Raw genomic sequence first — 191,912 nt, 5'->3', positions numbered from 1 at the left:
TGGGGTCCGGGTGGCGAAAACGTAAGAAATACTCGTCGAATTGATTGTTTTTTGATCATTTGGCGAGTTTAAAAGTTGCGCTAGGTGGTATGCCGGGGAAATACATGGCTACTTCAGACCATCCCTAAACGACTGGTTAAGCGCTATGCCCATGACGCTTTATTCATAGTTCCAGCCTTTATGCGAGAGAAAAACTACCGCGCGCAGAAAGCAAGGCCGGCAAAACAGGATAGCTGAGGCAACTTATCAAAAAATTGGCTGAAATTGCCATGAACCGCGGTGAACCCAGCCAGATCGGGACGGTCTATCCCTTCTGTGTGAGCGTGTCAGGATGGCAATTCAACATCTAACTAAACACCGGCGCCGTCTCGCCTCGTTCGTACTGCTGCAGCGCGCGCATAAACAAGTAAAGGATTAAACCTGCCAAGCAACAGCTGCAGTGTTACAACCTGGAGGGAAAGAAAAAGCTTTCCGCGTGGCTGAATATAAAAGCTGCTGGAGATGAACATTCAGGAAGGAGAAATACTTTGGCTACCGATCGAACTTGGTCGCTGAGGAGTGTGGAGTGATGACTCCGGTCCTCTTGGAAAGGCGAAAAAACAACTCGAATGCCTCAGGCAAAAAAGTGAATCAAGCCGTCTCACTCTTTGAACAACAACCACTCCGTCAAGGATGAACAACCTATGAAACCATTTATCGCTCTTGCTTTTACTTCCGCCCTCGCGCTGCAGGGTTGCGCTTTCGCCCCTGGCCAGTATCTCGATCCCGATGAGTTCAAGGATGGCGCCGAAGCCGAACATGGCACGGTCCAGCTGATCCGCATCACCCCTGAGATGCTCAAGGGCGAACTGGCCTCCGACAAAGGCACATCGAGCAAGCAGGAACTGCTGAACTACAAGCCCAGCGCCTACCGCATCGGCGCCAACGATCTGCTCTACATCACTGTCTGGGACCATCCGGAACTGACCGCACCGTCCGGCCCGCAGCAGCAGCTGGATGCCAACGGACGTCTGGTACGCCCTGATGGCACCCTCTTCTACCCGTACATCGGCAACGTCGATGCCGCCGGCAAGACCATCGAAGAGCTGCGCGCCACCATCGCCCGCCGCCTGACCAACTACATCGACAGCCCACAGGTGGACGTGTCCATCCTGCGCTTCGGTAGCCAGCGCGTAGTCGTTTCCGGTGCATTCAACACGGCCGGCGAAGTGCCGGTTACCACTGCACCGATGACCATTACCCAGGCCATCGGCCAGGCGGGCGTCGACACCGAGACCGCCGATCTTACCGGCCTGACCCTTAAGCGTGACGGCCGCGAGTACATGCTCGACATGGATTCGCTGAACCGCCCGGACTCGTGGCTGCATCAGGTTTACCTGAAAGATGGTGACCAGCTGCACCTGCCGTATAACGACCAGCGCAAGATCTACGTGCTGGGCGAGGTCAACCTGCCACAAGCGCTGTCATTCAAAGCCACCAGCATGAACCTGATGGACGCAGTCGGCACTGCCGGCGGCATTCGCCAGGAGACTGCCGATGGTGAAGCGCTGTACGTGATCCGCGGCGCGGAAAACATGGCCACCGAGCCGGCCAAGGTGTTCCAGTTGAACGCCAAGTCGCCGACCGCCTTTGCACTGGCCAAGCACTTCCCGCTACAGCCGCAGGACGTGGTGTTCGTTGGTCCGGCCAACATCACCCGCTGGAACCGCTTCATCAGCCAGCTGCTGCCGTCGGCTAACGTCATCGGCATCGGTGCTGCAGCGGACTACAACCTGGGCCGCTAAGCGCCACCTAGCCCAACCAATCGTTGGGTGAAGAAAAGCCGCAGAGCCATCGCAAGATGCTCTGCGGCTTTTTCGTATATCGGCATATGCCATTGCGATATGGGTGCAGTGCGTACGTCGGAGCCGGATGCGCACCTGCCATCTGCGCCACTCCTCGGGCCAAGCAGGAACGGCTTGCCAAGCACCCCGACCACGCAGCCAGCGAAAAACGGGCCTGCTACAGCTTGGTAGCAGGCCCGCTTCCCGTTGACGGTTGTTCCGTAAGCGTTAGCGCACCGCTTCGAACAACCCGGCGGCACCCATTCCGCCACCCACGCACATGGTCACCACGCCGTAACGCAGTTCGCGCCGCTGCAGCTCACGGATGAGGTGCCCGGCGGTGCGCGAACCGGTCATGCCGAACGGATGCCCGATCGAGATCGAGCCGCCATTGACGTTGTAATTTTCGTTGTCGATTCCAAGCGTGTCGCGGCAGTACAGACACTGGGAGGCGAACGCTTCATTGAGCTCCCAGAGATCGATATCGGCAACCTGCAACCCTTTCGCCTTGAGCAAGCGCGGCACCGCATATACCGGCCCGATGCCCATCTCCTCCGGCTCGCAGCCCGCCACGGTAAAACCACGGAAGAACGCACGCGGCTTGAGGCCTAGCTCGATAGCCTTGTCCAGGCTCATCACCAGCGTCATGGATGCGCCATCGGATAGCTGCGAGGCATTGCCGGCAGTGACAGACCCATCTTCGGCGAAAACCGGCTTGAGCCCCGCCAAGCTTTCCAGCGTGGTATCCGGGCGGTTGCAATCGTCAGCGTCGACCACGCCCTCATGCACGGTACGCTCGCCAGTGTTCTTGTCTTCGGTGAAGTACTGGACGTTCATCGGTACGATCTCGTCCCTGAACAACCCTTCGGCCTGCGCCCGTGCAGTGCGCTGCTGGCTCTGCAGCGAGTAGAGGTCCTGCTGCTCGCGAGTCACGTTGTAGCGACGCGCCACCAGTTCGGCCGTCTGCCCCATGGTGTGGTAGATGCCTGGCACACGTTCCTGAATGATCGGGTTGAACAGGTGGTCGGTGTTGCGGCTTTTCAGGGTCAGGGTGATCGATTCCACCCCGCCGGCGACGATGATGTCGCTGCAGCCAGAGGCTATCTGGTTGGCCGCCACTGCGATGGCCTGCAGACCCGACGAGCAATAGCGATTGAGCGTCATGCCGGCGCAACCGATGCCCAGCCGCGACAGCACGGCGACGTTGCGGCCGATGTTGTAACCCTGCGCGCCTTCATTGGAGCCGGCACCGACGATGCAATCCTCGACCAGCGCGGGGTCGAGATCGTTACGCGACAACAGCGCATCGACGCAATGCGCAGCCATGTCGTCAGGACGGGTCATGTTGAACTTGCCGCGGAAAGACTTGGCCAGGCCGGTCCGCACGCTATCGACGATCACTACTTCACGCATGACATACCTCGGAGACTAGGGGCGGTCGCGGGGATGTTGTGACGGCGCAGCGCGCACGGATTGTTCCACGACCGCCGGGTGGACGGTAACCGGAGCATAGTGGCCGCCTCGCCAGACTGGCGACGACCATTCAGCTTGGATATGCACGGCCATCGCTTCGCCGGCCGGACAGCGCGTTTGGCAACCTTTTCAGCCTCATAGGAGTGCAAGCGCCGGCAAGCTCGCTACAGATCAATTCGCGGATAAGATCATTCCCCAATCTCGTGGCGCGCTGGGGTGTGGGAGCGGCCAGTACTACAAAGCTTCTGCTTCCTGCTAGCTGAAACTGGCACCTACCGTCGAGGCCGCACTTACGGCATGAACAGGCAGAAACATCACAAGAGTGAGAGCGGTTTTGATCGCGCTGCGTCCCCGGCAGCGACGCGGTCACCAGCAACCACGCACGCAACTGCCTGGAAACCTGCCCATCAACGCGCCTTCTCGATCGCCGTCTCCAGCGCCTCGTTCAATGTGCGCAGCACCTTGACCCTGGCAAAGCGCTTGTCGTTGGCCTCTACCAATGTCCAGGGCGCGATCTCGGTACTGGTGCGATCGACCATATCGGCCACGGCATGCCCGTAATCATCCCAGCGCTCACGATTGCGCCAGTCCTCATCGGTGATCTTGAAGCGCTTGAAGACAGTTTCCTCGCGCTCCTTGAACCGCTTGAGCTGGGTATTCTTGTCGATGGTCAGCCAGAACTTGACCAGCACGATATCGGCGTCGACCAGCTGCTCCTCGAAGTCGTTGATCTCCGAGTACGCGCGCAACCACTCATCCGGAGTGCAGAACCCTTCCACTCGCTCGACCAGCACGCGGCCGTACCAGGAGCGATCAAAGATGGTGAATTTTCCACGCTCCGGTACATTGCGCCAAAAGCGCCATAGCCAAGGCTGCGCACGCTCTTCTTCGGATGGCGCAGCAATCTGTATGGTCCGGTACATCCGCGGGTCCAGCGCGCCAGTGACGCGTCGAATCGCACTGCCCTTGCCCGCAGCGTCGTGCCCTTCGAACAATGCCAGCACCCCTCGTTTGCGCAGACGACGATCCCGCAATAACTGTGACAAGCGCGCCTGTTCCTCGGCGAGCTGCTGCTGATAGTCATCCTTGCTGAGCTTCTGGCTCAGATCGAGGCTATCAAGCAGGCTCAGATGGTCCAGATCGATCTGCAGCGGTGCCGAATGCGGTTGGGATGACGCCCGCTCAGGCTGCTCCGCGGCGGCGAGCGCGGCTTGCAGCCCCTCCAGCAGGATACGGCCGACGGTCAGGCTGCGATAACGCTCATCGGCGCCTTCGATTACATACCAGGGCGCGAAATCCCGACTACTGAGCCGCAGGATTTTCTCGCCGTGATGCACGAACTTGTCGTAAGTCTTGGACTGCTGCCAATCCAGCGGGCTGATGCGCCAACTATGCAATGGATCGTTTTTCAGCGAATCGAGCCTGGCATTCATCCGCTCCTTGGAAAGATGGAACCAGAACTTGAAGATCAGTGCGCCCTCGTCGCAGAACATCCGCTCCAGACGTTGAGCTCGGGCGGTGGCCAGCTTCAGCTCGGCGCCGTTGATGCGACCATGCACGCGATCTTCGAGCATCTTGCTGTACCAGTTACCAAAGAAGATGCCGGTATGCCCCTTCGGCGGCAGCCGTCGCCAGAAGCGCCAGGCCGGTGGATGCGCGAGCTCTTCATCACTGGGCACGTCGAAACTGTCGACGCGGATCAGCCGCGGGTCCATCCACTCGTTGAGCAGCTTGATGGTTTCCCCTTTGCCGGCGCCCTCGATCCCGTTGATCAGTATCAAGACCGGGAACCGCGCCTGTGCCTTGAGCCGGTACTGCGCCTGCAGCAGCGCTTCCCGCAACTCGGGTACGGCCGCATCGTAGGTTGCCTTGTCAATGGAGTGACCAATTTCCGCTGATTCGAACATCGTTTTCTCCGCCCAGATGGATGCCTCAACCCTAGCAGGCACACCAAGCGCATAGCGAGGGAAACGCCGATGTAGATCGCGCGAGGTTGATTTGCGTCGGTGCAGCGCGCCGCGGAACGAACAAACCGATCGAGAGGAATAGAGCCTGCAAGTCCAGCTCCGACCACGCGGCGGTGCAAATATCGGTGCCACGCCGGTTGTTCAGTAAGCGGCGAAGTTGCAAGAGTGAGTCCGATCCAACGACATGACAAACGCATCCTGCCAATGCTTGAGGCAGAATAGCGGGCATGAACGACCAACCTCCCTACCCGCGCTTCTGTTCGACTCCGCTCGACCACTGGCCGCTACCTGAAGCGCTCACCGGCGTTCGTCTGCTGAGCACGTCCTTCGATCCAGCACAGCTCGATCCTGAAGATTTTGATCGCTGGGGAATTCCCGCGCAGAAAGGCGTCAGCAAACGGCAAGCCGAGTTTCTTGCCGGCCGCCTCTGCGCCCTGGAAGCATTGCGCGGGCTAACCGGTAAGCCGTTCGTGCCGCCGGTAGGTGAAGACCGGGCGCCACAGTGGCCACAGGGGATAGTTGGCTCGATCACGCACAGCGCAGGTTGGGCCGGCGTGGTCGCGGGTCATCGGGAACATTGGGCTGGTCTGGGGCTGGATATCGAACGCGTGATGACGCCCGAACGCGCCGATCGCCTCGCCAACGAGATACTCACCCCCAGCGAGCTGGAGAGCTACGCGCTCCTGAGCCTCAGCGAACGAGCCGAACTCGTCACCCGCACCTTCTCCCTGAAGGAAAGCCTGTTCAAGGCGCTTTACCCATTGGTCAGACAGCGATTTTATTTCCAGGATGCCGCCGTCGCCGAGGTCACGCAGCACGGCACCGCTCGCCTCCGCTTGCTGATCGACCTTCCAGGGGGCTGGCGCAAAGGCACAGAGCTCGATGGTCAGTTCGCCACCTTCGACGGTTACTTGCTCAGCCTGGTAAGTATTCCGGCCCAACATTCGTTGGTCGCCTCGATCTAGCGCTCCACGCCTGCAACGGCACGGTTTAGCTCCTCAGCGGGTACAGGTCCAGCAATACAAGCCAGCCGCCAACGGAAGCGCGCAAGGCAAACTCGTGTAACGCGATACGCACAGCAGTAGAGCAGTCACGCTTGGAACAGTTGCCCGCCAGACCACCCGATCCAGTCAGCGCCTTTAAAACCGAACCCTCGGCGCCGCAGCGAGTCAACCAGACACCCAATCCACCGGCGCGCACGCCTATAATCGCGCCTTTCAAAAAACCGACACAGGTGAACCATGGCCAATCCATACCACGATCACAACCTGGCCCTGCTGGCCCATCTGCGCGGCATCCTGCTTGCCATGGGCGAGGCCGAACAAGTCTCAGAAGAAAGCCACGCACTGTTCCTCGAACGCTTCGACGAGCTGATCATGAACCTGCAGAACGTCCCGGAAGAACGCCACATGGGCCAGGACCTGATCTGCCAGGTCTTCCACCGCTACCCCCAGATCGCCCACCTGGTTCCGCGCGACCTACTGTGGTTCTTCGGCGGCGACTGCCTGCACTTCATGCCCGATGACGAAATCGCCGTCTTCCAGCAACTTGAAGAACGCCGCTACGAAGCCGAGCAGAACGACGAGCCGTTCGACTGGAACCGTGAAAAGCAGCTGCTGAGCATGCCGGATGAGGGTGCGAGGCACTGATATCCGGCACCAGCCGGCTGAATAGTAGGAGTAGTTGACCAACTGATAGGAAATCAAAGGTCGCGAATGGGGGCTGAAGCCCCCTCAGGAAGAACACTCAGCTCAGTGCTGGGGACTAAACCATTAGCGGTCGCATCTTCAGCAGCTAGGCAGGCCAGAGGCCTGCTAGAAACCGGCGGCTCGCGACGTCAACCAACGTATTACTCAGGCTCCACCCGCCGCTGCAGGTAGATCCAGTCGACGATTTCCCCCTCCGGCACATACCCGCTTACCACTTCACGAAGCAGCTTCCGCACCTGCGGGTAATCATCGCTTTCCACCGCCTTGTGCAACTTTGTCAGCCTGTCCTTGAGTACATCCCAGTCGAGATGCTCCTCATGGGCGCGCATGATCATCGGATGTTCGGTGGCGCTCACGTTGTCGCCGATCAATAGCTCTTCGTACAGCTTCTCGCCGGGGCGCAGACCGGTGTACTGGATTTTGATATCGCCATGCGGGCACTTCTCTGAGCGCACGCTCAAGCCGGAAAGATGAATCAGCTTCTCCGCCAGCTCCGCAATGCGCACTGGCTGCCCCATGTCCAGCACGAACACATCGCCACCCTGCCCCATCGACCCCGCCTGGATGACCAGTTGTGCTGCTTCGGGAATTGTCATGAAGTAGCGGGTGATCTTTGGATGCGTGACCGTTACAGGACCACCCGCACGTATCTGCGAATAGAACCGCGGTATGACCGAGCCGGACGAGCCAAGCACATTGCCGAAACGCACCATGGTAAAGCGGGTCTTGTTGACGTGACGTACGGTGTCCGCAATACCGAACAGGCTTGGCGCCTGTTCACGGCCGAGGGCCTGAAGGATCAACTCAGCGACACGCTTGGTACTACCCATCACATTGGTTGGTCTAACGGCCTTGTCGGTGGAAATCAATACGAAATTGCTGACACCCGCCTGCACCGCCGCCTGGGCAACGTTCAATGTACCCACCACATTGTTGCGCACACCCTCGGCTACGTTATGCTCGACCATGGGTACATGCTTGTACGCAGCAGCGTGATAAACGGTCTGCACGCCCCAGGTGCGCATTACATCCAGTACACGATCGGCGTCACGTATCGAACCTAGAATAGGCACCAGGCGCGTCGAAAACGCCTCCCGCTCAATACGCCGTTCCAGCTCAAGATGAATACTGTAAAGGTTGAACTCACAGTGCTCGAACAGCAGCAATACTGCAGGCTGACTCGCAATTATCTGCCTACACAGCTCGGAGCCGATCGAGCCACCAGCCCCGGTAACCATTACTATTTGGCCGCGGATGCATTTTTCTAACAGTTCTTGGACGGGGGGGACGGCGTCCCGCCCAAGAAGGTCGGCGATGTCCACTTCCTGAATGTCATCGACCTGGACCTTGCCGCTCGCCAAGTCCATAAATCCAGGAACAGATCTGACGTGAAGCGGGTAATGCTCGAGCATTTCCAGTATCTGTCGCCGCCTGGCTCGGGTAGCCGACGGAATGGCGAGAAGTATCTCAACGGCGCCCGTGTCTTCGACCATCTGCCCAATATGCTTCGCTGAATACACCTGAAGGCCAGCGATGGAACGGTTGTACAGATTCGGATCGTCGTCGATAAAAGCTACAGGCCGCATCACACGCCCCAACCGAAGGGCAGCCACCAACTGATTCCCTGCCGCGCCGGAACCGTAGATCGCAACTTTCGTCAGCCCGGCGTCCCGGCTTTTGAATTTAGTCAACGAAGCTGGGGTAAACCAGTTCCCCATGAAATAGTGCCGCATGATTAGCCTCAGGCCGCCAACAAGCACCAGACTCAACCACCAGTAGTTGAACACCATCGAGCGAGGGATAAGTTTGGGCGCATCGGTATGCCAATAAACGGCGAGTGATAGTGAAAGAGCCGAAAGCGATACGGCCTTAACGATAGCCATCAGTGCGTCATTGCCGAAATAACGCATTACGGCACGGTACATGCCCAAGCGGACGAAAAAAGGAATAGACAGTAGTGGCACTATACCGAACAACCAGGCATGGCCGCCAAGCGGCTCCGCGAAGCTGGCATTACCTACGCGGACATAGAAAGCCAACCATAGCGCCAACCAGACCAGCAAAACGTCCACAGCAACCTGAATCAGGCGCTTCTGCCGCCGCGGCAAACGAACCAGGTGGGTTCTCAGTTTCTCAGCCAACCTAAGCATAAAAGTCTTGTTCTTCGGCGAATGGGACGGCACTGGAATCGGACATGACCCAGGCCAATAGATTAGTTGACAATGCGATCTCCCGAGCCCCCTCCCATTAGAGTCTGGGCGATGTACTTCACGTAAGCCGTCAGCGAAAGGCTCGAGATCATCTTCTGGTCCATCTCTGCGAGCAACGCCGGGGTCGACATGTCCACCCCTTGCACTTGCGCGAGCCCGGTGATTCCAGGCCGAACTGCAAACACACCACGCTTGGCGCGTTCTATGGTGAGTTCTGCCTGGCTGAACAGTCCGGGCCGAGGCCCTACCAAACTCATTTCGCCCTTGAGCACATTCCACAGCTGCGGCAATTCGTCCAGCTTGGTCCTGCGCAGGAAACTACCAAATCGAGTGACCGACGAACTGCTGGCAAGATGAGTTGGAACGGAGGCGGTGCCCTGCGTCATGGTGCGAAATTTGACCAAGGTAAAAGGCTGCTGGTGCCGCCCGACTCGCACCTGGCGAAATATTGGTGAGCCCGTATCAAACATACCGATCATTGCCAGCACTAGAAGCACCGGCGCACCAACAACCAGCCCCAGAAGGGAAAGCACTATATCGAACAACCGAATCACACGCGGCCTCTCTGGGTTGAGGTAACGAAACAGCGAAGGAGGCCTTCCTCAACGGAGTGGCGGGGCTGCCATTCGAGCAGCTCGCGCGTCTTGGTGATATCCACTTGGAGCGAGCCCAACAGTCGATGAGCCAATGCACGTTTGCCCAGCAGCGTAGCACCGAACTCGAGAACTCCGACCGGAAGGGGAATCAGCCGCGCGTGCTTACCCATCGCCATGGCCAGCCCACGCACCAGCTCGGGGGTTGAAAGATCCTGCCCGTCACCAGCAAGGAATACCTGATTGGCGGCAGCAGGATGATCAATACAGCGAACGATTAGATCGACTAGATTGTCGATGCCCACCAGCGAGCGCTTATTGTGAATGGCACCGAAGGGAAGCGGAATCTCTTTCTCGACCAACTTGATCATGCCCCCGAAATTGCCCTTAACTCCGCGCCCATACACAAGCGGAGGGCGAATAATGACGACCTCCATGCCGGTTTTGGCGGACAGCTCCTTCAACCCTCGTTCAGCCTCCAGTTTGGAAAGCCCGTATGCATCCTCCGGCGCAGGCAAATCATCCGCCCGGAAAGGCTCGCCCAATACCGTCGAATCACCGTTGACCTTGATGGTGCTGATAAAGACGAATCGCTTCACACCTACAGATGCAGCCTTTTCCGCCAACTTGAGCGTGCCACCAACATTCACCGCCCGGAAGGCGGCGAGCGAGTCCGAATCCGAATCGTGCATCATGTGGACACGTGCGGCGCAGTGAACGACCGCACTGACGTCATAGAACGCACTAGAATGAAAATGGGCGCCAACTAAATCGCCTACTTCAATCCACTGAACCGTCGCACCTGAAACCGTCTCGGAAAAAGATCCCGGCATCCGAAACTGCAGCTTTCTCACCATTGCCGTCGTGACATATGGCGATCGCAAAGCTAAATGCCGCACCACCGCCGAACCAACGAAACCTGCCCCCCCTGTAACGAGTACTTTCATCAGTTTCGCTCCGACAACATTTAATTTTAGCCAGAGTTTGAAAAGCTCACTATTAAATATACATTGGAGAACTATGTCTAACCAACGACCAGGAGCACGCTTGCCAAGCGAGAGCCAGCATAAAATTATACTTCAAGCCAAGCACCGGAATGACAGTGCTCATAAAAAGCAGCGCCTATAAATATCGAGGTAACCATCAATCATCTTAGCCGATTGAAAAAACTCTAAAAACCTAGCTCGAGCACCAGCACCCATTTTTCTGGCAAAATCGTCATCACAAAGAGACACCATCGCCCTGCGAAGTGCAATAAAATCACCAGGTGGAACAACAATCCCTGTATACGAGTTACGATTGACAAAAGTGGTACCGGTATCTATATCACAGCAGACCAATGGCTTCCCATACATTGCCCCCTCAAGCAAAGAAATTCCAAAAGCTTCGGAACGAAGATGTGATGGAAAGACAACAGCCCTGCACAATTGCATCAAGCAAACCTTATCCTCTTCACTCACCGATCCAACCATAGAAACATTCGAAAGCATTTTATTACGGATTTCGCTTCGCAACGTTCTCTCTAATGGCCCGGACCCAGCGATAACAATAGAAAGACCTGAATCTTCCGCAGCCTTCAAAAGGTAATTGAGGCCTTTGTAATATCGAAGCGCACCCACAAATAGAAAAAAACCCTCCCCCACCGCAGATCGCCAATAGCTTAGCCGATCAAATGAGGCTAACGGGTATGTATTATAATCCAGACCAATAGGAACTATTTCGACTTTATGAGCCCACTCTTTGAGCACCAAACTCGACTTCGCATACTGCGGCGACGTGGATACAATAAACTGCACCGTGTCAAGAAAACGACCCATTAGAGGACGATACAACTTATATAGCGCAACTTGTTTTATAATGTCAGAATGATACGTAACTACACAGCGAGGCCGACCTACATAAAGATGAAGTAGATCCATAAAAGGCCATGGAAAATGGTAATGTATCAAGTCATAGTTATCAACGATATCTTTCAACCGCCGAAAAGCAGATATCGAGAATCCAGTTGAGGACAGATTAAGGTCACGGCGACAAGCGTAAACTCTAAGGCCTTTAAAAAAAAACTCTGAATCGCCCTCAGAGCTCAAGCAAAATACATCAGAAACCACACCTTTATCTTGCATTCCGTGAGCAAGTTGTAAAATAAACTGTTCGACTCCTCCTTTTGTCTCAGGCAAAAACGTCTTAAAAACGTGCAGAATTTTCATGGCAAAACCAAACGTAAACCAGCCGACGAGAGCTCGTAGCATTTGCTTATATTACTCAAAACCTTGGGGCGTTTCTTTGAAATAAAAACAAAAGCCTCGAAGTTAGAAATAACAGTATCATATATAGCTTTCACAGACGTATCAGAAAGACCAGCATCCAAAGAAAGACCACCATCCATTACTGCTACGCCTCCTTTATGAAACATATATAAACTAGCAGCAAATCTCGACCTCAGAGTCGAAGGTACAGCACCAAGCTTTAAATGCCTATAATCAGACAGCCCAGTAAAATGGAAAAAATCATCCAAAGTTTTTTTGGAAGCCTCTATAGAACTTAAATATAGCGAACGAAGCCTTGCATTTTCTTCTAACGTCAATTCAATCGAGAGCCCAAACGAATGAAAACCTAACAGGCTAACTTCCTTATTTCTGACACAGGATCCTTCAGCAAGCGGCAAAAAACCAGCCATTGCTTTAGCTAGCACACTTTTCCCGACACCGCTGCATCCTAAAATAAAAACAACCTCACCCCTGCTAACCTCAAGATTTATATTTGATAAAACTATGCCATTGCCCACGGCAATACTTACATCTTCCAACTTAAACAGGGAGACATCACTACTCATAACAAGCCAAGCGATTAAAGGTATTTTTATAAAAAAACAAATTAAGCGGAATTAGACATAGCATTGAACCAAAGAAAAAAACAACCCCCTTCCAAAAAAACATGCCATGCAATATAGGCTCCCTTACCAGACCTAGCATATAGTAAAATGGGTTGAGGTCAGCCACTAACTGCATATCCCCAAGATCTCCTCGATCCCATATAACAGGAGAAGCAATAAATGCAATTGCCATTACGGAACTAAAAACATGCCTAAGGTATGGCTTTCTTGCACAAGCAAAAGATAAAGAAAGAGCCATCTGATATAGGAGAACAACTAGCATTGCACCTCCCACAGCACCTCCGGCAACCCCAGAGAACGACAGTTTCCCAAGAAACGCCAAAGCAATAAAGGTCACAACCCCCAAGGGAGCAAACAAGTAAGCCTCTCTAAATACACCCTTATAAACAGCGCCAAAAAGGAAGCCAGATGACATGTATATCATTTTCATGTTGTTTGCAATCGCTGTGCAACCATACATAAGCGAGCCAGATATCATTCCCCACAAACCAATCCCTACCATTAAAAAAGGAAGATACTCTCCAACATCCTTATTCAACACTCCAGTATAGATTACCGTGAGAACCGACACCTTCAAAACAAAACCAATTAGATTCCAGAGGCTACCAATGCTCGTTCTTTTGTATTTTGCCCTCAACTCTATTCGAGAAATTTTAGTGAATCGAAGGACCTGCACAATTGGCTCCATCATTCTTTTAAGCATTTAAGGTACCTAGAAAGAATTTTCGCCGTATCTTCAGCGGATTGTACAGCAGCCTGTAGTTCAGCCTCTTCTGCGACAAAGCCAGGCTTTGAACTCAACAAGCTTGCCAACTTACCTTGAAAATTAACAAAACTAAAATCCCTCAGAGGAATGTACCCGCCGACCATAGAAGGAAACGCTGCTTTTATCAATCTGTCAATTTTCCCAGCATTAGATCCAACTGATATAACCGGAGTACCAGCTAGCAGCGAAAAGATAAAACCATGGAACCGTGATGTAACGCAGAAATCCAAATCGGAGTAGGCATCGATGTAGCTTTGAGCATTGCCAAAGTGGAAAGAAACCACTTTCGACCCATGTTTCGAAATATATGGCGCGTAAAGCTCCCTGTCGTCCTCGCTCTGCATAATAAAGTGGACATCATAATTTTCACACAAATAATCTATGACTTCTTCACAACCGGACCTATAAGAAGCCATACGGTTTGCAGCCAACAGATTTTTAGACTCTAGCAGCGACACACCAACTTTCAATCGCCGCCTTTTTTTAGCATACTCCTTCTGTTCGGCGGCCTTCCCGAAGGAAAAAACCACATCATTGGTTGTATAAACCGGACATCTAACGCCACAGTTTAAAACCAGCACTTCCTCATCTCTCTTATTTCTTACCACCACCACATTACAGGTACTTAGTGCCTCTCTAAAGAGTTCTGCACCTTTCATAGATTTAACGCCTTGCGTACCCAAGCCTAAGGCGAAAGTCATTTTTCCTTGTGATTTAGCGTACAGAAGATAGTTAGAGTAATTCATCGCATTATAGAAGCACGAATCGTAAACGAGGCCGCCGCCGCCTAGGCAAACCACATCAGCCATATCCACATCCAGCCTACTGAACGGAGGACTTGCAAGGATAATCCGAACTCCAGGCATTGCTTTCTCAACAATTTTTATCGCCGCCTCGGTTATCGCGTCGTCGCCCGCATTGCCGAACTTATGAGCTGACACTACTAAAACAGTCAAACCTGTATAATCGCCAAAAATCTTCTTCTTGACCCAGAATAATAAATTGTTGCTTCGTAAAGAACTCTTTACAAACTTTAATGCTTTGTCTTTCAATGCTGAGGCATCATAAACATGCTTTAAATCTCCAACATCATCATTCGGCTCACGGAGAAAAACATTAAATACATCATTGCCATATGCATAATGGAAGTCACTCAGCACGGAAGCAACAAAAACATCACTATACTGCTCTATCTGCGCCTTACACAAAATTACGCAACTGTAATAGCGCACCTCTTTGAAATATGAAAATTGAGGAGTATCGATATTGGGATAGAGTTCCGCGAATTCGTACGGACCCAAAATATGGTCAGAAGTTATTTTCTTCAAATACTCTGCCGTATCTTTCCAGTTCTTATCAAGACGAGGAAAAATATTATCACTTCGAACAAATCCGCTAGCAAGTTCCAAAATGCAACCTCTATTTCACTATAGTCCGCAAAGCGTGGAGAAGCAGCTCTGCACTTTTGTTCCATGTCATTGAGTCAGCTTTACGCTTTGCTGCCTGACCAACATCAACAGCGAGATCTTCGTCTTCGGCTAGCTGCACTAAGCGATCAGTCCACTCATCTATATCCTCCGCATCAGCAAATAATGCTGCCCCTTCCAAGAACTCTGTCATGGCGGGCCTGCGACTGCATATTGATGGCCTCCCGAGCTTTGCCGCTTCTAAGGGAGGCAAACCAAAGCCTTCATACAACGAGGGAAACACAAGCCCTATGGAGTTTTGAATAAGCCGCCCCATGTCTGCGTCTTCAAGACGACCATAGCAATGTATACGACTATCTATATTTAAAGACTTCGCCACAGCCAGAGCCTTATGATTATCTCCGATCAGGGCCAAATGGACATCTGTAAGTCGCGGTGACGTTAGCGCGTTTAAGACGACCTGTAAATTCTTATGAACATCGTAAGAGCCAACATATACAAAATATTTATCCGAGGGCGGAGCGATATTGCTAGCTGTTGGCAATACACTTACTCCATTCGGAACAACGATCACCTTATCCGTTGGTACGTTTAGCAATCTCACTATGTCTGCGGCGCTGCTTTCGCTTATAGTTACAACAATGGAGGCTTGGCTCGCAACTTTGCTGTAGTGATAATTCCAATCCCTCAGAATTTCTACGGGGTATAGTTCGGGGTAAAGGAGCGGAATAACATCGTGTATATAAACAATTGACTTCAGGGGAAGTGTTGTAGGACACCAATGAATAGAAGAATAAAAAAACACAGTTTCCTGGAATTCCTGCGGAGCGGTCTGCATAGCACTTAGGCTATCAAACAAGGCTTTACTAACACGCCCAATACCTCTTCTATCTGAAAGAGGGCCTAACGCGAACTGCATGCATATTCCGTCAAAACTAAGCTGTGCATATTGGTCAGTTGAGGCCGCCACCCCCACTGAATCAGTGGCAAATAAAAGATACCTTTTAGCGGCAGCCCATAGAACCGGATATTTCTTTAATAAACCTTTAACTGGTCGCCCAATTGGCTCATACCTATTAATCAATAGAGCTCCTTTACCAATAGAAGCTCTTAGCGCCCAAAACGGATTAAAACGCCTTAATGGTCTAGTAATAAACCATGACATACTACTTTCGTAGGACTCAATCAATGATTCTAATCGAGCACCGTTCTGCTTTTCCAATTTAAGCTGATTGCGACAACCTTCAAGCTCATCACAGCAATCCCGATACAACCCTTTAAAGTACGACAGCTCGTCGAGAAGCTGAGCTTCACGTGAGCGAATAAATCCATCAAACACATTTGGCGGAGTTGCAATTAGATTCAAACGATCACTATGTTCTTCGGCGACATAAAATCTATTTAAGCCATCATAGTAAGCAAAAATATAGCCCGCGCTTAGAATGAGATATTCCCACTCGCCATACGTTTCCAGTTGAGTTGCTGGTGCAGTAGCCTCTACCAAAATTATCCAAGGACGGATTTTGTTAAGATCCAAACCCAGCAACACATCTTTTTCATGCCCCTCTACATCTATTTTTAAAAAATGAATCTCATCAATACTTGCATCAAGGACAATTTCAGTTAACGTTCGCGCCATAGCGGTACGCTCAACGCAGACTATGCCTAGCTCCGCGGTATGTCGCTCAGCAATTTCTGCTACGCTGGTGGACAACCCTGTGTCTTCAATTTCATATAGAGTAATCTGCCCTGACACTGAGGATGCCGCGACATTAACATTTATATCGTTTTCACGCTTTGAAACAAGCATGTCAAAGTAATTTTTTACGGGCTCTATATTTACGCCGCGCCACCCGTTCAGATAAAAAGCTTTAGTAACCGAATCCACATCAGGGTCGTTCGCACCCACATCCACATATGTACCATTGGGCACGTCTTTTAAGGCACGCCACAATATTACATCTTCAAAATTTTGAGCATAGCTTATAAACATCTTACTTTAACCTGCTTTTATTATGTGCGACCGTAGCGATCTTCAAGTCGTACAATGTCGTCCTCGCCTAAGTAATCTCCGCTCTGAACCTCAATCAGGATAAGATCAATAACACCGGGATTCTCCAAACGATGATTATGGCCCGCTCGGATAAACGTAGACTCATTAGTATCAAGCAACAGCTCAACGCTATCATTAATCACTCGGGCCATTCCGCTAACCACGATCCAGTGCTCACTGCGGTGGTGGTGCATTTGCAACGAAAGTGACGCTTTCGGTTTTACGACAATGCGCTTGATTTTAAAGCGCTCACCCTCTTCAAGAGTTGTATAAGTGCCCCAAGGGCGGTAGACGGTTTGGTGAGACTGGTGGACGTTATGGCCATTCTTCTTGAGTTGACTGACAATATGTTTAACGTCTTGAGTGCAGTTTTTATGGGATACAAGGATGGCATCCGGTGTATCGACAATTATAAGATCGTGAACTCCAACTAGGGCAGTTAGCCGCTCGGTACTTTGTACATAATTATTGCTAGAGCGGTAAGCCAGAACTTCGCCCATACAGCGGTTACCGTCGGGATTAGCGTCGACCAACTGGCTTACCGCACTCCACGAGCCGATATCGCTCCAGCCTAATTCACACGGAACGGTCGCCACGACGTCAGAACGCTCCATCAAAGCGCAATCAATGGAAATGTCTGGTACATCAGCAAACGTTTCTGTGTCCAACCGGAGGCAACGGTGCTTTTCACCTTGAGTACTATGCGCGTGAGCGAAAGCATTCCGCACGTGCTGCAGAACATCTGGTGAATGCTGCTGTAGTTGATTCAGCACGGTGCCGACCTGAAAACAAAACATGCCGGAGTTCCAGAAGTAATTACCTGCCGTCACGTAGCCTTTGGCAGCAGCAGCATCAGGTTTTTCTACATATCGAAGGACTTTCAGCCCTCCAAGCAAAGGCGATGCGTGGTCGGCTTCGATGTAGCCGAAACCTGTCTCCGGATATTCAGGATGGATACCAAACGTTACAAGGTAGCCGTCCGCTGCAAGTATCTGTGCTTGTTGGACTGCCTGGAGAAACTCAGACTGCCTAGCTATCAAATGGTCTGCCGGAAGTACTAACATCTGAGCTTCGGGACCATATATCTCCTCCAATTGCACCGCTGCTATGGCTACCGCAGCAGCAGTATTACGGCCAAAGGGTTCCAAAATGTAGCTCAACGGGCTAGCTACTCCGCCAACCAAACGGTACTCGTCTTCGGTCTTGAAAAAAAGGTCACGATTGGTGACCGTCATGATCTCCACCACATTATCGAGAGCAGCGGCGCGAATGAATGTCTTTTGGATGAGGTTTTGCCCGTCCGGCAGCGCCATGAATGGCTTCGGATGGGTCTCTCGGGATACTGGCCAAAGGCGACTTCCCACCCCACCCGACATAATTACGGGAATTAGCTTCATTCCTTTAGATCCTTTCCGTTTTAAACGACTGACATAGTGCTGTGTCGTCAATATTGGTAATGCACCTATGGTGTTTCACCATTACCCCTCAAAAATTTTTTTATATGCTAGCTCCTAATTCCGAGGCAACGAGCACCGGCCCGGCCAGCGCTTGGCAGATTCGCTCAGACCTTCCCACCGGAACTTTCGCGTCGGCGACATGAGCAACAGGTATCTGGTAATAGTATGCGGCAAGAGTGCTGGCAAAAGTCGTGGCGGTATCGCCATGGACCAGCACGTCGGGCTTGAAGTCGGAAAACACCAGCTTCATGCCTTTAAGAATTGCGCTAGTGACATCCGACAGGTCCTGGCTAGGCTTCATGATGTTCAGATCGAAATCAGGGACCAGATCGAACAGGTCGAGTACCTGATCGAGCATCTGTCTATGCTGCCCGGTAACACAGGCCTTTGCGTCAAAACGCGGATCGGCATTCAGAGCGAGGGCCAATGGGGCCATCTTGATCGCTTCCGGCCGTGTCCCGAAGACGCATAGGGTTTTGACTGTCATACCATATCCATAGCTTGAGCCGGCGCGAGGGCCTTATTGCGGGATTTCCAGCTGCAACGGTTGTTGCTTGTCCTGGTAAATAGCGGCGAGCCTTGCGGCCAATGCTTGCTTTGCTTTTGATTTGCCGTGAACGATGCGTATATGAGATGGCCATCGGCGCATGCTGGTTACAAATTTCACCAAGCCTTCCTGATCAGCATGAGCAGAGTAGCCGCCAATGGTCGTCACACCAGCCCTGATTGCCAACCGCTCACCATCTTGATCGACGTAACCGCCCTTGGGGCCAAAGCGTTGAATAGCCTGACCAGGCGTGCCTGCCGCTTGGTAGCCAACGAACAATATGTTGTGCCTCTGGTCGCACAGCATGGCTTTCAGGTAATTGACGATGCGTCCGCTGGAGCACATACCGTTGCCGGCGATGACGATCGCCGGACGGGCGCTGCGTGCCAGATATCCAACCATCCGCAGGTGTTCGGCATGGCTGTCGACTGTTAGTAGCTGTTCGAACCCCAGCGGGCGGCGGCCGGATTGTACACGCTTGATGGCCTCCTGATTCCAGAAGGGCTTCAGTTGCCGATAGGCTGCAGTGAAGCGATTGGCCAGCGGGGAGTCCAGGATGATCGGAAGCCGGGGCCAGTCGACACCAGTCTCGCCTGAGCTTTGCGCGTTGCTGCTTGCTTCAGTGCTTAACGCGCCAAGACGCTTGTCGTGAATGATGGACTCCAGCTCGTAGAGTAGCTCTTGAGTACGACCGATGCTGAACGCCGGGATCAACATGCTGCCGTTATCCTCTAACGCCTGCTCGATCACACGCTCTAAGCGCTGGCGTCGCGTACGTCGGTCGTCGTGATTGCGGTCACCGTAGGTACTTTCAATGACCAGGATATCCGCGCTATCAGGTGGGCTCGGTGCATATAACAGGGGCGCGTGCGGGGCGCCAAGATCGCCAGCAAAGACTACGCGTTTCTGTGCGCACTTTCGGATAGGAGATATCGAACTCGACGTAGGCTGAGCCGAGAATATGGCTGGCCCGCTGCAGGCGGACACGGCAGACCATGTCCTTCGATTCGTGCAACGCAAACCAAATGTTGTAGGGCAGCGCGATAAGCCGCTTTTCTACAAGCTTGATATAGCGCTCCACCTTTTTTTGGTCTCTGCTGACGCCTAGCTTGAACGCGTCTTCCAGCACAATTGGCAGAAGTCTGGCTGAAGGTTCGCTACAGAGAATCAGGCCTTTGAAACCCGCTGCCAAAAGGTAAGGAATGCGACCAACATGATCGATATGGACATGCGTTGCTATAAGCGCCCGAACTGTGCCCAATGAGAAATCGATCGCCAGACTGTTCTGATCTGCTGATCCTTTATTGTTGGTTTCTGATCCCTGGAATAAACCACAGTCGATCAGATAGCTATTCGCTGCGTCAGCGTGAAGCTGATGGCATGAACCGGTAACACCAGTAACAGCGCCGTGGTGTTGAATATAGGGGGATGTCATCGGCTAGATCCCTTAACCGTAACTTGAGACAGCGATCACAAAAGCATGGCATTTTGCCATGCAGAAGGGCGGCAGACCAGCACCGGGATCAAGAACAACGGCTGTACGGAATCAACACAAGCAAAGGGGATGAATCGCGGTAGACGAATCTCCTTCTTACACGAGAACAACTCTTATTCGTCTTCATTTACTCGGTCACGTAACTCCTTCCCTGGCTTGAAATGCGGAACGAATTTGCCGTCGAGGCTGACGGACTGGCCGGTCTTGGGGTTGCGGCCGACGCGGGGGGCGCGGTAGTGCAGGGAAAAGCTGCCGAAGCCGCGGATCTCGATCCGGTCGCCAGTGGCCAATGCCTGTGCCATTTGCTCGAGCATGGTCTTGATGGCGAGCTCGACATCCTTGGACGAAAGCAGCCCTTGCTGGGTGACGATTCGCTCGATCAACTCCGACTTGGTCATGGTTTTCCCTTCGTTTTCAAGCGGCTAGATCATTCGGGTTGCGGTCGTTTGTAGCATGTTGTTCAGAGTTTGAACAGCCCGAGAGGGATTGACGAGGAAGGAGTGCTTCGTTTATTGGAGCGCGACACGAACTACCAAGAAGCGGAGGAGCGAACCGGCTACAGGCCGCATGGATGGAAGTCGAGAGCCAAGCTGTCTTTCTCTGGGCAATAAAAAAGGCGGGCTATAAGCCCGCCTTTCATTCAACTACCTACCGCTCAATCCTCGCGATAGCGACGCAGCTTGAGCTGCTTGCCGCCGACGCGGGTGTCCTTGAGCTTGCCGAGCAGGCGGTCGAGTCCGTCTTCCGGCAGCTCGACCAGGCTGAAGCTGTCGCGCACCTGGATGCGGCCGATGGCTTCGCGGGCAAGACCGCCTTCGTTGAGGATCGCACCGAGCAGGTTGCGAGCCGCGATGCCGTCACGCGCACCCAGCGGGGTACGGCAGCGGGCGCGGCCTTCGGCCAGCGGAATCGGAGCGCGACGCTCACGATCACCACTACGCTCTGGACGATCCGAACGCTCGCTGCGCTCACGCGGGCTGCTGGTCGGAACCAGCGGCTGCTCTTTTTCGACTTCGGCCAGGGTCAGAGCCTGACCATTGGTGGCCTTGCGCAACAGCGCAGCGGCCAGAGCACGCGGGCTGCAACCGATGTCGGCGACCAGCTTGTCGAGCAACTCGCCATGGGTGGCTTCTGCATCGGCAACCAGCGGCGCGAGGCTGTTGGTGAGTTTCTTGATGCGCGCGTCCAGCACCTGCTGCGCATTCGGCAGACGGGCTTCAGCGACCTTCTGGTTGGTCACGCGCTCGATAACCTGCAGCATGCGACGCTCACGCGGGGTGACCAGCAGCAGCGCGCGGCCTTCACGACCGGCGCGACCGGTACGGCCGATGCGGTGCACGTAGGATTCTGGATCGTAGGGCATGTCCACGTTGAATACGTGGGTGATGCGCGCCACGTCGAGACCGCGGGCGGCCACGTCGGTAGCGACGACGATGTCCAGGCGGCCATCCTTGAGCGATTCGATAACGCGCTCACGCTGGTTTTGGGCGATGTCGCCGTTCAGCGCGGCAGCCTTGTAGCCCTTGGCTTCCAGCGCGGCAGCCAGATCCAGGGTGGCCTGCTTGGTCCGCACGAAGGCGATCAGGGCGTCGAAATCCTCGACTTCCAGCAGACGCAGTACGGCCTGGATCTTCTGGTCGGCATGGACCATCAGGTGCGCCTGCTCGATGCGGGCGACAGTCTGGGTCTTGGCAGCGATCTTGATGTGCTGCGGCTCGCGCAGGTGCTTCTCGGCAATCGCACGGATGGAGTGCGGCAGCGTGGCGGAGAACAGCACGCTCTGGCGGCTTTCCGGCATGGCTTCGAAGATCACTTCCAGATCGTCCATGAAGCCCAGCTTGAGCATTTCATCGGCTTCGTCGAGTACCAGGAAGCGAATGGTCGACAGCAGGCCGCTGTTGCGGCTCAGGTGATCGACCAGGCGACCCGGGGTCGCGACGATGACCTGCGCACCCTGGCGGATGGCCTTGAGCTGCGGGCCCATCGGCGCGCCACCGTAGACCGCGACAACGGTCAGGCCGGGCATCTGCTTGGAGTAGGTTTCGAATGCCGTGGCGACCTGCAGGGCCAGCTCACGGGTCGGCGCAAGAATCAGTGCCTGGACTTCCTTGCGAGCCGGATCGATCTTGGACAGGATCGGCAGCGCGAAGGCTGCGGTCTTGCCGGTACCGGTCTGGGCCTGGCCGATCATGTCGTGGCCGCCAAGGATCACCGGGATCGCCTGGGACTGAATGGGGGATGGTTCTTCGTAGCCGACTGCGCTGATGGCAGCCAGAACAGCGGAGTGAATACCGAGTGCGGCAAAGCCGCCGATTTCCTGGGTCATGGGTCTTGTCTCTGATGCTCCGCAAGACCCATTGTTCCGAAGCTGCGCATGCCGTGCAAAACCCGAAGGTCACCCTGGCAGCCTGGTCGGCGGGGTTGCGAAAACGTATGAATGATGAATCGTCAAGGATAGCCCGCTCGAAGCGGACAGCAGCCGAAGCAGCGCTTCGTGTGTTGCAGTACCTGAACGCAGGCTGGGTTTCAGCCGGCGCGTACTATACCGGATTAACGTGACGCTGTGCGGGTATTTTGCGCGGCAGGCGGAGATCCCATCATGCTTTTTGTGGCGAGCCGCGAGCCATAGGCACCGCAAAGGCGCCTCCCCAACCCGCTACGCAAGGATGCATGGCCTTGCGCGGACGCGCGGCTATCGCGGCAAGATCGCTTCAAGCTGCGTCGCTGTTAACGGCACTGACGCGAAAGCGACCAACCAATTGATGTAGCTTGCCGGCCGTATGGCGCACACGTTCGGCACTTCCCTGCAGCACGCCCAAGGTCTGCCCCATTTCGCTGGAGGCCTGCTCGACACCGCGGATGGTCTGACCGTAATGCAGGCTGCGCTCGTTCAAGCCCTTGATGATCTCGAACATGCGCTCGACTGTCTGGTGCAGATGCACGTTTTCCGACGACGCCTCCTCGGTCAGGCGTAGGCTGCGGTCGACGTTCTGCACGCCACCTTCCATGAACGACACCGCCTGGCGCGTCTCGCCCTGCAGACTCTCGACCTTGGTACGGATGTCCTCCGCGGCCTTGGCCGTGCGCTGCGCCAGCGAGCGCACCTCGCCCGCCACCACCGCGAAACCGCGGCCATGATCCCCCGCACGAGCAGCTTCGATTGCCGCATTCAGCGCCAGCAGATTGGTCTGAGTAGTGATGTCGCTGATCAGCCCGACGATCTCATCGATCTCGCCCATGCGGCTGTCGAGCAGCTGCACGCTCTGCGCAGAGCGCTGCACCACATCACGGATCGATTCAGTACCGTTGCGCACGGTGTCGAAACGCTCGCGGGCGCGCTGCATCACCTCGTCCATCGCCGCCTTCATTTCTTCGGCGGTCATCGAGGCCTGCTGGATTTCTCCCAGCTGCTCCTCTACCAGCAACAGCAGTTGATGGATGGACTCGGCGACTTCACCGGTGGTCTGCCCTGCCTCGCTGCTGCGGACGAGCATCAGCTCGTTATCATGCCGCACATGCCTGGAGACCTGGATCACCTGCCCCACTACACCATCCAGGCTGTCGATAAAGCTGTTGATCCAGCGCCCCATGTCGCCACTCTCGTCGCGTCGCATGGTACTGCTGTCGACTCGCTGACGCAGGTTGCCCTCGCCTTCGGCAAGCGTGCGGATCACTTCGGTCATTTCCTGCATACGCGCCGCCAGGCGTTTGGGCCCGAAAGACGCGAAGGACCAGGCGCCCAGTATGAGTAGCAGGCCGTTGAGCAGATTAAGCGCTGTATGCGACAGCCCACTGTACTCCTGCAACAGACCACCGATGATGAACAGCGTGGTCACGGTGCACAGGTACGTTTTCATCAACCCGGCGCTCAATGAGCGGCGTCGATAGACCTCCTCCAGGTCGGCCTCGCACATCATGCCCCAGCGATCCGGCGAACCCGGCAACTGAAAGGTCACGCCCTTGCCGATCACCGGAATATGGCGGTAATCCGAGTAGCCGGGGTAGGTGACGAACAGATTCGAGCCGTTGGCGATGGTTTCCCGTACTCCCGGATGCAGTTGCCCGGTGGCGGGATCGGTGAAACGCAGTTCAAGTTCGGTGTGCTGCTGCACACGCACTGTGCCCCAACGGGTGTGCACGCCGCTCTTGAGGTTCTCGCCATGACTGAAAGTGGCATCTTCGAAACGCGAGCGCGACAGCGCCGTGCCGGCCTGAACGGTGCGGTCGAAACGGGAATCGACCATGAACAGATAGTTGTCGCCGGACTCCGGATAAACATGACCGGCTTCGCGTTGGATCATGTCGCCGATGACATCGTTGGGAACTCGCGCGCAGATGCAGCCCAAACGCTTTCCGCCGACCTGCACCGGCTGATAGAACATCAGGGTCACTGCATCATGAAAGCGCGATGTGCTGGCACCCAGGCGCAGGGTCAGCGGGTCGCGATAGGGACCATGCAGGAATGGCTCACTCAGACCACGGGCCACCGCCCTGCCATCGAGATCTTGCTGCCCGACGTGAGCCGCACAGGTGGAGGCCAGCACGCGGCCTTGCAGATCGATAACGAACAGCTCGGACAGATCGGGCAACTGGGCGTGCTTCTTTTCCAGCAGGTCGGCATCCGCATGGGCCAGCCCTTCGCCCAGGTTCGAGGCGAGGTCCGCCAGATGCTCCCAGTGTGCACTAACCCAGCTCTGCAGGATGCGCACACGGGACTGCGCGACGCCCTCGAAAACCTGCTCCACAGCGGAATAGACACCGCGGTTGAGCCAACAGGACCAGCGCATTCGTAGCTTGCCGGTAGCCCCCAGCCAAGGCAGCCAATGACGTTCGCTTACGGAAAGATGCATCTGATGGTTTTGGAGTTTCAGCACTGAGCGTTCCTTACTGCGGTGAGAGCATGCTGGCCAATAGCAATTAGCAGACCAGCCTGCAGCTCTACGCACCAGAAAGACTCACGAGCCGACCAGAGTCAGCGTTATCGCTGATCACCAGCGCCAACGCCGGAACGCTCTGGCGTGCCGCTTCAACCAAGACCTGGCGGCTGCGGTTGCAGCAGACGCACCGATAGAGCTCATCCGGAATACCGCAGGCGCACCCGCGCACCGCAACGGGGCACCGCTTAGCTGGCCGGGCGCAACGCCCCGATCAGCGAGTCCAAGGTGTACCCGAGACGCGGCGCCAGGGCTTCGGCTCGCAGACGCAATCCATTCACGTCCAGCTGCTGGTCGAGGTCGGCCGGCACCAGCAGGACCACGTTGCCCTCCTTCACCGGGCATTCCCAGTAGTGCCGGTGATACAGGCCACGCAGCAGCGCAGCCCCCAGCGGGCGGTCGTCGTCGGTGCCCCACTGATTGATGATCAGCCAGCCACCTGGATTGAGTTTTTCCTGGCAGCGCTTGAGGAACGACCAGGCCAGATGCGCGGCATCCGGTCCGGCATCGTTGTACAGATCGACGAAGATCAGATCGGAGCTCTCGGCACTATCCAGCAGTTCGGTGGCGTCACCGATGCGTATATACAGGCGCGAGTCGTTCTGCAGGCCCAGGTACTGCATTGCGAGCTCCGGCACTGCCGGGCGCAGCTCGATGACCTCGACATCCTCCAGCGGCAGGAACTGCATGCAAGCCTGGGTCAGGTTGCCGGCACCCAGCCCGAGAAACAGTGCCGTTTCTGGCTCAGGATGACAAAGCCCACCCAGCAGCATGGCGCGGGTGTAGTCGTACTCCAGCCAGGCCGGATCAGCAGTGAAGACGCAGCTCTGCTCGACGGCCGCGCCGAACTCCAGAAAGCGGTACTCGCCCACCTCCAGCACGCGAATCAACCCGAACGCGTCATGCACTTCGGCGAGCAAGCGCTCCTCTTTGTCCATCGATATGCTCCGCAGCTATCCGATCGCCATCATGTCGGCGAAGCGCATCTTACGCAGCCCGATAGGCCATCGCTATCTCCGGGGCCTCGGCCGATCAGGTAAAATCGCACCACTTTTACCAATTGGAACGACCATGACCGACGCCTGGAGCCCCGAAAGCTGGAGAAGCAAGCCAATCCAGCAGCAGCCCGAATACCCGGATGCCGATCACCTCAAGCGCGTAGAGCAGACCCTGGCTGGCTTGCCACCCCTGGTGTTCGCCGGCGAAGCCCGCGAACTCAAGCGGCAATTCGCAGAAGTGACCCAGGGCCGCGCGTTCCTCCTCCAGGGTGGTGATTGCGCCGAGAGCTTCGCTGAATTCTCCGCCACCAAGATTCGCGACACCTTCAAGGTGCTGCTGCAGATGGCCATCGTCATGACCTTCGCGGCCGGCTGCCCGGTGGTCAAGGTCGGGCGCATGGCCGGCCAGTTCGCCAAGCCGCGTTCGGCCGGTGACGAAACCATCGATGGCGTCACCCTGCCTGCATACCGTGGCGATATCGTCAACGGCATCGATTTCAGTGAGAAAAGCCGCGTGCCGGACCCGGAGCGCCTGCTGCAGGCCTACCATCAGTCCACCTCCAGCCTGAACCTGCTGCGTGCGTTCGCCCAAGGCGGGTTCGCCGACCTGCACCAGGTGCATCAATGGAACCTGGACTTCATCGCCAACTCGCTGCTGGCCGAGAAGTACCACCAGCTCGGCGCACGTATCGACGAAACGCTGAAATTCATGCGCGCCTGCGGCCTGGATGGCGCACCCCAGCTGCGCGAGACCAGCTTCTTCACCGCTCACGAGGCGCTGCTGCTCAACTACGAGCAGGCCTTCGTCCGCCAGGACAGCCTCAGCGGCGGTTGGTACGACTGCTCTGCGCACATGCTGTGGATCGGTGACCGCACCCGCCAGCTCGATGGCGCGCATGTCGAGTTCCTGCGCGGCGTCGGCAACCCTATCGGCGTGAAAGTCGGCCCGAGCATGGACAGCGAAGAGCTGATCCGCCTCATCGACATCCTCAACCCGCAGAACGATCCGGGCCGCCTGAATCTGATCGTACGCATGGGTGCCGACAAGGTCGAAGCTGGCCTGCCGCGACTGGTACGTGCAGTGCAGAACGAAGGTCGCCATGTGCTGTGGAGTTCCGACCCGATGCACGGCAACACGATGAAAGCCTCCAGCGGCTACAAGACTCGGGACTTCGAGAAGGTGCTTGCAGAAGTCCGCCAGTTCTTCGATGTGCACCGCGCCGAGGGCAGCTATCCCGGCGGCATACATATCGAAATGACTGGGCAGAACGTCACTGAGTGCATCGGCGGCTCCCGACCGATCACCGAAGCCAGCCTCTGCGACCGCTATCACACTCATTGCGATCCGCGCCTCAACGCCGACCAGTCGCTGGAAATGGCCTTCATGATTGCCGAGACGCTGAAGCAATTGCGGCCAAACTGATCCGCCCATCTACAGCGCACAGCTCCGCCACATCGGGCATGGCGATGCCTGCCCGATGTGGCGGAGCTGCATAGCTGACTAATAGTCTGAAAAACGATTAATTCGCGAGCTAACTAATCGCTGTTAGAATCTGCGACGTTTTGACTCGGGTTCCCTACGCCCTCTCGCAGCCGAGTCGCTTACTTAGAGGAAACGCTGCATGTCCGATTCGCCCCAGAACAAGGGGGCCGCCATCGCCGCCTCCATCGGCCTGTTTCTCGGCCCACTGCTTCTGCTGCTGTGCATTCTCACCGAGCCACCGGCAGACCTTTCGCGCACTGCCTGGCTGACCGTTGGCATGGCCGCACTGATGGCGGTCTGGTGGTCGACCGAGGCGATACCGATCCCGGCCACGTCGCTGCTGCCGATCCTCCTCATCCCCGTACTCGGCATCGACACACTGGCCAAAGCCACCGCGCCCTACGCCAACCCGACCATCTTTCTGTTTCTCGGGGGCTTCTTGCTCGGGCTGGCGATGCAGCGCTGGAATCTGCACAAGCGCATCGCCCTGGCGACGCTGCTGGCGGTGGGCAGTGCGCCCAGCCGGCAGATCGCGGGCTTCATGATCGCCACCGCGTTCATCAGCATGTGGGTCAGTAATACGGCGACCAGCATCATGATGCTGCCGATCGGCTTATCGGTGATCAGCCTGCTAGTGGCCGGTAGCGACAAGCGCGACGGCGAGCGCTTCGCTATCGCGCTATTGCTCGGCATCGCCTATGCCGCAAGCGTCGGCGGCATCGCCACACTGATCGGCACCCCACCGAACGCACTGCTGGCGGCTTTCCTGCGCGAGAACTACGACGTGCACATCGGCTTCGGCCAGTGGATGCTGCTGGGCCTGCCGGTAAGCCTCGGCATGTTGTTGTTCATCTGGTGGTGGCTGACCCGCGGCGGTTTCACGCTATCGGGCGGCGACAGCCGTGCCATGCTGGAAAAGGAAATGGCTGCGCTTGGCCCGATGAGTAAGGCCGAGAAGATGGTTGCGGTGGTGTTCAGCCTGGCCGCCCTGGCGTGGATTTTTCAACCGCTGCTGGCCGAGCACGTCAATGGCGTGAACGACACCAGCATTGCCATGGCCGCCGCCCTGTCGCTGTTCCTCATTCCGGTAGATCTGCGCCAACGCGTATTCCTGATGGACTGGGAGCAGGCCAACAAGGCACCCTGGGGTGTGTTGCTGCTGTTCGGCGGCGGCCTGTCGCTGGCCGGCGTGATCGGCGCATCCGGCCTGGCGCAGTGGATCGCGCAGAGCCTCGGCGGTTTTGGCGCGCTGCCGCTGATTCTGATGATCGGCCTGGTGGCGCTGGTAATCACCTTCCTCACCGAGATCACCTCCAATACCGCTACGGCCGCCGCCTTCCTGCCGCTGCTGGGCGCGCTGGCCGTGGCCCAGGGCCTGTCGCCGGAGATGCTCGCGATCCCCGCCGCCATCGCCGCCAGCTGCGCCTTCATGATGCCGGTGGCAACACCGCCCAACGCCATTGTCTTCGGCACCGGCCAGATGCACATCCAATCGATGATCAAGGCAGGCTTTGCGATCAACCTGTTCGGTGTCGCACTGGTGACCCTGCTTTGCTATGGCCTGGTCGGACTGATCTGGGCGAGTTGACTGATACCGCGAGGAATCGGAGGCCCGGCGCCAGCGGCGCGGGGCCAGAACGCAAAAAGCCCGGCACTAGGCCGGGCTTTTCTACGAGAAGTCTGCGAGACCTATCAGGCCTTGACGCGGGACTTGTACTCGCCGGTACGGGTGTCGATTTCGATCGAGTCGCCGATTTCGCAGAAGGCGGAAACCTGCAGCTCGGCACCGTTCTTCAGACGGGCAGTCTTCATCACCTTGCCCGAAGTATCGCCACGTACGGACGGCTCGGTGTAGACGATCTCACGAACGATGGTTGTCGGCAGTTCAACCGAGATCACCTTGTCGTTGTAGAAAACGGCTTCGCAGACATCGGTCATGCCGTCTTCGATGAAGGTCATCACGCCTTCGAGGTCTTCCTTCTCGATTTCGTACTGGTTGAACTCGTCGTCCATGAACACGTACAGCGGGTCGGCGAAGTAGGAATAGGTCACTTCCTTACGCTCGAGGATGACCGGCTCCAGCTTGTCGTCGGCCTTGTAGACGGTCTCGGTAGCCGAACCGTTGAGCAGGTTCTTCAGCTTCATCTTGACCACGGCACTGTTACGGCCGGACTTGTTGAACTCGGCTTTCTGGATGACCCAGGGTGCGCCGTTGATGATGGCCACCTGGCCGGCACGGAACTCTTGTGCGGTTTTCATACGAAATATCCGAAGGGAATTAGAGACAAAAAACAGGCCGCGTATCATAGGGGCTGTTCCCGTTTTGTCGCAAGCCGCGTTGCTGCGCGAGGTGACGCAGGGTCAGCGGCGTTTCGCAAAGGCGGCGCGATGATCGCCCGAGCGACGAACTAACCGTGAACGGAGCCGAACCAATCCGCGTAGAAGAACACCAGCTTGCCCGCCAGATCACCATTGGCCACCTGCTCATGGGTCCAGCCTTCGGCGCGCTCGAGCAACGCGGGGTACTGGCGTAGCAGTGCAGTCCAGGCTTCGCCGGCGCCCTCTCCAGCGTTCCAGGCACGCCAGAAGCCACGCAGCGCTTCCTCAACCGCAGGCGGCGAACCATGGGCGTACAGGTCGAGGAACGCATTGAGCTTGTCCCAGTGCGCATCGTCTTCCTGCGGATAGATGTGCCACACCAAAGGACGTCCGGCCCATTGGGCGCGAATGAAGGACTCTTCGCCACGCACTGCGTTGAAATCGCAGCTCCAGAGCAACAGGTCGTATTCATCCTGGGTCATGAACGGCACGATGGATATCTGCAGACTGCCACGCTGATGATGGTCCCCCGCCTGTACGTTCGGCACGCCGAGCCAGGCCGCGACATCGCCCAGCACACGCCCTTCCGGCACCAGCAATTGGTTCAGGCGCGTATCGCCGGCAAGCGCATCCAGCCAGCCCGCTACGGCAGGATTTTCATAGGCGAACAAGGACAGCAGCCGCGCTTCCGGCTGTCTCTCGACACCAAGGCTGGCGAGAAACTCGGCCTGCTGCAGGGGATCAGCCTGGAATCTGGCGCGGCGCTGCATGAGATCGGATTCGCGGATAAGGCCACCGGTATCGGCCTCGAAACCGGGAAAGAAGAAATACTTCTGCAGCCCGTTGGCCTGCAGCGACGGTAACGCGTGGCAGCCGATGATCCAGTCCTCTGCACTCAGGTACTCGAGGTTCAACCAGAGCACGCGCCGGCTACTGGCTGCCATCGCATTGATATAGGCCTGTGGCAGGTTGCAGGCGAACGCCTCGATCACTACGTCGGCGGGCTCCGCGCCTGGCCACTTACTCGGCCAATACCTGACCTCTACCCCATCAAGAGTCTGCTGCTCATCATGGGCACTGGCAGCCGGGCAGAGTCGCGCAAAGGTCTCCAGGTCATCCACCCATAACCGCACCGGCTGACCATGCTCGGCGACCAGCTGACGAGCCAGCCGCCAGGTAACGCCGATGTCTCCGAAGTTATCCACGACGGCGCAGAAGATGTCCCACTTCGCTTTGACAGACAAACCAATGTTCCTCGAAAAAATACCGGCACTTGACGCAATGGATAGGCCGCGCAGGATACAAGGTTGCGGCAGATGACGGGCTTGCCCACTGCACAGCAAGGCTTAAGGAGCACTGCGGCCTGCTCGCCATAAGCCAGACGCGCGAATACGCCCGAGCCTGCGAAGGTCAGCGAAGTCAGACAAACAGAGAAAGAGGAAAACAAGACTGTCGTTATGGAGGTGAACCCTACCAGCCACACCCCGGCACACAATGTCACCGCTGCGGCTGCTCCCTTCCGGGCCTGACCGGGTTCACGGCTGATCGTTGCGAGGGGACCGGCAGGGCCCACCATAACAAAACCCGCCTGGCGGCGAGCGGCGCCATTGTACCGGCTTATCAGCAACTTACAACCACCGACTACAAGCTGCGCGTTGCAGCGGCCAATTGCTGCATGGCTGGCCAATCCCTACCGCCGGTCAGCAACTGGCAAAACCGTCAAATGACGTGGCGCATTGCGTCGAAAGCCTCTAGCCAAAGGCTGGCGTCTGTTCGAGGATGAGCAGGCTCAAGCGCTATCGAACGCTTGTCATGAAACCATGCTGCACGACAATCGCTTTGCAGCCGATGGCAACAGCACACGAGGTAAACATGAGCAAGGCTCCAATCGCCATCATCGGGACCGGCATCGCGGGGCTCTCCGCCGCGCGTACGCTTCACGATGCCGGGCAGGCAGTACATTTGTTCGACAAGAGCCGGGGCAGCGGCGGTCGCATGGCGAGCAAGCGCAGCGACGCGGGCTCGCTCGACCTGGGCGCCCAGTATTTCACCGCCAGGGATCGCCGCTTCGGCGAAGCCGTGCGCCAGTGGCAGACCGAAGGCTGGGTCGACCAGTGGTCGCCAGGCATGTACCAGTTTCGCAATGGACAACTGACACCATCCGCCGACGAGCAGCTGCGCTGGGTCGGCACCCCGACCATGAGCTCGATCACCCGCGGCCTGCTTGGCGCATTACCGGTGACGTTCAGTTGCCGTATCACCGAGGTGTTTCGTGGCGAACGGTTCTGGACGCTGGTGGATGCCACCGGTGCCAGCCATGGTCCGTTCAGCCAGGTCATCATCGCCACCCCGGCGCCGCAGGCAGCCGCGCTGCTGGCAACTGCGCCAAAGCTGGCAGCAGTGGCGGCGAGCGTTGCCATGGAGCCAACCTGGGCCGTCGCGCTCGGCTTTGCGACGCCCCTGAATACCACCCTGGAAGGATGCTTCGTCCAGGACGATGCGCTGGACTGGATCGCCCGCAACCGTAGCAAACCAGGCCGCAATGGCGAGTTTGATACCTGGGTGCTGCACGGCACCAGCAGCTGGAGCCGCCAGCACCTGGACCTGTCCAAGGAGGCGGTCATCGAGCGGCTGCACGGAGCGTTCGCCGAACTGATCGATTGCGTGGTACCCGCTCCGGAATTCACCTTGGCACATCGCTGGCTGTATGCCAGACCAGCGCAGTCCCATGAATGGAACGCTTTGGCCGATGCCACGCTGGGCATTTATGCCTGCGGCGACTGGTGTTTGTCTGGCCGCGTCGAAGGCGCCTGGCTAAGCGGGCAGGAAGCGGCGCGCCGACTGCTGGAGAATCTCTAACCGACACACGCTTAAGCGGCTGGCCCTGCCCTGACCCAGGTCAGCCGCGCGCTTCCGGTCAGCTGTTATCATCGCGCGCTTTCCGTACGACCCTCCTTGCAGCGGAGCCTCGATGAATCCCTCGACCCTGATTGGCATCCTTGCGAGCATCGGCCTGCTGGCAGTCGTCATGCTTTTCGCAGCCAAGGAGCCAGCGCTGTTCATCGACCTGCCGAGCCTCGGCATCGTGCTGGTCGGCACCCTGGCGGCGACCTTCATCAGCTATCCGCTGCGTGAAGTCACGCGGGTATTCGGCCTGCTCTGGACCGTGCTGCGTAACGAACGCCTGTATACCCGCCAGGATCTCGACGAACTGGTGCATATCTCACGACTGTGGATCAGCGGCGATCTGGTGGCAGTCGAGAAGGCCGTGGAAAAAGTCAGCAACCCGTTTCTGCGCACCGGCGTGCAGCTGGTAATCGACAACACGCCGGAAGAGGACATTCTGGAGGTCCTGCAATGGCGCATCGCGCGTCTGCGCGCCAGGGAAAATGCCGAAGCACAGCTGTTCCGCGCCATGGCCAGCTATGCCCCGGCCTTCGGCATGATCGGCACGCTGGTTGGGCTGATCAACCTGATGTTCATGCTTGGCAGCGGCGACATGGACCTGATCGGTCGCAGCCTGGCCATCGCGCTGATGACGACCTTCTACGGCGTGCTGCTGGCCAACCTGATCCTCAAGCCGGTCGCCGTGAAGCTCGAGCGGCGCACCGAACAGCGCGTGGCATTGATGAACCTGGTAATGCAGGGCATCTCGATGATGTGTAACCGCCGCAGCCCGGCCTACATGCGCGAAACGCTCAAATCCTTTATTGCCCATCACGACGACGAGATTCGCGATGGCATCCCCGCCGCGCCGCCTGGCAAGCCGCAGGAGGAATGACCGTGAATGGCCAGACGTCCCAGGGCAGCCGCTTCTCCAAATGGCATATCGAACCGCAGCGCGAAGAGGAGCAGGAAGCCTGGCTGATCACCTACCTCGACATGCTCACGCTGTTGCTGGTGATGCTGGTCATCATGCTGACGATGGCCGGCAAAGGCGATGGCAGGCAGAGCGAACAGGCGATCCTTGATTCGACAGCGCTGCAGGCGGCAAGCGGACCGAACCTCGCGCTGGATATGTCGGCGTCACCGATTCCCTCGATCGCACCGGTGCCGGCGCCACCAGTCGAGACGGCGCCAGACGAGACTGACGACAGCGATGTCGTGTCGGACATGGCGCTGGGCGACGATATCGAGGTCATCGTCAACGAAGGCAGTATCAGTTTTCGGATCAGCAGCGAACTCCTGTTCGGCTCCGGTCGCGCAGAGCTGGAGGATGCAGGGCTGGACGTGATCGACCAGCTGGTCCCGACGCTCGCCGCCAATCGTTATCGCATCGTCGTCGAAGGCCACACCGACAACTTGCCGATCCAGACCGAACGCTTTCCGTCCAACTGGGAGCTTTCGGCCAGCCGCGCCAGCAGCGTGGTGCGCTATCTGCAGCTGGCCGGTATCGAGGCGACGCGCTTGAGTGCAACCGGCTACGCCGATACACGTCCTATCGCTGATAACGGCGACGATCGCGGGCGCGCCAGCAACCGGCGCGTCGAATTGATCATGCAGACCGCGCCGGACCAACCCTGACTGCAGCCATCCGATCAGCCCAGCGCCGTATCGAGGAACATCATCACGGCAAAACCCACCATCAGGCCCAACGTGGCTGGCGTCTGGTGACCGTTGCGATGCGTTTCCGGGATAACCTCGTGGGAGACAACGAAGATCATGGCACCAGCCGCCAGGCCGAGGCTGATCGGATAGGCAATCGCGAAGCCGCTGGACATACCGATACCCACCAGCGCGCCAATCGGCTCCATCAGCCCGGACGCCGCGGCGACCAGCACCGAGCCGAGCGCCGACAGGCCGGTGGTGCGCAAGGCCAGCGCCACGGCCAAGCCCTCCGGAATGTCCTGAATCGAGATTGCAGTGGTCAATGGCAGACCGACGCTCAGATCACCATTGGCGAAGCTCACGCCGATGGCCATGCCTTCGGGAATGTTGTGCAGAGCAATGGCGAGCACGAACAGCCACACGCGGTTGAGCCGCTCGCACTCGGGCCCGCACGGCCCGGTGCTTTCATGCTCGTGCGGAGTGAAGTAATCCAGACCGAGCATCAACAACACGCCCAGGCCAAGCCCTACCACTACCGTAAGCGCCGCGGCCGGACCGCTGCCGAACAGCTCACGCCCCGCCTCCAGCCCCGGCAAAATCAGCGAGAACGCGCTGGCCGCAAGCATCATTCCTGCCGCGAAACCGAGCATGCTGTCCTGGGTACGCGTGGAGATATCCCGCAGGCCGATAGCCAGAAAAGCGCCGACGGCGGTCGCCGCGAACCCTGCCGTACCACCCAGCAGTGCATAGCGAACATTGGCCGATTCGCTGCTCTGCAACGCGTTAGCGGTACCCGCCACTAGCAGTAACAGCACCGCTACTGCCGTAGCAGCAAGACCGAAGGTGATCCAAGGGTTGGCTTGCGCCTGCGCGATCCAGGCAGCACGCAGAGTGGCCGCCGGGCTTTGGACGGTGGTCGCCATGATTTCAGAATCCTTGATGCGGGAGCCCAGTGTACTCCGCAGAGCCGCCTCCCAGAGCCTATGGTCGTGATAGGCCCAGGCCATCATGGCGGGCGTTGTACCCCCGCGGGTATGACCGTAAGCTTGACGCGTTCGATGGCCCTCAAGGGCCGCATCCAGGAGTGGTCCGTCGTGCCCGCCGCAAAATCCATCCGCCGCACACTTCCGCTGCTTCTCGCGCTTGTTCTTCTTGCTGCCTGGTTCATCTGGCGTCAATTGCAAGGGCCGGAACTGCCCGGTTACCGCCTGGAGACACGCCCGCTGGTACAGCGCGTAGTCGCCAGCGGCGAGGTGGACAGCCAGTCGCTGGCCCAGGTCGGCAGCGAGATCACCGGCGTCATCTCGGCGCGCCACGTGCGTGAGGGCGACGCAGTAGCGGCTGGCGACCTGCTGCTCGAGCTGCGCGACGATGAGCAGCGCGCCCGTTTGCGCGAGGCCGAAGCGGCCCTGCAGCAGCTGATCGACTCCACCCGGCCACAGGCGCAGGCGACCCTGCGCGAAGCACAGCACAACCTCGAACAGGCAAGCCGCGAACTGAAGCGTCGCGAGACGCTTTTCGAACGCAAACTGCTGGCGTCCGAGCCACTGGAGCAGGCGCGCCGAGCGGAGCTCACCGCCCGCGCGATCCGTGACCGCGCACGCTTTGCCGCCGCAGCCCTGGCCGAGGGCGGCAGCGAGGAGCAGGTATTGCGGCAGCGACTGGAAGCCGCTCGCGCCACGCTGGCGAAAACCCGTATCCATGCGCAGGTAGACGGCATCGTGCAGACGCGCGATGTCGAGCCCGGCGACCTGGTACAACCGGGCCGAACCCTGCTGGCAATCGCCCGCACGGGTAGCAACGAAGTCCTCTTGCCCCTGGACGAGAAGAACCTGGCGCCGATCGCGCTGGGACAGGCTGCGAAGATCATTGCCGATGCCTACCCGGAGCGCGTGATGCCGGCACGGGTCAGCTTCATCGCGCCAAGCGTCGATACCTCCCGCGGCACCATCGATGTTCATCTTGACCTTGAGCAGCCCGCCGACTTCCTGCGTCAGGGCATGACCGTGTCGGTGAACATCGAGACCGGCCGCCGCGAGCAAGCCCTGGTGCTGCCCAACGATGCGCTGCGGGCGCGCGACGGTATGCGCGCGCAGGTATTACGGGTCCGCGCGGGAGTCGTCGAACGGGTAAACGTGCGCCTGGGCTTGCTCGGCACGGCGCTGAGCGAAGTTGTCGAGGGGCTGGCTACGGGCGATCTGGTGTTGATCGGCGATGCCGAGGAAGGTCAGCGCGTGCGCGTGCAGGAACAACCGATTCCTCACGGCATTCAGGACTGACGGAATGCGCCTGGCCAACTCGCTGTGGACCGAATGGAAGATTGCCCTGCGCTTTCTGCTGGACAATCGCATGCAGACGCTGCTGATCACCTTCGGCATCGCAGTTGGCTCAGCCGTGATCGTGTTCATTACCGCCCTGATCACCGGGCTGCAGGCCAACGTGGTCGAGCGTACCCTCGGTACCCAGGCGCATATCCGCATCCTGCCGCCGGAGGAAGTCAACCGCATTCTGCCGAGCGATGACGACAGCTGGTCGCTCGTGCTGGAGAGCCCGCGGGCACAGCGCCTGCGCTCGATCATCAACTGGCAGGACATTCGCGACGTGCTCGATCAGGACGCACAGATCCTGGCCGTTTCGCCAGTGATCAGCGGCCCGGCAATCGCCCGTCGCGGCGTGGCGCGGGCGTCGGTTGCGCTGCTCGGCATCGATCCGCCGCGCTACCAGCGCATCATCCCGCTGGCCAATGATCTGATTGCCGGACGCTTCGTGGTCGGTGCCGGCAACGCGGTTATCGGCAAGGAGCTGGCACGCGATCTCGGCCTGGGCATCGGCGACAAGCTGCGACTGGACGCTGGAGAAGGCCGGGAAGCGGTGGTGGACATCGCCGGCATCTTCGAGCTGGGCGTGCGTGAGCTGGATGCGCGCTATGTCTATCTGGATCTGAAGCAGGCGCAAACGTTGCTCGACCTGCCGGGCGGCATCACGGTGATCGATACCACGGTCGCCGAGATTTTCGAAGCAGACCGCATTGCCCGGCGCCTGGCTCGGCTCAGCGGGTTACGCGCGGAAAGCTGGATGGAAACCAATGGCCAGCTACTCAACGCGCTCAGCTCGCAAAGCATGACCACCGAGATGATTCGCGTGTTCGTCGGCATCTCGGTCGCCTTCGGCATCGCCAGCGTGCTCGCCGTAAGCGTCGTCCAGCGCACCCGCGAAATCGGCATTCTGCGGGCGATGGGCAGTCCGCGCGGGCAGATCCTGCGCGTCTTCCTGCTGCAAGGCGGGCTGCTCGGCCTGCTCGGCTCGGCCTGCGGTGGTGGGGTCGGCTGGGGCCTGGTGCAGGTATTCAATCTGTTCGGGCCGCGCCTGTTCGAAATCCCCGTCGATCCGACGCTGGTACCGCTGGCGATGCTGGTCGCGACAATCACCGGCGTACTCGCCGCGGCGATGCCGGCGCGGCGCGCGGCGCGTTACGATCCGGCGGTGGCGATCCGCTATGTCTGAACCCATGATCAAGCACAACTCGGCCGAAGTCCTGCGCCTGGACCAGGTACGCAAAGCATTCAACGTCGGCACACCGTTGGAAACCGAGGTGTTGCATGGTGTCGACCTGTCGCTGTATCGCGGCGAACTGGCCGCACTGATCGGCCCATCCGGTTCCGGCAAAAGTACGCTACTTAATCTGATCGGCCTGCTCGATGCACCCAGCTCGGGCGAGTTGTATCTGCTCGGCCAGGCCACTCGCGACAGTGATGATGAAACCCGCACCCACCTGCGCAATCAGGCGATCGGCTTCGTGTTCCAGTTTCACCACCTGATTTCGGCCTTCAGCGTCCTGGAAAACGTCCTGATGCCGCTGATGATCCGCCACGGCAAGCCTTCGCCTGCCGATATCGAACTGGCGCGAGGCCTGCTTGACGAGGTCGGCCTTGGCGCCTTCGCCGACAAGAAACCCACGCAGATCTCCGGCGGCCAGCAACAGCGGGTCGCCATCGCCCGGGCACTGGTGACTCGCCCTCCGCTGCTCTTGGCCGACGAGCCGACCGGCAACCTCGACACTCGCACTGCGCAAAGCGTGTTCGAGCTGTTCCACCGGATCAACGCGCAGTTCGGCTGTGCGGTGCTGGTGGTGACTCACGATCCGCGCCTCGCAGCGGATTGTGCCAGGACCATTCAACTGGTCGACGGCCATATCGTCAGCGACGAAGCCAACCCGTCGAGTCGCTGAAGTGCAGGCTGTGTCGGAGCCCTTCTAGCGCTGGGCAATCGGTCTCTCCAACAGACGCGCATCGCTGCCCAACGACTAATAACTATTAATTCTAAGCATATAACCTTATTCAGGACTAAGATCATCTCCACGCAGATACCCCTACCGGTATGCAGAATGGATAAGGAATACGCAATGAACGCCCATGTTGAAGCCTTTTTCGATCCGGCAACCTTCACCTACAGCTATGTAGTCAGCGACCCGGTAACCCAGCAGTGCGCAGTAATCGATTCGGTGCTGGATTACGACCCGGCCTCAGGTCGCACTTCCCACGCCACGGCCCAGCGTCTCGTTGACTATGTGCGCGCCCAGGGGCTGACGGTGCAATGGCTGCTGGAAACCCACGTGCATGCCGACCATCTGAGTGCGGCCCCTTACCTGAAGCAGCAACTAGGCGGTCGGCTGGCGATCGGCGACCGGATCACAGTGGTGCAGGACACCTTCGGCAAGCTGTTCAATGCCGGTAGCGAGTTCGCCACGGACGGTCGTCAGTTCGACCATCTGTTCCACGACGGTGACACCTTTCAGGTCGGCAACATACAGGCGCACTCCATCCATACCCCGGGGCATACTCCAGCCTGCATGACTTATGTGATCGGCGACGCCGCGTTCGTCGGCGATACGCTGTTCATGCCCGACTACGGCACCGCCCGATGCGACTTTCCCGGCGGCGACGCGCGCACGCTGTATCAGTCCATTCAGAAGCTGTTCACCCTGCCAGATTCGACGCGGGTCTTCATGTGCCATGACTACAAGGCCCCCGGCCGCGAGGAGTTTCTCTACGAAACCACCATCGCCGCCGAACGCGAGCTCAACGTCCACGTTCACGCTGGCATCACTGAAGAAGAGTTCGTCGCCATGCGCACCGCACGCGATGCCACCTTGGGCATGCCCACGCTGATTCTGCCCTCTGTGCAGATCAACATGCGCGGCGGCGAGCTGCCAGAGCCTGAGAGCAACGGCACCCGTTACCTGAAAATTCCATTGGATGTGCTGTAGCCAGGACTGGAGGACGTCGACATGCAAACAATAAAACGACTGACCCCTTTCATCTCTGTCGCCGCGCAACTGCAACCGGCAGATATGGCGCTGCTGGCAGGCAGCGGTTTTCGTTGTGTCATCAACAACCGTCCTGACAGCGAGGATGAAGGGCAACCTGCCAGCGCGATCATGCGTGTCGCGGCCGAGGCCTCAGGACTGGAGTACCACCACCTGCCTGTCGTATCCGGGCAGATCAGCGATGCCGATGTCGCCGCATTTCGCTCGCTGCTGGAGCGGGTCAAAGGCCCTGCCCTGGCGTTCTGCCGGACCGGCACTCGCTCGGCCTCGCTGTGGGCGCTGGCCGAAGCGCACCACCTCGATCCGCAGGTCCTGCTGCAGACCGCTCAGCAGGCGAACTACGACCTCAGCGGCCTGCTGCCTCGGTTGGAACAGTATTGGCAATCGGCGACTGACCAACCGCTACAGGCCGCTGGAAAATTAGCGGTCACACCGCGGTACGACGTACTGGTGATTGGCGGTGGCGCCGCCGGCTGCGCCGTGACCGCCAGCCTGTTCAAGCGTGATCCCGATTTGCGCATCGCGATCATCGAGCCGCGCGATCAACATTACTATCAGCCCGGCTGGACGATGGTGGGCGCCGGTGTGTTCGACCGTACCAACACCGAACGCGCAATGAGCCGCTGCATTCCGGCCAAAGCGCAGTGGATCCGTGCAGCAGCCGAAGCCTTTGAGCCGGAACATCAACAGATCGTGCTAGAGGACGGCAGCCGCATCGGTTATCGAGCGCTGGTGGTCTGCCCGGGCCTCAGCCTCGACTGGGATGCCATCGAAGGCGCCCGCGAGAGCCTCGGTAAATTCGGCGTGACCTCCAATTACGCCTTCGAGCTAGCACCCTACACCTGGCAACTGGTACAGAGCCTGCGGCACGGCAAGGCACTGTTCACCCAGCCTCCGATGCCAATCAAATGTGCCGGAGCGCCGCAGAAAGCCATGTATCTGTCATGCGACCACTGGCTGCGGCAAGGCGTGCTGAAAGACATCCAGGTGGACTTCTGTTCCGCGGGTGCCGTGCTGTTTGGCGTAGCGGATTTCGTGCCCGGGCTGATGAGCTACGTTGAACGCTACGGCGCACAGCTCCAGTTCAACAATCGCCTGACGGCGATCGACGGCCCGGCGCGCAAGGCCAGCTTCAACGTCGTCGACAGTGATGGCCACAGCCGTACCGAGGAGCGCGAGTTCGATCTGTTGCACGTGGTCCCGCCACAGCACGCGCCGGACTTCATTCGCCACAGCGCACTCAGCAACGCCGATGGCTGGTTCGAAGCCGAGCATGAAACGCTTCGCCATCCGCGCTTCGGCAATATCTTCAGCCTGGGCGATGTCTGCTCTGCGCCTAACGCCAAGACTGCCGCCGCGGTCCGCAAGCAGGCGCCGGTTGTGGCGGAAAATGTCCTCAGCGTGCTTGGCGGCAAGGGCCCGCGAGCAATCTATGACGGCTATGGTTCCTGCCCGCTGACCGTGGAGCGCGGCAAGGTGATCCTGGCCGAGTTCGGCTACGGCGGGAAGCTACTTCCGACCTTCCCGCTCGATCCGCGGGTGCCCAGACGGCTCGCCTGGCGACTGAAGACGCAATGGATGCCATCAATCTACTTCGACATGATGCTGAAGGGGCATGAATGGCTGGCAGAGCCGAAGCACTTGGATTTCGAGCCACGCCCGGCTGATGCGCCTGACGCCTGCAACTTCACCCAAGAGAAGAAGGCATGATGAAACGGCTGGCCCGCTTGCTGCCATGCCTGGAATGGGCGAAGCAATACGATCGTGCGGCCGCAGCCAAGGACAGCCTGGCCGCACTGATCGTGACCTTGATGCTGATCCCGCAAAGTCTGGCCTACGCCATGCTCGCGGGCCTGCCTCCGGTGACTGGCCTGTACGCCAGCATGTTGCCGCTGATCGCCTATACCCTCTTCGGCACCAGCCGTACCTTGGCCGTTGGCCCGGTGGCAGTGGTCTCGCTGATGACCGCCGCGGCACTGGGCCCATTGTTTGCCGCCGGCAGCGCGGAATATGTCGGCGCGGCCATGCTCTTGGCGATGCTGTCCGGGGTCGTGCTGGTGGTCATGGCAGTGTTGCGGCTGGGCTTTCTGGCGAATTTTCTCAGCCATCCGGTGATTTCCGGGTTCATCAGCGCGTCGGGGATTCTCATCGCCCTCGGACAGCTGAAGCACATCCTCGGTATTTCCGTTGCCGGCGAAAATGCGCTTGAGCTCGCTGCAGGTTTGATCGCCGGCTTGCCACAGACGCATCTGCCAACCCTTGCCATTGGTCTAACCAGTCTGGTGTTTCTCTATCTGGTCCGCGACCACCTCGCCAAGTGGCTGCACGGCCTGGGGATGTCCCCGCGCATGGCCGCCACCCTGAGCAAAATAGGCCCGGTCGCCGCACTGTTTCTAGCCATCGCTGCAGTCAGCGTGTTCCAGCTTGCCGAACTGGGTGTACGAGTGGTCGGAGAGGTGCCCCGCGGCCTGCCATCCCTCGGCCTGCCATCGCTGGATCTGGCGCTGGCCATGCAGCTCCTGCCGGCTGCCGTGCTGATCAGCCTGGTCGGCTTTGTCGAGTCGGTATCGGTAGCCCAGACCCTGGCAGCCAAACGCCGTGAGCGCATCGAACCCAATCAGGAGCTGGTTGCGCTCGGTGGCGCCAATGTCGCCGCGGCGCTCAGCGGTGGCTTTCCGGTAACCGGCGGTTTCGCCCGCTCGGTGGTCAACTTCGACGCTGGCGCCCAGACACCTCTGGCCGGCGCCCTAACCGCCGCAGGTATTGGCCTAACCGTACTGTTCTTCACGCCGCTGTTTCATAACCTGCCCCATGCCGTCCTGGCCGCAACCATCATCGTCGCAGTGCTCAGCCTGGTGGACCTCGCCGCGCTGCGGCGAACGTGGCGCTATTCCCGCCAGGACGCCGCGGCGATGGCTGCAACGATGCTCGGTGTGCTGCTGGTCGGGGTGGAGAGCGGCATCATCCTCGGCGTGGGGCTGTCGCTGCTGCTGTTTCTCTGGCGCACCAGCCAACCTCATGTCGCCGTGGTTGGCCAGCTGCCCGGCAGCGAGCACTTCCGCAATATCGAACGTTTCGCCGTGGTGCAGAGCCCGACGGTGCTGTCGGTGCGCGTGGATGAAAGCCTGTATTTTCCCAATGCGCGTTTTCTGGAAGATCGCATCGCCGAACTCGTCGGTCGCTACCCGCAAGCCGAGCATCTGGTGCTGATGTGTCCAGGCGTAAACCTGATCGATGCCAGCGCATTGGAAAGTCTCGAAGCCATCACCGCCCGTCTTCACGCTGCCGGCGTCCAGCTGCACCTTTCCGAAGTCAAAGGACCGGTGATGGATCGGCTGCGCCGCAGCGACTTCCTCGAGCACTTCGGCGGCCAGGTGTTCCTCAGCCAGTACGAAGCGTTGCTTTCTTTGGACCCGCAGACCACCCAACGCGCCGTCGAGCGACAGCGTGATCATCTTTCCAGCATGCAGGAGAACGCAGGATGAAAAGCGCCCATGATCTAGTCGAACAGGCTCGCACTGGTATCCAGGAGATACCGATGAGCCAAGCCGAAGCCGCGATCCAAGCTGCCGACGTACTGATCGATGTACGCGAACCAGACGAGTTTCGCGAGGGACATATCGAGGGTGCGCTGAACATCCCGCGTGGCGTGCTGGAGTTCAAGCTCAGCGGCGCGCCGGAACTGAGCGCCCGCGACCTGCACGTCGTGCTCTACTGCAAGACCAGCGGCCGCGCCGCTCTTGCCGCGGCGTCGTTACAGCAAATGGGCTACCTGAACGTTAAATCCATTGCCGGAGGCTTTGATGCCTGGGTCGCAGCGAGCAGACCGGTCATCAAACCCAACCTGCCGAGCTTCGACTGAGACATTCGCCAGGCCACGCAAAAAGGCCGACATTGCTGTCGGCCTTTTCTGTCTTTGCGCGCTACTGATTCAATACTCTGCCTCTCAAGGCTTGGAGCACGCCTTGCACGTCTTGATGCCAAGCAGCGTATATGCCGGGCAGAAGCGGAAGATGCCGGTGGCCAGGGGCAGCAGGCCAATCCAGCCCCACACACCGATTACCCCCGCCAGACTCAGGCCGATGAGTGCCAGACCGACGACGATACGTAGTGTCCGATCAATGGTTCCAACGTTGGCTTTCATAATGACCTCCCGGTCAGCAAATGCGCCGGCGTTCCAGCGCAGAGAACAACAGCATCCCGCCAAGCATGGCGGCGACGAAAAGCATCACTTGCCAGTGACCGCTCAGTAGCACGGCAACTGCCGGCCCCGGACAGATGCCGGCAATCCCCCAGCCCACCCCGAATAGCAGGCTGCCGCCGATGAGCCGTCCATCGAGCTCACGCTTGCTGGGCAGCTGCATCGGAGCATCCAGCAATGAGCGATCACGCTTCCTGGCCCAGGTGAACGGCACCAGCGCCGTGCCGATGGCACCAGCCATGACCAGCGCGAGCGAGGGATCCCACGCACCTGCGAGATCGAGAAAACCGATCACCTTGGCAGGATTGGCCATCCCAGAAAGCAACAGCCCCAGACCAAACAACAGTCCGGCGGCGAACGAAGCCAGTTTGCGCATGTTCATCCCCCCAACAGATGACGCAGGACAAAGACGGTCACGAAGCCCGCCGCCATGAACATCAAGGTCGCGACGATCGAGCGAGGCGATAGCCGCGAGATCCCACATACGCCGTGACCACTGGTGCAGCCGGCGCCATAGCGCGTGCCGATACCAACCAGCAACCCTGCAACCACCAATCCGATCCAACCGGACTGAAACTCCATGACCGGCAAGGCACCAAACAGCATCCATAGCAACGGAGCGAGCAGCACGCCGAGAAGGAATATCAGCTTTTCGCCACGCCCCTCGGCGCCCCGATCCAGAAGGCTGGCCAGCAGGCCACTGATGCCGGCGATACGGCCATTGAGCAGGACGAAAAGGCTCGCCGCCGCGCCGATCAGTACGCCGCCGGCAAGTGCGGTCCAGGGTGTGAAGTTGCCCCAATCGATATTCATTGCTGCCCTCTCTCGCAAAACAGCTGATACAGGGTGGTGATCACGGCGAGTGCCTCCGAACTGCTGATCCGGTAGTAGATCTGCTTGCCCTCACGCCGGGTAGCGACAAGCCCCTCACGCCGCAACACTGCAAGTTGCTGCGAAAGGGTCGGCTGCTGGATGCCGAGGAGCTGCTCCAGTTCGGTGACGTTCCGTTCGCCCTGCGACAGCTGACAAAGCAGCAGCAGGCGGTCAGGGTTTGCCAGTGCTTTCAGCAACGCACCAGCCGAAGCCGCGTTGGCTCGCAGCTGCTCGATATCCAGTTCGGGAGTCATGGCCGCAGAAAAATGATTAAGACAATTACAATATATTTATTTATATATTGTTAGGCAAGAGCCCGTCGAAAGAAGTTGGCCACGGACTTCGGCATCGATAGCATGCCGCTACCCGTATACGAGGCCGACACTCCAATCCTGGAGCATCGTCACCTCCCCTCCTGCGATGTAGAGGTAGCCGCATGAATGACCAGACCACGCCCAGCGAACCTGCAGACCTGCAGCATCAACAGCAGGCCATGCTGAAACGGCTCGCAAGGGTCGAGGGGCAGGTGCGCGGTATCCAGGCAATGATCAAGCGCGGGGAAGACTGCGAAGCGATCGCCCAGCAGTTCTCGGCTGCTCGTAGCGCATTGGACAAGGCATATCGATTGATGCTGACCTGCCTGATCGAGGAGGCTTTGCATGACCAGGCGCAGGATACCGGTGAGACGCTGGACAGAGTGCGCAGCATTTTCACTAAATACACCTGAAGTCAGTGGCTCAGGCCGAACGATACAGCCGACCCTGAAAGAGTCATGCGCTGGGCGGCTTTGGCCAAGGCCCTGCCGATGGCCGGGGCAGCGGAATTCCGCCAATGCTCACCGGTGGCACTTCCGGTACGCATGAGCAGAAACGAAAAAGCGACCCTAAGGTCGCTTTCTCGATCTTCATTGCCTCCTAGAAGGCTTGAAGAGAATTTGGAGCGGGAAACGAGACTCGAACTCGCGACCCCGACCTTGGCAAGGTCGTGCTCTACCAACTGAGCTATTCCCGCGTCATTTACAACAAAAATGGCGTCCCCTAGGGGACTCGAACCCCTGTTACCGCCGTGAAAGGGCGGTGTCCTAGGCCACTAGACGAAGGGGACGCTGCCCGGAAACTTCAGCTTCATTCCGGCTTCCAGCGCTCTGCTTAGTGCTTCACGCTGCAAGTGGCGCGCATTCTATGGAGCCCCCTGAACGTCGTCAAGCATAGTTTGAAAATTTTTTTGCGTGCCAACCAAACGGCAAGCAGAGCTATCAGCCACACCGCCGAGCCACTACACTCAGGCCAAAAACCAGCGGCTCGAGAGGTGCGGTTAGTGTCTCCACTTATGATCACAGGATTGATCCTGGCCGGTGTGTTTCTACTGGTCAGTATCGTCTACACCATTCAGATCGTCGAAAAGAGCAATCTGGAAAAAGCGCGCAAGCGTGCAGATTTCACTGATCGCTGCCAACGCTGCGCCGACCTCTCCGACGGCCTGCCGGGCCAGATGATGACGCCCGCGCTCAAACTGCTGCTCACACGTCTCGAGCTGGCGTTCAGCGAGCGCCTCCAGCCGCTGGACAAAAGCAATGACAGACTGAGCGCGCGCATCCAGACACTCCGCAGCGAGGCGGCAAAAGGCGAAGCCATCCAGGTAAGCAATCCACCACGCCAGATACTGACCGAGGCTCAGGCCAAGGAAAGCCGCTTCATGCTCGAAGATCTCCATGCGCAGATCGTTCGTGCCGCCAAGGACGGGTTGCTAAAGCAGACCGAGGCCAAGCATTGGGTGCAGGACATCCAGCGCATGCTGGCGATACTGCATATCGAATACTTCACCGGATTGGGCCGACTCGCGCTGCAACAAAACCAACCCCAGCGTGCGCGCCTTGCCTTCGAGCGGGGCATCCAGCATATCCGCCGGCAACCCGCACCTGCTGCTTACCAGGCGCAGCTCAAGCAGCTGGAAGCGCTATTGGAACATTCCAACGCGTTGGTACTGAATCATGAGCGGCCGAAAGCGGAAGAGCCAAGCGAGCTGGCGGAAGGCATGAAAGCTTTCGATGACGAAGATCTCTGGAAGAAGAAAAACGTGTACTGATGGGTCGAAGACCTGTCGACGAGATTGAACCAGCAACAACCCGCCACGGAGAACAATATGTCAATGACCGTGTTTGGCGTCCCCCTCTCGCCATTCGTGCGTAAAGTGCGCCTTTGCCTGCTCGAGAAAGGGCTCGAATACCGGCTCGAGACGGTTATGCCGTTTACACCGCCGCAGTGGTATCTGGAGATCAATCCCCTCGGCCGTATTCCTGCGCTAAAAGATGGTGACTGCACCCTTGCTGACTCGAGCGTCATCTGTCAGTACCTGGAGGAAACCTATCCCGAAACGGCAGCCCTTTACGGTAAGAATGCGCAAGAGCGCGGGCGCGTACGCTGGCTGGAAAAATACGCAGACTACGAACTGGCGCCACTGACCACCTTTACCGTTTTTCGTAATCGCATTCTCAAGCCGACCTCCGGCCATCCGTGTAACGAAGAGGCCGTTAAGGCCGCCATGCAGGAAAAGCTCCCGCCACACTTCGACTATTTGGAGAAGCAACTCAGCCAGCAGCAGCTCTTCGTTGGCGACAGTCTTTCAATGGCTGATATCGCGATAACCTGCCAGCTGATCAACATGGCCCATGGTGGTGAACAGCTCGACGCGCAACGCTGGCCCAACCTGGCCGCCCACCACGCACGCATGCTGGAGCTACCTTCGGTCGCTAGCCTGCTGCCGGACGAGCAGCGCATGAATGCCAAGCTGAAGGAAATGGGCAAGCCCGTCACAGCCTGACAGTCCAGCAGCACAACTCGGCCCGCTGCTTCAGCGGTAGCGGGCCGGAGATTTCACCCCTGCCCTTGCAGCAAACGTTTGCCTACCCATTGACGCGCGTACTGGTAGGCACAACGGCCGTTACGATTGCCCCGCCCGCTGGCCCAGCGGATCGCATCCTTCTCCAGCGCTTCATCCCAGCTCCACTGCAACTGTGCGTTACCTGCCAGCGAATCGATCCAGTGGCGGACCACGCTGAGATAGTGCTGCTGCGTGAACGGATAGAACGAAAGCCAAAGCCCGAAGCGATCGGACAAGGCAATCTTGTCTTCCACCGCCTCGTTCGGGTGCAGCTCACCATCGACCATCTGCCAGTTCTCGTTGTCGCTCTGGCGCTCGGGAACCAGGTGCCGCCGATTGGAGGTGGCATACAGCAGAACGTTTTCTGGCGCGCGCTCCAGCGATCCGTCGAGCACGCTCTTGAGCACTCGATAGTCACCCTCGCCCGCCTCAAACGACAAATCGTCACAGAACAGCACGAATGCCTGTTGCAGCCCAGCTAGCTGTTCCACCACTCGCGGCAGATCCGCCAGATGATCACGCTCGATTTCGATCAGGCGCAGTCCGCTCGCGGCATACTCGGCCAACAGGGCGCGAATCAGTGAGGACTTTCCGGTGCCACGCGCCCCCCAGAGCAGCACATGGTTGGCGGGCAGCCCGTCGACGAACTGACGGGTGTTCGCCGCGAGCAGATCGCGTTGCCGATCAATACCGATCAGGTCTTCCAGCTGCATGTCCAGACTGACCTGCAGCGGCGCCAGGTAGCCACTGTGTGCGTCGCGCTGCCAACGTGCGGCCAGCGTGCGCTCCCAATCAATGCTGGGCGGCCGGGACGGCAGCAGCGGCTCTATGCGCGCCAACAGATCTTCGGCGCGCAGCAGGAAGGCTTTCAACTCGACATCCATTGCTTACTCCAGAAACGAAAAGGCCCGGCATGACCGGGCCGAACAGTATGCCGAACAGGCAGAACGACTCGCTTTCATCGCGGCATCAGAGCAACACTTCGATCTCCTCCGCGAGCGCCTGCGGAGTGGTCCTCGAGGCATAGCGCCTGACCGTCTTTCCCTGATCGGTAACGAGAAACTTGGTGAAATTCCACTTGATCGCCTTGCTTCCCAGCAAGCCAGGCGCACGTTTCTTCAGTTCGATGAACAGGGGATGGGCATCGCTACCGTTGACTTCAACCTTGCCGAACAGCGGAAAGGAGACCCCGAAGCGTCGCTCGCAGAACGCCGCAATCTCATGCTCACCGTCCGGTTCCTGCCGCCCGAACTGATTGCAAGGGAAGCCGAGCACCACCAGCCCGCGCTCACCGTAACGCTGCCACAGTTCCTCAAGCCCCTTGTACTGCGGAGTAAAGCCGCACTGACTGGCGGTGTTCACTATCAGCAGCGCCTTGGCACCGAAGTCAGCCAGCGTCTTCGTTTCTCCCTCGATAGTGACGCAGGGAATGTCCAGCAATGGATCGTGCATGCGCGGCTCCAGGCGACCGACAAGGCACTCAGGCCTCGCGCGGCTTCAGATTGAGGGAGGCAGAATTGATGCAGTAGCGCAATCCGGTTGGCTTGGGGCCATCCGGAAACACATGACCAAGATGAGCATCGCAGCGCGCGCATCTCACCTCGATCCGGTGCATGCCGTGGCTGAAATCATCCAGACTGGCAATTGCCGTAGCGCTGACCGGCTGAAAATAGCTGGGCCAGCCACAGCCGGAATCGAACTTTGCATCCGCATCGAACAGCGGCTCGTCGCAGCAGGCGCAATGGTAGATTCCTGGCGTCTTGGTGTCGTTGTACTTGCCCGTGAAGGGGCGCTCGGTGGCGCCCAGCCGACAGATCTGGAACTGTTCGTCGGAGAGCTCCTCGCGCCAGACGTCGAGCGGTTTTTCCAACTTTTCCATCGATACACTCCTCAGCTCAAAAAAGGCCGATCTGTACCTTTTCCGGTGGTCAGGGCGCACGTATCATGCGTCCCTCTTCGACGCCTAGTCTGGCAGCGGGGTTTCCGACTGCCAAGGCGCCCGGGTTCATGCCAAACGTGACCAGCCATTTCCGGAACTGGCACGTTTTCACTTCGGGACACTCAGGATCATGCAGGTCAGCAAATCGAACAAGCTCGCCAATGTCTGTTACGACATCCGTGGGCCCGTGCTCAAGCACGCCAAACGCCTGGAAGAGGAAGGCCATCGCATCCTCAAGCTGAACATCGGCAACCCGGCGCCGTTCGGTTTCGAAGCACCGGAGGAAATCCTCCAGGACGTGATCCGCAATCTGCCGACCGCCCAGGGCTACAGCGACTCGAAAGGTCTGTTCAGCGCCCGCAAGGCAATCATGCAGTACTACCAGCAGAAGCAGGTGGAAGGCGTCAGCATCGAAGACATCTATCTTGGCAACGGCGTGTCCGAGCTGATCGTGATGTCCATGCAGGCCCTGCTGAACAACGGCGACGAGGTGCTGATTCCTGCGCCGGACTACCCATTGTGGACCGCTGCGGTCAGTCTGGCCGGCGGCAAGCCGGTGCATTATCTCTGCGACGAGCAGGCCAACTGGTGGCCTGACCTGGCCGACATCAAGGCCAAGATCACGCCGAACACCAAAGCCCTGGTGCTGATCAATCCGAATAACCCGACCGGTGCGGTTTACCCGAAAGAAGTGCTCGAAGGCATGGTGGAGCTGGCGCGCCAGCACAAGCTGGTGCTGTTTTCTGACGAGATCTACGACAAGATCCTCTACGACGACGCGGTGCACATTTCCACCGCCTCTCTCGCCCCGGACGTGCTCTGTCTGACCTTTAACGGGCTTTCGAAGTCCTATCGCGTCGCAGGCTTCCGTTCGGGCTGGGTAGCGATTTCCGGGCCGAAGCACAAAGCGCAGAGCTACATCGAAGGCCTGGATATCCTCGCCAACATGCGCCTGTGCGCCAACGTACCGGCGCAGCACGCGATCCAGACCGCACTGGGTGGATATCAGAGCATCAACGATCTGGTACTGCCACCGGGTCGCCTGCTCGAGCAGCGCAATCGCACCTGGGAACTGCTCAACGACATTCCGGGCATCAGCTGCGTCAAACCAATGGGCGCGCTTTACGCATTTCCTCGGATCGACCCGAAGATCTGCCCGATCCACAACGATGAGAAGTTCGTCCTCGACCTGCTGCTTTCCGAGAAGCTGCTGATCGTTCAGGGCACCGCGTTCAACTGGCCGTGGCCGGATCATTTCCGCGTGGTCACCTTGCCCCGCGTGGACGATCTGGAACAGGCCATCGGCCGCATCGGCAACTTCCTCAAGACCTATCAGCAGTAACCCGATGGACCTGCAGATCGACGATTTCTACAAGGATGCAGCAGCCGGCCTGCTAATGCTTTACCAGGCCTTCCCGCGCAAGGTTGCGCTATATGTCGAGGACCTGATTGGCCGGGAAGAGCCCGATGAATTCGGCCTTCCCACCAAGCGCCACCAGAGCTGCCTCGGCGCGCTGCTCTGGCTGGCAGATGAAGGTTATATACGCTTCGACAGCACCATTCAGTTTCAGGCCCTGGATCAGGCAGTGCTCACCGAAAAAGGCTTTGTTCGCCTGACGCGCGCCGTGCCGGGACACATCGCAGGTGACCACAACCTGCCACCTAGCGTGCTGCGCACCCAGGCCAGCCTTGCCCATCAGCTGCGCGATGCGCTGAAGGGCGGACATGGCGAGCGCATTGCCCAGCTGGCCCGGCTACTGTTCGAAAACAAGCCAGACTCACCTCCGCACTCCAGTCTCGCCGCTCAGGCGACATAGCTTGAAATAGTCGCTCGGTTGAATAGCTCAGGGGCGCACCTTATATAGCCTATCGTTCTTCAATTCCTACCCTGGAGTCTGCCGCAACATGATGCGCATTTTCTTGTTCCTGGCCACCAACCTTGCGGTACTGGTCATCGCCAGCATCACCCTGAAGCTACTCGGGGTCGATCGCTACACCGGCCAGAACTACGGCAGCTTGCTGGTGTTCTGCGCAGTGTTCGGCTTCGCGGGTTCGTTGATTTCGCTGTTCATCTCCAAATGGATGGCAAAGATGAGCACCCGCACGGAGATCATCAGTCAGCCGCGCACCCGGCATGAGCAGTGGCTGCTGCAGACCGTGGAGCAACTGTCGCGTGAAGCCGGCATCAAGATGCCCGAGGTCGGCATCTTCCCTGCCTACGAGGCCAACGCCTTCGCAACTGGCTGGAACCGCAACGACGCACTGGTAGCCGTCAGCCAGGGCCTGCTCGAGCGCTTCTCCCCGGATGAAGTGCGTGCGGTGCTGGCCCACGAGATCGGCCACGTGGCCAATGGCGACATGGTTACCCTGGCGCTGATCCAGGGCGTGGTGAACACCTTCGTCATGTTCTTCGCGCGAATCTTCGGCAACTTCGTCGACAAGGCCATTCTCAAGAACGAGGACGGCCATGGTATCGGCTACTTCGTCGCGACGATCTTCGCCGAACTGGTCCTGGGCATCCTCGCCAGCATTATCGTCATGTGGTTCTCGCGTAAACGTGAGTACCGCGCCGACGAGGCCGGCGCCCAGTTGGCCGGCACCAGCGCCATGATCGGTGCCCTGCAGCGCCTGCGCGCCGAACAAGGCCTGCCAGTGCACATGCCCGATACGCTCAAGGCGTTCGGCATCAACGGCTCGCTGAAGCATGGCATGGCCGGACTGTTCATGACCCATCCTTCGCTGGAAGACCGCATCGAAGCCCTGCGCCAGCGCGGCTGAGTTTCTACGAATAGAAAAAGGGCGACGTAAGTCGCCCTTTTCGTTTGTCTATGCTGACTCAACCCGCATACAAGGAATCGCCATGCGCCGTTTCATCATTGCCTGCTGCGCTCTGCTCGCATTATCAGGCTGCCAGAGCGCCTACTACTCCGCCATGGAGAAGGCTGGCATTCACAAGCGCGACATTCTCGTGACCCGAGTGGAGGATGCCCGCGACTCGCAACAGGAAGCCAAGCAGCAATTCAAGGACGCCCTTGAGCGCTATCGCAGCGTTGTCGAGGTCAAGGGCGGTGATCTGGAGAAACGCTACGAAGCGCTCAATCGCGAGTACGAAGCCAGCGTAGCGAGCGCCCGCGATGTTCGAACTCGCATCGAGGCGGTGGAGGACGTAGCCGACGCGCTATTCAAGGAATGGGAAAACGAGCTCAAGCAATACAGCAATGCCAGCCTCAAGGCCGCCAGCGCTAAAGAACTCAGCCGCACCCGCGCCGAGTACCGCACCTTGCTTCAGCGCATGAAGGCCGCGGAAAAGCGCATCGAGCCGGTGCTCAGCGTGCTCAGGGACCAGGTGCTGTTCCTCAAGCACAACCTCAACGCCCGCGCTATCAGCGCCTTGCACGGCGAATACCGGACGCTGCAAGGCAACGTCGACCAGCTGATGGCGGAGATGCAGCGCGCCATCGACGAGGCCGATACCTTCATTCGCCGTCTACAGGCGGATAACCGATCTTGATCCTAGGCAACGGCGGCTAGCCCCGCCGTTGCAATCTGTGGAACTGCTCCTCAAGCCGCTGCAGGCCGCGCTCACGCATACGTGGATTGCGCTCCAGCACCTCCTTTGCCTCCAGCAACTCGACATCCCATCCCGCGGCATACAGCTCGCGCACTTCGCTCGGGCTGACAGCAAACGGTGGGCCGTCCATTTCCGCCTGGTCGTAGTCCAGCGTGACCAGCAATTGCTGACAGCCCGCCGGCAGGATGGCCGTCAGCAGGGTCGCGTAGCGCTCACGCATTGCGGGTGGCAGGGCGATCAGCGCTGCACGGTCGTAGACCCCTTGGCATGCAGCCACATCCTCGGCACTGAGCGCGAAGAAATCGCCACAACGGATTTCCAGCGCGCCAGCGCGATAGACTCGGTACGCCCCTTCCTGAGAAACCTCGGCCTCAAGCTGCTGTTCGGAGAAAAATGCTTCGACAGCCTTCTGACTCAGCTCGACGCCCAGCACCCGATACCCCTGCCCGGCGAGCCAGGCCAGATCCAGACTCTTGCCACATAGCGGCACCAGCACCGTGGCACCTGCCGGAACCGCCAGTCGCGGCCAGTGACGACGAAGACCGGGGTGTACGTCGTCAAGATGAAAACCGATCTCGTTGCGAGCCCAACGCTCCTGCCAGAAGTCTTCGTGCACCTGTGAACCTCCATCCTGTGATGGCGGCAGCTTATCAGAGCTATGCCACAGCGCACGTCAGCTGGTATAGAGCGCTGCCTCGACGTCCATCCCGGCGTCGCGCATCTGTGCAAGCTTGTAGCGCAGTGTGCGCGCGCTGATGCCCAGACGATCAGCTGTTTCCTTGCGTCGCCCGCGTTCCGCACGCAGGGTATCGATGATCAACTGAAACTCGCGCCGCCGCAGGTCATCGCCCAGCGCGGAGCAGGACTCGCGCGGCCCTTCGGTGATCAAATCGGAGGGCGTCTGCGCGACGGCAACAGGAGTCGGCAGGCTGGCAACGTTACTCACACCCGAGAGGCACAGATCCTCGGGCTGGATCAGCCCGCCCTGCTGCAAAATCAGCGCGCGCTGGATGGCATTGTCCAGCTCACGCACATTTCCCGGCCAGGGATGCCCGAGCAGGCAGCGCTGTGCCGCCGCGGAAAGCTGCGCTGAACCCTGCCGCATCTTTCTGGCGTGGCTGGCCAGCAAGCGTTCGGCCAGCGGCAGAATGTCAGCGGGGCGCTGGCGTAGCGGAGACCACGACAAGGGGAACACCGACAGGCGATAGTACAAGTCCTCACGGAAGCGGCCTGCTGCCACCTCGCCGACGAGGTCACGGTTGGTGGTGGCGAGTACGCGAATATCCAGCGCAATAGGTCGGCGTCCGCCCACGCGTTCGACTTCACGCTCCTGCAGCACACGCAACAACTTCGCCTGCAACCCTAGCGGCATTTCGGAGATTTCATCGAGCAGCAAGGTGCCGCCATCGGCCTGCTCGAATTTGCCCGGTTGACTGGCGATCGCTCCGGTAAACGCGCCCTTCTCGTGCCCGAACAGCGTCGCCTCGAGCATGTTGTCCGGGATCGCCGCGCAGTTGATGGCGATAAATGGCCTTTTACTTCGCGGAGATTGCTGATGGATGTAGCGAGCCAGTACTTCCTTGCCCGTGCCTGACTCGCCAGAAATCAGCACCGTCGAATCGCTTTGCGCTACGCGCCGGGCAAGGCCCAGCAGCTGCTGGCTAGATGCGTCACAGGCCACCGGGCCTTCTGCGTCGGCAGCGTCGAGGGCGCCATTGATGTGCCTTCGCAATAGCTCCAGCAGCGTGTTCGGCTCGAACGGCTTGACGAGATAGTCGATGGCCCCTTCGCGCATTGCATCCACCGCGCGCGCCACGGCACCAAAGGCAGTCATCAGCAGAACCGGGATCTGCGGGTAGCGCTTGCGGATCAAAGCAAGCAGCTCGTGCCCATCCATCCCTGGCATGTTCACGTCACTGACAACCAGACTGAACATGTCCTGCTGCAGAACGCTCAACGCCGCCTCGGCACTGTCAACGGCACAGTAAGCGTAGCCACCGAGCTCCAGCGTTATACCCAAGGCTTCGCGCAGGGCACGGTCGTCTTCCACCAGAAGTATCTTGGCAGCCATCAGGACCTCCCGGGGAAGGAAGAGACAGGGATCAGCGGCAGGGTCACCGAAGCACAGGTCCCGCGACCGCAGCGCGAGCGCAGCTGCAACTCTCCGTGATGCGCTCTGGCAACGGCCTTTGCCACCGCAAGTCCTAGCCCGGTCCCCGTAGCGCGGGTAGTAAAAAACGGCTCGCCCAAGCGGGCCAGGATATCGGCGTCGACACCTTTGCCGTTGTCGCTTACGCAAATACGCAAGGTTTCCTCACGGCGATACAGATGGATCTTAAGGCGTCGCTCCCCTTCACAGGCCTGCAGGGCGTTCTCGACCAGGTTGAGCAAGGCACCGATCAAGGTATCGCGATTGCAAAAAATCTCCCCGCCGCGCACGTCGCATTGCCAGCGCACCGCGACACCCTGCAGCTGCGACTCAGCCGCCGACCGCAGGGCACACAGCAACTCCCCTGGAGTCAGCCGGTCATTCAACGGCAGGTCGCCTCGAGCAAAGACCAGCATGTCGCGAACCTGATGCTCCAGCTCGTGCAGGCGGGCCTTCAGGTTGCCGGCGAAACGGCGCTGTTGTTCTTCGCTCAAACCACCCTGCTCGAGATGGCTGGCATACAGCAAGGCAGTAGATAAGGGCGTACGAATCTGATGGGCAAGCGAAGCAACCATGCGCCCCAGTGATGACAATCGCTCGTGGCGCGCCAACTGGCCCTGCAGGCGCCGCGTTTCGGTAAGGTCGGTGAGCAGAACCAGCTGACCAGGCTCCCCGCTGAGCGAGCGAGTGGCGATCGATAGTCGACGGCCGTTGCGTAGCGAAACCTCATGCCCGTCGTCCTTGCGCGGCGCGAAGCAGCGACCGATGACGTCGCGCCAGAGCGCACCTACAAGAGGTTCGCCAAGAAGCTCGAGGCCGACCGGGTTAGCGTCGCGCACGACGCCGTGCCCATCGATCACGATTACGCCGCCAGGCAGCAGGTCGAGCACGTTCTGCAGCCTGTGGGCAAGCCGCTCCTTTTCCTCCAGCTCCTGCCGGCGCAGCGCTCCCGCCTCGGCCAGGCGTTCTTGTAGTTCACCGACATGCGCGCGTAAGAAGTCCTCCGACGCCCCGAGCTGCCCGGATAATTGGCGAAAAAGCTCAAGTGAACCGGTCAACGCGCACGTATCTACCGGACGTAACGGGTCTGCCAGAGGCCTTGCGAGGAATTTCACGGGTCCACTTGTGCCTGTCAAAAGATGGTCGGTTGCATGCACTGAGCAATCTTCATGCCCACGCAGCGGCCCCTGCGGAGGCAGCCAGGACCAATGTTTAGGGTTGGAAACGAAAAAGGCCACCGCTCAGGTGGCCTTCGTCCGGCAATGCCGCTTATTCGCCCATATCGTCGTCGCGGCGGTTCATGCCGTACTTGCGCATCTTCTCCACAAGTGTCGTGCGACGGATACGCAGACGCTCGGCAGCACGAGCAACCACGCCGCCCGCATCTTCCAACGCCTGGTGAATGAGTCCTTGCTCAAGGTTGCCAAGGTACTCTTTAAGATCAAGGCCTTCGACCGGCAGCATGGCCTGCGCCTCGGGCACCACCATCGGTGCGCTGATGGCGGCGCGCTCCTCCATCTCGTCATGCAAGCTGGTCGCGTACTGCTCGTCATCGTCATCAACATGACGAAACTTCTTCGGTAGCTCCATGACACCAATGACACCGTACGGGTGCATGATCGCCATACGCTCGACCAGGTTGGCCAGCTCACGGACGTTGCCCGGCCAGTCGTGCCGGCAAAGAGACATGATCGCAGCAGAATTGAAACGGATGGAGCCGCGCTTTTCATGCTCCATACGCGAAATCAACTCGTTCATCAGCAACGGGATGTCTTCGACGCGCTCGCGCAGCGGCGCCATTTCGATGGGGAAGACGTTCAGGCGGTAGTAGAGGTCCTCGCGAAAGGTCCCCTCCTCGATCATCTTCTCCAGATCCTTGTGCGTCGCAGCAATGATGCGGACGTCGGCATTCTGCGTACGGTTGCTGCCGACGCGCTCGAAGGTACGCTCCTGCAGAACCCGGAGCAGCTTGACCTGCATGGGCAGCGGCATGTCACCGATTTCGTCGAGGAACAGCGTGCCGCCTTCGGCCAGCTCGAAGCGACCGGAACGAGCCGTGATGGCGCCGGTAAAAGCGCCCTTTTCGTGGCCGAACAACTCGCTTTCCAGCAACTCAGCGGGAATCGCTCCGCAGTTTACGGGAACGAACGGACCCTGACGGCGCTTGGAGTGGTAGTGCAGGTTTCGCGCAACCACTTCTTTACCGGTACCAGACTCCCCAAGAATCAGCACACTGGCTTCCGTATCAGCAACCTGCTCCATCATCTGCCGAACATGCTGAACAGCCCTGCTGGTTCCAACCAGACTACGGAACAGATTGGGCTCGCGTTGCCGACCGCGGGACTTGGCCTGGTCGTACATCTCGCGATAGATCTGTGCGCGGTGCAGCGAGTCGAGAAGCTTGTTGTAGCTCGGCGGCATCTCCAGGCTGGTAAGCACGCGGCGCCGGACATCGTCCGGCCAGTCGGCTGGCGCAGGTTCACCGATCAACAGCAGCGGAACATTCTCGTCCCACTTGCCCATTTGCTTGATCAATTCAGCCGCGCCCCCCCTCGACGAGACATTGCCCAGCATGACGCCGTTCACCACACGACTGGACTCCAGGCCGGCGACTGCGTCTTGCCACTCATCACTAGAGCAGGCCAGATGATCTTCACTGAGAAAATTCAGGATGACCGTCAGATCCCGCCGACGGTCACGATCATCATCTATCAACAAAATCTTGGTTTCACGCCACATCTTGTTTATAGGGCCCTATAGAGGCTTAAAGGAGGCCTGCGCTCGCATCCAAGAAGAGAAGGCGACCACGCTCATGGCAGAAGACAGGTAGATTAATGAAAAAATGAACTGAGTCAAATTTATGGCGTGAATTAGCGACCAAAGAACGAGCGAAAAATCAGCGCCTAGTGAGAGGACTCAGGTTTCGTTAGGCAAGTTCAACGCACGATGGCGTCAATTAACCGGATTTGCAGCGCAGTAGCCGTTGATCCATCACATCGATGTCGAAATAATGGCGACATAATGCCACATATTTCGTAATGATTAAAACGACGAAGCAGCGCTCAACGCAGGCCGAGCGGCGAACACGGAGAGGGAGTTGTAGAAGTGCGGGGTCGGGAAGATATGCAAGTGCAAGGCATGTGTTAGCCAAATAATTTGTAAACCCTGGCGATCTGCTTTGGCTGATTCAACTGGCGCAGCTCGCCAGCGACGCGGACCCGCTCGAGCTGACAAGTCATTACCAGTTCGCCGTAGAGGTCCAACAGTTCCTGCAGGCGCTGGCGCACCTGATCGTTGTCACGCTCTTGCTCTTGCATTGCCTCATCCACAGCGTGCCGACATTCGCGATCAAGCAAGCCGATCGCCGCCCAGTTCTGCTGAGCCAGCGCATCGCGCAGCGCAGTACCGGTTTCTTCGAGGCGCTTGAGGGAAGCAATCATGATCGACTCCTGGGCCTAGACCCGATGCGACGGCGTTTGCCGAATCAGCTGGGACGTTGCAAAGCAACGCTGCTGACCCTGTATCGGCAAACAACGATTCGCCTTTAGCAAGGAGCGTAAAAGTCTCGACCGGCGCTGCCCGCTCAGAAACGGTCACGCAGGCCTGGCGGAACGCTGGGTGGCGCGACCGGTTCCCAGGGACCGTCCGGGCGCCCTGCACAGAACCAGTCTCCGTCCCAGCGGTAGTACAGTCGCTCGCGATAGAAGAGATCACGACCCTCCACGACGTAGACCCCCAAGCTGTTGTCCCAGTGCGCTGGTACATGCGGCGGAGGTGCGTAACGCGGATGGCTCTTCTGGGTAGTAGGCGCTCGCGGTACCGACGGTGCCTTGATGGGCGGGGGTGCGATCACCGGACCGCTCGGCTCTGGGGCGCGGGGGACAGGGGCAGGCATTGGCGCCTGCGGCGTGGAATCATAGGGACTCCCCGCACAGGCACCGAGCAACAGCGTCAGTCCGAGCAGGGTGGCACGCAGACCTAGCCGCACAGGCATTAACGGGCGTACTGACGTTAACGTTGCCATCTTTACCTCATGAGTGAATCAGCGAGCCTCGGCGCGATCGATCACCAGACGCACGGCGCTCTGGTCGCCGCCGGTAGCGACGGCTTCGCTTTGACCCATCCACTCCCCTTTTGTTGCGTCGCCGGAACGTGATATCCGCGCCATCACCATGACCTGCTCGACACTGGAGATCTTCATCGAAGGAACCATGGCATCGGCGTCACCCAGGGTGATGGTTGCTGGTAGATCCGCAACCGTCAGACGCTTGGCTGCCAGCGGAACCGGAGGTCCCGAAACCGCCCGAGCGAAAACGAACACGGTGTCTTGCGGCGACACAGACTCCACAACCTTGGGGTCCAATGCCACCTGAATTTCCAGCGTGGTGCCTGCATTGGCAGCTGACTGTGCTTGCTCGACCGCGGAATCGCCATCGATCTGCTGCCGTGCACGCTCGATACCGCCGCGGATAGCTTCCCGCGAAGGGTCCTCTTCAGGCAGTGCCGCTACCAGCTGCTCCCAGAAACGTACCGCGTCCTGATAACGCGACTCCTCGTACGCAGCGATGCCGAGCAGGCCAAGGCTCGTCAATTCTTGCGGATCACTCTGTAGTGCTTCGTCAGTGAGCGCTTGCAGTTCTTCGGACCACTTACGGTCACGAGCGAAGTACAGGGCCTGCGCCCATTGGCCAAGCAGCTCAGGCTGGCGCCCGGCGATTTCCACGACGCGTGAAAAAGCCTTGGCCGCATCGCCTGGACGCTCCTGATTCATATAGGTGCGCCCGAGGAAATACCAGGCCTCGGCCGAATCTGGCTGATCCTGCACGGCCTGCTCCAGGTGAGCCGTCATTTCTTCGACTGTGCGCGGTTGCTCAGAAAACTGGCGAGCCATCTGCACCTTGTCACTGGCGCCCCAGTGCGTATAGAGCCCGTAGCCCACCAGGGGTACCAGCACCGCGGCGATCAGGGGTACGCTGCGGCCCAGCTTGGCGATCCGGGGTGTTTCGCTGCCCTCGGTATCCTCAAGGAGCTCGCGAGCAGCATCGGCCCGCCCGGCCTCCAGCTGCGCGTCACTCAAGGTGCCGGCGCCGTGCTGAGCAACGAGCTCAGCCAGACGTTCCTCGTACAGCGCTACGTTCAGCGCGGTACGGTCCTCCTCGGACTGGGCTCGACGGCCATGGAGAATCGGAATAAGCAGGAAAGCCAATGCCACCAGCAGCAAGGCGCCGGCGGCGATCCAGAAATCGGTCATGAGTCTTTTTTATCCAGAAGCTGGGCGAGACGCTCGCGCTCGGTCTCGGAAAGGGTATTCGACGCTGGGGCCTTCTCGACCCGACGACGGCGCACCAGGATCATGGTCAGCACACCGAAGCCCAGCACCAGCAAGCCGGCCGGCCCGTACCAAAGCAGGAGCGTCTTGGCATTCACCGGCGGGTTGTAGCGCACGAAGTCGCCATAACGGTCCACCAGATAATTGATGATCTGGTCATTGTTTTGACCTTCTTCCAGCATGCGGAAGATCTCTTGGCGCAAGTCCATGGCGATTGGCGCATTGGAATCAGCGATATTCTGATTCTGGCACTTGGGGCAGCGCAGCTCTTCGGTCAATGTCCGATAACGCTCGCGCTCAGCCTCATCCCTGAACTCATAGGTATCGATTGCAGCCTGGGCAGTCGTGGCCAGAAAAAGGCCAAGCAACATACCGTGGATAAGTCGCTTCATTCGTCCACCAGTTCCTGATAAAGCGCTGCCAGCTGTTCGCGCCAGACGCGATCATCGATCACACCTACGAACTTGTGACGAATGATGCCCTGCTTGTCGATCAGGAACGTTTCGGGTGCACCGTAAACGCCCAGATCCAGGCCGAGACTGCCGCGCTCGTCACGGATGTTCAGCTGATAGGGATCATGGAATTCGCTCAACCATTTGAGTGCCGCAGCGTTGTCGTCCTTGTAATTGACCCCGTGAATCACCACGCCCTGGGCGGCCAGGCGGTTCAGCACCGGGTGCTCGACCTTGCAGGCGACACACCAGGTTGCCCAGACGTTGACCAATGCCGGCTTGCCTTTGAGATCAGCAGCGGTGATCACGCGCTGCTCGTCTTCCACCGACGGAAGCGAAAAGGCCGGTAGCGGCTTGCCGATCAACGCCGAAGGCAGTTCTGACGGATCTAGAAACAGGCCGCGATAGAGGAACACGGCTACCACCAGGAAAATCACCAGCGGCAGCAACATCAGCAATCGTTTCACATCAGGCTCCTTGCGCGGCCATACCCAGCGCCTCGCGCACCCGGGTCTTCACCTTGACTCGATAGCGACGATCGCTCGCCGCCAGCACACCACCTAGCCCCATCATCAATGCGCCAAGCCAGATCCAGCGCACGAAGGGCTTGATGTGCACGCGCACAGCCCAGGCGCCGTCGCCCAGTGGCTCACCCAGCGCGACATAGAGATCGCGGGTAAATCCCGCATCGATGCCGGCCTCGGTCATTGGCATCTGCTGCACGGTGTACAGGCGCTTCTCCGGATGCAGCGTCGCGATCTGCTTGTCGCCATCGAGCACGCGAATGGTCGCCTTGTCCGAGGTGAAGTTCGGCCCCTCATGGTGCACGGCGCCTTCGAAGACGAACTCGTAGCCGCCAAGCGACAGCGACTCACCGGGGGCCAAGCGCAGGTCGCGCTCGGCACTCTGATGGCTGGTGAGCACCACGCCAATGGCACAGACAGCCAACCCGAGGTGCGCCAGGTGCATCCCCCAGTAGCTGGGTGCCAGGCTGCGCACACCCTTGAGCAGGCCCTTGTGACGAGTCTTGTCCAGCAGATCACGAATGCTGGCGATGACCACCCAGGCCGCCAGCAGTGACACTGCAAGCACCGCCCAGTTGAAGTCGCCGAAGAGCAACGAGCCCAGCCCGCCGAGCACCACGCTGGTGATCAGCACCGGCGTGAGCATGCCGAGCAACCACTTCAGCGGCGTGTCCTTCCAGCGCACCAGGATGCCTACGCCGAGCGTGACCATCAGCGCGCCGATCAGCGGCACGAACATGGCGTTGAAGTACGGAGGCCCAACGGAGAGCTTGGCGCCGGACAACGCATCCAGTAGCAACGGATAGAGCGTGCCGAGCAGAATCATTGCGGTGGCCACGACGAGCAGCAAGTTATTGACCAGCAACAGCGTTTCGCGAGACCAGAGGCCGAAGCCGACCTGACTCTTGACCACCGGCGCGCGCAGCGCAAACAAGGTCAGCGAACCGCCGACCACCATCAGCAGGAAGACCAGAATGAAGACGCCGCGCTCGGGGTCAGTAGCGAATGCATGCACCGACGTCAGTACGCCCGAACGAACCAGGAAGGTGCCGAGCAAGCTCAGGGAGAAGGCAGCGATTGCCAGCAAGACTGTCCAGCTCTTGAACACGCCACGCTTCTCGGTAACCGCAAGCGAGTGAATCAACGCGGTCCCGACCAACCAAGGCATGAAGGAGGCATTCTCCACGGGATCCCAGAACCACCAGCCGCCCCAGCCGAGCTCGTAATACGCCCACCAGGAACCCAGTGCGATACCCAACCCCAGGAACGCCCACGCAACGAGCGTCCACGGACGGGACCAGCGGGCCCAAGCGGCATCCAGGCGACCGCCGAGCAGCGCGGCGATTGCAAAAGCAAAGGCTACAGAGAAGCCCACATAGCCCATGTAGAGCATCGGCGGGTGGACGATAAGGCCGAAATCCTGCAGCAGCGGGTTGAGGTCGCGACCATCCATCGGAACCTGAGGCAGCAGGCGCTCGAAGGGGTTGGACGTGACGATCAGGAACAGCAGGAAGCCGATGCTGATAAGCCCCATGACGCCCAGCACGCGCGCCAGCATGTCCTCCGGAAGCTGACGGGAGAACACCGCCACAGCGAAGGTCCAGCCAGCCAGGATGAAAGCCCACAGCAACAGCGAGCCTTCGTGCGCACCCCAGACGGCGCTGAATTTGTAGTACCAGGGCAAGGCACTGTTGGAATTGTGCGCGACATAGGCGACGGAGAAGTCGTCGACCATGAATGCATAGGTCAGGCAGGCAAAGGAGAAGCCGAGAAAGGCGAACTGGCCCCAGGCAGCCGGTTGCGCCAGGCCCATCCACTGCCGGTCGCCGCGCCAGGCACCGATCAGGGGGAGCGTGGCCTGCACCACCGCCAGGCACAACGCCAGAATCATCGCCAGATGGCCGAGCTCAGGAATCATTTCGCATACTCCTGCTTGCCACCCTCGTAGTGTTTCATCATGCCGCTCTTCTCCAGCGCCTGAGTCACTTCGGGCGGCATGTAGTTTTCGTCATGCTTGGCCAGTACCTCGTCGGCCACCAGCACGCCGTCGGCATTGACCCGACCCAGCGCGACGATGCCCTGCCCTTCACGGAACAGGTCCGGGAGGATCCCCTGGTAGGTGATGGTGATCGCCTGGGCGCCGTCGGTGACACGGAAGGCGACGCTCAGCGAATCGTTGGTGCGCTTGACCGATCCTTCCTCGACCAGCCCCCCCGCACGGATTCGGGTGCCCTCCGGCGCTTCACCCGCTGCGATCTGGGTCGGCGTGTAGAACAGGTTGATGTTCTGCTGCAGGGCGGACAACGCCAGCGCCACGGCGATACCGACACCAGCGACAATCGCCAGGACGATGAAAAGACGCTTCTTGCGCACCGGATTCACTTCGATTCCTCCCGGCGCAAACGACGCGCCTCATCTTGCAGGTAACGTCGACGGGCCACTACAGGCAGTACGACGTTGAGAATCAGGACAGCCAGGCTGATGCCGTAAGAGGTCCAGACGTACACGCCATGATTGCCCATGGCGATGAAATCGGCGAAGGACGAAAAGTTCACGAGTTGTTTCCTACCAGAGCCTTGACCTCATTCTTCACCCAGCTGGCACGCGATTCACGGCGCAGCACTTCCAGACGCATGCGCATCAGCAGCACCACGGTAAAGAAGCAGTAGAAACCGATCACCATCACCAGCAGTGGCAGCCACATTTCCACGGGCATGGCTGGTTTCTCGGTGACCTTGAAGGTGGCGGGCTGGTGCAACGTGTTCCACCACTCCACCGAATATTTGATGATCGGGATGTTCACCACACCAACGATGGCCAACACCGCGCAAGCCTTGGCCGCGCTGTCACGATTACTGATGGCCTGGCCGAGCGCAATGATGCCGAAGTACAGGAACAGCAGAATGAGCATCGAGGTCAGGCGGGCATCCCAGACCCACCAGGCACCCCAGGTCGGCTTGCCCCAAACCGCGCCGGTAAGCAGTGCGATGAAGGTCATCCAGGCGCCGATTGGCGCAGCCTGCTGCAAGGCGACGTCGGCGAGCTTCATTTTCCAGACCAGCCCCACCACACCCGCCACGGCGAGCATGACGTAGATGGACTGGGCCAGGAACGCAGCCGGCACGTGGATGTAGATGATCCGGAAACTGTTGCCCTGCTGGTAATCCTCGGGCGCAAACGCCAGCCCCCAGATCACGCCGACACTGACCAGCAGAACGGCTGCCCAGGCCAGCCAGGGCAGCCAGCGACCGCTGATTTCATAGAACCATTTGGGTGAGCCCAGCTTGTGAAACCATGTCCAGTTCATCGGATGACTCATCGTCCAGCGAGCCCCTGACTGACAGGGGCTCGAGATTCGTTACATCGACCAGGCGCAAGCGCCGGCCATCTGGTGTGTCGCTATTCGCCGACGCTGATCTTCAGCCCGGCAGCTATCGCAAAGGGTGTAAGAGTAACGGCCAGCGCGGTCAGGCTGGCCAACCAGAGCAAATGCCCGACTGCCGGTAGCCCTTGCAGCGCCGCTTGAAGCGCACCGCTGCCGAGGATCAATACCGGTATGTAGAGAGGCAGGATGAGCAATGCCAGCAGAAGCCCGCCGCGCTTGAGCCCTACTGTCAGTGCTGCGCCAACCGCACCGAGCAGGCTCAGAATCGGCGTGCCAAGCAGCAGCGAGATCAGCAGCACCGGAATGGTCCCAAGCGGCAGCCCCAACATCAAGCCCAAAAGCGGCGCCAGCAGAACCAGCGCCAAACCGGAAAAAGCCCAGTGTGCCAGCACCTTGGCAAGCACCAGGAGCGCGAGGGGGTGCGGCGAAACGACCCACTGCTCGAGCGACCCATCCTCGAAATCGCTGCGAAACAGTCCATCGAGCGAGAGCAGCACCGCCAGCAACGCAGCGACCCATACCAGGCCAGGCGAAATGGTTTGCAGCAGCTGCGTTTCCGGCCCTACCGCCAATGGAAACAAAGCGATGACGATGGCGAAGAACACCAGCGGGTTGGCCAGCTCAGCCGGACGGCGGAACAACAGGCGCGTTTCCCGCGCCAGCAGCAATGTGAATACGCTACTCATGCGGCACGCTGCCCCAGATCCAGTTCACGATAACCGGCAGGCTTTTCCGTCAGGCTGTGGTGCGTGGTGAGCACGACCAACCCACCCTGTTCGCAATGCGCAGCCAGGTGCCTCTCAAGCTGCGCTACACCGTGTTTGTCGAGGGCTGTAAAGGGTTCGTCGAGAATCCACAGCGGCGGCGGTGAGAGATAAAGACGCGCCAGGCCTACGCGACGTTGCTGGCCAGCAGAAAGGGTGTGGCAGGGCACGTCCTCGAAACCACGCAGTCCTACTTCGGCAAGAGCGTGCCAGATGGCTTCACGGTTGGTCGGCTGGTGCAATGCGCAAAGCCAGGTGAGATTCTCTTCGGCCGTCAGCAAGCCCTTGATTCCGGCTGCGTGGCCGATCCACAACAGGTTGCGCGCCAGCTCGCCACGCTGGGCATTGAGTGACTGGCCATTGAGCAATACTTCGCCAGCAGTCGGCTGCATCAGTCCGCAAAGCAAACGCAGCAAACTGGTCTTGCCACTGCCGTTGGGCCCTGAAATCTGCAGCATCTCTCCGCTCTCGAGCCGCAGGTCGAGTTTGTCGAAAAGCAGCCGCCAATCCCGCTCACAAGCGAGCGCTACAGCTTCGAGGAAGGGAGTTGACACGCTAGCGACACCTCAAGATGAAATGGGCCTGGCCGCTATACTTCGGGAGCAGGGCCTGGCGGGCGGAATTATACATGGCAACCCTCGGAGCCGAGGGCCGCAAACGCGAAAGGTTGTAAGAGCATTTGAGGAAAGATGACCGAGATCAAGAGTACCACCGCTCTGCCACCAGCCAGCGCGCAACGCCCGGCGATAGCGGCCAGCGACCTCGCCTTGAAGCTGCTTCAACCAATGCAGGGCCTGCTCGCGGCGGGTGAAAATGCCGAGGCGGAGGTCATCAGCATCAGAGAGGCGGCGCAGGCATTCCGCCTGGTGCTGCGCCTGACCATGGGCAGCGGGCGCCAGGCAACCGTTGAGGTCAGCAGCAACAAGGCCCCGCCTCCCGGCACCGCGTACATCATCACCGCACTGTCGGACACCCGTCTGCTCGCCTCAGCGCAACCGGCGGGACGTCAGCCTGCGTCGATGATTGATCTTCAACAGTTGCCCGTTGGCAGCGTCATTCAAGGCCGGGTGGTCGCGACCAGCCAACAGCAGTCAGATGACGGCCAGAAGGTTTTCAAGGCAGTCATCAGCCTGCTCAACTCGTCAGTAGCCGGACAGAAACTGAACCTCGAGTCGGCAAGCCCGCTCGCACTCGGCAGCCTCCTGACCGCGCAGGTCAAGGGCGGGCAATCACTGGCCTTTCTCCCGCTGAGCGGACGCCTTGATCAACTGCATCTTGGCGAACAGCTTGGGGCTCAACAGAACCGCCAGGCCTCACTGGAAGGGCTGTTCAAGGCGCTGCAGGGCACAGCCTCCGGTTTACCGGATGGGCTGCGCGGAGCAGCCGAAAAACTGCTTGGATCGATACCGGAGATGCAGCAGCTTGGCGACGCAAAGGCCCTCGCGGCCGCGCTTGGAAGAAGTGGCGTATTCCTTGAGGCGCGCCTGCTGGCCGGGCAAACCGACGGACTGCAGGGTGACCTAAAGGCCGGACTGCTGCGCCTGCTCGCACAGATGCCCAACCTTCCCGGCAGCACGCCGCTGGCCGGCGCCCAAGCGGGAGCAACGCTCGGCCAGGCACTGCCAGCGTTCGCCCGCCAGGCCCTGGGCTCTCTGGCACAGAGCAGCGCTCGCCAGCTTGCAACCGGCTTCCCGCTACCGACCCGGCTGCCACCCGGCCTGGAAGACGAGGCGGACCTCGAGATGCTGCTCAAGCTCGCAGCCGCTGCGGTATCGAGACTGCAGACTCATCAGCTGTCCAGCCTCGCCCAGACTCAGATCGGCCCGGATGGAGCACTGCTCACCACCTGGCAGCTGGAGTTGCCGATGCGCGATCAGCGCGACATCGTGCCGCTGCAGATAAAAATGCAGCGCGAGGATCAGCCCAAAAGGAATGACAAGGAACGTGGCGAGCCGCTCTGGAAGATCGAACTCGCGTTCGATGTCGCCCCCCTCGGCCCGCTGCAGGTCCAGGCGCAGCTGACACGCGGCACCCTGTCCAGCCAGCTCTGGGCCGAACGCGGCGCGACGGCCCAACTGGTCGCCGCCGAACTCACCCATCTTCGCGGTCGACTGCAGGCAGCGGGATTGAACGTCGGCGAACTGTCCTGTCGACAGGGCACACCACCGCAGGGTCCCAGCACCACGCTCGAACAACGCTTCGTGGACGAAAAAGCATGACCGACAAACCGCCGCGCCAGGCCATCGCTCTCAGCTACGACGGCGTCAATGCACCGAGCCTGAGCGCCAAAGGAGACGATGAGCTGGCAGAGGCAATTCTGGCGATCGCCCGGGAACACGAGGTGCCAATCTACGAAAACGCCGATCTGGTGAGGCTGCTCGCAAGGCTGGAGCTAGGCGACGAAATCCCTGAAGCGCTGTATCGGACCATTGCCGAGATCATCGCCTTCGCCTGGTATCTGAAGGGCAAGTGTCCGCCAGGGTTTCAGGCAGCGAAGCACGAGCCGTCTGCGTCACCGCTGCCGTTACTCAATGGGCCTGGGCATTGAGCGTTGCGCCAGCCCGATCTTCGCTGGTGATCTGCGGAAAATCGTGCAGCTGCCAGGCGAAATAACCCGAGCGGAAATAGAAAACCTGCTGGTAGCCCCAGGCAACAGCCAAGCGTGTGGCCTCCGCGCTTCGCGGACATATCTCGCTGTCGCAGTAGATAACCAGCGGCAGCTCGCGGGGCCACTCCCGAGCCGCCAGATTGGCGAAACCACTGGCGAGATCGAAATGCACCGCGCCTTCGACATGGCCCCATAGCCATTCGCGGTCAGAACGCACATCGATGAACACAGCACCCAGCTCGTGCAATCGCTTGGCCTGAAAAACGTTGATGGTCAGCGCCCCGTCGACGTTATCGGGCGCTTCGGCGGCCTGTACGGAGGCAGAAGAAACCACGCAAAACAGCAGAATCAGTACGCACCGCATCACTGCCCTCCTCGTCCCGAGTCCGAGACATGGACGCGCTCAATAACGCTGAGCCGATGAGGTTTGGAATGGGCGGGATGCTGGAGGTTCCGAGTGACCGACGGGACGACGGTCAAAAGCGAAGTTGATTGGGTTCAGGGCTTCTGGCGAGCCTTGTGCAACTTGCTCATCAGCTCGGCCTCGGACTGCGAAAGGCCACAGGTTTGCGTCAGATCATCGATGCTAGCGCCCATGCCGACCAGTTTGGCCGCTTGGGACAGGGCAAAATTATTCGGGTCTCGCTGCTCGAGCTGAGAGAGTTTCTCTGGCAAGGGCGCAACCATACGACTCAGCTCGCGGAGTTCGTCGCCCATACGCAAGCTGCCTTCCAGATAGGCATCCAGACGGCTGCTCAGCTCCTTGATTCGCTTGTCCCTGCTCGCATCGCGCTGCTGCTGTTGTTCTGCCAGCAGGCGCTGCCGTCTGAGCAGCCATAGGCAGAAGCCCAACAGTCCCAGACAGCAGAATGCCAGCGCAACCAGCGATGCGACCAGCGACGCGATCAGCATGTATCAGATGCTCTCAAGCTCGGCCCATTCTTCTTCGCTCATCATCTTGTCGAGTTCGACCAGAATCAGCAGCTCGCCGTTCTTGTTGCAGACACCCTGGATAAACTTGGCCGATTCGTCGTTGCCGACGTTTGGCGCGGTTTCGATCTCGGACTGCCGGAGATAGACCACTTCGGCAACGCTATCGACCATGATGCCGATAACCTGACGGTCCGCCTCGATGATGACGATACGGGTGTTGTCGGAAACGGGCGCAGTGTCCAGACCGAAGCGCTGACGCGTATCGATCACCGTCACCACATTGCCGCGCAGGTTGATGATCCCGAGCACATAGCTAGGCGCGCCCGGCACCGGAGCGATCTCGGTGTAGCGCAGCACTTCCTGCACCTGCATTACGTTGATGCCGTACGTCTCGTTGTCCAGACGGAAGGTCACCCATTGCAGAACAGGATCTTCGGAACCCTGCGCAGACGTCATCTTCATAGTCCCACCTTCTTCAGTTACCGCTATGGCGGTCGATTCTATCGCTGGGCCGCGCGCAGGGCGCGACCATATTTGAATGTATTCAGTGCGCTCGAGGCTTTGCAGCACCAGGCAGCTGCTTGACTGCTCCGCTGGCGATCAATTCGGCAAGTGCGGTCACGTCGACCAGGGCGCACATGTGCTCGATCACCGTACCGGCCAGCCACGGGCGCTGGCTGCGCTGCGTGCGCCATTTGACTTCACTGGGGTCAAGGCGAATCGAGCGGCTGACCTGATGCACCGCCAGCCCCCATTCGTAGCCCTGCACCGAAATCACATACTGCAAACCTTCTCGGAAGTCTTCGCGGTAACGATCCGGCATTACCCAGCGCGCCGTATCGAGCACCTTCAGATTGCCCGCCTGGCTGGGCAGTATGCCAAGAAACCAGTCAGGCTGACCGAACAGCGGTGTGAGCTCCTGGTCGGCCAGCGGGTAGATCGACCCCAGACATACCAGCGGCACTGCGAGCGTCAAACCGGCAACATCGAACAGCAGACATTCAAATGGCTCCTCGGCCCAGGCCGGCTGACCGTCAGCGACGGGCGCAGCCGGAGTTTGTGGCACTACCTCTACCCTCACCACCGGCTCAACGTTCGGCGTCGATGGCAGCCTCACTTCCGGCACGACGACCGCAGGCGGCACCGGCGCTGCCGGCTGAACAATCTCCAGGCGCGGCGGCTGGCTCTGGCGGGTGTCGCGCAGCTGCTCCTCGAGCACTGCAGCCTGAAACTCGTCCTGACTGACCGAATCCGCCAGCTCGATGGCAGCGTCCTGCAGCAACCCATCGAGATAGGACTGCAGCGCCAGCTGGGAACGGGTTTCTGTGAGGACGGTGCGGCTCATGGAACGAACTCGAGAAGAGAATCTGAACAGGCTATCGGCCAACTGCGCGACAAACTTGAGCTGTCAGGCGCCGAACGGCACGGCATTTCACGCCACCTGTGGCGCGGCTTGCGAAGCCAGCAGGTGCTTGAGCAATGCCCGGTAAGCGAGAACTGCGCGACTTGCCGGATCGAACTGCGAAGGCGTGAGGCCGGCACGGCTGGCGTCTCTCAGGCGCGTGTCGATCGGGATGAACGCGGGCCAGAGGTGATCGGCATAACCGGCTCGCAAAACTTTGAGTGTATTCATCGAGGCCTGGGTGCGGCGGTCGAACAGCGTCGGCACGATGGTGTAAGGCAGCGCCTGCTTACGCGAACGGTTGATCATCGCCAGCGTGCTGACCATCCGCTCCAGCCCTTTCATCGCCAGGAACTCGGTCTGTACCGGAATCACCAGCTGCTGACTGGCAGCCAGCGCATTGACCATCAGCACACCGAGCAGCGGCGGACTGTCGATGATCGCGTAATCGAAGTCCTGCCACAGCTGCGACAGACTCTTGGCAATCACTAGGCCAAGACCGTTCTGGCCGGGCGACTGGCGCTCCAGCGTTGCCAGCACGGTGCTGGAAGGCATCAGCGAAATACGCTCGTGACTGGTCGCCAGCAGCAGTTGCCAGGGCAAACCCTCGGGCACGGTGCCCTGATGCTGGAACAGGTCGAAGACGCTATGTTCCAGGTTGTCCGGATCGTGACCGAAATAGCTGGTCATCGAACCATGCGGGTCCAGATCAAGCACCACGACGCGCTTGCCGGAATCGGCCAGCAAACCTGCCAGCGCGATCGACGTGGTGGTCTTGCCCACCCCACCCTTTTGATTGGCTACAGCCCAGACTCTCATGCTTTTCCACCCGGTTCGCTGCTGACCGGCATTGCACTACCTGCTAAAGGTAACGCGACGGTGTTTTTTTGACGATTGCGCCTACGGACGCCTACATGGCCCGAGCCGGTGCAGGTTGTGTGCCAGCCCTACGCAGCGCATCGTCGGGTCGTGCATTGCTGCTGCCCATGCCGCTGACGCTGCGGCGCACATCCAGATTGCGCGACACCACCAGAATCACCCGACGATTGCGCGCCCGTCCGGCAGCGGTCGCGTTATCGGCCACTGGCTGAAACTCGCCGTAGCCCACCGCCGCCAACCTCGACGGGTCTACGCCCTGCGCCGCGAGCATTCGTACCACACTGCCAGCCCGCGCGGCAGAAAGCTCCCAGTTGGTCGGAAACTTGTCGGTGCTGATGGGCAGGTTATCGGTAAAGCCCTCGACATGAATCGGGTTGTCAAAGGGCGCCAGAATCCCGGCTACCTTCTCGATGAGGGCGAATGCGTGGTCGTTGGGCAGCGCATCGCCGCTGGGAAACAGCAGGCTGGAGTTCAGCTCGATTTCGATCCATAGCTCATTGCCGCGCACTGTCAGCTGCTCGTTGGCGATCAGCTCACCGAAAGTCTCGCGCATGCTCTGCGCGATACGCTCCAGCGGATCGAACACCGGCTCCCCGCTCAGTACCGATTGGGCGGATGGATCGTCGACCTGAGAGACATCGGGCTCGGTGGTACGCGGTCGCTCCTCACCGATCGGGATCGGCTTGACCGAACGATCGACCTGATTGAACACGCCAACGAGGGAATCCGAAAGGATCTTGTACTTGCCCTCGTTGATGGAGGAAATCGAGTACATCACCACGAAGAAAGCGAACAGCAGTGTGATGAAGTCGGCGTAGGAGACCAGCCACCGCTCATGATTCTCGTGCTCTTCCGGCGCTCTGCGTCTGCCCATGGCGGTCAGTCCATGAAGCCTTGCAGCTTCATCTCGATGGAACGGGGATTCTCGCCCTCAGCAATGGACAGAACACCTTCCAGCAGCATCTCGCGATAGGCAGTCTGTCGCTGGACCACGCTCTTGAGCTTGTTACCAATCGGCAGTACCAGCAGGTTGGCGAACGCAACGCCATAGATGGTTGCGACGAATGCCACAGCGATCCCGCTGCCCAGCTGGCTGGGATCTGCAAGGTTGCCCATCACATGAATCAAGCCCATCACCGCACCGATGATGCCGATGGTCGGCGAGTAGCCACCCATGCTCTCGTAGACCTTGGCGGCACGCAGGTCGCGGCTTTCCTGCGTGTACAGATCGACTTCGAGGATGCTGCGGATCACTTCCGGCTCGGCGCCATCAACCAGCAACTGCAAGCCCTTGCGCGCATAGGGATCAGGCTCCGTCTCGGCGACAGGCTCAAGACCGAGCAGTCCCTCCTTACGCGCCGTATTGCTCCAGGTGGTCACCATCAGGATGCCGCGAGCCAGGTCGATGCGCGGCGGAAAGAAGATCCAGCGCCCGATGCTCATCGCGCGCATGAAAACGGCGATAGGGGTCTGCAACAGCACCGCGCCCAGGGTGCCGCCAAGCACGATCAATGCCGCCGGTCCGTTGAGCAGCGCGGAGATATGGCCGCCCTCGAGAAAGTTGCCCCCGACAATGGCAACGAACGCCAGCAACAGCCCGATAAGGCTGAGTACATCCATCAGATGCAGGCCTCGGCAAGGTTGCGCCCGATCTCGTCGAGGCCGTAGACGGCGTCACTAAGGTTGGCCTTGACCACCGCCATCGGCATGCCATAGATCACGCAGCTAGCTTCATCCTGCGCCCACACCTGGCTGCCGCTCTGCTTGAGCAAGCGCGCGCCTTCGCGGCCATCGGCACCCATGCCGGTCAACACCACGGCGAGTACCTTGTCATGGAAGGATTTGGCCGCCGAGCCGAAAGTCACGTCGACACAAGGCTTGTAGTTCAGGCGGTCATCGCCCGGCAGGATGCGCACCGCACCACGGGAGTCGATCATCATCTGCTTGCCGCCCGGCGCCAGCAGCGCGAGCCCGGGGCGTAGAACGTCACCATCCTCCGCTTCCTTGACCCGAATACGGCAAAGCTTGTCCAGGCGATCGGCGAACGCCTTGGTGAATGCCGCCGGCATGTGCTGGATAAGCACGATAGGCGCCGGAAAATTGGCCGGCAGTTGCGTCAGTACGCGCTGCAGCGCTACCGGGCCGCCGGTAGAGGTTCCGATGGCTACCAGTTTGTATGCCTTGCGCTTGGGTGCAGGCGAACGCGCAGCCGGCGCAGCGGGAGCCGCTCCGGTGGAGCGCAGAGTATTGGTGGACGCGTTCGGCACGGCACCTCGCGACGGAGCCGGAGGCGGATTGACGCTTGAGGTACAAAAGGTGCTGTAGCGCCGGTTACTCCGCGAAATGGTATGCACCTTTTCGCAAAGCATCTGTTTGACCTTTTCCGGGTTGCGCGAAATGTCTTCGAAATTCTTCGGTAGATAATCCACCGCGCCGGCGTCCAGCGCATCGAGGGTGACTCGCGCGCCTTCGTGAGTCAGCGAAGAGAACATCAGCACGGGCGTCGGACACCGCTGCATGATCTGCCGCACCGCCGTGATGCCATCCATCATCGGCATCTCGTAGTCCATGGTGATGACGTCCGGCTTAAGCGCCAGCACCTGGTCAATCGCCTCACGACCGTTGGTGGCAGTGCCGACGACCTGGATATTGGAATCAGAGGAAAGGATTTCCGAGACGCGCCGACGAAAGAAGCCCGAATCGTCGACCACCAGGACCTTGACTGCCATACATCACTCCTAGCGGCAGCGCGCCCCACGATGGGCCGCGCCGCCTGACTGAATCAAATCCGGCGTGCGTAACGCTTGAGCATGCTCGGAACATCGAGAATCAGAGCGATGCGGCCATCGCCGGTGATCGTTGCGCCGGACATGCCAGGCGTGCCTTGCAGCATCTTGCCCAGCGGCTTGATGACCACCTCCTCCTGCCCGACCAGTTGATCCACGACGAATCCGATGCTCTGGTTGCCGACGCTGAGAATCACCACGTGACCTTCGCGCTGCTCTTCCTCGGCAGCGCTCTGGATCAGCCAGCGCTTGAGATAGAACAGTGGCAGTGCCTTGTCGCGCACGATCACCACTTCCTGGCCGTCGACGACGTTGGTACGCGACAGGTCGAGATGGAAGATCTCGTTGACGTTGACCAGCGGGAAAGCGAACGCCTGATTGCCGAGCATCACCATCAGGGTCGGCATGATCGCCAACGTCAGCGGCACCTTGATCACCACCCGAGAGCCCTGGCCCTTGGTGGAGAACACGTTGACGGTCCCGTTGAGCTGGGAAATCTTGGTCTTGACCACATCCATGCCGACGCCACGGCCGGACACATCGGAAATCTCGGTCTTGGTCGAGAAGCCAGGGGCGAAGATCAGGTTGTAGCATTCCAGATCGCTCAGGCGGTCAGCGGCATCCTTTTCCAACATGCCCTTTTCCACGGCCTTGGCGCGCAGGACGTTGGCATCCATACCCTTGCCGTCATCACTGATGATCAGCAGGATGTGGTCACCTTCCTGTTCGGCGGACAGCACCACTCGACCGGTACGCGGCTTGCCGGCAGCCTCGCGTTCCTCGGGCATCTCGATACCGTGGTCGACCGCGTTGCGCACCAGGTGCACCAGCGGATCGGCAAGGGCCTCGACCAGGTTCTTGTCGAGGTCGGTTTCTTCACCGACCAGCTCGAGGTTGATCTCTTTCTTCAGGCTGCGCGCCAGATCGCGTACCAGCCGCGGGAAGCGGCCGAACACCTTCTTGATCGGCTGCATGCGGGTCTTCATCACCGCGCTCTGCAGGTCGGCGGTCACTACGTCGAGGTTGGACACAGCCTTCGCCATGGCCTCGTCGCCGCTATTGGAACCCAGGCGCACCAGGCGGTTACGCACCAGTACCAGTTCGCCAACCATGTTCATGATTTCATCGAGCCGTGCGGTATCCACGCGTACCGTCGTCTCGGCTTCGGCTGGGGCTTTTTCAGCCACAACAGCCGCCGGTTTGCTGACAGCAGCAGCCGGTGCAGCCTTGGCTGGGGCAGCACGGGCGGGCTCCGGCTTGGGCTCCGGCTTGCTCGGCACAGCCGGTGCTACCTCGGCAACCGCGGGCTCGAACTTGCCCTTGCCATGCAACTGATCCAGCAATGCTTCGAACTCGTCGTCGGTGATTTCATCACTGGCACTGGTGTTACTCGCAGGCGCAGCAGCCGCTGGCGTCGCCGGCTCGGTACTGGTGCTACCCACCGGCTCGAACTTGCCCTTGCCGTGCAGCTGATCGAGCAGTGCTTCGAATTCGTCGTCGGTAATCTCGTCACTGGCCGGCGCGACGACGACCTCGGGCTCCGGTGCGGCGCTGGCGGCACTGACCGAGAACTGGCCCTTGCCATGCAGTTGATCGAGCAACGACTCGAATTCATCGTCGGTGATTTCGTCGCCACCACCGCTGACCTGCGCGGCTGCCGGTTCGCTGTCTGACGACTGAACGGCTGCGAGCATCTGCTCGAACTCGGCATCGACGGCTTCGATCTGAGGCTTGGCAACAGTCGGGGGTTCGATCGGCACGGCCGGCTCGTCGGCGGAAGCAGGCTCTGCCAGGCGCGCCAATGCGGCCAGCAGCTCACGTGAAGCGGGAGTCGGTTCGACGCGCTCGCGAACCTGTCCAAACATCTCATTCACGGAATCGAGCGCCTGCAGAACGACATCCATCAATTCGGAGTCGACGCGACGTTCACCCTTGCGCAGGATGTCGAAGACGTTTTCAGCGATGTGGCAGCACTCCACCAGCTCGTGGAGCTGAAGAAATCCTGCACCGCCCTTTACCGTGTGGAACCCGCGAAAAATCGCATTGAGCAACGCCATGTCATCGGGGCTGCTTTCCAGCTCCACGAGTTGCTCGGACAATAGTTCGAGAATCTCGCCGGCCTCTACCAGGAAGTCCTGGAGGATTTCTTCATCGGCGTCGAAGCTCATATTCACTTCCCCTAAAAGCCCAGGCTTGAAAGCAGATCATCGACATCGTCCTGGCCGGAAACGACGTCTTCACGCATATCGGCATGCATCTGCGGACCTTCACCCTTGGAAGGCTCTTTTTCTTGTTTTTGCTGTTCCTGCTCGGCGCGCATCGCGTCCCGGTCATGCTGAATGCCGGCCACACGGTCGACCTGTCCAGCCATCAGCACGAGATTGAGCAGGTTGCTTTCGAGCTCGGTCACCAGGCGCGTAACGCGCTTGATCACCTGGCCGGTGAGATCCTGGAAATCCTGAGCCAGCATGATTTCGCTGAGGTTCTGCGACAGCTGGCTACCGTCATTCATGCTGCGCTGCAGGTACTGGTCGATACGCTTGACCAGCTCGCGGAACTGCTCGGCATTCATGTCGCGACGCATGAAGCGCTGCCAGTCGGCCGTCAGACTCTGCGCCTCGTAGCTGACATAGTTGACCAGCGGCGCGGACTCCTCGACGAGATCCATGGTGCGATTGGCGGCTTTCTCGGTCATTTCGACCACGTACGACAATCGATCAGTCGCGTCGGTGATGGGTGACGGATCACCGCCGGTCGCGCAGGTGTCCATCTCCAGCTTGACGATGGCGTTGTGCAGCTCGCGGGTGAGCTTGCCAACTTCCTGATAGAGCCCGTGATTGCGCACCTGATTGAGCTCATTGAACATCTGCGTCGCTTCATCGAAGCGGCCCTGTTGCAGACTTTCGATCAACTTGGGTGCATGCGCCTTCAGAGTCGCTTCGAACTCTGCCAGGCTTTGGTCTGCTTGCGTCATAGTGCCCTCGCGGCGTTGCTGCTTCAGCCGTTGACGCGCTCGAAGATCTTCTCGATCTTCTCCTTGAGCACCTGGGCAGTGAAAGGCTTGACCACATAGCCGTTAACTCCGGCCTGTGCCGCTTCGATGATCTGGTCGCGCTTGGCTTCAGCGGTCACCATCAGCACCGGCAGGTGCTTGAGGCGCTCGTCGGCGCGCACGGTGCGCAGCAGATCGATACCGCTCATGCCCGGCATGTTCCAGTCGGTCACGAGGAAGTCGAAGCTGCCGCTTTTGAGCATCGGCAGCGCAGTGGTGCCGTCATCCGCTTCGGCGGTGTTGGTGAACCCCAGATCACGCAGGAGGTTCTTGATGATTCGTCTCATCGTCGAGAAGTCATCGACAATGAGGATTTTCATGTTCTTGTCCAAGTCGACCTCCGTAAGTCCCAAAATGCCTCAGCAAACCGAGCACGTCATACCGCAAACAATCGTCAATTGGCGCGCCATTCGCCGAGGCGTGCACGCAAGCGCGCAGCACACTGGCTATGCAACTGGCTCACACGCGACTCGCTGACTCCCAGCACCTGCCCAATTTCCTTCAAGTTCAATTCTTCGTCGTAATACAGCGACAGCACCAGCTTCTCGCGCTCGGGCAGGTTGGCAATGGCATCAACCAGGGCCTGCTGAAAGCGTTCGTCTTCGAGATCACGAAACGGCTCAGGATGGAGACTTGCGGCGTCTTCCTGCAGCTCGCCGTGCTCCCCTTCCTGCAGCAGATCATCGAAGCTGAACAGACGACTGCCCAGCGTATCGCCGAGAATGCCGTAATACTCATCGAGACTTAGCTTAAGTTCGGCCGCAACCTCGTGATCTTTAGCGTCGCGCCCGGTTTTCGCCTCGATCGTCCGAATCGCCTCGCTGACCATGCGCGAATTGCGGTGCACGGAGCGCGGGGCCCAGTCGCCCTTTCGCACTTCGTCCAGCATCGTGCCGCGAATGCGGATACCGGCGTAGGTTTCAAAACTGGCGCCCTTGCCGGCGTCGTATTTCTTAGCTGCTTCCAGCAGTCCGATCATTCCAGCCTGAATCAGATCGTCGACCTGCACACTGGCAGGCAGACGCGCCAGCAGGTGGTAAGCGATTCGCTTGACCAACGGGGCGTACTGATCAATCAGGCGGTACTGCGCATCCTTTGCCTGAGCCTTGCTGTAATACATAGCGGATCCGGCACCTGTCATTCGTGGCTTTGTGAAGCGGGGCTGATGAGGCGCTCTACGAAGAATTCGAGATGACCGCGCGGCGTAGCGGGCAACGGCCAGGTATCGACCTTCTGCGCGATGGCCTTGAATGCCAGCGCGCACTTGGACCGCGGGTAGGCTTCGTAGACCGCACGCTGCTTCTGTACTGCCTTGCGTACGGCCTCATCGTAAGGCACGGCGCCGACATACTGCAGCGCCACGTCGAGAAAGCGCTCGGTGACCTTGGTCAACTTGGCAAACAGGTTGCGACCTTCCTGCGGGGCGTGAGCCATATTGGCCAGCACACGGAAGCGACTGATGCCGTAGTCACGATTGAGCAGTTTGATCAGCGCGTAAGCGTCGGTAATCGAGGTCGGTTCATCGGTCACGACCAGCAGTACCTCCTGCGCGGCGCGAACGAAGCTCACTACTGAGTCGCCGATACCTGCGGCGGTGTCGATGATCAGCACGTCGAGCTCGTCGCCCAGCTCACTGAACGCCTGGATCAATCCGGCGTGCTGCAGCGAAGACAGCTGCACCATGCTCTGCGTGCCGGATGCGGCTGGCACTACGCGGATGCCACCCGGCCCCTGGATCAGCACGTCGCGCAGATCACATTCACCGGCGATAACGTCGGCCAGGGTGCGCTTGGTGGTAAGCCCCAGCAACACGTCGACGTTGGCCAGGCCAAGGTCGGCGTCAAGCAACACCACACGCCGGCCGAGATCGGCCAGCGCCAGTGCCAGATTGACCGACACATTGGTCTTGCCGACGCCACCCTTGCCGCCGGTCACCGCAATCACCTGTACGGGATGCATTCCCATGTTCACATGCCTATATCTTGCTGGGGCCTTGCGGCCGGCGATGCGCCCGCATGGCACGCATCTGATTCATTCAGGTACTGCTCTCGCAGCATCATCCGGCCCGCCGTGACGAGCTGTTGTACAGCCCGGCGAACATATCGGCCATGGTTTCCTCGCTCGGTTCCTCGCCGGACTGCAAACTCACCGCGCGACTGACCAGCTGATGGCTGCGCGGCAGGTGCAGGTCGTCCGGAATCCGGGGGCCATCCGCGAGGTACGCTATCGGCAAATGCTGGCTGATCGTGAGGCCGAGTACATCACCGAGACTGCCGGCTTCATCCAGTTTGGTCAGGATACAACCAGCCAGGCCGCAGCGACGATAGTTGTGCCACGCCGCCTTGAGCACCTGGCTCTGACTGGTCGCGGCCAGCACCAGATAATTCTTCGATTTCACACCGCGGTCCGACAACGCTTCGAGCTGCATGCGCAGTGTCGGATCGCTGGCGGGCAGGCCAGCGGTGTCGATCAGGATCACGCGCTTGCGCGCCAGCGGAGCGAGCGTCTTGCTCAACGACTGGCTCGGATCGATCTGCAGCACTGGCACATCCAGGATGCGGCCAAGCGTCTTGAGCTGCTCCTGCGCGCCGATCCGATAATTGTCCATGCTGACCAGCGCGATGTTCTGCGCGCCATACTTCAATACGTAGCGTGCTGCGAGCTTGGCCAGAGTGGTGGTCTTGCCGACACCTGCCGGACCAACCAAGGCAATGACGCCACCCTCTTCCAGCGGTTCGGTCTTGCTGACCTTGATCGCCTGTGCCAGGTACGCCAGCACCATGCGCCATGCCTGGCGCGGCTCGGTGATACCCGCAACCTTTTCCAGCAGGCTGCGCGACAGCTCGGCCGGCAGGCCCAGGCGCTGCAGGCGGCGCCAGAGGCCAGCCTGTTGCGGACGACGGCTTTGTTCCTGGCCCCAGGCAATCGAGCCAAGCTGGACTTCGATCAGTTCGCGCAGACCATGCAGTTCCGACTGCATCGCCTCGATCGCGCGGGAATCGACCGCAGCAGCAGCTTCAGCCACGGCTGAAGGCTGTGGGATGCTCACGGCTGCGGGCTTCTCGTCAACCAGTTGACGATCCTGCATTTTCGCACGCGGGGCGGCGCTCAGCTCGGCGTGGGCATTGGCCAGACGCGCCTGGGTCTTGCGCAGCTCGGCTTCCAGCGCCGGATTGGGCTTGTTCGCGGCCGGAGCGGACTGCATCGGGTAATCGAGCACGGCAGTCAGCTCGACGCCGCCGGCCACCCGGCGATTGCCGATGATCACGGCATCGGCGCCCAGCTCGTCACGCACCATTTTCATGGCGATGCGCATATCGGCGGCGAAGAAACGTTTGACCTGCATGGCCTGTACCCTCGGTTAATTCTGACCCACCGTCGAGACGATGGTGACCTGCTTGTTGTCCGGTATTTCCTGGTAGGCCAGAACATGAATGTTCGGCACTGCCAGACGCGCGAATCTCGAAAGCATCGCCCGTACCGGGCCGGCTACCAGCAGAACTGCCGGCTTGCCGAGCATTTCTTGACGCTGTGCCGCTTCTACCAGAGACCTTTGCAACTTTTCGGCCATTCCTGGCTCCAGCAGAATTCCGTCTTCGGAACCTTGCCCGGCCTTCTGCAAGCTGTTGAGCAAGATCTGTTCCAACCGTGGCTCCAGCGTGATGACAGGCAGCTCCGGCTCTAGTCCCACAACGTTCTGCACGATTGCACGGGACAACGCCACCCGCACAGCCGCGACCATTGCGGCGGGATCTTGACTCTTCGCAGCGACGTTGGCGATGGCTTCGGCAATGGTGCGGATATCACGCACCGGCACCTGCTCCTGCAGCAGCGCCTGCAGCACCTTGAGCAGGGTGGAAAGCGAAACCATCCCCGGAACCAGTTCTTCGGCCAGCTTGGGCGAGCTTTTCGCCAGCAGCTGCAGCAGCTGTTGAACCTCTTCGTGGCCGAGCAGCTCATGGGCATGCTTGTGCAGCACCTGATTCAGATGTGTCGCGACCACGGTGCTGGCATCCACCACGGTATAGCCCAGCGACTGCGCCTGGTCACGCTGGCTGGCCTCGATCCACACCGCTTCCAGGCCGAACGCCGGGTCCCTGGCGCTAATGCCGTTCAGTGGGCCGAACACCTGTCCCGGGTTGATCGCCAACTCACGGTCCGGATACACCTCGGCTTCGGCCAGGCTGACACCCATCAGGGTCAACCGGTAGGCGTTGGGCAACAGGTCGAGGTTGTCACGGATATGCACCGAGGGCATGAGAAAGCCAAGATCCTGCGACAGCTTCTTGCGTACGCCCTTGATACGCGCCAGCAACTGACCACCCTGATTGCGGTCAACCAGCGGAATCAGCCGATAGCCGACCTCCAGTCCGACCATATCCACCGGGGTCACGTCATCCCAACCCAGCTCCTTGGTTTCCGCCGAGCGCTGGGCGGGCAGCATTTCCTGCTGCTTCTGCACTTCCTGCTCGGCTTTCTTCTCACCCTGCTTCTTGCGATGCCAGATCCAGTACGCACCCGCCGCAGCGGCAGCGCCAAGGCCGAGGAAGGACAGGTGCGGCATGCCGGGAACCAGTCCCATCGCAATCATGATCGCCGCAGCCACCGCGAGTGCCTTGGGCGAGGCGAACATCTGCCGCTGCACCTGCTGACCCATGTCCTCGGAGCTGGTGACGCGGGTCACCATGATCGCTGCCGCGGTGGACAGCAGCAGGGACGGGATCTGCGCAACCAGACCGTCACCGATAGTCAACAGGGCGTACACCTGGCCCGCTTCGCTGAAACTCATGCCGTGCTGGGCCATGCCGATACCGACACCGCCGATCAGGTTGATGAAGAGGATCAGCAGGCCGGCAATGGCGTCACCGCGCACGAACTTGCTCGCACCATCCATCGAGCCGTAGAAGTCTGCCTCGGACGAAACCTCGACACGGCGCTTCTTGGCTTCCTCCTGATCGATCAGGCCGGCGTTGAGGTCGGCGTCGATGGCCATCTGCTTGCCGGGCATGGCATCCAGGGTAAAGCGCGCACTGACCTCGGAAATACGTCCGGCGCCTTTGGTCACCACGACGAAGTTGATGATCATGAGGATCGCGAAAACCACGATACCAACCACGTAGTTGCCGCCGATCACCACGTTGCCGAAGGCCTCGATCACGTGACCGGCGGCGGAGCCACCTTCATGGCCGTTGATCAACACCACACGGGTCGACGCCACGTTCAGCGCCAGACGCATCAGGGTGGCGACCAGCAGAATGGTCGGGAACACGGCGAAATCCAGCGGCCGCAGCGCATAGACACTGACCAGCAGCACGACGATCGACAGCGCGATGTTGAAGGTGAATAGCAGATCCAGCAGGAACGGCGGCACCGACAACATCATCATGCCCATCATCACGAGCAGCAGCAGCGGCACGCCGAGGTTGCCGCGCCCCGCGCCCGTCAGGCCATTGCGAATATTGATGAGTTGCGTGCGATCCAACGTAGCCCCCGGCGTGCAGAACGAATTCTTGACGCAAAATGCGCCTCGCCCGGGTTATAGCAAGAAGGGGTCCAACTTCCTCGGCGCGCCCCAGAGCCCGCCGTACGGTTTTGGCCCGCCCTACAGGCGATACGGCAAAACTCGCGAACGCGACCGGCAACTGACAGTCACACTAGCACCGGCGACAGCCCGTCGCCGTTTGTGCAAAGGAGCTTTCAGATGAAACAGTGGATCATCGCCGCGCTGGCCGGCTGCACCGCCCTCGCCGCTCAAGCCGAAACACTGAGCGTCAAGGTCAACACCGTAAGCGCCCAGGGCATCGGCGAATCCGTCGGCAGCGTGAAGATCGAAAGCAGCGAGTACGGGCTGGTGTTCCAACCCGAACTAACCAGTCTGGAACCTGGCATTCACGGCTTCCACGTCCATGCCAAAGGCAGCTGCGAGCCTGCAGAGGTTGACGGCAAACTGACCCCGGCAGGTGCCGCGGGCGGTCACTGGGACCCGAAGAACAGCGGCAAGCACGGCGAGCCATGGGGTGACGGACATATGGGCGATCTTCCCGCGCTCTATGTCGACAGCGAAGGCAAGGCCAGCCAACCGGTGCTGGCTCCGCGCCTGAAGAGCCTTGGCGACATCAAGGGGCTGGCGCTGATGGTCCACCAGGGCGGCGACAACCACGCCGACCATCCGCAACCACTCGGCGGTGGCGGCGCACGGGTTGCCTGTGGCGTGATCGAGTAACCGCAGCGATACGCGGCGCGCTTCACGATGAGCCGCCGCGTGACGGTTCATTCGTCGCGACGCAGATCCGGCGGGATGGGCACGTCGTTCAACGGGTCCGGCCGACGCCCCTTGCCGGCGCGGTACTGACGCAACTGATAGACATAGGCCAGGACCTGCGCCACCGCCAGGTAAAGGCCGGCGGGAATTTCCTGATCCAGCTCGGTGGAGTAATACACCGCCCGCGCCAGCGCCGGCGACTCCAGCACCGTGACCTTGTGCTCTTGGGCAATCTCGCGAATCTTCAGCGCCACGAAGTCGCCGCCCTTGGCCACCAGCCGGGGCGCCCCGCCCTTGTCGCCGTCGTATTTCAGCGCGACAGCGAAGTGCGTCGGGTTGGTGATCACCACGTCAGCCTCGGGCACCGCCTGCATCATGCGCCGCTGCGCAGCCTCGCGCTGCAGCTGACGAATCCGCGATTTGACCTCCGGCTTGCCTTCCGAGTCCTTGTATTCGTCCTTGACCTCCTGCTTGGTCATCATCAGCTTCTGCTTGTTGTCCCAGAGCTGAAATGGCACATCCACCGCGGCGATGACGATCAGCCCGCAGGCCATCCACAAGGCACACCAGCCGACGATCTCCGCGCTGTGCATGATCGCCAGGTCCAACGGCTGCTTGGCGATTGACAGCAGGTCGTCCTGATAAGCCGAGAGCACCAGCAGCGCGACGCCGAGCACCACGAGGAATTTGCCCAGGGCCTTGAGCAGCTCAACCAGCGCCTTGGTGGAGAACATGCGTTTCAGCCCGGCAGCCGGGTTCATCCTGCTGACCTTCGGCGCCATGGCCTTGGCGGAAAACAGCCAGCCACCCAGCGAGACGGGCCCGACAATCGAGGCGATCAGCAACGCGATGAGCAGCGGCATGATGGCCTCCAGCGCCATCAGGCCGCTGCCCATCAACAAACGAACCATCGACCCTTCGTCGAGCAGCGTTTCCCGGCTCAGTTCGAAGGTGCCTTGCATCATTGCCATCAGGGTCTGCGCCAGACTCCCGCCGGAAGCCAGCAGCCCGCCGATGCCACCGAGCGTCACCGCGACCGTACTGAGCTCACGGGAGCGCGCAAGCTGCCCCTTCTCGCGAGATTCGCGCAGGCGTTTCTCTGTGGGTTCCTCGCTTTTGTCGGCGCCGCTTTCGCTCTCAGCCATGAGCGACCTCCGGCAGATACGGGAAGCAAGGCATCAGCGAGCACCCGCCAGCTCGCGCAGCATCAAGAGCGCCTCGCTGACGAAGATCTGGTACTGCGCGAAGATGTCGGCCATACCGATCCAGACAATGATCAGACCCAGCACCAGGGTCAGCGGAAAGCCGATGGAGAAGATATTCAGCTGCGGAGCGGCCCGCGTCATCAGACCGAACGCAAGATTGACCACCAGCAGCGCGGTGATCGCCGGCAGGACCAATAGCAGGCCCGCGCCCAGCACCCAGCCAAGTTTGCCCGCCACCTCCCAGAAATGATTGGTCGATAGCCCCCCGCCTACCGGCAGGGTGACAAAGCTCTCGGCGAGGATTTCAAGCACTACCAGATGGCCGTTGACCGAGAGAAACAGCAGGATCACCAGCATATTGAAGAACTGACCGAGCACCGGCACCGAGATGCCGTTGGCCGGATCGACCATCGAAGCGAAACCGAGGCCCATCTGCATCGCCAGCATCTGCCCGGACACGATGAAGACGTGGAAGAACAGCTGCAGGACAAAACCAAGCATGACGCCGATCAGCAGCTGTTCGGCAATCAGCAGCAGCGAGGCCAGGCTCAGCGATTCGACCACCGGCATTGGCGGCAATGTCGGCACCAGCACCAGCGCAATGGCCAGAGCCAGATAGAGCCGCACTCGAACCGGAACCAGCTGGGTGCCGATGATCGGCATGCTCATCAACAGCGCAGCGATGCGAAACAGCGGGAGCAGAAACTGCCCCACCCAGCCGCCGATCTGCGCATTGCTCAGCTCCAGCACGTTCGGCTATCCGATCAGCAGCGGGATGTTTTGGACCAGGTTCTGCGTGTACTCCATAAGCTCACGGACCAGCCAGGGACCGGCCCAGATCAGCGTCAACAGCATCACCAGCAGGCGCGGCAGGAAGCTCAGCGTCTGCTCGTTGATCTGGGTGGCCGCCTGGAACATGGCCACCACCAGGCCCACCAGCAGACTCGGTACGACCAGCACGCCGACGATCATCGCGGTCATCCACAGCCCTTCACGAAACAGGTCCACCGCTACTTCAGGAGTCATCTGCTTGCTTCCCTAAAGGGTGCCGAAGCTGCCGGCGAGAGTACCGATGATCAGCCCCCAGCCATCCACCAGGACGAACAACATGATCTTGAACGGCAACGAAATGATCAGCGGCGAGAGCATCATCATGCCCATTGCCATCAGCACGCTGGCCACCACCATGTCGATGATCAGAAACGGAATGAAGATCATGAAGCCGATCTGGAAGGCCGTCTTCAGCTCCGAAGTGACGAAGGCCGGCACCAGGATAGTCATTGGTGCGGCTTCCGGCGAAGCGATGTCGGTACGTCGCGAAAGCCTGACGAAAAGCTCCAGATCGCTCTCGCGGGTCTGCGCCAGCATGAAGTTCTTCAATGGCACCTCGGCGCGGGAGATTGCCTCCTGTGCCGGTATCTGCTCGCTGAGATAAGGCTGCAGCGCGTCCTGATTAATCCGGTCGAATACCGGCGCCATGATGAACAACGTGAGGAACAGCGTCAGGCCAATGAGAATCTGGTTCGACGGCGTCTGCTGCAGCCCCAGGGCCTGACGCAGAATGGAAAAGACGATGATGATCCGGGTGAAACTGGTCATCAGCATGACGAACGCCGGAATGAAGCTCAGCGCCGTCATGATCAGCAGAATCTGCAGGCTGACCGAGTATTCCTGCTGCCCTTCGGCGTCGGTAGTCAGCGTTATCGCAGGAATCGACAAGGGGTTGTTGCCCTGCGCCAGGATGCCGGACGGCTCCTGCGCCATGGCAAGCGGGCCGCACAGCATCAGCACCGCCACTAGCAGAATGCGCAACATCAAGGCTTGTCCTTGTGATCCTTGCCGAGCAGCTCCATCAGACGCTGGGCAAATTCGGGATTGGCCGGCTCGGCGTCAGGAAGATGCACTGGTTGCTGCATCACATGCAGCGGCGTGATACGGCCGCCACTCAGACCGATGAGTACCTGCTCGCTGCCAACCTGCACCAGCACCAGGCGCTCGCGCGGCCCTAGCGCCTGACTGGAAACCAACTTGATCACCTGGGTGCCGCGTGGGTTCATCTGCTGCACGCGACGCAACAGCCAGGCGAGCAGAAAGATCAGCCCGACCACCAGCAACAGGCCGAGCATCAGCTTGGTCAGCTGCGCACCCATATCGGTACTGCTCATGCTGGTGGCAGGCTCCGCAGCCAGCACCGGGAGCGCGACCAGGGCGCTCAGAAATGCAAGCGCACGCATGTCAACGCAGCTTCTTGATACGTTCGGTGGGGCTGATCACGTCAGTCAGCCGGATGCCGAACTTCTCGTTGACCACCACCACTTCGCCATGCGCGATGAGCGTTCCGTTGACCAGCACATCGAGCGGCTCACCGGCCAGGCGGTCCAGCTCGACCACCGAACCCTGGTTGAGCTGCAGCAGGTTGCGAATGCTGATCTCGGTGCTGCCGACCTCCATGGAAATCGAAACAGGGATATCCAGAATCACATCCAGATTCGGCCCTTCCAGCCCCAGCGGCACACCGGTGGCTTTCGGTGCACTGGCGAAATCTTCCAGCGGTGCGCGCGGCGCAGCCGGCGCCGCAGCAGCGGGCGCCTGGTTCAGCAGCGCATCGATGTCGTCCTGACTGGCATCACCAGCTTCGGCCAGGGCTGCCGCCCACTCATCAGCCAGCGCCTGCTCTTCGGGAGAAGTGTTGTCGTGTTCGTCTGCCATCGTTAATCCTCGATAGGCTCGAATTGAGTAAAGGGCTGGTTCAACGTGGGCGAACCACGGGTTCCAGCACCTGCAACGCCAGGTTGCCCTTGTGGGCACCCAGCTTGACCTTGAATGCCGGCATGCCATTGGCACGCATGATCATGTCTTCCGGCATTTCCACCGGGATCACGTCGCCGGGCTGCATGTTCAGAATGTCGCGCAGCTTGAGTTGCCGCCTGACGACGGTGGCGCCCAGCGGCACGTTGACGTCGAGAATGTCCTCGCGCAGGGCCTTGACCCAGCGCTCGTCCTGATCGCTGACGTCCGACTGGAAACCGGCGTCGAGCATTTCGCGGATTGGCTCGATCATCGAATAGGGCATGGTCACGTGCAGATCGCCGCCACCGCTGTCCAGCTCGATGTGGAAGGTGGAAACCACCACCACTTCGCTGGGGCTGACGATATTGGCCAGCGCCGGGTTCACTTCCGAGTTGACGTACTCGAAGTTGACGTCCAGTACCGCATGCCAGGCTTCCTTGAGATCGGCAAAGGCCTGATCCAGCACCATGCGCACCACGCGCAGCTCGGTCGGGGTGAACTCACGCCCCTCGATCTTGGCGTGGCGACCGTCGCCGCCGAAGAAGTTGTCCACCAGCTTGAACACCAGCTTGGCGTCGAGAATGAACAGCGCCGTGCCACGCAGCGGCTTCATCTTCACCAGATTGAGACTGGTCGGTACATACAGTGAATGCACGTACTCGCCGAATTTCATCACCTGGACACCACCGACCGACACATCGGCCGAACGGCGCAGCAGGTTGAACATGCTGATCCGGGTGTAACGGGCGAAACGCTCGTTGATCATTTCCAGCGTAGGCATGCGCCCACGCACGATGCGGTCCTGACTGGTCAGGTCGTAGCTTTTGATGGACCCCGGCTCGGAATCGCTTTCGGTATCCACCAGACCGTCGTCGACCCCGTGCAGGAGCGCATCGATCTCGTCTTGCGAGAGCAGGTCTTGAACAGCCATCTGGGCAGCCTTCTATTGCAATACGAAGTTGGTGAACAGCACTTGCTCGACGGCAAGCTTGCCAATTTCCTTCTGTGCCAGCTCCTGCACGCTGGCCGTCGCCTGCTGACGCAGCATCTCTTTGCCGACCGGCGTTTTCAATGCCTCGAAGTCCTGACTGGAGAACAGCATGACCAGGCGATTGCGCAGTAACGGCATATGCACTTTGAGGGCATCCAGCGCAGCCTGATCGCGGGACATCAACGCGATGCTGACCTGCATGTAGCGCTGCCGCCCGTTATGGCTGAAGTTGACCACGAAAGCCGGCATCAGCACTTCGTAGATAGCTGGCTGCTTGCCGGACACGGCTGCCGCCGCTTCCTGCGCCTTGCTGGCATCGAGGTCATCACCTTTACCCATGAAGTACAGCGTGCCGCCGATGGAAAGCCCCACGGCCACTAACATGGCGACCACGATCACGATGATGAGTTTCAACCGCCCCTTGCCTGCCGAAGCCGCTTCCGGCCCGGTTGGCGGCACTGCCGCTGGAGCCTGTTTCTTAGCCATGCCAAATATCCGTCATCAACAGCGTTTAGTTCTGGTTTTCTGAGTTAAGAGCAACAGCTGTGCCAACGCCTCGACACAGCCGCTGTACAAGGCTGCGTTACCGAGCCAACACCGTATCAGGAATCAAAGATTCATATGGCGGGGACTGGTGGTGCCCGACGCCTCGTAGCGACAGGCGGCAGAAAACCGACGCAGCACGCTGCGGCCACGTCGGCGCGAATCGGCGAGCGCCGATCCGACGGTCAAGCGTAGAAGTCGACCAGCCCGCGGTTCCCAGCGCTGCGATTGCCGGCAACCTCGCTGACACCCAGCTGGAGCTCGCCGTCGTCCGCCTCGCCTTCAGCCGAGGAACCACCACGGGAAGATCCACCATCGGCGCCACCCTGCCAGCCGCGGGCGAGCGACTGGTCGGAGACGTTGACGTCCATAAGGTTCATGCCCTGCTGGGTGAACATTTCACGCAAACGCTGCATCTGCCCTTCCAGCGCCTCGCGAACCCCGGCATGCGGACTGAGGAAGGTGACCTGGGCCTGGTCCTTGGTCAGGTCGATGCGCACTTCCATGCGGCCAAGCTCAGCGGGATCGAGCTGGATTTCGGCCGATTTGAGATTCTGGCTGGACAACCACATCACCCGGTCGACCACGGCCTCGCTCCAGCCAGCCTGCTGCATCTGTACCGGCTGACCTGGCACCAGCCCCGGCCGCTGCGCCTGCTGGACCTGCTGCGTGATCGCCTGGCTCAAGGGGTTGAGACGCGCTGCGGCCAGCTCACTGGCGCTGGAAGAGCGGCTTTCCTTGGGACCGTCGACTGCATCCAGGAGATCTTTCCCGGCCAGATCCAAGTCGGTTTCCTCGCTATCAGGCGACTCCTTGCCCGCCAGCAAAACGCTAGCGAAGCCATCATCCACCTCGGTCTTGGCCTGCGCATCGGCGAGCGGATTCTGCAATTGCTGAACTGGCTTCTGCACCCCGGCCGGCATTTCATCCGCGGCCTGCAAGCCGGTGATCAGCGGCTCATCCGCCACCTGCTCGGCTTCTCCTGAAATGAGGCCCGGGGTCAGCGGCAGCCCGACCAACAGCGTTTCAGCCGGCAGTTCCGCGGCAGGCTGAGCCTCGGTTTGCGCTACGAACTGCCCTCCCAACCCCAGCAGCAAAAGGGGATCGAGCTCGGCGCCCGGCAGCTCTTCGGAGGGGGCCTCCGACGGCAACGGATTGCCGCTTTCGGCAACCGCCGGCTTTCCGTCACTGGCGGCTTCGGCAGCCGGTTGCCCACCCTTGTCATCCACTGGCTTGTCACGACTGGTGTCGTTGCGTGCCTGGCGCTCGACCGGCTTGGTCTGGCGTTCCTTCGCATAAACGTCGGAAAAGCTGGAGCTGCCGCTATCCCGCCCCTCGCGTGGCGCGTCGGGAGCCTTGGTCGAAGCCTTGGCACGCGCATCGACTGAAGGAGTTTTGAGTAACAGGTCGGGGGAAACAGCCATGAGGTCATTCCGCTACGGATGGATCGTGGCAGTAGCAGAGCAAGTTTTGGGCCAGGGCGGAAGCAGCATGACCAGCGGTTCAGATCACGCCGATGTGCCTGTAGTTGCACTCAGCAGATCGTCATCAGGCGAACCGAGGCTACAAATGCGTCAGAGATTTGGCCGCTCAACCGTAGCGTTGACGCTCGGCCCGGAACAGGATGCCGATAATGGCGAATTCACGCTCGATGGAGGCAATCAGCGCGGGGGCCAAGGCAAGTTGCTCACCTCGCGCAGCGGTTTCCAGTTCCTGACAAAGCTCCGCCAGGAGCACCGCCCCCATATTGCTGCAACTACCCTTGAAGCTGTGTGCGGCGCGACGCAGAGTTTCCGCCTGCTCGGCCTGATAGGCCTGCCGCAGCAGGCGAACGCGCTCTTCGGAATCGGCAAGGAAGGTATCCAGCAGCGCCGGATATTCACTTTCCATGACGTCCTGCAGCGTGGCCAGCACAGCGCTGTCGAGATGAGTGTTGGACACCGACACCCTCCTGCTTGAAAGCGGCGGATTATGCATCAGGCCGCCAGACGAACTCCACGCTCAGGCCGCGGCCGTCCGACTGCCAGTCGAATCCGTCGCTCAACTGGCGCACCAGATACAGCCCGCGACCACTGAAACGATCACTACCCAGCTGACCCTGCAGCGCTCGCGTCACGTCGAACCCGGCACCGCTATCATCGATGGAAATGCGCAAGCGCCCGCCCTGGCTATCGGTGCTGATGGCCAGTTCCAGATGAACATATCCGTCCGCCAGCGCCTGCAGCCGCTGCTGACGCAGGTCGTAGTAGCGCTGGAAGCCTTCGGCGTCACGTTTCAGTGCCGAATCCAAGCCAAGCACCCCGTGCTCCAACGCATTGGAGTACAGCTCGCCCAGCACTGCGTAGATCGCACCCGCACGCGGGCGCAGCTGGTTGACCTGCAGAAGCAGTTGCAACAGCATCGGTAACGGATTCCCGCTACGCAGACTCTCGGCGCGCAACTCGAGCCGCACCGACCAGTCCATGGGCCGCGAACGATGCGCAGTAGCCGGCGCAACCAGCGGCATTGCCATCGCCTCATCGGTGACCACGACCTCAACCAGGCTGAGGTCGTCGTGCTGCTGACCATGGAAATCCAGCAGCGCCTGCTCGATCTCATCAAAGAGCTGCGCCGGATCGCGATTGGCAGTCAGCGCAGCCAGCAAGCGCTGTTCGCCAAACAGTTCATCGTCGGCGTTGCGACTCTCCACCACGCCATCGGACAGCAATAGCAGTCGGTCGCCGGGTGCCAGCGGGTAATGCTCGAACTTGTCGTCGAGCGCCGCAGCAGAGACCACCCCCAACGGCAGATGCCGCGACACCAGAGCGGTGCGCTGGCCATTGGCACCTATCAGGTAACCATCCGGCAACCCACCGTTCCACACACGCAGGCTGCCCTGCTTGGGATTGATGTCGAGCAACATCGCGCAGCAGAACATTTCCACCGGGAGGATCTGCTTGAGCTTGGCGTTCATCTCACGAAGGATATCGGCGCCGGAGTAGCCCTTGGCGGCCATCCCGTAGAAAGTCTCTGCCAGCGGCATGGCACCAATGGCCGCGGGCAGACCATGCCCGGTGAAATCGCCGAGCAGGACGAACATCTGCCCTGCCGGCGCCTGGGCCGCCAGTAGCAGGTCACCATTGAACAGGGCTTGCGGCGATTGGCGATAACGGATATTCGGCGCGCTCAGGCAACCGGCATGGGCAACCTTGTCGAAGATCGCCTTGGCCGCCCGGTGCTCGGCGAGCAGTTGCTGGTTGCGCCTGGCAATCAGGTCGCGCTGCTCGAGCACCGTCGCCTGGAGTCGGCGCAGGCGGTGCATGGCCTGGATCTTGGCTTCGAGAATGATCGGGTTGTAAGGCTTGGCAATGAAGTCGTCGCCACCTGCTTCCAGGCACTGCACCAGCGCTTCGTTTTCTGTCAGCGAAGTCAGAAAGATGATCGGCACCAGCTCATCACCGGCGAGCTGCTTGATCCGTCGTGCTGCCTCGAAACCGTCCATCACCGGCATCAGGGCATCCATCAGCACCAGCTGTGGCCGCTCCTGCTGGAACAGCTCGACCGCCTCCTGACCATCCGCCGCGGTAAGTACCCGATGTCCCTGCCTGGTAACGATCGTTGAAAGCAGCATTCGATCGACCGGGCTGTCCTCGGCGATCAGAATCGACAGCCGCATGGGCATGTCAGGCAATCACGAACAGTTGTTCGAAGTTGGATACCGAAAGAATCTTGCGAACATCAGGGCTGCAATTGAGCAGACGAATGTCGGCCTCATCGCCGCCGGCGTGGTCACGCAGCAACAGCAGCATGCCCAGCGCGGAGCTGTCCATGTAGGTGGTGCCCTGCAGATTCACCACGTAACGCTGAGGGTTCACGTCCTGACGCTGATAAGCATCGCGGAAGGCCTGATGCGCATTGAAGTCGAAGCGTCCGCTAATGGAAATGGTCAGCTCCTGCCCATCCACCGAAGGCTGCGAGTTAATGGTCATGTGGCACTCCCTGATCCGGAACGTCTTGAGGCCGCGCGCATTGGCAGCCGTCGCTTAAGCGTAGTGACAGCCGTATTCGGGCTGGATGTGCAGCGACCGTACCGGGCCGGATCGAACGTCTATCCAGGGTCGATGGTCGCTGCGTGGAAAACGGGTGAAGATTTATCATTCAAGCTACAACACGGCAAGCACGAATCCGGCCGGATCGCGCCGAAGCATGGCAGGCGTGGTCATAGGTCGCGAGCACGCCCGGCAAGCCGCTGAGCGAATTCGTCGAGCAACTTTTGTTCACGTTTGTCTGCCGCGATGCGCGCCTCGCGCTGATAGCTTTCGATCAGCTTGCTCAGGCCTTCCACGCGCGCATGCTTTTGATGCCACTGTTGACGGACCTTGAGCAGATTGTCGCGATACCAGTTGACGCTGCGCTGCTGCTGGCCGATGGCCGACTCCAGCTGCGACAGAAAACGCTGGTAGTTCATCAGCCACTGACCGGAAACGCCTTGGCTACCCTGCTGCATCCACTGTTGCTGATAATCGCGAAAGTACTGATCGAGCTCGGCGAGTTTGGTTTCAGCCTGCGCGAGCTGCGTCTGCGCCTGCCCCAGCAGGCGCGCGGCATCACGTTCCGCGCGCTCGGCCATTTCGATGACCGGCGCCAGGCGCGCCGCTCGACTGGCCGCCATCGGTTAGCCCGCCTGCCGTGGACTGAAGACCGCAGCCAGTTGCGCGGCACTCTGGTCCAGGTTTTCGCTTTCATCGAGCCCCTGGCGCAGATAGCGGACCATTTCAGCCTGCCGCGCAATCGCCATGTCGGTTTCCGGATCGCCACCCGGCACGTAGGCACCGACGCTGATCAGGTCGCGGCTCTGCTGATAGCGCGACCACAACTGCTTGAAGCGCTGCGAAGCGCGCACGTGATCGGCGCTCACCACCTGCGGCATGACCCGGCTGATGGAGGCCTCGATATCGATGGCCGGGTAGTGGCCTTCCTCGGCCAGCCGGCGCGACAGCACAATGTGCCCGTCAAGGACCCCACGAGCGGCGTCGGCGATCGGGTCCTGCTGGTCATCGCCTTCCGACAGCACGGTATAGAACGCCGTGATGGAACCACCGCCCTGCTCGGCATTGCCGGCGCGCTCGACCAGACTGGGCAGCTTGGCGAACACCGACGGCGGGTATCCCTTGGTCGCCGGGGGTTCACCGATGGCCAGGGCGATCTCACGCTGGGCCTGGGCGTAACGCGTCAGCGAATCCATCAGCAGCAACACGTTCTTGCCCTTGTCGCGAAAATACTCGGCGATTCGTGTGCAATATTGCGCGGCACGCAGCCGCATCAGCGGCGCCTCGTCGGCCGGCGACGCGACTACCACCGAACGCTTGATGCTCTCCTCGCCGAGGATGTTCTCGATGAACTCCTTGACCTCGCGGCCGCGCTCACCAATCAGCCCGACCACGATGATGTCGGCCTCGGTGAAGCGGGTCATCATGCCCAGCAGCACCGACTTGCCGACACCGGTGCCGGCGAACAGACCGAGACGCTGACCGCGCCCGACCGTCAACAGGCCATTGATGCTGCGGATGCCGACATCCAGCGGTTCACTGATCGGATGGCGCTTGAGCGGGTTGATCACCGGCCCATCCATTGGCACCCAGTCCTCGGCCTTCATGCCGCCCTTGCCATCCAGCGCGCGCCCTGCCCCGTCGAGCACGCGACCGAGCATGGACATGCCCATGGGCAGCCGCCCGGTATTGAGCAACGGCACGACCCGTGCGCCAGGTGCGATGCCCGCCAGGCTGCCGACCGGCATCAGATACAGCTTGCCGCTGGAAAAGCCCATCACCTCGGCCTCGACCTCGGTGGGATGATAGCTATCGTCGTTGATCACCAGGCAGCGGCTACCGACTGCCGCGCGCAGGCCTTCCGCCTCGAGCGTGAGGCCGACCATGCGCAACAAGCGTCCTTCCAGCAGCGGCTGGCTGGGCAAATTGATCGCTGCGCGATAAGCCTCGAAACGTTTGGCGAAGCTGACCCGCTCAAGGCGCATCGGAAACATCCAGATCGATCGTCAGATCCGCCGGCGGTGGATGAGTGGCATTTTCGCGCTGTTGCTCGAACAGCTGCTTGATGGCCTGGGTGAGGCGCGTTTCGATGCTGGCATCGATCCGGCTGTGTTCGGTTTCGATATGGCAGCCGCCAGGCAGCAGGCTGCTGTCCTCGAGAATGCGCCAGCTTTCCTCGTGCCGCTCACGCAGTGCCTTGATCAGCTCGAAGTCCTGCGGATTGACGTGAATGCGCACGTTGCTGGCACCCATGGGCAACAGCTTCAGCGCTTCGCGTAGCACTTGGCGGATCTGGCTGGAATCGATCAGCAGATCGCGCTGGATCACTTCGCGCGCCATATGGCTGACCAGCGTGGCCATCGCATGTTCGAGGTTGCGATCCTGATCGGCGATCGGGTCGAGCAATTGACCCATCAGCCGCTCCAGACTTTCCACGCGAGGCGCCAGCGCCGCGTCGGCTTCCTGACGGGCCTTTAGCTGCCCGGCGTGAAAACCGTCCTTCTCGCCGGTGCCGAAGCCCTCGTTGTAAGCCTGCTGGCGGATCGCCTCGAGCTCGTCGAGCGTCAGCGGTTTGACTTCCTCGACCGGAACGTCCTCGCTGCGCGCCAACTCCTCGACCGGTTGCTCCACGACCGCCGCCGCAGGCACCAGCTGTTCTTCACCTTGCGGATCGAAACTGGGCAAAGACCAGCGATCGAACAAACTGACGTCCTTCGCGCGAATGAGGTCGCTGGGGTTGTCCTTGGCCATGTGTAGGGTTCGTACCTGCTTAGATCATCTCTTCGCCGCCCTTGGAGCCCAGGACGATTTCCCCGGCTTCGGCCATGCGGCGAGCAATGGTGAGGATTTCCTTCTGCGCGTTTTCGACATCGCTGACGCGCACCGGTCCCTTGGCTTCCAGATCGTCGCGCAGCAGCTCGCCGGCGCGCTTGGACATGTTCTTGAAGACCTTCTCCTTGATGCCGTCGTCGGCGCCCTTGAGCGCCATCACCAGCACGTCGGAGGATACCTCACGCAGCAGCACCTGAATGCCACGGTCGTCGACTTCGGCAAGGTTGTCGAAGACGAACATAAGGTCTTCGATCTGGCTGGACAGATCCTCGTCCACGTCGCGAATCGCGTCCATCAGCTGGCCTTCGATGGAGCTGTCCAGGTAGTTCATGATGTCGGCGGCACGCTTCACGCCACCCAGGCTGGCCCGGCTGGTGTTGGTGCTACCGGAGAACTGTTTCTCCAGAATCAGGTTCAGCTCCTTCAGGGCAGCGGGCTGCACGGTATTGAGCGAGGAAACGCGCAGCACGATATCCAGCCGCACCTTGTGGTCGAAATGCGACAACACCTCGCCGGCCTGATCCGGGTCGAGGTAGGCAACCACGATGGCCTGGATCTGTGGGTGCTCGTAGCGGATCACATCGGCCACCGCCCGTGGCTCCATCCACTTGAGGCTGTCCAGCCCGCTGGTATTGCCGCCCAGCAGGATACGATCGATCAGGCCGCCCGCCTTGTCCTCACCGAGGGCCTGGGTGAGCATCTTGCGGATATAGCCATCGGAGCCGACACCCAGGCTGGTCTGATCGCCGACGATCTCGACAAACTCGCTCATCACCTGTTCGATCTGCGTCTTCTGCACATTGCGCATCTGCGCCATGGCGGTGCCGACCCGCTGCACCTCCTTCGGACCGAGATGGCGCAGAACCTGCGCGGCATCGGTTTCACCCAGCGAGAGCAGCAGGATGGCTGCCTTGTCGACCTTGTTGAGCTTGGCGGGAAGTCGATTGTCATTCATCAGCGTTGATCCACTCTTTCACCACCTGGGCTACCCGTCCCGGGTCATCGGCCACCAGGTTCTTGATCGCATTCAGCTGGGCTTCATATCCCTCGCTGGGGCTTGGCAACAGGATGTTCTGCGGGCCACTCAGGCTGACCCGGTCATTCGACAGGCCGGATTCCAGGCCTTCCTCGTCACCCAGATCACCCGGACCATTGGCGACTTGCAGCTCCTTGCCACTGGAGGGATTGGTCAGGCTCTTGAGCACCGGACGCAGCACACCGAACACCAGCACGAGGATGAACAGCACGCCGAGCACCTGCTTGACGACATCCCAGAACCAGGGTTGCGAGTAGAACGGAGTCTCTTCGAAGGTTTCGCCAAAACTGTCCGCCACGAAGGCCGTGTTGATCACGCTGACGCTGTCGCCGCGGCTTGCATCGAAGCCTACCGAGTCCTGCACGAGGCGGGTAAAGCGCGCCAGATCGTCTGCAGTCCAGGGCACGCGAACCATCTCGCCGGCCGCATTCAGCGTCATCTGATCGTCAACCACCACGGCTACCGACAGGCGACGCAGGCGACCATGCTGTTGTTTGGTATAGCTGATGGAGCGGTCGAGCTCGTAATTTCGCGTGGCCTGCTCACGCTTGTCCGCCGGGAACGGTGCGAGCATCGGCTGGCCCGTTGCCGGGTCCATGATCTGCTGACCATTGGCATCCAGCAGCGGTTGACCAGGGGCCACAGCACCAGCAGCAGCGGCGGCCTGATTGGCCTGTTCAGGCGCAGCGGCCGGTCCAGGTGGCTGATTGCTCAGCGCGCCCGGCACGCCCTGCGGCGGCAGGCTGCTCTGACGTTGCTCGTTGACGCTCTGCTCGCTGCGCAGCGCCGGCTGATCGGGGTTGAAAGTCTCCGAGGTGGACTCGACCGCGCTGAAGTCCACATCCGCCGAGACTTCAGCCTTGTAGCGGCCGCTGCCGAGCACCGGCTGCAGGATGTTGTGCACGCGCTGGGTGTAGAGGCTCTCCATGCGACGGCTGTAGTCGAACTGCTTGCCGGCCATGCTCAACTCGGTCAGCTCCTGCTGATCGGACAGCAAGTTGCCCTTCTGATCCACCACGGTGATCTGCGACTTGTTCAGTTCCGGCACGCTGGTCGCCACCAGGTTGATGATCGCCATCACCTGGCTCGGCTCCAGTGCGCGGCCGGGATACAGCTCGACCAGCACCGAAGCGCTTGGCTTGCGCTCGTCACGGACGAACACCGAGCTTTTCGGAATGGCCAGGTGCACGCGGGCACCCTTGACGTTGTTCAGGCTGGAGATGGTCCGGCCCAGTTCGCCTTCGAGGCCGCGACGATAACGGGTCGCTTCCATGAACTGGCTGGTGCCGAGGCCCTGATCCTTGTCAAGAATCTCGAAACCGATATTGCTGTCGGCCGGCGCGATGCCCGCACTGGCCAGCTTGAGACGAGCGCGCGCAAGATCGTTGGCCTTGACCAGCAGGGCACCGGAATTGGGTTCGACGGTATAGGCAATATCCGCAGCGGCGAGGGTTTCCATCACCTGGTTGGCATCCATCCCCGCCAGGCTGCCGAGCAACGGGCGATAGTCGGGCTGCTGCGACCAGAGAACCACGGCAAAACCGATCGCCACGCTGGCCGCCAGACCGACCAACAGGCCAACCTGCCGCAGCATCGACATATCCGACAGGTTTTCCAGAAAGGACAGGCCCAGCAAGGGCTTCTTGGCATCCTCGGCGGTAGTCGGCACCGGAACGTTGCTCAACGCTTCAGCCATGATTCAATCCACCTCACACCGGCATCTGCATGATGTCTTGGTAAGCCTGAACCAGTTTGTTACGCACCTGGGTCATGGCCTGAAAGGAAACGCTGGCCTTCTGCGAGGCGATCATCACTTCGGTCAGGTCGACACCGCCCTGCCCCATTTCGAAGGCAGACGAAATCTGGCTCGAAACCTGCTGGGTTTCGTGAACCTTGTTCACCGCCTGGCCAAGCATGTCGGAGAAGCTCGGAGCGCCGACCTCTTGGGTCTGGACCTCCGGCTTGCTGCGCGCCATTGCATCGGTCTGCATGGCCCGCATTTCCAGCATCAAGCGATTGAATTGAACACCCTGACTCATCTAACCCTCCAACAGCTGCGGTTTTTTTGACGCTTCGCAGCAGGCAAAGACTAGATAGCAACAAGGGTGCCAGATTGCAGCGCATCGCCCTGGTACGGCGATGACCTGCACCCTGGCTGGCGACTGTTACGTCCGATGCACTCGCGGCTGTACCGCGACGCAGCCCGCAGAGGCCAATAGGCTTGTACGCCAGGTTCGCCGTTGCGCACCGCCGCATCTTTAATAAGTAGAAAGCAAAATGACTGAGATCAGCCGCACCGCCTTGCGCCCCCTGAGCGATAGTTCGCCCTCGACCATCGTGGCTGGTTTCATTGCCATGCTCACCGGCTATACCAGCTCGCTGGTACTGATGTTCCAGGCTGGCCAGGCAGCAGGTCTGAGTGCGGCGCAGATTTCATCGTGGATCTGGGCGTTGTCGATCGGCATGGCCATCTGCAGCGTTGGCCTGTCACTGCGCTTTCGCACCCCGGTGGTGGTCGCCTGGTCGACTCCTGGTGCTGCGCTGCTGATTACCAGCCTGCCTGGCGTGCCGTACGGCGAAGCGATCGGCGCGTTCATCTTCGCTTCGGCACTGATTGCCCTGTGCGGCCTGACCGGCAGTTTCGAGCGACTGATGCGGCGTGTGCCGGCATCGTTGGCCGCCGCGCTGTTGGCGGGCGTGCTGTTCAATATCGGCATCGAGATATTCAAGGCTGTGGAGGTCCAGCCGGCGCTGGTGCTCGGGATGTTCTTCAGCTACCTGCTGGCCAAACGGCTGCAGCCACGCTACGCCGTGCTCGCCGCGCTACTGGTCGGCTGCCTGATCGCCGGCGTCTCCGGTTTGCTGGATTTTCAGCGTTTCAGTCTGCAGCTGGCGATTCCGGTATGGACCACGCCAGCACTGTCCTTTGCCGCCATTTTCAGCATCGGCATTCCGCTGTTCGTCATTGCCATGGCCTCGCAGAATATGCCTGGGCTGGCTGTGCTACGAGCCGAGGGCTATCAGGTACCCGCGTCGCCGCTGATCTCGACGACAGGTATCGCTTCGGTGTTGCTGGCACCCTTCGGTTCCCACGGCATCCATCTGGCGGCGATCACGATGGCGATCTGCGCGGGTCCTGAAGCCCACCCCGATCCAAACAAACGCTATACGGCGGCTGCCTGGTGCGGCGTTTTCTACGGAATCGCCGGGATCTTCGGCGCAACCCTGGCGGCGTTGTTCGCCGCCTTTCCGGCGGCGCTGGTGTTGTCGGTCGCCGCACTGGCGCTGCTCGGCTCCATCGGCTCAGGCCTGACCCAGGCCATGCAGCAACCCAGCGAGCGCGAAGCGGCGCTGATCACCTTCATGGTGACGGCGTCGGGGCTGACCCTGTTCGGAATCGGCGCGGCGCTCTGGGGGCTGATTGCGGGGGTGTTGACGTTGGTGATTCTGAGCCGCCGCAGCTAGGCCGCGTCAAAAGTGTTGCCCGGCCCAGAGAAGGCCGGGCCAGGCTCGCTAGATCGCCGTCGCACCACCATCCACCGCCAACGCTTGGCCGGTAGTGAACGCTGCACCATCGCAGCACAGGTACAACACTGCGGCGGCGATCTCCTCGACCTTACCGATGCGCCCGACCGGGTGCATCGCGGCGGCGAACTCAGCCTTGCGCGGATCGGCCTCGTAGGCGCGGCGGAACATGTCGGTATCGATCACCGCCGGGCATACGGCATTCACACGAATCTTTTTCTTGGCGTACTCGATTGCCGCCGACTTGGTCAGGCCGATCACCGCGTGCTTGGACGCCGCATAGATACTCATCTTCGGCGCGGCGCCCAGCCCCGCGACCGACGCGGTATTGACGATGGCACCTCCGCCCTGCGCGAGCATCACCGGCAACTGATGCTTCATGCACAGCCACACGCCCTTGACGTTGACACCCATGATCGCGTCGAACTCCGCCTCACTGCCTTCGGCCAACCGACCCTGCTCGATCTCGATCCCGGCGTTGTTGAATGCGTAATCGAGCCGACCGAATTGCGCCAGCACTTGCTCGATGAGCGCCTTGACCTCGGCATCGCGCGTCACGTCGCAGCGTACGGCGAACGCCTCACCGCCAGCGGCACGAATGCTTTCTGCACCGTCACGGATGCCGGCCTCATCGATGTCCGCCAGCACCACCTTGAGACCCTGCTCGGCGAACGCCTGCGCGGTAGCGCGACCGATACCTGCCGCTGCGCCGGTTACCAGGGCGACCTGCCCGGAGAATGTCATGCTCATGATTGTTCTTCCCGAAGAATTCGACTCGCCTTGTGGCCGCGAAATGACCACATAAGGCTTCCCGGTCGAACTTATACCGTTATGCGCTCGCGCATTTAACTGCCGCCACGGTCATATCACCGAACTGGATGCCCGTGCATTCCAGTGCCCTCGCATTCCTTGCGATGCAGAGCCAAGCGGGCTAAACCAAACCTTTCGCATACACGAGGCTTATTTCATGACCCTGCTCAACCAGCAATTCCTGCTAGCCCAGCGGCCGATCGGTGCGCCGACCCGGGAAACCTTCGACTACGTCGAGAAGCCGGTGAGCGAGCCTGGCCCGAATCAGATCTTGGTCAAGGTCGAGTACCTGTCCATCGATCCTGCCATGCGCGGCTGGATGAACGATGCCAAGTCCTATATTCCGCCGGTTGGCATCGGCGAAGTGATGCGCGCGCTGGGCGTCGGCAAGGTGATCGCCTCGCAGCACCCGGACTACAAGGAAGGCGACTACGTAAACGGTGCCCTGGGCGTGCAGGCGTACTACCTGGGCGAGCCGAAAGGTTTCTATAAAGTCGACCCACAGCAGGCGCCCTTACCGCGCTACCTGTCGGCGCTGGGCATGACCGGTATGACCGCCTACTTCGCGCTGCTTTCAGTCGGTCAGCCCAAGGCCGGCGAAACCGTGGTGATATCCGGCGCCGCCGGCGCAGTCGGCAGCATCGCCGGGCAGATCGCCAAGCTCAAAGGCTGCCGCGTGGTGGGCATCGCCGGCGGCGCGGACAAATGCCGCTTTCTTACCGAGAAGCTCGGCTTCGACGGTGCCATCGACTACAAGAACGAGGATCTGGCGGCTGGCTTGAAGCGCGAATGCCCGAAAGGCGTGGACGTGTACTTCGACAACGTCGGCGGCGACATCCTAGATACCGTGCTGCAACGCATCAGCGTCGGCGCGCGGGTAGTGATCTGCGGCGCCATCAGCCAGTACAACAACAAGGAAGCGGTGAAGGGGCCGTCCAACTACCTGTCGCTGCTGGTCAACCGCGCGCGGATGGAAGGTATGGTGGTAACCGACTACGTTTCGCGCTATTCCGAGGCAATGCGCGACATGGCCGAATGGCTCGCGAGCGGCCAACTGAAGAGCAAGGAAGACATCATCGAGGGGCTACAGACCTTCCCGGATACGCTGATGAAGCTGTTTACCGGCGGCAACTTCGGCAAGCTGGTGCTCAAGGTCAGCTGAGCACCTGTCCGCTGCGTCAAAAAGGCTGAGCCGTGAGGCCCAGCCTTTTTTCGTCATGCCAGTTCGGCCACCACGGCTGCCAGCGCTCGCGCCGGATCGGCCGCCTGCGCGATCGGCCGGCCGATCACCAGATAATCAGAGCCTGCTGCCATAGCCTGGGCTGGCGTGAGAATGCGCCGCTGATCGTCCTGCGCACTACCGGCCGGGCGGATGCCGGGGGTGACCAGCTGCAGTGCCGGGTACTGCGCCTTGAGCGGTACTGCCTCCTGCGCCGAACAAACCAACCCGTCGAGTCCCGCTTGCGCTGCCAGCCCAGCGAGCCGCAATACCTGCTCCTGCGGCGCAACGTCCAGACCGATGCCGGCGAGATCGTCCTGCTCCATGCTGGTCAGCACCGTCACGCCAATCAGTAGCGGCGCGGGTCCGGCCATACCGGAAAGCGTTTCACGGCACGCCGCCATCATCCGCAGCCCGCCGGAGCAGTGCACATTGACCATCCACACACCCAGCTCGGCAGCGGCCTTCACCGCCATCGCGGTGGTGTTGGGAATGTCGTGAAACTTGAGATCGAGGAACACCTCGAAGCCCATTCCCTGCAGTGCCTCGACCACCGCCGGACCACAACGCGTGAACAGCTCCTTGCCGACCTTGACCCGGCACAGCTTGGGATCGAGCTGCCGCGCCAATGCCAACGCGGCATCGCGAGAGGGGAAATCGAGCGCTACGATAATCGGAGTCTGGCAGGTCATGACACGTCCTCGGAAAAGTCGGCGCGCATTGTCGCAGAAAACACCGAGCGCGACGAAAGCCCTCACACAAGGTCAAAATCCATGCAGGAGCTTGACCCGGATTGGTGACCCCACGTGCGCGCCGCCGTAAAGTGCACAACAGGTCGCAGCTCGAGCGCCCCATCAACCACTCGCCTGGAGAAACAGCATGCCCTGGTATTTCTGGCTGATTCTGCTCGTCGCACTCGGATCGATTGTCGGCAGTCTGCTGATGCTGCGCTCGACCGCACGCAAGATCCCGTTAACCGAAGAACAAAAGAAACGCATTGCCCAGCGCAATGCCGAAGCGGATGCGCAGGAATCGCGTGATCGATAACCCGGCCCCGTGCACCTGACACGAGTTTTCGCTAGCCAGTAGTGGCTTAAGGCCTTCATAACCGCGATCATTGCAGTTCTAGTAAGGACCCCCGCATGCACGCTCCTTCCAATGGCAACGGCCCGATGAAGCCGAAGGCCAGAACACTGTTCGCCCGACGTATCCTGCCCAGCATGGTTGCGCTACTCGTCGCCGCACTGGTTGCAGCAGCGCTTGCGCTTATCAACATAGCTCGGCATATCGACCGGGATGCATTGGCACAGAGTCAGTTCCTCGCCAGCAAGGCGCTGCAGGCCCAGCACGACTGGATGAATCGCTCCATCGTCGATTACGCCTTCTGGGGTGACGCCTACAGGCATCTCAACGGGCAGCCCGATACGGATTGGGCATACACACAGGCCAACCTCGGCCCCTCGCTTTACAAGGATTTCGATTACGAAGCGGTACTGGTGATAAATCCGGATGGCGAAACGGCCTACTCGGTAGTCCGTGGCAAATTGCAGCCGGTAGACAGCCGCGAGTACCTGCAGGGCGGCTTGCCGGAGCTGTTGGCGCGCGCCCGCACCGCGGTGGAAGAGGATGTCGGCGTGTCCTCGCTACTGTGGTCAGAAGGCCAGCCAGCACTGGTCGCCGCGGCGGTGCTGAGCACAGGCGGCGCCAACGTCGAGGAGATCGACGGCCCCTCATCTATTCTGCTCTTCGTCGACCTGCTGGATGCAGCGCGGCTGGAAGAAATCGGCGCGCAGTATGCAATCGAGCATCTGCGTTTGGCCGGCGGTCTGGCGCCACTGGATGGTCCCAGCATCGCGCAGACGATGGAGAACGGCTCAGCCATCCACTTCACCTGGACCGCCCCCCAACCTGGTCGCCTATTGCTCTGGGTAACCCTGCCAATTCTGGCAGCGGTCGCGCTCGGTCTGGGATTGCTGGCCTGGCTACTGATGCGCCACGCCCTGCGCTCCATGCATCTGCTTGATGTCAGCTACGCACGGCTCGCAGCCAGCCGAAGCGCGTTAGCCGAAAGCGAAGAACGCTTTCGCGATGTCGCCGAGGCGGCTTCCGACTGGATCTGGGAGACCGATGACCAGGCGCGGCTGACGTTTCTCTCCAACCGCTTTCGGCAAATCACCGGCCATGAACCCAGACAGTGGCTAGGCCGCCCCTTGCTGGAGCTGCTGATTTCCGACAGCGCAGCCCTGCACAGCTGGCTCGAAGCACCGGAGATTACACCGCTGCGCAGCAGCTATCGGGCAGCAGACGGTTGTGAGCGCTTTTGCCGGCTGGCGGCCCGCAGCATTCAGCATGACGGCAAGCTGGTCGGCTACCGCGGCACGGCCAGCGACGTCACCGAGGAAACCAAGGCGCAGGCGCGAATCCAGTACCTTTCGCAGCACGACCCGCTGACCGGCCTGCCCAACCGCAGCCGGCTGCGTGACTACCTGGAGCAGAACCTGGCATCACTGCGCAGCGGCTCGACGATGACGCTGCTTTACATCGATCTGGATCGTTTCAAGCCGGTGAACGACACCCTGGGCCATGCGGCGGGTGATGAGGTACTGATGGGCGTAGCCTCGCGGCTACGCGAACGCACACGCGACGGCGATCTGGTGGCGCGCCTGGGTGGTGACGAGTTCGTCGTCGCGTTGCATCGCATGAGCGAAGACGAAGACATCGACCGGCTGTGCAACCGCATCATCGAGGCGCTCAGCGCGCCGTTCGCCTATGAGAACCATCAGATCAGTATCGGCGCCAGCATCGGTGTGGCTCTGGCGCCTATGGATGCGACCCAGGCCAACGAACTACTGCGCTGCGCCGACATCGCCCTGTATCAGGCCAAGGATGCCGGCCGTGGAACCTGGCGCGCCTATGGGCGGGACATGGACCAGCGGCTGCATGAACGACTCAGGCGCGAGGAGCAACTGCGCGTTGCGATCGCCGAACAGCACCTGGAAGTCCATTATCAGCCGCGCTACCTGAGCCAGGGCATGCGGATCATCGGCGCCGAGGCGTTGGTTCGCTGGCATCATCCCACCCACGGCCTGCTGCTGCCCGAGCAGTTCATCCCGCTGGCCGAAGAAACCGGCTTGATCATCCCGCTCGGCCGCTGGGTCTTGCAGCAAGCCTGTCAGCAGGCCGCCACCTGGCCGGTCGATATGGTCGTATCGGTCAACCTCTCACCGCTGCAGCTGCATGACGATCGCCTGCTGGACGAGATAAGCCAGGCACTGCGCGACAACGGCCTGGCGGGCGAGCGTCTGGAACTGGAGATCACCGAAAGTGCGCTGCTACAGGAAACCCAAAGCACACTGGACCTGCTCAAGCGCATCAAGGCGCTCGGCGTACACCTGGCCGTGGACGACTTCGGCACCGGCTACTCGTCGCTGACCAGCCTGCGCCACTACCCGTTCGATGTGATAAAGATCGACAACAGCTTCGTGGCCGGCATCGAACAGTCGATGGAAGATCATTCCATCGTGCGCGCCCTGATCGAGCTGGGCCGAGGGCTGCAGATGCGCGTGACTGCCGAAGGAGTGGAAACCGAAGAACAACTGCGTTTGCTGACCGATGACGGATGCACCGAAGTGCAAGGTTTTCACATGAGCCTGCCCATGCCCGCCGAGGAATTGAGGCGGCTGCTTGCGGGTGCAGGCTGACGTCCATTGATACACCGCGCCTCGTCACCGAGGCGCCTGAGTTCAGCGCTTGAACTCGAAACGGATTTCAGCTCCGTCGATCAACGCCTCGTCATCGTTCTCGCCCGATATGAGGCGGCCGCCGATCTGCATCGACTGAGACGCCTTGCCGTTCTCGAAAAGCGGCGGCAGCAGCCGCGCAGCCTCTGCACTAGGAGCGGGCATCAGCTCCTCGACGAGTTCCTCCGGCAGGTGCAGATCCAGTTCAGGCTCGGCAAGCTGAACCTCCTCCTCTTTCGGAGGCGCAGGGCGCTTGGCTGGAACAGGCCGCGGTTCAGGTTCAGGTTCAGGTTCAGGAATTTTGATCTGCACGTCTGGCAAAGCCGGATCGGCAGATTCCTCGGGTGCCGCCAGTTCAATCTGCAGATCCGGCGGCGCCTCGGCAGGCTCGGAGACAACCGGAGCCTGCGCCGATGGCTCGCTTGGCGCAGGCACATCCTCAGGCTCGGACCTCGAATCATCATCACCACATCCGCCCAGCAAGGCCAACAATAACAACAGCACCAGCGGCCTTTGCATGGGGACGTACCTCAGAACTGCGGGGGTAGAAATACTATTGTGCGTCCCGGCACAGCTCCAAAGCCAGCTGCCCGAGTGTACGCAGCGCCCGCTCGGTCTCGTTATTCCAGGGGAGCCCACAATTGAGACGAATGCAGTGGTTGAATTGTTCAGTGTTACTGAAGATCAGCCCCGGCGCGATGCTGATGCCCTGCTCCAGCGCCCTCACGTGGAGGTCCTGCGTATTGACCCGTACCGGCAGGCTGACCCAGAGAATGAAGTTGCCCTTGGGCCGCGTCATCTGGGTGCCTTCCGGAAAATAGCGTTGTACCGCCAATTGAAAGGCGCTGAGGTTCTTGCGGTATTCCTGGCGAATCGCTCGCAGATGCCGGTCGTAGCCACCGTTCTCGAGATAGGCAGCCACCCCCATTTGCGTCACGCTACAGGCGGAGTGGGTACTGAACGTCTGCAACCGCTCGATCTCCGGCTGGTACCGACCGGCAATGACCCAGCCGATCCGCACGCCCGGCGAAAGCGTCTTGGAAAAGCTCGAGCAGTAGATAACCCGCCCCTCACGGTCATTGGACTTGAGCGCCTTGTACTGATCCTGCTCGAACATCAGCTCGCCATAGATATCGTCTTCGACAATCTGAATGTCGAAGCGCGCCGCCAAACTCAGCAGCTGCTTCTGCCGATGGTCAGGCATGCTCACGCCTAACGGGTTGCTCAGCCGCGCGGTCAACACCAACGCCTTGATCGGCCACTGCCCCGCTGCCAGCTGCAACGCCTCCAGACTCATTCCGGTATCGGGATCACTGGGGATTTCGATGACCTTGAGTCCGAGCAGATCGGCCAACTGCAACAGCCCATAGTAAGTCGGTGACTCGGCCGCAATCAGATCGCCGGGCTTGGTCAGTACGCGCAGAGACATCTGCAACGCGTCGACACATCCATGGGTAATGACGATCTCACTGGAATCGACCACCACCCCCGCGTCGCGCATGCGGATCGCGACCTGGCGGCGCAACGGCTCGTAACCTGGGCTGAACATGTAGCTGAACGCCCGCGGGCTCTGGAAGCGCGTGACTTTGGCGAGCTGCTGATGGAGCGCCCGCACCGGCAGGTAATCGACGTGGGGTACCGCTGCCCCCAAAGGAATCAGACCCTCGCGACGCGACTCGCTGAGCACCTGATTGATGATGCTGCTGCGAGTGACCAGCGTCGGCCTCTCGACCTGGGCGATATCCGGCGTCGGCGCAGTAAGAACCGGTGTCTGGTGAACATAGAAGCCGGATTGCGGACGCGCGCGGATCATGCCCTGATCCTCGAGGTTGGCATACGCCTGCAAAACCGTCGCGTGGCTGACGCTGAGCTGTCGGCTCATCTTGCGCACAGAAGGCACACGCTCGCCGGGTCGATAGACGCCCCGCCGGATGTCCTCGGCAAGCTGCTGGGCAATGCGCTGATAGAGCAACAGATTGGTCATTTCGTCGGTCTCCTGCCAACTGAACCGTAACAGTAGCTCAGTAACCCCGAATGAAACCAATACAGTTGCGCTGAGTGTGGGCGAAACAGTAGACGTAGCGTCGCTAGCGATCAGGGCCGAGATTGCCTTCGGCGTCGGAGAACAGGATTTCGACTCGACGATTCTGCGCGCGGCCCCGGGCCGACGCGTTCTCGGCCAGCGGGAATCGCTCGCCGTAACCGCGCACCTCGATACGCTCGCCCGCGATACCCAGATTCACCAACAAGTCGGCCACGGTCTGCGCCCGGGCCAAGGACAGTGCGAGATTCGCTTGCGGGTCGCCGCGACTGTCGCTGTAACCCTCGATGCGCACCTTGCGCTGCGGATTGAGTTGGAGGAAGTGCACGAGCTTGAGCAAGGTCCGGTTGGCGGAGCTGTTCAAACTGGCACTGCCGGCATGGAACAGCAGGTCGCCCAGCGTCATCACCATCCCGCGATCAGTCTCGCTCGCCGCCAGGCTCATCATCTGATCTTCCAGCCACCGTCCCTGCTGTTCGACCGTCATCAACTGGGCGTCCTGCAACATGCGGCGCAGCCGGTCACGCTCCATTTCCAGCCGGGCAACCTGCTCCTGATGCTGCAACAACGCGCCCTGCTGATCGGCAATCTCGCTGTAGCGCTGGCTCAGATAAGCGTAATGGCGCGCGTCCGCGGTGCCGCCCCAGTACTCGTTGAAGCGTTCCGCGCGCTGCAGCGTTTCCAGTGCGCGCTGTAGATCCTTCGGTGCAGCACGCTGAGTCATGCTGTCGGCCTGCACGCGCTCCAACGTAGTGGAGGCCTGACTGATCTCGCGCTCGGTCTCCTGACTGACGCAACCTGCCAACAGCAGAGCGGCAACCACCATGACTAATGGGCTTCTCACCGGACCTCTCCCAGTTGCTGGCGTAAGCGCTGGATACGTCGGGTAAGATCGTCCACTTGCGCCTGGCGCTTGTCCTTGAGCACCCTGGCTTCGGCCAGACGGGCATCCAGTTCTGCCTGTTCAGCGAGTACGCGCGCCTCGCGGTTGTCACCTGCTTCCAGGGCGGCGCGAGCCGCGCTCAGCTTGCTCTCGGCAAGAATCAGTTCTTCGTAGGCCTCGGAGGCATCCACGGAGCGCGCCTGCTCGATGGCCTGTTCGCTCAGACGCAGCTGTTCGATCGGGGCTGGGTCACTCGCGCACCCGCTCATCAGGAGGACAGCCAACAATACGCTGGGGAAAAGCTGTTTCAACACGGCGGATCCTAGTTCTTCGGAGCGTTTACCCGCTCCAACTGCTGGTTCTTCCAGACTGTCAAATTATGCGCCACCAGCTGCTCGGGCACGCCGGCCGCACGCAATTCTGTCATCTTCCGCGCCAGCTGTCCTCGCAACCAGGGATCATTGCAGGCAGAGTCGTGGGAAATAGCCAGGTGCATGTCCCGCGCGACGACCGGCGGCTCGAGACGCTGAACCTTGTCCAGAACGCCCGCCGCATCGGCTGCAACGACGGCGCTGTAGCGCTCATGCAACAGATAGTCGGCACCGCCGGACACCAGCTTCTGCAGCCCTTGAGGCAGACCGGGAACCTGCTGCAATTTCAGATCGCTCTTTGCAAAGGCATCGAATTCACTCCCCAGTCGGCTGGCGCCGACGGTCATGCCGGTATGGCCTCGCAGATCCTCGCGACTCGCGTAGAAGAAACCCGGCTCATTGCGCACCCAGGCCACGGTCTGTAGCTGCAGGATGGGCGGGTGAACGAAATCCAGCTCTTCGAGCCGCTGCACGGTCAGGGTCGCGTCCGCGAGTACGTCGACCCGGCCGCTGCGTACCTCCTCGAGCGCCTTGGCGCGATCGCCTGTGTAAAGCAGATCCAGCTTCAGGTCGAGAGACTTGGCGATCTGCCCGAGCAGATCGGCGTTGGCCCCAACCAGGCGCTTGGGGTTCTGCGGATCTCGCCATAAGAACGGTGGGTTGTCGGCCGCCCCGGTAGCGACCAGACGATCACACTTTCCCGCTGCCGTTGCCATGAGCGGCGTTGCCAGCACCAGCGCGGCCAGAGCTAATTTCGGAAAAGCGAAACGCATGAAGATCCCCTTGCTGTGAGTGAACCGGTACCGATCGGGTTCGCCGATGTTACACCGCCGCCCCCATCCATCGCCCATGAAAAAACCCGCTACATGAGCGGGTTCTTTCCTTGCAGCGATCGACTTCAGACGAGCTTTTCCAGCTCCGGCACGATCTCGAACAGATCGCCCACCAGGCCGTAATCGGCAACCTGGAAGATCGGCGCTTCCTCGTCCTTGTTGATCGCAACGATCACCTTGGAGTCTTTCATGCCCGCCAAGTGCTGGATGGCACCGGAGATACCGACCGCGATATACAGCTGCGGCGCGACAATCTTGCCGGTCTGACCGACCTGCATGTCGTTCGGCACGAAGCCAGCATCGACTGCGGCACGAGAGGCACCGACCGCAGCGCCAAGCTTGTCGGCCAGCGAGTACAGGTGCTTGAAGTTGTCACCGTTCTGCATGCCACGGCCGCCGGACACGACAATCTTGGCAGCAGTCAGCTCAGGACGATCGGATTTGGCCAGCTCCTCGCCGACGAAGGCGGACTTGCCCGCATCGCCAGTCCCGGAGATCTGCTCGACCGCAGCCGAGCCGCCCGTGCCATTCACGGCATCGAAGCCGGTGGCGCGCACGGTGATGACCTTCACAGCAGCGCTGGACTGCACGGTAGCGATGGCGTTACCGGCGTAGATCGGGCGCTTGAAGGTATCGGCGCTTTCAACCGCGATGATCTCGGAGATCTGATCGACATCCAGTTGAGCAGCAACGCGCGGCAGGAAATTCTTGCCGTTGGTGGTCGCTGCAGCCAGCACGTGGCTGTAGTTCTTCGCCAGGTCGGCGATCAGCGGCGCGACGTTCTCCGGCAGCTGATTGGCGTAAGCCGCATCGTCGGCGACCAGCACCTTGGCTACGCCTTCGATCTGTGCGGCTGCTTCGCCGATGGCACCGCAACCGCTGCCGGCTACCAGTACGTGGATGTCGCCACCGATGGCCTTGGCGGCGGCAACGGTGTTCAGGGTAGCGGCCGCGAGGACGGCATTGTTGTGTTCAGCGATAACCAGGATAGTCATTTAGATTACCTTCGCCTCGTTCTTCAGTTTCTCGACCAGTTCAGCCACGGACTTGACCTTGATACCGGCGCTGCGGGAAGCCGGCGCTTCGACTTTCAGGGTCTTCACGGTGGAGTTGGTGGCTACGCCCAGTGCATCGGGAGTCAGCACTTCCAGCGGCTTCTTCTTGGCCTTCATGATGTTCGGCAGCGACGCGTAGCGCGGCTCGTTCAGACGCAGGTCGGTGGTGACGATCGCCGGCAGGCTCAGCGCAACGGTTTGCAGACCGCCGTCGATTTCGCGGGTCACGTTGACCTTGTCGCCAGCCACTTCCACCTTGGAGGCGAAAGTGCCCTGGGCGTAGCCGGTCAGTGCACCGAGCATCTGCCCGGTCTGGTTGTTGTCGCTGTCGATCGCCTGCTTGCCGAGGATGACCAGCTGCGGCTGCTCCTTGTCGACCACGGCCTTGAGCAGCTTGGCGACCGCCAGGGAGTTCAGTTCATCGCTGGACTCGACCAGCACGGCGCGGTCGGCGCCCAGCGCCAGCGCGGTGCGCAGCTGCTCCTGGGCAGCGGTCGGACCGATGGAGACGACAACGATTTCGCTCGCAATGCCCTTCTCTTTCAGGCGTACGGCTTCTTCCACGGCAATTTCGCAGAAGGGGTTCATCGACATCTTGACGTTGGCGAGGTCAACGCCGGAATTGTCCGCCTTGACGCGAACCTTGACGTTGTAATCGACCACTCGTTTGACAGCTACAAGAACCTTCATGGATTCCTCGTTACTCTCCGGTGAATAGAATTCCGCCGAGGCGAACCGAGCCTTGCTCGTGGCTTGGGTTTTGAAAGCCGCTGCCCTGTTCGGCGAGTGCAAACCGTCCGTATCTTGACCGCTGGCTGCGGACGGGGTCAACAACGCATATGACCCGTCATAACGTCGCGGTTCGGGCGATTCTAACAGGCTTCCAGAAAATTCAAACAAACGTTTGTATTGGACCGATTCGAGCGTCTATATATAATGCGCCGGCCCGGCTCGGTCAGGGACCGATCACAGCCCTCCACCACTTATATAACAACCAAGCCTTGAGTAGGAGAAAGCCAATGGAACGCGAATACATGGAATTCGACGTTGTCATCGTCGGCGCCGGCCCTGCAGGCCTATCCGCAGCCTGCCGATTGAAGCAGCGAGCCGCCGACGCTGGTCAGGAAATCAGTGTATGCGTCGTTGAGAAAGGCTCCGAAGTAGGCGCCCACATTCTATCCGGCGCAGTCTTCGAGCCGCGCGCGCTGAATGAACTGTTCCCCGACTGGAAGGAACTTGGCGCCCCGCTCAACACGCCGGTCAAGCGTGACGACATCTACCTGCTCAAGACCGCCGAAGCCGCCAGCAAATTGCCCAACGCATTGGTCCCTAAGACCATGCACAACGAAGGCAACTACATCATTTCCCTCGGCAACCTGTGCCGCTGGCTGGCCCAGCAGGCGGAGAACCTGGGTGTCGAGATATACCCGGGCTTCGCTGCTCAGGAAGCGCTGATCGACGAAAACGGTATCGTTCGTGGCATCGTCACCGGGGACCTTGGCGTCGACCGCGAAGGCAACCCGAAGGAAGGCATGTACACCCCAGGCATGGAGCTACGTGCCAAGTACACGCTGTTCGCCGAAGGCTGCCGTGGCCACATCGGCAAGCAGTTGATCAACCGCTTCCAGCTCAACGCCAACGTCGACCCGCAGCATTACGCCATCGGTATCAAGGAACTGTGGGACATTGACCCCGCCAAGCACGAGCAGGGGCTGGTGGTGCACACCGCGGGCTGGCCGCTGAACGACGATAACACTGGTGGCTCGTTCCTTTATCACCTGGAAAACAACCAGGTGGTCGTCGGTCTGATCGTCGACCTGTCGTACAGCAACCCGTATCTGTCGCCGTTCGACGAGTTCCAGCGTTACAAGCACCATCCGGTGATTAAGCAGTACCTGGAAGGCGGCAAGCGCGTTTCTTATGGCGCACGCGCGATCGCCAAGGGCGGCATCAACTGCCTGCCGAAGATGGTCTTCAACGGCGGCGCGCTGATCGGCTGTGATGCCGGCACTCTGAACTTCGCCAAGATCAAGGGCAGCCATACGGCGATGAAGTCCGGCATGCTGGCTGCCGAAGCCGCTGCCGATGCATTGCTGGCCGGACGCGAAGGTGGTGACGAGCTGACTGCCTACGAAGAAGGGTTCAAGAACAGCTGGCTGTACGACGAACTGTACAAGAGCCGCAACTTCGGCGCCGCGATCCACAAGTGGGGCGCAATCAAGGGTGGCGCGTTCAACTTCATCGATCAGAACATCTTCGGCGGCAAGATTCCCTTCACGCTGCACGACACCAAGCCGGACTATGCCTGCCTCAAGACGGCAGCAGAGTCGAAGAAGATCGATTACCCCAAGCCGGACGGCAAGCTGAGTTTCGACAAGCTCTCCTCGGTATTCCTCTCCAACACCAACCATGAGGAAGAGCAGCCGGTTCACCTGAAGCTGACCGATCCGAGCATTCCGATCGAGAAGAACCTGCCGATGTACGACGAGCCGGCACAGCGGTACTGCCCGGCTGGCGTCTACGAGGTGGTCAGCAACGACGACGGCAGCAAGCGCTTCCAGATCAATGCGCAGAACTGTGTGCACTGCAAGACCTGCGACATCAAGGACCCGGCGCAGAACATCACCTGGGTGGCGCCGGAAGGTACTGGCGGGCCAAACTACCCCAACATGTAAGCAACAAAAAAGGCTCCCTCGGGAGCCTTTTCATTGCCGCTGAAACCGGCCTGCATTGATCGCTATTCGGCACGGCCGATGGGAAAGAACACACCACCACTCCAGACACCGAGCCATCTCTGGCCATCAACCTCGCCAGGCACCGCCAGCTCCACAAGCTCATAGAACACATTGCGGTGAATCAATGCCTCGAGATTGGCGCGCACATGGACGTAAGGCGCTGGCTCCTGGGTCTGCGGATCAGTGACCACACGCAACGGATGCTCTTCGCTTGCCTCGACCTCATCGTCGACGTTAGTAATGAAGCGCAGGCGCTGTTCGCGGCCCTGCCCGCTCACATCCAGGCGGACCGCAATGAACGGGGCATCCTCGACCTGAATGCCAACCTTCTCCACCGGAGTCACGAGGAAGTAGTCTTCACCGTCGCGCCGTATAACGGTGGAAAACAGACGCACCATCGCCGGCCGCCCGATCGGGGTGCCTTGGTAGTACCAGGTGCCGTCGCGCGCGATACGCATGTCCAGATCGCCGCAGAAAGGCGGGTTCCATAGATGTACCGGGGGCAGCCCTTTCTTCTCGCCAGCCGAAAGCTGCGCCAGTAGGTCGCCGGCTTTGCCTGTATCGGTCATTCGGTTCTCCTCGGAGGGTACTTGAACTCGTCTGCCCGATACTGCCACATCATTCAGCGCGACAGGCCCAACAGGCGACGAGCATAGTCCTGCAAGGGCGGACGCAGCAGATGCTCGGGCCTGGCATCGTAAATACCCAAGACCCCGCCGCGGCTGCGGATACGGGCCGTATCGACCAGGTAACGCGTACCGGTTTCCACCAGCATCAGCTGTATCACCCCACTGTCGACGCCAAGCCGGTCCAGTGCGCGTTGATCGTTCAGCTCATCAAAGCTACCGATACGGTCATCGGCCGCAGCAAAACGCAGGTACAGCAGGTAATGGGCGCCAGCCGCCGCAGCCTGCCCCATAGCCTCCTCCAGACCCGCGGGCTCACGCGCGCGCCGGACCATCGGGAAGTACTCGACGAAGCCGTTGAAGGCTTCTTCCGCCACGACGTTCGGCCTTGGATAGACGTCCCCTGGCGGCACGAAATGGCCCTGGGCGATATAGATGAAAGAGTCAGGTTGCAGCCGCCAGGAGCTGGAACGACGTGTCTCGCTATGATCGAGAATGCCGGCGTCGCGCAGGTGATAGCGGGTGCCCTCGGCCATGTCGCTGACCTTCATGCAGCCCGCGAGTGCGAGTACCGCCAGCAGGCCTGACATTCCAAACAGAAAACGCATGGATCTCACCTCCAGGTGCCGGCGACGAAAAACCGGCGATTCGACTGGCAATGCAGCATCCACGCCAGGTAGCGCTTCCGCCCGAACTCCGGCTCTCGAAAGGAGGCGACGCGCATTCGGTCAGAGCCCGCGCTGCCATTCTTGGCGCAGCGGAGCGTTACGTGGATCCTCGATAGCCTCACGCACGCGGCGCAGCAAACCCGTCTTGTCAGCCCCCAGCACACCCTTGAGCACCAGATAGTTGGATGCATGGTCGCTGCGAAAAACCGTATCGCTCAGTTCGAGATCGTCCAAGAACCATTCCAGCTCACGAAGCAGCTCATCCGGCGGCAGCGATTCAAAATCCTCAAAAGTCTGCCGGAAGCGATCTTCACCTTGCGGAAAGCTGACCACCAACGTCGACAGAAACTCCGGCTGCGCGGCATTCATCAGGCGCGCCGAGTTACGTGCATGCTGGCGACTCAGACGCCGACCGCCGAGCCCGTTGAGAATCATTACCGAGCGCGCGATGCCAGCCTGTCCGAGCTTATCCAGCGCACTGAGGGTCGATTCGTAGGTCTCACCCTTGTTGACGAGCGCCAACACCTCATCGTCGCCAGACTCGGCGCCGACATAGGCCATGCCGAGACCGGCATCCGCCAGCTCTCGCAACTCCTCCACCGACTTCTTGCGCAGGTTGCGTGGTAGGCAATAACTGGAGACACGTTGCACCTCCGGCAGGCACTGGCGAATCTGCTCGAGGATCTTCAAAAGTCGGCGGGTCGGCAGCACCAAAGCATCGCCATCGGCGAGAAACACGCGCTGCACAATCAGCTGTTCACCACAGCGACGGATTTCGTCGAGCACTTCGGCTTCATCGCGAGCGCGGAATTTCTTCTGCGGCGCGGTGTACATCTCGCAGAAGGTGCAGCTGTTCCAGGAGCAACCATTGGTCACTGGCAGGATCAGCGAATGCGCTTCGCTGGGCGGCCGAAATACCGGCTCTATGTAGCGGATGGGAAACTCGCTCGCGTTCATGGTTACCACGTCCGTTCGATCGGCCTGCGTTTCAGTCACGCTTGCGCTTGTTGCCCATGCGCACGCCGATGTCCATCAGGAACTGGAAGAAGCCGTCCTGATCTTCCAGCACGTTGCTCCAGAACGGCGAGTGGTACAGCGCGACGGCGCCATGCACGAGTGCCCAGGCAGCGCAATAGTGAAAGTACGGTGGCACGTCTTCCAGCTTGCCTTCAGCGATGCGGCCTTTGATCAGCTGGGTCAGGTGCTCGAAGTTGGAGGCACGAATGCTGTGCAGCTGCTCGACCATCTCTGGCACCTGGTTGCCCTTGACCACTTTTTCTTCGAGGCGGTCGAACAGGCGATAGCGCTGCGGATCGCGCATGCGGAATTCGAAGTAGGCGCGCGAAAGCGCTTCCTTGTCGTGGTCCAGATCAGGCGAGTGAAGGATCTGGTTCAGGTCGCGCTCGTAGTCGAGCATCAGCCGCAGGTAGATCTCGGCCTTGGACTTGAAGTGCTTGTAGATGGTGCCTTTGCCGATACCGACCGCATCGGCAATCATCTCGACGGTAACACTATCCTCTCCTTGCTCGAGAAAAAGCTGCAACGCTGTATCGAGGATTTCCTGTTCGCGGCGGCGAAATTCGCGGACCTTACGAGGTTCATTCTGCATAGGAAGGCTGCTTGAAGGTTGAGTCGAGGCAGCCATTATGCCTAACCGGTCATGAAATGCACGGGGCGTCCAAAAATGATTCAAATAAATGACGAATTTCCGCAAATAGTCGGTTTGCGATATCTGAACCATGCCGCCGTCGCGCCCTGGCCGCTGCGAGCAGCGCGCGCCGTCAGCGCTTTTGCCGAACAGAACGCGACCCTCGGTGCGCGCGACTATCCAACTTGGCTGACAGTAGAACGAAGCCTGCGTCAGCGCCTGACACGATTGCTGAATGCCCCAGGCAGCGCCGACGTGGCGCTGGTGAAAAACACCTCCGAAGCACTGTCGTTCGTTGCATTCGGGCTGGATTGGAAAAGCGGTGACCAGATCGTCATCAGCGATGAGGAGTTTCCGTCCAACCGCGTCGTCTGGGAAGCGCTGCAGCGTTACGGTGTCGAGGTGGTTCAGGTCAACCTCAAGGGCACCGACCCCGAAGGCGATCTGCTGGCGGCCTGTGGCCCACGGGTACGCCTGATGGCGATCAGTGCCGTTCAATACGCCGGCGGCATGCGCCTGGATCTGGTCCGTCTGGGTGAAGGCTGCGAGCACCGCGGCGTGCTCTTGTGTATCGATGCGATCCAGCAGCTGGGCGCCCTGCCCTTCGATGTGCAGCAGAACCGTTGCGCCTTTGCCATGGCTGACGGCCATAAATGGATGCTCGGCCCGGAAGGGCTCGGCGTTTTCTATTGCCGCAGCGACCTACGCGAACGGCTGAAGCTGCACGAATACGGCTGGCATATGCTGGAACACGCCGGCGACTACGACCGCACCGACTGGGAGCCCGCACGCAGCGCCAGACGCTTCGAGTGCGGCAGCCCCAACCTGTTGGGGGCAATGGCGCTCGAAGCCAGTCTTTCGCTGCTCGAGGAAGTGGGAATGGAGCAAGTCGCCAAGTTGCTGGACGAGCGAATCGAATGGCTTGCCCAGGGACTCCACGGCCTGAACGGAATCGACATCCTGTCACCGCGCCAGACGGAACGCCGCTCAGGCATTATTACGTTCCGGCTCGCTGGCTGGACGAATGCTGAACTGTTCGAACACCTCAAGGCGGAGCAAGTCGTGTGTGCGTTACGCGGCGGCGGCATCCGCCTCTCTCCACATTTCTACACACCAGCGCGGGTAATCGACGAAACGCTCGCCCTGTTACGAAAGCTGGCTGCGCACTGACCGCGATCAACCAGCGAGACATGTATTCCAAATGCGTTTAAAAACCGCACAAATCCGCCTGCAGAGCGCAGATGCAGCGCTAATACTTGAGTAACTGGCCGGGCAATCCCCCCACTGCCCAGCCAGATGAGGTCGCTAGGATTGCGATTTCATACTCCTAATGGTCTTGGCCCGGCTTCTCTGGAATCCGGGTTTTTTTTGCCCTGGCTTACCGTGAACGCTATACCGCCCTCGCCAGCAAACGAGCCCGCAGCCGATAGCACAGCCAGAGAAAGCCAACCCAGACGGGAATGGCGAATACCGACATGCGAATCCCTGGCAACCACAGCATGATGATCAGTATGCCGGCAACGAAGGCCAGGCACAGGTAGTTGCTCAATGGAAACCAGAACGCCTTGAAGCTTGGCTCGACCCCTTGCTGCTGCATGGCACGTCGAAACTTGAGATGCGCAAGACTGATCATCGCCCAGTTGATCACCAACGCAGCCACCGCGAGAGACATGAGTAACTCGAGCGCGCCCTGCGGAAACAGGTAGTTCACCGCCACGCAAAGCAGCGTCACCAACGCGGATACCCCTACCGCGAGGACCGGCACGCCGCGAGAGTTTATTTTCATGAGGCTGCGCGGCGCATCGCCTTGTTCGGCCAGGCCGTACAGCATCCGGCTGTTGCAATACACCCCGCTGTTGTAGACCGATAGCGCCGCGGTGAGTACGACGAAGTTCAGCAGGTGCGCAGCAGTGTCGCTGCCGATCAGCGAAAAGATCTGCACGAAGGGGCTGCCGCTGTAGGGGTCGCCCGCGGCGCCGAGCGTCAGCAGCAACGCATCCCAGGGATAAAGTGCCAGCAGAACGGTCAGCGCACCTATATAGAAAATCAGGATGCGATAGACGACCTGATTGATTGCCTTGGGAATCACGGTTTTTGGCTCAGCCGCTTCCGCCGCGGTGATACCCACCAGCTCCAGCCCACCAAAGGAAAACATAATGATCGCCAAAGCCAGCAGCATCCCGCTAAAGCCGTTAGGGAAAAAACCACCGTGGCTCCACAGATTGCTGATGCTCGCCTGCTCGCCGCCCTTACCGCTGACCAGCAGGAAAAGCCCGAGCAGGATCATGCCGACGATCGCGGCGACCTTGACGATGGCAAACCAGAACTCGGTTTCGCCGAAGGCCTTGACGTTACTGAGGTTGATCAAGTTGATCAGCACGAAGAACGCTGCGGCTGTAGCCCAGGTCGGAACCTCGGGCCACCAGAACTGTACGTACTTGCCGACCGCCGTGAGCTCGGCCATACCTACCAGGACATAGAGCACCCAATAGTTCCAGCCGGAAAGAAACCCTGCATAGCCACCGCCATACTTGTGTGCGAAATGACTGAAGGAGCCTGCAACCGGCTCCTCGACGATCATTTCGCCGAGCTGACGCATGATCAGAAAAGCAATGAAGCCACCAATCGCGTAGCCCAGGATCATTGACGGGCCGGCACTTCTCAGAACCCCGGCCGAGCCCAGGAATAGCCCAGTGCCAATCGCCCCGCCCAAAGCGATCAATTGGATGTGGCGATTCTTCAGACCGCGCTGGAGCGATCCGGTGTGCAGCGTTTCAGCGGTCATACACCACCTTGTGGATATTCAGGCAAGAAAAGCGCCGCCGCCCATGCAGGCAAGAAACAAGGCAGCGCATCAGGCTTGCTCGGCAAGCATCAACTTTCCGCGGGGCTACGTCAGCCAGTCACTCTGGCCAGCGGGAACAACGTCTTGAAGTTGGCAGTGGTCTGCTCAGCCAGCACTTCGAACGGGACACCACGCAGCTGCGCGAGGAACTCGGCAACCTCACGCACGTACTGCGGCAGATTGGCTTTGCCACGGTGGGGAATCGGCGCCAGATAAGGCGCATCGGTTTCGACCAGCAAGCGATCTGCCGGGACCTTGCGGGCTACATCGCGCAGCGCATCGGCGTTGCGGAACGTAACGATCCCGGACAGGGAGATATAGAAACCGAGATCAAGTGCCGCCTTGGCCATGTCCCAGTCCTCGGTGAAACAATGCAGCACACCAGCTTGCGGCAGCGCCGCTTCAAGTAGCAGATCCAGCGTATCGGCGCGGGCTGCCCGGGTGTGCACAATCACCGGCTTACCTGTCAGCCTGGCGGCTTCAAGGTGCAGGCGAAACGACTGCTGCTGCATCTGCGCAGCTTCCGGCTCGTAGTGGTAATCCAGCCCTGTCTCGCCGATCGCAACCACATGCGGGTGCTGCAGCTCGCCAAGCAACCAGTCCAGCACCGGCTGGCTCGTCGGCTCGAGATCCAGAGGATGCACGCCGATCGAGCAGTCCACATCCGCATAGCGCTCGGCCAACGCCCTGACCGCCGCTGCGTTATCGGCGCTGACACCTATGCAGAGGAAATGCCCGACACCACGCGATCGTGCAGCGTCCAGCGCGGCGTCCAGTGAGCCGTCGTGGGCAGTGAGGTCGAGGCGGTCGAGGTGACAGTGGGAATCTACCAGCATGAAAAGCACTACTTGCTATCGCGAAAAAAGGAGCGATTGTAGAGCAAATGACCGGTATTCAGGGAAGGACAGTGGGCCTGCCTGGCCGCACAGGACGCTTGCGTTACATGGTGTGGGTCGGGCGATCCGACTTGAGGGCACCGGCCAGATAGGTTTCGATCTTGTTGCGCGCGGTGCTGTCGCCCTCGTTGAACTGCACGCCAATTCCCGCGGCGCGACTGCCCTGGGCACCCTTGGGGGTGATCCAGACCACCTTTCCGGCTACGGGAATCTTTTCCGGCTCGTCCATCAGGTTGAGCAGCATGAACACTTCGTCGCCAAGCTTATAGCTCTTGTTGGTCGGGATGAACAGACCGCCATGCTTGATGAAAGGCATGAACGCGGCATAGAGCACCGATTTGTCCTTGATGGTCAGGGACAGGATGCCATTACGCGGACCAAGATTTGCTGGCAGGCTCATGCGGTGTTCCTAACGAAAATTCCGGTCGATTCTAGCCCGCGCCGGGCAGCGTTGCCCACTGCACCAGCAGCGCTTCGAGAAGCAACACACGGTTGAGGTTGGCTTTGCCTAGCACTTTCTGCCGATGTTCGAGCAGCCAGTCCTGCAACGCCATGATTTTATGCTGCGGCGACTTCTGCGCCAGGTACTGCAATACCTTTTGCATATCGGCAGCACCGAGCTCCACTTCATCACCGGCCATCTGGTAACGCAGAATCAGATGCGCCCACTCACAAAACCAGTCAAAGAGCAGAATTAGCGGCAACGCGTTCCAGCCCTCGGCGAGCTGACTGGGCGACTGTTGCTGCTTGAGCAGCTTCTTCACCCCTTCGACGACCTGGGCGCGCAGGTCCAGCACTTTCTGCTCATGCAGCTTCAGCGCTGCCAGAGGCGACCCCGCCGCCAGCGTCAGCAACTGTTCACGCAGCTCCGGAGCCAGTTCAGGCAGTTGCCCTGCCAGCCAATCGAGGCTCTGCTGCCGCCCAGGCAGCGGGCAGGCCTGCTGCACACAGCGACTCTTGATGGTCGGTAGCAAGCGGCTTGGCTGATGGCTGATGAGTAGCAGCACCGTATCGCCAGACGGCTCCTCAAGGCTCTTGAGCAATGCGTTGGCCGCGTTGAGGTTCATCGCCTCGGCCGGCTCCAGCAATATCACCTTGCGCCCGCCCAGCTGCGCCGTCTGAGTGACGAAGCCGACCAGATCACGCACCTGATCGACGCGAATGGCCTTGTCGACCTCCTCCGGCTCGAGAATGTAGTGATCTGGATGAGTCTGTGCCGCCAACAACTGGCAAGCCTTGCACACGCCACAAGCCATGCCATTCACCGGGCGTTGGCAAAGCAGCAGCGCCATCAGCTGCTCGGCCAGCAGCCTTTTGCCGATGCCGCCAGGACCATGCAGCAGGTAGGCATGGGCATGCTGCGAGCGCCCTGCCAGCTGTCGCCAGAGCTCGGCCTGCCAGGGAAGAACGTCAGCCATCAAGGCGCTCCATCAGCTCTGGAATCAGCGCCTCGACATCACGCTGCACTGCGGTAAGCGATTGCCCGGCATCGATGATCCGATAGCGTGCCGGTGTGGCCTCGGCGCGATCCAGGTAGGCATGTCGTACCGCCTCGAAAAAGCGCATGCCTTCCTGCTCGAAGCGATCCAGGCGCCCCCGGGCAGCCGCTCGAGCCAGCCCCACCTCGATCGGCAGATCAAAGATCAACGTCAGGTCAGGACGCAGATCCCCTTGTACGAAGGTCTCCAGTTGCGCGATCCGCTCGACCGAAAGTCCGCGTCCGCCGCCCTGGTACGCGTAAGTGGCATCGGTGAAGCGATCACAGAGCACCACCGCCCCCCGCTGGAGCGCTGGCCGGATGACCTGTGCCAGATGCTGAGCCCGCGCTGCAAACACCAGCAGCAGCTCGGTATCCACCGCCATCGGTTCGTCGGCAGGGGTCAGCAGCAACTCACGAATACGCTCGGCTAACGGCGTGCCACCGGGCTCGCGGGTCAGCACGACATCCACGCCGCGCGCTCGCAGGTGTTCGGCGAGGTATTCACGATTGGTGCTCTTACCGGCCCCTTCGGGGCCTTCGAGTGTGACAAAGAGTCCGTTCATTGCGCGCTCTCGCTGTTGACCGGCGCCTGCCGCGGCGGCGGACTGGAACGATAGTCGGCACGCCGCTTGAGCTGGTACTCGCGCACCGCCCGGTTGTGCTGATCGAGCGTATCGCTGAAGACATGGCTGCCATCACCGCGAGCAACGAAATAGAGACTGGTACCGTCTGCCGGATGCAGCGCGGCATGAATCGCCTCGCGCCCAACCATGGCGATCGGGGTCGGCGGCAGGCCGGCATTGGTGTAGGTATTGTAGGGCGTCGGCGTGCGCAGATCGGTGCGAGTGATCCGCCCCTTGTAGCCATCGCCCATACCGTAGATCACGGTCGGATCAGTCTGCAGCAACATGCCCCGTGCCAACCTGCGCACGAAGACACCTGCGATCTCGCCCCGCTCTTCCGGCACACCGGTTTCCTTCTCGATGATCGAAGCCATGATCAGCGCCTGATATGCGTCCTGATACGGCAAGCCTTCGGCGCGCTGCTGCCACTCTTCTTCGAGCACCTGCTCCAGACGCGCATAGGCACGTCGCAGCAGATCTACATCGGACGTGCCGCGGGTGAATCGATAGGTGTCGGGGAAGAACCGCCCTTCCGGATGCACATCCGGTGCGCCGATGCGCGCCATGATCTCGGCATCAGACAGCCCGTCCAGGGTCTGCTGCAGTTTGGGCTGATTCAGGAGGGCGCTGCGGAGCTGGCGGAAATTCCAGCCTTCGACGAGCGTCAGGCTGTATTGCACAACTTCGCCACGCTTCCATAATCCGATCATGTCGCGCGCGGTCATGCCCGGAGTCAGACGGTACTCACCGCTGTGCAGGCTCTGCCCGGACAGGTTCAGCCGCCAGTACAGCCGCAACCAGATTGCATCATCCAACACACCTTCCGCTTCCAGGCGCTGAAAAACGCCGCTGGGCGTATCGCCCGGACGCACATCGAGCAGCAGGGCCTCGTCTGTCACGACCAGCGATTGCTCGAGCGCAGCATGCTGCTTCCAGGCGAACAATCCGAGCGAGATTGCCGCTAACAGCACTACGGCCAGCAGCAGAATGAGAATTTTACGGATCACGAATCACTCAACAGGTCGGCAACAACGGCCTGCAGTTTACGGGTCAGCGGACCGACCGGCCAGACACGTTCGGCCAAAGCTGTAACAGGCCAGATACCGTAGAGGCTGTTGCAAAGGAACACTTCGTCAGCCTGTAGCAGTTCGGCATAGCTGATGTCGCTCTCGACCACGGTGCGCCCATGCTGCGATGCACGGGCCATGATCTCCGCTCGCATGACACCCGCAACTCCGCACCGTACCAGCGACGCGGTGCGCAGTTCACCGTCGACAACCATGAACAAATTGCTGAAAACGCCCTCCACCACCCTGCCAGACATATCGCGCATCAACCCCTCGGCGTAGGCGGGATCGTGCCATTCGGCACGCGCCAACACCTGCTCCAGCCGATTCAAATGCTTGATGCCGGCGATCCGTGGCTGCTCGGCCAGGCGTGTCTCACAAGGAAAAAGCCGGATCCCGGCGAGGGCGTTCTGTGGCGGGTAGGCGGGAAGAGGCGAGCCTAAAAGCAGCCGTTGCGGCTGACAGGGCTCGGGCGGGGCATAACCGCGCTGCCCGGTGCCGCGTGTGACGATGAGCTTGGCAACACCCCGCCCCAGGACTGGGAAGAACCGCGCCAACTCGTTGCGCAGCTCATCGGTATCAATTGGGATAGCAAGGCGCTGACAGCCATCGCGCAATCGCTGCAGATGGCGATCGAGCAGCGGAGCCTGACCATCCGCGACCCGTATCGTCTCGAATAGCCCATCTCCATAGGCCAGGCCGCGATCATGAACGGGCAGCCCTATACAGGGTTGCCCGTTCAGCCAGCTCGATGTCACTCGGCAAACCGGCGGAATACCAGCGAACCGTTGGTTCCACCGAAGCCGAAGGAGTTGGACACCGCGACGTCGATCGGCCTCGGCTTGGCCTGGTGCGGTACGAAGTCGAGATCGCAGCCTTCGTCAGGCTCATGCAGATTGATGGTCGGCGGTGCGACTTGATCACGTATGGCCAGAACGCTGAAGATCGCCTCGACAGCACCGGCGGCACCGAGCAGGTGGCCGACCATGGACTTGGTCGAACTCACCGACAGCTCATAGGCATGATCGCCAAACACACTGCGGATCGCAGCAGCCTCGGCCTTGTCGCCTGCCGGCGTGGAGGTCCCATGCGCGTTGATGTACTGCACCTGCTCGACATTAAGCTGAGCGTCCTGCAGCGCGTTACGGATGCAGCGCGCAGCACCGGCGCCATCGTCGGGTGGCGACGTCATGTGGAAGGCGTCGGCACTCATGCCAAAACCAATCAGCTCCGCATAGATATGCGCGCCACGGGCCTTGGCATGCTCCAACTCCTCGAGCACCAGGGCACCGGCACCGTCGGACAGAACGAAGCCATCACGCTCCTTATCCCACGGACGACTGGCCGCAGCGGGATCGTCGTTGCGCGTGGACAACGCCCGCGCCGCTGCAAAGCCACCAATACCGAGCCCGCTGGCAGCCATTTCGGATCCACCAGCGACCATCACATCCGCCTCGCCATAGGCGATATTGCGCGCGGCCATGCCGATGCAGTGGGTGCCCGTGGTACAGGCAGTGGCGATCGCATAGTTCGGGCCCTGCAATCCCAAATGGATCGACAGGAAGCCAGACACCATGTTGATGATGGAACCCGGCACGAAGAAGGGCGAAATACGCCGCGGGCCCTGTTCAATCAGCGCCTTGCAGCTGTTTTCGATGTTGGTCAGACCACCGATACCAGACCCCATCGCGACGCCGATGCGCTCCCGATTGGCGTCAGTGACTTCAAGACCGGAATCCCGCACGGCCTGAAAGCTCGCAGCGAGGCCGTACTGAATGAACAAGTCGAGCTTGCGTGCTTCCTTAGCCGGCAGATACTGCTCGACATCGAAGCCCTTGATCGACCCGCCAAAACGAGTGGAATAGGCAGAAAGGTCCATGTGCTCGATCAGGCCGATACCACTACGGCCGGCGAGAATACCCTGCCAGCTGCTCGGCACATCGTTACCCAGTGGCGAAAGCATGCCCATCCCGGTGACTACGACGCGTCTACGCGACACAGCGATTACTCCTATACCTAACGTGCTCGGCTCGGCTCCCGTCGTAACAGGAACGATCCTTGGATCGAGTGCCGGATAGCACCCCGTGACCCAGATGAATCTCTCTCAAAGAAAAGCCGCACTACCTCGATCAAGGCAGTGCGGCTTTCCTGTTTCCGAAGCGGATTACAACTTACTGCGCGTGCGCATTGATGTAATCGATGGCTTCCTGAACGGTGGTGATCTTCTCAGCCTGCTCGTCCGGGATCTCGGTCTCGAATTCCTCTTCCAGAGCCATCACCAGCTCAACGGTGTCAAGAGAGTCGGCACCCAGGTCTTCGACGAAGGAAGCGCTGTTGGTTACTTCCTCTTCTTTAACGCCAAGTTGCTCGGCAACGATTTTCTTGACGCGTTCTTCGATGGTGCTCATACCTTGTTTTCACTCCTATGGAAAAATCAGGCAGCTGGTTTGCGCGGTAGTGTATAGAAAGCGTTTTCCGCATTTCAAGCTGGAAGCAGGCAAGCATGATACCGCCTTCAACCATCTGTCTATAAACCAGCTGATGTTTTATAGCTAATTTAAAGACAGCCCTAAGACTGTCCTCCTTCGCCGGGTGTCACATCAACTCATGTACATGCCGCCGTTCACCGGAACAGTAGCCCCGGTGACATAGGCAGCGCCGTCCGAAGCGAGAAACGCAACGACCTTGGCAATTTCTTCGGCCTGACCGAGACGTCCCAGGGGAATCTGCCCCAGGAGCGCATCACGTTGGGCTTCCGGCAACTCGCGAGTCATATCGGTATCGATGAAACCAGGCGCCACGGAATTCACCGTGATACCGCGCGAACCGACCTCACGAGCCAATGCACGACTGAAACCCTCCAGACCGGCCTTGGCTGCCGCGTAGTTTACCTGTCCGGCGTTGCCCATGGCACCAACCACCGAACCGATATTGATGATTCGCCCCCAGCGGGCCTTGGTCATGCCGCGCAGCACGGCCTTGGACAGACGATACAGGCTACTCAGATTGGTATTAATGACGTCGTGCCACTCGTCATCCTTCATGCGCAGCATCAGATTGTCGCGGGTGATACCAGCATTGTTGACCAGAATTGCGGGCTGCCCGAGATGCTGCTGAATGTGTTCCAGAGTACTGCTGACCGACTCGTCATTGCCGACGTCCAGCACCAGGCCGGCACCTTCGACACCGTTTTCCTTAAGAGTCTCGGCGATACGCTCGGCGCCAGAAGAAGTGGTAGCAGTGCCGATCACGATTGCGCCCTGGCGCCCGAGCTCAAGGGCAATGGCCTGGCCGATACCGCGACTCGCACCTGTAACCAGCGCCACCTTACCTTGCAGATTCATAGCATTCTCCTTGTTCAAGCCAGTGCCGCACGAGCGGCCGCAAAGGCCTCGGGGGTATCGAGATTGTAAGTATTGATGCCCTTGACGCAGCGCTTGTTAAGGCCCGAAAGGACCTTGCCGGGACCACATTCGACCAAGGAAGTCACGCCACGCTCGCCCAGGGCCACCATCGATTCGACCCAGCGCACCGGACTGTACAGCTGCGCCAGCAGATCGCGCTTGAGCGCATCCAGATCCGCCACCACGGCCGCGCTGACGTTCTGCACCAGCGGAATCTGCGGCGCCTGCCAGGCAATCGCCTCCACCGAGGCGGCAAAACGCTCTGCGGCTGGACGCATCAGATCACAATGGGACGGAACACTCACCGGCAGCGCCATTGCACGCTTGGCGCCTTTCGCCTTACATGCTTCGATTGCACGCTCTACGGCTGCAGCACTTCCTGCAATCACGACTTGGCCGGGAGCGTTGAAATTGACAGCGCTGACCACGTCACCCTGCGACGCCTCGGCACACGCCGCCAGCACATCTGCATCGTCCAGCCCGAGAATGGCGGCCATACCACCCTGCCCTGCCGGTACGGCCTGCTGCATCAACTGACCACGCAGCTCAACCAGTTTGACTGCATCGGCGAACGGAAGACTGCCGGCGGCCACCAACGCTGAATACTCTCCGAGGCTGTGCCCCGCAACGAAGGCAGGCTGCGCACCACCTTCAGCCAGCCACAGACGCCAGATTGCAACCGAAGCCGCCAGAATCGCTGGCTGGGTCTTGTCGGTCTGATTCAGCTGCTCTTCCGGGCCGTTCTGGGTCAATGCCCAGAGATCATAGCCCAGCGCCGAGGAAGCTTCGGCAAACGTATCGACGATCACGCTCTGCTGAGCACCCAGTTCGGCCAGCATGCCAAGGGACTGAGACCCTTGACCGGGAAAGACGAAAGCAAGTGATGCGGACATGAAAACGACTCTCTTGTGGTTCTGTTCGTCTGAAGAATACGCCAGTGACAGGCGCAGCGAATTTCAGTTGGATGGCTCGCCATCAGCTGCAGTCACATCATCACCCGCAACGGAAGGACGAGCGCCACCAAGATAATGCCCCAGTCGACGCGCCAGCTGCCCGGGAAGATCATGCTCGACGTCCTCCGCCGCACGCCGAACGGCTGCTTTGAAGCCGTCCGCACCAGCACCGCCATGACTCTTGACGACGATGCCCTGCAAGCCGAGAAAACTGGCACCGTTGTATTGCGCAGGATTCAGCTCTGCGCGGAGCCGGCGTAAAAGCGGCAACGCCATAGCACCGACGATACGCGCCCCAAGTGACCGCCTGAAAAGCGCCTCAACCTTGGCGACCAGCATGCCCGCCAGCCCCTCGCTGGACTTGAGCAATACGTTGCCGACGAAGCCGTCGCAAACGACGACATCCGCCTCACCGCGATAAAGCCCATCCCCCTCGATGAAGCCCCGGTAGTTGATATCCGGCGCCTGCTGTAAAAGGACAGCTGCCTGCTTGACTTGCTGGGTACCTTTGATTTCTTCAGTGCCGACATTCAGCAGCGCAACTCTTGGCTGATCCAGCCCCAGCGACTCGGCTGCGACCACCCCCATCACCGCGAATTGGTATAGCTGGTCGGCCGGGCAGTCGACGTTCGCGCCGAGATCCAGCAACAGACAGGGGTTACCCTGCGTGGGTAGCGCTGTCACCATCGCCGGCCGGTCGATACCCGGGAGAGTCTTCAGTATCTGACGCGCCAGCGCCATAAGCGCCCCGGTATTGCCAGCACTCACACAGGCCTTCGCCTTCCCGTCGCGTACCTGCTCTAGCGCAACTCGCATTGATGAACGAGGCTTGCCGCGCAACGCCTGAGCAGGGCGCTCGTCCATGCCGATCGTTTCGGGCGCATCGACGATTTTCAGGCGCGACCGATCGATCCCTGGATGCTGGGCAACGAGCTGTTCGAGTAGAGAGGCTTGGCCGACGAGGACCAGATGCAGCGAGGAGTTTTCAACCAGGCAGGAAAGACTGGCCGGAACAATGCAGTGGGGACCGAAGTCCCCACCCATTGCATCAATCGCGATGATCGGAGCAGACAAGGATTACTCGTCAGCGCCCTTGTCGATCACCTTGCGACCACGGTAGAAACCATCCGGGGAAACGTGGTGACGCAGGTGAACTTCACCGGTGCTCTTTTCCACGGACAGAGCGTTCGGCACGAGAGCGTCATGCGAACGACGCATGTCACGGGCGGAACGGGATTTTTTGTTCTGCTGAACAGCCATTTGGATCAACTCCTAAACGTTTGGGTCACGCTTTAACTGCGCCAGTACGCTGAACGGGTTGGACCGCGTTACCTCGTCCTCACTCGGCTCAGGCTCATCTGGCCCAACCGGCGGCTGGCAAATTTCAGGGTCATGGAGTGGAACAATCGGCAGAGCGAGCAACAGCTCGTCTTCGACCAGCGCCAGCAGATCCAGAGGATCCTCTCCTACTTCCAGCACGTCATACCCTTTAGGCAGGTGCTGGCTGCTCGCCCCTTCATTCACAACGGCATAATCGCATTCACTGTGAATCGGCAGAACAACCGGCTCCAGACAGCGCTGGCAAATCATCTTGACTTCAACATCGAGCTCACTGTGGATAACCGCAGTACGCTGTTCATCACGCCCGAAAGTAAAACCGGCGCGCACCGCACCCTGATCATCTTCAAGAGGATCAGTGAGCCGCTTGAGCCGTGACAATGGCAGCTCACCGTCAAGGGTGGCCGCTCGGTCAGCGAGCTTACGCGGATCAACGTGCGGAGGTATCGGTCCTTTCAACATAAGCGCGGCATTCTAGGGACGCACCTGCGACCTGTCAAAGGAATTCCGCCCGCGTTCGCGACGCAACGCATAGAATCTTTCTACCTATATATAGGAGGGAATCATGCGCCACCTAATGCTCGCATCCAGCTCACGGTATCGTCAGGAGCTGCTATCCCGCCTACGACTGCCTTTCGACAGTTGTGCGCCGGAAATCGACGAAACCGCCCTCCCCGGCGAGACCGCAGAACACCTCGTGCGCCGACTCGCCGAGTGCAAGGCCCACGCACTATCCGATCGCTACCCAGATAGCCTGATCATCGGCTCAGATCAGGTGGCGGTACTGAATCAAGAGATAATCGGAAAACCACATACGTTCGAACGAGCCAAGCAGCAGCTGCTGGCCGCCAGTGGCGGCAGCGTCAGATTTCTTACCGGCCTAGCCCTTCTCGATAGCATGAACGGCAGATTGCAGGTGGCATGCGTGCCGTTCACCGTGCATTTTCGGTCATTGGATGAAGCGCGAATCGAGCGCTACCTGCAAACAGAACAACCCTACGATTGTGCCGGAAGCTTCAAGGCCGAGGGACTGGGCATCAGCCTGTTCCGCACCACCGAAGGCGAAGACGTCACCAGCCTGGTGGGTCTGCCACTGATTCGGCTGGTGGACATGCTTCTGAACGCAGGCATCGAAGTCCCGTGAAGCGGGCGCACTACCGCAGAGCCGGCCCCTGCAATCCCACCAGGATTGCCAGCCGCTCAGCAACACCAGCGCCCAGCTTCTTGGTGAAGCGATCGAGCGGCGACTCCTTGATCGTGAAATCGACCATCTCCGGCTCGCCAATCACTTCGCGAGCCACATGAGCAGTGCTACCCAGACCATCGATAAGCCCCAGCTCCAAGGCCTGCTCTCCGGACCAGACGAGCCCGGAGAAAAGCTCGGGATGCTGAGCATCCTGAAGACGATCACCACGCCCACGCTTGACGGCGTCAATGAACTGCTGATGAGTGGTGGCGAGCACTCCACGCCAGAACTGGCTCTCCTCGGGCTTTTCTGGCTGGAAAGGATCAAGGAACGCCTTGTGTTCTCCAGCTGTATAAACCCGGCGCTCGACTCCCAACTTGGCCATCGTATCGACGAAGCCGAAAGTGGCAGCAGTCACGCCGATCGATCCCACCAGACTGGATTTGTCCGCATAGATCTCATCCGCCGCGCTGGCAATATAATAAGCACCCGACGCACCAAGATCGGTGATCACCGCATAAACCTTGATCGCCGGATACTCACTGCGCAAACGCCGGATCTCGTCATAGATATAGCCTGACTGAACGGGACTGCCCCCAGGACTGTTGATGCGCAGCACCACACCCTTGGTGTTGGCATTTTCGAAAGCGGCCCGCAAGGCGCCGACTATATTGTCGGCACTGGCAGACTCTTCATCCGCGATCATTCCGCGCACGTTGATCACTGCCGTATGGCTTTCCTGCGCCCCCTTGCTTTTACCGAACTGCAAGGCTGGCGAAAACAAGGCCAGCGCACCAAACAGATATACAAATGTCAGCAGCTTGAAGAATATGCCCCAGCGCCTGGCGCGCCGCTGCTCCTGAACCCCCGCAAGCAGCGTCTTTTCCAGCAGCTTCCAGCTATTGCGATCTTCCTTGGATTCGTCCACCGGAGCCTTCCACTCATCCGACATTTACATGCACCTCAGTACCAGCCGCGGAGCGCAGCCAACTGCCGAGCTCCGAAAAGTGATTGATCACAGCGCGAGGCTCATGCCGCCGCAGGATATGCAGCGGTTGCGCACCATAGGCGACCGCCACACTGTCCACTCCGGCTCGCCGCGCCATCTGTAGATCGAATATCGAATCACCGACCATCAGGGCCTGCTCCGGACGAGCACCGCAATGAGCGAGAATCTCCTCAATCATCAAGGGATCAGGCTTGCTCGCCGTCTCGTCCGCGCAGCGGGTGATATCGAAGAAATCCTCCCAACCCCGCCCGGCCAAAACGCGATCCAGACCCCGCCGCCCTTTGCCGGTCGCAACCGCAAGCAAATACCCTGAATCTCGAAATTCCGACAGCGCCTTGGCCACGCCCGGATACAGCGCCGAAGGCTGAGCTTCCAGGGCAAGATAGTGTTCGCTGTAGAAATGGCGAAAATCGTCGATTAGCCCGATATCGACCCGTTCCGGGTACAGCTCTGTAATAGCCTCGGGAAGAGCCAACCCAATGATGCCTTTGACCAGGTCGTCGTCGACTTGCGGTAGCCCACAACTGCGAGCAGCAACATGTATGGACTCGACGATACGGCCAATTGAATCGACCAGCGTGCCATCCCAATCGAATATCAGGACCTGATACTTACTCACCGAGACGCTCCAGCGTTCGCGCCCACATTTCGTCGACCGGCGCCTCTAGCGACAATTCACCCCCATCCGGCAACGGAACCTTCAAGGCATATGCATGGAGGAACAAACGCTTGCCGCCCAGCTCGCGAATTTCGCGAGTGAATTCTTCGTCCCCGTACTTGCTGTCTCCCGCAATGCTGTGCCCTGCGTGGCGCGCATGCACCCGAATCTGGTGAGTGCGTCCGGTTACAGGTTTGGCCTCGACCAGCGTTGCGAACTCTCCGAAGCGACGAAGTACGCGAAACAGCGTCAGCGCCTCCTTGCCATCCTCAGTCACCTCGACCATCCGCTCACCGGAGCGCAGCGTATTCTTCAACAGCGGTGCATTGACCTGCTTCTTGGATGTCTCCCACCGCCCGCGGACGAGTGCCATGTAGCGCTTGTCGACACCATCGCCACGCAGAGCCTGATGCAAGTGCCGCAACATGCTGCGTTTCTTAGCGACCATCAGCAAGCCGGACGTATCGCGATCCAATCGATGCACCAACTCGAGTTCCTTGGCATCGGGTCGCAATTGCCGTAAGGCTTCGATAACGCCGTAGCTGAGCCCGCTGCCGCCGTGTACTGCTATGCCGGCCGGCTTGTTCAGCACGATGAGCGCCTTGTCCTCATAGACAATGGCCTTATCGAGCCTCTCCAGTAGCCCCTGAGCCAGCGGCTCAGGCTCGTCACGCTCAGCCAGCCGCAGCGGCGGCACACGCACCAGATCGCCGGCTTGCAGTTTGTACTCCGGCTTGATGCGGCCCTTGTTCACCCGTACTTCACCCTTGCGCAGGATGCGGTAGATCAGCGTCTTGGGCACGCCTTTGAGCTGGTTACGGAGAAAATTGTCGATTCGCTGGCCGGCGAGTTCCGGCGCGACCTCAAGTATTTGCACACCGGAGGTCTGGGAGGGGGTATTGGTCATCGGGGCATCATAGCAATTTTCATGGATTTGAAGCACTTAAACATTGCTGTTATAGTCGCGAACGCCGCCAAAAGCGGACAGGCCCCGGGATGCCAGCGATATCGCCAACCCGAGCCGGCAAAAAATCTGTTCTAGGACGTGAGGCCGTCCGACGGAGCTTCCCTCAAGTAGCGGTGAAGTTGCGAAACAAGCCTTGAAGACATGATGCGTGCCCCCGTTTGGGGAATCGCGATAATCGACAACCGCTCCCCGGATTCTGCGAGCGGCACCCGATTTTCAAAGTATGCGTGTTGGGTGGAGATGCACAGCATCGGATTGCGTAGCAAAGGCTTTCACAGACGCTTCATTCCGTCCGCTACCGATGCCTGATTCCTCCTCCCGAACCATTGCTTCTGTTCCGACAGTAAGCAGGAGACGTCGTCGCGACGCCGGCCCATCTGGCCGCACATCGCTGGACACTGGAGTGCCTTACAACCATTCCTGACTCACCTGACACCGACCGCGAGAGTCGTGTGTGCCGAACGCCGTTTCCGGATGCCACGGAAACCGACGGTACTACATGAAAAGAATGCTAATTAACGCAACTCAGCCTGAAGAGTTGCGTGTCGCACTGGTCGACGGCCAACGCTTGTTCGATCTGGACATCGAATCGGGCGCCCGCGAACAGAAGAAAGCCAATATCTACAAAGGCAAGATCACCCGCGTAGAGCCAAGCCTCGAAGCCGCCTTTGTCGATTTCGGCGCCGAGCGCCACGGCTTCCTCCCCCTCAAGGAAATCTCCCGCGAGTACTTCAGCAAATCGCCTGAAGGCCGCGTGAACATCAAAGACGTCCTGCGCGAAGGCCAGGAAGTCATCGTCCAGGTCGAAAAGGAAGAGCGCGGTAACAAAGGCGCCGCACTGACCACCTTCATCAGCCTCGCCGGGCGTTACCTGGTGCTGATGCCGAACAATCCGCGCGCCGGCGGCATTTCGCGCCGCATCGAAGGCGAAGAACGCAACGAACTGCGCGAAGCCCTGAATGGCCTCGATATCCCTGCCGACATGGGCCTCATCGTGCGCACCGCCGGCCTGGGCCGCTCCAGCGAAGAGCTGCAATGCGACCTCGACTATCTGCTGCAACTTTGGACCGCAGTCAAGGATGCGTCCAAGGATCGCGCCGCACCGTTCCTGATCTACCAGGAATCCAACGTCATCATCCGCGCAATCCGCGACTATCTGCGCCAGGACATCGGTGAAGTACTGATCGACAGCGTGGAGGCCCAGGACGAAGCACTGAGCTTCATCCAGCAGGTCATGCCGCAGTACGCCAGCAAGATCAAGCTGTATGAAGACTCCGTTCCGCTGTTCAACCGTTTCCAGATCGAAAGCCAGATTGAGACAGCCTTCCAGCGTGAAGTGAAGTTGCCCTCCGGCGGCTCGATCGTCATCGATCCGACCGAAGCTCTGGTGTCCATCGACATCAACTCTGCGCGCGCCACCAAGGGCGGCGATATCGAAGAAACCGCGCTGCAGACCAACCTGGAAGCGGCGGAAGAAATCGCCCGTCAGCTGCGCCTGCGCGACATCGGCGGCCTGATCGTCATCGACTTCATCGACATGACGCCAGCCAAGAACCAGCGCGCCGTTGAAGAAAAGATGCGCGAAGCGCTTGAAGCCGACCGCGCACGCATCCAGGTCGGTCGCATCTCACGCTTCGGCCTGCTGGAAATGTCCCGCCAGCGTCTGCGTCCATCCCTTGGCGAGACCAGCGGCATCGTCTGCCCGCGCTGTAATGGCCAAGGCATCATCCGCGACGTGGAATCGCTGTCGCTGGCTATTCTGCGCCTGATCGAAGAAGAAGCGCTGAAAGACCGTACCGCCGAGGTTCGCGCCCGCGTGCCGTTCCAGGTCGCCGCTTTCCTGCTCAACGAGAAGCGCAACGCGATCACCAAGATCGAACTGCGCACTCGCGCGCGCATCTTCATCCTGCCGGATGACCATCTGGAAACGCCGCACTTCGAAGTACAGCGTCTGCGTGACGACAGCCCAGAGATTCTGGCCGGCCAGGCAAGCTACGAGATGAGCCAGACCGAAGCCGAGGAAGCGCAGCCGGTCAGTTCCACTCGCACCCTTGTTCGCCAGGAAGCGGCCGTCAAGACCGCACCGCAGCGCACTGCACCAGCACCAGCAGCCGCCGCAGCTCCAGCCGAAGCACCCGCCGCCGCCCCGGCACAAGAGCCAAGTCTGTTCAAAGGCCTGATCAAATCCCTGGTCGGATTGTTCGCAGGCGAGGCGAAAGAGCCGCAAGCCGCTGCCGAAGTGGAGAAGAAGCCTGCCTCTCCCCGGCCGCAGCGCAACGACGAGCGCCGCAGTGGACGGCAGCAGAACCGCCGCCGTGATTCACGCGGTGGCCGTGACGAAGAGCGCAAGCCGCGTGAGGAGCGTCAGCCGCGCGAAGAACGGCAACCCCGCGAAGAGCGTCAGCCGCGTGATGACCGCCAGCCACGGGAAGAGCGCCAGCCACGCCCGCCGCGCGAGGAGCGCAAACCACGCGAGCAAGTTGAAGCCACCGAGGCCCAACCGCGCCGCGAGCGAGCTCCGCGTGAAGAGCGCAAGCCCCGCGAGGAGCGTAAACGCGAACTGCGTGCGCCGATTGATGAAGCACCGGTAACCGCAGCAGAAGAAGAGCAGGTTGAGCGCCAGCCCCGCGCGCCACGTGAAGAGCGCAAGCCGCGTGCCGAACAGCAGGCTGTCGCTGCCGCCGACGAGCTGCTGCAGCAAACCGAAGACGCCAACGAAGCCGAGGACGCACAAGATACAAACGAGGCTTCCGAAGGCAACGATGGCGAGCGTCCACGCCGCCGCTCTCGTGGCCAGCGTCGCCGCAGCAACCGTCGCGAGCGCCAGCGCGATGCCAACGGCAACGAGATCGACGAGGTCGACGAAAGCAACGCACCGGTCAAGACCGAGGAGATCGCTGTTGCGGCAACCGCAGCCGCGCTAGCCGCAAACACTACCGACACCGAAGCCGCACCGCAGGTCAAGCTTGCCGATGACGCCGTGATCCAGACCAGCACCGAAGGCGTCGCAACCATCGTCGAGCAGGCCGCTGTTGCAGAGGTTACTGACGAGCGCACGGCTGCCGAGGAACCTGCAGTAGTCGAAGCTGCAGTCGAGGCTCCGGTACAACCGACCGAAGTTGCAGCAGGCGAAGTTGCACCAAGCGAGGTGCCTGCCGTGCAGACCGACGTAACTCCGCAACCAGCCTCCGAGCCAGTTGTCGAGAAAACCGAAGCAGCACCGGCTGCCGCACCCGCATTGACGCCTAGCGGCCGCGCACCAAACGATCCGCGCGAAGTCCGTCGCCGTCAGCGCGAAGCCGAGCGCCTGGCCAAGGAAGCAGCTGAAGCCGAAGCCAAGGCCGCAGCCGCGCAGCCGCTGGCCAGCCCGGAAATCGTTGCTAGTGAACCGGCTGAAGAAACGCAGACCGAAGCTATTGCGCAGCCAGTAGCCAGCGATGCCCAGCCGGAGCAGGTGGTAGAGTCCGCCCCTGCTGCTGAACAACTTGCCAGCGAAGAGCCATCGGTCAGTCCGACTGTCGAGCCCACTCAGCAGGCGCAAACGCCAGTAACGGAACCAGTAGCGGAAGTAGTCGAGGAAAAACCAGAAGCACCGGTATCCGAGGAGGCACCTCAAACTGCCCCTGAGGAAAAAGCTGCTGAAGGCGACGAGCCAGATAATCGTGAGAAGCCACAAGGCTAAGCACTGATGGCAAAAAAAGGGATGCTTCGGCATCCCTTTTTTATGGGCGCGTTCCGCCTCACGCCGACACTTTATTAAGACAACCAAACCATCCGAGCCTAACTGCGCAGCTCAGCGCGCCGTCATCAGGTAAAAGGGGCCGAGTATAGAGAGCTCGCGATACGCCTTATGCAAACCGAAGGGTGCTTCACGGCGTCCCAGCGACGCCCGAACCGACCCTCACTAAAGGCATGACAAGCACAAAGATAGACCGATAAAGGTGGGCTGGGACGGCTAGAGACGCAGCGTCCTACCCTGCCATGGGGTCAGCAGCCCAGGCGAGAGCTGGGTGCGTTGTACACAGCGAAACTGCGGAGGCTGACCAGCGCGAGGGCGAGCCGAGAGCGCAGTTCAAATTACGTTCGGCTCGATTTCCAGCGCAACACCGAAACGCTCGAGGACGTCGGCCTGGATTCGCCGCGCCAGCTGCAGCAACTGCTCACCAGTGGCCCGACCGTAATTGACGAGCACCAGCGCCTGCAGTCGATGTACGCCAACATCACCCTCACGAAACCCTTTCCAACCGGATTTCTCGATCAGCCAGCCCGCCGCCAGCTTCACCTTATCGTCGCCCTGCGGATAGGCAACCAGGTCAGGATGGCGGTCGCGTAGCGCTCGCGCAACGGCAGCCGTGACCAAAGGATTCTTGAAGAAGCTACCGGCGTTGCCAAGCTGCTGCGGATCCGGCAATTTTTCACTACGGATGGCGCAAACCGCTCGACTGACATCTTGCGCGGTCGGCGCGACGAGCCCCTGCTCCGCCAGACGCTGGCGAATCGGGCCGTATTCAAGATGCAAGGCCGCTTGGCGATGCAACGCGAAGCGCACGCGCAAAATCAGGTAGCGACCCGGCTGCTGCTTGAACAGGCTGTCGCGGTAACCGAAGGCGCAATCTTCAAGGGCGAATTCGCAGAGCTCGCCCGTGTGGCTATCCAACGCGGTGAGCCCGGCGAAAACGTCCTTTATTTCGACACCATATGCACCGATGTTCTGAATCGGGGAAGCGCCAACCGTCCCTGGTATCAGACTGAGATTTTCCAGCCCGACCAAGCCCTGATCCAGCGTCCAGAGCACGAACGGATGCCACGGCTCCCCCGCTTCAGCCTCGACCAGTACCTGCTCTGTGGCCTCCTCGACGATGCGCTTTCCGCGGCTGGCGATGTGCAGCACCAGCGCCGGTACGTCACGCGTCAACAAGAGGTTGCTACCCCCGCCGATGGGCAGCAGTGGCACATCAAGCTGGCGAGCACGGGCAAGCGCATCGCGCACATCACCGTCCCCATGCGCTGCGGCGAAATACTGCGCGCGCTGATCAACGGCGAAGGTGTTGAACGACTTCAACGAACGGTTGGCTTCTATGGTGAGACTCACAGTCGACCCTTTATCTCGGCAAGCAGCGCATCGCTGGCTTCTTCGATGAGGTCCAGCACATCGTCGAAGCCGTCGGTGTCGCCGTAATAAGGATCGGGCACTACGTCGCAGCCAAGCCCGTAGCGGCGCAGCAACAGGTCGACTTCCGCCTTGGCACCGTGCTTCGGGCGCAGGGCCTGCAGCCGTGCCAGGTTGTCGTGATCCATTGCCAGGATCAGATCGAAGTGCTGGAAGTCCGCGGTGGAAACCTGGCGCGCGCGCAAAGCGTCGAGCACGTACCCGCGCCGTTTCGCCGCTTCGCACGCACGCCGGTCTGGCGCCTTGCCAACGTGCCAGTCCCCGGTTCCGGCAGAGTCGATCTCGACTCGCGGGCCAAGACCGGCCTGCTCGATCCGCTGGCGAAACACGCCCTCGGCCGTAGGCGAACGGCAGATATTGCCCATGCAGACGAACAGCACTTTCATCTCAGCCACCCAGCAGACGGCGAACCCGCTCCAGATCTTCCGCCGTATCGACCCCGGCGGGCGGCGCCTCGATGGCATCGGCGACATGGATGCGCCGCCCGTGCCAGAGCGCACGCAGCTGCTCAAGACACTCCGTGTCCTCCAGCCAGCAGGGTCCCCAGGAAACGAAGTCGGCCAGGAAGCTGGCGCGATAGGCATAGATGCCGATGTGGCGGCGATAGGGCACACCTTCGGGCAACTGACTGCGATCTGCCGCGAACGAGTCTCTCGCCCAGGGAAGCGGCGCCCGACTGAAGGTCAGCGCGAGACCGTCGACGTCCGAAAGGACTTTCACCACGTTGGGATTGAACAGCGCTTGGGCATCGGTGAGCGGCTCAGCCAGTGTCGCGATGGCAGCTTCCGGGTGCGCTGCCAGGTTTGCCGCGACCTGATCGATCACAGCCGGAGGTATCAGCGGCTCATCGCCCTGTACGTTGACCACAATGGCATCGCCTGGCAGCCCGAGCTGTTCGGCAACCTCGGCGAGTCGATCGGTTCCGGAGTTGTGATCGGCACGGGTCAGTACGACCTGCGCACCGAATGCCGAACAGGCCTCGACGATGCGCGAGTCATCGGTGGCGACCACGACACGCTGAGCGCCGCTCTTGCTGGCCTGCTCCCACACATGTCGGATCATCGGTTTGCCAGCGATATCCTGCAACGGCTTGCCTGGCAGACGAGTCGATGCATAGCGCGCGGGAATCACGACGGTGTAAGCAATGCTCATTTGTCCAGGCGCTCGTCCACGTCCAGGGTGCGGGCTTCGCTCTCGAGCATCACCGGGATGCCGTCACGCACCGGAAAGGCCAGAGCATCGGCCTTGCAGATCAGTTCCAACTTATCATCGGTCAGCTTCAGCGGCCCCTTGCATAGCGGGCAAGCCAGAATATCGAGCAATTTGGTATCCATGCGCAGTCCTTGAAAGCGTTCGACTGCGATGGCAGTGCGAGCGGCTTAAGTGTGATCGGGCAGTAAACGCGTCAACTGACCGTCGAACCAGGTAACAAAGGCAGCTGAGGGCACAGCCTGCACCTGCAGATACGACCAGCCTGGCGGGGCGAAAGCCCGGCATTTCACCGCATCCTTTTCGGTCATCACCAGTGGCAGGTCAGGGCTGAATTTCAGCTGCTCTGAACTGTAGGCTGCGTGATCCGAGAAGGCATGTGGAATCGGTCGCCAGTGTAGCGTTTCGAGCGTGGTGAAGAAACGCTGCGGGTTACCGATCCCGGCCACTGCATGCAGTTGCTGCCCGGCAGGGAAATGATCCAAGGGCCAGCGCTCGTCAGAGATCAGTTCGACCAGCGCGACAGGCTGAAGACTGAACCCATAGCCTGCGGTCGAGTCTGCCTTGGCACCATTGAGCAGAACCGCGTCCACGCTCTCCAGGCGCTCGGCCGGCTCACGCAAAGGCCCAGCCGGCAGGCAGCGCCCATTGCCCAGCCCACGCGCGGCATCGATCAGTACCAACTCGAGGTCACGGGCCAGGCGATAGTGTTGCAGCCCATCGTCAGAAAGAATCAGGTCGAGGGTCTCCGCTTCCAACAAGCTACGTATGGCGCGAGATCGATCCGGGTCGATAACCAGCGGCACGCCGGTACGCTGGACGATCAACAGCGGTTCGTCGCCAGCGTCTTGCGCCAAGTCTTCCGCGCGAACCCGCCAAGGCAACGATGGTGGCGTCGCACCGTAACCCCGACTGACGACGCCGACGCGAAGACCACGGCTTCGGCAGTGTTCGATGAGCCAAAGGATCAAGGGTGTCTTGCCGGTTCCGCCGACCGTGATGTTGCCCACCACGACGACGGGCACCGGAGCCCGATAGGTAGCGCTTTCGCCCTTGAGGAAACGCCGCCGCTTGGCCTCGACCACGCGGCGGTAGAGCAACTCCAGCGGAGCGAGCAAACGCAGGGCAGGATGCCCTTGGTACCACGCGCGTTGCAGGCGATCGGCGAATGACATCAGGGCGACGCCTGCGCCTCGACAGTGGTGATGCGCAGCTGGCCGAAACCCAGCTTGCCAGCGGCGTCCATGGCCGTTATGACCGCCTGGTGCGGCGTCTTGCCATCGGCACTGATGATCATCGGCATCCGATTGTCGCCGCCGGATTCCTTGCTCAAGGCTGCCATCAGGGAGTTGAGGTCATTTTTCAACAGCGCCTTGCCGTTGAGCGAATAATTGCCTGCCACATCGATCAGCACTTCCAGCTGGCGCACCTCGGCATCCTGCGGCGGGGTGCCGCTGGCCGCTTCCGGAAGATCGACCTTGAGCTGCGTTTCACGGGTGAAGGTAGTGGTGACCACGAAGAACAACAGCAGGATGAACACCACGTCGATCAGCGGCGCCAGCCCAATCTCCACGTTCTCACGAGGTTTGCGACGGAATTTCACGCCTTGTCCTCACCCAGATCGACATCACGGTCGCCCTGCACCACTTCCACCAGCTTGATTGCCTCCTGCTCCATTCCGACGACCAGTTCGTCAACGCGACGCTGCAGGAAGCGATGGAAGAACAACGCGGGAATACCAACCATCAGGCCAGCGGCTGTGGTGATCAGCGCCTTGGCGATACCGCCGGCGAGCAGCGGCGCGTTGGCCATGCCAGAGCCCATGAAGGCGCTAAAGATCTCGATCATGCCCAGCACCGTTCCCAGCAGACCAAGCAAGGGCGCGATGCCGGCAATGGTGCCAAGGGCGTTGAGGTAGCGCTCCAGGTCGTGAACGACGCGCGCGGCCGCCTCCTCGATGCACTCCTTCATGATCTCGCGACCACGCTTGGAGTTGCTGAGGCCGGCGGCGAGAATCTCACCCAACGGGGAATCGGCGCGCAGCTCCTTGAGCTTCTGGTTGCTGAGTTTCTTGTCCTTGATCCACTTCCAGACCTGGCCAAGCAGGTGCGGAGGTGTGACGCGACTCGGGCGCAACGTCCACAGGCGTTCGGCGATGATGCCGGCCGCTGCGATGGAACACAGGATGATTGGCAGCATTATCCAGCCGCCTGCTTTGACCAGCTCCCACACGAGATGAATCCCCCTCGAAAAAGTGGCGCCACTCTAGCATAGGGTCGCAGGGTCGCCGACGGCCGCCGTTCTCATTTTTCCCGCCAGAATCGGCGTTCCGCACGCTGCGCCTCGGCCGCCGAGAAATCGCCCAGATCGATTCGAATTGCGCCATGCAGGGCGGTGTCGTAGGTACCGACCCCGAGAGCCGCGAGACGCGTGGTCACGCTTGGATGAGGATGCCCGAAGGCATTGTGAAAGCTACGGGAGATCAACGCCGTAGTCGGTTCCACCGCACGTAGAAACGACTCCGACGAGGAGCTGCGACTGCCATGATGCGGCAGCAGCAACCATTGTGCCTGCACTTCCGTCCCACTGCGTAGCAACGCCTGCTCCGCGGCCTGCTCTATGTCGCCCGTCAGCAAGAGGCGTTCACCGTTGGCTTCGACCAGCAGAACACATGACAGCTGATTACTGTCCCGCGCGGCCTGCCATTGCCAAAGGGTGAAGCGCACACCGTTCCACTGCCACTGCGCACCACTCTCACACGGCTCTGCATTCAGACCATCCGCATGTCGTTGCGGCTCTCCGCTAATGATCCGCGCAACCGGCATCAGGTGCTGAACAGCCTGGGCACCGCCTGAATGATCATTGTCGGCATGGCTGAGGAGCAGCATATCCAACCGACTCACAGCCAGGCTTCGTATAGACGGAAAGACGACCCGTTCACCGGCATCGAAGTCGCCCTGCCGCGGACCGGCATCGTAGAGCAGCGCGTGCTCTCGCGTGCGCACCAGCACCGACAATCCCTGCCCCACGTCCAGCACCCACACCTGCGCACGGCCCTCCGGCACCTCCATGCGCGGCGGGAACGCCAAGGGCAACAGCAGCATCACTCCCAACGCGCGCAGTGGGATGCCGGCAGGCATCAGCAACAGCAAAACGCCCAGTCCGATCATCAAGAACACCCAGCAGGGTAAGCCAACGGCAAACCAGGCTGGTCGCCAGGACGCGATGAGGCCCAGCAGCTCGAACAGCAGAGCCAGAGAGCCGCCCACCAGCCACAAAATCGCTTCACCTACGCCCCCCAGCGGCAGCAGGATCGTGCCGAGCAGCGCAAAGGGAACCGTCAGGCTTACCCAGGGCACCGCGATCAAGTTGGCCAGCGGACTGCTGGCGCTGACCGGTAGCCCCAGCGCCAGCAACAAAGGAAGCAGGCCTAGGGTCGCGGCCCATTGGGCCCGTAGCAGCGTCTTCCACCAAATCCACCGGCCAAGTCTGCCAGCGAAGGCCAGCGCCAGCACCGCAACCGCTCCGAACGATAGCCAAAACCCTGGCTGCAGCGTCACCAGCGGATCGATCAGCAGAACACCATTGAGCGCAAGCAGCAGCGGCTGCCAGACGCCCAGATGCCGGAAACGCAAGCGCCAGAGCAACACCACCGCAACCATGAAGCAGGCACGGCGAACCGGAACGTCAAAGCCTGCGAGCCATCCGTAAGAAAGGGCGCCAGCAAGCGCCAGCCCGCACGCGCAAGGTAGCCATGGCCAGGGCCGCGGCCAGACGCCCAACCTCGCCAGCAAGGCGACCAATCCATACAGTAACCCCGCGAGCATGCCGATATGCTGTCCGGAGATGACCATCAGGTGCACGGTGCCGGTGTCCTGCAGCACCTGCCAATCGCTGCGGCTCAAACCTGAGTCATCTCCCACCACCAGCGCGGCAATCGCGCCCTGCCGATCGAACGCCGGAACATCCATCAGGCGCGCCCGCAGCCGGTCACGCCAGCCGTCGGTGGCAGCCGAAGCCGAGAGACGCTCCCCAGCCTTGACGGTGCCGGTGGCGCCAATACCACGCGCCAGCAGCCAGGCTTCGTAGTCGAACGATTGTGGGTTGACCAGGCCGCGCGGACGCTTCAACCGTACCGCCAGCCGCCAACGCTCACCGGCCCGCAGTTGCGGGCCGCCGTACCAGGAAAGGCGAACCTTAGAAGGCAACCCGACATGCCGCGACTCGATATCGGCGAGCTCGAAGCGCACCACCTCGCCAATCGCAGCAGGCAGGTCGACCACCCGCCCTTCGATCCAGAACGTGCGGCCATCCATCGCTACAGGCAGGCGGTCAGCAAGGGCGTTCTGGCTTTGATAACAGGCCCAGCCCAAACCAAGGAGGAACAAGCCAAACGGGAACCAGCTCCTGCGCATAAGCATCAGCGCGCCTACCGCGGCAAATGCTGCGCAGATCCAACTCGCAGGCAGAGCTGGCAGAAAGCGAGGGAGAACAAGGCCGGCGGCAAGCGCCAGCATCCATGTGCGCATGATTCAGACTCCTGGAATCCATTCCGGGACCGCTGTTTGCGGATGGTCAATTTGTCGCAGGCGTAGACCTAATGTCACAAAACTACTGTCAGCGTCGCACTGCGATTCGAGGCATAATCGCCGGGCTGCTGCCTGCCAGAGAACCTTCATGCCGCGTCGTTTTTTCAAACGCTACATGCCGCACCCTGATCGCATCAAGACTAACAAGTCGCTGCGCTTTCTCGGCGCGCTGATTCACGATCCCAATCTCTGGCATCTCAATCGGCACTCGGTAGCGCGCGCCATGGCGATCGGTTTGTTCTGGGCAATGATTCCGATGCCGCTGCAGATGCTCGCCGCAGCCTTGTGTGCATTGCCTGCGAGAGCGAACCTGCCGATCGCGGTGGGGTTGGTCTGGCTGACCAATCCACTGACCATGCCACCGGTGTTCTACTGCAACTACAAGGTCGGGACCTGGCTGCTCGACACGCCGGCCAACAACATGCCCGCCGAGTTGAGCTTGGCCTGGGTACGCCACATGCTGGAACACAACTGGCAGCCACTGTATCTCGGGTCCCTTGTCACCGGGATCATTCTCGCGATTCTCGGTTACGCCTTCACCCAAGCCTACTGGCGTTGGTGGGTTGGTCGCAGCTGGCGCCGGCGGCAGAACGGCCGCCGGTAGGGGAATTACTCGTAGCGCAACGCCTCGGCTGGCTGAGTCTGCGCCGCACGCCATGCCGGATAGAGGGTGGCAAGAAAGCTCAGGCTCAATGCCGCTACCGATACCAGCACCACATCCTCCAGACGCAACTCCGATGGCAGGGTGCTGATGAAGTAAACGTCCGAACTGAAGATATGCTGGCCGGAGACTTTTTCCAGCCAGTTAACCAGTTCGCTGACATTCAACGCACCCAGTACGCCGAGGACGACGCCAATCACGGTGCCGCTGAATCCGATGATACTGCCCTGCACCATGAAGATCGCCATGATCTGCCGCGGCGTTGCGCCCAGGGTGCGCAGGATAGCGATATCGGCGCGCTTGTCGGCTACCACCATGATCAGCGTTGCGATGATGTTGAAGGCCGCCACCGCGACGATCAGCATCAGCAACAAGCCGATCATGGTCTTTTCCATTTTCATCGCGCTGAACAAGCTGCCTTGGGTGTACGACCAGTCTTCCACTCGGTAACCGTCGCCTAGCGTGGCGCCAACCTGCGCAGCCACTTCCGGTGCACGATACAGATCGCTCAACTTGAGCCGCACGCCCTGGACCTGCTCCGGTGCCCATCGATGGATCTGTGCGGCGTCGGCGCGATGGATCATCCCCAGACTGCCGTCCAGATCGGCTCCGACCTTGAACACACCGACGACATTCAGACGCTGCATACGCGGCGTCACGCCTCCGGGTGTCGAACTGACTTCCGGCACGATCAACGTCAGTTTGTCGCCCAGCTTCAGCCCGAACCGCCGGGCTGTCATCAGGCCGATGATCACACCGAACTCGCCTGGCTTCAGCTGATCAAGGCTGCCACCGACCAGTCGCTCGCCCACGATGGATACCTGCGCTTCGGCCTGCGGGTCGATGCCGCTGATCTGGATCGGCTGCATGCTGCCCTTGAATGACAACATGCCCTCGAGCTGCGTAACCGGCGCCATACCGACGATCTGTGGATGCTCCGACAGACGCGCCGCGACTGCCTGCCAATCATCCAGCGGCTGATCGCCGATCACGGTGGCGTGCGGCACCATGCCGAGGATCCGCGCGCTCATTTCACGCTGGAACCCGTTCATGACCGACAACACCATGATCATTGCCAGCACGCCCAGCGCCAGGCCGATCAGCGAAGTCAGCGAGATGAACGAGATGAAATGGTTGCGTCGCTTGGCCCGCGTATAGCGGCTGCCAATGAAGACACTCAGGGGCCTGAACATCATTCAGCCACCAGGCGTCCGTCTTCCAGACGCAGGATCTGGTCCATCTGTGCGGCCAGTTGGCGGTCATGGGTAACCACCAGAAAGGCGGTCTGCAGGGAATTGCTGAGTTCGAGCATCAGGTCCTGGATACCTTGCGCGGTGTGGTGGTCGAGGTTGCCGGTCGGCTCGTCGAGCAATACCAGGGCGGGCTCGTTTACCAATGCCCGGGCAATGGCCACACGCTGACGCTCACCACCGGACAGTTCGGCCGGTTTGTGCTCGAGGCGATGGCCGAGGCCGACCCGAGTGAGCAAGGCGGCTGCCTTCTGACGTGCTTCAGGAATCGGCGTACGGCCGATCAACAACGGCATGCAGACGTTTTCCAACGCCGTGAACTCTGCGAGCAGATGGTGGAACTGATAGACGAAACCCAGGGCCCGGTTACGCAATAGCCCACGGTCCTTCTCGTTGAGGGCCGAAAGCTCTTCGCCGGCCAGCCAGACGCTGCCCTCGCTGGGCGTGTCCAGGCCGCCAAGCAGATTCAGCAGCGTGCTCTTGCCCGAGCCGGAGCTGCCGACGATAGCCACGCGCTGCCCTGGAAACAGCTCCAGCTGAAGTCCGGACAGCACCTCCACCGATTCCGGGCCTTGCTCATAGCGTTTGCCGAGATTGCGGCAGCTCAGCACCGCGTGCTTTTGCGAAGACTCGTTCATAACCTGTTCACTCATAACGTAGCGCCTCAGCCGGCTGGGTGCGCGCGGCGCGCCAGGCCGGGTAAAGAGTCGCGAGGAAGCTAAGGACCAGCGCGGCAACACAGACCTGAATGACATCGGCAGCCATCAGCTGTGAAGGCAGATAGTCAATGAAATAGACATCCGCACTGAGAAACTTGTGGCCGATCAGCCGCTCCAGGGCAGCGATCCAGCTGCTGACATTGACCGCCGCGAACATACCCAGCAGCGCGCCAACCAAGGTGCCGACGACGCCGATCACCGTACCCTGCACCATGAAGATCGCCATGATCTGCTGCGGCGTCGCCCCCAGCGTACGGAGGATTGCGATATCCCCACGCTTGTCGGTCACCACCATCACCAGCGTCGAAATGATGTTGAACGCCGCCACCGCCACGATCAGCAGCAGCAACAGTCCGATCATGGCCTTCTCCATGCGGATCGCCTGGTAAAGGTTGCCGTGGGTACGGGTCCAGTCACGGGAATAGAAATCATCGCCGAGCTGACCGGCCAGCTCCCAGGCAATCCGCGGCGCCTGGAACAGGTCGTCGAAACGCAGACGCAGGCCTTGCACCTGGTCCGGCTGCCAACGCTGCAGGCGCGCCATGTCGGCGATGTTCGCCAGCGCGACATAGCCGTCAATCTCACCTGCGCCAACATGGAAGATGCCAGTCACAGTGAAACGCTTCATGCGCGGGAACATGCCTGCCGGAGTCACAGTGACCTCGGGCGCGACGAAGGTGATCTTGTCGCCTACGCCAACCCCGAGCTTGGCGGCGGCCTTGTCGCCGATGACGATGCCGAAATCACCAGCGGCCAGGTCATCCAGCGAACCTTCGCGGAAGAACTGATCGATGATCGAGACCTGCCGTTCGGCCTTGGGGTCCACGGCATTGATCAAGATTTTGGTGACTTGCCCCTGATGCGTCAGCAGCCCCTGGCTCTGAATGAAAGGTGCACTGGCAGAGACCTGCGGATGGCCTTCGAGGCGCGCACCCAGCGACTGCCAGTCGTTGATCGGCGTCGGGCTTTCGATGGTCGCGTGCGGCACCATGCCGAGCACACGGGTGCGCATCTCGTGATCGAAGCCATTCATCACCGACAGCACCACGATCATTACCAGCACACCAAGCGCGAGGCCGATCATGGACGTCAGGGAGATAAAGGAGACGAAGAGGCTACGACGTCTGGCGCGGGTGTAACGCGCACCGATGTATACGGACAGCGGTCTGAACATAAATCGACGGGTTCGCTGGCGGGAAAAACAACATGCAGCTGACGCAACCACGGGGCCTGATACACTCTGGCCATTACTGCTATCCGGGTACCGCCATGCCGACACAAGACACTGAAGAACGCCGCGAATACTACCGTATCGAGGATCGTGTGGCACTGGAAATCATGCCGGCAAACCCGGACCACACCGAGGCTACCGAGCCTCTGCCAGCGCTTTTCAGCCTGCTCGGCGAACTGCACCAGCTCGATTTCGAAGCACAGCATTTGTTGCGTCAGATTGCCGAAAGCAACCGAACGCTGGCCAATTACCTGAAGGTGCAGAACAAACGAATCGAACTGCTGGGCCAGGCCCTGGCGCAAGACCTGCTGAAAGATCAAGGCGCTCCGCAACCGGTGGTGCTTTCCGAAGGCGGCATCAGCTTCGCCTGCGACCAGCCACAGGCAGAAGGAACGGTTCTTACGCTCAAGCTGGTTCTGCTGCCACAAGGGCTCGGTCTGCTGCTTGCGGCTCGCGTCATCTACTGCACGACCATGGAGGACGGACGCTATGACATCGGTACCGAGTTCGAAGCGTTGACTGATGCACAGCGGCAGCTGCTTGCACGGCATATCCTGCAGAAACAGGCGCTGGAGCGGCGTCTGGCCCTGGAAAGCCTGCAAGGAGATTGATCGATGCGCCGCCTGGCAACCCTACTGTTCGCGCTGACATTCAGCCCCGCCCTTTTCGCCGAAGACATTCGCATTCCGGTTGGCCAGCAGGGCCTGCCCGACATGCCGATGCCGGCCCGTGGCGACTCGAAGAACCTGGTGCTCGATCGCTTCGGCCTGGCTGATGAGGAGCGTCCCGCCGTCGGCCAACCGCCGATCAGCCGCTGGGATTACCGGGAGTTTTCGGTGTACTTCGAAGGCGACCGGGTCATCAACAGCGTGCGCCATCACCAACGTATCCCATCACCGCCCAAGGAAAACCTACAACCGTGACACTCATCTATGGCCATCGCGGCGCCAAGGGCGAAGCGCCGGAAAACACGCTGGTGAGCTTTCAGCAGTGCTTGCAGCATGGCGTACGTCGCTGCGAGCTCGATCTGCACCTGTCCCAAGACGGCGAACTGCTGGTCATTCACGATCCGACGCTCAAACGCACCACCGGTCGCCGGGGCAAAGTGGCCCAGCATGACGCCGACGAACTGGTGAACTACGACGCAAGATTGGGAGGGCCTGGCTGGAAGGTCCCCTGCCCCATACCCAGGCTGAGCGAGTTATTTGAGAAGTGTGATTTCGAGCATTGGCAGCTGGAGGTCAAGAGCGCGTCGAGAGTGCGCGCTGCTCGCACGGTGATGGCCATCAAAGAACTGGCCGCGCGTCATGGGTTGCTCGACCGCATTACCGTGACGTCCAGCTCGCGCGAAGTGCTGCGCGCACTGAACCGGCTCGCACCGGAAATATCGCGAGGCCTGGTCGCAGAATACAGCTGGCTCGATCCACTCAAGGTGGCCCGTCAGTACGGCTGTGACCTACTGGCGTTGAAGTGGACACTGTGCACGCCGGAGCGCCTGGAAAAAGCCCGCAAACAGGGCCTGCATGTATCGGTGTGGACGGTAAACGAGCCTGCACTGATGCGCCGCCTGGCAGACTTCGGAGTCGACAGCCTGATCACCGATTACCCCGGCCTGGCGGTCAGCACGCTGGCGCGTTCCTGACAGCGAGCCTCGAACATCAAGAATACCCGGCAGCCAGAGCGCTGCCGGATTCCTCTTACCTGATCAGAAGCTCTCCCGGTTTGGCCAATGCCAGTCGCGGGAGTCGCCACCCTCTCCAGCCGCCTCAGGCCGGCGGCCGGAGCCGCTCAAAAAAGCCGGTTAAGGCCGTCGAACGCTGCGACCCGGTAGGCTTCGGCCATGGTTGGGTAGTTGAAGGTGGTGTTGACGAAGTACTTGATGCTGTTCGCCGGCCCCTTCTGATTCATGATCGCCTGGCCGATGTGCACGATCTCCGAGGCCTGATAGCCAAAGCAATGCACGCCGAGCACTTCGAGCGTCTCGCGGTGGAACAGTATCTTCAGCATGCCCACCGGCTCGAAGGAAATCTGCGCCCGCGCCATGCTCTTGAAGAAGGCCTTGCCGACCTCATAAGGGATCTTGGCCTGGGTCAGTTCCCGCTCGTTCTTGCCGATCGAGCTGATCTCGGGAATGGTGTAGATGCCGGTTGGCACATCATCAACGAAGCGCCAGGAGTCATTCTCGACGATGCTGCCCGCCGCTGAGCGGCCCTGATCATAAGCAGCGCTGGCGAGCGACGGCCAGCCGATCACGTCGCCTGCGGCATAGATGTTGCCGATCTCGGTGCGGTAATGCTCGTCGACCTGAATCTGTCCGCGGCTGTTGGCTTTGAGACCGATATTCTCCAGGCCAAGCTTGTCGGTATTACCGGTACGCCCGTTGCTCCAGAGGAAGGCGTCGGCCTTGATCTTCTTGCCGGATTTCAGATGAAGAATGACGCCATTCTCCAAGCCCTCGACCCGCTCGTACTCTTCGTTGTGACGAATCAGCACGTTGTTGTTGCGCAGGTGATAACTGAGCGCGTCGGAAATCTCGTCATCCAGGAAGCTGAGCAACTGCTCGCGGTTATCGATCAGATCGACCAACACGCCAAGGCCGCTAAAAATGGACGCGTATTCGCAGCCGATCACACCGGCTCCGTAGATGATCATCCGACGTGGCGTGTGGCTGAGAGTGAGAATGGTATCGCTGTCGTAGATACGCGGATGGCTGAAGTCGACGTCAGCCGGTCGATAAGGGCGCGAACCCGTGGCGATGACGAACTGGCTGGCAACAAGCTTCTCCACCATGCCGTTGAGGCAGACAACTTCCACACTCTGCTCGTCGGAGAAGCTGGCGGTACCGAAGAACGTGTCGATGCGGTTGCGCGCGTAGTAGCCGGTGCGGGAGGTAACCTGCTTGCTGATGACTTTCTCGGCGCTTTTCAGCACGTCGGGGAAGGAAAACCAGCGTGGTTCACCGATCTGGCGGAACAGCGGATTGGTGTTGTACTGCATGATCTGCCGTACCGAATGGCGCAGAGCCTTCGACGGAATGGTGCCCAGGTGCGTGCAGTTGCCTCCTACCAGCGGTCGATTGTCCACCACGGCGACCTTGCGTCCCGCCTTCACGGCGTTCATCGCCGCGCCCTCCCCGGCCGGACCGGAACCAAGTACAACCAAATCGTAGTTATAGACCGCCATATACACTCCTGAAAACGCAGCGGGATACACCGCTGCTGTCAACAAATTCGCCGAAGGTCAAGGAAGCAGCATCGCCAGCTTCTCGAGCACCGCTTGCCGTCGCACTTGGCAAAGTGCGATGGAAAGCGCCCGAGCGGCGCGGCGCATCAACGCTTGGTGGCGTCATAGGCGAGATCGGTATTCCCCGCGTTCTTCGCCTCGTTCACTTCCTCGCACTTCTCGCGACTTCCGCCACAGATGGAACATTCCTTCTCGATGCCCAGGTTGGCGATGCCACCGCAGGAACCCGCGATGGGCTTTCGACCCATGATCACACCGATGGCCATGCCGAAGACCACAAGCAGCATCACCACAAAAACCAGTAACCAAGTCATTGCTCTACTCCCGCACCGAACAGCTCATCAAAAGCCCTGGTGCTCATTGTTGCGAAGCCCTGCCCTTCACGGACGACAAAGAAAGCGGCAATCGCGTTGCGCTCGGCCAATGCCAGCCCCCGCTCGGGGCCTAGCACCATCAGCGCGGTAGACAATCCATCTGCGCGCAAAGTCGATCTGTCGATCACTGTTACTGCCGCCAGATGATGTTCAATCGGTCGGCCGCTCTGCGGGTCCAGAGTATGCGAATAGCGCCGGCCGTCCTGTTCGAAATAGTTGCGATAGTCGCCGGACGTGGACACGCCCAGACCATCGAGTTCGACGATTTTTTGCGCAACGCGCTGGTCGTCCCTGGGCGCCTCGATGGCAATGCGCCAAGGCGAACCATCGGGTTTGCGGCCCTCCGCCTTGAGTTCACCGGTGATTTCCACCAGGTAGCTCTGCACGCCCAGGGCCTTCAAGCGATCAACAACGCGATCCACGGCGTAACCGGCAGCAATGCTGTTGAAGTCCAACTGCACTGCAGCAGCCTTGCACAACCGATCTCCCTCGATGCGCAAATGACGGTGGCCCGTCAATGCTTTCGCCGCCTCGATATCCTCTGTCGACGGAACGCGTTCGCCACGCCCCTGGGGACCAAAGCCCCAGAGGTTCAACAAAGGCTCGAGTGTAAGATCGAATGCGCCCTCGCTGTCGGCTGATAGCTGATCGCCTGCTGCGACCAATTCACGCACTATCTCCGGCATCGGCTCGCAACTGCCGGCAGGCAGGGCATTGAAGCGCTCGACGTCGGAATCGTTGCGATAAGTGGAAAGCTGTTTGTCGACGTCACCGAGAATGACTTCGACCTCGCCATGCAGCTCTTCCTTGGAGGGGCCATCACCACCGCGAACATACTTGACGGTATAGGTGCTGCCCATCGTGGGGCCGGTAAAGACTTCGACCTTGTCCTGAAACAGACAGCCCGTCAGGGCTGTCGCAAGAGCGACAGCGATGACGGGCTGGAGGTACACGACAGCGAAGACAGGCCGCAGTGACGCTCGGATCATGCTAGCCGCCGAAGTCATCGAGCAGAATGTTCTCTGGCTCGACGCCCAGGTCGGTGAGCATCTTGATCACCGACGCATTCATCATGGGCGGACCGCACATGTAGAACTCACAATCTTCCGGAGCGGGGTGATCCTTCAGATAGTTCTCGTACAGCACATTATGAATGAAGCCGGTCGGGCCTTCCCAGTTGTCTTCCGGCAGCGGGTCCGATAGCGCCAGATGCCACTGAAAGTTGGGATTCTCAGCCTGCAGCTGATCGTACTCTTCGACGTAGAACGCTTCGCGCATCGAGCGCGCACCGTACCAGAAGCTCATCTTGCGCGTGGATTTCAGACGCTTGAGCTGGTCGAAGATGTGCGAACGCATCGGCGCCATGCCGGCACCACCGCCGATGAAGACCATCTCGTTGTCGGTGTCCTTGGCGAAGAACTCACCGAACGGTCCATAAACAGTGATCTTGTCACCCGGCTTGAGGCTGAACACGTAGGACGACATCTTGCCCGGCGGGATATCGTCACGCCCTGGCGGCGGCGAAGCGATACGGATATTGAACTTCACCAGACCGCGTTCTTCGGGGTAGTTGGCCATGGAATAGGCACGAATGACGGTCTCGTCGCACTTCGATACGTACTTCCACTGATCGAACTTGTCCCAGTCGCCGCGGTACTCTTCCTGGATGTCGAAGTCTTTGTAACGCACCTCATGCGGCGGGCATTCCAGCTGCACGTAACCGCCAGCGCGGAAATCGACGTTCTCGCCTTCCGGCAGCTTGAGCGTCAGCTCCTTGATGAAGGTCGCGACGTTCGGATTGGACTCGACGGTGCATTCCCACTTCTTCACGCCGAAGACTTCTTCCGGCACCTCGATCTTCATGTCCGCCTTGACCGGAGTCTGGCAGGACAGGCGCCAGCCCTCGCCCGCTTCGCGACGGGTGAAGTGCGACTCCTCGGTGGGCAGCATCTCGCCGCCACCGCTCTCGACGATGCACTTGCACTGTGCGCAGGTGCCGCCGCCGCCGCAGGCGGACGAGAGGAAGATGTTGTTGGAGGCCAGCGTCTGCAGCAGCTTGCCGCCGGCGGGTACGGTGATAGTCCGCTCGCCGTTGATTTCAATAGACACGTCGCCGCTGGAAACCAGCTTGGCGCGCGCTGCCAGGATGATCACCACCAGCGCAAGCACGATGGCGGTGAACATACCGATGGCGAGGAAAATTTCGTAACTCATCAGTTCGTCCCGTCCTTACAGCTGTACGCCAGAGAAAGACATGAAGCCCAGCGACATCAGTCCGATGGTGATGAAGGTGATACCCAGACCCTGCAAACCATCCGGGACGTCGCTGTATTTCAGCTTCTCACGGATACCGGCCAGCAAAGCGATCGCCAGCGCCCAGGACAGGCCGGAGCCAACGCCGTACACCACGCTCTCGCCCAGGTTGTAATCGCGTTCGACCATGAACAGGGTGCCACCCATGATGGCGCAGTTCACGGTAATCAGCGGCAGGAACACACCCAGGGCGTTGTAAAGACTGGGCACGTACTTATCGAGGGTCATCTCGAGGATCTGCACGATGGCCGCAATCACGCCGATGTAGCTCAGCAGACCAAGGAAGCTCAGGTCCACTTCAGGCAGGCCGGCCCAGGCCAGCGCACCACTCTTGAGCAGGTAGGTGTAGATCAGGTTGTTGGCCGGCACGGTGATGGCCTGCACCACGATAACCGCGATACCCAGACCAATCGCAGTCTCCACTTTCTTGGAAATCGCGATAAAGGTGCACATACCGAGGAAGAACGCCAGGGCCATGTTCTCGATGAACACGGCGCGGACGAACAGGCTGAGGTAATGCTCCATTAGTAAGCCTCCTTGTTCGAGACTTGCGGCGCCATCTTGAAGGCAGGCTTCTCGACCTGCTCCTTCTTCCAGGCGCGGATGCCCCAGATAAACAGACCGATGAGGAAGAATGCCGATGGCGGCAGCAGCATCATGCCGTTGGGCTGATACCAGCCACCGTCATTTACCAACGGCAGAATGGTGTAACCCATAAGCTTGCCGGCACCGGTCAGCTCGCGAATGAAACCCAGCGCAATCAGCATGGCGCTGTAGCCCAGACCGTTACCAATCCCGTCGAAGAACGACAGCAGCGGCGGGTTCTGCATGGCGAAGGCTTCCGCACGCCCCATCACGATACAGTTGGTGATGATCAGCCCAACGAACACCGACAGCTGCTTGGACAGCGAGAACGCATAGGCCTTGAGCACCTGATCCACCAGGATCACCAGCGAGGCGATGATCACCATCTGCACGATCATGCGGATCGAGTTGGGGATCTGGCTGCGGATCATCGAGATGAACAGGTTGGAAAACGCCACCACCAGGGTCAGCGCGACGGACATCACCAGCGCCGTGTTCAGGTTGGAGGTGACCGCCAGCGCCGAGCAGATTCCGAGAATCTGCAGGCCGATGGGGTTGTTATTGAAGATCGGATTGAGCAGAACTTCTTTGACAGTGGGTTGCGACATGATCAAGCCTCCCCAGCGCGCAGATTAGCGATAAATGGACCGAAGCCGTTCTCGCCCAGCCAGAACTGCAGCAGCGAATTGACGCCGTTGCTGGTCAGGGTCGCGCCCGCCAGGCCGTCGACCTGGTGAGTGGCGCGCGGGCTTTGCGGATCGACGCCGCCCTTGACGATCTGCACGGCCAGCTTGCCGTTGTCGTCGAACAGTTCCTTGCCCGGCCACTGGCCGCGCCACTTTGGATTATCGACCTCACCACCCAGGCCCGGCGTTTCGCCGTGCTGGTAGAAGCCGAAGCCGGCAACGGTATCCAGATCGCCCTGTACAGCCATGAAGCCGTAGAGCGTCGACCACAGACCGTAACCACGAACCGGCAGGATCAGCGTATCGATTTCACCCTCACCCTGACCTTCGACGATATAAACAGTGCTGTAGCGCTCGCGACGCTTGATCGAGGCGATATCCTGCTCACCAGGAAGGCGCTTGGACAGCTGCGGATCCTTTGCTGCCGCCAGCGGATCGAAGGTCTTGGCATCGAACTCGTCGCTGAACTTGCCGGTTTCCAGATCGACCAGACGAGCCACGATGCGCTCGTTGAACAGCTGCTTGACCTGATTGCCGGACATACCCGCCTCACCCAGACCGGCGATGGCCAGAATGCTGCGCTGCTTGTCCAGCAGGCGGTTTTCCTGCTGAGTAGGACGAAGCGCCACGGCGGCGCCAGCCACGAAGATGGAGCACACCAGGCAGACCAGCAGGGCTACCGTCAGCGTGCGAACGGTGGATTCTTTCTGACTAGACATTACGTGCCAGCCTCCGCTTGATATTGGCCTGAATGACGAAATGGTCAATCAGCGGCGCACACAGGTTGGCGAACAGGATCGCCAGCATCATGCCTTCCGGGAAGGCGGGGTTGACCACACGGATCAGCACGACCATTACACCGATGAGGATGCCGAACACCCACTTGCCGGTATTGGTCATGGAAGCCGATACCGGGTCGGTCGCCATGAAGATCATGCCGAAGGCGAAACCGCCAACGACCATATGCCAGTACCAGGGCATACCGAACAGCGGATTGGTCTCGGAGCCAATCAGATTGAACAGTGTGCTCAGACCGATCATGCCCAGCATCACGCCAGTAACGATGCGCCAGGAGGCGATCTTGCTGCCGATTAGAATGACGCCACCGATGAAGATCGCCAGCGTGCTGGTCTCACCGATCGAGCCATGAATGGTGCCGACGAAAGCGTCCATCCAGGTGATACCGCTCTCGATGACGTTCTCGATGCCACCGGCGAAGCCCAGGCTCAGCGCGGTTGCGCCGGCATAGCCATCGACCGCGGTCCAGACCGCATCACCAGACATCTGCGCCGGGTAGGCGAAGAACAGGAACGCCCGCGCAGTCAGCGCCGGGTTCAGGAAGTTCTTGCCGGTACCGCCGAAAATCTCCTTGCCAATCACGACGCCGAAGCTGATGCCCAGAGCGACCTGCCACAGCGGGATGGTCGGCGGCAGGATCAGCGCGAACAGCACGGAAGTGACGAAGAAACCTTCGTTGACTTCATGCTTGCGGATCGAGGCGAACAGCACTTCCCAGAAACCGCCGACGATGAAGGTCACCGCATAGATCGGCAGGAAGTAGGCTGCGCCCTGGATGAAGTTGTCCCAGAGGCTGTTCGGATCGAAACCGGCGAGCGCACCGATCAGACCGAAGCGCCAGCCCTCCTGGGCCGCCAGCAGATCAGGACTCTGCGCGAAGATCAGGTTGGCCTGGTAGCCGGTGTTCCACATGCCGAAGAACATCGCCGGGAAGGTACACATCCAGACGGTGATCATCATGCGCTTGAGGTCAATGCCGTCGCGCACGTGAGCGGTGGTCTTGGTAACGCTGCCGGGACGGTAAAGGAAGGTATCGGCTGCTTCGTACAGCGCGTACCACTTTTCGTATTTGCCGCCTTTTTCGAAATGATGCTCGATCTTGTCGAGGAATGCGCGAATGCCCATGCCTTAACCCTCCTTCTCGATGCGGGTCAGATTGTCCCGCAGGATCGGGCCGTATTCGTATTTCCCGGCACAGACATAGCTGCACAGCGCCAGATCTTCTTCGTCCAGCTCCAGGCAGCCAAGCTTCTGCGCGACCTCGGTATCGCCCACGATCAACGCACGCAGCAACTGAGTCGGCAGAACATCCAGCGGCATGACCTCTTCGTAGTTGCCTACCGGGACCATCGCACGGGGACTACCGTTGGTGGAGGTAGAGAAGGCGAACTTCTTGCCGGCCATCAGCTTGGAGATATAGATGTTGAGGATCGAGTGCTTCTCGACGCCTGGACGCATGTAATGGAGCATCTCGCGCTCTTTGCCCTCACGCAGGCAGGAAACCTGCTGGTGGTAGCGACCGAGATAGGCGAACGCGCCATGGGCGGTGCGACCGCCAAGCAGCGAGCCGGAGACAACACGGTTGGCACCGGGCTGCAGCTCACCGGCGGTCAGCTCATCGAGATTGGCACCGAGACGGGTACGCACCAGACGCGGCTTCTCCACCACCGGACCGGCCAGCGACACCACGCGCTCCACCGACAGGCGACCGCTGGTGAACAGCTTGCCGACGGCAATCACGTCCTGATAACCGATGGTCCAGACGCTTTTGCTGGCGCTCACCGGATCGAGGAAATGGATGTGAGTGCCAGCCAGGCCTGCAGGATGCGGACCGCTGAAGCTTTCGACCTGTACCTTTGCCAGGGACTCGCCAGAAAGCGAGGCACTCGGAGCCTTGCACAGGAACACCTTGGCCAGATTGGCGAGAACCTTGAGGCCCGCTTCGAAAGCTTCCGCCTGCTCGGCGATGATGACCGCTGGATCAGCAGCCAACGGATGTGTGTCGATCGCCGTCACAAAAATGGACGCAGGCGTGGCATCGACGGCCGGAACCTTGCTGAACGGGCGCGTGCGCAGCGCAGTCCACAGGCCGGACTGCTGCAGGTTCTCACGGACCTGCTCGCTGCTCAGCCCATCCAACTGGGCAGGCGAGTAGCTTGCAAAGGTTATTTCCTCGTCGCCGTCGAGGTCGATGACCACCGACTGCAGCACGCGCTTCTCACCGCGATGCACTGCGCTGACGATACCGGCGCCGGGCGAGGTGTAGTGCACGCCGTCGGACTTCTTGTCGGAAAAAAGGATCTGCCCCAGCTTAACCCGATCACCGACCTGAACAGCCATGGTCGGCTTCATGGTCGGATAGTCGAAGCCAACGACGGCGACGCTGCGCACGGGCCTGCCGGCCTCGATACGCTGCGCCGGCGCACCGGCTATGGGCAAATCAAGCCCTCGTTTTATATTGATCATCGGTTTGCCTAACCACTGATTTTAGAAAGCTTTTTTGGCAGGCCCAGCGGCATGGCGCAAAGTAGGATTGCGCCGCGCGCGCCAATACGTTATTGACGCGACACCATGTCGCGGACCCAGGTAAAAAATCCGCCCGATTATAGAGGTCACTGACCTTGACTGACCACCCAAGCATTGCGGATTTTTGACCCGAAACAAGAGAAGCAAAATTAACGTGGCTCGCTATCGATTCGAGCATTCGACCGCCTAACCGCCGCTGCTTCCGCTGTTGCCGTTACCCAGAAACGCGAAACGGGAGCCGAGGCTCCCGTTTCTGCTTACCGCCCGCCGCGCTTAGCGCGGGAACGCCGGCGGGTTGACCCCAGCCATGTCTTCCATAACGCGTACGACCTGGCAGCTGTAGCCGAACTCATTGTCATACCAGACATAGAGGACGACGCGGTTGTCATTGCAAATGGTCGCTTCAGCATCCACTACACCAGCGTGACGCGAGCCGACGAAATCACTGGATACAACTTCCTGCGAGTTGACGAAGTCGATCTGCTTCTGCAGATCCGAGTGCATGGCCATCTGGCGCAGGTACTCGTTGATTTCTTCGCGGCTGGTGGCCTTCTCCAGGTTCAGGTTGAGAATGGCCATCGACACGTTCGGCGTCGGAACACGGATCGCGTTGCCGGTCAGCTTGCCTTTGAGCACTGGCAGCGCCTTGGCGGCAGCAGTGGCGGCACCAGTCTCGGTGATGACCATGTTCAGCGCTGCGCTGCGACCACGACGACTGCCTTTGTGGAAGTTGTCGATCAGGTTCTGGTCGTTGGTGTAGGAATGCACGGTTTCGACGTGACCGTTGACGATGCCGTACTGATCGTTGACCGCCTTGAGCACCGGGACGATGGCGTTGGTGGTGCAGGACGCAGCGGAGATGATCTTGTCATCGGCCGTGATGTCGCCATGGTTGATGCCATGCACGATGTTCTTCAGCTCACCCTTGCCCGGCGCGGTCAGAACTACGCGAGCGACACCTGGGCACTTGAGGTGCTGCCCCAGGCCTTCAGCGTCGCGCCACTTGCCGGTGTTGTCGACCAGCAGGGCGTTCTCGATGCCGTACTGGGTGTAATCCACCGCGGAAGGATCGTTGGAGTAGATCACCTGGATCAGGTTGCCGTTGGCGGTGATGGTGTTGTTTTCTTCATCGATGGTGATGGTGCCATCGAACGGACCATGTACCGAATCGCGACGCAGCAAACTGGCGCGCTTGACCAGATCGTTGTCGGCACCCTTGCGTACGACGATTGCACGCAGGCGCAGGCCGTCGCCACCGCCGGTCTTCTCGATCAGGATACGAGCCAGCAGGCGACCGATACGACCGAAACCGTACAGCACAACGTCGGTGCCTTTGTGGCCGGAGGCGGCGTGACGCTTGTCAGCTACTTCGGCCAGTTCTTCGCGAACGAACTGCTCAAGGTTGCGACCGTTGCCCGCTTCCTTGTACTTGGCGACCAGCTTGCCCAGGTCCACCGAAGCGGCGCCCAGGTTCATTTCGCTCATGGTCTTGAGGATCTGGAAGGTGTCGTGCACCGACAACTCGGCTTCGTCGGCAATGCGGTGGCGCGCAAAACGGTGCGCCTTGAGGATGGCAATCACCGAGCGGTTGATCAGGCCACGGCCGTAGATCGAAGTCACCACGTTGTTGTTGCGGTACAGCTGACCAATCAGCGGAATCATCGCTTCGGCGAGGGCTTCGCGGTCAATCCATTCACCAAGACACTGGTCGGGCTTCTGAGTCACGGGCAGTTCCTTCCAACATGTAGGGGCTGAGAAAAGGGGCTACATTATGACGGCGCACCCTAGCGCCGGCAATCTGCAGCGGACGAAACACTGACAGCCAAGCGCCTCGATAGTTACAATCCCGGCGGCCTATTTTTCCATCGGAGCCACGCCCACTCGTGTCCGTCTTGCGCCTTCCCCCTCTGCCTGCCGCCAGCGGCAAGCAACACTGGGGCAATCTTCCAGGAGCCGCGCTGAGCCTGGCGATTGCCGAAGCAGCCAGCAACGCCAAACGCTTCACGTTGCTCCTCACCGCCGACAGCCAGAGTGCCGAGCGCCTGCAGGAAGAGCTCGCCTTCTTCGCGCCGGGACTGCCGGTGCTGCATTTCCCCGATTGGGAAACGCTGCCCTACGACATATTTTCGCCACATCAGGACATCGTCTCCCAGCGCATTTCCGCGCTCTACCAACTGCCGGAACTGAGCCACGGCGTGCTGGTAGTGCCGATCACCACCGCCCTACACAGGCTGGCGCCGAAGCGCTTCCTGCTGGGTTCGAGTCTGGTGCTGGACGTCGGGCAGAAGCTGGACGTCGAACAGATGCGCCTGCGCCTGGAAGCAGCCGGCTACCGCTGCGTGGATACCGTCTACGAACATGGCGAGTTCGCCGTGCGCGGTGCGTTGATCGATCTGTTCCCCATGGGCAGCCCCCTGCCCTATCGCATCGACCTGTTCGATGACGAGATCGAGACGCTGCGCACCTTCGATCCGGAAAATCAGCGCTCGATCGACAAGGTCGAATCGATCCGCCTGTTGCCGGCACGCGAGTTCCCCCTGAAGAAGGAGGCGGTCACCGGCTTCCGCGCGCGTTTTCGCGAACGTTTCGACGTCGATTTCCGCCGCTGCCCGATCTACCAGGATCTCTCCACCGGTATCACCCCGGCGGGCATCGAGTACTACCTGCCGCTGTTCTATGAAGAAACCGCGACGTTGTTCGATTACCTGCCCGAAGACAGCCAGGTGTTCTCGCTGCCCGGCATCGAACAGGCCGCCGAGCAGTTCTGGAGTGATGTACGCAATCGCTACGAGGAGCGTCGAGTCGATCCCGAGCGGCCGCTGCTGCCGCCTGCCGAGCTGTTCATGCCGGTGGAGGACTGCTTCGCTCGCCTGAAACTCTGGCCGCGCGTGGTCGCCAGCCAGCAGGACGTCGAGCCAGGTATCGGCCGTGAACGCTTCAATGCCCAGGCGCTGCCAGAACTGGCCATCGAGTCCAAGGCCAGCGAGCCGTTGGGCAAGCTGCGGCAGTTCCTCGAAAGCTACCCCGGGCGCGTGCTGTTCACTGCCGAATCCGCTGGTCGCCGCGAGGTGCTGCTGGAGTTGCTGGCACGGCTGAAACTGCGTCCTCAGGAAGTCGACGGCTGGACAGACTTCCTCGCCAGCGACCAACGTCTGGCCATCACCATCGCCCCGCTCGACGAAGGCCTGCAACTGGACGACGTGGCACTGGTCGCGGAAAGCCCGCTGTTCGGCCAGCGCGTCATGCAGCGTCGCCGGCGCGAGAAGAGTCGAGACGGCGGCGAGAACGTCATCAAGAACCTCACCGAGTTGCGTGAAGGCTCGCCAGTGGTGCACATCGACCACGGTGTTGGCCGCTACCAGGGCCTGGTCACCCTGGAGATTGAAGGCCAGGCGCAGGAATTCCTGCTGCTGCAGTACGCCGAGGACGCCAAGCTCTACGTACCGGTCGCCAGCCTGCACCTGATCGCCCGCTATACAGGCAGCGACGACGCGCTCGCGCCACTGCACCGGCTCGGTTCGGAAACCTGGCAGAAGGCCAAGCGCAAGGCGGCCGAGCAGGTGCGCGACGTCGCCGCCGAGCTGCTGGATATATACGCCCGCCGCGCCGCACGCGAGGGTTATGCCTTCAAAGACCCGCAGGTCGACTACGAAACGTTCGCCGCAGGCTTTCCGTTCGAGGAGACACCCGATCAGCAGGCCGCCATCGACGCGGTACGCGAGGACCTGCTCTCGGCCAAGCCGATGGACCGTCTGGTCTGTGGTGACGTCGGCTTCGGCAAGACCGAGGTGGCCATGCGCGCCGCCTTCATCGCCGTCCATGGCGGCCGGCAGGTTGGCGTACTGGTGCCGACCACCCTGCTCGCCCAGCAGCATTACAACAGCTTCCGCGACCGCTTCGCCGACTGGCCGGTGCGGGTCGAGGTGATGAGCCGCTTCAAATCCGCCAGGGAAGTGCAGAACGCTATCGCCGAGCTTGCCGAGGGCAAGATCGACATTCTCATCGGCACCCACAAGCTGCTGCAGGATGACGTCAAGTTCAGCAACCTGGGCCTGGTCATCATCGACGAGGAGCATCGCTTCGGCGTACGCCAGAAGGAACAGCTCAAGGCGCTGCGCAGCGAGGTAGACATCCTCACGCTGACCGCCACGCCGATTCCGCGCACGCTGAACATGTCCATCGCCGGCATGCGCGACCTGTCGATCATCGCCACGCCACCGGCGCGCCGCCTGTCGGTGCGCACCTTCGTCATGGAACAGCAGAACACCGTGATCAAGGAGGCGCTGCTGCGCGAGCTGTTGCGTGGCGGCCAGGTCTATTACCTGCACAACGATGTGAAGACCATCGAGAAATGCGCCGCCGACCTGCAGGCACTGGTGCCGGAGGCACGCGTCGCGATCGGCCACGGGCAGATGCGCGAGCGTGACCTCGAACAGGTCATGAGCGACTTCTACCACAAGCGTTTCAACGTGCTGGTGGCCTCGACCATTATCGAAACCGGCATCGACGTGCCGAGCGCCAACACCATCATCATCGAGCGCGCCGACAAGTTCGGCCTGGCCCAGCTGCACCAGCTGCGTGGCCGGGTCGGGCGCAGTCACCACCAGGCCTATGCCTATCTGCTCACCCCTACTCGCAAGGCAATGACCGACGACGCGCAGAAGCGCCTGGAGGCCATCGCCAATGCCCAGGACCTCGGCGCAGGCTTCGTCCTGGCCACCCACGACCTGGAAATACGCGGCGCCGGCGAGCTGCTCGGCGAGGGCCAGAGCGGACAGATCCAGGCCGTCGGCTTCACTCTTTATATGGAAATGCTCGAGCGCGCGGTCAAAGCCATCCGCAAGGGCGAGCAGCCGAACCTGGAGCAGCCGCTGGGGGGTGGGCCGGAGATCAACCTGCGCCTGCCGGCACTGATTCCGGAGGACTATCTGCCGGACGTGCACGCCCGTCTGATCCTCTACAAGCGTATCGCCAATGCCGCCGACGAGGATGGCTTGAAGGAGCTGCAGGTGGAGATGATCGACCGCTTCGGCCTGCTGCCCGAGCCAACCAAGAATCTGGTGCGCCTGACGCTGCTCAAGCTGCAGGCGGAAAAGCTCGGCATCACCAAGATCGACGCCGGCCCGCAGGGTGGGCGCATCGAGTTCTCGGCCGATACCTCGGTCGATCCAATGGTGCTGATCAAGCTGATCCAGAGTCAGCCCAAGCGCTACAAGTTCGAAGGCGCTACGCTGTTCAAATTCCAGGTGCCGATGGAACGCCCGGAGGAACGCTTCAATACGCTGGAAGCGCTGCTTGAGCGGCTGGCGCCCAATGAGCAAGGATCCTAGATGCCGGTTCGTTGGCTGCTTTGGCTGTTGGTCCTCTGCGCGCCTTCGGCGTTTGCCGAGTCGCTGTATCGGGTCGAGGTACTTCTGTTTCGCCACGACGCTCCGTTGCTGGCCAGTCAGCGTGCGCCCTCTGGATGGGCGAAAGGCACGCAGATGCTGGAACGCAACGCAGAGCGTCAACCAATGCTGGACGCCATCGCCGAAAGACTCTCCGCCGAGCCCGGTTATCAGCTATTGCTGCACCGGGCCTGGCGACAGCAGATCAGCGATGACGGCAAGGCAATTGCGCTGCATCAGGGACCGCGCCACTTCGAGCACTACCCGATTCAGGGCGTACTGAAAATAAGCCCCGGACGCTATATGCGGACGGATGTGACGTTTTGGGTAAACCGTTTCGGCGACTATGGCCAGCTGCTCGCCAGCGAGCGTCTGACCCAGCGGGTACGCCTGGTGCCTGGCCGGCTGACTTATATCGATCACGACAGCCTCGGGCTGCTGATCGAACTGAAGCGGCTATGAGCAAGCGCCGCCGCTTTTCCCAGCCCAAGACTGGCCTGGTGCACCTCGCATTTGCAGGGAGGAGCTGAGCCTTGGCCCCTCCTCTGGCTCCCCGCAAGGAGCGACTGATCGACGACCTGCGCCCAGTCCCGCTGCTCAGCCTCGGCAGCCACCTGGCAACCAATTACCAGCCAGGCAACCAGCGCATGGTCAGCGAACATCAGCATCGCGCCGGGCTGTCGTTCATCTACGGCGATGCCTGCGTCCATGGCAAGCGCGACGGCGAGCGCATCCGCCATCTGGCCGGTGACGAGCTGCAGCTGATCGCCCGCCATGCCCAGGCCGAACAGGCACTACGCAAGCACCTGGAGCAGCTCGGATTTCGCCCGGCACTGCGCCAGAGCCTGGCGCTGCCAAAGGACTCGGCGGAAATGTTCCAGCTGCCCGGAGAAGAAGCCTGGCTCGGTTTCGTTCAGCAGCAGCTGCCCGAACTGCGCCGCCAGGGCTGGCAAATCGACATCCATCCAGGCTTCGCCTATGACCTGGCGGCCATCGACAGCTGGTATGCGGAAATTGATGAGTCAGCCGATGACGACTGGTTCGATCTTGATCTGGGCATCGTCGTGAACGGTCAGCGCATCGGCATATTGCCGGTGCTCTTGCGCCTGATCCGCCAGAACCCGCAATTGCTGACGCCGCGCGCCCTCGCCCAGCGCAGTGGCGAGGAGCAGTTGCGCGTCCAGCTCGATCGGCCTGGCCAGCGTGACGGGCAAACCCTGCAGGTCGCCCTACCGTTCGCGCGAATCAAGCCGATCCTGGCGACCCTTGGCGAGCTGTACCTGCGTGAGCCGATGGATGGCGCTTCGCTGCGGCTGAGCAAGGCCGACGGCGCGCGGCTGGCCGGGCTGGAGGAGCTCAGGCCAGACTGGCGAGGGGGCGAGCGGCTGCGTCGGTTCGCCGGGCGACTGAACAGCCCGAGCGCCCAGGCATGCCCGGCACCGGACGCGCTCAACGCCACGCTGCGCCCCTACCAGCTGCAGGGGCTGGCCTGGATGCAGACCCTGCGCGAGCTGGGCGCCGGCGGCATCCTTGGCGATGACATGGGCCTCGGCAAGACGCTGCAGAGCATCGCCCACATCCTGGTCGAAAAACAGGCCGGCCGGCTCGACCGACCGGCGCTGGTGGTGATGCCGACCAGCCTGATACCCAACTGGCAGGACGAGGCCAGGCGTTTCGCACCGCAACTGCGGGTGTTGACCCTGACCGGCACCAGTCGCCAGAAGCACTTTGGCGAACTTGCCGAGCACGACCTGTTGCTGACCAGCTATGCGCTGCTGACCCGCGACATCGCCGTGCTGCGCGAACAGCCGCTGCATGTGGTGATTCTCGATGAGGCCCAGCACATCAAGAATCCCTCCAGCAAAGCGGCCCAAGCCGCGCGGGCTCTGCAGACGCGTCAGCGCCTGTGCCTGACCGGCACGCCGCTGGAAAACCATCTTGGCGAGCTCTGGTCGCTGTACCACTTCCTCATGCCCGGCTGGCTCGGCGACGCCAAACGCTTCACCCAGGACTACCGCAATCCCATCGAAAAGCATGCTGACGAGCCTCGCCTGGCGCACCTTCGCGCGCGCATCCGGCCGTTTCTGCTACGCCGCACCAAGGAACAGGTGGCCACCGAGTTGCCGGCGAAGAACGAGTTCGTCCACTGGGTCGAACTCAACGATGCCCAGCGCGAGCTCTACGAAACGCTGCGTCTGGCAATGGATCGCAAGGTGCGTGACGAGATCGAGCGCAAGGGCCTGGCGCGCAGCCAGATGGTCATTCTCGAGGCGCTGCTCAAGCTGCGCCAGGTCTGCTGCGATCTGCGCCTGCTCAAGGGCGAGTCGACGCGGGCCGTACGCGGCAGCAGCTCGGGCAAGCTGGATAGCCTGCTGGAGATGCTCGACGAACTGATGAGCGAAGGCCGTCGCGTGCTGCTGTTTTCCCAGTTCACCTCGATGCTGGCGCTGATCGAGCAGGCGCTGCACAAGCGCGGCATTGCCTACGTCAAGCTGACCGGTGAAACCGATGATCGCCGCACGCCGGTCGAGCGTTTCCAGGCCGGTGAAGTGCCATTGTTCCTGATCAGCCTGAAGGCTGGCGGCACCGGGCTCAACCTGACGGCCGCGGATACCGTGATCCACTACGACCCCTGGTGGAATCCAGCTGCGGAGAGCCAGGCGACCGACCGTGCCTACCGCATCGGCCAGGACAAACCGGTGTTCGTCTATCGTTTGATTACCCGCGGCACCGTCGAGGAGCGCATTCGCCAGCTGCAGGCGCGCAAGGCCGAACTGGCCGCTGGTGTGCTCGAGGGTTCCGGCGATGCCGGCTGGCAGCTTGGCGAGCAGGATATCGACGCCCTGTTTGCCCCGTTGCCGTGAACCAGGCACTCCAGCTGACGAACTTGTGACAGCGGCAAGGGCAGCACTTTGCGCTTTGCCAGATCATCGCCATCTCGATTAACGTTCCAACCTGCGGCGGTCCGCCGCCCCGTCACCGGTAGCGCCACAAGGAGCAGCACCCATGAGCCTCTACGAAATCGCCTTTTCTGGCCAACTGCTCCCCGGCGCCAGGCTCGAGCAGGTCGAAGCCAACCTGACCAAACTGTTCCAGGCGGATGCGCAGCGCATCGCACTGCTGTTTTCCGGACGACGCATCGTCATCAAGCAGAACCTCGACTTCGCTGCGGTGGAGAAGTACCGGCAGGCAATGGAACGTGCCGGTGCGCAGGTAGAGGTCAAACCGATGCCGGTGGATGTCGAGGAAATCGAATTGGCGCCGCCACCACCCGCAACCCCAGCGGCAAGCGTCGCGCCCACGCCACCTGCCGTCACCAGCGCAAACGCCGCCCCGGCTGCGCTGAAGGTGACGCCCCGTGACGAATACATGGCCGCCTTCGCCGACGTCGAGGCGCCCGATTTTGGCATCGCGCCGGTGGGAGTCGACCTGCAGGATGCCCGTCCCGAGCCCGAGGCACCACGGGTGGACCTGTCCCAGTTCAGTCTGGCCCCGGTGGGCAGCGACATGGGCGAACTGCCACGCGACACGGCAGGCGCTGTACCGGACATTTCGCACATCAAACTGCAGGACTGATCGCCGCATTACGAAGGCGCCGGGCTGAAGCAGAACGCTGCCTCGCCCCCGCGCAGCTGTATATTCGACGCAGCACGCTGCTGCGCACACCGCCGTCGGGTTGGCTGAACCCGGCCGCGCGTTATCCAGCGAACTCACAGCGCCGCGCCACGCTCCAACCTACAAGCCCGCAAAGTGCCTGTATTCATGGACCTCGTCGTTGCCCGCCCCGAAGGCCTTTATTGCCCACCCGGTGATTTCTACATCGATCCCTGGCGCCCGGTGGAGCGCGCCGTCATCACCCACGCCCACGGCGATCATGCGCGCTGGGGCATGAGCCATTACCTGGCCTCAAGCGACAGCGAAGGCATTCTGCGCTCGCGGATCGCCGCCGATATGCCGCTGCAGACGCTGGCCTATGGTGAATCCATCGAGCATCACGGCGTAAAGCTCAGCTTCCATCCCGCCGGCCATGTGCTCGGCTCGGCGCAGGTGCGCCTGGAGTACAAAGGCGAAGTCTGGGTCGCTTCCGGCGACTACAAGGTCGAGCCGGACGGGACCTGCGCACCCTTCGAGCCGGTGCGCTGCCATACCTTCATCACCGAATCGACCTTCGGCCTGCCGATCTACAAATGGCCGTCTCAGGCCGAGGTATTTAGCGACATCAACGACTGGTGGCGCGCCAATGCGGCAGCCGGGCGCGCCAGCGTGCTGTTCTGCTACGCCTTCGGAAAGGCACAGCGCATCCTGCACGGCCTGGACGAGAGCATCGGCACCATCGTCGTGCATGGCGCGGTCGAGCCGCTGAACAAGGTCTACCGCGAGGGTGGCATCTATCTGCCGCCGACGGTGTATGCCGGAGACCTGAAAAAAGGCGACCCGCGCCTGAAGCACGCCATCATCCTCGCCCCACCCTCCGCTGGCGGCAGCACCTGGATGCGCCGTTTCGGCGACTACGCCGATGCCTTCGCCAGTGGCTGGATGATGCTGCGCGGCACCCGGCGCCGGCGCGGCGTCGACCGCGGCTTCGTGCTCTCCGACCATGCCGACTGGCCAGGCCTGCTCTGGGCCATCGAGCAGACCGGCGCCGAACGGGTGATGGTGACCCACGGTTCCGTTGCGGTGTTGGTGCGCTACCTGCGCGAAATGCGCGGCCTCGATGCCCAGGCCTTCGCGACCGAATACGGCGAAGAGGACGATGCCACCCAGGAGGCCGAATGAGCCAGCGCACCAACATCGCTTCCCATAGACCCGTGCAGGCTCGCAACCCGGCCGCGCCATGGCGAGCGGGACGCAGCGTATGAAAGCCTTCGCCACCCTTTACAGCCGCCTCGACGCCACCACCTCGAGCAACGCCAAGCTCGCGGCGATGCGCGACTATTTTCGTGACGCCGATCCGGCCGACGCCGCCTGGGCGGTCTACTTTCTGGCCGGCGGACGGCCACGCCAGCTGGTTCCGACCCGCGTGCTGCGCGAAACCGCCATGCAGGCGTCGGGCTTGCCGGAATGGCTGCTCGAGGAAAGCTACCAGGCGGTCGGCGACATGGCCGAAACCATTTCGCTGCTGATGCCCGAGGCCGAACACAGCTCCGACGACGGGCTGGCCGTGTGGATGCAGGACAAGCTGCTGCCGCTGCGCGGGCAGCCGCCGGAGCAGCTGGCTGAACGCTTGCCGGCGCTCTGGGCACAGCTGGACCGGCTGAGCCTGATGGTCTGCATTAAGCTGATCACCGGCGCCTTTCGCGTCGGCGTGTCGAAGCTGCTGGTGACACGCGCGCTGGCCTCGCTGGTCGATCTCGACCCCAAGCGCGTCGCGCAACGGCTGGTGGGCTACACCGATCTGTCCCATCGGCCGAGCGCCGAGGGCTACCGCGCGCTGATCGCCGAGGAGTCCGAGCATGAGCACGCCCAGCGTGGCGGCCAGCCCTACCCGTTCTTTCTCGCCCACTCGTTGCAGGCGCCGGTCGAGGAGTTCGACATGCTGCTCGGTGCGCCGGAGAACTGGTTCATCGAATGGAAGTGGGACGGCATCCGCGCACAGCTGGTCAAGCGCGACGGGCAGATCTGGGTCTGGTCGCGCGGTGAAGAGCTGGTCAGCGAGCGCTTTCCGGAGCTCTGCGAACTGGCCGGCTGCCTGCCCGACGGCACGGTGATCGACGGCGAGATCCTGGTCTGGAAGCACGCGCCCGACGGGCCTTCGGCAGAACTCTTCGCGCAGCCAGAGAGCGATGACGCCGACACAACCGAACGCTTCGGCGTGCAACCCTTCGCCCTGCTGCAACAGCGTATCGGCCGCAAAAACCTCACAGCGAAAGTCTTGCAGGACGCCCCGGTCGCGGTGCTCGCCTACGACCTGCTGGAATGGCAGGGTGACGACTGGCGGCAACGCGAGCATCGTGAACGCCGGCAACAGCTCGAAGCGGTGGTCGGGCAATGCCCCAACCCGCGGCTGATGCTTTCGCCGCTGGTGAGCGGCGATGACTGGGCCGATCTGGCGCGCCAACGCGAAGCTTCCCGTGAGCGCGGCGTCGAGGGCATGATGATCAAGGCCCGCGCCGCGCAGTACGGCGTCGGCCGGACCAAGGATGTCGGCGTCTGGTGGAAATGGAAGATCGACCCCTACTCCGTCGATGCCGTGCTGATCTATGCCCAGCGCGGTCATGGCCGCCGCGCCAGCCTATACACCGACTACACCTTTGCCGTCTGGGACGGAGAGCCGGGCGACCCGGAGCGCAAGCTGGTGCCGTTCGCCAAGGCCTATTCCGGATTGACCGACGAGGAGATGCGCAAGGTCGACGCCATCGTGCGCAAGACCACCGCAGAGAAGTTCGGCCCGGTCCGCAGCGTCACCCCGACCCTGGTGTTCGAGCTCGGCTTCGAGGGCATCGCCGCCAGCAGCCGGCACAAGAGCGGCATCGCCGTGCGCTTCCCGCGCATGCTGCGCTGGCGTCTCGACAAGCCGGTGCAGGAAGCCGATACCCTGGAGACGCTGAAGGAGCTGCTTGGATGAGTCGCCAGGCCCGCCGCCTACCCGGGCCGTCGCCCATATGCGCGGCCAAGGCCGCTTCCACGAGGCGAACCTCGCGCTCGGGCTCCAACAGGCTGCCCCATGAATGATGCAGCCGGACTGTTGAGCGAGCAGTGGTTCGCCAGCCGAGAGTGGCTGCCCTTTCCGTTTCAGCGGGAAGTCTGGCAAGCCATCGACCGAGGCGAGTCCGGACTGCTGCACGCCACCACTGGCTCTGGCAAGACCTACGCCGTCTGGCTCGGGGCTTTGAATCGCTTCGCAACCAAGGCACCGCGCTCTAACACGACGGACAAGCCGGCGCCGTTGACGATGCTCTGGATCACCCCTATGCGTGCATTGGCCGCCGATACCGCTCGCGCTCTGCAGGCCCCGCTGGACGACCTCGGCATCAACTGGAGCATCGGTTTGCGCACCGGCGATACCAGCGGTGCCGAACGTGCGCGGCAGGGGCGGCGCCTGCCCAGCGCGCTGGTCACCACGCCGGAAAGCCTGACCCTGCTGCTGACCCGCGCCGATGCACGCCAGGCTTTCGCCGGGCTGCGCATGCTGGTGGTGGACGAATGGCACGAGCTGCTGGGCAACAAGCGCGGCGTGCAACTGCAACTGGCGCTAGCCCGGCTGCGCCAGTGGATGCCGGAGCTGATTGTCTGGGGCCTTTCCGCCACCCTCGGCAACCAGCCCCACGCGCTGGACGTGCTGCTGTATCCCGGCAGCGGCAGGCTGGTGCAAGGCAAGGTCGACAAGAATCTGCGCGTCGACACCCTGCTGCCGCCGAGCATCGAGCGCTTCCCCTGGGCTGGGCATCTCGGTCTGCGCATGTTGCCGCAGGTGGTCGAGGAGATTGATTCGGCCGCGACCACCCTGGTGTTCACCAACACCCGCTCGCAGTCGGAAATCTGGTATCAGGCGCTGCTCGATGCGCGGCCGGACTGGGCAGGCTTGATTGCTCTGCACCATGGTTCGCTGGCCCGCGAAGTACGCGACTGGGTCGAGCAGGGCCTCAAGCAGGGCGCGCTCAAGGCCGTGGTCTGCACCTCCAGTCTGGATCTGGGTGTGGACTTCCTGCCGGTCGAGCGCGTTCTGCAGATCGGCTCGCCCAAGGGCGTGGCGCGGCTCATGCAGCGTGCCGGACGTTCCGGACATGCGCCGGGACGCACCTCGCGGGTAACGCTGGTGCCGACTCATAGCGTGGAAGTCGTGGAAGCCGCCGCCGCTCAGGTGGCCATCGGCGAACGCCGCATCGAAGCCCGCAGCGCACCGCACCGCCCGCTCGATGTGCTGGTGCAGCACCTGGTCAGCATGGCCTTGGGCGGCGGCTTTCGACCAGACGAACTGTTTGCCGAAGTGCGCCAGGCCTGGTCCTACCGCGACCTGAACGAAGACCATTGGCAATGGGCGTTGGCCTTTGTCCGCCACGGTGGGCATTCGCTGACGGCCTACCCCGACTACCAGCGGGTCGAGCCGGACGAGGCTGGGCTGTGGAAGGTGCCGAGTCGCCGCGTGGCGCTGCGTCATCGCATGAGCATCGGCACCATCGTCAGCGATGCCAGCCTGTCCGTGAAATTCTGGGCCAAGGGTGGCAGCGGGCGCTCGCTCGGCACCATCGAGGAAGGCTTCATCGCGCGCCTGCGACCGGGCGACAACTTTCTCTTCGGTGGTCGTCTGCTGGAATTGGTGCGCGTCGAGAACATGACCGCCTACGTCAGCCGCGCGACGGGCAGGAAAGCCGCGGTGCCGCGCTGGAACGGCGGGCGCATGCCCCTTTCCAGCGAGCTGGCCGATGCCGTGGTCGAGCAGCTCGGTGCGGCCTCGCGCGGCCATTTCGAAAGCCCGGAGATGGGCCTGGTCGAACCCTTACTGCGGGTACAGATGGACTGGTCGGCGCTGCCCACCGAGACCACATTGCTGGCCGAGGTGATGAAATCCCGCGAAGGCTGGCACCTGTTCCTCTACCCGTTCGCCGGGCGTCACGTGCACCTCGGGCTGGCCAGTCTGCTGGCCTGGCGCCTGGGCCAGCATCGACCGCTGACCTTTTCCATTGCAGTCAACGACTACGGCTTCGAGCTGCTCTCGGCAACCGAGGTGGACTGGATGCACTGGCTGACGCCGGAGCTTTTCAGCGAAGACAACCTGCTGCACGACGTGCTCGCCAGTCTTAACGCTGGCGAACTGGCGCGCCGCCGTTTTCGTGAGATCGCACGTATTGCCGGCTTGGTGTTTTCCGGCTACCCCGGTGCGCAGAAGAGCGCGCGTCAGCTGCAGGCCTCTAGCGGGCTGTTCTTCGACGTCTTCCGCCAATATGACCCGGCCAACCTGTTGCTGACCCAGGCTGAAGAAGAGGTTCTGCGCCAGGAGCTAGAAGTCGAGCGGCTGCAGCAGACATTGCAGCGGCTGCAGCAACGACAGCTGGACATTCATCAGGTCAAACGCACCACACCGCTGGCGTTTCCGTTGATGGTCGAACGTTTCCGCGAAAGCATGAGCTCGGAAAAGCTTGCCGACCGCATCCGGCGAATGGTTGCCGAACTCGACAAGGCCGCCGGCCCTGGTGGTTATCAGCCGCAGGCGGACGCGAGCATTGATGTCGAACGCGACAGCAGCCCGAAGCGCAAACCCCGCGCGACCAAGGACGGCTCGCCACGGCCAAAAAAGGCGCGCCGCACGACCCGATAGGCAAGCAAGGTGAGCGCTCCTTGCGCCGGGTTAATGCGACCCGGATGCTGTTCAACCGAGTCCGCCCACAATCGCGCCATCCTGGCCCGTTGGTTGCTCTCCCAGAGGACCGCACATGCACAACCAGCGCCCGGCGCGTGGGAACCCGCCACCGCACGCGATAAACTCTGCCGCATGACTTCTCACCTGCCCATAGAGCTGGAACAAACCGAACTCTGGCTGCTTGCCGAGAAGGCCATCTACTGGCCGGCGCAGCAGGCATTGCTGATAGCCGATATCCATTTCGGCAAGGCCGCCGCCTACCGTCGCCTAGGTCAACCCGTGCCCCACGGTACGACCCAGGCCAATCTTCAACGACTCGATGCCCTGCTTGCCCGTTACCCTTGCAAGCAGCTGATCTTCCTCGGCGACTTTCTGCACGCACCGGAATCGCAGACGCCTGCCACGCTCAACCAGCTGCACGACTGGCGTGCCAGTCACGCCGAACTGACGATCACGCTGATTCGCGGCAACCATGATCGCCGCGCCGGAGATCCGCCAACGAGCCTGGGAATGAACGTCGTCCCCGAGCCGCTGCTGCTTGGCCCGTTCGCCTTGCAGCACGAAGCCGATCCGCATCCCAGCCACCATGTGCTCGCCGGCCACCTGCATCCGGCGTTTCGCCTCAACGGCCGCGGACGGCAGAGCCTGCGCCTGCCGTGCTTCTGCATCGGTGAGCGGCTCAGCCTGTTGCCGGCCTTCGGCAGTTTCACCGGCACGATGACGGTGACAGCCGAAGACCACTGGCAGATTTATGTGGTGGGGGATGGAGAAGTCTGGCCGCTGAGGCGCTCGGCGCCGCTCAGGCCTGGGATATGCCCGTGATGGTGATGCCGTAACGCTCAGCCAGCCGGGTAGCTGGCGTGTCCTCCAGATCAGGCTCGTGCTCATGCTCGATCTCCTGATCCGGATACAGCTCTGCTGCCTTGCGCGTGACGAGATCGACTGCCTCGTCGATGTCAGGCTGATGCTCGGAGTCGATCTTCAGCGTCGAAGTGTTGCCGTCTTTGTTGTACGCAATGATCCAGGTCGTCATGGAATGCCCCTCGCCTTGAATAAACCCATGCGGGCGTAATAACGCTCATCTTGGTTTTTGTAAGTTTTTAGACCCATCCGGCGCCGGCAGTTCGGTCCCTCGCTTCAAAGTTAGCAGCTTTAATTGGAGGACGAGGAACAACCAACCGGATGCTCAGTCATCCGTGAAGCCCTTGCATGAGGAGGCCGAACCATATGAGCGCTTCGCGTGCCCATCTGCCCGAGCTATCCGAGGAACAGCTCATTGCTCTGCTGCGCCAGCATGCCGAACCCTTGCCCGCGCTAGACGACCCGCACTTTGCCGACGCCTTCGAGCGCTACGCCGACGCTCGGGTGGTGCTCATTGGCGAGGCCAGCCACGGCACATCCGAGTTCTACCAGGCCCGCGCTGCGATCACCCGGCGGCTGATCGAGCGACACGGGTTTTCCATCATCGCGGTCGAAGCCGACTGGCCGGACGCGGCACGAATCGATTGTTACAGCCGGCAACGGCAACCAGTCGCCTGGGTGGAGGATGCGTTCAAGCGCTTTCCAACCTGGATGTGGCGCAACCGCGAAGTGGAAGGCTTCGTCCGTTGGTTGCGCGAGCACAACGCGGCACTGCCGGCCGGGCAGCGGGTCGAATTCCGCGGCCTGGATGTCTACAGCCTCGGCAGCTCGATCCGCGAGGTACTGCGCTACCTGGACCGCATCGACCCGGACGCGGCTGCCGCGGCGCGGCGACGTTATGGCTGCCTGAGCCCGTGGCAGGAAGATCCCGCCGTCTACGGCCGCAACGTCATGCTCGGCCAGCCTTCCTGCGAAACGGCGGTGGTCGAGCAGTTGCAAGACCTGCTCACGCAGCGCCTGGAGTACATTGGCCAGGACGGCGAGCGCTTCTTCAATGCCGAGCGCAATGCGCGAGTGGTACTTGCCGCCGAGCATTACTACCGCGCCATGTATCGCGGCTCGACCGAATCCTGGAACCTGCGCGACCGCCACATGTTCGACACCCTGAAAGCACTGCTCGAACACCGCGGACCGGACGCCAAGGCGGTGGTCTGGGCGCACAACTCGCACATTGGCAATGCCTCGGCAACTTCGATGGGCTGGGGCGGCGAGTTCAATATCGGCGAACTGTGCCGCACCGCCTTCGGTCGCGACGCGGTGCTGATCGGCATGGCGACCGATCGCGGTGAGGTGGCGGCAGCGGACAACTGGGACGAGCCTATGCAGGTCAAGCAGGTCATCCCGTCCAGGGCGGACAGCTGGGAACAACTGTTCCTGCGAGCCGGCGTGCCGGCATCACTGACCGACTGGCGCAACGAGCAGAGCGAACTGCGTCCGGCGCTCGCCCAGCCACGGCTCGAGCGCGCCATCGGGGTGATTTACCGGCCACTGACGGAGCGCCAGTCGCACTACTTCCGCGCCATCCTGGCAGAGCAGTTCGATGCGCTGATATGGCTGGAGGAGACCGGCGCGGTGACACCGATCGGCCCGCAACAGATCAATCCAGAGATGGTGCCGGACACCTATCCGTTCGGCGAATGAGCGTTGCCGCGCAAACCAGCTGCGCTGACGCCAGATGCCCTGCGCCACATCGTGCCAACGGCGGCGCAGGTTACGGCTCGAGGACGTTCAGGCAACCGGAGCGGGCGGTGGCTGATCCGGCACGGTAGGCTCACCCGGCTCGGTAGGCTGTGTCGGAACGCCAGGCTCTTCCGGGTCGCCCGGCACGCCAGCGGCGCGCCAGTACAGAGTATCGGCGTTGGGGGTATAGCGAATCGTCTGCGCGGCCATGATCTTCTCCACTGCATGTGCCCGCGATGGCGGGCAGGTCTGCAGTAGAGATGCAGGCGGGCCTTTTCTATCCAACCTTCCGTCGGAGTGCGCACCCGCCCCGCGACATCACCACATCAGATCGTCCGGCACCTGATAAGCGGCGTACGGATCGTCAGCATCCGGCTCTTCGGTACGGGTGTTGAGCTGCACCACACGCTGCGGGTCGCGCTCCTGAATCTTCAGTGCCGCCTCACGCGGAATCACCTCGTAGCCGCCGCCATGACGAACGATCGCCAACGAGCCACTGGCCAGCTTGTCGCGCATCAGCTTGTTGACTGACAGCCGCTTGACCTTCTTGTCGTCGACGAAGTTGTAGTAATCCTCGGTGGTCAGCTTCGGCAGGCGGCTGGTCTCGATCAATTGCTTGATCTGCGCCGTACGGGCCTTCTGTTCGGCCTTTTGCTGCTGCTGGCGATTGAGCTCCTGGTCGCGAGCGATCTTCTCGGCCTGGGCCTTCAGTGCCGCTTCGCGCTGGGAATCATCCTTCTCGACCTGGCCCTTCTTCTCCAGGCGCTGCTGCTTCTGCTTCTGCTTGACGGCCTGCTTGGCCTGCTTTTCGTTGACCAGCCCGGCTTTGAGCAACTGATCACGGAGGGAAAGACTCATGTTTCGGCTCGTCTCGTCATGAATTCAAGTGGGCGCCGGTGGGCGACGCTGCATCGCTCCACCGAGCGGCATTGTGGTGGATGTGAAAAGCCACATCCAGCCCGGCGAGTACTGTTAGCCGCAGGACGGCGATTGCTCGGCCTTCTTCGCCTCGCCCCAGAGCGCATCCAGTTCATCCAGATCGCAGTGCTCGATGGGCCGCCCCGCTTCGCGCAAGGCCCGCTCGATGAAGCGAAAACGCCGCTCGAACTTGCCATTCGCGGCACGCAAGGCGTTCTCCGGGTCGACCTTGAGATGGCGCGCCAGGTTGACCACGACGAAAAGCAGATCGCCCAGCTCCTCGGCAATGGCTTGCGGATCGTCCTCGCTCATCGCCTCCAGCACTTCGCCGAGTTCCTCGCGCACCTTGTCCACTACCGGCAGCGCCTCGGGCCAGTCGAAACCGACCTGGGCGGCGCGCTTCTGCAGTTTGGCGGCACGACTGAGTGCCGGCAGTGCGCTGGGCACGTCATCGAGCAGCGACAACTGTTCAGGAGCAGCGGCTTTCTCGGCACGCTCCTCGGCCTTGATCTCTTCCCAGCGCTGCTTGATGGCCGCCTCGTCGAGACGCGGCAGCTCCGGCGAGCCGTACAGGTCGCCATCCGGGAACACGTGGGGATGGCGACGGATCAGCTTGCGGGTAATGGCATCGACCACCGTGGCGAACTCGAAGCGCCCTTCCTCACGGGCCAGCTGGCTGTAGTAGACGACCTGGAACAGCAGGTCGCCCAGCTCACCGGGCAGATGATCGAAGTCGCCGCTCTCGATGGCATCCGCGACCTCGTAAGCCTCTTCCAGCGTATGCGGCACGATGCTCGCGTAGTTCTGCTGCAGGTCCCACGGACAGCCATGCTGCGGATCGCGCAGCCGGGCCATCAGGTGCAGAAGGTCGGGGAGTTGGTACATAGGATTCCTCAAGCCGGGCTATCGCAGCGGCGTTCCGGTGGATGTAAAAAGCGACATCCACCCTACGGATGTCAGGCCGATTGCAGGGTGGATCGGGGCGCGTAGCTGACGCTTCACCCATCCACCACGGCGCGCTGGGCGCCGCTGTGCTGCGCCTTACGTCGCCCTTTGGCGCTTGGCTTCGATGATGTTCGGCAGCTGCGAAATACGGCTGAGCAAGCGACCCAGGGCATTCAACCCGGGAATCTCGATGGTCAGCGTCATCTGCGCGGTGCTGTCTTCCTTGTTCGAACGGGTATTCATCGACAGCACGTTGATGCGCTCGTTGAGCAGCATCTGCGAGATATCACGCAGCAGGCCGGCACGGTCGTAGGCGCGGATCATGATTTCCACCGGATAGGTCTTCTCCGGCACCGGACCCCAGCTGACCTGGATGATCCGCTCCGGCTCGCGCCCGGCCAGTTGCAGCACGGACGGGCAGTCCTGCCGGTGGATACTGACACCGCGGCCCTGGGTGATGTAACCGACGATGGGATCGCCCGGCAGCGGCTGGCAGCAGCCGGCCATCTGCGTCAGCAGGTTGCCGACGCCCTGAATCTGCACGTCACCGCGCTTGCCCGGCTTGTACGGCGCCGAGCGCCGCGGAATCAGTTCCAGCTGGTCGTAACCGCGCTCCGGCTCGACCAGCTGCTGCGCCATGTTGACCAGGTGCGCCAGGCGCAGGTCGCCGGCGCCAAGGGCAGCGAACATGTCCTCGGCGTTCTTCAGGTTGGCCTTTTCGGCCAGCTTGTCGAAATCCACCGGCGGCAGGTCCAGCCGTCCCAGTTCGCGTTCCAGCAGCGCCTTGCCGGCGGCGACGTTCTGGTCGCGCGCCTGCAGCTTGAACCAGTGGACGATCTTAGCCCGCGAGCGTGAGGTGGTGATGTAGCCCAGGTTCGGGTTCAGCCAGTCGCGGCTCGGCGAGCCGTGCTTGCTGGTAATGATCTCCACCTGTTCGCCGGTCTGCAGGCTGTAGTTGAGCGGCACGATGCGGCCGTTGACCTTGGCGCCGCGGCAGTTATGGCCAATCTCGGTGTGCACCCGGTAGGCGAAGTCCAGCGGCGTGGCGCCCTTGGGCAGGTCGATGGCATGGCCGTCGGGGGTGAACACGTAGACCCGATCCGGCTCGATATCCACGCGCAGCTGGTCGGCCAGGCCGCCGATGTCGCCCAGTTCTTCGTGCCATTCGAGCACCTGGCGCAGCCAGGCGATCTTTTCCTCGTAATGGTCGGAGCCGGAATTGACGTCGGTGCCCTTGTAGCGCCAGTGCGCGCAGACGCCGAGCTCGGCCTCTTCGTGCATGGCGTGGGTGCGGATCTGCACCTCCAGCACCTTGCCCTCCGGGCCGATCACCGCGGTGTGCAGCGAGCGATAGCCGTTTTCCTTGGGGTTGGCTATGTAGTCGTCGAACTCTTTGGGAATGTGCCGCCAGAGGGTGTGCACGATCCCCAGCGCGGTGTAGCAGTCGCGGACTTCCGGCACCAGCACGCGAACGGCGCGAACGTCGTAGATCTGGCTGAACTGCAGGCCCTTCTTCTGCATTTTCCGCCAGATGGAATAGATGTGCTTGGCGCGCCCGTCGATGTCCGGCTGGATACCGGTAGCGGTCAGTTCGTCCCTGAGTTGCTGCACGACGTTCTGGATGTACTGTTCGCGATCGAGGCGACGCTCATGCAAGAGCTGGGCGATCTGCTTGTACTGCTCGGGCTCGAGGTAGCGGAAGGACAGGTCCTCCAGCTCCCACTTGATATGACCGATACCCAGACGATGGGCCAGCGGCGCGTAGATGTCGAAGACTTCGCGGGCGACGCGCTGCCGTTTATCGTCGTCGGCCAGCTTGACGGCGCGGATGGCGCAGGTGCGCTCGGCGAGCTTGATCAGCGCGACGCGCACGTCGTCGACCATCGCCACCAGCATCTTGCGCAGGTTTTCCACCTGCGCCTGGGAACCGAGTACGAGCGATTCGCGGGGATTGAGACTGGCGCTGATCGCTGCCATGCGCAGCACGCCTTCGATCAGCTTGGCCACCACCGGGCCGAAGCGCTGGTTCACATCGGCCAGCTGAATCTTGCCTTCGCGTACGCCACGATAGATGACGGCTGCGACCAGGCTGTCTTGGTCCAGCTTGAGGTCGGCGAGAATTTCCGCGATCTCGAGGCCGATCTGGTAGCTGGAGGTGCCTTCACTCCAGAGATTCTGCGCCGCGTTGGCCTGCTGCTCTGCCTCGCGGGCGAACTCGCAGGCTTCTTTCAAGGCCGCGCGGTCGAGTGCCGGGTCCATCCCCAGCACATGATCGAGCCAGCCATCCAGGTTGATACTGCCGTCCGTATTGATCGGCTGAAGCGCTCTGACCTGTACCATCTAACCTTCCCTTCTGCGCAGCAGCTGCGCCATGAACGCCGGCATTCTGTGTGCCGGTCGGTTGAACCACAGGCAAAGCGCCTGTCAAGAATGCAGCATCGAGCGCTAACCCCGCTCGAACAGCGCCATGGCCTCGACGTGTGCGGTTTGCGGAAACATATCCAGCACACCCGCACGCTTCAGACGATATCCCTGGCTGGCCAGCTCGCGCGCATCGCGCGCCAGCGTGGCCGGATTGCATGAAACATAGACCACGCGCTGCGCCTTCAGCATCGACATTTGTCGAACGATTTCCAGCGCGCCGTCGCGTGGCGGATCGAGCAGTACCGCAGCGAACCCGCTACCTGCCCAAGGGGCATCGGCAAGCGGCTTCGACAAGTCGGCCCGATAAAAGTGCGCGTGCTCCAGAGCGTTGCGCTGCGCGTTCTCCTGCGCACGCGCCACCATCGCCTCGACACCTTCCACACCCACCACCCGTGCACCACTGCGCGCCAGCGGCAGGCTGAAATTACCCAGCCCGCAGAACAGGTCAAGCACCGCCTCATCCTTGCCCGCATCCAGCCATTCCAGAGCCTGGGCGACCATCGCGTCATTGACTGGCGCGTTGACCTGGACAAAATCTCCAGGACGCCAGGCCAGCTCCAGATCCCAGGCATCCAGTCGGTAGCCCAGCGAAGCTGCGCAGTCGTCTGGCTGAGGCTCACCTTCGCCTTGCCACCAGAGCTGCGCTCGATGAGCAGTCGCGAAGCTGCGCAGGCGCGCCAGGTCCGATTCCGGCAGAGCTGCGGTGTGACGAATCAGCACGGCCTCGGCCGTGCCGCTGAACAGTTCTACATGGCCGATCGCTTGCGGCTTGCTCAGATCACGCAACGCCGTTAGCAAACCCGGCAGCAGCGTTTGCAAGGGCTGTACCAGAACCGGGCACTCGCGGATGGAGACGATTTCCTGACTGGAACTGGCGCGAAAACCGATGTCCAGATGCTTGCTCTTGACGTCCCAGCGCACCGCCAGTCGGGCGCGACGGCGATAGCCGAAGGCCGGCCCCACCAGCGGCTCGGCCCAAGCCTCTGGCTGCAGATCGGCAACCCGCGCGAGCTGCTCGGCGAGCGTGTGCTGTTTCAGTGCCAGCTGATCGGCAATAGGGGCATGCTGCAGGTTGCAGCCGCCACACAGACGAGCATGCGGGCAAGGTTCGACCTGCCGCTGCGCACTGGCCTGGAGCACGCGCTCGCAGCGCGCCTCGACCACCTGGCTACGTGCGGACAGCACACGCGCCTCGACCTCTTCGCCAGGCAATGCGCCTTCGACGAACCAGGTGCGCCCTTCGACGAAGGCGATGCCGCGCCCGTCATTGGCCAGCCGTTCGATATTCAGGCGCTGCTTCTTGCCGATCGGCACCTGGGGCTTGCGCTCGCCACCGCTGGGTTGAAAGCGCAGAGCGCCGCTACGTTTGGCCATCAGCTGAAACCCGCGCTGTTCTGTTCGTTGGAAATGTCAAAAGGGTCGCCATGCGGCGCTGGAGCGCGCCGCCGATGAGCAGCTCAATTGGGCGAGTCATACACGCCAGTCGACAGGTAACGGTCGCCGCGATCACAGATGATCGCCACGATCACCGCATTCTCGACTTCCTGCGACAGGCGCAGTGCGGCGGCCACGGCACCACCGGAGGACACGCCGCAGAAGATGCCTTCTTCGCGGGCCAGACGACGCATCACCTGCTCGGCTTCGGCCTGCGACATGTCGACAACGCGGTCGACGCGCTCGGCCTGGTAGATCTTCGGCAGGTATTCCTGCGGCCAGCGGCGGATGCCGGGGATGGCCGCGCCTTCCATCGGCTGCAGCCCGACGATCTGCACCGCCGGGTTCTGCTCCTTGAGGTAGCGCGACACGCCCATGATGGTCCCGGTGGTACCCATGGAACTGATGAAATGGGTGATGCTGCCGTGAGTCTGCCGCCAGAGCTCCGGCCCCGTGCTGTTGTAATGCGCTTCGGGGTTGTCGCCATTGGCGAACTGGTCGAGCACCTTGCCGCGACCTTCGGCCTGCATCTTCAAAGCGAGGTCGCGGGCACCTTCCATGCCCTCTTCCTTGCTCACCAGGATCAGCTCGGCGCCGTAGGCAGTCATCGCCGCCTTGCGCTCGGCGGTGGAGTTGTCCGGCATGATCAGGATCATCCGGTAGCCCTTGATTGCCGCCGCCATCGCGAGGGCGATGCCGGTGTTGCCGGAGGTCGCCTCGATCAGGGTATCGCCAGGCTGGATGTCGCCGCGCAGCTCGGCACGGTTGATCATCGAAAGCGCCGGGCGATCCTTGACCGAACCGGCCGGATTGTTGCCCTCGAGCTTGACCAGAATGGTGTTGCTGGTCTTACCCGGCATCCGCTGCAGGCGAACCAGCGGGGTGTTGCCGATGCAATCGGCAATGGTCGGATAGTGTGTAGTCATGGCGTCGCACGGCATCGGAAAAGGTGGCCATGATACCGGCAACGCTCGACGACGGGCAGACCGTCTCGGCTGACCGGCAGTACTTCGACCGCAGCGCCCAACCCGGCCTCGCTAGGGCCGCGCAAGAATCTTCGGTGCGGCATCGATGATCTGCCGCGAAAGATGCTCCATCCGCGGCGACTGCACCTTCCAGGTATGCCAGTACAGTGCGATTTCCAGCGGTTCGTCAGGCGCCAGGTCGACCACCTCACCGGCGCTCAATGCATCATGCAGCAACAGTTCCGGGACCATGCCGTAACCCAGGCCGTAGCGAATCGCGCTGAAATGCGGCTCGGCGCCGGGAACGAAGTGGCAGGGATAAGCCCCTTCCGGCAGGCCGAAGCGACGCAGCAGGAACGACGACTGCAGCGTGTCCTTGCGCGTATAGGCGACCACCGGCGCCTTGCGCGCCGCGTTGCGGGTCAGGCCGTGGGCGAAGTGCTTCTGCCGGAACTCGCTCGACGCCACCAGTCGGTAACGCATGCTGCCCAACGGGCTGGCCGTGCAGCCGCGCATGGGCTTGGGTTCGGTACTGATGCAACCGATTGCCAGGCCCGTTTCCAGCAGACTGTAGGTGTGGTCCTGATCCTCCACCGTCAGGTCCAGCAACACCCGCTCGCGGATCAGCACCTCGGCCAGCGCCGGGAAAAACCAGGTCCCCAGGCTGTCGGCGTTGAGTGCCGCCACCACTACCAGCGGCGCATCGCTACGCTCGGCGAGGTCGGCCAGCAGATCGGCCTCGAGCAAGGTCGCGCGCTTGAGGTACTGCAGCAGGCGCTGCCCGGTTTCGGTAGGCCGACAGGGCCGGCTGCGCACTACCAGGGCGCTGCCCAGCGCACTCTCCAGTGCGCGCACCCGCTGCGAAATGGCCGGTGGCGTCAGATGCAGGCGCTGCGCAGCCTGTTCGAAGCTGCCGGTGCGGATGACCGTGCGAAACGCTTCAGTCTGCTTCGGATCAAGATTCATGGGGCCTGCCGATTAAGAAAATATTTGCATGGCCTAAAAATACTTAGCCACGACAAATTTAGCCATGCTTGCCCCATAATCGCGCACCTCGAGCTGTAGCGCCCCACCGGCGTGCAGCCTAGCCCGCCCGGAGAATCGTCGTGGAACTGCTGCATACCATCTACCTGATCGCAATCACGGCCGAAGCCATGTCCGGCGCCATCATGGGCATGCGCCGCGGCATGGACCTGTTCGGCATCTGCCTGCTCGGCACGGTGACGGCACTGGGTGGCGGCACGGCGCGCGACGTACTGCTCGGCCACTACCCGGTCGGCTGGATCGCCCATCCGGAATACCTGACCTTCACCATCGGCGCGGCGATCGTCACCGGCTTCATCGCTCGCCACCTGCATCACCTGCGCATGGTCTTCCTGCTGGTGGACGGCCTCGGCCTGGTGGCCTTCACGGTGATCGGCTGCGACGTGGCAATGGGCATGGGTGCGCATCCGTCCATCGTGGTGCTGGCCGGCGTGATCACCGGCATCTTCGGCGGCCTGATGCGCGACGTGCTATGCAACCAGGTACCGATGGTGCTGCAGCGCGAGCTCTACGCCACCGTGGCGCTGTTCACCGGTGTGTTCTACGTCGGCATGCTGTGGCTGGAGATCAATACCACCCTGGCCACCCTGGCGGCGCTGGGCAGTGGCTTCCTGTTCCGCGTGCTGGCGATGACCTTCCACTGGAAGCTGCCGGACTTCAACGGCAAGGAGATTCGCGGCCTGGACTGACCAGCGCGGCGTCAGGGCTTGATCTGACGTGCAGATTCCACCGGTCCGAGCCGCTACACTAGCGCGCTGCAATCCAGGATCGGTGGACGGACTGTGCTGAAAGACCTAGGAATTCGTGGCCGCGTACTGATGCTGACGTTGTTGCCCAGCACCCTGCTGGCGGTGGTACTCGGCGCCTACTTCACCTGGATGCAATTGTCGGAAATGCGCCACCAGCTCGACGAGCGTGGCCAACTGATTGCCGAGCAGCTAGCGCCGCTAGCCGCGCCAGCGATGAACCTCGGCTACGACAAGCGCCTGCAGCGCATCCTGACCCAGGTGCTGGACCAGGCCGATGTCCGGGCTGTGACCATCCTCGATCCGGAACGGGTACAACGCGTGCACGCCGGCCCACGCATGCTGACGCCGCCGCCACCGGGCGATCCGGAAGGGCTGACCCGCGTCAGCAGCATGGATCACACGCGCATCCTGATGCCGGTGCTCAGCCGCCACCTCAACCTCGCCGACGAAGCCCGCGGGCCTGACGAAAAGCTGATCGGCTGGCTGGAACTGGAACTGTCCCACCACAACACCCTGCTGCGCGGCTATCGCAGCCTGCTGACCAGCCTGTTTCTGGTCAGCGCAGGCCTGATCATCACCGCCCTGCTGGCGCTGCGCATGAGCCGCGCCATCAGCCTGCCGCTGCAACGAGTCAAGGCCGCCGTCGCCCAGCTCAAGGACGGCCATCTGGAAACCCGCCTGCCGCCGCTGGGCAGTCACGAAATGGACGAACTCGCGTCCGGCATCAACCGCATGGCAGAGGCGCTGCTCAGCGCCCGCGAGGAGCTGCAGCAGAGCATCGACCAGGCCACCGAGGACGTGCAGCAGAACCTGGAAACCATCGAGATCCAGAACATCGAACTGGACCTGGCGCGCAAGGAGGCCCTCGAAGCCAGCCGGATCAAGTCCGAGTTCCTCGCCAACATGAGCCACGAGATCCGTACTCCGCTCAACGGCATCCTCGGCTTCACCCAGCTGCTGCAGAAAAGCGACCTCACGCCGCGCCAGCAGGACTATCTGGGCACCATCGAGAAATCCGCCGACAGCCTGCTCGGGATCATCAACGAGATTCTCGACTTCTCCAAGATCGAGGCCGGCAAGCTGGTGCTCGACAGCATTCCGTTCAACCTGCGCGACCTGATCGAGGACACCCTGACCATCCTCGCACCGGCAGCGCACACCAAACAGCTCGAACTGGTCAGCCTGGTCTACCGTGACACGCCACTATCGCTGGTAGGCGATCCGCTGCGTCTCAAGCAGGTGCTGACCAACCTGATCAGCAACGCCATCAAGTTCACCAACGAAGGCACCATCGCCGTGCGCGCGATGGTCGAGGACGACAATGCCGATCGCGCCCAGCTGCGCATCAGTGTGCAGGACACCGGCATCGGCCTGACCGATCAGGACCTGCGTGCGCTGTTCCAGGCCTTCAGCCAGGCGGACAATTCCATGTCGCGCCAGCCAGGCGGCACGGGGCTCGGACTGGTGATTTCCAAGCGCCTGATCGAGCAGATGGGCGGCGAGATCGGCGTCGACAGCATTCCCGACGAAGGCTCCGAGTTCTGGATCAGCCTGAGCCTGCCGAAAGCCCGCGATGATGTCGAAGACCTGCCTCACCCGGCGCTGCAGGGCCGGCGTATCGCCCTGCTCGAGCAGCATCCGCTGGCGCGCCAGGCCCTGCAGCACCAGCTGGAAAGCCTCGGTCTCGAAGTGCATACCTTCGATACGCTCGATCAGATGCAGGCGGCGATCGGCGCACAGCGCCAAAGCAGCCAGCTCATCGACCTCGCCGTGCTCGGCGTCACCGCTCGCGAAATCCAGCCGGAGGCCCTCAGCCGACGGCTGATGGAAATCGAGGCACTCGGCTGCAAATGCGTGGTGCTCTGCCCGACCACCGAGCAGGGGCATTACCACGACACGCTGCCGGAAGTGCACAGCTATACGCAGCTACAGGGCAAACCGGCCTGCACGCGTAAGTTGCAGCGGGTTCTGGTGGAGCTGGTGCGCCCGAATCAGGCCTACTCGACCCCCGTCGCCGCCGCTCCCAGTCGTGCCGCACGGGTTCTCTGCGTCGACGACAACCCCGCCAACCTGCTGCTGGTGAAGACACTGCTCGGTGACATGGGTGCCGAGGTCGTTGCGGTGGACAATGGCCCCGCCGCACTGGATGCGGTCAAGCAGCACAGCTTCGATCTGGTCCTGATGGACGTGCAGATGCCCGGCATGGACGGACGCCAAACCACGGAAGCCATCCGGCACTGGGAGCACACCAGCGGCAGCAGCCCACTGCCGATCATTGCCCTTACCGCCCATGCGCTGGCCAACGAAAAGCGCTCGTTGCTGCAAAGCGGCATGGATGACTACCTGACCAAACCGATCAGCGACCGACAGTTGGCGCAAGTGGTACTCAAGTGGACGGGTCTGGTCCTGCGTAGCCAGCCGCAGCATTCGGAGCCTTCCTCGCAACCAGAGCTCAGCCTCAAGGTGCTCGATAAGGAAGAAGGTCTACGCCTGGCTGCCGGCAAGGCAGACCTCGCCGATGACATGCTCGGCATGTTGCTGCAGTCCCTGGAAGGTGATCGCCGCACCATTCGCGAGGCGAGGCAGTCGGGTGATCGCCAGGCGCTCATCGAGCGCGTGCACCGCCTGCACGGCGCAACCCGTTATTGCGGCGTTCCGCAGTTGCGCAATGCCTGCCAGCAGAGCGAGACCCTGCTCAAGCAAAACCATCCGGACAGCGAGGCCGCACTGGACGAACTGGATGCAGCCATCGACCGCCTGGAACAGGTAGTCCAGGTCGACGACTGATCGACCTCCCGGGGCGCAGAAGCGCTTGACCAAGCCCGTCGCGTTGTCCCGCCAATTCAGGAACCCGCATGAACGATCACCCTGCCCCCGACACCTTCCAGCATGCCGAACTCGACTGGGACGAGAACGGCCTGCCGCAATCGCGCCAGTACGGCGACGTGTATTTCTCGCGCGCCAGCGGACTCGCCGAAACCGAGCACGTGTTTCTTGCGCAGAACGAGCTGGCTCGGCGCTTCGCCGCGCTGCAGAGCAACCAGCATCTGGTGATCGGCGAAACCGGCTTCGGTACGGGTCTGAATTTCCTCTGCGCCTGGCAATTGTTCGAGCGCACCGCCAATGCGCATGCGCACCTGCATTTCGTCAGTGTCGAGAAACACCCGCTGAACCACGACGACATGCAGCGCGCGCTGGCATTGTGGCCGGAACTCCAGCCGCAGGCGGCACAGCTGCTGCAACAGTACGTCGCGCTGAATCCAGGCTTTCAGCGCTTCGTCTTTGCCGGCGGGCGCGTGGTGCTGACGCTGCTGATCGGCGATGTACTCGATTGCCTGCCCAGCCTGGATGCACAGGTCGACGCCTGGTTTCTCGACGGCTTCGCACCGGCCAAGAATCCGCAGATGTGGCAGCCGGCGCTGTTCGCCGAACTGGCCAGACTGTCCGCACCGGGCGCAACCCTCGGCACGTTCACCAGCGCCGGCTTCGTTCGACGCGGCCTGGTCGAGGCCGGCTTCGACATGCAGCGGGTGCCCGGTTACGGCCACAAGCGCGAGATCCTGCGCGGGCGCCTGCAGGCGCTCGCCAATCCGGTTTCAGACAAGCCCTGGTTCGCCCGTCCCAACCATGGCATCACCGAGCGCCGGGCCGTCGTGATCGGGGCCGGGCTGGCGGGTTGCGCCACCGCCGCATCGCTGGCTGCCCGGGGCTGGCAGGTCAGCGTGCTGGAGCGCCACGCCGAGGCCGCACAGGAAGGCTCCGGCAATCCTCAGGGTGTGCTCTATCTGAAGTTATCCGCCCACGGCACCGCGCTTTCGCGGCTGGTCGTCATCGGCTTCAGCTACACCCGCCGCCTGCTTGCCAACCTGCAAGCGGGCCGGGACTGGCAGGCATGCGGCGTCCTGCAGCTCTGTTACGACGACAAGGAGCGCGAGCGTCAGGCCGAACTGGCGGAAGCCTTTCCTGCGTCGCTGGTCCATCCGCTATCGCACGAAGCGGCCGAAGCGCTGGCAGGGGTCGGGTTGCCCGCCGGCGGCCTGTTCTATCCCGATGCCGGCTGGGCCAACCCGCCCGCCCTGTGCCACTGGTTGCTGCAGCAACCGGGCATTGAGCTGCTGCAGCATCATGAAGCGCTCGAGTTGCAACGCAACGGCCAGTCCTGGCAGGTGCTCGCTGGCGAAAAGGTTCTCGCCGACGCACCCGTGGTGGTACTCGCAGGTGCTGCTGACGCAGCCCGTTTCAGCCAGAGCGCCTGGCTGCCGCTCAAGCGCATTCGCGGGCAGATCTCCTGCCTGCCGGCCAACGCCGAAAGCGGCCAGCTGCGTACTGTCCTCTGTGCCAAGGGCTACGTTGCACCGCCACGCGATGGCACGCACACCCTCGGCGCAAGCTTCAACTTCCAGCAAACCGACGACGCCCCCAGCATCGCCGAGCATCAGGCAAATCTGGAAATGCTGGAGCAGATCTCATCCGATCTGTATCAGCGACTTCAGGCGGACCCGCAGCAGACCGCCGCACTGCAAGGACGCGTTGCATTCCGCTGCACCAGTCCGGATTACCTGCCACTGATCGGCCCGTTGGCCGAGCCGCAGGCCTTCGCCGACACCTATGCCGCGCTGGCCAAGAATGCGCGGCAATCCCTGCACACCGCCTGCCCGTGGCTGGAGGGCCTGTACGTCAACACCGCCCATGGCTCGCGCGGCATGATCAGCGCACCGCTGTCCGGCGAGTTGCTGGCGGCCTGGCTGAATGACGAACCGCTGCCGCTGCCACGAGAAGTGGCCGAAGCCTGCCATCCCAATCGCTTTCTGCTGCGCAAGCTGATCCGCGGTAGCTGAGAACACGCATTCGCAAGCCTCCGTTTCGCCGCGGCGGCTTGCATCACTGCCCGCGCCCAACGGATACTCCCCCCCCTATATAAACAAGCATGCGGAGGTCCCCATGAAATCGCTGTCCCTGTTCGCCCTTGGCTTGTTCACCCTAGGGGCGCACGCAGCTCCTGCCGTCGATAGTGAGCAGCTGCGCAACGAAGCAGCCAGCCTGATCCCGCCGTTCCAGCAGCAGCTGCTCGGCACGGTGAAGCAGGCCATGACCGACGGCGGCCCGGTTCAGGCTGTCGAAGCATGCCAATCGCTGGCACCGAGCATCGCCGAACAACACAGCCAGGCACCGTGGAAAGCCGGTCGCACGGCGCTCAAGTTGCGCAATCCGGACAACGCGCCGGACGCCTGGGAACGCTCCGTGCTGGAGCAGTTCGCCCAACGCGCCGCGGCCGGCGAGCCAATCCAAGAGATCAGGCACGCCGAGGTGGTCGATGGTCAGTACCGTTACATGCAAGCGATCGGCACTGCCGAAGCCTGTCTGGACTGCCACGGCGAGAAGATCAAGCCAGAACTGCTAAGCCTGCTCGACCAGCATTACCCGCAGGACCAGGCACGTGGCTTCCGTGAAGGTGATCTGCGTGGCGCCTTCACCCTCAGCCGTCCGCTGGCTCCCTGAACTGCCGATCCATACGGGATGACGTGATACCGTCTCGGTTCGCCGTTAGTGGCTGGGAACACGTGTTGACGTGAACGTACCAATGTCATGAGCGACGGCCCTGTTTTCAGACGGAGCATCCCAATGAAGTCGGCGACACCAAACAGCCCGCGCGCCCGTCCGGTGGGTCATCTCGCCTGATGGACGTATTGCTGCTGGAAGCGCTGGGTATCGGCCTGATCCTCGGGTTGCTGCTCGGGCTGACCGGTGCCGGCGGCTCGCTGGTCGCGCTACCGCTGCTGCTCAGCCTGCACTTGCCTTTGCGCGATGCGATCGGCGTCAGCCTCGGTGCGGTCGCCATGTCCGCGCTGATCGGCGCGATTCCCCGCGCACGTCTCGGCCAGGTCGCCTGGCGCCCGGTGATGTTGCTGGCCATCTGTGGCCTGCCGGGCAATGCCGCCGGCCAATGGCTGGGCCAGTTCATTCCCGAACGCGCGCTGATCATCGGCTTCTGCCTGCTGGTGCTGTGGTCGGCCTGGCGCATGTGGTGTGGCGCCAGCCTGCCGGCGAAGGAGAACGTCGAGGATCATCAGCTGGCGCTGCTGGGTATTGGCGTCGGCGTTGGCCTGCTGTCCGGGCTGATGGGGGTTGGCGGTGGTTTCCTCATCGTGCCGGCACTGCTCTGGTTCACGTCCTTGTCACTGCTGAGCGCCATGGCCACGTCGATGGCGGTGATCGCCGTGGTCAGCGGCGGCGGTTTCCTGCTCTATCTCAGCGACGCCGAGCCACCGCTGCCGCTGCTTGGCGGACTGGCGCTTGGCGGCGCCATCGGCGTGCTGGCCGGCAATCGCCTGGCGCAGTATCTCAACAGCAGCCTGCTGCAACGGCTGTTCGCCTTGATGCTGGTCATCGTCAGTCTGTCATTGGGCGTGCAGAAGCTGCTGTTGGGTCACTGATCAGCGCCGGTCCGGATCATCCCAGAACGGCCTGCCGGCCTCCTGCTCGATATCGGCGCGGCTGCGACCGATGTCCTTGAGCATTTCGTCGCTGAGGCTGGCAAGTTGTCGCCGCTGGCGCGCCAACTGACTCCAGCGCCGCAGCGTCTGCATGGCCTGCGCTAGCAGTGACGCTGCAGGCCGGTTTGCCGCCGCCTTGGCTGGATGGAAACTATGTGAGGTCAGTTTCTGCGTATTCATCACGGCACCCTCCTCTTGGTTGGCACCAGTCTCTCGCCGGGTTTAAGATCAATCCAACGAATGTTCCTGATGCCATGCATCTCGAGGATTGATGAGTGGCCAAC

At 61.0% G+C, this 191,912-nt stretch carries 185 protein-coding genes, 2 tRNA genes, 1 other RNA gene and 3 pseudogenes (1 of these 191 cut by a window edge); 53 read left to right on the top strand and 138 right to left on the bottom strand.

Annotated features, from left to right (window positions below):
- Window positions 1–123: 123 nt before the first annotated feature.
- Window positions 124–237: pseudogene (locus tag BHD08_RS23165) on the top strand (glycosyltransferase); the annotation flags it as partial.
- 446 nt (window positions 238–683) lie between these two features.
- The gene (locus BHD08_RS08430) at window positions 684–1,784 is read left to right on the top strand and encodes a polysaccharide biosynthesis/export family protein (protein ID WP_015276675.1); all 1,101 of its coding nucleotides are present in this window, start codon (window positions 684–686) and stop codon (window positions 1,782–1,784) included.
- A 267-nt stretch (window positions 1,785–2,051) separates the two neighbouring features.
- Here the strand turns inward: BHD08_RS08430 and BHD08_RS08425 are convergent, their stop codons facing one another.
- Window positions 2,052–3,236 carry a thiolase family protein gene (locus BHD08_RS08425; protein ID WP_125021473.1) on the bottom strand — a complete coding sequence of 395 codons (1,185 nt, stop codon included), beginning with the start codon at window positions 3,234–3,236 and terminating at the stop codon, window positions 2,052–2,054.
- Between the two features lie 467 nt (window positions 3,237–3,703).
- The gene (gene pap, locus BHD08_RS08420; protein WP_125021471.1) at window positions 3,704–5,203 is read right to left on the bottom strand and encodes a polyphosphate:AMP phosphotransferase; all 1,500 of its coding nucleotides are present in this window, start codon (window positions 5,201–5,203) and stop codon (window positions 3,704–3,706) included.
- A 287-nt stretch (window positions 5,204–5,490) separates the two neighbouring features.
- On the opposite strand from pap, the gene BHD08_RS08415 reads away from it, so the two are divergent.
- Window positions 5,491–6,228: a 4'-phosphopantetheinyl transferase gene (locus BHD08_RS08415; protein ID WP_125021469.1), complete on the top strand. Its 738-nt coding sequence runs from the start codon at window positions 5,491–5,493 to the stop codon at window positions 6,226–6,228.
- Window positions 6,229–6,504: 276 nt separating this feature from the next.
- Entirely contained in the window at window positions 6,505–6,912 is a 408-nt protein-coding gene (locus BHD08_RS08410; protein ID WP_038658904.1) for a PA2817 family protein, read from the top strand.
- A gap of 200 nt (window positions 6,913–7,112) precedes the next feature.
- On the opposite strand, the gene BHD08_RS08405 is transcribed toward BHD08_RS08410, so the two are convergent.
- The 15 genes and pseudogenes from BHD08_RS08405 to BHD08_RS08335 all read right to left on the bottom strand — a co-directional run bounded on the left by BHD08_RS08405 (window position 7,113) and on the right by BHD08_RS08335 (window position 26,285).
- Window positions 7,113–9,122, bottom strand: coding sequence for a nucleoside-diphosphate sugar epimerase/dehydratase (locus BHD08_RS08405; RefSeq protein WP_125021468.1), 2,010 nt, complete (start codon window positions 9,120–9,122; stop codon window positions 7,113–7,115).
- Between the two features lie 62 nt (window positions 9,123–9,184).
- Window positions 9,185–9,736, bottom strand: coding sequence for a sugar transferase (locus tag BHD08_RS08400; protein WP_125021466.1), 552 nt, complete (start codon window positions 9,734–9,736; stop codon window positions 9,185–9,187).
- Window positions 9,733–10,722 carry an SDR family oxidoreductase gene (locus BHD08_RS08395; protein ID WP_125021464.1) on the bottom strand — a complete coding sequence of 330 codons (990 nt, stop codon included), beginning with the start codon at window positions 10,720–10,722 and terminating at the stop codon, window positions 9,733–9,735. The genes BHD08_RS08400 and BHD08_RS08395 overlap by 4 nt, the downstream gene beginning before the upstream one ends.
- Window positions 10,723–10,881: 159 nt before the next feature.
- Window positions 10,882–11,982, bottom strand: coding sequence for a glycosyltransferase (locus tag BHD08_RS08390; protein WP_125021462.1), 1,101 nt, complete (start codon window positions 11,980–11,982; stop codon window positions 10,882–10,884).
- A complete protein-coding gene (locus BHD08_RS08385) occupies window positions 11,979–12,608 on the bottom strand; it encodes an ATP-binding cassette domain-containing protein (RefSeq protein WP_125021460.1) in 630 nt (209 codons plus the stop codon). Before BHD08_RS08385 ends, BHD08_RS08390 begins: the two co-directional genes overlap by 4 nt.
- Complete coding sequence (locus tag BHD08_RS08380; RefSeq protein WP_125021458.1) at window positions 12,601–13,371, bottom strand: ABC transporter permease; 771 nt, start codon at window positions 13,369–13,371, stop codon at window positions 12,601–12,603. The genes BHD08_RS08385 and BHD08_RS08380 overlap by 8 nt, the downstream gene beginning before the upstream one ends.
- Complete coding sequence (locus BHD08_RS08375) at window positions 13,356–14,843, bottom strand: polysaccharide pyruvyl transferase family protein (protein WP_160128633.1); 1,488 nt, start codon at window positions 14,841–14,843, stop codon at window positions 13,356–13,358. Before BHD08_RS08375 ends, BHD08_RS08380 begins: the two co-directional genes overlap by 16 nt.
- A 10-nt stretch (window positions 14,844–14,853) precedes the next feature.
- Window positions 14,854–16,854: an FkbM family methyltransferase gene (locus tag BHD08_RS08370; protein WP_125021454.1), complete on the bottom strand. Its 2,001-nt coding sequence runs from the start codon at window positions 16,852–16,854 to the stop codon at window positions 14,854–14,856.
- A gap of 20 nt (window positions 16,855–16,874) precedes the next feature.
- A complete protein-coding gene (locus BHD08_RS08365) occupies window positions 16,875–18,311 on the bottom strand; it encodes a mannose-1-phosphate guanylyltransferase/mannose-6-phosphate isomerase (protein WP_125021452.1) in 1,437 nt (478 codons plus the stop codon).
- Window positions 18,312–18,507: 196 nt separating this feature from the next.
- Window positions 18,508–18,858: pseudogene (locus BHD08_RS08360) on the bottom strand (UDP-N-acetylglucosamine 2-epimerase); the annotation flags it as partial.
- A 33-nt stretch (window positions 18,859–18,891) separates the two neighbouring features.
- Window positions 18,892–20,353: pseudogene (locus tag BHD08_RS08355) on the bottom strand (MBL fold metallo-hydrolase RNA specificity domain-containing protein).
- A gap of 173 nt (window positions 20,354–20,526) precedes the next feature.
- Complete coding sequence (gene ihfB / locus BHD08_RS08350; RefSeq protein ID WP_003280517.1) at window positions 20,527–20,811, bottom strand: integration host factor subunit beta; 285 nt, start codon at window positions 20,809–20,811, stop codon at window positions 20,527–20,529.
- 257 nt (window positions 20,812–21,068) lie between these two features.
- Window positions 21,069–22,739 carry a DEAD/DEAH box helicase gene (locus tag BHD08_RS08345; protein ID WP_038658840.1) on the bottom strand — a complete coding sequence of 557 codons (1,671 nt, stop codon included), beginning with the start codon at window positions 22,737–22,739 and terminating at the stop codon, window positions 21,069–21,071.
- A gap of 385 nt (window positions 22,740–23,124) precedes the next feature.
- Window positions 23,125–23,757 (bottom strand): methyl-accepting chemotaxis protein, encoded by a 633-nt coding sequence (locus BHD08_RS23465; protein WP_375708245.1) that lies wholly within the window; start codon window positions 23,755–23,757, stop codon window positions 23,125–23,127.
- A gap of 1,778 nt (window positions 23,758–25,535) precedes the next feature.
- Complete coding sequence (locus tag BHD08_RS08335) at window positions 25,536–26,285, bottom strand: spermidine synthase (RefSeq protein ID WP_125021448.1); 750 nt, start codon at window positions 26,283–26,285, stop codon at window positions 25,536–25,538.
- A gap of 133 nt (window positions 26,286–26,418) precedes the next feature.
- Here BHD08_RS08335 and BHD08_RS08330 point away from each other — a divergent pair, with 133 nt between their 5' ends.
- Window positions 26,419–27,768 carry a class II 3-deoxy-7-phosphoheptulonate synthase gene (locus tag BHD08_RS08330; RefSeq protein ID WP_125021446.1) on the top strand — a complete coding sequence of 450 codons (1,350 nt, stop codon included), beginning with the start codon at window positions 26,419–26,421 and terminating at the stop codon, window positions 27,766–27,768.
- 199 nt (window positions 27,769–27,967) lie between these two features.
- Window positions 27,968–29,416, top strand: a complete 1,449-nt coding sequence (locus BHD08_RS08325) for a DASS family sodium-coupled anion symporter (RefSeq protein WP_125021444.1) — start codon at window positions 27,968–27,970, stop codon at window positions 29,414–29,416.
- A 104-nt stretch (window positions 29,417–29,520) separates the two neighbouring features.
- Here BHD08_RS08325 and efp read toward each other — a convergent pair whose 3' ends face one another.
- The 3 genes from efp to ffs form a co-directional block, all read right to left on the bottom strand.
- Entirely contained in the window at window positions 29,521–30,087 is a 567-nt protein-coding gene (efp, locus tag BHD08_RS08320; RefSeq protein WP_015276644.1) for an elongation factor P, read from the bottom strand.
- 149 nt (window positions 30,088–30,236) lie between these two features.
- The gene (gene earP / locus BHD08_RS08315; RefSeq protein WP_125021442.1) at window positions 30,237–31,391 is read right to left on the bottom strand and encodes an elongation factor P maturation arginine rhamnosyltransferase EarP; all 1,155 of its coding nucleotides are present in this window, start codon (window positions 31,389–31,391) and stop codon (window positions 30,237–30,239) included.
- A 224-nt stretch (window positions 31,392–31,615) separates the two neighbouring features.
- Window positions 31,616–31,712, bottom strand: an RNA gene (gene ffs / locus BHD08_RS08310) — signal recognition particle sRNA small type.
- 307 nt (window positions 31,713–32,019) lie between these two features.
- On the opposite strand from ffs, the gene BHD08_RS08305 reads away from it, so the two are divergent.
- The 3 genes from BHD08_RS08305 to BHD08_RS08295 all read left to right on the top strand — a co-directional run bounded on the left by BHD08_RS08305 (window position 32,020) and on the right by BHD08_RS08295 (window position 34,671).
- The gene (locus BHD08_RS08305; protein ID WP_125021440.1) at window positions 32,020–33,006 is read left to right on the top strand and encodes an NAD(P)/FAD-dependent oxidoreductase; all 987 of its coding nucleotides are present in this window, start codon (window positions 32,020–32,022) and stop codon (window positions 33,004–33,006) included.
- A gap of 112 nt (window positions 33,007–33,118) precedes the next feature.
- On the top strand, window positions 33,119–33,928 hold the full coding sequence (locus tag BHD08_RS08300; RefSeq protein ID WP_125021438.1) for a motility protein A: 810 nt from the start codon (window positions 33,119–33,121) through the stop codon (window positions 33,926–33,928).
- Between the two features lie 2 nt (window positions 33,929–33,930).
- Window positions 33,931–34,671: an OmpA family protein gene (locus tag BHD08_RS08295; RefSeq protein WP_125021436.1), complete on the top strand. Its 741-nt coding sequence runs from the start codon at window positions 33,931–33,933 to the stop codon at window positions 34,669–34,671.
- Between the two features lie 14 nt (window positions 34,672–34,685).
- Here the strand turns inward: BHD08_RS08295 and BHD08_RS08290 are convergent, their stop codons facing one another.
- Window positions 34,686–35,618 (bottom strand): ZIP family metal transporter, encoded by a 933-nt coding sequence (locus BHD08_RS08290; RefSeq protein ID WP_015276639.1) that lies wholly within the window; start codon window positions 35,616–35,618, stop codon window positions 34,686–34,688.
- Between the two features lie 171 nt (window positions 35,619–35,789).
- Between BHD08_RS08290 and BHD08_RS08285 the strand changes: the two genes are divergently transcribed.
- The 7 genes from BHD08_RS08285 to BHD08_RS08255 all read left to right on the top strand — a co-directional run bounded on the left by BHD08_RS08285 (window position 35,790) and on the right by BHD08_RS08255 (window position 43,883).
- On the top strand, window positions 35,790–36,974 hold the full coding sequence (locus tag BHD08_RS08285) for an efflux RND transporter periplasmic adaptor subunit (protein ID WP_125021434.1): 1,185 nt from the start codon (window positions 35,790–35,792) through the stop codon (window positions 36,972–36,974).
- Window positions 36,975–36,978: 4 nt separating this feature from the next.
- The gene (locus BHD08_RS08280) at window positions 36,979–38,199 is read left to right on the top strand and encodes an FtsX-like permease family protein (RefSeq protein ID WP_125021432.1); all 1,221 of its coding nucleotides are present in this window, start codon (window positions 36,979–36,981) and stop codon (window positions 38,197–38,199) included.
- Entirely contained in the window at window positions 38,192–38,923 is a 732-nt protein-coding gene (locus BHD08_RS08275) for an ABC transporter ATP-binding protein (RefSeq protein ID WP_125021430.1), read from the top strand. Before BHD08_RS08280 ends, BHD08_RS08275 begins: the two co-directional genes overlap by 8 nt.
- 174 nt (window positions 38,924–39,097) lie before the next feature.
- Window positions 39,098–39,961, top strand: coding sequence for an MBL fold metallo-hydrolase (locus BHD08_RS08270; protein WP_125021428.1), 864 nt, complete (start codon window positions 39,098–39,100; stop codon window positions 39,959–39,961).
- 21 nt (window positions 39,962–39,982) lie between these two features.
- On the top strand, window positions 39,983–41,731 hold the full coding sequence (locus BHD08_RS08265; protein WP_125021426.1) for a bifunctional protein tyrosine phosphatase family protein/NAD(P)/FAD-dependent oxidoreductase: 1,749 nt from the start codon (window positions 39,983–39,985) through the stop codon (window positions 41,729–41,731).
- The gene (locus BHD08_RS08260) at window positions 41,728–43,506 is read left to right on the top strand and encodes a SulP family inorganic anion transporter (protein ID WP_125021424.1); all 1,779 of its coding nucleotides are present in this window, start codon (window positions 41,728–41,730) and stop codon (window positions 43,504–43,506) included. The genes BHD08_RS08265 and BHD08_RS08260 overlap by 4 nt, the downstream gene beginning before the upstream one ends.
- On the top strand, window positions 43,503–43,883 hold the full coding sequence (locus BHD08_RS08255) for a rhodanese-like domain-containing protein (RefSeq protein WP_125021422.1): 381 nt from the start codon (window positions 43,503–43,505) through the stop codon (window positions 43,881–43,883). The genes BHD08_RS08260 and BHD08_RS08255 overlap by 4 nt, the downstream gene beginning before the upstream one ends.
- An 84-nt stretch (window positions 43,884–43,967) precedes the next feature.
- Here the strand turns inward: BHD08_RS08255 and BHD08_RS08250 are convergent, their stop codons facing one another.
- From BHD08_RS08250 to BHD08_RS08235, 4 genes are read right to left on the bottom strand one after another with little or no spacing between them, the layout of a single operon-like run.
- Window positions 43,968–44,165 (bottom strand): DUF2892 domain-containing protein, encoded by a 198-nt coding sequence (locus BHD08_RS08250; protein ID WP_015276631.1) that lies wholly within the window; start codon window positions 44,163–44,165, stop codon window positions 43,968–43,970.
- A gap of 13 nt (window positions 44,166–44,178) precedes the next feature.
- Window positions 44,179–44,598, bottom strand: a complete 420-nt coding sequence (locus BHD08_RS08245) for a YeeE/YedE family protein (protein ID WP_015276630.1) — start codon at window positions 44,596–44,598, stop codon at window positions 44,179–44,181.
- A gap of 2 nt (window positions 44,599–44,600) precedes the next feature.
- On the bottom strand, window positions 44,601–45,035 hold the full coding sequence (locus BHD08_RS08240; protein WP_015276629.1) for a YeeE/YedE family protein: 435 nt from the start codon (window positions 45,033–45,035) through the stop codon (window positions 44,601–44,603).
- Window positions 45,032–45,349: a helix-turn-helix transcriptional regulator gene (locus BHD08_RS08235; RefSeq protein ID WP_015276628.1), complete on the bottom strand. Its 318-nt coding sequence runs from the start codon at window positions 45,347–45,349 to the stop codon at window positions 45,032–45,034. Before BHD08_RS08235 ends, BHD08_RS08240 begins: the two co-directional genes overlap by 4 nt.
- Window positions 45,350–45,531: 182 nt before the next feature.
- On the opposite strand from BHD08_RS08235, the gene BHD08_RS08230 reads away from it, so the two are divergent.
- Complete coding sequence (locus BHD08_RS08230; protein ID WP_015276627.1) at window positions 45,532–45,822, top strand: metal-sensing transcriptional repressor; 291 nt, start codon at window positions 45,532–45,534, stop codon at window positions 45,820–45,822.
- 208 nt (window positions 45,823–46,030) lie between these two features.
- Here BHD08_RS08230 and BHD08_RS08225 read toward each other — a convergent pair.
- Together BHD08_RS08225 and BHD08_RS08220 are read right to left on the bottom strand one after the other, a co-directional pair.
- Window positions 46,031–46,106: transfer RNA gene (locus tag BHD08_RS08225), tRNA-Gly, on the bottom strand.
- Window positions 46,107–46,123: 17 nt separating this feature from the next.
- A tRNA-Glu gene (locus tag BHD08_RS08220) sits at window positions 46,124–46,199 on the bottom strand.
- 225 nt (window positions 46,200–46,424) lie between these two features.
- Here BHD08_RS08220 and BHD08_RS08215 point away from each other — a divergent pair.
- On the top strand, window positions 46,425–47,180 hold the full coding sequence (locus BHD08_RS08215; protein WP_125021525.1) for a hypothetical protein: 756 nt from the start codon (window positions 46,425–46,427) through the stop codon (window positions 47,178–47,180).
- A gap of 57 nt (window positions 47,181–47,237) precedes the next feature.
- Window positions 47,238–47,915 carry a glutathione S-transferase family protein gene (locus tag BHD08_RS08210; RefSeq protein WP_125021420.1) on the top strand — a complete coding sequence of 226 codons (678 nt, stop codon included), beginning with the start codon at window positions 47,238–47,240 and terminating at the stop codon, window positions 47,913–47,915.
- Window positions 47,916–47,968: 53 nt separating this feature from the next.
- Here the strand turns inward: BHD08_RS08210 and BHD08_RS08205 are convergent, their stop codons facing one another.
- From BHD08_RS08205 to msrB, 3 genes are all read right to left on the bottom strand, one after another.
- A complete protein-coding gene (locus BHD08_RS08205) occupies window positions 47,969–48,859 on the bottom strand; it encodes an ATP-binding protein (RefSeq protein WP_125021418.1) in 891 nt (296 codons plus the stop codon).
- A gap of 85 nt (window positions 48,860–48,944) precedes the next feature.
- Window positions 48,945–49,427 (bottom strand): glutathione peroxidase, encoded by a 483-nt coding sequence (locus BHD08_RS08200; RefSeq protein WP_125021416.1) that lies wholly within the window; start codon window positions 49,425–49,427, stop codon window positions 48,945–48,947.
- A gap of 28 nt (window positions 49,428–49,455) precedes the next feature.
- Window positions 49,456–49,854, bottom strand: a complete 399-nt coding sequence (msrB, locus tag BHD08_RS08195) for a peptide-methionine (R)-S-oxide reductase MsrB (protein ID WP_125021414.1) — start codon at window positions 49,852–49,854, stop codon at window positions 49,456–49,458.
- A gap of 190 nt (window positions 49,855–50,044) precedes the next feature.
- Here msrB and BHD08_RS08190 point away from each other — a divergent pair, with 190 nt between their 5' ends.
- The 4 genes from BHD08_RS08190 to BHD08_RS08175 all read left to right on the top strand — a co-directional run bounded on the left by BHD08_RS08190 (window position 50,045) and on the right by BHD08_RS08175 (window position 53,425).
- A complete protein-coding gene (locus BHD08_RS08190) occupies window positions 50,045–51,256 on the top strand; it encodes a pyridoxal phosphate-dependent aminotransferase (RefSeq protein WP_015276620.1) in 1,212 nt (403 codons plus the stop codon).
- A 4-nt stretch (window positions 51,257–51,260) separates the two neighbouring features.
- Window positions 51,261–51,731, top strand: coding sequence for a hypothetical protein (locus BHD08_RS08185; protein WP_125021412.1), 471 nt, complete (start codon window positions 51,261–51,263; stop codon window positions 51,729–51,731).
- Window positions 51,732–51,819: 88 nt separating this feature from the next.
- Entirely contained in the window at window positions 51,820–52,692 is an 873-nt protein-coding gene (gene htpX / locus BHD08_RS08180) for a protease HtpX (RefSeq protein ID WP_125021410.1), read from the top strand.
- A gap of 82 nt (window positions 52,693–52,774) precedes the next feature.
- Window positions 52,775–53,425: a DUF2959 domain-containing protein gene (locus BHD08_RS08175; RefSeq protein WP_125021409.1), complete on the top strand. Its 651-nt coding sequence runs from the start codon at window positions 52,775–52,777 to the stop codon at window positions 53,423–53,425.
- Between the two features lie 16 nt (window positions 53,426–53,441).
- Here BHD08_RS08175 and BHD08_RS08170 read toward each other — a convergent pair whose 3' ends face one another.
- The 15 genes from BHD08_RS08170 to ccmA all read right to left on the bottom strand — a co-directional run bounded on the left by BHD08_RS08170 (window position 53,442) and on the right by ccmA (window position 66,642).
- The gene (locus BHD08_RS08170; protein ID WP_125021408.1) at window positions 53,442–54,101 is read right to left on the bottom strand and encodes a thiopurine S-methyltransferase; all 660 of its coding nucleotides are present in this window, start codon (window positions 54,099–54,101) and stop codon (window positions 53,442–53,444) included.
- Between the two features lie 57 nt (window positions 54,102–54,158).
- Window positions 54,159–55,556, bottom strand: a complete 1,398-nt coding sequence (locus BHD08_RS08165) for a sigma-54 dependent transcriptional regulator (RefSeq protein WP_125021407.1) — start codon at window positions 55,554–55,556, stop codon at window positions 54,159–54,161.
- Window positions 55,556–56,728 (bottom strand): PAS domain-containing sensor histidine kinase, encoded by a 1,173-nt coding sequence (locus BHD08_RS08160; RefSeq protein ID WP_375708244.1) that lies wholly within the window; start codon window positions 56,726–56,728, stop codon window positions 55,556–55,558. Before BHD08_RS08160 ends, BHD08_RS08165 begins: the two co-directional genes overlap by 1 nt.
- Before the next feature lie 175 nt (window positions 56,729–56,903).
- Window positions 56,904–58,373, bottom strand: a complete 1,470-nt coding sequence (locus tag BHD08_RS08155; RefSeq protein ID WP_015276613.1) for a sigma-54 dependent transcriptional regulator — start codon at window positions 58,371–58,373, stop codon at window positions 56,904–56,906.
- Window positions 58,374–58,777: 404 nt separating this feature from the next.
- Window positions 58,778–59,074: a hypothetical protein gene (locus BHD08_RS08150; protein WP_015276612.1), complete on the bottom strand. Its 297-nt coding sequence runs from the start codon at window positions 59,072–59,074 to the stop codon at window positions 58,778–58,780.
- A 143-nt stretch (window positions 59,075–59,217) separates the two neighbouring features.
- Window positions 59,218–59,658, bottom strand: coding sequence for a hypothetical protein (locus tag BHD08_RS23120; RefSeq protein ID WP_218567504.1), 441 nt, complete (start codon window positions 59,656–59,658; stop codon window positions 59,218–59,220).
- Window positions 59,659–59,676: 18 nt separating this feature from the next.
- Window positions 59,677–60,885 carry a c-type cytochrome biogenesis protein CcmI gene (gene ccmI, locus BHD08_RS08140; protein ID WP_125021405.1) on the bottom strand — a complete coding sequence of 403 codons (1,209 nt, stop codon included), beginning with the start codon at window positions 60,883–60,885 and terminating at the stop codon, window positions 59,677–59,679.
- Window positions 60,882–61,355, bottom strand: a complete 474-nt coding sequence (locus BHD08_RS08135) for a cytochrome c-type biogenesis protein (protein ID WP_015276609.1) — start codon at window positions 61,353–61,355, stop codon at window positions 60,882–60,884. The genes ccmI and BHD08_RS08135 overlap by 4 nt, the downstream gene beginning before the upstream one ends.
- Window positions 61,352–61,882: a DsbE family thiol:disulfide interchange protein gene (locus BHD08_RS08130; RefSeq protein ID WP_125021404.1), complete on the bottom strand. Its 531-nt coding sequence runs from the start codon at window positions 61,880–61,882 to the stop codon at window positions 61,352–61,354. Before BHD08_RS08130 ends, BHD08_RS08135 begins: the two co-directional genes overlap by 4 nt.
- Window position 61,883: 1 nt before the next feature.
- Window positions 61,884–63,857, bottom strand: coding sequence for a heme lyase CcmF/NrfE family subunit (locus BHD08_RS08125; RefSeq protein WP_125021403.1), 1,974 nt, complete (start codon window positions 63,855–63,857; stop codon window positions 61,884–61,886).
- Window positions 63,854–64,321: a cytochrome c maturation protein CcmE gene (gene ccmE, locus BHD08_RS08120; RefSeq protein ID WP_015276606.1), complete on the bottom strand. Its 468-nt coding sequence runs from the start codon at window positions 64,319–64,321 to the stop codon at window positions 63,854–63,856. The genes BHD08_RS08125 and ccmE overlap by 4 nt, the downstream gene beginning before the upstream one ends.
- On the bottom strand, window positions 64,318–64,494 hold the full coding sequence (gene ccmD, locus BHD08_RS08115; RefSeq protein WP_125021402.1) for a heme exporter protein CcmD: 177 nt from the start codon (window positions 64,492–64,494) through the stop codon (window positions 64,318–64,320). The genes ccmE and ccmD overlap by 4 nt, the downstream gene beginning before the upstream one ends.
- Window positions 64,491–65,246 carry a heme ABC transporter permease gene (locus BHD08_RS08110; protein ID WP_015276604.1) on the bottom strand — a complete coding sequence of 252 codons (756 nt, stop codon included), beginning with the start codon at window positions 65,244–65,246 and terminating at the stop codon, window positions 64,491–64,493. Before BHD08_RS08110 ends, ccmD begins: the two co-directional genes overlap by 4 nt.
- A gap of 92 nt (window positions 65,247–65,338) precedes the next feature.
- Window positions 65,339–66,010: a heme exporter protein CcmB gene (gene ccmB, locus BHD08_RS08105; protein ID WP_015276603.1), complete on the bottom strand. Its 672-nt coding sequence runs from the start codon at window positions 66,008–66,010 to the stop codon at window positions 65,339–65,341.
- Window positions 66,007–66,642, bottom strand: coding sequence for a cytochrome c biogenesis heme-transporting ATPase CcmA (ccmA, locus tag BHD08_RS08100; RefSeq protein ID WP_015276602.1), 636 nt, complete (start codon window positions 66,640–66,642; stop codon window positions 66,007–66,009). The genes ccmB and ccmA overlap by 4 nt, the downstream gene beginning before the upstream one ends.
- Before the next feature lie 135 nt (window positions 66,643–66,777).
- Here ccmA and BHD08_RS08095 point away from each other — a divergent pair, with 135 nt between their 5' ends.
- Both BHD08_RS08095 and BHD08_RS08090 read left to right on the top strand, forming a co-directional pair.
- Window positions 66,778–68,307: a flagellar hook-length control protein FliK gene (locus BHD08_RS08095; protein WP_125021401.1), complete on the top strand. Its 1,530-nt coding sequence runs from the start codon at window positions 66,778–66,780 to the stop codon at window positions 68,305–68,307.
- Entirely contained in the window at window positions 68,304–68,636 is a 333-nt protein-coding gene (locus BHD08_RS08090; protein WP_125021400.1) for an EscU/YscU/HrcU family type III secretion system export apparatus switch protein, read from the top strand. Before BHD08_RS08095 ends, BHD08_RS08090 begins: the two co-directional genes overlap by 4 nt.
- Here the strand turns inward: BHD08_RS08090 and BHD08_RS08085 are convergent.
- The 15 genes from BHD08_RS08085 to flhA all read right to left on the bottom strand — a co-directional run bounded on the left by BHD08_RS08085 (window position 68,617) and on the right by flhA (window position 83,230).
- Window positions 68,617–69,060 (bottom strand): rhodanese-like domain-containing protein, encoded by a 444-nt coding sequence (locus tag BHD08_RS08085; RefSeq protein WP_125021399.1) that lies wholly within the window; start codon window positions 69,058–69,060, stop codon window positions 68,617–68,619. The genes BHD08_RS08090 and BHD08_RS08085 overlap by 20 nt on opposite strands.
- 134 nt (window positions 69,061–69,194) lie before the next feature.
- Window positions 69,195–69,608 (bottom strand): DUF2802 domain-containing protein, encoded by a 414-nt coding sequence (locus BHD08_RS08080; protein WP_015276598.1) that lies wholly within the window; start codon window positions 69,606–69,608, stop codon window positions 69,195–69,197.
- A 3-nt stretch (window positions 69,609–69,611) separates the two neighbouring features.
- On the bottom strand, window positions 69,612–70,091 hold the full coding sequence (locus BHD08_RS08075; RefSeq protein ID WP_015276597.1) for a chemotaxis protein CheW: 480 nt from the start codon (window positions 70,089–70,091) through the stop codon (window positions 69,612–69,614).
- Window positions 70,092–70,173: 82 nt separating this feature from the next.
- Entirely contained in the window at window positions 70,174–70,974 is an 801-nt protein-coding gene (locus BHD08_RS08070; RefSeq protein ID WP_125021398.1) for a CheW domain-containing protein, read from the bottom strand.
- A gap of 87 nt (window positions 70,975–71,061) precedes the next feature.
- Window positions 71,062–71,850: a ParA family protein gene (locus BHD08_RS08065; protein ID WP_015276595.1), complete on the bottom strand. Its 789-nt coding sequence runs from the start codon at window positions 71,848–71,850 to the stop codon at window positions 71,062–71,064.
- 91 nt (window positions 71,851–71,941) lie between these two features.
- Window positions 71,942–72,784 (bottom strand): flagellar motor protein MotD, encoded by an 843-nt coding sequence (gene motD / locus BHD08_RS08060; RefSeq protein ID WP_125021397.1) that lies wholly within the window; start codon window positions 72,782–72,784, stop codon window positions 71,942–71,944.
- A gap of 5 nt (window positions 72,785–72,789) precedes the next feature.
- Entirely contained in the window at window positions 72,790–73,530 is a 741-nt protein-coding gene (locus tag BHD08_RS08055; RefSeq protein ID WP_015276593.1) for a flagellar motor protein, read from the bottom strand.
- The gene (locus BHD08_RS08050; protein ID WP_125021396.1) at window positions 73,530–74,639 is read right to left on the bottom strand and encodes a chemotaxis response regulator protein-glutamate methylesterase; all 1,110 of its coding nucleotides are present in this window, start codon (window positions 74,637–74,639) and stop codon (window positions 73,530–73,532) included. The genes BHD08_RS08055 and BHD08_RS08050 overlap by 1 nt, the downstream gene beginning before the upstream one ends.
- Before the next feature lie 53 nt (window positions 74,640–74,692).
- Entirely contained in the window at window positions 74,693–76,864 is a 2,172-nt protein-coding gene (locus BHD08_RS08045; RefSeq protein ID WP_125021395.1) for a chemotaxis protein CheA, read from the bottom strand.
- 11 nt (window positions 76,865–76,875) lie between these two features.
- Complete coding sequence (locus BHD08_RS08040) at window positions 76,876–77,670, bottom strand: protein phosphatase CheZ (RefSeq protein WP_125021394.1); 795 nt, start codon at window positions 77,668–77,670, stop codon at window positions 76,876–76,878.
- 23 nt (window positions 77,671–77,693) lie between these two features.
- Window positions 77,694–78,068, bottom strand: a complete 375-nt coding sequence (locus BHD08_RS08035; protein ID WP_011913679.1) for a chemotaxis response regulator CheY — start codon at window positions 78,066–78,068, stop codon at window positions 77,694–77,696.
- Window positions 78,069–78,142: 74 nt separating this feature from the next.
- Window positions 78,143–78,868 (bottom strand): RNA polymerase sigma factor FliA, encoded by a 726-nt coding sequence (gene fliA, locus BHD08_RS08030; protein WP_015276589.1) that lies wholly within the window; start codon window positions 78,866–78,868, stop codon window positions 78,143–78,145.
- 17 nt (window positions 78,869–78,885) lie between these two features.
- Window positions 78,886–79,713, bottom strand: coding sequence for a flagellar synthesis regulator FleN (fleN, locus tag BHD08_RS08025; RefSeq protein ID WP_015276588.1), 828 nt, complete (start codon window positions 79,711–79,713; stop codon window positions 78,886–78,888).
- Between the two features lie 91 nt (window positions 79,714–79,804).
- Entirely contained in the window at window positions 79,805–81,094 is a 1,290-nt protein-coding gene (flhF, locus tag BHD08_RS08020; protein ID WP_015276587.1) for a flagellar biosynthesis protein FlhF, read from the bottom strand.
- Window positions 81,095–81,109: 15 nt separating this feature from the next.
- The gene (gene flhA, locus BHD08_RS08015; protein WP_125021393.1) at window positions 81,110–83,230 is read right to left on the bottom strand and encodes a flagellar biosynthesis protein FlhA; all 2,121 of its coding nucleotides are present in this window, start codon (window positions 83,228–83,230) and stop codon (window positions 81,110–81,112) included.
- A 219-nt stretch (window positions 83,231–83,449) separates the two neighbouring features.
- On the opposite strand from flhA, the gene sodC reads away from it, so the two are divergent.
- Window positions 83,450–83,971 carry a superoxide dismutase family protein gene (gene sodC / locus BHD08_RS08010; RefSeq protein ID WP_125021392.1) on the top strand — a complete coding sequence of 174 codons (522 nt, stop codon included), beginning with the start codon at window positions 83,450–83,452 and terminating at the stop codon, window positions 83,969–83,971.
- 47 nt (window positions 83,972–84,018) lie between these two features.
- On the opposite strand, the gene flhB is transcribed toward sodC, so the two are convergent.
- The 18 genes from flhB to fliE form a co-directional block, all read right to left on the bottom strand.
- On the bottom strand, window positions 84,019–85,155 hold the full coding sequence (gene flhB / locus BHD08_RS08005; RefSeq protein ID WP_015276584.1) for a flagellar biosynthesis protein FlhB: 1,137 nt from the start codon (window positions 85,153–85,155) through the stop codon (window positions 84,019–84,021).
- A gap of 33 nt (window positions 85,156–85,188) precedes the next feature.
- Entirely contained in the window at window positions 85,189–85,965 is a 777-nt protein-coding gene (fliR, locus tag BHD08_RS08000) for a flagellar biosynthetic protein FliR (RefSeq protein ID WP_015276583.1), read from the bottom strand.
- A 6-nt stretch (window positions 85,966–85,971) separates the two neighbouring features.
- Window positions 85,972–86,241 carry a flagellar biosynthesis protein FliQ gene (fliQ, locus tag BHD08_RS07995; protein WP_003296594.1) on the bottom strand — a complete coding sequence of 90 codons (270 nt, stop codon included), beginning with the start codon at window positions 86,239–86,241 and terminating at the stop codon, window positions 85,972–85,974.
- A gap of 12 nt (window positions 86,242–86,253) precedes the next feature.
- Window positions 86,254–87,030, bottom strand: a complete 777-nt coding sequence (gene fliP, locus BHD08_RS07990; RefSeq protein ID WP_015276582.1) for a flagellar type III secretion system pore protein FliP — start codon at window positions 87,028–87,030, stop codon at window positions 86,254–86,256.
- Window positions 87,030–87,449 (bottom strand): flagellar biosynthetic protein FliO, encoded by a 420-nt coding sequence (gene fliO, locus BHD08_RS07985; RefSeq protein ID WP_015276581.1) that lies wholly within the window; start codon window positions 87,447–87,449, stop codon window positions 87,030–87,032. Before fliO ends, fliP begins: the two co-directional genes overlap by 1 nt.
- A 1-nt stretch (window position 87,450) precedes the next feature.
- The gene (gene fliN / locus BHD08_RS07980; RefSeq protein ID WP_125021391.1) at window positions 87,451–87,924 is read right to left on the bottom strand and encodes a flagellar motor switch protein FliN; all 474 of its coding nucleotides are present in this window, start codon (window positions 87,922–87,924) and stop codon (window positions 87,451–87,453) included.
- 40 nt (window positions 87,925–87,964) lie between these two features.
- Entirely contained in the window at window positions 87,965–88,936 is a 972-nt protein-coding gene (fliM, locus tag BHD08_RS07975; protein WP_013983226.1) for a flagellar motor switch protein FliM, read from the bottom strand.
- Between the two features lie 12 nt (window positions 88,937–88,948).
- The gene (gene fliL / locus BHD08_RS07970; RefSeq protein ID WP_125021390.1) at window positions 88,949–89,482 is read right to left on the bottom strand and encodes a flagellar basal body-associated protein FliL; all 534 of its coding nucleotides are present in this window, start codon (window positions 89,480–89,482) and stop codon (window positions 88,949–88,951) included.
- Between the two features lie 242 nt (window positions 89,483–89,724).
- On the bottom strand, window positions 89,725–90,963 hold the full coding sequence (locus BHD08_RS07965) for a flagellar hook-length control protein FliK (RefSeq protein ID WP_125021389.1): 1,239 nt from the start codon (window positions 90,961–90,963) through the stop codon (window positions 89,725–89,727).
- A 166-nt stretch (window positions 90,964–91,129) separates the two neighbouring features.
- Window positions 91,130–91,480, bottom strand: a complete 351-nt coding sequence (locus tag BHD08_RS07960; protein WP_125021388.1) for an Hpt domain-containing protein — start codon at window positions 91,478–91,480, stop codon at window positions 91,130–91,132.
- Between the two features lie 28 nt (window positions 91,481–91,508).
- Window positions 91,509–93,200, bottom strand: a complete 1,692-nt coding sequence (locus BHD08_RS07955; protein WP_177412649.1) for a fused response regulator/phosphatase — start codon at window positions 93,198–93,200, stop codon at window positions 91,509–91,511.
- Window position 93,201: 1 nt separating this feature from the next.
- Window positions 93,202–93,507 carry an STAS domain-containing protein gene (locus BHD08_RS07950; protein ID WP_015276575.1) on the bottom strand — a complete coding sequence of 102 codons (306 nt, stop codon included), beginning with the start codon at window positions 93,505–93,507 and terminating at the stop codon, window positions 93,202–93,204.
- 230 nt (window positions 93,508–93,737) lie between these two features.
- Window positions 93,738–94,190, bottom strand: a complete 453-nt coding sequence (fliJ, locus tag BHD08_RS07945) for a flagellar export protein FliJ (protein WP_106158307.1) — start codon at window positions 94,188–94,190, stop codon at window positions 93,738–93,740.
- A gap of 3 nt (window positions 94,191–94,193) precedes the next feature.
- A complete protein-coding gene (gene fliI, locus BHD08_RS07940) occupies window positions 94,194–95,552 on the bottom strand; it encodes a flagellar protein export ATPase FliI (RefSeq protein ID WP_125021521.1) in 1,359 nt (452 codons plus the stop codon).
- Window positions 95,542–96,318 (bottom strand): flagellar assembly protein FliH, encoded by a 777-nt coding sequence (gene fliH / locus BHD08_RS07935; RefSeq protein WP_125021386.1) that lies wholly within the window; start codon window positions 96,316–96,318, stop codon window positions 95,542–95,544. The genes fliI and fliH overlap by 11 nt, the downstream gene beginning before the upstream one ends.
- Before the next feature lie 19 nt (window positions 96,319–96,337).
- Entirely contained in the window at window positions 96,338–97,354 is a 1,017-nt protein-coding gene (gene fliG / locus BHD08_RS07930; protein WP_015276571.1) for a flagellar motor switch protein FliG, read from the bottom strand.
- Window positions 97,347–99,131, bottom strand: coding sequence for a flagellar basal-body MS-ring/collar protein FliF (gene fliF / locus BHD08_RS07925; protein WP_125021385.1), 1,785 nt, complete (start codon window positions 99,129–99,131; stop codon window positions 97,347–97,349). The genes fliG and fliF overlap by 8 nt, the downstream gene beginning before the upstream one ends.
- A gap of 13 nt (window positions 99,132–99,144) precedes the next feature.
- The gene (gene fliE / locus BHD08_RS07920) at window positions 99,145–99,474 is read right to left on the bottom strand and encodes a flagellar hook-basal body complex protein FliE (RefSeq protein ID WP_125021384.1); all 330 of its coding nucleotides are present in this window, start codon (window positions 99,472–99,474) and stop codon (window positions 99,145–99,147) included.
- 238 nt (window positions 99,475–99,712) lie between these two features.
- On the opposite strand from fliE, the gene BHD08_RS07915 reads away from it, so the two are divergent.
- A complete protein-coding gene (locus tag BHD08_RS07915; RefSeq protein WP_125021383.1) occupies window positions 99,713–100,900 on the top strand; it encodes a benzoate/H(+) symporter BenE family transporter in 1,188 nt (395 codons plus the stop codon).
- A gap of 48 nt (window positions 100,901–100,948) precedes the next feature.
- Here BHD08_RS07915 and BHD08_RS07910 read toward each other — a convergent pair whose 3' ends face one another.
- On the bottom strand, window positions 100,949–101,710 hold the full coding sequence (locus BHD08_RS07910) for an SDR family oxidoreductase (protein ID WP_125021382.1): 762 nt from the start codon (window positions 101,708–101,710) through the stop codon (window positions 100,949–100,951).
- 217 nt (window positions 101,711–101,927) lie between these two features.
- Here BHD08_RS07910 and BHD08_RS07905 point away from each other — a divergent pair, with 217 nt between their 5' ends.
- Window positions 101,928–102,932, top strand: coding sequence for an NADP-dependent oxidoreductase (locus tag BHD08_RS07905; RefSeq protein ID WP_125021381.1), 1,005 nt, complete (start codon window positions 101,928–101,930; stop codon window positions 102,930–102,932).
- Window positions 102,933–102,985: 53 nt separating this feature from the next.
- On the opposite strand, the gene pyrF is transcribed toward BHD08_RS07905, so the two are convergent.
- Entirely contained in the window at window positions 102,986–103,681 is a 696-nt protein-coding gene (gene pyrF, locus BHD08_RS07900) for an orotidine-5'-phosphate decarboxylase (protein WP_125021380.1), read from the bottom strand.
- A gap of 187 nt (window positions 103,682–103,868) precedes the next feature.
- Here pyrF and BHD08_RS07895 point away from each other — a divergent pair, with 187 nt between their 5' ends.
- Both BHD08_RS07895 and BHD08_RS07890 read left to right on the top strand, forming a co-directional pair.
- Window positions 103,869–104,036: a DUF2897 family protein gene (locus BHD08_RS07895; protein ID WP_015276564.1), complete on the top strand. Its 168-nt coding sequence runs from the start codon at window positions 103,869–103,871 to the stop codon at window positions 104,034–104,036.
- A 95-nt stretch (window positions 104,037–104,131) separates the two neighbouring features.
- Window positions 104,132–106,690, top strand: coding sequence for an EAL domain-containing protein (locus BHD08_RS07890; protein ID WP_125021379.1), 2,559 nt, complete (start codon window positions 104,132–104,134; stop codon window positions 106,688–106,690).
- Window positions 106,691–106,732: 42 nt separating this feature from the next.
- On the opposite strand, the gene BHD08_RS07885 is transcribed toward BHD08_RS07890, so the two are convergent.
- The 7 genes from BHD08_RS07885 to BHD08_RS07855 form a co-directional block, all read right to left on the bottom strand.
- Window positions 106,733–107,248, bottom strand: a complete 516-nt coding sequence (locus tag BHD08_RS07885) for a hypothetical protein (protein ID WP_125021378.1) — start codon at window positions 107,246–107,248, stop codon at window positions 106,733–106,735.
- A gap of 34 nt (window positions 107,249–107,282) precedes the next feature.
- Window positions 107,283–108,713 (bottom strand): PLP-dependent aminotransferase family protein, encoded by a 1,431-nt coding sequence (locus tag BHD08_RS07880; protein WP_015276561.1) that lies wholly within the window; start codon window positions 108,711–108,713, stop codon window positions 107,283–107,285.
- 103 nt (window positions 108,714–108,816) lie between these two features.
- Window positions 108,817–109,596 (bottom strand): OmpA family protein, encoded by a 780-nt coding sequence (locus BHD08_RS07875; protein WP_125021519.1) that lies wholly within the window; start codon window positions 109,594–109,596, stop codon window positions 108,817–108,819.
- A 14-nt stretch (window positions 109,597–109,610) separates the two neighbouring features.
- Window positions 109,611–109,967 (bottom strand): DUF4398 domain-containing protein, encoded by a 357-nt coding sequence (locus tag BHD08_RS07870; RefSeq protein WP_015276559.1) that lies wholly within the window; start codon window positions 109,965–109,967, stop codon window positions 109,611–109,613.
- 8 nt (window positions 109,968–109,975) lie between these two features.
- Entirely contained in the window at window positions 109,976–110,797 is an 822-nt protein-coding gene (locus tag BHD08_RS07865; protein WP_015276558.1) for an ABC transporter substrate-binding protein, read from the bottom strand.
- A gap of 125 nt (window positions 110,798–110,922) precedes the next feature.
- Window positions 110,923–111,852: an electron transfer flavoprotein subunit alpha/FixB family protein gene (locus tag BHD08_RS07860; protein WP_015276557.1), complete on the bottom strand. Its 930-nt coding sequence runs from the start codon at window positions 111,850–111,852 to the stop codon at window positions 110,923–110,925.
- Window positions 111,853–112,602: an electron transfer flavoprotein subunit beta/FixA family protein gene (locus BHD08_RS07855; RefSeq protein ID WP_125021377.1), complete on the bottom strand. Its 750-nt coding sequence runs from the start codon at window positions 112,600–112,602 to the stop codon at window positions 111,853–111,855.
- A 329-nt stretch (window positions 112,603–112,931) separates the two neighbouring features.
- Between BHD08_RS07855 and BHD08_RS07850 the strand changes: the two genes are divergently transcribed.
- Entirely contained in the window at window positions 112,932–114,587 is a 1,656-nt protein-coding gene (locus BHD08_RS07850) for an electron transfer flavoprotein-ubiquinone oxidoreductase (protein WP_015276555.1), read from the top strand.
- A 62-nt stretch (window positions 114,588–114,649) separates the two neighbouring features.
- On the opposite strand, the gene BHD08_RS07845 is transcribed toward BHD08_RS07850, so the two are convergent.
- The 4 genes from BHD08_RS07845 to BHD08_RS07830 form a co-directional block, all read right to left on the bottom strand.
- Window positions 114,650–115,216, bottom strand: coding sequence for a DUF1285 domain-containing protein (locus BHD08_RS07845; protein WP_125021376.1), 567 nt, complete (start codon window positions 115,214–115,216; stop codon window positions 114,650–114,652).
- 53 nt (window positions 115,217–115,269) lie between these two features.
- Window positions 115,270–115,881, bottom strand: a complete 612-nt coding sequence (locus BHD08_RS07840; protein WP_125021375.1) for a DUF4823 domain-containing protein — start codon at window positions 115,879–115,881, stop codon at window positions 115,270–115,272.
- 120 nt (window positions 115,882–116,001) lie between these two features.
- A complete protein-coding gene (locus BHD08_RS07835; protein WP_125021374.1) occupies window positions 116,002–116,898 on the bottom strand; it encodes a radical SAM protein in 897 nt (298 codons plus the stop codon).
- 31 nt (window positions 116,899–116,929) lie between these two features.
- Window positions 116,930–117,550 carry a TetR/AcrR family transcriptional regulator gene (locus BHD08_RS07830; protein ID WP_015276551.1) on the bottom strand — a complete coding sequence of 207 codons (621 nt, stop codon included), beginning with the start codon at window positions 117,548–117,550 and terminating at the stop codon, window positions 116,930–116,932.
- Between the two features lie 75 nt (window positions 117,551–117,625).
- Here BHD08_RS07830 and BHD08_RS07825 point away from each other — a divergent pair, with 75 nt between their 5' ends.
- Window positions 117,626–118,759, top strand: coding sequence for an aminotransferase class V-fold PLP-dependent enzyme (locus tag BHD08_RS07825; RefSeq protein WP_125021373.1), 1,134 nt, complete (start codon window positions 117,626–117,628; stop codon window positions 118,757–118,759).
- A 220-nt stretch (window positions 118,760–118,979) separates the two neighbouring features.
- On the opposite strand, the gene BHD08_RS07820 is transcribed toward BHD08_RS07825, so the two are convergent.
- The 14 genes from BHD08_RS07820 to BHD08_RS07755 form a co-directional block, all read right to left on the bottom strand.
- A complete protein-coding gene (locus BHD08_RS07820; protein WP_015276549.1) occupies window positions 118,980–120,374 on the bottom strand; it encodes an amino acid permease in 1,395 nt (464 codons plus the stop codon).
- A 110-nt stretch (window positions 120,375–120,484) separates the two neighbouring features.
- The gene (locus BHD08_RS07815) at window positions 120,485–121,270 is read right to left on the bottom strand and encodes a TatD family hydrolase (protein WP_125021372.1); all 786 of its coding nucleotides are present in this window, start codon (window positions 121,268–121,270) and stop codon (window positions 120,485–120,487) included.
- Between the two features lie 103 nt (window positions 121,271–121,373).
- Window positions 121,374–121,730, bottom strand: coding sequence for a PilZ domain-containing protein (locus tag BHD08_RS07810; RefSeq protein WP_003283656.1), 357 nt, complete (start codon window positions 121,728–121,730; stop codon window positions 121,374–121,376).
- A 31-nt stretch (window positions 121,731–121,761) separates the two neighbouring features.
- Window positions 121,762–122,748 (bottom strand): DNA polymerase III subunit delta', encoded by a 987-nt coding sequence (locus BHD08_RS07805; protein ID WP_125021371.1) that lies wholly within the window; start codon window positions 122,746–122,748, stop codon window positions 121,762–121,764.
- A complete protein-coding gene (gene tmk / locus BHD08_RS07800; protein ID WP_125021370.1) occupies window positions 122,741–123,373 on the bottom strand; it encodes a dTMP kinase in 633 nt (210 codons plus the stop codon). Before tmk ends, BHD08_RS07805 begins: the two co-directional genes overlap by 8 nt.
- Entirely contained in the window at window positions 123,370–124,440 is a 1,071-nt protein-coding gene (gene mltG, locus BHD08_RS07795; RefSeq protein WP_125021369.1) for an endolytic transglycosylase MltG, read from the bottom strand. The genes tmk and mltG overlap by 4 nt, the downstream gene beginning before the upstream one ends.
- A complete protein-coding gene (gene pabC, locus BHD08_RS07790) occupies window positions 124,437–125,258 on the bottom strand; it encodes an aminodeoxychorismate lyase (RefSeq protein WP_125021368.1) in 822 nt (273 codons plus the stop codon). The genes mltG and pabC overlap by 4 nt, the downstream gene beginning before the upstream one ends.
- Window positions 125,255–126,499: a beta-ketoacyl-ACP synthase II gene (fabF, locus tag BHD08_RS07785; RefSeq protein ID WP_125021367.1), complete on the bottom strand. Its 1,245-nt coding sequence runs from the start codon at window positions 126,497–126,499 to the stop codon at window positions 125,255–125,257. The genes pabC and fabF overlap by 4 nt, the downstream gene beginning before the upstream one ends.
- 172 nt (window positions 126,500–126,671) lie before the next feature.
- Window positions 126,672–126,908 (bottom strand): acyl carrier protein, encoded by a 237-nt coding sequence (acpP, locus tag BHD08_RS07780; protein ID WP_003283670.1) that lies wholly within the window; start codon window positions 126,906–126,908, stop codon window positions 126,672–126,674.
- A gap of 192 nt (window positions 126,909–127,100) precedes the next feature.
- Window positions 127,101–127,844: a 3-oxoacyl-ACP reductase FabG gene (gene fabG / locus BHD08_RS07775; protein WP_125021366.1), complete on the bottom strand. Its 744-nt coding sequence runs from the start codon at window positions 127,842–127,844 to the stop codon at window positions 127,101–127,103.
- 14 nt (window positions 127,845–127,858) lie between these two features.
- Window positions 127,859–128,797 carry an ACP S-malonyltransferase gene (gene fabD / locus BHD08_RS07770; RefSeq protein ID WP_125021365.1) on the bottom strand — a complete coding sequence of 313 codons (939 nt, stop codon included), beginning with the start codon at window positions 128,795–128,797 and terminating at the stop codon, window positions 127,859–127,861.
- Window positions 128,798–128,860: 63 nt separating this feature from the next.
- Window positions 128,861–129,931 carry a phosphate acyltransferase PlsX gene (gene plsX, locus BHD08_RS07765; protein WP_125021364.1) on the bottom strand — a complete coding sequence of 357 codons (1,071 nt, stop codon included), beginning with the start codon at window positions 129,929–129,931 and terminating at the stop codon, window positions 128,861–128,863.
- A 3-nt stretch (window positions 129,932–129,934) separates the two neighbouring features.
- On the bottom strand, window positions 129,935–130,117 hold the full coding sequence (gene rpmF, locus BHD08_RS07760; protein ID WP_003283674.1) for a 50S ribosomal protein L32: 183 nt from the start codon (window positions 130,115–130,117) through the stop codon (window positions 129,935–129,937).
- A gap of 12 nt (window positions 130,118–130,129) precedes the next feature.
- Window positions 130,130–130,657 (bottom strand): YceD family protein, encoded by a 528-nt coding sequence (locus tag BHD08_RS07755; protein WP_125021363.1) that lies wholly within the window; start codon window positions 130,655–130,657, stop codon window positions 130,130–130,132.
- A 103-nt stretch (window positions 130,658–130,760) separates the two neighbouring features.
- On the opposite strand from BHD08_RS07755, the gene BHD08_RS07750 reads away from it, so the two are divergent.
- Window positions 130,761–131,339, top strand: a complete 579-nt coding sequence (locus tag BHD08_RS07750) for a nucleoside triphosphate pyrophosphatase (RefSeq protein ID WP_125021362.1) — start codon at window positions 130,761–130,763, stop codon at window positions 131,337–131,339.
- A 10-nt stretch (window positions 131,340–131,349) separates the two neighbouring features.
- Here BHD08_RS07750 and BHD08_RS07745 read toward each other — a convergent pair whose 3' ends face one another.
- From BHD08_RS07745 to rluC, 3 genes are read right to left on the bottom strand one after another with little or no spacing between them, the layout of a single operon-like run.
- Window positions 131,350–132,333 carry a S49 family peptidase gene (locus BHD08_RS07745; RefSeq protein WP_106158277.1) on the bottom strand — a complete coding sequence of 328 codons (984 nt, stop codon included), beginning with the start codon at window positions 132,331–132,333 and terminating at the stop codon, window positions 131,350–131,352.
- Window positions 132,323–133,009 carry an HAD-IA family hydrolase gene (locus BHD08_RS07740; protein WP_125021361.1) on the bottom strand — a complete coding sequence of 229 codons (687 nt, stop codon included), beginning with the start codon at window positions 133,007–133,009 and terminating at the stop codon, window positions 132,323–132,325. Before BHD08_RS07740 ends, BHD08_RS07745 begins: the two co-directional genes overlap by 11 nt.
- Complete coding sequence (gene rluC / locus BHD08_RS07735; RefSeq protein WP_125021360.1) at window positions 133,002–133,955, bottom strand: 23S rRNA pseudouridine(955/2504/2580) synthase RluC; 954 nt, start codon at window positions 133,953–133,955, stop codon at window positions 133,002–133,004. Before rluC ends, BHD08_RS07740 begins: the two co-directional genes overlap by 8 nt.
- 559 nt (window positions 133,956–134,514) lie before the next feature.
- On the opposite strand from rluC, the gene rne reads away from it, so the two are divergent.
- Window positions 134,515–137,697 carry a ribonuclease E gene (gene rne / locus BHD08_RS07725; protein WP_015276534.1) on the top strand — a complete coding sequence of 1,061 codons (3,183 nt, stop codon included), beginning with the start codon at window positions 134,515–134,517 and terminating at the stop codon, window positions 137,695–137,697.
- 390 nt (window positions 137,698–138,087) lie between these two features.
- On the opposite strand, the gene murB is transcribed toward rne, so the two are convergent.
- From murB to BHD08_RS07685, 8 genes are all read right to left on the bottom strand, one after another.
- A complete protein-coding gene (gene murB, locus BHD08_RS07720) occupies window positions 138,088–139,107 on the bottom strand; it encodes a UDP-N-acetylmuramate dehydrogenase (RefSeq protein WP_015276533.1) in 1,020 nt (339 codons plus the stop codon).
- On the bottom strand, window positions 139,104–139,571 hold the full coding sequence (locus tag BHD08_RS07715) for a low molecular weight protein-tyrosine-phosphatase (RefSeq protein WP_125021358.1): 468 nt from the start codon (window positions 139,569–139,571) through the stop codon (window positions 139,104–139,106). The genes murB and BHD08_RS07715 overlap by 4 nt, the downstream gene beginning before the upstream one ends.
- A 1-nt stretch (window position 139,572) precedes the next feature.
- Window positions 139,573–140,337, bottom strand: coding sequence for a 3-deoxy-manno-octulosonate cytidylyltransferase (gene kdsB, locus BHD08_RS07710; RefSeq protein WP_015276531.1), 765 nt, complete (start codon window positions 140,335–140,337; stop codon window positions 139,573–139,575).
- A complete protein-coding gene (locus BHD08_RS07705; RefSeq protein ID WP_125021357.1) occupies window positions 140,334–140,519 on the bottom strand; it encodes a Trm112 family protein in 186 nt (61 codons plus the stop codon). The genes kdsB and BHD08_RS07705 overlap by 4 nt, the downstream gene beginning before the upstream one ends.
- A 45-nt stretch (window positions 140,520–140,564) precedes the next feature.
- Complete coding sequence (lpxK, locus tag BHD08_RS07700; protein ID WP_125021356.1) at window positions 140,565–141,569, bottom strand: tetraacyldisaccharide 4'-kinase; 1,005 nt, start codon at window positions 141,567–141,569, stop codon at window positions 140,565–140,567.
- Window positions 141,569–141,997: a biopolymer transporter ExbD gene (locus BHD08_RS07695; protein ID WP_015276529.1), complete on the bottom strand. Its 429-nt coding sequence runs from the start codon at window positions 141,995–141,997 to the stop codon at window positions 141,569–141,571. The genes lpxK and BHD08_RS07695 overlap by 1 nt, the downstream gene beginning before the upstream one ends.
- Window positions 141,994–142,626 carry a MotA/TolQ/ExbB proton channel family protein gene (locus BHD08_RS07690; protein ID WP_015276528.1) on the bottom strand — a complete coding sequence of 211 codons (633 nt, stop codon included), beginning with the start codon at window positions 142,624–142,626 and terminating at the stop codon, window positions 141,994–141,996. Before BHD08_RS07690 ends, BHD08_RS07695 begins: the two co-directional genes overlap by 4 nt.
- Before the next feature lie 71 nt (window positions 142,627–142,697).
- Complete coding sequence (locus BHD08_RS07685) at window positions 142,698–144,923, bottom strand: DNA internalization-related competence protein ComEC/Rec2 (RefSeq protein WP_125021355.1); 2,226 nt, start codon at window positions 144,921–144,923, stop codon at window positions 142,698–142,700.
- Window positions 144,924–145,071: 148 nt separating this feature from the next.
- Between BHD08_RS07685 and BHD08_RS07680 the strand changes: the two genes are divergently transcribed.
- Window positions 145,072–145,587, top strand: a complete 516-nt coding sequence (locus BHD08_RS07680) for a DUF2062 domain-containing protein (protein WP_015276526.1) — start codon at window positions 145,072–145,074, stop codon at window positions 145,585–145,587.
- Between the two features lie 5 nt (window positions 145,588–145,592).
- Here BHD08_RS07680 and BHD08_RS07675 read toward each other — a convergent pair whose 3' ends face one another.
- From BHD08_RS07675 to BHD08_RS07665, 3 genes are read right to left on the bottom strand one after another with little or no spacing between them, the layout of a single operon-like run.
- Window positions 145,593–146,837, bottom strand: a complete 1,245-nt coding sequence (locus BHD08_RS07675) for a lipoprotein-releasing ABC transporter permease subunit (RefSeq protein ID WP_125021517.1) — start codon at window positions 146,835–146,837, stop codon at window positions 145,593–145,595.
- Window positions 146,837–147,532 carry a lipoprotein-releasing ABC transporter ATP-binding protein LolD gene (lolD, locus tag BHD08_RS07670; RefSeq protein WP_041756548.1) on the bottom strand — a complete coding sequence of 232 codons (696 nt, stop codon included), beginning with the start codon at window positions 147,530–147,532 and terminating at the stop codon, window positions 146,837–146,839. The genes BHD08_RS07675 and lolD overlap by 1 nt, the downstream gene beginning before the upstream one ends.
- Before the next feature lie 7 nt (window positions 147,533–147,539).
- Window positions 147,540–148,787 (bottom strand): lipoprotein-releasing ABC transporter permease subunit, encoded by a 1,248-nt coding sequence (locus tag BHD08_RS07665; protein ID WP_015276523.1) that lies wholly within the window; start codon window positions 148,785–148,787, stop codon window positions 147,540–147,542.
- A 32-nt stretch (window positions 148,788–148,819) separates the two neighbouring features.
- On the opposite strand from BHD08_RS07665, the gene BHD08_RS07660 reads away from it, so the two are divergent.
- From BHD08_RS07660 to BHD08_RS07650, 3 genes are read left to right on the top strand one after another with little or no spacing between them, the layout of a single operon-like run.
- A complete protein-coding gene (locus tag BHD08_RS07660; protein WP_125021354.1) occupies window positions 148,820–149,455 on the top strand; it encodes a PilZ domain-containing protein in 636 nt (211 codons plus the stop codon).
- 3 nt (window positions 149,456–149,458) lie between these two features.
- Window positions 149,459–149,767, top strand: coding sequence for a hypothetical protein (locus tag BHD08_RS07655; RefSeq protein WP_015276521.1), 309 nt, complete (start codon window positions 149,459–149,461; stop codon window positions 149,765–149,767).
- A complete protein-coding gene (locus BHD08_RS07650) occupies window positions 149,764–150,486 on the top strand; it encodes a glycerophosphodiester phosphodiesterase (protein WP_125021353.1) in 723 nt (240 codons plus the stop codon). The genes BHD08_RS07655 and BHD08_RS07650 overlap by 4 nt, the downstream gene beginning before the upstream one ends.
- Window positions 150,487–150,632: 146 nt before the next feature.
- Here BHD08_RS07650 and sthA read toward each other — a convergent pair whose 3' ends face one another.
- The 10 genes from sthA to BHD08_RS07600 all read right to left on the bottom strand — a co-directional run bounded on the left by sthA (window position 150,633) and on the right by BHD08_RS07600 (window position 161,094).
- Complete coding sequence (sthA, locus tag BHD08_RS07645; protein WP_015276519.1) at window positions 150,633–152,027, bottom strand: Si-specific NAD(P)(+) transhydrogenase; 1,395 nt, start codon at window positions 152,025–152,027, stop codon at window positions 150,633–150,635.
- Between the two features lie 146 nt (window positions 152,028–152,173).
- Window positions 152,174–152,401 (bottom strand): (Na+)-NQR maturation NqrM, encoded by a 228-nt coding sequence (gene nqrM / locus BHD08_RS07640; protein WP_015276518.1) that lies wholly within the window; start codon window positions 152,399–152,401, stop codon window positions 152,174–152,176.
- Window positions 152,398–153,321 carry an FAD:protein FMN transferase gene (locus BHD08_RS07635; RefSeq protein WP_125021514.1) on the bottom strand — a complete coding sequence of 308 codons (924 nt, stop codon included), beginning with the start codon at window positions 153,319–153,321 and terminating at the stop codon, window positions 152,398–152,400. Before BHD08_RS07635 ends, nqrM begins: the two co-directional genes overlap by 4 nt.
- 130 nt (window positions 153,322–153,451) lie before the next feature.
- Entirely contained in the window at window positions 153,452–154,678 is a 1,227-nt protein-coding gene (gene nqrF / locus BHD08_RS07630; protein WP_177412656.1) for an NADH:ubiquinone reductase (Na(+)-transporting) subunit F, read from the bottom strand.
- A 12-nt stretch (window positions 154,679–154,690) separates the two neighbouring features.
- On the bottom strand, window positions 154,691–155,299 hold the full coding sequence (nqrE, locus tag BHD08_RS07625) for an NADH:ubiquinone reductase (Na(+)-transporting) subunit E (RefSeq protein ID WP_015276515.1): 609 nt from the start codon (window positions 155,297–155,299) through the stop codon (window positions 154,691–154,693).
- Window positions 155,299–155,973, bottom strand: coding sequence for an NADH:ubiquinone reductase (Na(+)-transporting) subunit D (locus BHD08_RS07620; protein WP_177412648.1), 675 nt, complete (start codon window positions 155,971–155,973; stop codon window positions 155,299–155,301). Before BHD08_RS07620 ends, nqrE begins: the two co-directional genes overlap by 1 nt.
- Window positions 155,970–156,764 carry a Na(+)-translocating NADH-quinone reductase subunit C gene (locus BHD08_RS07615; RefSeq protein ID WP_015276513.1) on the bottom strand — a complete coding sequence of 265 codons (795 nt, stop codon included), beginning with the start codon at window positions 156,762–156,764 and terminating at the stop codon, window positions 155,970–155,972. The genes BHD08_RS07620 and BHD08_RS07615 overlap by 4 nt, the downstream gene beginning before the upstream one ends.
- Entirely contained in the window at window positions 156,757–157,968 is a 1,212-nt protein-coding gene (locus BHD08_RS07610; protein WP_038658462.1) for an NADH:ubiquinone reductase (Na(+)-transporting) subunit B, read from the bottom strand. Before BHD08_RS07610 ends, BHD08_RS07615 begins: the two co-directional genes overlap by 8 nt.
- 3 nt (window positions 157,969–157,971) lie before the next feature.
- Window positions 157,972–159,309: a Na(+)-translocating NADH-quinone reductase subunit A gene (locus BHD08_RS07605; protein WP_125021352.1), complete on the bottom strand. Its 1,338-nt coding sequence runs from the start codon at window positions 159,307–159,309 to the stop codon at window positions 157,972–157,974.
- Between the two features lie 333 nt (window positions 159,310–159,642).
- Complete coding sequence (locus BHD08_RS07600) at window positions 159,643–161,094, bottom strand: glyceraldehyde-3-phosphate dehydrogenase (RefSeq protein ID WP_125021351.1); 1,452 nt, start codon at window positions 161,092–161,094, stop codon at window positions 159,643–159,645.
- Between the two features lie 158 nt (window positions 161,095–161,252).
- On the opposite strand from BHD08_RS07600, the gene mfd reads away from it, so the two are divergent.
- From mfd to pdeM, 8 genes are all read left to right on the top strand, one after another.
- A complete protein-coding gene (gene mfd / locus BHD08_RS07595; protein ID WP_125021350.1) occupies window positions 161,253–164,699 on the top strand; it encodes a transcription-repair coupling factor in 3,447 nt (1,148 codons plus the stop codon).
- On the top strand, window positions 164,700–165,218 hold the full coding sequence (locus BHD08_RS07590) for a CsiV family protein (RefSeq protein ID WP_125021349.1): 519 nt from the start codon (window positions 164,700–164,702) through the stop codon (window positions 165,216–165,218). It begins immediately after the preceding gene.
- 71 nt (window positions 165,219–165,289) lie between these two features.
- Window positions 165,290–167,620 carry a DEAD/DEAH box helicase gene (locus BHD08_RS07585; protein ID WP_125021348.1) on the top strand — a complete coding sequence of 777 codons (2,331 nt, stop codon included), beginning with the start codon at window positions 165,290–165,292 and terminating at the stop codon, window positions 167,618–167,620.
- A gap of 142 nt (window positions 167,621–167,762) precedes the next feature.
- A complete protein-coding gene (locus BHD08_RS07580) occupies window positions 167,763–168,332 on the top strand; it encodes a hypothetical protein (RefSeq protein ID WP_125021347.1) in 570 nt (189 codons plus the stop codon).
- A 186-nt stretch (window positions 168,333–168,518) separates the two neighbouring features.
- The gene (locus BHD08_RS07575) at window positions 168,519–169,532 is read left to right on the top strand and encodes a ligase-associated DNA damage response exonuclease (protein WP_015276505.1); all 1,014 of its coding nucleotides are present in this window, start codon (window positions 168,519–168,521) and stop codon (window positions 169,530–169,532) included.
- Between the two features lie 79 nt (window positions 169,533–169,611).
- Entirely contained in the window at window positions 169,612–171,321 is a 1,710-nt protein-coding gene (locus BHD08_RS07570; protein ID WP_125021346.1) for an ATP-dependent DNA ligase, read from the top strand.
- Window positions 171,322–171,420: 99 nt separating this feature from the next.
- Complete coding sequence (locus tag BHD08_RS07565) at window positions 171,421–174,012, top strand: ligase-associated DNA damage response DEXH box helicase (RefSeq protein ID WP_125021345.1); 2,592 nt, start codon at window positions 171,421–171,423, stop codon at window positions 174,010–174,012.
- A 174-nt stretch (window positions 174,013–174,186) separates the two neighbouring features.
- Window positions 174,187–174,876 carry a ligase-associated DNA damage response endonuclease PdeM gene (gene pdeM, locus BHD08_RS07560; protein ID WP_125021344.1) on the top strand — a complete coding sequence of 230 codons (690 nt, stop codon included), beginning with the start codon at window positions 174,187–174,189 and terminating at the stop codon, window positions 174,874–174,876.
- On the opposite strand, the gene BHD08_RS07555 is transcribed toward pdeM, so the two are convergent.
- Window positions 174,854–175,087 carry a hypothetical protein gene (locus tag BHD08_RS07555; RefSeq protein ID WP_015276501.1) on the bottom strand — a complete coding sequence of 78 codons (234 nt, stop codon included), beginning with the start codon at window positions 175,085–175,087 and terminating at the stop codon, window positions 174,854–174,856. The two genes, pdeM and BHD08_RS07555, sit on opposite strands and share 23 nt — an antisense overlap.
- Before the next feature lie 194 nt (window positions 175,088–175,281).
- Between BHD08_RS07555 and BHD08_RS07550 the strand changes: the two genes are divergently transcribed.
- Entirely contained in the window at window positions 175,282–176,616 is a 1,335-nt protein-coding gene (locus BHD08_RS07550; RefSeq protein WP_125021343.1) for an erythromycin esterase family protein, read from the top strand.
- 87 nt (window positions 176,617–176,703) lie between these two features.
- Here the strand turns inward: BHD08_RS07550 and BHD08_RS23060 are convergent, their stop codons facing one another.
- From BHD08_RS23060 to BHD08_RS07520, 7 genes are all read right to left on the bottom strand, one after another.
- Window positions 176,704–176,865: a hypothetical protein gene (locus BHD08_RS23060; protein ID WP_015276499.1), complete on the bottom strand. Its 162-nt coding sequence runs from the start codon at window positions 176,863–176,865 to the stop codon at window positions 176,704–176,706.
- A 108-nt stretch (window positions 176,866–176,973) separates the two neighbouring features.
- A complete protein-coding gene (locus tag BHD08_RS07545; protein ID WP_015276498.1) occupies window positions 176,974–177,513 on the bottom strand; it encodes a DUF2058 domain-containing protein in 540 nt (179 codons plus the stop codon).
- A 114-nt stretch (window positions 177,514–177,627) separates the two neighbouring features.
- Window positions 177,628–178,458, bottom strand: a complete 831-nt coding sequence (gene mazG / locus BHD08_RS07540) for a nucleoside triphosphate pyrophosphohydrolase (RefSeq protein WP_125021342.1) — start codon at window positions 178,456–178,458, stop codon at window positions 177,628–177,630.
- 156 nt (window positions 178,459–178,614) lie between these two features.
- Window positions 178,615–180,858 carry a GTP diphosphokinase gene (gene relA, locus BHD08_RS07535; protein WP_038658418.1) on the bottom strand — a complete coding sequence of 748 codons (2,244 nt, stop codon included), beginning with the start codon at window positions 180,856–180,858 and terminating at the stop codon, window positions 178,615–178,617.
- A gap of 105 nt (window positions 180,859–180,963) precedes the next feature.
- Window positions 180,964–182,316, bottom strand: a complete 1,353-nt coding sequence (rlmD, locus tag BHD08_RS07530) for a 23S rRNA (uracil(1939)-C(5))-methyltransferase RlmD (protein ID WP_015276495.1) — start codon at window positions 182,314–182,316, stop codon at window positions 180,964–180,966.
- 83 nt (window positions 182,317–182,399) lie between these two features.
- A complete protein-coding gene (gene cysM, locus BHD08_RS07525; RefSeq protein WP_015276494.1) occupies window positions 182,400–183,302 on the bottom strand; it encodes a cysteine synthase CysM in 903 nt (300 codons plus the stop codon).
- A gap of 111 nt (window positions 183,303–183,413) precedes the next feature.
- Window positions 183,414–184,307 (bottom strand): HTH-type transcriptional regulator ArgP, encoded by an 894-nt coding sequence (locus BHD08_RS07520; RefSeq protein WP_015276493.1) that lies wholly within the window; start codon window positions 184,305–184,307, stop codon window positions 183,414–183,416.
- A gap of 140 nt (window positions 184,308–184,447) precedes the next feature.
- On the opposite strand from BHD08_RS07520, the gene BHD08_RS07515 reads away from it, so the two are divergent.
- From BHD08_RS07515 to BHD08_RS07495, 5 genes are all read left to right on the top strand, one after another.
- Complete coding sequence (locus tag BHD08_RS07515) at window positions 184,448–185,074, top strand: trimeric intracellular cation channel family protein (protein ID WP_003283735.1); 627 nt, start codon at window positions 184,448–184,450, stop codon at window positions 185,072–185,074.
- Window positions 185,075–185,167: 93 nt separating this feature from the next.
- The gene (locus BHD08_RS07510; protein WP_177412647.1) at window positions 185,168–187,921 is read left to right on the top strand and encodes a response regulator; all 2,754 of its coding nucleotides are present in this window, start codon (window positions 185,168–185,170) and stop codon (window positions 187,919–187,921) included.
- 68 nt (window positions 187,922–187,989) lie between these two features.
- Window positions 187,990–189,972, top strand: a complete 1,983-nt coding sequence (gene mnmC / locus BHD08_RS07505; RefSeq protein WP_125021341.1) for a bifunctional tRNA (5-methylaminomethyl-2-thiouridine)(34)-methyltransferase MnmD/FAD-dependent 5-carboxymethylaminomethyl-2-thiouridine(34) oxidoreductase MnmC — start codon at window positions 187,990–187,992, stop codon at window positions 189,970–189,972.
- A gap of 103 nt (window positions 189,973–190,075) precedes the next feature.
- The gene (locus BHD08_RS07500; RefSeq protein ID WP_125021340.1) at window positions 190,076–190,633 is read left to right on the top strand and encodes a DUF3365 domain-containing protein; all 558 of its coding nucleotides are present in this window, start codon (window positions 190,076–190,078) and stop codon (window positions 190,631–190,633) included.
- Window positions 190,634–190,812: 179 nt separating this feature from the next.
- The gene (locus BHD08_RS07495; protein WP_125021339.1) at window positions 190,813–191,568 is read left to right on the top strand and encodes a sulfite exporter TauE/SafE family protein; all 756 of its coding nucleotides are present in this window, start codon (window positions 190,813–190,815) and stop codon (window positions 191,566–191,568) included.
- Here BHD08_RS07495 and BHD08_RS07490 read toward each other — a convergent pair whose 3' ends face one another.
- Window positions 191,569–191,808: a DUF1127 domain-containing protein gene (locus BHD08_RS07490; RefSeq protein WP_125021338.1), complete on the bottom strand. Its 240-nt coding sequence runs from the start codon at window positions 191,806–191,808 to the stop codon at window positions 191,569–191,571. It lies immediately after the preceding gene.
- Between the two features lie 95 nt (window positions 191,809–191,903).
- On the opposite strand from BHD08_RS07490, the gene BHD08_RS07485 reads away from it, so the two are divergent.
- Window positions 191,904–191,912, top strand: the 5' portion of a protein-coding gene (locus BHD08_RS07485; protein WP_015276487.1) for a LysR substrate-binding domain-containing protein. 846 nt of this gene lie beyond the right edge of the window; only the first 9 of its 855 coding nucleotides appear in the window; the start codon lies at window positions 191,904–191,906; the stop codon falls past the right edge of the window.

The sequence above is a fragment of the Pseudomonas sp. SCT genome (assembly GCF_003864275.1).
Classification (GTDB): domain Bacteria; phylum Pseudomonadota; class Gammaproteobacteria; order Pseudomonadales; family Pseudomonadaceae; genus Stutzerimonas; species Stutzerimonas stutzeri_AE.
Note: the sequence above shows the minus strand (reverse complement) of the source record. Positions and strands in the feature narration are given on the sequence as shown.

Coding starts and splice junctions, on each gene's coding strand:
- BHD08_RS08430 (WP_015276675.1), top strand. CDS start 684: ATGAAACCATTTATCGCTCTTGCTTTTACTTCCGCCCTCGCGCTGCAG.
- BHD08_RS08425 (WP_125021473.1), bottom strand. CDS start 3,236: ATGCGTGAAGTAGTGATCGTCGATAGCGTGCGGACCGGCCTGGCCAAG.
- pap (WP_125021471.1), bottom strand. CDS start 5,203: ATGTTCGAATCAGCGGAAATTGGTCACTCCATTGACAAGGCAACCTAC.
- BHD08_RS08415 (WP_125021469.1), top strand. CDS start 5,491: ATGAACGACCAACCTCCCTACCCGCGCTTCTGTTCGACTCCGCTCGAC.
- BHD08_RS08410 (WP_038658904.1), top strand. CDS start 6,505: ATGGCCAATCCATACCACGATCACAACCTGGCCCTGCTGGCCCATCTG.
- BHD08_RS08405 (WP_125021468.1), bottom strand. CDS start 9,122: ATGCTTAGGTTGGCTGAGAAACTGAGAACCCACCTGGTTCGTTTGCCG.
- BHD08_RS08395 (WP_125021464.1), bottom strand. CDS start 10,722: ATGAAAGTACTCGTTACAGGGGGGGCAGGTTTCGTTGGTTCGGCGGTG.
- BHD08_RS08390 (WP_125021462.1), bottom strand. CDS start 11,982: ATGAAAATTCTGCACGTTTTTAAGACGTTTTTGCCTGAGACAAAAGGA.
- BHD08_RS08385 (WP_125021460.1), bottom strand. CDS start 12,608: ATGAGTAGTGATGTCTCCCTGTTTAAGTTGGAAGATGTAAGTATTGCC.
- BHD08_RS08380 (WP_125021458.1), bottom strand. CDS start 13,371: ATGCTTAAAAGAATGATGGAGCCAATTGTGCAGGTCCTTCGATTCACT.
- BHD08_RS08370 (WP_125021454.1), bottom strand. CDS start 16,854: ATGTTTATAAGCTATGCTCAAAATTTTGAAGATGTAATATTGTGGCGT.
- BHD08_RS08365 (WP_125021452.1), bottom strand. CDS start 18,311: ATGAAGCTAATTCCCGTAATTATGTCGGGTGGGGTGGGAAGTCGCCTT.
- ihfB (WP_003280517.1), bottom strand. CDS start 20,811: ATGACCAAGTCGGAGTTGATCGAGCGAATCGTCACCCAGCAAGGGCTG.
- BHD08_RS08345 (WP_038658840.1), bottom strand. CDS start 22,739: ATGACCCAGGAAATCGGCGGCTTTGCCGCACTCGGTATTCACTCCGCT.
- BHD08_RS23465 (WP_375708245.1), bottom strand. CDS start 23,757: ATGCAGCGCGCCCGCGAGCGTTTCGACACCGTGCGCAACGGTACTGAA.
- BHD08_RS08335 (WP_125021448.1), bottom strand. CDS start 26,285: ATGGACAAAGAGGAGCGCTTGCTCGCCGAAGTGCATGACGCGTTCGGG.
- BHD08_RS08330 (WP_125021446.1), top strand. CDS start 26,419: ATGACCGACGCCTGGAGCCCCGAAAGCTGGAGAAGCAAGCCAATCCAG.
- BHD08_RS08325 (WP_125021444.1), top strand. CDS start 27,968: ATGTCCGATTCGCCCCAGAACAAGGGGGCCGCCATCGCCGCCTCCATC.
- efp (WP_015276644.1), bottom strand. CDS start 30,087: ATGAAAACCGCACAAGAGTTCCGTGCCGGCCAGGTGGCCATCATCAAC.
- BHD08_RS08305 (WP_125021440.1), top strand. CDS start 32,020: ATGAGCAAGGCTCCAATCGCCATCATCGGGACCGGCATCGCGGGGCTC.
- BHD08_RS08300 (WP_125021438.1), top strand. CDS start 33,119: ATGAATCCCTCGACCCTGATTGGCATCCTTGCGAGCATCGGCCTGCTG.
- BHD08_RS08290 (WP_015276639.1), bottom strand. CDS start 35,618: ATGGCGACCACCGTCCAAAGCCCGGCGGCCACTCTGCGTGCTGCCTGG.
- BHD08_RS08280 (WP_125021432.1), top strand. CDS start 36,979: ATGCGCCTGGCCAACTCGCTGTGGACCGAATGGAAGATTGCCCTGCGC.
- BHD08_RS08275 (WP_125021430.1), top strand. CDS start 38,192: ATGTCTGAACCCATGATCAAGCACAACTCGGCCGAAGTCCTGCGCCTG.
- BHD08_RS08270 (WP_125021428.1), top strand. CDS start 39,098: ATGAACGCCCATGTTGAAGCCTTTTTCGATCCGGCAACCTTCACCTAC.
- BHD08_RS08265 (WP_125021426.1), top strand. CDS start 39,983: ATGCAAACAATAAAACGACTGACCCCTTTCATCTCTGTCGCCGCGCAA.
- BHD08_RS08260 (WP_125021424.1), top strand. CDS start 41,728: ATGATGAAACGGCTGGCCCGCTTGCTGCCATGCCTGGAATGGGCGAAG.
- BHD08_RS08255 (WP_125021422.1), top strand. CDS start 43,503: ATGAAAAGCGCCCATGATCTAGTCGAACAGGCTCGCACTGGTATCCAG.
- BHD08_RS08250 (WP_015276631.1), bottom strand. CDS start 44,165: ATGAAAGCCAACGTTGGAACCATTGATCGGACACTACGTATCGTCGTC.
- BHD08_RS08245 (WP_015276630.1), bottom strand. CDS start 44,598: ATGCGCAAACTGGCTTCGTTCGCCGCCGGACTGTTGTTTGGTCTGGGG.
- BHD08_RS08240 (WP_015276629.1), bottom strand. CDS start 45,035: ATGAATATCGATTGGGGCAACTTCACACCCTGGACCGCACTTGCCGGC.
- BHD08_RS08235 (WP_015276628.1), bottom strand. CDS start 45,349: ATGACTCCCGAACTGGATATCGAGCAGCTGCGAGCCAACGCGGCTTCG.
- BHD08_RS08230 (WP_015276627.1), top strand. CDS start 45,532: ATGAATGACCAGACCACGCCCAGCGAACCTGCAGACCTGCAGCATCAA.
- BHD08_RS08215 (WP_125021525.1), top strand. CDS start 46,425: ATGATCACAGGATTGATCCTGGCCGGTGTGTTTCTACTGGTCAGTATC.
- BHD08_RS08210 (WP_125021420.1), top strand. CDS start 47,238: ATGTCAATGACCGTGTTTGGCGTCCCCCTCTCGCCATTCGTGCGTAAA.
- BHD08_RS08205 (WP_125021418.1), bottom strand. CDS start 48,859: ATGGATGTCGAGTTGAAAGCCTTCCTGCTGCGCGCCGAAGATCTGTTG.
- BHD08_RS08200 (WP_125021416.1), bottom strand. CDS start 49,427: ATGCACGATCCATTGCTGGACATTCCCTGCGTCACTATCGAGGGAGAA.
- msrB (WP_125021414.1), bottom strand. CDS start 49,854: ATGGAAAAGTTGGAAAAACCGCTCGACGTCTGGCGCGAGGAGCTCTCC.
- BHD08_RS08190 (WP_015276620.1), top strand. CDS start 50,045: ATGCAGGTCAGCAAATCGAACAAGCTCGCCAATGTCTGTTACGACATC.
- BHD08_RS08185 (WP_125021412.1), top strand. CDS start 51,261: ATGGACCTGCAGATCGACGATTTCTACAAGGATGCAGCAGCCGGCCTG.
- htpX (WP_125021410.1), top strand. CDS start 51,820: ATGATGCGCATTTTCTTGTTCCTGGCCACCAACCTTGCGGTACTGGTC.
- BHD08_RS08175 (WP_125021409.1), top strand. CDS start 52,775: ATGCGCCGTTTCATCATTGCCTGCTGCGCTCTGCTCGCATTATCAGGC.
- BHD08_RS08165 (WP_125021407.1), bottom strand. CDS start 55,556: ATGGCTGCCAAGATACTTCTGGTGGAAGACGACCGTGCCCTGCGCGAA.
- BHD08_RS08155 (WP_015276613.1), bottom strand. CDS start 58,373: ATGTGGCGTGAAACCAAGATTTTGTTGATAGATGATGATCGTGACCGT.
- BHD08_RS08150 (WP_015276612.1), bottom strand. CDS start 59,074: ATGATTGCTTCCCTCAAGCGCCTCGAAGAAACCGGTACTGCGCTGCGC.
- BHD08_RS23120 (WP_218567504.1), bottom strand. CDS start 59,658: ATGGCAACGTTAACGTCAGTACGCCCGTTAATGCCTGTGCGGCTAGGT.
- ccmI (WP_125021405.1), bottom strand. CDS start 60,885: ATGACCGATTTCTGGATCGCCGCCGGCGCCTTGCTGCTGGTGGCATTG.
- BHD08_RS08135 (WP_015276609.1), bottom strand. CDS start 61,355: ATGAAGCGACTTATCCACGGTATGTTGCTTGGCCTTTTTCTGGCCACG.
- BHD08_RS08125 (WP_125021403.1), bottom strand. CDS start 63,857: ATGATTCCTGAGCTCGGCCATCTGGCGATGATTCTGGCGTTGTGCCTG.
- BHD08_RS08110 (WP_015276604.1), bottom strand. CDS start 65,246: ATGAACTGGACATGGTTTCACAAGCTGGGCTCACCCAAATGGTTCTAT.
- ccmB (WP_015276603.1), bottom strand. CDS start 66,010: ATGAGTAGCGTATTCACATTGCTGCTGGCGCGGGAAACGCGCCTGTTG.
- BHD08_RS08095 (WP_125021401.1), top strand. CDS start 66,778: ATGACCGAGATCAAGAGTACCACCGCTCTGCCACCAGCCAGCGCGCAA.
- BHD08_RS08090 (WP_125021400.1), top strand. CDS start 68,304: ATGACCGACAAACCGCCGCGCCAGGCCATCGCTCTCAGCTACGACGGC.
- BHD08_RS08085 (WP_125021399.1), bottom strand. CDS start 69,060: ATGCGGTGCGTACTGATTCTGCTGTTTTGCGTGGTTTCTTCTGCCTCC.
- BHD08_RS08080 (WP_015276598.1), bottom strand. CDS start 69,608: ATGCTGATCGCGTCGCTGGTCGCATCGCTGGTTGCGCTGGCATTCTGC.
- BHD08_RS08075 (WP_015276597.1), bottom strand. CDS start 70,091: ATGAAGATGACGTCTGCGCAGGGTTCCGAAGATCCTGTTCTGCAATGG.
- BHD08_RS08070 (WP_125021398.1), bottom strand. CDS start 70,974: ATGAGCCGCACCGTCCTCACAGAAACCCGTTCCCAGCTGGCGCTGCAG.
- BHD08_RS08065 (WP_015276595.1), bottom strand. CDS start 71,850: ATGAGAGTCTGGGCTGTAGCCAATCAAAAGGGTGGGGTGGGCAAGACC.
- motD (WP_125021397.1), bottom strand. CDS start 72,784: ATGGGCAGACGCAGAGCGCCGGAAGAGCACGAGAATCATGAGCGGTGG.
- BHD08_RS08055 (WP_015276593.1), bottom strand. CDS start 73,530: ATGGATGTACTCAGCCTTATCGGGCTGTTGCTGGCGTTCGTTGCCATT.
- BHD08_RS08050 (WP_125021396.1), bottom strand. CDS start 74,639: ATGGCAGTCAAGGTCCTGGTGGTCGACGATTCGGGCTTCTTTCGTCGG.
- BHD08_RS08045 (WP_125021395.1), bottom strand. CDS start 76,864: ATGAGCTTCGACGCCGATGAAGAAATCCTCCAGGACTTCCTGGTAGAG.
- BHD08_RS08040 (WP_125021394.1), bottom strand. CDS start 77,670: ATGACGCAAGCAGACCAAAGCCTGGCAGAGTTCGAAGCGACTCTGAAG.
- BHD08_RS08035 (WP_011913679.1), bottom strand. CDS start 78,068: ATGAAAATCCTCATTGTCGATGACTTCTCGACGATGAGACGAATCATC.
- fliA (WP_015276589.1), bottom strand. CDS start 78,868: ATGTATTACAGCAAGGCTCAGGCAAAGGATGCGCAGTACCGCCTGATT.
- fleN (WP_015276588.1), bottom strand. CDS start 79,713: ATGGGAATGCATCCCGTACAGGTGATTGCGGTGACCGGCGGCAAGGGT.
- flhF (WP_015276587.1), bottom strand. CDS start 81,094: ATGCAGGTCAAACGTTTCTTCGCCGCCGATATGCGCATCGCCATGAAA.
- sodC (WP_125021392.1), top strand. CDS start 83,450: ATGAAACAGTGGATCATCGCCGCGCTGGCCGGCTGCACCGCCCTCGCC.
- flhB (WP_015276584.1), bottom strand. CDS start 85,155: ATGGCTGAGAGCGAAAGCGGCGCCGACAAAAGCGAGGAACCCACAGAG.
- fliQ (WP_003296594.1), bottom strand. CDS start 86,241: ATGACTCCTGAAGTAGCGGTGGACCTGTTTCGTGAAGGGCTGTGGATG.
- fliP (WP_015276582.1), bottom strand. CDS start 87,030: ATGTTGCGCATTCTGCTAGTGGCGGTGCTGATGCTGTGCGGCCCGCTT.
- fliO (WP_015276581.1), bottom strand. CDS start 87,449: ATGCGTGCGCTTGCATTTCTGAGCGCCCTGGTCGCGCTCCCGGTGCTG.
- fliN (WP_125021391.1), bottom strand. CDS start 87,924: ATGGCAGACGAACACGACAACACTTCTCCCGAAGAGCAGGCGCTGGCT.
- fliM (WP_013983226.1), bottom strand. CDS start 88,936: ATGGCTGTTCAAGACCTGCTCTCGCAAGACGAGATCGATGCGCTCCTG.
- fliL (WP_125021390.1), bottom strand. CDS start 89,482: ATGGCTAAGAAACAGGCTCCAGCGGCAGTGCCGCCAACCGGGCCGGAA.
- BHD08_RS07965 (WP_125021389.1), bottom strand. CDS start 90,963: ATGGCTGTTTCCCCCGACCTGTTACTCAAAACTCCTTCAGTCGATGCG.
- BHD08_RS07955 (WP_177412649.1), bottom strand. CDS start 93,200: ATGCCCATGCGGCTGTCGATTCTGATCGCCGAGGACAGCCCGGTCGAT.
- BHD08_RS07950 (WP_015276575.1), bottom strand. CDS start 93,507: ATGACCATTAACTCGCAGCCTTCGGTGGATGGGCAGGAGCTGACCATT.
- fliJ (WP_106158307.1), bottom strand. CDS start 94,190: ATGGCGGCCAGTCGAGCGGCGCGCCTGGCGCCGGTCATCGAAATGGCC.
- fliI (WP_125021521.1), bottom strand. CDS start 95,552: ATGCGCCTTGAGCGGGTCAGCTTCGCCAAACGTTTCGAGGCTTATCGC.
- fliH (WP_125021386.1), bottom strand. CDS start 96,318: ATGGCCAAGGACAACCCCAGCGACCTCATTCGCGCGAAGGACGTCAGT.
- fliG (WP_015276571.1), bottom strand. CDS start 97,354: ATGAATGACAATCGACTTCCCGCCAAGCTCAACAAGGTCGACAAGGCA.
- fliF (WP_125021385.1), bottom strand. CDS start 99,131: ATGGCTGAAGCGTTGAGCAACGTTCCGGTGCCGACTACCGCCGAGGAT.
- fliE (WP_125021384.1), bottom strand. CDS start 99,474: ATGAGTCAGGGTGTTCAATTCAATCGCTTGATGCTGGAAATGCGGGCC.
- BHD08_RS07915 (WP_125021383.1), top strand. CDS start 99,713: ATGACTGAGATCAGCCGCACCGCCTTGCGCCCCCTGAGCGATAGTTCG.
- BHD08_RS07910 (WP_125021382.1), bottom strand. CDS start 101,710: ATGAGCATGACATTCTCCGGGCAGGTCGCCCTGGTAACCGGCGCAGCG.
- BHD08_RS07905 (WP_125021381.1), top strand. CDS start 101,928: ATGACCCTGCTCAACCAGCAATTCCTGCTAGCCCAGCGGCCGATCGGT.
- pyrF (WP_125021380.1), bottom strand. CDS start 103,681: ATGACCTGCCAGACTCCGATTATCGTAGCGCTCGATTTCCCCTCTCGC.
- BHD08_RS07895 (WP_015276564.1), top strand. CDS start 103,869: ATGCCCTGGTATTTCTGGCTGATTCTGCTCGTCGCACTCGGATCGATT.
- BHD08_RS07890 (WP_125021379.1), top strand. CDS start 104,132: ATGCACGCTCCTTCCAATGGCAACGGCCCGATGAAGCCGAAGGCCAGA.
- BHD08_RS07885 (WP_125021378.1), bottom strand. CDS start 107,248: ATGCAAAGGCCGCTGGTGCTGTTGTTATTGTTGGCCTTGCTGGGCGGA.
- BHD08_RS07880 (WP_015276561.1), bottom strand. CDS start 108,713: ATGACCAATCTGTTGCTCTATCAGCGCATTGCCCAGCAGCTTGCCGAG.
- BHD08_RS07875 (WP_125021519.1), bottom strand. CDS start 109,596: ATGGTGGTTGCCGCTCTGCTGTTGGCAGGTTGCGTCAGTCAGGAGACC.
- BHD08_RS07865 (WP_015276558.1), bottom strand. CDS start 110,797: ATGCGTTTCGCTTTTCCGAAATTAGCTCTGGCCGCGCTGGTGCTGGCA.
- BHD08_RS07860 (WP_015276557.1), bottom strand. CDS start 111,852: ATGACTATCCTGGTTATCGCTGAACACAACAATGCCGTCCTCGCGGCC.
- BHD08_RS07855 (WP_125021377.1), bottom strand. CDS start 112,602: ATGAAGGTTCTTGTAGCTGTCAAACGAGTGGTCGATTACAACGTCAAG.
- BHD08_RS07850 (WP_015276555.1), top strand. CDS start 112,932: ATGGAACGCGAATACATGGAATTCGACGTTGTCATCGTCGGCGCCGGC.
- BHD08_RS07845 (WP_125021376.1), bottom strand. CDS start 115,216: ATGACCGATACAGGCAAAGCCGGCGACCTACTGGCGCAGCTTTCGGCT.
- BHD08_RS07840 (WP_125021375.1), bottom strand. CDS start 115,881: ATGCGTTTTCTGTTTGGAATGTCAGGCCTGCTGGCGGTACTCGCACTC.
- BHD08_RS07835 (WP_125021374.1), bottom strand. CDS start 116,898: ATGAACGCGAGCGAGTTTCCCATCCGCTACATAGAGCCGGTATTTCGG.
- BHD08_RS07830 (WP_015276551.1), bottom strand. CDS start 117,550: ATGCAGAATGAACCTCGTAAGGTCCGCGAATTTCGCCGCCGCGAACAG.
- BHD08_RS07825 (WP_125021373.1), top strand. CDS start 117,626: ATGATTCAAATAAATGACGAATTTCCGCAAATAGTCGGTTTGCGATAT.
- BHD08_RS07820 (WP_015276549.1), bottom strand. CDS start 120,374: ATGACCGCTGAAACGCTGCACACCGGATCGCTCCAGCGCGGTCTGAAG.
- BHD08_RS07815 (WP_125021372.1), bottom strand. CDS start 121,270: ATGCTGGTAGATTCCCACTGTCACCTCGACCGCCTCGACCTCACTGCC.
- BHD08_RS07810 (WP_003283656.1), bottom strand. CDS start 121,730: ATGAGCCTGCCAGCAAATCTTGGTCCGCGTAATGGCATCCTGTCCCTG.
- BHD08_RS07805 (WP_125021371.1), bottom strand. CDS start 122,748: ATGGCTGACGTTCTTCCCTGGCAGGCCGAGCTCTGGCGACAGCTGGCA.
- tmk (WP_125021370.1), bottom strand. CDS start 123,373: ATGAACGGACTCTTTGTCACACTCGAAGGCCCCGAAGGGGCCGGTAAG.
- acpP (WP_003283670.1), bottom strand. CDS start 126,908: ATGAGCACCATCGAAGAACGCGTCAAGAAAATCGTTGCCGAGCAACTT.
- fabG (WP_125021366.1), bottom strand. CDS start 127,844: ATGAATCTGCAAGGTAAGGTGGCGCTGGTTACAGGTGCGAGTCGCGGT.
- fabD (WP_125021365.1), bottom strand. CDS start 128,797: ATGTCCGCATCACTTGCTTTCGTCTTTCCCGGTCAAGGGTCTCAGTCC.
- rpmF (WP_003283674.1), bottom strand. CDS start 130,117: ATGGCTGTTCAGCAGAACAAAAAATCCCGTTCCGCCCGTGACATGCGT.
- BHD08_RS07755 (WP_125021363.1), bottom strand. CDS start 130,657: ATGTTGAAAGGACCGATACCTCCGCACGTTGATCCGCGTAAGCTCGCT.
- BHD08_RS07750 (WP_125021362.1), top strand. CDS start 130,761: ATGCGCCACCTAATGCTCGCATCCAGCTCACGGTATCGTCAGGAGCTG.
- BHD08_RS07745 (WP_106158277.1), bottom strand. CDS start 132,333: ATGTCGGATGAGTGGAAGGCTCCGGTGGACGAATCCAAGGAAGATCGC.
- rluC (WP_125021360.1), bottom strand. CDS start 133,955: ATGACCAATACCCCCTCCCAGACCTCCGGTGTGCAAATACTTGAGGTC.
- rne (WP_015276534.1), top strand. CDS start 134,515: ATGAAAAGAATGCTAATTAACGCAACTCAGCCTGAAGAGTTGCGTGTC.
- BHD08_RS07715 (WP_125021358.1), bottom strand. CDS start 139,571: ATGAAAGTGCTGTTCGTCTGCATGGGCAATATCTGCCGTTCGCCTACG.
- kdsB (WP_015276531.1), bottom strand. CDS start 140,337: ATGAGCATTGCTTACACCGTCGTGATTCCCGCGCGCTATGCATCGACT.
- BHD08_RS07705 (WP_125021357.1), bottom strand. CDS start 140,519: ATGGATACCAAATTGCTCGATATTCTGGCTTGCCCGCTATGCAAGGGG.
- lpxK (WP_125021356.1), bottom strand. CDS start 141,569: ATGTCATTCGCCGATCGCCTGCAACGCGCGTGGTACCAAGGGCATCCT.
- BHD08_RS07685 (WP_125021355.1), bottom strand. CDS start 144,923: ATGCGCACATGGATGCTGGCGCTTGCCGCCGGCCTTGTTCTCCCTCGC.
- BHD08_RS07680 (WP_015276526.1), top strand. CDS start 145,072: ATGCCGCGTCGTTTTTTCAAACGCTACATGCCGCACCCTGATCGCATC.
- BHD08_RS07675 (WP_125021517.1), bottom strand. CDS start 146,837: ATGTTCAGGCCCCTGAGTGTCTTCATTGGCAGCCGCTATACGCGGGCC.
- lolD (WP_041756548.1), bottom strand. CDS start 147,532: ATGAACGAGTCTTCGCAAAAGCACGCGGTGCTGAGCTGCCGCAATCTC.
- BHD08_RS07665 (WP_015276523.1), bottom strand. CDS start 148,787: ATGTTCAGACCGCTGTCCGTATACATCGGTGCGCGTTACACCCGCGCC.
- BHD08_RS07660 (WP_125021354.1), top strand. CDS start 148,820: ATGCAGCTGACGCAACCACGGGGCCTGATACACTCTGGCCATTACTGC.
- BHD08_RS07655 (WP_015276521.1), top strand. CDS start 149,459: ATGCGCCGCCTGGCAACCCTACTGTTCGCGCTGACATTCAGCCCCGCC.
- sthA (WP_015276519.1), bottom strand. CDS start 152,027: ATGGCGGTCTATAACTACGATTTGGTTGTACTTGGTTCCGGTCCGGCC.
- nqrM (WP_015276518.1), bottom strand. CDS start 152,401: ATGACTTGGTTACTGGTTTTTGTGGTGATGCTGCTTGTGGTCTTCGGC.
- BHD08_RS07635 (WP_125021514.1), bottom strand. CDS start 153,321: ATGGGCAGCACCTATACCGTCAAGTATGTTCGCGGTGGTGATGGCCCC.
- nqrE (WP_015276515.1), bottom strand. CDS start 155,299: ATGGAGCATTACCTCAGCCTGTTCGTCCGCGCCGTGTTCATCGAGAAC.
- BHD08_RS07615 (WP_015276513.1), bottom strand. CDS start 156,764: ATGTCTAGTCAGAAAGAATCCACCGTTCGCACGCTGACGGTAGCCCTG.
- BHD08_RS07610 (WP_038658462.1), bottom strand. CDS start 157,968: ATGGGCATTCGCGCATTCCTCGACAAGATCGAGCATCATTTCGAAAAA.
- BHD08_RS07605 (WP_125021352.1), bottom strand. CDS start 159,309: ATGATCAATATAAAACGAGGGCTTGATTTGCCCATAGCCGGTGCGCCG.
- BHD08_RS07590 (WP_125021349.1), top strand. CDS start 164,700: ATGCCGGTTCGTTGGCTGCTTTGGCTGTTGGTCCTCTGCGCGCCTTCG.
- BHD08_RS07580 (WP_125021347.1), top strand. CDS start 167,763: ATGAGCCTCTACGAAATCGCCTTTTCTGGCCAACTGCTCCCCGGCGCC.
- BHD08_RS07575 (WP_015276505.1), top strand. CDS start 168,519: ATGGACCTCGTCGTTGCCCGCCCCGAAGGCCTTTATTGCCCACCCGGT.
- BHD08_RS07570 (WP_125021346.1), top strand. CDS start 169,612: ATGAAAGCCTTCGCCACCCTTTACAGCCGCCTCGACGCCACCACCTCG.
- BHD08_RS07565 (WP_125021345.1), top strand. CDS start 171,421: ATGAATGATGCAGCCGGACTGTTGAGCGAGCAGTGGTTCGCCAGCCGA.
- pdeM (WP_125021344.1), top strand. CDS start 174,187: ATGACTTCTCACCTGCCCATAGAGCTGGAACAAACCGAACTCTGGCTG.
- BHD08_RS07555 (WP_015276501.1), bottom strand. CDS start 175,087: ATGACGACCTGGATCATTGCGTACAACAAAGACGGCAACACTTCGACG.
- BHD08_RS07550 (WP_125021343.1), top strand. CDS start 175,282: ATGAGCGCTTCGCGTGCCCATCTGCCCGAGCTATCCGAGGAACAGCTC.
- BHD08_RS23060 (WP_015276499.1), bottom strand. CDS start 176,865: ATGGCCGCGCAGACGATTCGCTATACCCCCAACGCCGATACTCTGTAC.
- BHD08_RS07545 (WP_015276498.1), bottom strand. CDS start 177,513: ATGAGTCTTTCCCTCCGTGATCAGTTGCTCAAAGCCGGGCTGGTCAAC.
- mazG (WP_125021342.1), bottom strand. CDS start 178,458: ATGTACCAACTCCCCGACCTTCTGCACCTGATGGCCCGGCTGCGCGAT.
- relA (WP_038658418.1), bottom strand. CDS start 180,858: ATGGTACAGGTCAGAGCGCTTCAGCCGATCAATACGGACGGCAGTATC.
- rlmD (WP_015276495.1), bottom strand. CDS start 182,316: ATGGCCAAACGTAGCGGCGCTCTGCGCTTTCAACCCAGCGGTGGCGAG.
- cysM (WP_015276494.1), bottom strand. CDS start 183,302: ATGACTACACACTATCCGACCATTGCCGATTGCATCGGCAACACCCCG.
- BHD08_RS07520 (WP_015276493.1), bottom strand. CDS start 184,307: ATGAATCTTGATCCGAAGCAGACTGAAGCGTTTCGCACGGTCATCCGC.
- mnmC (WP_125021341.1), top strand. CDS start 187,990: ATGAACGATCACCCTGCCCCCGACACCTTCCAGCATGCCGAACTCGAC.
- BHD08_RS07500 (WP_125021340.1), top strand. CDS start 190,076: ATGAAATCGCTGTCCCTGTTCGCCCTTGGCTTGTTCACCCTAGGGGCG.
- BHD08_RS07495 (WP_125021339.1), top strand. CDS start 190,813: ATGGACGTATTGCTGCTGGAAGCGCTGGGTATCGGCCTGATCCTCGGG.
- BHD08_RS07490 (WP_125021338.1), bottom strand. CDS start 191,808: ATGAATACGCAGAAACTGACCTCACATAGTTTCCATCCAGCCAAGGCG.